The sequence below is a fragment of the Pseudomonas eucalypticola genome (assembly GCF_013374995.1).
Lineage (GTDB): Bacteria > Pseudomonadota > Gammaproteobacteria > Pseudomonadales > Pseudomonadaceae > Aquipseudomonas > Aquipseudomonas eucalypticola.
The window spans coordinates 2721441-2950319 of sequence record NZ_CP056030.1; the positions used below are offsets into that span (position 1 = coordinate 2721441).

At 63.8% G+C, this 228879-nt stretch carries 197 protein-coding genes, 4 pseudogenes and 1 riboswitch (2 of these 202 running past the window's edge); of the genes and pseudogenes, 120 read left to right on the forward strand and 81 right to left on the reverse strand.

The window, feature by feature from the left end; genetic code table 11:
* Window positions 1-31, forward strand: the end of a protein-coding gene (gene rarD / locus HWQ56_RS12285) for an EamA family transporter RarD (protein WP_176570653.1). 893 nt of this gene lie to the left of the window's left edge; the window shows 31 of its 924 coding nt (coding positions 894-924); the start codon falls outside the window, past its left edge; it ends in the stop codon at window positions 29-31.
* A 114-nt stretch (window positions 32-145) separates the two neighbouring features.
* On the forward strand, window positions 146-964 hold the full coding sequence (locus HWQ56_RS12290) for an NAD(P)H-dependent oxidoreductase (protein WP_245217847.1): 819 nt from the start codon (window positions 146-148) through the stop codon (window positions 962-964).
* Window positions 965-1201: 237 nt separating this feature from the next.
* On the opposite strand, the pseudogene HWQ56_RS29060 reads toward HWQ56_RS12290, so the two are convergent.
* Together HWQ56_RS29060 and HWQ56_RS12295 are read right to left on the reverse strand one after the other, a co-directional pair.
* A pseudogene (locus HWQ56_RS29060) lies at window positions 1202-1372 on the reverse strand (FAD-dependent oxidoreductase); the annotation flags it as partial.
* A gap of 252 nt (window positions 1373-1624) precedes the next feature.
* Entirely contained in the window at window positions 1625-2821 is a 1197-nt protein-coding gene (locus HWQ56_RS12295; RefSeq protein WP_060501916.1) for an IS256 family transposase, read from the reverse strand.
* Between the two features lie 450 nt (window positions 2822-3271).
* Here HWQ56_RS12295 and HWQ56_RS12300 point away from each other — a divergent pair, with 450 nt between their 5' ends.
* The 4 genes from HWQ56_RS12300 to HWQ56_RS12315 all read left to right on the forward strand — a co-directional run bounded on the left by HWQ56_RS12300 (window position 3272) and on the right by HWQ56_RS12315 (window position 6095).
* Complete coding sequence (locus HWQ56_RS12300) at window positions 3272-3814, forward strand: redoxin domain-containing protein (protein ID WP_176570654.1); 543 nt, start codon at window positions 3272-3274, stop codon at window positions 3812-3814.
* 11 nt (window positions 3815-3825) lie between these two features.
* Complete coding sequence (locus HWQ56_RS12305; RefSeq protein WP_070086726.1) at window positions 3826-4365, forward strand: DsbA family protein; 540 nt, start codon at window positions 3826-3828, stop codon at window positions 4363-4365.
* Between the two features lie 98 nt (window positions 4366-4463).
* Window positions 4464-5564 carry a low temperature requirement protein A gene (locus tag HWQ56_RS12310; protein ID WP_176570655.1) on the forward strand — a complete coding sequence of 367 codons (1101 nt, stop codon included), beginning with the start codon at window positions 4464-4466 and terminating at the stop codon, window positions 5562-5564.
* 228 nt (window positions 5565-5792) lie between these two features.
* On the forward strand, window positions 5793-6095 hold the full coding sequence (locus tag HWQ56_RS12315; RefSeq protein WP_023047152.1) for a putative quinol monooxygenase: 303 nt from the start codon (window positions 5793-5795) through the stop codon (window positions 6093-6095).
* A gap of 414 nt (window positions 6096-6509) precedes the next feature.
* Here the strand turns inward: HWQ56_RS12315 and HWQ56_RS12320 are convergent, their stop codons facing one another.
* Together HWQ56_RS12320 and panB are read right to left on the reverse strand one after the other, a co-directional pair.
* Window positions 6510-7493, reverse strand: a complete 984-nt coding sequence (locus HWQ56_RS12320; RefSeq protein ID WP_176570656.1) for an LLM class oxidoreductase — start codon at window positions 7491-7493, stop codon at window positions 6510-6512.
* Between the two features lie 585 nt (window positions 7494-8078).
* Window positions 8079-8720 carry a 3-methyl-2-oxobutanoate hydroxymethyltransferase gene (gene panB / locus HWQ56_RS12325; protein ID WP_245217848.1) on the reverse strand — a complete coding sequence of 214 codons (642 nt, stop codon included), beginning with the start codon at window positions 8718-8720 and terminating at the stop codon, window positions 8079-8081.
* Window positions 8721-9036: 316 nt separating this feature from the next.
* Between panB and HWQ56_RS12330 the strand changes: the two genes are divergently transcribed.
* The gene (locus HWQ56_RS12330) at window positions 9037-9687 is read left to right on the forward strand and encodes a mechanosensitive ion channel domain-containing protein (RefSeq protein WP_176570657.1); all 651 of its coding nucleotides are present in this window, start codon (window positions 9037-9039) and stop codon (window positions 9685-9687) included.
* Between the two features lie 11 nt (window positions 9688-9698).
* Here the strand turns inward: HWQ56_RS12330 and HWQ56_RS29075 are convergent, their stop codons facing one another.
* Together HWQ56_RS29075 and HWQ56_RS29230 are read right to left on the reverse strand one after the other, a co-directional pair.
* Window positions 9699-9854 (reverse strand): helix-turn-helix domain-containing protein, encoded by a 156-nt coding sequence (locus tag HWQ56_RS29075; protein ID WP_245217849.1) that lies wholly within the window; start codon window positions 9852-9854, stop codon window positions 9699-9701.
* Window positions 9855-9950: 96 nt separating this feature from the next.
* Entirely contained in the window at window positions 9951-10079 is a 129-nt protein-coding gene (locus HWQ56_RS29230) for a hypothetical protein (protein WP_280634425.1), read from the reverse strand.
* Between HWQ56_RS29230 and HWQ56_RS29235 the strand changes: the two genes are divergently transcribed.
* Window positions 10079-10201, forward strand: a complete 123-nt coding sequence (locus tag HWQ56_RS29235; protein WP_280634426.1) for a hypothetical protein — start codon at window positions 10079-10081, stop codon at window positions 10199-10201. The genes HWQ56_RS29230 and HWQ56_RS29235 overlap by 1 nt on opposite strands.
* Before the next feature lie 151 nt (window positions 10202-10352).
* Here the strand turns inward: HWQ56_RS29235 and HWQ56_RS12340 are convergent, their stop codons facing one another.
* Window positions 10353-11267, reverse strand: a complete 915-nt coding sequence (locus HWQ56_RS12340; RefSeq protein WP_245217850.1) for a LysR family transcriptional regulator — start codon at window positions 11265-11267, stop codon at window positions 10353-10355.
* A gap of 214 nt (window positions 11268-11481) precedes the next feature.
* Here HWQ56_RS12340 and HWQ56_RS12345 point away from each other — a divergent pair, with 214 nt between their 5' ends.
* The 7 genes from HWQ56_RS12345 (at window position 11482) to pgm (ending at window position 21648) form a co-directional block, all read left to right on the forward strand.
* Window positions 11482-12498 (forward strand): zinc-dependent alcohol dehydrogenase family protein, encoded by a 1017-nt coding sequence (locus HWQ56_RS12345; protein ID WP_158158582.1) that lies wholly within the window; start codon window positions 11482-11484, stop codon window positions 12496-12498.
* A 449-nt stretch (window positions 12499-12947) separates the two neighbouring features.
* Window positions 12948-14249, forward strand: coding sequence for a hypothetical protein (locus tag HWQ56_RS12350; protein WP_245217851.1), 1302 nt, complete (start codon window positions 12948-12950; stop codon window positions 14247-14249).
* Window positions 14228-14431 carry a hypothetical protein gene (locus tag HWQ56_RS29080; protein WP_245217852.1) on the forward strand — a complete coding sequence of 68 codons (204 nt, stop codon included), beginning with the start codon at window positions 14228-14230 and terminating at the stop codon, window positions 14429-14431. Before HWQ56_RS12350 ends, HWQ56_RS29080 begins: the two co-directional genes overlap by 22 nt.
* Window positions 14432-14433: 2 nt before the next feature.
* Window positions 14434-15858, forward strand: a complete 1425-nt coding sequence (locus HWQ56_RS12355; protein WP_158157648.1) for an aminotransferase class I/II-fold pyridoxal phosphate-dependent enzyme — start codon at window positions 14434-14436, stop codon at window positions 15856-15858.
* 141 nt (window positions 15859-15999) lie between these two features.
* Window positions 16000-17634 (forward strand): VRR-NUC domain-containing protein, encoded by a 1635-nt coding sequence (locus tag HWQ56_RS12360; RefSeq protein WP_176570658.1) that lies wholly within the window; start codon window positions 16000-16002, stop codon window positions 17632-17634.
* Complete coding sequence (locus HWQ56_RS12365; RefSeq protein ID WP_176570659.1) at window positions 17631-19883, forward strand: ATP-dependent DNA helicase; 2253 nt, start codon at window positions 17631-17633, stop codon at window positions 19881-19883. Before HWQ56_RS12360 ends, HWQ56_RS12365 begins: the two co-directional genes overlap by 4 nt.
* A 124-nt stretch (window positions 19884-20007) precedes the next feature.
* Complete coding sequence (gene pgm / locus HWQ56_RS12370) at window positions 20008-21648, forward strand: phosphoglucomutase (alpha-D-glucose-1,6-bisphosphate-dependent) (RefSeq protein WP_158157645.1); 1641 nt, start codon at window positions 20008-20010, stop codon at window positions 21646-21648.
* Window positions 21649-22126: 478 nt separating this feature from the next.
* Here pgm and HWQ56_RS12375 read toward each other — a convergent pair whose 3' ends face one another.
* Window positions 22127-22825, reverse strand: a complete 699-nt coding sequence (locus HWQ56_RS12375; protein ID WP_176570660.1) for a pirin family protein — start codon at window positions 22823-22825, stop codon at window positions 22127-22129.
* Between the two features lie 290 nt (window positions 22826-23115).
* Between HWQ56_RS12375 and HWQ56_RS12380 the strand changes: the two genes are divergently transcribed.
* The gene (locus HWQ56_RS12380) at window positions 23116-25581 is read left to right on the forward strand and encodes a UvrD-helicase domain-containing protein (RefSeq protein ID WP_176570661.1); all 2466 of its coding nucleotides are present in this window, start codon (window positions 23116-23118) and stop codon (window positions 25579-25581) included.
* Between the two features lie 75 nt (window positions 25582-25656).
* Here HWQ56_RS12380 and HWQ56_RS12385 read toward each other — a convergent pair whose 3' ends face one another.
* Entirely contained in the window at window positions 25657-25917 is a 261-nt protein-coding gene (locus HWQ56_RS12385) for a DUF1652 domain-containing protein (protein ID WP_158158797.1), read from the reverse strand.
* A 379-nt stretch (window positions 25918-26296) separates the two neighbouring features.
* Here HWQ56_RS12385 and HWQ56_RS12390 point away from each other — a divergent pair, with 379 nt between their 5' ends.
* From HWQ56_RS12390 to HWQ56_RS12400, 3 genes are all read left to right on the forward strand, one after another.
* Window positions 26297-27922, forward strand: a complete 1626-nt coding sequence (locus HWQ56_RS12390) for a methyl-accepting chemotaxis protein (RefSeq protein ID WP_176570662.1) — start codon at window positions 26297-26299, stop codon at window positions 27920-27922.
* Window positions 27923-27979: 57 nt separating this feature from the next.
* Window positions 27980-29158 carry a pyridoxal phosphate-dependent aminotransferase gene (locus HWQ56_RS12395; protein WP_176570663.1) on the forward strand — a complete coding sequence of 393 codons (1179 nt, stop codon included), beginning with the start codon at window positions 27980-27982 and terminating at the stop codon, window positions 29156-29158.
* Between the two features lie 114 nt (window positions 29159-29272).
* A complete protein-coding gene (locus HWQ56_RS12400) occupies window positions 29273-29989 on the forward strand; it encodes a LuxR family transcriptional regulator (protein WP_176570664.1) in 717 nt (238 codons plus the stop codon).
* Here HWQ56_RS12400 and HWQ56_RS12405 read toward each other — a convergent pair.
* Window positions 29967-30635, reverse strand: coding sequence for an acyl-homoserine-lactone synthase (locus tag HWQ56_RS12405; RefSeq protein ID WP_176570665.1), 669 nt, complete (start codon window positions 30633-30635; stop codon window positions 29967-29969). The genes HWQ56_RS12400 and HWQ56_RS12405 overlap by 23 nt on opposite strands.
* Before the next feature lie 212 nt (window positions 30636-30847).
* Between HWQ56_RS12405 and HWQ56_RS12410 the strand changes: the two genes are divergently transcribed.
* The 5 genes from HWQ56_RS12410 to HWQ56_RS12430 are packed head-to-tail and all read left to right on the forward strand — an operon-like array spanning window position 30848 to window position 34416.
* Complete coding sequence (locus HWQ56_RS12410; RefSeq protein ID WP_176570666.1) at window positions 30848-32044, forward strand: aminotransferase class I/II-fold pyridoxal phosphate-dependent enzyme; 1197 nt, start codon at window positions 30848-30850, stop codon at window positions 32042-32044.
* On the forward strand, window positions 32037-32552 hold the full coding sequence (locus HWQ56_RS12415; RefSeq protein WP_176570667.1) for a DUF6190 family protein: 516 nt from the start codon (window positions 32037-32039) through the stop codon (window positions 32550-32552). The genes HWQ56_RS12410 and HWQ56_RS12415 overlap by 8 nt, the downstream gene beginning before the upstream one ends.
* A complete protein-coding gene (locus HWQ56_RS12420; RefSeq protein WP_176570668.1) occupies window positions 32545-33345 on the forward strand; it encodes a dihydrodipicolinate synthase family protein in 801 nt (266 codons plus the stop codon). The genes HWQ56_RS12415 and HWQ56_RS12420 overlap by 8 nt, the downstream gene beginning before the upstream one ends.
* A complete protein-coding gene (locus HWQ56_RS12425; protein WP_176570669.1) occupies window positions 33342-34193 on the forward strand; it encodes an iron-containing redox enzyme family protein in 852 nt (283 codons plus the stop codon). The genes HWQ56_RS12420 and HWQ56_RS12425 overlap by 4 nt, the downstream gene beginning before the upstream one ends.
* Window positions 34177-34416: a Rieske (2Fe-2S) protein gene (locus HWQ56_RS12430; protein WP_158158779.1), complete on the forward strand. Its 240-nt coding sequence runs from the start codon at window positions 34177-34179 to the stop codon at window positions 34414-34416. Before HWQ56_RS12425 ends, HWQ56_RS12430 begins: the two co-directional genes overlap by 17 nt.
* 1008 nt (window positions 34417-35424) lie before the next feature.
* Here HWQ56_RS12430 and aceE read toward each other — a convergent pair.
* The gene (aceE, locus tag HWQ56_RS12435; RefSeq protein WP_176570670.1) at window positions 35425-38094 is read right to left on the reverse strand and encodes a pyruvate dehydrogenase (acetyl-transferring), homodimeric type; all 2670 of its coding nucleotides are present in this window, start codon (window positions 38092-38094) and stop codon (window positions 35425-35427) included.
* Between the two features lie 173 nt (window positions 38095-38267).
* Here aceE and HWQ56_RS12440 point away from each other — a divergent pair, with 173 nt between their 5' ends.
* Window positions 38268-38720, forward strand: a complete 453-nt coding sequence (locus HWQ56_RS12440) for a MarR family winged helix-turn-helix transcriptional regulator (protein ID WP_158158028.1) — start codon at window positions 38268-38270, stop codon at window positions 38718-38720.
* Here HWQ56_RS12440 and HWQ56_RS12445 read toward each other — a convergent pair.
* From HWQ56_RS12445 to bamA, 3 genes are all read right to left on the reverse strand, one after another.
* A complete protein-coding gene (locus tag HWQ56_RS12445) occupies window positions 38714-39799 on the reverse strand; it encodes a transketolase-like TK C-terminal-containing protein (RefSeq protein WP_176570671.1) in 1086 nt (361 codons plus the stop codon). The genes HWQ56_RS12440 and HWQ56_RS12445 overlap by 7 nt on opposite strands.
* Before the next feature lie 88 nt (window positions 39800-39887).
* Window positions 39888-41600: a tannase/feruloyl esterase family alpha/beta hydrolase gene (locus HWQ56_RS12450; protein WP_176570672.1), complete on the reverse strand. Its 1713-nt coding sequence runs from the start codon at window positions 41598-41600 to the stop codon at window positions 39888-39890.
* A gap of 124 nt (window positions 41601-41724) precedes the next feature.
* The gene (bamA, locus tag HWQ56_RS12455; RefSeq protein ID WP_158158025.1) at window positions 41725-44091 is read right to left on the reverse strand and encodes an outer membrane protein assembly factor BamA; all 2367 of its coding nucleotides are present in this window, start codon (window positions 44089-44091) and stop codon (window positions 41725-41727) included.
* A 223-nt stretch (window positions 44092-44314) separates the two neighbouring features.
* On the opposite strand from bamA, the gene HWQ56_RS12460 reads away from it, so the two are divergent.
* The 11 genes from HWQ56_RS12460 to HWQ56_RS12510 all read left to right on the forward strand — a co-directional run bounded on the left by HWQ56_RS12460 (window position 44315) and on the right by HWQ56_RS12510 (window position 58658).
* Entirely contained in the window at window positions 44315-44998 is a 684-nt protein-coding gene (locus tag HWQ56_RS12460; protein WP_176570673.1) for a response regulator transcription factor, read from the forward strand.
* Entirely contained in the window at window positions 44995-46260 is a 1266-nt protein-coding gene (locus HWQ56_RS12465) for a HAMP domain-containing sensor histidine kinase (RefSeq protein WP_176570674.1), read from the forward strand. Before HWQ56_RS12460 ends, HWQ56_RS12465 begins: the two co-directional genes overlap by 4 nt.
* A gap of 166 nt (window positions 46261-46426) precedes the next feature.
* Window positions 46427-46636, forward strand: coding sequence for a hypothetical protein (locus tag HWQ56_RS12470; protein ID WP_176570675.1), 210 nt, complete (start codon window positions 46427-46429; stop codon window positions 46634-46636).
* Window positions 46633-47052, forward strand: coding sequence for a hypothetical protein (locus HWQ56_RS12475; RefSeq protein WP_176570676.1), 420 nt, complete (start codon window positions 46633-46635; stop codon window positions 47050-47052). Before HWQ56_RS12470 ends, HWQ56_RS12475 begins: the two co-directional genes overlap by 4 nt.
* A 170-nt stretch (window positions 47053-47222) precedes the next feature.
* On the forward strand, window positions 47223-48557 hold the full coding sequence (locus HWQ56_RS12480; RefSeq protein ID WP_158158020.1) for an MFS transporter: 1335 nt from the start codon (window positions 47223-47225) through the stop codon (window positions 48555-48557).
* Between the two features lie 113 nt (window positions 48558-48670).
* Window positions 48671-49918 carry an OprD family porin gene (locus HWQ56_RS12485; RefSeq protein WP_176570677.1) on the forward strand — a complete coding sequence of 416 codons (1248 nt, stop codon included), beginning with the start codon at window positions 48671-48673 and terminating at the stop codon, window positions 49916-49918.
* 58 nt (window positions 49919-49976) lie between these two features.
* Window positions 49977-50378, forward strand: coding sequence for a protein-tyrosine phosphatase family protein (locus HWQ56_RS12490; protein ID WP_176570678.1), 402 nt, complete (start codon window positions 49977-49979; stop codon window positions 50376-50378).
* 615 nt (window positions 50379-50993) lie between these two features.
* Window positions 50994-53177, forward strand: a complete 2184-nt coding sequence (locus HWQ56_RS12495) for a TonB-dependent siderophore receptor (RefSeq protein ID WP_176570679.1) — start codon at window positions 50994-50996, stop codon at window positions 53175-53177.
* A 9-nt stretch (window positions 53178-53186) separates the two neighbouring features.
* Window positions 53187-54425 (forward strand): enterochelin esterase, encoded by a 1239-nt coding sequence (gene fes, locus HWQ56_RS12500; RefSeq protein WP_176570680.1) that lies wholly within the window; start codon window positions 53187-53189, stop codon window positions 54423-54425.
* A 35-nt stretch (window positions 54426-54460) separates the two neighbouring features.
* Window positions 54461-54685 (forward strand): MbtH family protein, encoded by a 225-nt coding sequence (locus HWQ56_RS12505; RefSeq protein WP_158157998.1) that lies wholly within the window; start codon window positions 54461-54463, stop codon window positions 54683-54685.
* Between the two features lie 13 nt (window positions 54686-54698).
* Window positions 54699-58658 (forward strand): enterobactin synthase subunit F, encoded by a 3960-nt coding sequence (locus HWQ56_RS12510; protein WP_176570681.1) that lies wholly within the window; start codon window positions 54699-54701, stop codon window positions 58656-58658.
* 258 nt (window positions 58659-58916) lie between these two features.
* Here the strand turns inward: HWQ56_RS12510 and HWQ56_RS12515 are convergent, their stop codons facing one another.
* Window positions 58917-60485: a GMC family oxidoreductase gene (locus HWQ56_RS12515; RefSeq protein ID WP_176570682.1), complete on the reverse strand. Its 1569-nt coding sequence runs from the start codon at window positions 60483-60485 to the stop codon at window positions 58917-58919.
* Between the two features lie 10 nt (window positions 60486-60495).
* Window positions 60496-61056, reverse strand: coding sequence for a tat (twin-arginine translocation) pathway signal sequence (locus HWQ56_RS12520; protein ID WP_158157805.1), 561 nt, complete (start codon window positions 61054-61056; stop codon window positions 60496-60498).
* A gap of 174 nt (window positions 61057-61230) precedes the next feature.
* On the opposite strand from HWQ56_RS12520, the gene gloA (HWQ56_RS12525) reads away from it, so the two are divergent.
* The gene (gene gloA / locus HWQ56_RS12525; protein WP_158157806.1) at window positions 61231-61758 is read left to right on the forward strand and encodes a lactoylglutathione lyase; all 528 of its coding nucleotides are present in this window, start codon (window positions 61231-61233) and stop codon (window positions 61756-61758) included.
* 63 nt (window positions 61759-61821) lie between these two features.
* On the opposite strand, the gene glsB is transcribed toward gloA (HWQ56_RS12525), so the two are convergent.
* Window positions 61822-62730 (reverse strand): glutaminase B, encoded by a 909-nt coding sequence (glsB, locus tag HWQ56_RS12530; RefSeq protein WP_158157807.1) that lies wholly within the window; start codon window positions 62728-62730, stop codon window positions 61822-61824.
* Between the two features lie 104 nt (window positions 62731-62834).
* Here glsB and HWQ56_RS12535 point away from each other — a divergent pair, with 104 nt between their 5' ends.
* Both HWQ56_RS12535 and HWQ56_RS12540 read left to right on the forward strand, forming a co-directional pair.
* The gene (locus tag HWQ56_RS12535; protein WP_158157813.1) at window positions 62835-63518 is read left to right on the forward strand and encodes a GNAT family N-acetyltransferase; all 684 of its coding nucleotides are present in this window, start codon (window positions 62835-62837) and stop codon (window positions 63516-63518) included.
* A gap of 35 nt (window positions 63519-63553) precedes the next feature.
* Complete coding sequence (locus HWQ56_RS12540; RefSeq protein ID WP_176570683.1) at window positions 63554-63769, forward strand: hypothetical protein; 216 nt, start codon at window positions 63554-63556, stop codon at window positions 63767-63769.
* Here the strand turns inward: HWQ56_RS12540 and HWQ56_RS12545 are convergent.
* The 4 genes from HWQ56_RS12545 to HWQ56_RS29085 form a co-directional block, all read right to left on the reverse strand.
* Window positions 63753-64940, reverse strand: a complete 1188-nt coding sequence (locus HWQ56_RS12545) for an MFS transporter (RefSeq protein ID WP_158157808.1) — start codon at window positions 64938-64940, stop codon at window positions 63753-63755. The genes HWQ56_RS12540 and HWQ56_RS12545 overlap by 17 nt on opposite strands.
* 141 nt (window positions 64941-65081) lie before the next feature.
* Window positions 65082-65924 carry a LysR family transcriptional regulator gene (locus HWQ56_RS12550; RefSeq protein ID WP_158157809.1) on the reverse strand — a complete coding sequence of 281 codons (843 nt, stop codon included), beginning with the start codon at window positions 65922-65924 and terminating at the stop codon, window positions 65082-65084.
* Between the two features lie 113 nt (window positions 65925-66037).
* The gene (locus HWQ56_RS12555) at window positions 66038-67924 is read right to left on the reverse strand and encodes a TonB-dependent siderophore receptor (protein WP_245217853.1); all 1887 of its coding nucleotides are present in this window, start codon (window positions 67922-67924) and stop codon (window positions 66038-66040) included.
* The gene (locus tag HWQ56_RS29085; protein ID WP_245217854.1) at window positions 67887-68159 is read right to left on the reverse strand and encodes a hypothetical protein; all 273 of its coding nucleotides are present in this window, start codon (window positions 68157-68159) and stop codon (window positions 67887-67889) included. Before HWQ56_RS29085 ends, HWQ56_RS12555 begins: the two co-directional genes overlap by 38 nt.
* A gap of 129 nt (window positions 68160-68288) precedes the next feature.
* Between HWQ56_RS29085 and HWQ56_RS12560 the strand changes: the two genes are divergently transcribed.
* The 3 genes and pseudogenes from HWQ56_RS12560 to HWQ56_RS29425 form a co-directional block, all read left to right on the forward strand.
* Entirely contained in the window at window positions 68289-68798 is a 510-nt protein-coding gene (locus tag HWQ56_RS12560; protein ID WP_158157811.1) for a thioredoxin family protein, read from the forward strand.
* 180 nt (window positions 68799-68978) lie between these two features.
* A pseudogene (locus tag HWQ56_RS29420) lies at window positions 68979-69617 on the forward strand (PAS domain-containing protein); the annotation flags it as partial.
* Between the two features lie 153 nt (window positions 69618-69770).
* A pseudogene (locus HWQ56_RS29425) lies at window positions 69771-70202 on the forward strand (methyl-accepting chemotaxis protein); the annotation flags it as partial.
* Between the two features lie 1009 nt (window positions 70203-71211).
* Here HWQ56_RS29425 and HWQ56_RS12570 read toward each other — a convergent pair.
* From HWQ56_RS12570 to HWQ56_RS12590, 5 genes are all read right to left on the reverse strand, one after another.
* The gene (locus tag HWQ56_RS12570) at window positions 71212-72174 is read right to left on the reverse strand and encodes an NAD(P)-dependent oxidoreductase (RefSeq protein ID WP_176570684.1); all 963 of its coding nucleotides are present in this window, start codon (window positions 72172-72174) and stop codon (window positions 71212-71214) included.
* A gap of 15 nt (window positions 72175-72189) precedes the next feature.
* A complete protein-coding gene (locus tag HWQ56_RS12575) occupies window positions 72190-73488 on the reverse strand; it encodes an MFS transporter (protein ID WP_176570685.1) in 1299 nt (432 codons plus the stop codon).
* 53 nt (window positions 73489-73541) lie between these two features.
* Window positions 73542-74486 (reverse strand): sugar kinase, encoded by a 945-nt coding sequence (locus HWQ56_RS12580; RefSeq protein WP_158155525.1) that lies wholly within the window; start codon window positions 74484-74486, stop codon window positions 73542-73544.
* Window positions 74479-75264 carry a sugar phosphate isomerase/epimerase family protein gene (locus HWQ56_RS12585; protein WP_176570686.1) on the reverse strand — a complete coding sequence of 262 codons (786 nt, stop codon included), beginning with the start codon at window positions 75262-75264 and terminating at the stop codon, window positions 74479-74481. Before HWQ56_RS12585 ends, HWQ56_RS12580 begins: the two co-directional genes overlap by 8 nt.
* A 355-nt stretch (window positions 75265-75619) precedes the next feature.
* Window positions 75620-76645, reverse strand: a complete 1026-nt coding sequence (locus HWQ56_RS12590; protein WP_176570687.1) for a LacI family DNA-binding transcriptional regulator — start codon at window positions 76643-76645, stop codon at window positions 75620-75622.
* A gap of 264 nt (window positions 76646-76909) precedes the next feature.
* On the opposite strand from HWQ56_RS12590, the gene HWQ56_RS12595 reads away from it, so the two are divergent.
* The 9 genes from HWQ56_RS12595 (at window position 76910) to HWQ56_RS12635 (ending at window position 96813) form a co-directional block, all read left to right on the forward strand.
* Window positions 76910-78922: a hypothetical protein gene (locus HWQ56_RS12595; protein WP_176570688.1), complete on the forward strand. Its 2013-nt coding sequence runs from the start codon at window positions 76910-76912 to the stop codon at window positions 78920-78922.
* 393 nt (window positions 78923-79315) lie between these two features.
* Window positions 79316-82870: an autotransporter outer membrane beta-barrel domain-containing protein gene (locus tag HWQ56_RS12600; RefSeq protein ID WP_176570689.1), complete on the forward strand. Its 3555-nt coding sequence runs from the start codon at window positions 79316-79318 to the stop codon at window positions 82868-82870.
* A 131-nt stretch (window positions 82871-83001) separates the two neighbouring features.
* A complete protein-coding gene (locus HWQ56_RS12605) occupies window positions 83002-84987 on the forward strand; it encodes a hypothetical protein (RefSeq protein WP_176570690.1) in 1986 nt (661 codons plus the stop codon).
* A 261-nt stretch (window positions 84988-85248) separates the two neighbouring features.
* The gene (locus HWQ56_RS12610) at window positions 85249-89418 is read left to right on the forward strand and encodes an RCC1 domain-containing protein (RefSeq protein ID WP_176570691.1); all 4170 of its coding nucleotides are present in this window, start codon (window positions 85249-85251) and stop codon (window positions 89416-89418) included.
* Between the two features lie 67 nt (window positions 89419-89485).
* Window positions 89486-90424 (forward strand): Ig-like domain-containing protein, encoded by a 939-nt coding sequence (locus tag HWQ56_RS12615; RefSeq protein ID WP_158155540.1) that lies wholly within the window; start codon window positions 89486-89488, stop codon window positions 90422-90424.
* Window positions 90421-92010, forward strand: coding sequence for a hypothetical protein (locus HWQ56_RS12620; protein ID WP_176570692.1), 1590 nt, complete (start codon window positions 90421-90423; stop codon window positions 92008-92010). Before HWQ56_RS12615 ends, HWQ56_RS12620 begins: the two co-directional genes overlap by 4 nt.
* The gene (locus HWQ56_RS12625) at window positions 92007-93653 is read left to right on the forward strand and encodes a hypothetical protein (protein WP_176570693.1); all 1647 of its coding nucleotides are present in this window, start codon (window positions 92007-92009) and stop codon (window positions 93651-93653) included. The genes HWQ56_RS12620 and HWQ56_RS12625 overlap by 4 nt, the downstream gene beginning before the upstream one ends.
* A gap of 4 nt (window positions 93654-93657) precedes the next feature.
* Window positions 93658-94392, forward strand: coding sequence for a hypothetical protein (locus tag HWQ56_RS12630; RefSeq protein ID WP_176570694.1), 735 nt, complete (start codon window positions 93658-93660; stop codon window positions 94390-94392).
* A gap of 204 nt (window positions 94393-94596) precedes the next feature.
* Window positions 94597-96813, forward strand: coding sequence for a hypothetical protein (locus tag HWQ56_RS12635; protein WP_176570695.1), 2217 nt, complete (start codon window positions 94597-94599; stop codon window positions 96811-96813).
* On the opposite strand, the gene HWQ56_RS12640 is transcribed toward HWQ56_RS12635, so the two are convergent.
* Window positions 96742-97380, reverse strand: a complete 639-nt coding sequence (locus HWQ56_RS12640; protein ID WP_158158773.1) for a DUF1345 domain-containing protein — start codon at window positions 97378-97380, stop codon at window positions 96742-96744. The two genes, HWQ56_RS12635 and HWQ56_RS12640, sit on opposite strands and share 72 nt — an antisense overlap.
* A gap of 163 nt (window positions 97381-97543) precedes the next feature.
* Here HWQ56_RS12640 and HWQ56_RS12645 point away from each other — a divergent pair, with 163 nt between their 5' ends.
* The 3 genes from HWQ56_RS12645 (at window position 97544) to HWQ56_RS12655 (ending at window position 100350) form a co-directional block, all read left to right on the forward strand.
* Complete coding sequence (locus HWQ56_RS12645) at window positions 97544-97726, forward strand: hypothetical protein (protein ID WP_158158769.1); 183 nt, start codon at window positions 97544-97546, stop codon at window positions 97724-97726.
* A 130-nt stretch (window positions 97727-97856) separates the two neighbouring features.
* Window positions 97857-99032 (forward strand): hypothetical protein, encoded by a 1176-nt coding sequence (locus HWQ56_RS12650; RefSeq protein WP_158158767.1) that lies wholly within the window; start codon window positions 97857-97859, stop codon window positions 99030-99032.
* Window positions 99033-99099: 67 nt separating this feature from the next.
* Window positions 99100-100350 (forward strand): MFS transporter, encoded by a 1251-nt coding sequence (locus tag HWQ56_RS12655; RefSeq protein ID WP_176570696.1) that lies wholly within the window; start codon window positions 99100-99102, stop codon window positions 100348-100350.
* Between the two features lie 147 nt (window positions 100351-100497).
* On the opposite strand, the gene HWQ56_RS12660 is transcribed toward HWQ56_RS12655, so the two are convergent.
* Both HWQ56_RS12660 and HWQ56_RS12665 read right to left on the reverse strand, forming a co-directional pair.
* A complete protein-coding gene (locus tag HWQ56_RS12660) occupies window positions 100498-101292 on the reverse strand; it encodes an SDR family NAD(P)-dependent oxidoreductase (RefSeq protein WP_158157576.1) in 795 nt (264 codons plus the stop codon).
* A gap of 73 nt (window positions 101293-101365) precedes the next feature.
* Entirely contained in the window at window positions 101366-101725 is a 360-nt protein-coding gene (locus HWQ56_RS12665) for an NUDIX hydrolase (RefSeq protein WP_158157577.1), read from the reverse strand.
* 237 nt (window positions 101726-101962) lie between these two features.
* Between HWQ56_RS12665 and HWQ56_RS12670 the strand changes: the two genes are divergently transcribed.
* On the forward strand, window positions 101963-102196 hold the full coding sequence (locus tag HWQ56_RS12670; RefSeq protein ID WP_176570697.1) for a hypothetical protein: 234 nt from the start codon (window positions 101963-101965) through the stop codon (window positions 102194-102196).
* A 98-nt stretch (window positions 102197-102294) separates the two neighbouring features.
* Here HWQ56_RS12670 and HWQ56_RS12675 read toward each other — a convergent pair whose 3' ends face one another.
* From HWQ56_RS12675 to HWQ56_RS12715, 9 genes are all read right to left on the reverse strand, one after another.
* Complete coding sequence (locus HWQ56_RS12675; protein ID WP_176570698.1) at window positions 102295-104082, reverse strand: thiamine pyrophosphate-requiring protein; 1788 nt, start codon at window positions 104080-104082, stop codon at window positions 102295-102297.
* Window positions 104083-104246: 164 nt separating this feature from the next.
* Window positions 104247-105398 (reverse strand): epoxide hydrolase family protein, encoded by a 1152-nt coding sequence (locus tag HWQ56_RS12680; protein ID WP_158157580.1) that lies wholly within the window; start codon window positions 105396-105398, stop codon window positions 104247-104249.
* A gap of 176 nt (window positions 105399-105574) precedes the next feature.
* Window positions 105575-106714 (reverse strand): porin, encoded by a 1140-nt coding sequence (locus tag HWQ56_RS12685; RefSeq protein ID WP_176570699.1) that lies wholly within the window; start codon window positions 106712-106714, stop codon window positions 105575-105577.
* Window positions 106715-107029: 315 nt separating this feature from the next.
* Entirely contained in the window at window positions 107030-107359 is a 330-nt protein-coding gene (locus HWQ56_RS12690) for a hypothetical protein (RefSeq protein WP_158157582.1), read from the reverse strand.
* Between the two features lie 98 nt (window positions 107360-107457).
* Window positions 107458-108669: a 2-methylaconitate cis-trans isomerase PrpF gene (gene prpF / locus HWQ56_RS12695; protein WP_176570700.1), complete on the reverse strand. Its 1212-nt coding sequence runs from the start codon at window positions 108667-108669 to the stop codon at window positions 107458-107460.
* 12 nt (window positions 108670-108681) lie between these two features.
* On the reverse strand, window positions 108682-111276 hold the full coding sequence (gene acnD, locus HWQ56_RS12700) for a Fe/S-dependent 2-methylisocitrate dehydratase AcnD (protein WP_176570701.1): 2595 nt from the start codon (window positions 111274-111276) through the stop codon (window positions 108682-108684).
* A 76-nt stretch (window positions 111277-111352) separates the two neighbouring features.
* Entirely contained in the window at window positions 111353-112480 is a 1128-nt protein-coding gene (gene prpC, locus HWQ56_RS12705) for a bifunctional 2-methylcitrate synthase/citrate synthase (protein WP_176570702.1), read from the reverse strand.
* 77 nt (window positions 112481-112557) lie between these two features.
* The gene (prpB, locus tag HWQ56_RS12710; protein WP_176570703.1) at window positions 112558-113454 is read right to left on the reverse strand and encodes a methylisocitrate lyase; all 897 of its coding nucleotides are present in this window, start codon (window positions 113452-113454) and stop codon (window positions 112558-112560) included.
* Window positions 113455-113462: 8 nt separating this feature from the next.
* Window positions 113463-114161 carry a GntR family transcriptional regulator gene (locus tag HWQ56_RS12715; RefSeq protein ID WP_176570704.1) on the reverse strand — a complete coding sequence of 233 codons (699 nt, stop codon included), beginning with the start codon at window positions 114159-114161 and terminating at the stop codon, window positions 113463-113465.
* 163 nt (window positions 114162-114324) lie between these two features.
* Here HWQ56_RS12715 and HWQ56_RS12720 point away from each other — a divergent pair, with 163 nt between their 5' ends.
* The gene (locus HWQ56_RS12720; RefSeq protein WP_176570705.1) at window positions 114325-114822 is read left to right on the forward strand and encodes a methylated-DNA--[protein]-cysteine S-methyltransferase; all 498 of its coding nucleotides are present in this window, start codon (window positions 114325-114327) and stop codon (window positions 114820-114822) included.
* Here the strand turns inward: HWQ56_RS12720 and thiM are convergent.
* Window positions 114819-115673, reverse strand: coding sequence for a hydroxyethylthiazole kinase (gene thiM / locus HWQ56_RS12725; protein WP_176570706.1), 855 nt, complete (start codon window positions 115671-115673; stop codon window positions 114819-114821). The two genes, HWQ56_RS12720 and thiM, sit on opposite strands and share 4 nt — an antisense overlap.
* Before the next feature lie 160 nt (window positions 115674-115833).
* Here thiM and HWQ56_RS12730 point away from each other — a divergent pair, with 160 nt between their 5' ends.
* The 6 genes from HWQ56_RS12730 to HWQ56_RS12755 all read left to right on the forward strand — a co-directional run bounded on the left by HWQ56_RS12730 (window position 115834) and on the right by HWQ56_RS12755 (window position 121929).
* Window positions 115834-116532: an AzlC family ABC transporter permease gene (locus HWQ56_RS12730; protein ID WP_176570707.1), complete on the forward strand. Its 699-nt coding sequence runs from the start codon at window positions 115834-115836 to the stop codon at window positions 116530-116532.
* Entirely contained in the window at window positions 116529-116840 is a 312-nt protein-coding gene (locus tag HWQ56_RS12735; RefSeq protein WP_176570708.1) for an AzlD domain-containing protein, read from the forward strand. The genes HWQ56_RS12730 and HWQ56_RS12735 overlap by 4 nt, the downstream gene beginning before the upstream one ends.
* A 60-nt stretch (window positions 116841-116900) precedes the next feature.
* Window positions 116901-117797 carry a LysR family transcriptional regulator gene (locus tag HWQ56_RS12740; RefSeq protein WP_176570709.1) on the forward strand — a complete coding sequence of 299 codons (897 nt, stop codon included), beginning with the start codon at window positions 116901-116903 and terminating at the stop codon, window positions 117795-117797.
* A 189-nt stretch (window positions 117798-117986) separates the two neighbouring features.
* Window positions 117987-119684 carry an NAD-dependent malic enzyme gene (locus tag HWQ56_RS12745; protein WP_176570710.1) on the forward strand — a complete coding sequence of 566 codons (1698 nt, stop codon included), beginning with the start codon at window positions 117987-117989 and terminating at the stop codon, window positions 119682-119684.
* A 95-nt stretch (window positions 119685-119779) separates the two neighbouring features.
* The gene (locus tag HWQ56_RS12750; RefSeq protein WP_176570711.1) at window positions 119780-121387 is read left to right on the forward strand and encodes a PqiB family protein; all 1608 of its coding nucleotides are present in this window, start codon (window positions 119780-119782) and stop codon (window positions 121385-121387) included.
* 86 nt (window positions 121388-121473) lie between these two features.
* The gene (locus HWQ56_RS12755; RefSeq protein ID WP_158157594.1) at window positions 121474-121929 is read left to right on the forward strand and encodes an RcnB family protein; all 456 of its coding nucleotides are present in this window, start codon (window positions 121474-121476) and stop codon (window positions 121927-121929) included.
* Between the two features lie 76 nt (window positions 121930-122005).
* Here the strand turns inward: HWQ56_RS12755 and HWQ56_RS12760 are convergent, their stop codons facing one another.
* Window positions 122006-123448, reverse strand: coding sequence for a high affinity choline transporter 1 (locus HWQ56_RS12760; RefSeq protein WP_158157595.1), 1443 nt, complete (start codon window positions 123446-123448; stop codon window positions 122006-122008).
* Window positions 123449-123832: 384 nt separating this feature from the next.
* Between HWQ56_RS12760 and HWQ56_RS12765 the strand changes: the two genes are divergently transcribed.
* Window positions 123833-124216, forward strand: coding sequence for a DUF2784 domain-containing protein (locus tag HWQ56_RS12765; protein ID WP_158157596.1), 384 nt, complete (start codon window positions 123833-123835; stop codon window positions 124214-124216).
* Here HWQ56_RS12765 and HWQ56_RS12770 read toward each other — a convergent pair.
* Both HWQ56_RS12770 and copM read right to left on the reverse strand, forming a co-directional pair.
* Entirely contained in the window at window positions 124206-125075 is an 870-nt protein-coding gene (locus HWQ56_RS12770) for an isocitrate lyase/PEP mutase family protein (RefSeq protein ID WP_158157597.1), read from the reverse strand. The genes HWQ56_RS12765 and HWQ56_RS12770 overlap by 11 nt on opposite strands.
* Window positions 125076-125361: 286 nt before the next feature.
* Window positions 125362-125688, reverse strand: a complete 327-nt coding sequence (gene copM / locus HWQ56_RS29240) for a CopM family metallochaperone (RefSeq protein ID WP_158157598.1) — start codon at window positions 125686-125688, stop codon at window positions 125362-125364.
* A 170-nt stretch (window positions 125689-125858) separates the two neighbouring features.
* Between copM and HWQ56_RS12780 the strand changes: the two genes are divergently transcribed.
* Both HWQ56_RS12780 and HWQ56_RS12785 read left to right on the forward strand, forming a co-directional pair.
* Complete coding sequence (locus HWQ56_RS12780) at window positions 125859-126608, forward strand: COG4705 family protein (RefSeq protein ID WP_158157599.1); 750 nt, start codon at window positions 125859-125861, stop codon at window positions 126606-126608.
* Window positions 126609-126698: 90 nt separating this feature from the next.
* Window positions 126699-127445: an EcsC family protein gene (locus HWQ56_RS12785; RefSeq protein ID WP_176570712.1), complete on the forward strand. Its 747-nt coding sequence runs from the start codon at window positions 126699-126701 to the stop codon at window positions 127443-127445.
* A 5-nt stretch (window positions 127446-127450) separates the two neighbouring features.
* Here the strand turns inward: HWQ56_RS12785 and HWQ56_RS12790 are convergent, their stop codons facing one another.
* Window positions 127451-128248, reverse strand: coding sequence for a helix-turn-helix domain-containing protein (locus tag HWQ56_RS12790; RefSeq protein WP_425331961.1), 798 nt, complete (start codon window positions 128246-128248; stop codon window positions 127451-127453).
* A gap of 96 nt (window positions 128249-128344) precedes the next feature.
* Here HWQ56_RS12790 and HWQ56_RS12795 point away from each other — a divergent pair, with 96 nt between their 5' ends.
* Together HWQ56_RS12795 and HWQ56_RS12800 are read left to right on the forward strand one after the other, a co-directional pair.
* Entirely contained in the window at window positions 128345-129307 is a 963-nt protein-coding gene (locus tag HWQ56_RS12795) for a threonine dehydratase (RefSeq protein ID WP_176570714.1), read from the forward strand.
* Window positions 129308-129399: 92 nt separating this feature from the next.
* Window positions 129400-130017: a flavin reductase family protein gene (locus HWQ56_RS12800; RefSeq protein ID WP_176570715.1), complete on the forward strand. Its 618-nt coding sequence runs from the start codon at window positions 129400-129402 to the stop codon at window positions 130015-130017.
* 32 nt (window positions 130018-130049) lie between these two features.
* On the opposite strand, the gene HWQ56_RS12805 is transcribed toward HWQ56_RS12800, so the two are convergent.
* The 6 genes from HWQ56_RS12805 to HWQ56_RS12830 form a co-directional block, all read right to left on the reverse strand.
* Window positions 130050-131024 carry an XdhC family protein gene (locus HWQ56_RS12805; protein ID WP_176570716.1) on the reverse strand — a complete coding sequence of 325 codons (975 nt, stop codon included), beginning with the start codon at window positions 131022-131024 and terminating at the stop codon, window positions 130050-130052.
* A gap of 52 nt (window positions 131025-131076) precedes the next feature.
* Window positions 131077-132384: an MFS transporter gene (locus HWQ56_RS12810; RefSeq protein ID WP_176570717.1), complete on the reverse strand. Its 1308-nt coding sequence runs from the start codon at window positions 132382-132384 to the stop codon at window positions 131077-131079.
* Window positions 132385-132558: 174 nt separating this feature from the next.
* Window positions 132559-133185 (reverse strand): N-carbamoylsarcosine amidohydrolase, encoded by a 627-nt coding sequence (locus HWQ56_RS12815; RefSeq protein ID WP_176570718.1) that lies wholly within the window; start codon window positions 133183-133185, stop codon window positions 132559-132561.
* Between the two features lie 10 nt (window positions 133186-133195).
* Complete coding sequence (locus HWQ56_RS12820; RefSeq protein WP_209008710.1) at window positions 133196-133948, reverse strand: maleate cis-trans isomerase family protein; 753 nt, start codon at window positions 133946-133948, stop codon at window positions 133196-133198.
* 13 nt (window positions 133949-133961) lie between these two features.
* Window positions 133962-134771, reverse strand: coding sequence for an alpha/beta fold hydrolase (locus HWQ56_RS12825; protein ID WP_176570719.1), 810 nt, complete (start codon window positions 134769-134771; stop codon window positions 133962-133964).
* On the reverse strand, window positions 134768-135916 hold the full coding sequence (locus tag HWQ56_RS12830) for an FAD-dependent monooxygenase (RefSeq protein WP_158157703.1): 1149 nt from the start codon (window positions 135914-135916) through the stop codon (window positions 134768-134770). The genes HWQ56_RS12825 and HWQ56_RS12830 overlap by 4 nt, the downstream gene beginning before the upstream one ends.
* A 313-nt stretch (window positions 135917-136229) precedes the next feature.
* Between HWQ56_RS12830 and HWQ56_RS12835 the strand changes: the two genes are divergently transcribed.
* The 4 genes from HWQ56_RS12835 to HWQ56_RS12850 all read left to right on the forward strand — a co-directional run bounded on the left by HWQ56_RS12835 (window position 136230) and on the right by HWQ56_RS12850 (window position 142059).
* Window positions 136230-137282, forward strand: a complete 1053-nt coding sequence (locus HWQ56_RS12835; RefSeq protein WP_158157702.1) for a 2,5-dihydroxypyridine 5,6-dioxygenase — start codon at window positions 136230-136232, stop codon at window positions 137280-137282.
* 87 nt (window positions 137283-137369) lie between these two features.
* Window positions 137370-137810 (forward strand): MarR family winged helix-turn-helix transcriptional regulator, encoded by a 441-nt coding sequence (locus tag HWQ56_RS12840; protein ID WP_176570720.1) that lies wholly within the window; start codon window positions 137370-137372, stop codon window positions 137808-137810.
* A 153-nt stretch (window positions 137811-137963) separates the two neighbouring features.
* Window positions 137964-138473, forward strand: a complete 510-nt coding sequence (locus HWQ56_RS12845; protein ID WP_158157700.1) for a (2Fe-2S)-binding protein — start codon at window positions 137964-137966, stop codon at window positions 138471-138473.
* A complete protein-coding gene (locus HWQ56_RS12850; protein ID WP_176570721.1) occupies window positions 138466-142059 on the forward strand; it encodes a molybdopterin cofactor-binding domain-containing protein in 3594 nt (1197 codons plus the stop codon). Before HWQ56_RS12845 ends, HWQ56_RS12850 begins: the two co-directional genes overlap by 8 nt.
* Before the next feature lie 3 nt (window positions 142060-142062).
* Here HWQ56_RS12850 and HWQ56_RS12855 read toward each other — a convergent pair whose 3' ends face one another.
* On the reverse strand, window positions 142063-142719 hold the full coding sequence (locus tag HWQ56_RS12855) for a TetR/AcrR family transcriptional regulator (RefSeq protein ID WP_176570722.1): 657 nt from the start codon (window positions 142717-142719) through the stop codon (window positions 142063-142065).
* 372 nt (window positions 142720-143091) lie between these two features.
* Here HWQ56_RS12855 and HWQ56_RS12860 point away from each other — a divergent pair.
* The 6 genes and pseudogenes from HWQ56_RS12860 to mnmH form a co-directional block, all read left to right on the forward strand.
* Window positions 143092-143391, forward strand: a pseudogene (locus HWQ56_RS12860) (AraC family transcriptional regulator); the annotation flags it as partial.
* Between the two features lie 57 nt (window positions 143392-143448).
* On the forward strand, window positions 143449-144126 hold the full coding sequence (locus HWQ56_RS12865; RefSeq protein ID WP_176570723.1) for a (2Fe-2S)-binding protein: 678 nt from the start codon (window positions 143449-143451) through the stop codon (window positions 144124-144126).
* On the forward strand, window positions 144126-145121 hold the full coding sequence (locus HWQ56_RS12870) for an FAD binding domain-containing protein (RefSeq protein WP_176570724.1): 996 nt from the start codon (window positions 144126-144128) through the stop codon (window positions 145119-145121). Before HWQ56_RS12865 ends, HWQ56_RS12870 begins: the two co-directional genes overlap by 1 nt.
* A complete protein-coding gene (locus HWQ56_RS12875; protein ID WP_176570725.1) occupies window positions 145118-147346 on the forward strand; it encodes a xanthine dehydrogenase family protein molybdopterin-binding subunit in 2229 nt (742 codons plus the stop codon). Before HWQ56_RS12870 ends, HWQ56_RS12875 begins: the two co-directional genes overlap by 4 nt.
* 357 nt (window positions 147347-147703) lie before the next feature.
* Entirely contained in the window at window positions 147704-148738 is a 1035-nt protein-coding gene (gene selD / locus HWQ56_RS12880; RefSeq protein ID WP_158157707.1) for a selenide, water dikinase SelD, read from the forward strand.
* The gene (gene mnmH / locus HWQ56_RS12885; RefSeq protein WP_176570726.1) at window positions 148738-149829 is read left to right on the forward strand and encodes a tRNA 2-selenouridine(34) synthase MnmH; all 1092 of its coding nucleotides are present in this window, start codon (window positions 148738-148740) and stop codon (window positions 149827-149829) included. The genes selD and mnmH overlap by 1 nt, the downstream gene beginning before the upstream one ends.
* A gap of 25 nt (window positions 149830-149854) precedes the next feature.
* Here mnmH and HWQ56_RS12890 read toward each other — a convergent pair whose 3' ends face one another.
* Window positions 149855-150910, reverse strand: a complete 1056-nt coding sequence (locus tag HWQ56_RS12890; protein WP_176570727.1) for a permease — start codon at window positions 150908-150910, stop codon at window positions 149855-149857.
* 234 nt (window positions 150911-151144) lie between these two features.
* On the opposite strand from HWQ56_RS12890, the gene HWQ56_RS12895 reads away from it, so the two are divergent.
* Window positions 151145-151765 carry a cell wall hydrolase gene (locus HWQ56_RS12895; RefSeq protein ID WP_176570728.1) on the forward strand — a complete coding sequence of 207 codons (621 nt, stop codon included), beginning with the start codon at window positions 151145-151147 and terminating at the stop codon, window positions 151763-151765.
* A gap of 69 nt (window positions 151766-151834) precedes the next feature.
* Here HWQ56_RS12895 and HWQ56_RS12900 read toward each other — a convergent pair whose 3' ends face one another.
* Both HWQ56_RS12900 and HWQ56_RS12905 read right to left on the reverse strand, forming a co-directional pair.
* On the reverse strand, window positions 151835-152635 hold the full coding sequence (locus HWQ56_RS12900; RefSeq protein WP_176570729.1) for an alpha/beta fold hydrolase: 801 nt from the start codon (window positions 152633-152635) through the stop codon (window positions 151835-151837).
* A gap of 66 nt (window positions 152636-152701) precedes the next feature.
* Window positions 152702-153577, reverse strand: coding sequence for an alpha/beta fold hydrolase (locus tag HWQ56_RS12905; protein WP_176570730.1), 876 nt, complete (start codon window positions 153575-153577; stop codon window positions 152702-152704).
* Between the two features lie 128 nt (window positions 153578-153705).
* Between HWQ56_RS12905 and HWQ56_RS12910 the strand changes: the two genes are divergently transcribed.
* On the forward strand, window positions 153706-154278 hold the full coding sequence (locus HWQ56_RS12910; protein ID WP_176570731.1) for a CGNR zinc finger domain-containing protein: 573 nt from the start codon (window positions 153706-153708) through the stop codon (window positions 154276-154278).
* Window positions 154279-154319: 41 nt separating this feature from the next.
* Here HWQ56_RS12910 and HWQ56_RS12915 read toward each other — a convergent pair whose 3' ends face one another.
* The gene (locus HWQ56_RS12915; protein WP_176570732.1) at window positions 154320-155483 is read right to left on the reverse strand and encodes an MFS transporter; all 1164 of its coding nucleotides are present in this window, start codon (window positions 155481-155483) and stop codon (window positions 154320-154322) included.
* Window positions 155484-155864: 381 nt separating this feature from the next.
* On the opposite strand from HWQ56_RS12915, the gene HWQ56_RS12920 reads away from it, so the two are divergent.
* The 4 genes from HWQ56_RS12920 to HWQ56_RS12935 all read left to right on the forward strand — a co-directional run bounded on the left by HWQ56_RS12920 (window position 155865) and on the right by HWQ56_RS12935 (window position 160347).
* Entirely contained in the window at window positions 155865-156983 is a 1119-nt protein-coding gene (locus HWQ56_RS12920) for an aromatic ring-hydroxylating dioxygenase subunit alpha (protein WP_158159237.1), read from the forward strand.
* Window positions 156984-157122: 139 nt separating this feature from the next.
* Window positions 157123-158649 carry a DHA2 family efflux MFS transporter permease subunit gene (locus tag HWQ56_RS12925; RefSeq protein ID WP_176570733.1) on the forward strand — a complete coding sequence of 509 codons (1527 nt, stop codon included), beginning with the start codon at window positions 157123-157125 and terminating at the stop codon, window positions 158647-158649.
* A gap of 697 nt (window positions 158650-159346) precedes the next feature.
* Entirely contained in the window at window positions 159347-159613 is a 267-nt protein-coding gene (locus tag HWQ56_RS12930; RefSeq protein WP_176570734.1) for a hypothetical protein, read from the forward strand.
* Complete coding sequence (locus HWQ56_RS12935) at window positions 159610-160347, forward strand: ATPase (RefSeq protein ID WP_176570735.1); 738 nt, start codon at window positions 159610-159612, stop codon at window positions 160345-160347. Before HWQ56_RS12930 ends, HWQ56_RS12935 begins: the two co-directional genes overlap by 4 nt.
* A 38-nt stretch (window positions 160348-160385) precedes the next feature.
* On the opposite strand, the gene HWQ56_RS12940 is transcribed toward HWQ56_RS12935, so the two are convergent.
* The gene (locus HWQ56_RS12940) at window positions 160386-160787 is read right to left on the reverse strand and encodes a hypothetical protein (protein ID WP_158159233.1); all 402 of its coding nucleotides are present in this window, start codon (window positions 160785-160787) and stop codon (window positions 160386-160388) included.
* A gap of 183 nt (window positions 160788-160970) precedes the next feature.
* Here HWQ56_RS12940 and HWQ56_RS12945 point away from each other — a divergent pair, with 183 nt between their 5' ends.
* From HWQ56_RS12945 to HWQ56_RS12960, 4 genes are read left to right on the forward strand one after another with little or no spacing between them, the layout of a single operon-like run.
* The gene (locus tag HWQ56_RS12945; RefSeq protein WP_158159162.1) at window positions 160971-161423 is read left to right on the forward strand and encodes a (2Fe-2S)-binding protein; all 453 of its coding nucleotides are present in this window, start codon (window positions 160971-160973) and stop codon (window positions 161421-161423) included.
* 11 nt (window positions 161424-161434) lie between these two features.
* The gene (locus HWQ56_RS12950; protein ID WP_176570736.1) at window positions 161435-163627 is read left to right on the forward strand and encodes a xanthine dehydrogenase family protein molybdopterin-binding subunit; all 2193 of its coding nucleotides are present in this window, start codon (window positions 161435-161437) and stop codon (window positions 163625-163627) included.
* An 11-nt stretch (window positions 163628-163638) separates the two neighbouring features.
* The gene (locus HWQ56_RS12955; RefSeq protein ID WP_176570737.1) at window positions 163639-164862 is read left to right on the forward strand and encodes a cytochrome c; all 1224 of its coding nucleotides are present in this window, start codon (window positions 163639-163641) and stop codon (window positions 164860-164862) included.
* Window positions 164849-166006, forward strand: coding sequence for an XdhC family protein (locus tag HWQ56_RS12960; RefSeq protein ID WP_176570738.1), 1158 nt, complete (start codon window positions 164849-164851; stop codon window positions 166004-166006). Before HWQ56_RS12955 ends, HWQ56_RS12960 begins: the two co-directional genes overlap by 14 nt.
* Before the next feature lie 106 nt (window positions 166007-166112).
* On the opposite strand, the gene pcsA is transcribed toward HWQ56_RS12960, so the two are convergent.
* The gene (pcsA, locus tag HWQ56_RS12965; protein WP_176570739.1) at window positions 166113-166832 is read right to left on the reverse strand and encodes a phosphatidylcholine synthase; all 720 of its coding nucleotides are present in this window, start codon (window positions 166830-166832) and stop codon (window positions 166113-166115) included.
* 286 nt (window positions 166833-167118) lie between these two features.
* On the opposite strand from pcsA, the gene HWQ56_RS12970 reads away from it, so the two are divergent.
* The 4 genes from HWQ56_RS12970 (at window position 167119) to HWQ56_RS12985 (ending at window position 172344) form a co-directional block, all read left to right on the forward strand.
* On the forward strand, window positions 167119-167580 hold the full coding sequence (locus HWQ56_RS12970; RefSeq protein WP_158154641.1) for an Lrp/AsnC family transcriptional regulator: 462 nt from the start codon (window positions 167119-167121) through the stop codon (window positions 167578-167580).
* A gap of 110 nt (window positions 167581-167690) precedes the next feature.
* A riboswitch (Fluoride riboswitch) is annotated at window positions 167691-167759 on the forward strand.
* Between the two features lie 75 nt (window positions 167760-167834).
* Window positions 167835-169130, forward strand: a complete 1296-nt coding sequence (locus HWQ56_RS12975) for a voltage-gated chloride channel family protein (RefSeq protein ID WP_176570740.1) — start codon at window positions 167835-167837, stop codon at window positions 169128-169130.
* A 138-nt stretch (window positions 169131-169268) separates the two neighbouring features.
* On the forward strand, window positions 169269-171008 hold the full coding sequence (locus HWQ56_RS12980; protein WP_176570741.1) for an ABC transporter permease: 1740 nt from the start codon (window positions 169269-169271) through the stop codon (window positions 171006-171008).
* Between the two features lie 13 nt (window positions 171009-171021).
* On the forward strand, window positions 171022-172344 hold the full coding sequence (locus tag HWQ56_RS12985; protein WP_176570742.1) for an ABC transporter ATP-binding protein: 1323 nt from the start codon (window positions 171022-171024) through the stop codon (window positions 172342-172344).
* A 119-nt stretch (window positions 172345-172463) separates the two neighbouring features.
* Here HWQ56_RS12985 and HWQ56_RS12990 read toward each other — a convergent pair whose 3' ends face one another.
* Window positions 172464-173180: a CerR family C-terminal domain-containing protein gene (locus HWQ56_RS12990; protein WP_176570743.1), complete on the reverse strand. Its 717-nt coding sequence runs from the start codon at window positions 173178-173180 to the stop codon at window positions 172464-172466.
* Window positions 173181-173280: 100 nt separating this feature from the next.
* Here HWQ56_RS12990 and HWQ56_RS12995 point away from each other — a divergent pair, with 100 nt between their 5' ends.
* From HWQ56_RS12995 to HWQ56_RS13010, 4 genes are all read left to right on the forward strand, one after another.
* Window positions 173281-174387 carry an HlyD family secretion protein gene (locus HWQ56_RS12995; protein WP_176570744.1) on the forward strand — a complete coding sequence of 369 codons (1107 nt, stop codon included), beginning with the start codon at window positions 173281-173283 and terminating at the stop codon, window positions 174385-174387.
* A complete protein-coding gene (locus tag HWQ56_RS13000) occupies window positions 174380-175942 on the forward strand; it encodes an MDR family MFS transporter (RefSeq protein ID WP_176570745.1) in 1563 nt (520 codons plus the stop codon). Before HWQ56_RS12995 ends, HWQ56_RS13000 begins: the two co-directional genes overlap by 8 nt.
* Entirely contained in the window at window positions 175939-177363 is a 1425-nt protein-coding gene (locus HWQ56_RS13005) for an efflux transporter outer membrane subunit (RefSeq protein ID WP_176570746.1), read from the forward strand. The genes HWQ56_RS13000 and HWQ56_RS13005 overlap by 4 nt, the downstream gene beginning before the upstream one ends.
* 91 nt (window positions 177364-177454) lie before the next feature.
* A complete protein-coding gene (locus tag HWQ56_RS13010) occupies window positions 177455-177943 on the forward strand; it encodes a sterol desaturase family protein (protein WP_176570747.1) in 489 nt (162 codons plus the stop codon).
* On the opposite strand, the gene HWQ56_RS13015 is transcribed toward HWQ56_RS13010, so the two are convergent.
* A complete protein-coding gene (locus tag HWQ56_RS13015; protein WP_176570748.1) occupies window positions 177940-178800 on the reverse strand; it encodes a LysR substrate-binding domain-containing protein in 861 nt (286 codons plus the stop codon). The genes HWQ56_RS13010 and HWQ56_RS13015 overlap by 4 nt on opposite strands.
* 107 nt (window positions 178801-178907) lie before the next feature.
* Here HWQ56_RS13015 and HWQ56_RS13020 point away from each other — a divergent pair, with 107 nt between their 5' ends.
* Entirely contained in the window at window positions 178908-179297 is a 390-nt protein-coding gene (locus tag HWQ56_RS13020; RefSeq protein WP_176570749.1) for a tautomerase family protein, read from the forward strand.
* Window positions 179298-179586: 289 nt separating this feature from the next.
* On the opposite strand, the gene HWQ56_RS13025 is transcribed toward HWQ56_RS13020, so the two are convergent.
* From HWQ56_RS13025 to HWQ56_RS13040, 4 genes are all read right to left on the reverse strand, one after another.
* Window positions 179587-179916, reverse strand: coding sequence for a glycine zipper domain-containing protein (locus tag HWQ56_RS13025; protein ID WP_158156958.1), 330 nt, complete (start codon window positions 179914-179916; stop codon window positions 179587-179589).
* A 97-nt stretch (window positions 179917-180013) separates the two neighbouring features.
* Window positions 180014-180259, reverse strand: coding sequence for a hypothetical protein (locus HWQ56_RS13030; RefSeq protein WP_158156956.1), 246 nt, complete (start codon window positions 180257-180259; stop codon window positions 180014-180016).
* Between the two features lie 433 nt (window positions 180260-180692).
* On the reverse strand, window positions 180693-182069 hold the full coding sequence (ppnN, locus tag HWQ56_RS13035; RefSeq protein ID WP_158156954.1) for a nucleotide 5'-monophosphate nucleosidase PpnN: 1377 nt from the start codon (window positions 182067-182069) through the stop codon (window positions 180693-180695).
* A 226-nt stretch (window positions 182070-182295) separates the two neighbouring features.
* Window positions 182296-182859: a GNAT family N-acetyltransferase gene (locus HWQ56_RS13040; protein WP_176570750.1), complete on the reverse strand. Its 564-nt coding sequence runs from the start codon at window positions 182857-182859 to the stop codon at window positions 182296-182298.
* Between the two features lie 193 nt (window positions 182860-183052).
* On the opposite strand from HWQ56_RS13040, the gene HWQ56_RS13045 reads away from it, so the two are divergent.
* Window positions 183053-184309, forward strand: coding sequence for an OprD family outer membrane porin (locus tag HWQ56_RS13045; protein ID WP_176570751.1), 1257 nt, complete (start codon window positions 183053-183055; stop codon window positions 184307-184309).
* Window positions 184310-184437: 128 nt separating this feature from the next.
* Here the strand turns inward: HWQ56_RS13045 and HWQ56_RS13050 are convergent, their stop codons facing one another.
* The gene (locus HWQ56_RS13050) at window positions 184438-186072 is read right to left on the reverse strand and encodes a tannase/feruloyl esterase family alpha/beta hydrolase (RefSeq protein ID WP_245217855.1); all 1635 of its coding nucleotides are present in this window, start codon (window positions 186070-186072) and stop codon (window positions 184438-184440) included.
* Window positions 186073-186177: 105 nt separating this feature from the next.
* Between HWQ56_RS13050 and HWQ56_RS13055 the strand changes: the two genes are divergently transcribed.
* Window positions 186178-186660: a DUF3237 domain-containing protein gene (locus tag HWQ56_RS13055; RefSeq protein WP_209008711.1), complete on the forward strand. Its 483-nt coding sequence runs from the start codon at window positions 186178-186180 to the stop codon at window positions 186658-186660.
* Window positions 186661-186701: 41 nt separating this feature from the next.
* Here the strand turns inward: HWQ56_RS13055 and HWQ56_RS13060 are convergent, their stop codons facing one another.
* The 3 genes from HWQ56_RS13060 to HWQ56_RS13070 form a co-directional block, all read right to left on the reverse strand.
* Entirely contained in the window at window positions 186702-187007 is a 306-nt protein-coding gene (locus HWQ56_RS13060) for an ArsR/SmtB family transcription factor (RefSeq protein ID WP_158156948.1), read from the reverse strand.
* A 60-nt stretch (window positions 187008-187067) separates the two neighbouring features.
* Window positions 187068-188192, reverse strand: coding sequence for an alkene reductase (locus HWQ56_RS13065; protein WP_176570752.1), 1125 nt, complete (start codon window positions 188190-188192; stop codon window positions 187068-187070).
* 97 nt (window positions 188193-188289) lie between these two features.
* On the reverse strand, window positions 188290-188652 hold the full coding sequence (locus HWQ56_RS13070) for a cupin domain-containing protein (protein WP_158157715.1): 363 nt from the start codon (window positions 188650-188652) through the stop codon (window positions 188290-188292).
* Window positions 188653-188804: 152 nt separating this feature from the next.
* Here HWQ56_RS13070 and HWQ56_RS13075 point away from each other — a divergent pair, with 152 nt between their 5' ends.
* Entirely contained in the window at window positions 188805-189605 is an 801-nt protein-coding gene (locus tag HWQ56_RS13075; RefSeq protein WP_158157716.1) for an AraC family transcriptional regulator, read from the forward strand.
* A 71-nt stretch (window positions 189606-189676) separates the two neighbouring features.
* Here HWQ56_RS13075 and HWQ56_RS13080 read toward each other — a convergent pair whose 3' ends face one another.
* Window positions 189677-190582, reverse strand: coding sequence for a helix-turn-helix transcriptional regulator (locus HWQ56_RS13080; RefSeq protein ID WP_176570753.1), 906 nt, complete (start codon window positions 190580-190582; stop codon window positions 189677-189679).
* A 479-nt stretch (window positions 190583-191061) separates the two neighbouring features.
* Here HWQ56_RS13080 and HWQ56_RS13085 point away from each other — a divergent pair, with 479 nt between their 5' ends.
* The 4 genes from HWQ56_RS13085 (at window position 191062) to HWQ56_RS13100 (ending at window position 194959) form a co-directional block, all read left to right on the forward strand.
* Entirely contained in the window at window positions 191062-192309 is a 1248-nt protein-coding gene (locus HWQ56_RS13085; RefSeq protein ID WP_425331962.1) for an MFS transporter, read from the forward strand.
* Window positions 192310-192405: 96 nt separating this feature from the next.
* Window positions 192406-193110: a fumarylacetoacetate hydrolase family protein gene (locus HWQ56_RS13090; protein WP_176570754.1), complete on the forward strand. Its 705-nt coding sequence runs from the start codon at window positions 192406-192408 to the stop codon at window positions 193108-193110.
* A 17-nt stretch (window positions 193111-193127) separates the two neighbouring features.
* Window positions 193128-193892, forward strand: coding sequence for an SDR family oxidoreductase (locus HWQ56_RS13095; protein ID WP_176570755.1), 765 nt, complete (start codon window positions 193128-193130; stop codon window positions 193890-193892).
* A gap of 110 nt (window positions 193893-194002) precedes the next feature.
* Window positions 194003-194959 carry a 2-hydroxyacid dehydrogenase gene (locus HWQ56_RS13100; RefSeq protein WP_158157720.1) on the forward strand — a complete coding sequence of 319 codons (957 nt, stop codon included), beginning with the start codon at window positions 194003-194005 and terminating at the stop codon, window positions 194957-194959.
* A gap of 327 nt (window positions 194960-195286) precedes the next feature.
* Here the strand turns inward: HWQ56_RS13100 and pmrG are convergent, their stop codons facing one another.
* The 4 genes from pmrG to HWQ56_RS13120 all read right to left on the reverse strand — a co-directional run bounded on the left by pmrG (window position 195287) and on the right by HWQ56_RS13120 (window position 197437).
* A complete protein-coding gene (gene pmrG, locus HWQ56_RS13105; protein ID WP_176570756.1) occupies window positions 195287-195994 on the reverse strand; it encodes a lipopolysaccharide core heptose(II)-phosphate phosphatase PmrG in 708 nt (235 codons plus the stop codon).
* 291 nt (window positions 195995-196285) lie between these two features.
* Window positions 196286-196942, reverse strand: coding sequence for a DNA oxidative demethylase AlkB (gene alkB / locus HWQ56_RS13110; protein WP_176570757.1), 657 nt, complete (start codon window positions 196940-196942; stop codon window positions 196286-196288).
* 9 nt (window positions 196943-196951) lie between these two features.
* The gene (locus HWQ56_RS13115; protein WP_176570758.1) at window positions 196952-197113 is read right to left on the reverse strand and encodes a hypothetical protein; all 162 of its coding nucleotides are present in this window, start codon (window positions 197111-197113) and stop codon (window positions 196952-196954) included.
* 21 nt (window positions 197114-197134) lie between these two features.
* Complete coding sequence (locus HWQ56_RS13120) at window positions 197135-197437, reverse strand: DUF1883 domain-containing protein (RefSeq protein WP_158157724.1); 303 nt, start codon at window positions 197435-197437, stop codon at window positions 197135-197137.
* Between the two features lie 157 nt (window positions 197438-197594).
* Here HWQ56_RS13120 and HWQ56_RS13125 point away from each other — a divergent pair, with 157 nt between their 5' ends.
* On the forward strand, window positions 197595-197951 hold the full coding sequence (locus HWQ56_RS13125; RefSeq protein WP_176570759.1) for a hypothetical protein: 357 nt from the start codon (window positions 197595-197597) through the stop codon (window positions 197949-197951).
* A gap of 59 nt (window positions 197952-198010) precedes the next feature.
* Here the strand turns inward: HWQ56_RS13125 and HWQ56_RS13130 are convergent, their stop codons facing one another.
* Window positions 198011-198289, reverse strand: a complete 279-nt coding sequence (locus HWQ56_RS13130; protein ID WP_158157726.1) for a hypothetical protein — start codon at window positions 198287-198289, stop codon at window positions 198011-198013.
* Window positions 198290-198619: 330 nt separating this feature from the next.
* Between HWQ56_RS13130 and galU the strand changes: the two genes are divergently transcribed.
* The 8 genes from galU (at window position 198620) to ahpF (ending at window position 208368) form a co-directional block, all read left to right on the forward strand.
* Window positions 198620-199459, forward strand: a complete 840-nt coding sequence (gene galU / locus HWQ56_RS13135) for a UTP--glucose-1-phosphate uridylyltransferase GalU (protein WP_158157727.1) — start codon at window positions 198620-198622, stop codon at window positions 199457-199459.
* Window positions 199460-199572: 113 nt separating this feature from the next.
* The gene (gene gorA / locus HWQ56_RS13140) at window positions 199573-200934 is read left to right on the forward strand and encodes a glutathione-disulfide reductase (protein WP_176570760.1); all 1362 of its coding nucleotides are present in this window, start codon (window positions 199573-199575) and stop codon (window positions 200932-200934) included.
* A 307-nt stretch (window positions 200935-201241) separates the two neighbouring features.
* The gene (locus HWQ56_RS13145; RefSeq protein WP_158157729.1) at window positions 201242-201778 is read left to right on the forward strand and encodes a fimbrial protein; all 537 of its coding nucleotides are present in this window, start codon (window positions 201242-201244) and stop codon (window positions 201776-201778) included.
* A gap of 65 nt (window positions 201779-201843) precedes the next feature.
* Complete coding sequence (locus tag HWQ56_RS13150; protein WP_176570761.1) at window positions 201844-202566, forward strand: fimbria/pilus periplasmic chaperone; 723 nt, start codon at window positions 201844-201846, stop codon at window positions 202564-202566.
* Window positions 202563-204977, forward strand: coding sequence for a fimbria/pilus outer membrane usher protein (locus tag HWQ56_RS13155; RefSeq protein ID WP_176570762.1), 2415 nt, complete (start codon window positions 202563-202565; stop codon window positions 204975-204977). Before HWQ56_RS13150 ends, HWQ56_RS13155 begins: the two co-directional genes overlap by 4 nt.
* Window positions 204974-205975, forward strand: a complete 1002-nt coding sequence (locus tag HWQ56_RS13160; protein WP_176570763.1) for a fimbrial protein — start codon at window positions 204974-204976, stop codon at window positions 205973-205975. Before HWQ56_RS13155 ends, HWQ56_RS13160 begins: the two co-directional genes overlap by 4 nt.
* Before the next feature lie 149 nt (window positions 205976-206124).
* Entirely contained in the window at window positions 206125-206688 is a 564-nt protein-coding gene (ahpC, locus tag HWQ56_RS13165) for an alkyl hydroperoxide reductase subunit C (protein WP_158157733.1), read from the forward strand.
* A 117-nt stretch (window positions 206689-206805) separates the two neighbouring features.
* The gene (gene ahpF / locus HWQ56_RS13170) at window positions 206806-208368 is read left to right on the forward strand and encodes an alkyl hydroperoxide reductase subunit F (RefSeq protein WP_158157734.1); all 1563 of its coding nucleotides are present in this window, start codon (window positions 206806-206808) and stop codon (window positions 208366-208368) included.
* Window positions 208369-208440: 72 nt separating this feature from the next.
* Here the strand turns inward: ahpF and gloA (HWQ56_RS13175) are convergent, their stop codons facing one another.
* The 8 genes from gloA (HWQ56_RS13175) to HWQ56_RS13210 all read right to left on the reverse strand — a co-directional run bounded on the left by gloA (HWQ56_RS13175) (window position 208441) and on the right by HWQ56_RS13210 (window position 217183).
* Window positions 208441-208959 carry a lactoylglutathione lyase gene (gene gloA, locus HWQ56_RS13175; RefSeq protein WP_158157735.1) on the reverse strand — a complete coding sequence of 173 codons (519 nt, stop codon included), beginning with the start codon at window positions 208957-208959 and terminating at the stop codon, window positions 208441-208443.
* Between the two features lie 257 nt (window positions 208960-209216).
* Window positions 209217-209582, reverse strand: a complete 366-nt coding sequence (locus tag HWQ56_RS13180) for a histone-like nucleoid-structuring protein, MvaT/MvaU family (RefSeq protein WP_158157736.1) — start codon at window positions 209580-209582, stop codon at window positions 209217-209219.
* A 316-nt stretch (window positions 209583-209898) separates the two neighbouring features.
* Window positions 209899-211368, reverse strand: a complete 1470-nt coding sequence (xylB, locus tag HWQ56_RS13185) for a xylulokinase (RefSeq protein WP_176570764.1) — start codon at window positions 211366-211368, stop codon at window positions 209899-209901.
* 4 nt (window positions 211369-211372) lie between these two features.
* Window positions 211373-212854: a mannitol dehydrogenase family protein gene (locus HWQ56_RS13190; protein ID WP_176570765.1), complete on the reverse strand. Its 1482-nt coding sequence runs from the start codon at window positions 212852-212854 to the stop codon at window positions 211373-211375.
* A gap of 14 nt (window positions 212855-212868) precedes the next feature.
* The gene (locus tag HWQ56_RS13195) at window positions 212869-213972 is read right to left on the reverse strand and encodes an ABC transporter ATP-binding protein (RefSeq protein WP_158157739.1); all 1104 of its coding nucleotides are present in this window, start codon (window positions 213970-213972) and stop codon (window positions 212869-212871) included.
* A gap of 48 nt (window positions 213973-214020) precedes the next feature.
* Window positions 214021-214857: a carbohydrate ABC transporter permease gene (locus tag HWQ56_RS13200; protein ID WP_176570766.1), complete on the reverse strand. Its 837-nt coding sequence runs from the start codon at window positions 214855-214857 to the stop codon at window positions 214021-214023.
* Between the two features lie 10 nt (window positions 214858-214867).
* Window positions 214868-215794, reverse strand: coding sequence for a carbohydrate ABC transporter permease (locus HWQ56_RS13205; protein ID WP_176570767.1), 927 nt, complete (start codon window positions 215792-215794; stop codon window positions 214868-214870).
* A 66-nt stretch (window positions 215795-215860) separates the two neighbouring features.
* Window positions 215861-217183, reverse strand: a complete 1323-nt coding sequence (locus tag HWQ56_RS13210; RefSeq protein ID WP_158157742.1) for an ABC transporter substrate-binding protein — start codon at window positions 217181-217183, stop codon at window positions 215861-215863.
* A 368-nt stretch (window positions 217184-217551) separates the two neighbouring features.
* On the opposite strand from HWQ56_RS13210, the gene HWQ56_RS13215 reads away from it, so the two are divergent.
* The 8 genes from HWQ56_RS13215 to fdhE all read left to right on the forward strand — a co-directional run bounded on the left by HWQ56_RS13215 (window position 217552) and on the right by fdhE (window position 225733).
* Window positions 217552-218850: a hypothetical protein gene (locus HWQ56_RS13215; protein ID WP_176570768.1), complete on the forward strand. Its 1299-nt coding sequence runs from the start codon at window positions 217552-217554 to the stop codon at window positions 218848-218850.
* 172 nt (window positions 218851-219022) lie between these two features.
* Window positions 219023-219247: a cold-shock protein gene (locus HWQ56_RS13220; RefSeq protein ID WP_176570769.1), complete on the forward strand. Its 225-nt coding sequence runs from the start codon at window positions 219023-219025 to the stop codon at window positions 219245-219247.
* Window positions 219248-219267: 20 nt separating this feature from the next.
* Window positions 219268-219486 (forward strand): hypothetical protein, encoded by a 219-nt coding sequence (locus tag HWQ56_RS13225; protein ID WP_176570770.1) that lies wholly within the window; start codon window positions 219268-219270, stop codon window positions 219484-219486.
* A gap of 229 nt (window positions 219487-219715) precedes the next feature.
* Window positions 219716-219946, forward strand: a complete 231-nt coding sequence (locus HWQ56_RS13230; protein ID WP_176570771.1) for a cold-shock protein — start codon at window positions 219716-219718, stop codon at window positions 219944-219946.
* A gap of 215 nt (window positions 219947-220161) precedes the next feature.
* A complete protein-coding gene (gene fdnG, locus HWQ56_RS13235) occupies window positions 220162-223227 on the forward strand; it encodes a formate dehydrogenase-N subunit alpha (RefSeq protein ID WP_176570772.1) in 3066 nt (1021 codons plus the stop codon).
* Complete coding sequence (gene fdxH / locus HWQ56_RS13240; protein WP_158157748.1) at window positions 223228-224163, forward strand: formate dehydrogenase subunit beta; 936 nt, start codon at window positions 223228-223230, stop codon at window positions 224161-224163. It begins immediately after the preceding gene.
* Window positions 224160-224813, forward strand: a complete 654-nt coding sequence (locus HWQ56_RS13245) for a formate dehydrogenase subunit gamma (protein ID WP_176570773.1) — start codon at window positions 224160-224162, stop codon at window positions 224811-224813. Before fdxH ends, HWQ56_RS13245 begins: the two co-directional genes overlap by 4 nt.
* A complete protein-coding gene (fdhE, locus tag HWQ56_RS13250; protein WP_158157750.1) occupies window positions 224810-225733 on the forward strand; it encodes a formate dehydrogenase accessory protein FdhE in 924 nt (307 codons plus the stop codon). The genes HWQ56_RS13245 and fdhE overlap by 4 nt, the downstream gene beginning before the upstream one ends.
* 42 nt (window positions 225734-225775) lie before the next feature.
* On the opposite strand, the gene HWQ56_RS13255 is transcribed toward fdhE, so the two are convergent.
* Window positions 225776-228879, reverse strand: the 3' portion of a protein-coding gene (locus HWQ56_RS13255; protein WP_176570774.1) for a SprB repeat-containing protein. 1276 nt of this gene lie beyond the right edge of the window; 3104 of the gene's 4380 nt are visible here — the last part of the coding sequence; its start codon lies beyond the right edge, outside the window; its stop codon occupies window positions 225776-225778.

A 228879-nucleotide genomic window follows, 5' to 3' on the forward strand; every position in this document is an offset into this window, starting at 1 on the left:
GAACGGTCCTGGCGCGAAGTGTGAAGGGTGAAGAAAATGAGATTAACGCCACGGAGCCCATGGCAACGTACTTGGGTTTACTGATCTGCAGCAGGGGCTCAGAGACATGGGCGTTTGATAAAAGCGCTTTGTAGATGACCCTGACATGAACTACACAGGTATCGAGATGAACGTGCTTATCGTCCTGGCTCACCCTGAGCCTCAATCCTTCAACGCGGCACTGAAAAGTACCGCCGTCGAGACCCTGCAGACAGGTGGGCACGAAGTGACCATCAGTGACTTGTATGCCATGGGTTGGCAGGCTGCACTGGGTGGTGATGATTTCGTCGGCGAGCGTGCCGACAAGCATTACTTGAATCTTCCTCGCGAGCAAGAACATGCGTTTGCCCACAATACCTTCGCGGCACAGATCAAGGCCGAGCAGGACAAGGTCAGCCGAGCGGACCTAGTCCTGCTTCACTTCCCGGTCTGGTGGTTCTCGATGCCGGGGATCCTCAAAGGTTGGGTGGACCGAGTTTTTGCGCGGGGGTTCGCCTACTCTACCGGCCGCAAGTACGCCTCGGGACATTTCAAAGGGAAAAAGGCGATGCTGTGTATCACCACCGGCACGGCATCATCGCTGTATGAACCAAATGGCATCGACGGCGACCTGCACCACATTCTCTGGCCGATCCACAACGGAATATTGGCTTACACAGGCTTCGCCGTACTGCCGCCGTTTACGGCCTGGATGCCGGCCAGCGTCACCGAGCATGAGCGCCAGGACTATCTGACCGGGTATGCCGAGCAACTCAACTGCCTCGACAGCCTGCAGCCCCTATATTTCCACCCCTGGGAAGATTATGACGATTCGCAACGGCTCAAGCCCGGGGTGATTGCCAAATCGGGCGTGCAGTGGAACCCGCGGGCTGAACAGAACAAAGTGCAAGCGTGGTCGGAGTTCACCCCTGAGGATAAGCATTAAGCCTGTTTCGCCGCTACATCTCCGCTGTCCCGCAGTGCACGACCGGCTGCTTTCGACCCAAAGCTGTCATTGGCAGAGGGCAGCTAACGGCCAAAAGCGGTCAGTGACAATATTCGCAAAGTCTACCGCTCAGCTTCCCGAAGACCGATCTCGACTATTCGTTAGGTACAGCACCATCGCTGCGCGAGCCGCATCTTTGACTGCTGCTCCGCACAGTGCTGCAATGGGGTCACGTTATCCGTATAGGATGTTGCTCCATGCGAGTGAATCTCCAAACACTCCCGGCGCGATACCTTCAGCCTCAACCAAGGTGATATTCGCGCCTTTATCAGCCAGGTGTTACGCCAGCGAAGCGCCCACGATGCCGGCACTAATGACAACGACTCGTTTGTCCAGAGCATTTCCCATATCAACCTTCATTCTGTAGACCTGAAGGCGGTTTCAGTGTCTGCCTCTGGTCGATTTCTGCTTGTCGTAAGGGGCAGCAGTTGTCGTCCAGAAAGCAGATGTAAATTTGTCTGAAGTGGCGAAATAGCTGCCAAAATCATCGTGTTAAAACGCCGCCTGAAATGGCAGCAAGATCAGCGCGTGAGTGTTGTTGGCGATCGTGTCCCAGGAAGTGGTGTAACTCATCGCGGTTCTGGCCACAGAGCTTGCCGTTTAGTTGATCACGGCCGACAGCTTGGCCTGTGGATTATCGCTGACTGCCTCAAAGGCCTCCAACTGCATATAACGCCGTTGCAGGCACCACTCGTCGTTCTGCTCCAACAGCATCGCGCCTACCAGCCGTGTGATCGCCGGATCGTTGGGAAAGATACCCACGACATCGGTGCGGCGCTTGATCTCGGCATTGAGCCGCTCCAGTGGATTGGTGCTGTGCAACTGCTGCCGGTGCGCCTTGGGAAACGCCATGTGCGCCAGCACTTCATCCTCGCAGCCGTCCATGAGCGTTGCGATCTTGGGGTACTTTTCGCGCAGTTGATCGGCGACCAGGCGCCACTGCTGATGGCATTCGGTACGGCTGTCTTGGGCGAAAACCGTACGCAGGAGCGCCGCCACCATGGTGCGTTGCCCCTTGCCGACATGGGCCATGGCGTTGCGCATGAAGTGCACGCGGCAACGCTGCCAAGTCGCGTTGAAGACCTTGGAAACAGCGGCCTTGAGCCCTTCGTGGGCGTCAGAGATGACCAGCTTTACGCCACGCAGGCCACGCCGCATAAGGCTTCGCAGGAAGTCTGTCCAGAACGGCTCGGCTTCCGAAGGGCCAACCCGCATGCCCAGGACTTCGCGGCCACCATCGGTGTTCACGGCCACGGCGATTATGACGGCGACCGAGACGATGCGCCCGGCCTCCCGCACCTTGACGTAAGTAGCATCGATCCAGAGATAGGGCCAGTCGCCTTCAAGTGGGCGATCAAGGAAGGCGTGGACCCGCTCATCAATCTCGCCAGCCAGCCGTGACACCTGGCTCTTGGAGATGCCGGTCATGCCCATGGCTTTGACCAGCTCGTCCACTGAACGCGTTGAAACACCCTGGATATAGGCCTCCTGGATCACCGCCGCCATAGCCTTCTCGGCAGTACGGCGTGGCTCTAGAAAGCCGGGGAAATAGCTACCCTGACGCAGTTTCGGGATCTTTAGGTCGACATCGCCAGCGCGGGTTTGCCAGAGGCGATCACGGTAGCCGTTGCGGCTGTTCGTCCGGTCTGGGCTTTTGACATCGAAGCCGGCGCCGCACAGGCCTTCGACGTCGAACTCCATCATGCGCTGGGCAACGAACTGGATCATTTGCTTGAGCAGATCAGCATCTGCCCCTTTCTCAACCAACTCGGTCAATGCGATAGTGGGCTTGGTCATCGTGGTTTCTCTGGTGAAGGTTAAGTCCGCAAACTCAACGTTAGCCAAAAACCACGATGACCAACCTCTTTCGCCCGCAGGGCGCCTTCGATTGGTTTAGTTACACCACTTCCTGGGACACGATCGTTGTTGGCACTGGAGGGTAGCGAAAAATCGTTCAGCTACTACGGTAAGCGTCCATCAACGACTATAGTCATTGGTGAGCCAGAGCGAATCTGACCATTCCCCTGCCAACCTGGCCTAATCCAATCCCGCGATTACACGGCGGATCTTCTTGTGTTCCTTGATGCGGAACGTGAACGTTTCGCTGCCGAAATCACTCAGGCTCAGGCTGAGATCGAGGCAGCGTTGTTTTTTTTTGAACCCCTTGATGGTGGATGGAGCTATCCCGCCGGGCACGTCGCATCCCACTGAGCACGTCCCAACCACCCATCTATCGAGGTTCAAGCAATGAATACTTTAGAGTTCGATGATGCACAAAAAACCAATGGCGATCTGGTTCAGGGGCCGCTGCCGGCCGGCACTGTCGCGCCCGACTTCACTCTTCACGCAACCCCTGATCAACAGTTTTCGCTGCGTGAGCTAAAGGGAAATCCCGTGATATTGGCGTTTTATCCCGCTGACTGGACTTCGGTGTGTGGTGACCAACTGACTTTGTACAACCAGTTGCTACCCACATTCAGAGAATACGGTGCGGCGCTACTGGGTATCTCGGTTGACAGCGCCTGGTGTCATCAGGCCTTTGCCAAAGATCGGAATTTTCACTTCAGCCTGTTGGCCGATTTCGAGCCCAAAGGGGCTGTGGCACGACAGTATGGAGCGTACGAGTCCCAGCTCGGGGTTTGTAAGCGTGCGCTGTTCGTGATTGACAAGGACGGGGTGGTTGCCTGGAGCTACGTCTCCCCGATGGCAATCAACCCTGGTGCGGACGGTATTCTGGATGCGCTGGATGCTTTGGCGAATTCGCCACAAAGCACGCCAACCAAAAATTAACAGGTGATTAGATGGCCACGCTCAAAGTCCCGGTAAGTGCCAACGACCATCGCCAGGGAAGTGCGCATGCCAAGGTCACCTTGGTCGAATTTGGCGACTATGAATGTCCCTATTGCGGTGAAGCTTATTGGATGGTCAAGAATCTGCAACAGCATTTTCGCGATGACTTGCTGTTTGTGTTCCGTAACTTCCCTCTGACCACCGCTCACCCCCATGCATTGGGTGCAGCGGTCACCGCTGAGTATGCCGGAAGTCGAGGATTCTTCTGGGAGGCCCACGACGAATTGTACGAAAATCAGGATCGATTGGGCCTGCCGCTGTATCGCGCCATCGTTCTCAAACACGGCCTTTCCAGGGAGGAATTCGATCTTGCAATGCAAGAGGATACTTACATTCCCAAAATACAAGCCGATTTCAATGGCGGTGTACGCAGCGGCGTGAATGGCACCCCAGCGTTTTACATTGACGGGCTTCGCTATGACGGAGTTCCAGAGTTCATCGGGATGAGTCAGATGATTGAGCTTTTGTTAGTGCGTGGACGAAATCGCTAGAGAGCCAAATCGGCTTGGCATCACCCACATCGGAGCCGAGGAAAAACCAACGTTAGCTTCCTTTTACATTAAAGAGGTGGGCACGGAGCCGGCAACTAATGAAATCGTTGAAGTACTATGAAGAAAATCGACACGCCACATGGTTGGAGTTGTTTTTTGACCTGACTTTCGTTGTTACGATAGGCCAGGTTACGCACACTCTCGGACATGTTCATGATGGGCACTTTGAATATAAGCAATTATGGACATTCTTACTGCTTTTTGTGCCGTTGTGGTGGATCTGGTCCAGTCACACGATTTACTCCAACAGGTTCGATACAGACAGCAATCTTCACCGTTTGGCAACATTATTCATAATGCTCCTGCTCATTGTGCTATCGGCACGGATCGGGGAAGACTTGGAAGTGAACTACCCGCTCATTATTGCCTGCTATTTTGGTATACGTGCAATCATCAGTGTTATGTATATTTCATCCATTAGTAAACTCGATTCTCGCGGCGAACTTTCCTCAAGGCTTGGCTTCGCCCTATTAGTTAGCGCGGTTATTAGCCTTTCATCCGTTATTTTTGACCCGCCCTTGCGTTACCTTGTTGCTTATATTGGGATTGTTCTTGATATTCTGTTTCCTGTATTTTTCTGGACTAAACTAAAACCGTTGCCAGCACACACAGAGCACTTGGTTGAGCGCATAGGTCTACTCACCCTAATCTTATTGGGGGAGTCAATTATTAGCCTTTCCGGAGGCTTATCTAACATTCAATGGGGTTATTATAATGTGATGGCGGCCATCACCGGATTTATCATGATTTGCAGTATCTGGTGGATCTATTTTGATAGTTTTTACTTGCTGAACAAACATCAAAGCAGTATGAGTGGGCACGCCTTAATCTACTCGCACCTTTTTCTTTTTATGGGGCTGGCACTTCTGGCAAATTTGATTAGGCATGCGATCCTGAACGATATTGCGATACGCGATTTCCAGATGATGTCGATCACCGGCATGGCCTTGTTTTTCCTAGGTAAGCAATATGGCTATTTCATAGCCGTGAGTAGAATAAGGAAATACATCCTACAAAACACGTTGATAGTGTTTTCTTTGGGCGGGTTAGTCGTGTTTTTACCCCGCGTCGAGTACATATTGGTCGGCCTGACAGCAACCATGATCTCTTATGTTTTTCTAAATTTCAGATATCGTTGAATCATCATTATCAGACCAGAGGGTGGGACCAAGTGAGCAAGTGGCTGACTTGCGGTTACATGCTGCCCACTACGTCGTTCTCACTGCTCGTGCGCTACTCGCCGCTACCCTTGGTCTATTTGGGTTTGTAATCCTGGTATCGTCGACCATAGTTAAGAGTCTCGGATGCCCCTCTTAGCTATCGCGATCTGATAGCGCCAGCCGCATCGTAACAACAGGAGCCACATCATGGTCAAAGTAGCGTTGTTCGTTCGCCTAGAAGCAAAACCCGGGAAAGAAAAGGATGTAGAGAGCTTTCTTTTGGGTGGCCTTCCGTTAGTGGAGGAGGAGCCAGCCACTACAGCCTGGTTTGGAATCCGCTTGGGGCCGTCCACCTTTGGCATCTTTGACGCATTCCCGGATGAAGCGGGCCGGCAGGCTCATCTTTCGGGCAAGGTCGCGGCGGCGCTTATGGCAAACGCTGCCGAGCTATTTGCCGAACCGCCATCAATCGAGAAGGTTGACGTCCTTGCGGCCAAGCTACCCGGCTAAGCAAACCCAATAGGAAGCTCCAGTCAGTACTGGGAGGCCCACGATGTATTTTGTGAAAATCAGGATAGCCTGGGCCTGCTGCTGTTCCGGGCGGTGCTCAATCAAACCCTTGTATTGAAGATAAATGTCATGGCTAAAGTGCCGTGTCCAGGATTCATGCCATGCTTGCGCGCTCGGTATAAGTGAAAGGATACGCGCGCAAATCGTGTCCAGGGACGGCGTGGAAGCCGCACAGAATCTGCAAGGCAACGTGCTCAACACGGGTTTAGGCTGGGTAGGGTAGATTGTTTGCCGGGCACCGGTCGCTCATGGCGCGAAGATCTCCATCATGGATATAGAACCGGAGGTCATCCGCGCCGTGACATCTTATGGTTTCGTCAAGTGAGCATTCGTCGGCGTAGCAGTGACCGATGTTCAATGAGCTGCCTGACGCGGCTGCACTCCGAACTGCGCAACGATGTGCGTACCCAATTCCTCAATAACTTCCACCGCAGGGCGCTTGCCGTATTTGAGATTGAGAATGACGTGGTCCACGCCGATTTCCTCAAGCGACTCCAGCAAAAAACGTAGATGGTAACGTCCAAGTCTGAACCCCAAATGGATACGTGTGGGTGGGGTTGACGGATTCCCATCGAGATCGATGTACAGCGACTGAGTAAAGGGCTTATACACAGAACCACATTGTTTCGTGACCTCCAGTCGCCAATCTTCCACGACCAGCCGCTGCATGTTCGGAATGCGTGGATAGTTGATCCATCCGTTGCTCTCACGCGCGATCCAATCCAGTGACTGGCGACTGTTGCCGGTCACGAGCATTGGAATGAATTGGGTGGTCGGTTTCGGAATCAGGTCTGCGCCTTGCATTTCACCAGTGCTCCAGTGGATGGGCTCAAAACTGGTGCTGTGGGCGCGGCGAATCACTTCGTAGTGTTCTCGAAAGATCTCTCCCCGCCTTTCGGGATCGACGCCAAACGCCGAAAACTCCACTGGCCGATCTCCCGAAGCAACCCCCAGAATCAAGCGACCAGTGCTCAACTGATCTACGCTGGCTGACGCCTTGGCCGTGTGCAGGGGATGGTGCAGCGGGATGGCGACGGAGGCGGTGCCAAGTGCAATCTCCGAGGTATGGGCGGCCATATAACCCAGGTAAACCCAGGGGTCGAAGACTTGGCCGACATCGCCGAAGCCAGGGTCGCGAAGCGGCACGTCGCGAAACCAGAGCGCGCAGAAGCCCAGCGCCTCGGCTTGTTTAGCCAGTGTGACCTGGTTGAGCATGCTCGGAGTGTCCCCGTCGAACGCCTCCATGGGAAAGAATAATCCAAGGCTCAAATGCCCCTGAGTGAAGGTTCGGCTGAACCCTCGATGCTGCTGGTAAGGAATCGTGCTCGGCCGATACATACGGATTGACCTCATGGCAGAACGTGAACAGCGCCCCCGTTTCCAGAGGTGCTGCGGCAACGGTCGCTTTTGAACGGCAGGTGGGGGGACTGGGTCTGGCTTTTACCCGTTGCGCCGTACTTCTGGTCGTGTGGGCCGGACTCAGGGGGCAGTTGCTGGCGATAGGCGCGGGTTGGTCCGGGTGGGTGTTAAGCGGACGGTCAAAGGAAGTCAGATCTCTCGGCTCTATACCACCAGATGGGCAAGGCGTTCGAGGAATCATTCTATAAGCGTAGGCGGTTTTGCAGCTCTCCGCCATATTCTTACAATCGAGCCGCTGGCGGGCGAAAGTCGCGTATCGAAGGCAGTTATCGGTCGTTTCCTGCCATTCCAGAACGGCCGTTATTGGCCGAAAGCAGCCTTTTATGACCGGCCGCTTTTGCCCTTATAATGCCGCGACATTTCTCCATGGCCTCAATCTGACAGGTGCTTATCATGCACTGGCACTTCGACTCGGAATGAATTCCTGGTAGAGGACCCTCTGTCGTTCCAGGTCGTGACTAGGCGCGACATTGGTGCGATACCCTTGAAGGGTATTGCATTCAATCACTCACAGCGCTTGTCCACGGGTGCATAGATATTTTCCGGACCCGGGAACGCCCTCGAACGTACTCCATCGGCATAGGCGGCCACCACGCCATCAATGCGCTGCCCCAATAAATCAAACTGCTTCACGAACCTGGCGGTGCGTTCAAACATGCCCAGCATGTCATCGACCACGAGCACCTGACCGTCACACTTGGCCGAGGCGCCAATGCCTACCACCGGGCATTGCACCGCCTGGGTCACGGCAATGGCCACAGCTTGCGCATCGGCCAGCGCCTGGGCATCGGCAACGATCTGGTGGTGCTCCTCTGGTGTTCTGCCGCGGGCGCCGTAGCTTCCCAAGGTGTTTACCGATTGCGGAGTCAGGCCGACGTGAGCCATCACCGGGATGCCACGTTTGGTCAGGAACGACACCGTCTCCGCCAACTCGGCACCGGCTTCGAGCTTGACCGCTGCGGCCCCAGTCTCTTTGAGGAGGCGTGCCGAAGCGTGAAACGCCTGCTCCGGGCTGGCCTCATAGCTGCCGAAGGGGAGGTCGATGATGACCAGGCTTCGCTGTGCGCCTCGAACTACCGCTGCACCGTGCGCAATCATCTGCTCTATGGTCACCGGTACGGTGCTGGGCAAGCCGAAGTTGTGCACCCGCTCGGCGTTGTCCGTGACCTGCAGCGCCCGTTGACCTTGGTGGGCAAGGATTCGAATTGTTCCCTTACCTCGTCCGGCAACGTCGAGAAATCGGGGTATTCAATCGCGACCGTCGAACGGATGTTTTCGTCACTGTCGGCTGAGCGAGCCATGTCAATACTCCTGTGTCATCAAAGAAATAGGTCACATGGTGTGCGACACAGAGCTGCCAAAACAATTCAGGTAAGGTCGCATTGCGCCGTGTGCAACAATCATTCGCGTCATTGATGCTCAAATAGGCGGGTTTCCATCACCACCCACCGAAAGGGGCGTTATGTGGCTTGTTGAGCTTTCCCGTGACAATTACCTGGGCTACGTCACCGGCCTGTTCGGCGTTGCTGTGCTGCTGAGCATGCTGTCGTACTTCATTGTTTCACGGGTGCCGACCAAGACCTTTATCACGGACAGTTACACTAATTGGCAGCCCATGTTCAGTTCCGAGGGCCGTCGCATCATGCGCAGTTTCTACGTCGATCAGTCCAGCATCGCGTTTTTCGATCGGCCGTTGCTGGAGTCCATCGAGTCGGTGATTTACGTCAAGGACAGCCTGCATCACGAGATCGAAGCCATGCTGGCCGCGCAAAGTCTCAAACAGCTCATGTTCGATGGCGTGACCAACCTGGGGTTGTTCCGGCGGCATCTGGTTGCGCATTTGAAAGCCAGGACCGACATCAACCAGAACATGTACCTGGTGGTGAGGCAACTGGCACCCACGGCCAACGGTTTGCCGATCGAGATCTATTGCTTCAGCCAAAGCACGGACTGGGTGGACTACGAGGAAGTGCAGGCTTCGATCTTCGAATACGTGTTCGCGGTAGCCAGCTACTTTGACCTGACCATCTTCCAGAGCCCCAGTGGCCGCGATATCCACGCCTTGGCCCGCGAACCTCGGGCTGCGAAGGTGGCGGCTAGACGCTCGGCGTAAGCGTGCAAGGCTCAGGCGGTGCCGAAGCAAGGGTCGCCGGGGCACGACCTGGCCTGCCTGAATTGCAGCGGCGTCATCTCCAGCTTTTCCTTGAACAGCCGGCTCATGTGGCTCTGGTCCGAAAAGCCACATTCGCTGGCCACCACTTTCAGCGGTACGTCGCGCACATTCGTCAGTAGCCATTCGGCGCGTTTGATGCGCCGTGCCTGGACGTACTAATGAGGGGGAAGGCCGAAGGTTTTGCCAAACACCCGGACAAAGTGCTAAGGGCTGAGGTCGACCAGCATGGCCAGGCTCTTGATCGACAGTGGGCAGGCCAAGTGGGCGTCGACGTATTCCTGCAAGCGGCTGCCATCAGCGCCGACAGGGGCCGAGCGGTGACGATAGGGCAATGATCGATCTGCCGGTTGTCGAGGTCTTGCTCGAACACATCGCCCGCGACCCTGGCCATCATGGCCTGGGGGACGTAGATATGGCTGACCTCGATGTCGTTCATCCAGTACCACCGCAATGACTCACCACAGGTGAGCAGCGTGACATCGTGGTCGGTGATCGCGCCCTTGAGCCACTTCTTGCCATAGTGGAAGCCCAGGTTGGCGGTACCGGTCTTGCACCTCACCAGTTCGTAATCACGCATGCGCGGAATGGAAGTCAGTGGAGCTTGGTCACAGGCTGTCGGGGTCGCCAAAAAACATCTGTATCCGCGACCGCAACCACCGCTCCCCCGGGTCATTGTCCTGCGCGCCACGCCACGCCATGTGCAGCTCGAACCCGGGCATCTCCAACGGCAAATCCTCCGCCCGCACACCACCTGCCGCCGTCAGGGCCTCGGCCGTGTAGTCCGGCACCGTGGCGACGATGTCGGTGCCCGCCAGCAACGTGCTCAAGCCATTGAACTGCGGCACCGCCAGTACCACATGGCGCTTGCGTTCGAGCTTTTCCAGTTCGGTGTCGATGAACCCGCTCAGGTCGCCCGCGAATGACACCAGGGCATGGGGGCGGGCGCAGAAGTCGTCGAGGCTGATGGGCCCGGGCATGGTGTCGGCGCGCAGCAGCTTCGGCCGGCTGCGGCGCAGTATCTTGCGCTTGGCGTTGGCGGGCAGGTCGTTCGTGTAGCTGACCGCGATGGAGATTTCCCCAGACGCCAGCAGGGGTGGGGCAAGGATGTAGTTGACCCGCCGGATGACCAGCACGATGCCTGGAGCTTCGGCGCGCAGGCGCTTGAGCAGTTGCGGCAGCAGGGCGAACTCGACATCGTCCGAAAGGCCGATGCGAAACACCGCGGTGCTGGTGGCGGGGTCGAATTCCGAGGCGCGGCTGACGGCCGTGGAGATGGAGTCCAGGGCAGGGGACAGCAGCGCGAAGATCTCCACGGCACGGGCCGAGGGCTCCATGCTGCGCCCTGTGCGCACGAACAGCGGGTCGTCGAACAGGCTGCGCAGGCGCGACAGGGCTGCGCTGATGGCGGGCTGGCCGAGGAACAGCTTCTCTGCGGCGCGGGTCACGCTGCGTTCGTGCATCAGCGTTTCGAAGACGATCAGCAGGTTGAGGTCGACGCGGCGCAGGTCGTTTCGATTCATCGGGTTCGCTTCACGGCAAAGGTGACAAATGGTTCATGGGTGAATCTTACGGGCAAAGGCTGTTAATCTGCACCGGTAAATTCAGTTTTGCCTTGGGCGCCACTCATCGCGCAATCAATCACAGGCATGTCGACTATTAATGGCCACGGGTGGTCTAACGGCCAAAGCCCGGATAAAGTTCATGGCATTAGAGGTTCAAAAGGCGAGGTTTGCGATGTCCCGCACCATCCGTTTTCACAAGTTTGGCCCGGCCGAAGTGCTCAAGTGCGAAGAGCATGCGGCCGCCTTGCCCGGCCCGGGCGATGTGCAGGTGCGTGTCGAGGCGATCGGCATCAGCTGGTATGACGTGCTCTGGCGTCAGAACCTGGCGCCGTCCCATGCCCGCCTGCCCGCCGGGCTCGGCCATGAAATGGCCGGCGTCGTCACGGCCGTCGGTGACGGCGTCGACGCCTTTGCCGTCGGTGACAGGGTCGCCAGCTTCCCGGCCGAAAGCCCCAATGAATACCCGGTGTACGGGGAGAGCATCGTGCTGCCGGCACTGGCGCTGACCCGCTACCCCGATGTGCTGACGCCGGTCGAGGCGGCGGTGCACTACACGCCGTACCTGATCGCCTCGTTCGCCTACACGGAGCTGGCCCGGGCCAAACCGGGGCAGGTGGCCCTGGTCACCGACGCCAGCCACTGCGCCGGGCCTTCCTTCGTGCAACTGGGCAAGGCGCTGGGGTTGAACGTGGTGGCGGCCACCAAGTCGCCACAGGAGCGCGAATACCTGTTGTCGCTGGGGGCTGCCAAGGTGATCGTCACCGAGGAGCAGGACCTGCTCATGGCCATCAACAAGTACACCGACGGCCGCGGCGTGGACATGGTGCTCGACGGCCTGGGCGGTCCGCAGATGTCGATTCTGGGGGACGTGCTGGCGCCGCGTGGCAGCCTGATCCTGTATGGCCTGCAGGGCGGCAACCAGACGCCGTTCCCGGCCTGCGCGGCGTTTCAGAAGAACATCCAGTTCTATGTGCACTGCCTGGGTAACTTCACTGGCAAGCCGGAGCTGGGCATCAGCCAGGACCAGGCGGCGTTGCAGCGGGCGTTGCGCGAGATCAACCAGTTCACCGCCGACCGGGTACTGGTGCCGCAGATCACCCGGGTGTTTCCGTTCGAGCAATTCGTGGAAGCGCATCGGTTGATGGATGAGTGCCCTTGCGGCGGGCGGATCGCGTTGCAGGTCGGCTAGACCGGCGCTGCGGGACCGGGCGAAGCTCGGTCCCCCGGGCTACGGCGTTACCGTTTTCTAACTGCTCGGGGTCTAAATTCGTCGTAATTCTAAGGCCGAAAATTCCCAAACTTCCCGCGAATTTTCCCACATATTAAGGCAGTCTTGCCGCGCGCGCCCTCTAGCGCGGGGGTTTTCGTTCGCCTGAATAAGGGTATGTTTCAACTGTACTGGTTTTCGCCAACTATCTGTTGCTGTTATTTCTCTTTGCCCCCTGACTACCATTTGCGCTCGAATCAGCTCAGGGACTGAGACATGCCTTTCAATTTCCAGTGTGCCTGCCCGCGAAGCCCGGGCTTGAGCCCGCGCGCGCCGCAGGGCTGGGTCATGGCCTGCGCGGGTTAATTGTGCGTAGGAAGTTGTAGGAATGTTCTTAGGATTATAAAACATCACCCTCAGGGTATTCAGCAGTGGCCAGTCAAACCGTCAGCCTTATTCATCTTCAGGCCATGCAAGGCATCTACCAGCAAGTACTGGACAAGTTGCTGGCGCATTTCACCCATGCCCAACGCGCGGCGTTATTGTTGCTGGTGCAGCGTATCGGCGTCGCCGCGGGCGGTTTCGATCGCCTGGCGCGTTTCAAGGTGCTGCTGGCCCATGGGGGGGGTAGCAACAGTGGTCAGTGCCTGGCCTTGTTAAGGGCAGCCCAGCTGAGCCTGGCCGTGCGCAACCCCGGGACCTTCGAGCTGCGGGTGGCGACCTATCGGCATTCGGGCATGGACCAGGCGGTGATGGACAACATCGAACGCGGGTACGCGGCGTTGTCGTTGCACGATGACCCGCGGGTGGAACTGCTGGTGGTCGATGACCAGCAGGTCATGGCCTATGACCCCCTGGCGCCTCTGTCCCCCGCCACGCGGGCGCGCAACCGCACCGACCTGTTGGTCAATGGTCACCTCAGCGGCGGTGACGGCCGTGCCAGTCTGTGTCATGGCTGTTACCTGGGGCGCGCGGATTTCTACCGGCGCGCGCTGGCCTGGGAGGGTGGGGTGCATGCCATGGCCTGCGTCGAATCGCCGGCCCGCCAGCGTCGATACCTGGCCTGGGGACTGCGGGTAGCGCGCACGGCCGGGCTGGTGCGGCGGCCTGGCGGTGAAGGCGGCGAGGCGGCCCTTGAGGTCATCGGCGAATTGAGCGACGCCTACTACCGGCACCTCTACGGTGACAAGCTCGCGATGCGGCGTTTGCCCCGCAGCAAACCCCCGGTGCAGGTACTGCCCATGCATGACCTGCTGGCGGTGGCGCCGGAACAGCATTGGCGGCTGCTGGTGGATTTCCTGGGTTTTCGTTTCTCTGCCCTGGCCCTGGGGTTCAGCGAGACGGCGTGCGCCAACCCGCTGCTGATGGCGCACCTGCGCGGGTTGCGCGCCGAGCAGTTGCAGCAGCGCAGCTATGCCGAGGGCGTCGAGGAGTACTTGCGCGCGGCCCGGCAGTTGATGATGCGCAAGGGCATGCCCGCGCACCTGGTGGACCTGATGCTGTCGGCCTACGACGACCCGTACAAGTCCCAGGAGCGCCGCGCCTTGGCCCAGGCCCATGCGCTGGCCAACTACCAGGTCGATGAGCCCCAGCTGGTGTGCCTGTTGTTCAGCCCCTTCGTCGATGCCGGCAAGGGCCTGGCCACTTTCCTGCGCAGCCGCCATCCGGAACGGGTGTGTTGGCTGGGGGATCTGCACCGGGGCGAGGGCAGGTGGAGCAGGTTCGCTGGCTGACAGCCGTCAGCGGCCTGCCGATCCAGGCGCTGCGGCGCCTCTACGGGCAGCGTCCGAGCCTGGGGCCTGGGCCGCAGAGCCTTATCGCGCGGGTGGTCGCCAGTGACCCGGATAGCGCCAGCATCCAGGTGCTGGACCCGGCCACGGGGCACTCCAGAACAGAACGGGTGTGTGGGCGTTGAGCATGACCATCAAGTCTAAAACCGGGTTTGCCTACCAGGCGGTCTACCGCTACCTGTCAGCGCTGATCGAGGAGGGGGAGCCGGAAGTACCTTTCAAGCTGCCGTCGTTGCGCGCCCTGGCCAGCCGCCTGGGTGTATCGGTGTCGACCATTCAGTACAGCTACACCCTGCTGGAGCGCGAAGGGCGCGTGTATGCCTTGGCCAAGTCCGGCTATTACGCCCGCCCCCCGGCGCGCCAGGGGCTGGCGCCCGATGGCAGCAACCTGCTGCAGCGCCTGCAGGCCGGGCAACGTCGGCAGTCCGGCAGCCTGGCGCCCTTGCTGGCGCTCGACGGCCCCTTGTTGCGGTTCGAACGCCAGGTGCAACGCCAGTACACTTCCTTGCCCGCGCCCGCCTGGAATCCCTGCGGTGACCCCGAGCTGCGGCGGGCCTTGGCCGCCCGTTATACCCACGATGGCGCCCACCACTGGTACGCTGACCACGTGTACCTGGGCAGTGACCTGCGGGCGGTGCTGGACATCACCTTCGAGGCCTTGAAGCTCTCCGGGCAGACCGTGCTGGTGGCGACGCCGGGCTGCCCGCTGATCTTGCAGGCGTTGCAACTGGCGGGCGCCAACCTGATCGAGGTGCCGCTGGGTGATACCGGGCGGCTCGACCTGCCAGCCCTGCGGGAACGGTTGAACGCCGGGGGCGTGCGCCTGCTGGTGCTGGACGCGGTATTCGGCGCGGTGCAGGGCCAGTGCATGCCCGAGGAGGACCTGCAGGCGCTGGCCAACCTGTTGAACCGCCATGATGTGCACTTGCTGGAGAATGATGTGCAGGGCGAACTGTGCTTCAGTGCGGCGCGGCCCTTGCGTGAACGGCTGTCGAGCCAGCGGGTGCTGATCCTTGGCTCCCTGGAGCCGTGGCTGGGAACCGAGGCCTCGTTTGCCTACCTGGTGGCCGCGGGCGCAGCCAAGGCATTGGCCGAAGCCTTCCAGCGGCGCGCCATGCGCTTGCCGCCACTGCGGCAGAAAGCCGTGGCACGCCTGCTTGAACACGGCGTGCTGGATGAGCAACTGCCGGCGCTGCGCATGCGCCTGCAGCATCAATTGTGGCGCCTGGACCGCCAAGTGCGTAGCCGCCTGGGGCGTTACCTGCTGGCTTACCACCCGGTGGGCGGCACCGGCCTGTGGCTGCGCAGCCGTTATCCACTGGACATGCGCAAGGTGTTCGAGCGGCTGTTGGCGCAGGGGCTGCTGATCGAGCCTGGCCCGCTGTTCAGCACGCAGGGCTCCCATGAGCGGTACTTGCGCATCGGCGTGCAGGGCCTGGCCGAGGTCAACCATGGCACCTTGCTCACTGCCCTGGCCAACGCGCTGGCCGAAGAGCACCAGAAGCTGGCAGTGGCGACCGACCGTCCCGAGCAGGTACACCGAGCCCCGTAGCGAACCTCGGGTCGTGTCTCAGGTACCCTGCGTCGAGGCTTGACGCCGCCTGAGCCGCCACCGGTCCAAAAGTCTTTGCCAAGTGCCCGGGTCTGTATGTATAACCAGTGCCTTTTCACCAAGGCCTGTGCGTAGAACACCGTGACCCCCAGCAACCTGGACGACCCGTTTTATTACCTGATCAACTTCCAGCGTGTGCTGGACTGGCTGACGCAGCGCTATGCCGATGTGCTGGACGCCGACGAAGTCCGGTTCATCAATGGCTTCGCGGCGGTGCCGCGCGAGTCCCAGGCCCTGCTGGTGCGCATGGTGATGCGCAAGGGCCCGCTGTACCGGGCCAGCAAGCTCAACTATGCCGAGATCGGCCCGGCCGCCCAGGCCGTGGTGCCGCTGCTCGCCCATGGCTGGGTGGACAGCCAGATGCCCTTGAGCCTGGCGCAGTTGTTCGACGTGCTGCAGAAAGCCGAATTGCTTGCCCTGTTCAAGGGGCGCGCGGCACTGCGCAAGGACCAATTGCTCGCCTTGTGGCAGGAAAGCGCGCCTGAACCGCAGCCGTTCGCGCACTGGTGCCCTGATCTGGACGACGGGGTCTATTCCCTGCCGGTACGCCCGTTGTGTGATCGCTTGCGCTTGCTGTTCTTCGGCAACCTGCGCCAGGACTGGTCGGAGTTCGTGCTGGCCGACCTTGGGGTCTACCGCTACGAACAGGTGGAATTGCACCCAGCCTCCCGCGGCCTGCAAAGCCGGGCCGACATCGATTTCTGCGTAGCCCTGCAGGCCTGCCGGCAGGCGCTGGAGGAGGGCAGCGAACTGGCGCCGCTGCTCCAGCAACTGGGGGGACTGGCAAGCACCAACCCCTGGCTGGTGGGGCGCCGCGAGCGGCTGCTGTTTGCCATAGGCCAACAATGTGAACGCCAGGGCCTGTGGCAGGAAGCCTTGGGCATATATGGCCAATGCAGGTACCCGGGCGCACGCGCCCGGCGCATTCGCGTGCTGGAGCGCAGCGAACAGTACCCGGCGGCCCTGGCCTTGGCCGAGACCGCGGCGCAGGCGCCGGAAAGCGCCGCCGAAGCCCAGCAACTGCCGCGCATGCTGCCCCGGCTGCGGCGCAAACTGGGGTTGCCGGCGCAACCCAGGGCGAAGAAACCAGTGGTCAACGAATGGCAACTTGCGCTGGCCCCGGAGCCTGGCGTGAGCGTCGAGCTGCGCGTGGCCTTGCACCTGGACCAGGCAGAGGCGCCGGTGCATTACGTGGAAAACAGCCTGATGAACTCGCTGTTTGGCCTGCTGTGCTGGCCGGCTGTTTTCGCCGCAGTGCCCGGCGCGTTTTTCCACCCTTTTCAGAGCGGGCCGGCCGACCTTCACCAGGCCGACTTTCGCCAGCGCCGTGCCGAGCAGTTCCAGGCATGCCTCGCGCAATTGCACGACGGCCGCTATCAAGACAGCATCCGTGCCTGTTACCGGGAAAAATGGGGCCTGCAGTCGCCCTTCGTGCACTGGCAGGCCCTCAGTGAACCCTTGCTGGAGTTGGCTTTGCATTGCTTGCCCGCCGAGCACCTGCACCATTGTTTCGAACGCTTGCTGCAGGACATCGCCGCGAACCGCGCGGGCATGCCCGACCTGATCCAGTTCTGGCCCCGGGAGCGGCGCTACCAGATGATCGAGGTCAAAGGGCCCGGCGATCGCCTGCAGGACAACCAGCTGCGCTGGCTAGAGTTCTGCGCGCGCCACTCGATGCCGGTGCAGGTCTGCTACGTGCAGTGGGCGCCCTCGTGAGTTACCGCGTGGCGGTGCGCGCGTTGTGCGAGTTCACCGCCAAGGTCGGTGACCTGGACCTGCGCTTCACCCCGTCGCCCACCGCCCAGGAAGGCATGGCCGGGCACCGCCGAGTCACGGCCGGGCGCGGCGCCGGTTACCAGAGCGAAGTGGCCCTTGAGGGGTGCTACAAAACCCTGCTGGTGCGCGGCCGCGCCGATGGCTACGACCCGGTGCGCAACCGCCTGGAGGAAATCAAGACCCACCGCGGTGACCTGGAACGCCAACCCGCCAACCATCGCCAACTGCACTGGGCTCAAGCGCGGGTCTATGGCTGGTTGCTGTGCCAGCGCGATGGCCTGGACCAACTCAACCTGGCGCTGGTGTACCTGGACGTCGACAGCGACCGCCAGACCGTGATCGAGGAGCCGTGGCAGGCCAGCGACCTGGAAGCTTTCTTCCATCAGCAATGTGCGCTGTTCCTGACCTGGGCCGAGGCGCAAATGCAGCGCGCCGCCGTGCGCGACCAGGGTCTGGTGGCGCTGAAGTTTCCCCACGGCGAATTCCGCCTGGGCCAGCGCGACCTGGCGGAAACGGTCTACAAGGCCGTCAGCACCGGGCGCTGCCTGATGGCCCAGGCCACCACCGGCATCGGTAAAACCCTGGGCACGCTGTTTCCGATGCTCAAGGCGATGGTGCCCCAGCAGTTGGACAAAGTGCTGTTCCTCACTGCCAAGACCCCCGGCCGACAGTTGGCGCTGGAAGCCTTGCGACAGGTCTGCGCCAGTGCCCCGGACCTGCCCTTGCGCAGCCTGGAACTGGTGGCCCGGGACAAGGCGTGCGAATACCCGGACAAGGCCTGTCACGGCGACTCGTGCCCCTTGGCCAAGGGTTTTTACGACCGTTTGCCGGCCGCCCGGGCCGCGGCCGTGCAACTGCGCCTGCAAGACCAGCAGGCGGTCCGCGAGGTGGCCCTGGCCCACCAGGTGTGCCCGTACTACCTGAGCCAGGAGCTGGCCCGCTGGGCGGACGTGGTCATCGGCGACTACAACTATTACTTCGACCTGAACGCCTTGCTGTTCGGCCTGGCCCAGGCCAATCAGTGGCGCCTGGCATTGCTGGCCGATGAGGCGCACAACCTGGTGGAGCGCACCCGCGGCATGTACAGCGCCAGCCTCGACCAGTACCACCTGGGCGTGTTGCGCCGCGATCCCCCGGCCTTGCTGAAAAGCCCATTGCAGAAGCTCAACCGGGAATGGAACGCGCTGTACAAGGACCAGGTGGGCCCCTACCAAGCGTATGCGCACCTGCCGGACCGCTTCGTCCAGGCCTTGCTGCGTTGCGTCAGTGCGTTGGGTGAGCTGTTCAATGAACAACCCACCGGGCTGGACCGCGCCTGGCTCGATTTCTATTTCGACGCCCTGCAATTCAGCCGCGTGGCCGAACTGTACGGCGAGCACTACGTGTTCGATATCCAGCAGCGCGAAGGGGCAGGGCGCAAACGCCAGGCCCGGCTGAACCTGCGCAATGTGGTACCGGCACCCCTCAGTGGCCCCCGCCTGAAAGCGGCCCGCAGCGCCGTGCTGTTCTCGGCGACCCTCAGCCCCCAGCACTACTTCGCCGACCTGCTGGGCCTGCCGGCGGACTGCGCGTGGATCGACGTGCAGTCGCCCTTCAGTGCCGCGCAGTTGGACGTGCGCATCGTCGACAGCATTTCCACCCGCTTCACCCATCGGCGCGCGTCCCTGGCGCCCATCGCCGCGTTGATCGCCGAGCAGTTCGCCCGTCAGCCGGGCAATTACCTGGCGTTTTTCAGCAGTTTCGATTACCTGCAACAGGTGGCCGAGGTCATGGCCGCCCAGTACCCCGACGTGCCGTTGTGGCTGCAAGGGCGCAAGATGGACGAAGCTCAGCGCCGGGATTTCCTCGGGCAGTTCAGCGACCACAGTCGGGGGGTGGGCTTCGCCGTGCTGGGAGGCGCGTTTGGGGAAGGTATCGACCTGCCGGGCAGACGCCTGATCGGCGCGTTCATCGCCACCCTGGGCCTGGCCCAGTTCAACCCGGTCAACGAACAGCTCAAGGTGCGGATGGCCGAGGTGTTTGGTGCCGGCTACGACTACACCTACCTGTACCCAGGCCTGCACAAGGTGGTGCAGGCCGCGGGCCGGGTGATCCGCGGGCAGCAGGACCGAGGCGTGGTGGTGCTGATCGATGATCGGTTCAGTGAGGGCCGCGTGAAGGCCCTGTTGCCGCGGTGGTGGGCGGTCTGAGACCTTGCGCATCGGGCCTGCGCGTCAATTTTCCTGCTATCGGGATCGAAGCCGTCGCGCTGTGGTCAAACTGCCAGTAAACTGACCCTTTAGTGTCCACGATTTTCCTTTTCAGAGGTTATGCATGAAGCTCAGTCCATTGGCGGGTAAGCCGGCTCCAGCGAACGTGCTGGTCGATATTCCGCGACTGGTGACCGCCTACTACACCGTCCAGCCCGACGCCAGCGAAGCCACCCAACGCGTGGCCTTCGGTACGTCCGGGCACCGGGGCAGTTCGTTCGATGCAAGCTTCAACGAATGGCACGTCCTGGCCATCAGCCAGGCGATCTGCCTGTACCGCCAGGCCCAGGGCATCGATGGCCCGCTGTACCTGGGGGCCGACACCCATGCGCTGTCGACCCCCGCCGCCGCCAGTGCCCTGGAGGTACTGGCCGCCAACGGCGTGCAGGTGATGATCTCGCACAACGATGAATACACCCCCACGCCAGCCGTGTCCCACGCCATCCTGTGCTACAACCGCGGCCGTACCCAGGGCTTGGCGGACGGTATCGTCATCACGCCGTCCCACAACCCGCCTCAAAGCGGTGGCTTCAAGTACAACCCACCCAATGGCGGTCCCGCCGACAGCCACGTGACCAAGTGGATCGAGGCCAAAGCCAACGAGCTGCTGGCCGACCACCTCAAGGGCGTCAAGCGCATCAGCCATGACCAGGCGCTGAAGGCCGGCACCACCCACCGCCACGATTACCTCAACACCTACGTGGCCGACCTGGGCAATGTCATCGACCTGGACGCCATCCGCAACGCCGGCCTGCGCCTGGGCGTGGACCCGCTGGGCGGCGCTGGGGTCAACTACTGGTCGGCCATCGCCGAGCATTACGCGCTGAACCTGGACGTGGTCAACACCCATGTCGACCCGACGTTTCGTTTCATGTGCGTGGACTGGGACGGCCAGATCCGCATGGACCCGTCCTCGCCCTATGCCATGCAGGGCCTGATTGGCCTCAAGGACCGTTTCGACGTCGCCTTCGCCTGCGACCCCGACCATGACCGCCACGGCATCGTCACCCCCAACGGTGGCCTGCTGGCACCGAACAACTACCTGGCCGTGGCCATCGACTACCTGTTCCAGAACCGCCCGAACTGGCGCGCCGATGCCGCCGTGGGCAAGACCGTGGTCAGCAGCGGCCTGATCGACCGCGTGACCGCGCGCCTGGGTCGCCGCCTGTACGAAGTGCCAGTAGGCTTCAAGTATTTCGCCGATGGCCTGTTCGACGGTTCCCTGGGCTTCGGGGGGGAGGAAAGTGCTGGCGCCTCGTTCCTGCGCCGCGATGGCAGTGTCTGGGCCACTGACAAGGACGGCCTGATTCCGTCGCTGCTGGCCGCGGAAATCACCGCCCGCACCGGCCGCAACCCAGGCCTGGCCTACCAGGAGCTGACCCGCGACCTGGGCGAGCCCTTCGCCACGCGCGTCGAAGCCAAGGCCAACCCGCAGCAGAAAGCGCTGCTGGGCAAGCTGTCACCCGAGCAGGTCAAGTCCACGGCGTTGGCCGGTGAACCCATCGAACAGATCCTCAGCCACGCCCCGGGCAACAACCAGGCCATTGGTGGCTTGAAAGTGATGACCGCCAACGGCTGGTTCGCCGCGCGGCCTTCGGGTACCGAGGACATCTACAAGATCTACGCCGAAAGCTTTGTCGACGAGGCGCATTTGCAGCGTCTGGTGGCGGAGGCTCAGGTGTTGGTGGACGCGGCGATCAGCTGACACCACGCTAAGAGCTGCACGAAAAAAGGGTTCCTCACGGAATCCTGGGGAAGTTGGTGGTGCCTTCAAAGATCTGTAGTGAACAAACAAGGCGGACCAGGTGATCTTACAGGCATAACTGGCCCGAAACAGATGTGGGACCGGGCTTGCCCGGGAAGCGCCGTGCGGACGGCGCTCGATTTCATGGGCGCAGGAAAACCCAAGACATGCATCCGGTGGCCTTGATGCGATTGCAAGCCGGGGCGATAGGATGTTCATCGGAGCTCCTGGCTGGGGATTGCACCAAGGTTACCAGGCGCCAGGCGATGTTGTAGTGTCGCTGTTGAGATCGAGCGCCATCCGCACGGCGCTTCCCGGGCAAGCCCGGTCCCACATCTGTGAGCTCTGTTTGCTCACTGCAGATCTGTGGCGGCACCATTTCCCGGGATTCCGTGAAGAACCAAAAAAGGGCCTGCATCGCTGCAGGCCCTTTTTCGTTTTACGCCACATCCACCAGCACGATCTCGGCGTCTTCGATGGCCGTGACCCGCAGCACGCGCTCGTCCTCCACCGCGATACCGTCACGGGCATTGGCCCGCACGCCGTTCACCTCGATCACGCCCTTGGCCGGTACCAGGTACGCCTTGCGACCTGGGTCCACGGGATATTCCGCGGTTTCCCCAGCGCTCAGGGTAGCGGCTACCAGGCGGCCGTCGGCGCGGATGCGCAGGCTGACATCGTCGTCGGCTCGGCCGCTGGCCAGGGTCACGAAGCCTTCGCCACGTTCGCCCTTGGGAAACGGCCGCGCGCCCCAGGACGGTGCTTCGCCACGCTTGTCCGGGATGATCCAGATCTGGAAGATCCGGGTGTGGCCGGGCTCCAGGTTGTATTCGCTGTGGACGATGCCGCTGCCGGCACTCATCACCTGCACGTCACCGGCTTCGGTACGGCCCTTGTTGCCCAGGCTGTCCTGGTGGGTGATGGCGCCTTCACGCACATAAGTGATGATTTCCATGTCGCGGTGCGGGTGCTGCGGAAAACCGGTGCCGGGGGCGATCACGTCATCGTTCCATACCCGCAGGTTGCCCCAGTTCATGCGTTTGGGGTCATGGTATTCGGCGAAGGAAAAATGGTGATGGGCGTCGAGCCATCCGTGGTTGGCGCCACCCAAGGACGCGAAAGGTCTTAACTGGATCATGGTGCTCTCCTCAAGTGGTTAATCTGAATCACGGGGCTAGTGTCTCGCGTCCATAGATCGAAAAAAAGCGTAAAATACTCGCCAAACCAATCTACAATATCGATATATGGCTGCTCCTCTGTGGGACCGGGCGAAGCTCGGGAAGGGTCCGCTGCGGTCTACCTGACGCAACGCGGCGGCTGGTTCCCGAGCTCCGCCCGGTCCCACAGGGCGGGTGGCGTCTTAACTACTTGATTCACAATGGTTTGGATGGCAGTGTCGATGCCTGTCGAACCGATGCCGGAGCACGCGTGTCAGAATTACCCGCCGAACTTGTACCCCCCGCCCAGTTACCCTGGCTCAAGCGCCTGGTGGCTCGCCTGCTGGGCCGTGGCCTCAGCCGGCTCAGCGCCCAGCACCGCGACTCCTGGTTTCACGGCCACGTGGCCGGGCAGCGCAGTGGCCATGGCGAGGGGCTGCGCGAGGGGTTCGAGCAAGGGCATGAGCAGGGCCTCGAAGAGGGGCGGCAGGTAGTGGTGATCCGCGACACGCGGCCGGACGAGCACGGCGTACCCGGCGTCGATGACTACCTGTTCGACAACTGGAAGCCCGGCCTGACCGCCGAACTGAAGAAGCGCATCAAGGCCGACGTCGCCGCGCGCCTGCCGGCGGCCGCGCAGCCCAGCGCCGCGCAATGGAAGCTGATTTTCAGCGACACCCCGTCCACCTGCGTGATCGCCGGCGCCGGTGCGGGCAAATCCACCTCCCTGGTACTTCGCCTGCTGGTGCTGCACCACTACCTGGGCATGGAACTGGACGCGCTCACGGTAGTGACCTTCACCCGCGAGTCGCGCAAGGACTTCATCAACAAGGTGCTGCAGGTGTTCGGCCTGTGGGGCTACAGCCTCAGCGCCCGCCAGGTACGCGAAGTGGTGCGCACCTTCCACTCGCGCATCCTGCCGCTGGTGCGCAGCCTGCCGGGCTTCGCACAGCTGCGCGCCTTCGAGAACCTGAGCAACCAGGCACCGCTGCCGGGCGCCGAAGAGGACGCCGACAGCAACCCTTTCGACCTGCGCCTCAATGACGCCCAGCGCCAGCAGATGAACCTCTGCTACCGAGACCTGATGCAGAGCAGCGAGCGCTTCGCCGAGTTGATCGGCCTACTGCGCCGCCAGGCCCTGCAACTCAAGGAACTGGACCGCGACCACCCCGATGTGCAGAAGCGCGTGGCGGTGACCGAACTGTCGGCGCGCCGTGACGAGGAGCTGTGCGACCTGATCGAAGACCTGTGGTTCAACGCCGGGGCCTGGCCGATCAAGGGCATCGAGCCAAGCCGCGAAACCGTGGACATCAACGGCAGCCGTTTTCACTTCCATGGCTATATTCCCGAGATGGACGCCTGGGTGGTGCTGGGCTTCGACCCCTCCCAGGACCCGCAGATGAAACGCCCTGGCGCCAAGCTGCCAGTGTGGGCCGAGTGGGTGATCAAGCGCACGCTGTTCCAGGCCTTTTGCCCCAAGCCGGTGATCTGGTTGGAGAACTACGCCCAGGCCCGCCGCCTGCTGGCTTCCCTGGCGGCGGACGCGGTAGCGGGGCCGGGCTTCGACTACAAGGTCAAGGGCGAGCTGGTGAGCGCGCCGCTGCTGGACTGCTTCGTCGGCGCCGCCGGTTTCATCGAGAACCTGGGCCTGGACGTGCACGCGGCGGTGGGCCGGATGAGCTTTGCCAGTGAAGATAGCGACCGCTTGTTCTTCGAGGCCTTGAGCCTGTACTGGAAAGCGTTCGAAGCGCACCTGCTGAACCAGGCGCCGCCGGTCATGACCTATAACCGCATGTTCGCCCTGTTCGGCGAGAACAACCCGGAAAACCTGCGACAACTGAGCGATGAGGTATTGCGGCCGCTGTCGCACTTGATGATCGACGAATTCCAGGACGTGTCGCCGCAGATCGTCTCCTGGCTGCGCGCCACCTTGCGGGAGATCCGCAGCCGTGGCCCGCAGTTGTCAGTGGGGCGCGTGGCGCAGTACTCCTCGTTGCTGTGTGTGGGGGACGATTGGCAGTCCATTTACGGTTGGCGCGGCAGCTCGCCGAAATACTTCATGGAGTTCGCCAGGCAATTCCCGTCACCGGCCACCACCCGAGTGATGCTGGCCGACAACTTCCGCAGCCACCAGCACATCATCGACGCCGCCGAGCACCTGGTGCGCAGCGCCCCGGCTATCACTGGCAAGAAGGCGAGGGCGGCAGGCCCCCAGCCCGAGGTGCTGACGCCGGTACGGGTGCTGGACCGGGACGACGAGACCATGGCCTTGACCGTGGCCGAGCATTATCAGCAGGGCGACTCGATACTGTTGCTGTTCCGCAAGGGCAGCGACCGCGCGGCCGCGGTCGAGCACTTGCAAGGGCTGCTACAGCGCGACCAGGCGCGGCCAGCGGCCGAGCGGCAGATCAAGCAACTGACCTACCACAGCGCCAAGGGCCTGCAAGCCGATGCGGTATTCCTGCTGGGCGACTGCCAGCACGTCACCCGGTCACCCTACAAGAACCAGGTCTACCGCCTGGCTGGCCTGGGCAAGGCTGGCGAGGCAGAGGCCTACGACAAGGCCCAGCAGGACGAAACCCTGCGCCTGGCCTATGTGGCCGTGACCCGGGCGGTGAGCCATTGCTACTGGTACGTGGAACCGCCGGTCAAGGACACCCCGGCGCAACCCCGGGCGTCCGACCATGTGGCGGGGGACAAGCCGTTCTTCGACGACCTGCGGGCTTCGACGGTCTGACGGCGTTTCACGCCCGCAAAAAAAAACCGACGCCGGCAACCGGCATCGGTTTTTTTATTGCGGGCAGGGTACGGGTCAGCCGTAGGCCGACAACGAATGCGGCGGAATGAACGCCTCCAGCTCTGCTTCGACTGCTTCGATGATGCGTTCCACGTCGGCCGCGTTCATCACCGTGGCACAGGGAATACCGGCGATGGCGATCAAGGTCTCGCCACTGGCGCGGTCGAACAGGCGCGCCACCATGCTGCTCGGGGCATCCATGCTGCCCTCGAAACCCATGGGGTGAAAGTGCCAACGCATGACCTGGCAGGCGTTGGGAAAGGTCATTTTGTTCATTGTGCCACCTCTGCATCGTGCAGCCTGGCCCGGCGTGCCGTCGTGTGTGAATACGGCGGGGATACCCGGACCTGTCGGAAACCTAAAAGTAGCACCGCAGGGCACTTGGGATGAGTGTTTTTTAAGTAAAAAGTGTTCTCAAGTCCAGTTATTTGATGCAGGTCATAAAACCCCCGACCAATGGCGTTGTCTACGCGCCAGGCAATTAAGGCGCAAACGTTTAAATGGGTAAGTAATTAACCGTTCAGTACATTAAAGTTTATTCAGCGCCCTCAGGTTTTTGCCAAACAGCCGATAGCTCTCTTACTGGGGCAGTGATGTCACGCCGGCCCCGCTCCTTTGCATGGACGCCTGCCCTTTCCATTGCGAGCGCTATTCCATGTCCCTTCGAAATATAAGCATTGCCCCTCGCGCGTTCCTCGGCTTCGCCTTCATCGCCCTGCTGGTCGTGGCGCTGGGCGTGTTCGCGTCCAACCGCATGGCGCTCATCCGCCAGGCCTCCGTGGACATGCAGACCAACCAGTTGCCCAGTATCAGTTTCCTGGGCAATGTCACCGAGGGCGTGGTGAGGTTGCGCGTCACTTCGTTCCGCCTGCTGGTCAACCGTGAACCGGAAATGGTCGCCGATACCGACGCGCGCATCGCGGTATTGGTGGATAAAGTCAAACAGGCCGCGCACAACTATGAAGTGTTGCCAGCAGGGCCTGAAGAGGCGGCGCTTTACCGCGAGTTCCAGGGCACGCTCAACAACTACCTGCAATTGCAGAGCCGCCTGCAAGACTTGTCGCATCAGAACAAGTTGGAAGACATGCGCACCCTGCTCAATACCGGCATCAAGGAGGGTTCCGACAAGATGGGCGAACAGCTCGGGCGGCTGGTGGCCATCAACCAGGCAGGGGCCAAGGCTGCCAACGATGAAGCCGCCGCGCAGTACAGCCTGGCGAACCTGTGCGTGATCATCGTTTCGGTGATCGCCTGCCTGATGACCATTGTGCTGGCCTGGCTGTTGACCCGCAGCATCGTCACCCCGCTCAGCGTGGCCGTGAAGGCCGCGCAGACCATTGCCGCCGGCAACCTTACCCAGCCTATCCAGGTGCAAGGCCGCGACGAACCCGCGCAACTGCTTCAGGCCCTGGCCCAGATGCAGGGCAACCTGCGCCAGACCATCGAGCAGATCGCAGGTTCGGCCACGCAATTGGCTTCGGCCGCCGAAGAACTGAGCGCCGTGACGGAAGAAGCCTCCAAGGGCCTGTTGGCGCAGAATCAGGAAATCGAGCAGGCGGCTACCGCGGTCAACGAAATGACCGCGGCGGTGGAAGAGGTGGCGCGCAACGCGGTGTCCACTTCCCAGGCGTCCCAGGACTCCAACCAGGTAGCACTGCAGGGCCGCGACCGGGTCACCGATACCGTGGGCGCGATTCAGCACATGACCCAGGAAGTGCAGCGGACCTCGGTGCTGGTCGAGGGCCTGGCGGCCCAGGGCCGCGACATCGGCCAGGTGCTGGACGTGATACGCGCCATCGCTGAACAGACCAACCTGCTGGCGCTGAACGCGGCCATCGAAGCGGCCCGTGCCGGTGAGGCCGGGCGCGGTTTCGCGGTGGTGGCCGACGAGGTCAGGGCGCTGGCCCATCGTACCCAGCAGTCCACCCGGGAGATCGAGCAGATGGTCAGTGGTATCCAGACCGGCACCGGCGAGGCCGTGCAGTCCATGCAGCAGAGCACGCAACGCAGCCAGTCCACCCTGGACATGGCACGCGAGGCGGGGGGCGCGTTGCAGCAGATCACCGAGTCGATCTCGCTGATCAACGAGCGCAACCTGGTGATCGCCAGTGCGTCCGAGGAGCAGGCCCAGGTGGCCCGGGAAGTGGACCGCAACCTGGTCAACATCCGCGATCTGGCCAACCAGTCCGCGGCCGGCGCGCACCAGACCAGCGCCGCCAGCCATGAACTGTCACGCTTGGCGGTGGACCTGAGTGGCATGGTGGCGCGATTTGTGATTTGACGGCACGCACGGTGATGGTAGGGTCAAGGGCCGCCATGCTGCGACAAGGATATCTGCATGCGTTATTCCGCCCTGACCCAACGTATCGCCGGTGACGGCGCCGCCGCCTGGAACATTCACTACCGTGCCCTGGAGATGCTTGACCAGGGCCGGGACGTTATCCTGCTGTCGGTGGGTGACCCGGACTTCGACACCCCGGCGCCGATCGTCGAGGCGGCCGTCGCCAGCCTGCGTGCCGGCCACACCCATTATTCGGAGGTGCGCGGCAACCTGGGGTTGCGCCAGGCGATCGCCCGCCACCATGGCCAGTGCAGTGGCCGGGTGGTGCACGCCGATGAGGTGGTGGTGTTGCCGGGTGCCCAGTGTGCGGTGTTCAGCGTAGCCCAGTGCCTGCTCGACCCCGGTGACGAGGTGCTCGTCCCCGAGCCCATGTACGTGACCTACGAAGCGGTGTTCGGTGCCTGCGGCGCCACGGTGGTGCCGGTGCCGACACGCCCCGAGCACGGTTTTCGTGTGCAGGCCGTCGATGTCGCCGCCCGGATCACCCCGCGTACCCGCGCCCTCATGATCAACAGCCCGCACAACCCATCGGGTGCGGCCTCGCCGCTGGCTACCTGGCAGGCGCTGGCCGGCCTGTGTACTGCGCATGATCTGTGGCTCATCAGCGATGAGGTGTACAGCGAGTTGCTGTACGGCGGTGAGCACCTGAGCCCGGCGAGCCTGCCGGGGATGGCGGCACGCACCGCGACCATCAACAGCCTGTCCAAGTCCCATGCCATGACCGGCTGGCGGGTAGGGTGGGTGGTGGCGCCGGTGGAGTTGGCCCGCCACCTCAGTCACCTGGCGCTGTGCATGCTCTACGGGCTGCCGGACTTCATCCAGGATGCCGCGCAGGTGGCCATCGAAGCGCCGTTGCCGGCTCTGGCCCGTATGCGCGACACCTATCGAGAGCGCTGTGACGCAGTGTGCGCGGCCTTGCAGGACTGCCCGGGTGTACGGCCGCTGAAGCCTGATGGCGGCATGTTCGTGATGGTCGACATCCGCGCCACCGGGCTCAGCGCCCAGGCGTTCGCTGACCGCCTGCTGGATGAGCAGGGGGTGTCGGTACTGGCAGGCGAGGCGTTCGGTCCCAGCGCAGCAGGGCATGTGCGCCTGGGGTTGGTGCAGGACACCGAGCGTTTGTTGGAGGCCTGCCGTCGAATAGCCCGCTGCGCCGGGTCTTACCACAGGCCCTGAGGGAATTCGGGGGGGCAAGGATGGGTAGTCCTGCGAATGATTCACTACATTCGTTGTCAATCGCTGTTTTCATAACATATCGATATTTATCATGCGTAGTGGCCAGGGGCTACAGTGTCCTGCCCGGTTTTAAGGATTGAAACCAGCATGACGCTCGATACATCGAATAATAAGAAGTTGCTCAGGGCATTGCAGTCGTCAATGCCGTTGTTGAATAACCTGCCGTTAGCCTATATTGCCCTCAATAAACAGAGCCAGTGCGTCAGCCGCCTGGTCTCGAATTACCCTGCCGCATGGCTGGGTGTCTACCGTCGGTTCAATTACCACCAGATCGACCCCGTTATTCAATATGGCATCAACCAGGTAGCCCCGTTTCCCTGGCGCAAGGCCCGTGGCGTGACGGCCAATCATGGCGACACGCTGTTCAGCCAGTCGCGGCACTTTCAATTGAGCGGCGGCTATACCTTTATTCTGCATGACGCCTGTGGCCAGTTCGCGGCCCTGAGCTTGAGCAATGCCGACCAGTGCCCTGAATTCGACACCCGTATTGGCGACCATGCCGCGCAGTTGCAGATGGTATTGATCGATGTGCATCAGCAAGCGCTGGAGTTGCCCGCCGCGCACGGTGCGCATTCGGCGGGCGGGTTGTCGGAGCGGGAAATGACCATCCTGACGTGGGTGGTCAGGGGCAAGGCCTACAGCGAGATCGCCGGGCTGGCAGGCATTGTCGAGCGAACCGTGAAATTCCACATGAGCAATATCGTGCGCAAGCTGGGCGTCAACACGGCCAAGGAGGCCGTGTTCAAGGCTACGACGCTAGGTCTTGTATGAACCGCTGCGGCGCGCTGGCGGGAAAACGCGCCACGGTCAGGTCCAGCCCTGCTGGCGTGCCGATGCGCGCCAGCAGCCGCTGCCGGTTGGCCTCGTCCACTGGCATGCTCAGCAGCAACACCCGTTCGCCCGGTGACGCCTGACCCTGGCTGAGCACCTCGTAGTGCCAGCCGGCGCGGCGCACGATACGTGACATCGCCGCACTCACCACGGTCACCACGGCTTTCATCCCGGTTGCCTGGGCATGGTTGTGCATGGCCAACAGCAGCAGCTCTGTGAAGGGTTGGGTCGCCAGGCCCAGGGCGCTGGCGCGCTCGGTGTCGACGAAAAAGCGGCTGGACTCGCACAACCGTGGGTGCTTGGGCGGCTCAACGTCGAAAAACGCTCGAAAAGGGCCTTCGACCATGTAGGGCTGCTGGGTATTGATCAGCCGCACCCCGGCCAATGGCTGGCCATTCCAGCAGCCGACAATGTAAGTGGCATCGGCATTGTCGTAGTGGTCGAACTCATGGCCGTTGCGCACCTGAACCTTCCAGTTCAGGCGGTCAGCGAATACTTTCTTGCGCAACCCGTATAACTGCGAGAGCACCGAAGGGCAGGTATCGGGGTGAGCAGAGGCATGAAAAGCAATAGTGTGTTCGGGCATGTGAGCAGTACTTTTTATTGTCAGAAACTTCCTACACGGAGTCTGCGGGTCGGGCAGCGCCGTCACAACTGGACCAAAGAACAGGTGGGCAGGCAACACGCCCTCCTGTACCTGCGTACAGTTGTTGGGCATGAAGGGGGCGGGCAACTATGAAGTGGCCGCCGAATGGGTTCGGCGGCCAACGTCGTTTTCACCGCCCCAGGATAAAAATAATGAATAGTTCACTGGCCCTTGATGCCCTGACCACTGCCCAGCCGATCAAGGACGATATTACCCAGCACGAAATATCGGCCCTCAAGACGCGATTCAACCTGGCCGATGCTCATACGCACCAGGCGCAAAGCCCGAGTCAGCAGCAGATCATCCAGAACCTGCCAGCGCTGTGGTATCAGGCCGAATCGCAAACCCAGTACCAGAGCGAACAGGCGTTCATCGAGACCTTCTTCACCTTTCACGGCCAGCGCCATGCGCTCAAGCGCCGCGATGAGATTTACCTGGTGTATGCCGCCTCCATCGCCATGCACATCACGGCCACGTACCTGCGCAAGCGCAACATGAGCGTGGGCCTGATCGAACCTTGCTTCGACAACCTGCACGACCTGCTCAAGCACATGGAAGTGCCCATGACGCCGCTGCCCGAGTCGATTTTCGCTGACCCGGCGATGGTCTACAGCCAGCTGAGCCAGCATGCCGAGGGCCTGGACGCGATCTTCCTGGTCGACCCCAACAACCCCACCGGCACCAGTCTGTTCGCCGACGGCCCCGAGCCGTTCGTGGAAGTCGCACGCTATTGCCGCGACCACGGCAAGCTGCTGATCCTGGACTTCTGCTTTGCCTCCTTCCTGCTGGCCAGCGGCCGCAAGCGCGTGGACGCCTACCAGATCCTCGACGAGATGGGCACCGATTACATCGTCATGGAAGACACCGGCAAGACCTGGCCGTTGCAGGACACCAAATGCGCGACCCTGATGAGCAGCACACGCATCAACCCGGACATCTACAGCCTGGTCACCAGCGTGCTGCTGAACGTTTCGCCGTTCGTGCTCAACGTGGTCACCCAGTACGTGCGCGACAGTGCCCAAGACCAGTTCGCCTCGGTACGTGACCTGCTGGACCGCAACCGCGCCATCGCCCGAGAGTGCCTGCACGGGGATTTCCTCAATTACCTGGAGCCCAAGGTCGAGACCAGCGTGGCCTGGTTCGAGATTCGCCGCGACGGTGTCACGGCCGATGCGTTGCAAGCCTACCTGCTGACCCATGAGATCTATGTGTTGCCGGGCAAGTATTTCTACTGGAGCCAACCCGAGCGCGGTCAGAAATACATCCGCCTGGCGTTGGCCCGCAAACCTGAAGATTTCGCTGCCGCCGTGCAGACCATCGCCCGTGCTCTGGAGGTGTTCAATGGTTAATGCCAGCGCTCCGTTGATCGACGCCACCGTGTTCATGGGCATGCACCATGCCGACCCTGCGGTGAAGCAGCAGTCGTTGGCATTCTTCGGCAACCATTTCGACAAGACGGTGAAGATGAACTTCGCCCAGATTGGCTTGTGCGATGCGGTTATCTGGAAAAAAGCCCGAGCGCTCCAGGACGTCTATTACCCGTTCATGGACGTGCTGCACACCGACATGAACATCGAGCGCCAAGGCTACTGCCAGCGTGTGTTGGAGCGCGCCGCGCAGGCCGATGAACTGCAGGGCCTGGATGCCGAGCGCAAACTGCTGGCTGCCCAGGTGCTGGAGTACCGTTTGCCATTCTTCACCCATGACCCGCGGTTGACCGGCCTGGCGGCGTTGCAGCCTTACCTGCAGCCGTTCCCGGCCCTGGACGACCCTCAGGTTTTTCCTGCTGCGTTGCAGGCGCTGTACCAGCATTCCACTGCGCTGGTGGTGGCGGCGGAGGACCTGGCCCATGTCTGAAGGCAAACTCTTCGTGCCGCTGGTCACGCCGCTGGATGACGCCCAGGGCATTTGCGTGGCGAGCGTCCGGCGCCTGTTGCACAGCTGCGCGCCCTTCGTGGATGGCTACATTCCCTGCCTGACGTCCGGGGAGGGCTGGCGCCTGAGCGACGCCCAGTGGCAGGCCATGCTGGGTGCCACCCTGGACCTGGCGGGGGGAAAGACCGTGATCGCCGGCATCGAGGCGGCCACCACCGAACAGGTGGTGGCTCGTGCCTGGCTCGCCGAGCGCATGGGCGCCCATGCGGTGATGTTTACCTCGCCATTCGCCCCGGGACTCACCCAACCGCAGATCATCAAGCACTACCGGGCCGTGCATGCTGCCACCTCGTTGCCGCTGATGATCTACAACGAGTCGGCGTTGTCGGGCAATGAAAAGACCCTGCCCACCCTGTTGGCCATCGCCGCCCTGGGGCGGGTGACGGCGATCAAGGACTCGCCTTCGGTGCCGCGTACGGCGGCAGACATCCAGGCCCTGCGCAGCGCCGGCCTGGCCTACCTGATCGGCTGGGAAGCGCAGTTGGCGGGTGCGTTGGGCAGTGACGGCAACGTGGTGTCGCTGGCCAACCTGGAGCCTGGGGTATGCCGCCTTGCCACCGTCGCCGACCAGCCCCGCGTGGCCCAGTGGGTGGCGCGCCTGGACGAGCGCTTCAACCTGGGCGCCGATGACTGGTATGCCTGGGTCAAACGTGAACTCAAGGCTCGCGGCGTGCTGGCCAGCGATTACCTGGTAAAGGAGGACGAACGGCCATGACCCCCTCGCACAAGGCCCTGTTTCGGGCCAACCGCGCGCTGATCGAACGGCTGACACCTATCGACCCGGCCCTGCTGGAGTTCGAACAGCAATGGGTTGAGGCTAACTTCGCCGCCACCCTCACGCCGGAGCAACCCACTGACCTGGCGCAATTGCGCAAGGCGTTGGCCGAGCTGATCGCCTTCGAGAAGGATCAGGCTCCCGACAGCGTCGTCTACGTGGCCAATGACATGGACCGCGCAGAGTTCAAGATTCTGGTGCAGGAGTTTGCCCTCGACGGCCTCACCGAAGCGCAGGTGTTCTACCACCTGATGCCGCGGCTTTCGCTGGAAGCGCAGATGCCCATGTTGCGCATGATGATCGACGAGTTCGGCTCGGGGAACATCAAGCGTTCGCACACCACGCTGTACCAGGAGCTGCTGCGCGAACTGGAGATGCCGGTCGACCTGGAGCACCACATCCAGGTCAACGGCGAGGCGGGGTGTTCGTTCCCCAACCTGTTCTGCTGGCTGACCATGAGGGCGGATGACCCGTCCTATTTCGCCGGTTTCGTGACCTATTTCGAAACCGTGGTGCCGTTTTTCTTCGAGTGCTACACCGACCTGTGCACGCGCCTGGGTATCCAGGCCCATGCCTACTATTCCGAGCATGTGCACATCGATGTGTTTCATGCCCTGGAAGGCCAGCGGTTGCTCAAGGCGATGGACAGCGGCGGCCACCTGGACGTGGGCAAGGCCTGGCGGGGCATCTGCATGGGCCGCGAGATCATCAACGCCGCCTTCGACGCCGCCGTGCTGAAGGCCCAGGAAATGACCCGGGAGCGCCAGCGCCATGTCGAGCGATCTTGAGGAACTGACCCGTGCCGAGACCTTCAACCTGGTGGTCGCCGACCGCGAGTACCAGGTACCCCACCAGTGCCCGCATCGCGAGGGTTGGCTGGAGCACGGGATGGTCAACGAAGGCCGTCGCACCATCACCTGCCCGCTGCATTTTTCGGTGTTCTGCCTGGAGACCGGCAAGCAGTTGGGGGGGCCTGAGTGTGGCAGCCTGAAGGTGAAGCGGTTGAGGTAGGCAGACGGTGGTCCTAGCAAACCGTGTGAGCCCCACAACGTCACCCCGTAGCAGCGGACCCGGCCGCGTCAAAAACACCGCGCAGCATCAGGCACACCGCCTGCACCGCCGACGCGGCCAGGTCCGCTGCTACGAGCCGTGGCAACCCTGTGGGACCGGGCGAAGCTCGGGAAGGGGCCCGCCAAGTGGACCGCGTTGTCCGCTTTCCGAGCTTGCGCCCGGTCCCACAACGGACCGTGTGGCATGAGGCATACCGCGTGCATCGCCGACGCGGCCAGGTCCGCTGCTACGAGCCGTGGCAACCCTGTGGGACCGGGCGAAGCTCGGGAAGAGGCCCGCCAGGTGGACCGCGTTGTCCGCTTCCCGAGCTTGCGCCCGGTCCCACAACGGACCGTGTGGCACGAGGCATACCGCGTGCATCGCCGACGCGGCCAGGTCCGCTGCTACGAGCCCTGGCAACCCTGTGGGACCGGGCGAAGCTCGGGAAGGGGCCCGCCAGGTGGACCGCGTTGTCCGCTTCGCGAGCTTGCGCCCGGTCCCACAACGGACCGCGTGGCATCAGGCATACCGCGTGCGCCGCCGACGCGGCCAGGTCCGCTGCTACGGGCCGTGGCAACCCTGTGGGACCGGGCGAAGCTCGGGAAGGGGCCCGCCAGGTGGATTGCGTTGTCCGCTTCCCGAGCTTGCGCCCGGTCCCACAACGGACCGCGTGGCATCAGGCATACCGCATGCACCGCCGACGCGGCCAGGTCCGCTGCTACGGGCCGTGGCAATCCTGTGGGACCGGGCGAAGCTCGGGAAGGGGCCCGCCAGGTGGATTGCGTTGTCCGCTTCCCGAGCTTGCGCCCGGTCCCACAACGGACCGCGTGGCATCAGGCATACCGCGTGCACCGCCGACGCGGCCAGGTCCGCTGCTACGCGGCTGCGGCAAAACCTGCGGGAGTGGGCGAAGCTCGGGAATAAGGAAGGGGCGCAATGCGCCCCTTCCTTGTTTACCACCCAACGCTATCAGACACTCGCCGGGTCCGTCTTGCCGGTATCGATCTCAAGATCCACCAGCGCCTTGGCCACCACACTGCGTTCAATCACGCCGTCGTCGGCCAGGGCCTTCAGCGCTGCCAGCACCACGAACTGGCGGTCCACTTCGAAGTGGCGGCGCAGGGCTTCGCGGGTGTCGGACTGGCCGAAGCCGTCAGTGCCCAAGGCCACGAAGCGGCGGCCATGAACGAAGGGGCGGATCTGGTCGGCGAGGATCTTCATGTAGTCAGTGGCAACCACGACCGGGCCCTGGCGGCCGGCCAGGCAGTTTTCCACGTGGCTGGTGCGTGGCTCGGCCACTGGGTTGAGCAGGTTCCAGCGTTCCACCGCCTGACCGTCACGACGCAGTTCGGTCAGGCTGGTGGCACTCCACACGTCGCTGCTTACGCCGTAGTCGCGGGCCAGGATTTCCCCGGCGGCGATCACTTCGCGCAGGATCGAGCCACAGCCCATCAGTTGCACATGGGGGGTGCCCTTGGCGGGCGCCGTGGTCGACAACGGGTACAGCCCCTTGAGAATGCCGTCGGCAACGCCTTCGGGCATGTCGGGGTGGCTGTAGTTTTCGTTGAGCAGGGTGATGTAGTAGTACACATCCTCGTTGTTGACGTACATGCGGCGCATGCCTTCCTGGATGATCACCGCCAGCTCATACGAGAAGGTCGGGTCATAGGACACACAGCACGGAATGGTCGAGGACAGCACGTGGCTGTGGCCGTCGTCATGCTGCAGGCCTTCGCCCATCAGCGTGGTGCGCCCCGAGGTAGCCCCCAGCAGGAAGCCGCGTGCCCGGGCGTCACCGGCCGCCCAGGCCAGGTCGCCCACGCGCTGGAAGCCGAACATCGAGTAGTAGATATAGAACGGGATGGTCATCACGCCATGGTTGGCGTACGACGTGCTGGCCGCGATCCAGGACGACATGGCCCCGGATTCGTTGAGGCCTTCCTGCATGATCTGGCCATCCTTGCTCTCCTTGTAGTAGCTCAGCTGCCCGGCGTCCTGCGGGGTGTACAGCTGGCCTACATGGGAGTGGATACCGATCTGGCGGAACAGGCTTTCCATGCCGAAGGTGCGCGACTCGTCCGGCACGATCGGCACGACCAGTTTGCCGATTTCCTTGTCCTTGAGCAGGGTGCTGAGGATCCGCACGAAGGCCATGGTGGTGGAAATCTCGCGCTCGCCGGTGCCTTTGAGCTGCGCTTGCAGCGCGGTCAGGGGCGGTATGGCCAGCGGCTCGACGTTGGCGTGGCGGGCCGGCACGTAGCCGCCCAGCTTGCTGCGCGCGGCCTGCAGGTAGCGCGATTCGGCGCTGTCGGCATCGGGCTTGAGGTAGGGCAGCTCGGCCAGTTGCTCGTCGCTGAGGTCCAGGTTGAAACGGTCAAGGAAAGCCTTGATGGCGTCGGTGCCCATCTTCTTCTGCTGGTGGTTGATGTTCTGGCCTTCGCCAGCCTCGCCCATGCCGAAGCCTTTCACCGTCTTGGCCAGGATCACCGTCGGGCCGCCCGTGTGGCGCATGGCGGCAGCGTAGGCGTTGAAGACCTTCAGCGGGTCGTGGCCGCCGCGCGACAGCTTCCAGATCTCGTCGTCGGTCATGTCGCTGACCAGCTCCAGCAGTTCAGGGTACTTGCCGAAGAAATGTTCGCGCACGTAGGCGCCGTTCTGGGACTTGTAGTTCTGGTAGTCGCCGTCCACGCACTCCATCATGCGCTGGCGCAGCAGGCCGGTACGGTCCTTGTTCAGCAGGCGGTCCCAGCCGCTGCCCCAGATGACCTTGATCACATTCCAGCCAGCGGCGCGGTACAGGCTTTCGAATTCCTGGATGACTTTGGCGTTGCCGCGCACCGGCCCGTCCAGGCGCTGCAGGTTGCAGTTGACGACGAAAATCAGGTTGTCGAGCTTCTCCCGGCCGGCCAGGGAAATGGCGGCCAGGGACTCGGGCTGGTCCATTTCGCCGTCACCCAGGAAGGCCCACACCTTGCGGCCCTGGTGTTCCTTGAGGCCACGGTTTTCCAGGTAGCGCATGAAGCGCGCCTGGTAGGCGGCGGTGATCGGCCCCAGGCCCATGGACACGGTGGGGAACTGCCAGAAGTCGCCCATCAGGCGCGGGTGCGGGTAGGAGGAAATGCCGTCGCGGTCAGTTTCGCGGCGGAAATTGTCCAGTTGCTCCTCACTCAGGCGGCCTTCCAGGAAGGCGCGGCCATAGATGCCTGGCGAGGAGTGGCCCTGGATGTAGACCATGTCGCCGGCAAAGGTCTCGGTGCGGCCGCGGAAGAAATGGTCGAAGCCGACGTCATAGAGCACGGCGGCCGAGGCGTAGCTGGCGATGTGGCCACCCACCCCTGAGTGTTTGCCGGCGCGCAGCACCATGGTCAGGGCGTTCCAGCGGATGAAGGCGTTGATGCGCTTTTCGATACCCAGGTCGCCAGGGTAGGGCTGCTCACGCTCGGGGGCGATGGTGTTGACATAGGGGGTGGTGACGCGCCCGTGGAAATCCCCATGGCGCGCGACGTCGAAGTCGAGCAACTGATCGATGAGGTAGTGGGCGCGGGAACGGCCTTCCACATCGATGACCGACTCCATCGAGTCGATCCATTCACGAGTCTCCTGTGGGTCCCTGTCAAGAAACATCGATTGCTCTTTCATAGCTTGTCTCCTCCGGCAGCGTGAGCAGGCACCGCAGTGTTCGGTGCCCAAGGGGGTCTGTTCGGCTTGTGGCCGGCCCCCGAAATATTTCATTGCAACTGCAACTATCCGCTGAATTTATCCCGCGCTGGCGTACAATTGCAACTAAATTACCCGTCGCTTCAGGAGAACCCATGCCTCAGGGCCAAGCAGACCTCTGGTTCAATTTTGTGCGCGCGCACCGCTCGCTGATCCGCGAGATCGAGCGCCGCCTGGCCGCCGAACAGTTGCCTGCGTACGCCTGGTACGACGCCCTGTGGGGAATCGAAAGCGGCCCGCAGGGCACGCGGCGCATGCACGAACTGGCCGATGTGATGGTGATCGAGCGCTACAACCTCACGCGTCTGGTGGACCGCCTGGAAGCCGACGGCCTGGTTGAACGCCGGCGCTCCCCGGCTGATGGGCGCGGCGCCGTGGCGTGCATCACCGACAAGGGCAGGGCATTGCGCAAGCGCATGTGGGCGGTGTACGAAGGTGCCGTGAACGAACTGTTCCTCAGCCAGTTCGACCCTGCGCTGCGCCAGACGATGGCGCTGGCGCTGGAGCAGGCGCGCCTGGCTGCCAACGCCAGCGGTGGGGCTCAGTGAGCCCGGCGGGCATCGGCCAGGGCGCGGTCGACCCGCGCGCTGTCGACGCTGCCCTGGCGCGCCAGCTCGGTCAGGGCGCTGACAACGATCCAGTGGCGGCTGACGGGTTGGCCGTCGCCCAGTGAGTCCGCGCCCAGGGCACAGTAAGGCGCGCGCACGTGGCTGGCCAGTTGTTCGGCGATGTACTGGCCATAACCGGTGACGGCGACGATGGGCACCTGGCTGCCGGCCAGGCTGTGGTGCAGGTGCGCTGTCTTGCGCGGGCGGCCGGGGTTGAGGCGGTTCCAGCGTTCAGCGCTGGTGGCTTCACGGGCCAGGCGGGTGTAGCTGGGGCAGCTCCAGACTTCGCTCTGCACGCCCCAGCGCTCATCCAGCAGGCGTGCCGCGGCGCGGACCTCGCGCAGGCTCAGCCCGGCGCCCAGCAGGCGTACCCTGGGCCGCGAATCATCGACGTCGAAACCCTGCACCGGGTACATGCCCTTGAAGGCCGCGCTGGGGTCCGCTACCTGGGTGGGCTCCATGGCGGGTTCGTCGTGCAGGGTCAGGTAGCAGAAGCCGGGTTGCCCTTCGACATACAAGGCCTGCAGGGCACCCAGCAGGATCGCCCGGGCTTCTTCGCTGCACGCGGGGTCGTACGGCAGGCACTGGTGGTTGGCCGCCAGCCACAGCGGTAGCCAGGGGTGGGCACCCTTGGGCCAGCGCGAGGGCGAGGACTCGATATCGTTGCAGACGATGCCGCGGTCGGCGGCCTGGTTCGCCAGTGCACACAGCTCCGCCGAGGTAGGGGACTGGGTGAGGTACAGCAAGGGTTTCTCGCTGGCCCGCGCTTTTTCGCTGAACCACAGCGGCCAGGTGCTGATCTGGCCGCCGTCATGGCCTGGGCGCAGGGTATCGCGCACCACCCAGATCTGTTGGGCGGTGTGCGGGTCGCCTTCCAGGCGGTTGGCGATGTCCAGCAGGGTATAGAGCGGCGAACTGGCGCCCGGGCCCGGCGCCGCCAGGGGGCCGCGGATCTTGTCCATCAGCGCCTGGGCGGCGCGGCCGGTGTCGGGAGTGTGGGGGAAGTGGGTCGTGTCCATGAGGGTGGTGTCCTTTTCAGTCTGACACCACCATAAGGGATGGAAGGTTGTTGTTGCAATTGCAATTATATCCCGCCCTTTAACCGTATCAGGGCTGTGGCGGGTAGGGTGTGAAGAAGTCCGCGCCCAGCCACGCCGGAGTCGGCGATGTGTCCTGGGGAGCGCCGCGCCGGTAGCTGGCCGCCAGCCGCGGGTCACCCTTGCCGTTGTAGGCTGCCGTGTAGGGCCACGGGTACACCGGCCGTGTGCGTCCGGCATTGGCCTGGTCGGCGGCGGAGGGTGGCAGGCCCATCATGCCCATGGGCGGGCGCTTGCCCTTCAGGTCGCCAGCCGGCGGTGCCATCGGCGCGCCAAAGCTTGAGTGGCTGTCGGCCTGGGTGGCAATGATTGCATCAGGGGCCTGCTGGCGTTCCACCCAGCTCATCATCGGCGTCAGCAGGTCCAGCTCGCTGGGGCCTTCGCCACCGCTGCAGTGGTGCACGCCGGGCAGCAGGTACAGGCGCTCAAAGGCCTCGGTGCGGGCCTGGCCCATCTGCTTGATCAGCGCCTGGTGGTAGGCCAGGGAGTTGAGTGGCGAGATATGCGGGTCGGCCCAGCCGTGCCAGATGATCAGCTTGCCGCCCTTGCTGGCGAAAGCCGACAGGTCCGGGTTGGTGGCGTCGTAGAAAGGATGCAGGGTACGCAGGCGGGCGAACGTGGCGCTGTCGAAACGGGCGTCGGCCAGCGTCAATTCGGTGGTCGGGTTGGGTTCGAAGCTGACATTCTGCAGCGCGTCCAGGGCGATCTTCTGGCTGAAGATCGGCTGGTCGCCGCTCATGGGCACGAACACGCCGGCCCAGGCCAGCTCCGAGCCAGGCTGTGGGCCGCCGATGGTCAGGCGTTGGCCGCTGGCTGGGTCGTGGGGGCCGTCATACAGTTTGCGCACCGCGCCGACTTCGGCCGCCGTGAGGCACTGGGCGGGGTCCTCGCCGGCCTTGCATTGCAACACCGCCGGGTCGAAATGGCAGGCGCGCGGGTCACTGACCAGGCGGTCGACCTGGCCGTCCAGGGCATCGCATTGCTTGAGCACGGCATCGTGCAGCAGCGGCAGCCGTGAGGCCAGCAGAATGGCCTTGCCGTCCGGCCCTTCGTTGGCCTTGGCCTGCCAGGCGTGGTACAGGGCGTTCTGCACCTGAAAGTTCAGCGCCGCGGCGCCGGCGATGATGCCATTGAAGTCATCCGGGTAGCGCTGCGCTTCCATCAGCGCTTCGCGCCCGCCGTCCGAGCAACCACTGAAATAGGCGTAGGCCTGGGGTTGCCCGTAGTAGGCCTGGATCAACTGCTTGGCCACCTGGGCGGTGAGGTGCTGGCTGCGGTAGGCGAAGTCCACGCGTTTTTGCCGGTCTTTGCCGAACTCGCTGCTGTTGCCTTCGTGGCCCATGTCGGTGGCAGCGATGACGAAGCCGCCGGCGTTGAGCGGCGCGCAGCCCTGGGCCGCCCCCACCTGGTTGCTGATGGTGCCGCACAGGCCGCCGCAGCCGATCTGCAGGTAGCGCTGGGTCCAGGTGTGCACAGGCAGAGCAACGCGAAAGCGAATGCTGGGGGCCAGAGTACCCTCGACCACGCAACTGGCGGCGCCATTGGCAGTGGCTTCGCTGGCACTGTCAATGTGGCTGCCGGCGCCGCCCAGTGCGGTGAGGTCCTGGGTTTTCAGGGCGGCGCAGGTCTGGGTAGGCTGCACCACGGGCAGGGCGGCGATGTCTTCGGCGTGGGCGGTGCCGAGCAGCAGCGCCAGGAGGGCGCCGGCCAGGAATGTCTTCATAACAGTGTTGGCTCCTGTGTCGAAACGACTACAGGAACGGGCTTGCCCGCGAGCTTTTGCGGTGTCAAAAGCTCGCTCGGCAAGCCTGCTCCTGCAGGGTAGGCGTAGGGTAGCAGCCCTGGGGTCAGAAGGTCTGGCCCAGGGAGAATTGGAATACCTGGGCTTCGGAGCCGCTAGGGCTGCGCAGCGGCAGCGCCAGGCTGAAGGTCAGCGGGCCCAGTGGCGAGTACCAGGTCGCGCCGACACCCAGGGACGCGGCCATTTCGCTGAGGCTGACGGTGCCGCAGTTCTGGGTGGTGCTCAGGTAGCACTTGTCCGAGTACACGGTGCCGAAGTCCCAGAAGATCGACGTCTGCAGCGACTTCTGGTCTTTGATGAACGGCATCGGGAACAGGTACTCGGCGCCGCCGGTGATCAGGATGTTGCCCCCCAGCGAATCGGTGCTGCGGTCCGAATAGTATTCCTGGCCCATGGACGAGTATGTGCCGGTGGCCGGGGTGCTGCGCGGGCCCAGGGTGCCGCTCTTGAAGCCGCGCACGCTGCCTTCGCCGCCGGCCGTGTAGTTCTCGTAGAACGGCAGGCCGTCGGTGGAACCATACCCGTTGCCGTAGCCCAGCTTGGTGTGCAGGCGGATCGAGGTGTTGCTGCTCATGGGCAGGAAGGTCTGGCCGTTGTAATCGAGCTTGTAGAAGGTCAGGTCGCTGCCCGGCACCGTGGCCATGAAGCTCAGGCTCTGGGAGTGACCGCGGTTGGCCAGCACGCCTCGGTTGAGGGTCGATTCCGACCAGGCCACGCTGGCCTTGAGGTTGGTGAAGCTCTCGCCGTTGCGCTCGATGAAGTCGTAGATTTCGTCGGCGCTGTAGGTGCCCGGGCTGATCTCGTCGTGCTGCAGGGTCAGACCGTAGGTCATGCGCGTGGTTTCACTGATCGGGTAGCCGAACGTGGTGCCCATGCCGTAGCTGTTGATCGAGTAGTACGACACGCCGTCGTCGTAGTAGTCGTTGTAGTCGGTCTTGTTGAGGAACAGGTTGTAGCCCAGGCTCACACCGTCGGGGGTGAAGTAGGGGTTGGTGTAGGCGAAGTTGTACTTGGTCTGGTATTCGGACTTGGTCAGGCCGATGCTGGCGTAGTTGCCGGTGCCCAGGAAGTTGCTCTGGGTGATCGAGCCGCCCAGGATCAGGCCCGCGCTCTGGGCAAAGCCGACGCTGGCGGTGATCGAGCCGGAGGCTTGCTCTTCGACGGAGTAGTTCACGTCGACCTGGTCGTCCTTGCCGGGCACGGCCGGGGTTTCAACGTTCACCGTCTTGAAGAAGCCCAGGCGTTCGAGGCGCGTCTTGGACTGGTCGATCAGGTAGGTGGAGGCCCAGCCGCCTTCCATCTGGCGCATCTCGCGGCGCAGCACCTTGTCATCGGTCTTGGTGTTGCCGACGAAGTTGATGCGGTCCACGTAGGCGCGCTTGCCCGGCACCACCATGAAGGTGATGTCTACAGTGTGGTCGTCATCATGGGTCTGGGGCACGCCGTTGACGTTGGCGAAGGTATAGCCCTCGTTGCCCAGCCGGCGGGTGATCAGCTCCGAGGTGGTGGTCATCAGTTTGCGCGAAAATACCTGGCCCTTCTGCACCAGCAGCAGCGCCTTGACCTGGTCTTCAGGGGCCTTGAGCTCGCCCGACAGTTTGACGTCACGCACAGTGTAGCGCTGGCCCTCGTTGATGTTCACGGTGATGAACACGCTTTTCTTGTCCGGGCTGATGGACACCTGGGTAGAGGTGATGTCCATGTTGATGTAGCCACGGTCCAGGTAATACGAGCGCAGCTTCTCCAGGTCGCCGGAGAGTTTTTCCCGGGCGTACTTGTCGTCGTTCTTGAAGAACGACAACCAATTGCTGGTCTTGAGCTGGAACTGGTCAGTCAGCTCTTCTTCGCTGAACACCGTGTTGCCCACCACGTTGATGTGCTTGATGGCGGCCACGCTGCCTTCGTCGATCTTGATCTTGAGGCTGACGCGGTTGCGCGGCTGGGGCACCACGTCGGCGTCCACGGTGGCCGAATATCTGCCCTGGGCCACGTACTGGCGTTGCAGTTCATTGCGCACGCCTTCGAGGGTGGCGCGCTGGAAAATCTCGCCCTCGGCCAGGCCTGACTGCTTGAGGCCTTTCATCAGGTCTTCGGTGCTGATGGCCTTGTTGCCCTCGATCTCGATGGAGGAAATGGACGGGCGCTCCACCACGTTGATGATCAGCACGTTGCCGTCGCGGGCCAGGTTGATGTCCTGGAAAAAGCCGGTCTTGAACAGGGCCCGGGTCGACTCCACCAGGCGGCCGTCGTCAGCCTGGTCGCCCACGTTCAAGGGCAGGGCACCAAACACACTGCCGGCGGATACCCGTTGCAGGCCGTTGATACGAATATCGGAAATCTTGAACGCTTCAGCCTGTGCGAGCGTGGCATTGGCCACCAGCACAACCGAGCAGAGCAGGCGCGACAAATTCATCAGGATCGGTTCCAGGACGCTTCGACAGACAGCCCAGGCGCACCGCACGGGCTCGCGGTAAGGCAAGGCGCCAGGCGGTCGCTTGGCTTGGGGGGTGAAGCATAAAAGGCCGGGAAGTTCGGTGCGGTTAACCCAATGTCAAGTTAGGTAAAGGTTGTGCGCTTGCGGTGACGCACGGCGGGACTAGGGTAATAATGGCCCGATGCCCCTTCACGAGTCCGCCATGATTTCCGTACTGCTTGTCGACGATGACGAGGAACTGACCGAGATGCTCAGCGAGTATCTGCAGCGCGAGGGCTTCCACGCCACCGCCGTGCACACCGGCGAGGAGGGCGAGGTACAGGCGCTGTCCGGGCGCTACAGCATCGTGGTGCTGGACGTGATGCTGCCGCGCCTGTCGGGCATCGAAGTGCTGCGCCGTATCCGCGCCAGCAGCCAGGTGCCGGTATTGCTGCTGACCGCCCGCGGCGACAATATCGACAAGATCACCGGCCTGGAACTGGGGGCGGACGACTATGTGCCCAAGCCCAGCTCGCCAGGCGAACTGGTGGCGCGCCTGCGGGCGATCATGCGCCGGGTGCAGCCCCAGGACGCGCCGGCCACCGATGCCATTCGCACCGGTTTGCTGGCCTTGTGGCCGGCCAAGCGCCAGGCCACCTGGCAAGGCAGCGAGCTGGACCTGACCAGCACTGAGTTCAGCCTGCTGGAGGAGTTGGCGCGCCACGCCGGCCAGGTGGTGAGCAAACAGAACCTGTCCATCAACGCCTTGGGCAGGCCGCTGACCCGCTATGACCGGCGCATCGACGTGCACATCAGCAGCATCCGCCAGAAACTGGGTCCGCGTTCCGATGCCAAGGCCTGGATTCAGAGTGTGCGCGGCCTGGGCTACCTGTTGATCGCCGAATGATCAGGCCCAGCCGGCTGTTCTGGAAGCTGTTCCTGGCGTTCTGGCTGGCCACCAGCCTGACGTTCCTGGTGGGCCTGGCGATCTTGTTGCTGGGCCGCTTCTTTCCGGGCGACCCACAGATCGGCACCGTGTTCTTCAATACGCAGCACGTGATCGAGCGGTTTGGTGTAGACGCCGGCAAGCCGCTGTTGACGGTGTGGGCCGACGACCTGCACGGCAAACAGGTGGGCCTGTATGACCAGCAAGGCCGGCTGCTGGCCGGCAACCCGGTGCCGGCTGGTGGCTACAGCCTTGCCGTGACGGCAGCCGATGGTCAGGTGGTGACCCTTCGTGCCCCTGAAGACCCCGGGTCGCCGGAAGGCAAAGGCCCCAGTCACGCCATTCCGCTGCTGGTGGGCACGGTGATGAGCGCGCTGTTCAGTGGGTACCTGGCCTATTACCTGGTATGGCCCTTGGTGCACCTGCGCCGGGCCATGCGCAATGTCGCCGAAGGGCGGTTCGATACCCGGGTCAAGCCGATCATGGGGCGGCGCCGGGATGAAATTGTCGACCTGGCCGAAGACTGCGACCGCATGGCCACCCAACTGAAGCTGCTGGTGGATGCCCAGCAGGATCTGCTGCATGACATTTCCCACGAGTTGCGGTCGCCGCTGACGCGGATGCGCGCGGCCATCGGCCTGCTGCTGCAGGACCCCGACCGTCTGGAGATGCTGGGGCGCATCGAGCGTGAGTCAGAACGTATCGACACACTGATCGAGGAGCTGCTGACCCTGGCCCGGGTGCAGGGACGCCCGGAGAGCCTGGGCAGCGAGCGGCTGGATGTGATCGAGTTGCTGGCTGATATTGTCGAGGATGCGCAGTTCGAAGCGGGCATCAAGGGCTGCCAGGTGATACTGGCGGCGCCCACGACCTTCGTCAGTCAGGTGAATGGCGAACTGTTGTATCGCTGCTTCGAGAACGTGGTACGTAACGCAGTACGCTATACCGCGCCCGCCACCCAAGTGTGCGTCACGGCCACCACCGGTGAGCCTTGGGACTGGTTGCATGTACGAATCACCGACCGGGGCCCGGGGGTGGAGCCCCACCGCCTGCGCAGCATCTTCACGCCCTTCGAGCGTGGTGCCGAACAGGCCCAGGCAGGCTTCGGCCTGGGCTTGGCCATCGCCCAGCGCGCGGTGGAAATGCATGGCGGGCAGATCGTCGCCAGCAATGGCGCCGAGGGTGGGCTGATCGTCGATATCGCCTTGCCCCGCAAGGCCTGAGCCGGACCCCACCCGGTCCCACGGCGGCGCGCTGCCCGCGGTTGATCTTTACCCAATATTACATCGCCTTGACCGCCTTGAACCTGCCCCCCGCGTAAGCTTTTCCCACGGCGCCAGTTGCGCATGGAGAGCTGGATACGCTGGATACTCAGTGATCGAGGCGATGATGAAAGACCTGATACGTTCTGTTGGCTTGACCTTTCTGCTGGACCATAAAGTGGTACGCAGCCCCTGGTGCGCCGATCCGGCAACCCCGGTATTCGTCAGTGCCTGTGACTTCAATGTGGTGCAAGGCCAGGTGGCCGCCTACACGTTCGCATTCGCCCACCCGGTGGCGGTGCAACTGCCGTGGCAGGCCGTGGAGGGCGCGCGATGAAACTCAAGCGCAAGGCCCTTCGCGCCCGCCCGGCCAAACTCCTGGCCGAGGAAGTGCCGGTGGCCATCCAGGATGCATTGCAGGACCAACTGCGCGCCTACCTGGGCCGCGGCTTCACCCCGGTACTGCTGGGCAGTGGCGGGCGTGACGGTTCGCGGCGCTACCACCTGCAGATCCACCACGATAAGAGCGGCCAGTTTCTGGAACTGCATGGCGACTTCAATAGCCGTTGTGCCGAGGACATCTTCAAAGTGGCCCACCAGATGAAAACCCTGCTGGCACCCGCGCCCAGCGCCCTGGGCGCCAATGTGCGGTTGATCGCGCGCATCACCGACCTGCCATGCCCTGAACCGTTGAGGAAAATCGCCCGTCGGCTCACCGGCAACGCGCGCCACTTCCAGTTCGCCGACGACTGAGTCCGGCCAACTGGCACTGCGGTTCCAACCCGATAAACAAATCACATACCTGCTTAAGGAATACCCGGAGGCGCGCTTCGGGTATTCGCCCGTAAAGTCACGCTCACCGTAGTACCTCGATGGCCCGCAGAGGCCACGGCAACCTTACAAAAACAACAAGGTGATAAAACATGCGCAACACCTCCGTCGACATCAAGGCGTGGATCGACAACCGCCCCGTAGGCGCTTACCAGTGGCTGATCATGGTGCTGTGTTTCCTGGTCGTCGTGTTCGATGGCCTGGACGTGGCCGTGATGGGCTTCATCGCACCGTCGCTGACCCAGGAATGGGGCCTGACCAAGGCCGCGTTCGGCCCGGTGATGAGCGCCGGCATGATCGGCCTGGCCATCGGCGCCCTGACCGCAGGCCCTTACGCGGACCGTCTGGGCCGCAAGAAAATCCTGTTGATTGCGGTCACCGGTTTCGCAGTATTGAGCCTGGCTTGCGCCTTCGCTCGCAATCCCTGGGAACTGGCCGGACTGCGTCTGTTGTCTGGCGTGGCCCTTGGCGCGGCCATGCCTAACACCACCACGCTGCTGTCGGAGTTCCTGCCACAGCGCAACCGCTCGCTGTTCATCACCGTGATGTTCACTGGCTTCAACCTGGGCTCCGGTGGCGGCGGCCTGGTGGCAGCCTGGTTGATTCCGGCCCACGGCTGGCAGTCGGTGCTGCTGGTAGGGGGGGTGCTGCCGTTGGCACTGCTGCCGTTCCTGTGGCTGTTGCTGCCGGAGTCCCCCCGTTTCCTGGCGACCCGCAATGCCTCGGCGGCCAGCATCGCCAAGGTACTGAACAAGCTGGGCGGACGCTTCGATGCCAATACCGTGTTCACCCTCAGCGAGCCTCCGGCGCAGAACAAGGCCCCGGTCAGCCAGTTGTTCACTACCACTTACCGCACCGGTACCCTTGCGCTATGGGCCACCTACTTCATGGGCCTGATGGTGATCTACCTGACCATGGGCTGGCTGCCGACCTTGTTGCGTGACGGCGGCCTGCCTATCGAGCGTGCGGCGACCATCACCGGGCTGTTCCAGATCGGCGGCACCGTGGGCGCCATCGTGGTGGGCTGGATCATGGACCGTCGCAACCCCAACCGCGTCATCGCCACCTCGTATGCCCTGGGCGGTGCCTGCATCCTGTTGCTGGGCGCCTTCAGCCTGGAGTCGAGCTTGCTGGCCGTAGGCGTGATCGCCGCTGGTTTCTTCATGAGCGGTGCGCAAACCGGCCTCAACGCATTCGCCCCCAACTACTACCCCACGGACTTCCGTGCCACGGGCGTCAGCTGGATGCTGGGCATCGGTCGCTTCGGCGCCATCTTCGGCTCGCTGATCGGCGGCGCCGTGCTCAGCATGGGCCTGAGCCTGCCAGCCCTGTTCGCCATGCTCGGCGTACCGGCGTTCTTCGCTGCCGTGGCGATCCTGGCCAACGGCGTGGCCCGGCGTCGCGCCAGCCAGGCCTTGGCGGTCTGAGCCCTGGCCGGGTTTGCGCCCGGCCAATCCCCCCCCTTTGTCGCTTTACCTCCGGCGCCCTGCAGCCAGGGCGCAGGAGCCCGCTTGCCCTCATAAAATGGAAAACAATAACAATGAAAATGACATTCAAGCCTCGTCTGGTCGGTACCTTGGCATTGGTCGCGGCGTTGCCGCTGGATGGCATGGCCGAAGGGTTCGTCGACGACGCCAGCGTCAACCTCAACCTGCGCAACTTCTACCTGAACCGTAACTTCACCAATCCCGGCTATGGCCAGAATCAGGCGGAGGAGTGGACCCAGAGCTTCATTCTCGACGCCCGCTCCGGCTTCACCCAGGGGGTGGTGGGCTTCGGTGTCGATGTGCTGGGGCTGTATTCGATCAAGCTCAACGGTGGCGGCGGCAGCGGCGGCTCGCAGTTGCTGCCGGTGGACCACGACGGTGACCCGGCGTCCACCTTCGGGCGCCTTGGCGTGGCCGGCAAGATGAAAATCAGCCAGACCGAATTGAAAGTCGGCGAATGGATGCCGGTGCTGCCCATTCTGCGTTCCGACGACGGCCGTTCGCTGCCCCAGACCTTCCAGGGCGGCCAGGTGACGTCGAAGGAAATCAGCGGCCTGACGCTCTATGGCGGCCAGTTCCGGCAGAACAGCCCGCGCAATGACTCGAGCATGACCGACATGTTCATGCAGGGGAACACCACGGGTACGTCTGACCGTTTCAACTTCGCCGGTGCCGAATACACCTTTAACGACAAGCATACGATGATTGGCGCCTGGAACGCCCAGCTCAAGGATGTCTACCAGCAGCAATACGTGCAGTTGCTGCACAGCCAGACCGTAGGGGCGTGGACCCTGGGTGCCAACCTGGGCTATTTCTGGGGCAAGGAGGATGGCAGCGCCCTGGATGGCGACCTGGACAACCGCACCCTGTCCGGGATGTTCTCCGCCCGTTACGGCGGCGGTACCCTGTGGGTGGGCCTGCAGAAGCTGACCGGCAAGAACGCCTGGATGCGCGTGAACGGCACCAGTGGCGGCACCTTGGCCAACGACAGCTACAACTCCAGCTTCGACAGCGCCCAGGAGCATTCCTGGCAGCTGCGCTATGACTATAACTTCGCGGCGCTGGGCATTCCCGGGCTGACCCTGATGAACCGCTACATCAGCGGCAGCAATGTGCACAGTGGCACCATCACCGATGGCAAGGAGTGGGGCCGCGAGAGTGAAATCGCCTACACCCTGCAAAGCGGCACCTTCAAGGACCTCAACGTGCGGCTGCGCAACTCCAGCATTCGCCGCGACTACAGCACCAACGAGTTCGACGAAAACCGCCTGATCGTCAGCTACCCCTTGTCGCTGTTCTGACCTGAGGGCGCGGGTTGCGGTACCATGGGCGTTTTTCCTGCATCACGGAACCGCGCCCATGGCCGCCACCCACAAGCAAGACAAACGCGCCGCCCGCGCCAAGACCAAGGCCAAGCAGAACCGCGTCAAGCGCGCCACGCCCGAAGTAGAACTGGACCCTAACGACCAACGCATCGATTTCGAATCGGTGGATTTGACCGAACTGTTCAAATTGATGCGCGATGCCGAACAGCAAAGCCAGCAAGCCCTGTGCGTGGCGTTCCTGGCGCACCCGCTGCTGACCCTGGTGTTCGAGCAGGAAGGCGAGGAGGGAGCCATGGACTTCATCCTCGCTGCCTTGCTGGAGTACCGGCAATGGTCGGCGGGCGCCGACGAAGCCCAGGCCCTGGCGTGGATCGAATCCCCCGCCTTCCAAGCCGACTACCTAGCCGCTTCCGAGCAGGTCGCGCAGCAGGGCTGAGTATCTTCGGCACCTGCTGTTCCCCCCCTTCGATTCCCTGCCTGTTGGACCCCGGCTCTGTGGTACATCAGGCACACCGCAGGGCGGCCTTCCCGAGCTTCGCCCGGTCCCACAGGGTAAGTTTCACCATCGCGGTGGTTCCCTGTGGGACCGGGCGCCAGCTCGGGAAGCAGGCGCTGCGTTATATCAGGCACACCGCAGGGCGGGCCCGCCGGTCCTGCAGGCGCTCACCTTCGCTATCGGAATCCTCTGCGCCTTACCACCGCCACGCCACCTACCGCAACGTATCATTTCTGAAAAACAAGCAATTGCATTTGCGATTGTTATTGAGAGTTATTACCATCAACTCGCCGCGACAGGTTGCACCTCGTTGAACAGCGCTGCATAGCGCAGGTACCAGCCCTTTACGCCTCGCCCGATCGTTTTGCCCAGCTCTGCGAAAGCCCGGCCGGCCGACGTTCGCCCATGAAAAGTGGTGGGGGCCACTGGTGACGCGCACGGGGAAGGGTGCCCGCAAAGACGATCTGCAAGGCGCGGTGTGAGTCATTCAAAGGCTGCGCCCCAGGCGCAGGACAAAAGACATCTGTCATCAACAGATCATGCAAAGGAAGTGGTATGAACGGAAGTAAACGTAGCGGTGCCCTGCGACGCACCCATGGCTTGATTCTGGCCGGCCTGCTGGCGCCATTCCCGCTCAGCGCCCTGGCCGAGACGGTGGCCCAGACCGCCGCGCCGGTGGAGCTGGAGAGCCTGACCATCGAAGGCAACAAGCTCTACGACATGCCGCCCTCGGAGCAGACCGGCGGCTATACCGTGCAAGGCGCCACCGTGGGCACCAAGACCCCGGCACCGCTCAAGGACATTCCGCAATCCATTTCCACCTACACCAACGAGTACATCAAGGACCGCAAGTTCGTGCACCTCGATGACCTGGCCAAGTACACCGCCGGGCTGCGCGTGCTGACCAACGACAGCGGTCGTTCGTCCATCTATTCGCGTGGCTACGAGTATGACGAGTACCAGATCGACGGCCTACCGGCGCCCATGACCAGTATCTTCGGCACCGTGCCGTCCCTGGCGGCCTACGACCGCGTGGAAGTAATGCGCGGCCCCGCCGGGCTGTTCAGCAGCACCAGCGAGCTGGGCGGGATCGTCAACATGGTGCGCAAGCGCCCCACCGCCGACTTCCAGGGCAGCGTCGAGGCCAGCTATGGCACCTTCGATACCAACCACGAGCAGGTCGACGTGTCCGGCCCACTGGACTCCCAAGGCCGCGTGCGTGGCCGTTTCATCGCATCGCGTGACGACACCAACGGCATGGTGGACTACAACGCGGCCGACAGCGAAACCTACTACGGCGCCCTGGACATCGACCTGGACGACGCCACCCAGTTGTCGTTCGGCCTGAACCACGAGGTGAAGAACATCACCCCGAACAACGGCTACCCGACCGACACCAGCGGCAACCTGCTGAACTTCAGCCACTCCAAGTTCCTGGGCGCCGACTGGAACTACTTCGACGGCAAGGCCACCGACTTCACCGCCGAACTGACCCACCACTTCGATAACGGCGGCAACGGCCGCATTGCCCTGCGCACCTCGGATCGCGACGCCGATTACCTGTACGCCTTCACCCGCGCCGGCGTCTCCAGCACCGGCACCGCAACGGAAGGCTACACCGGCCGCGAGTTCACCGAGAACACCGTGTCGATGGACGCCAGCTACAGCCAGCCGTTCGAGGCCATGGGCAACGTCAGCGAGTTCGTGGTGGGCACCGACTACAAGAACTACCACAACTACTACAAGAACGCCGCCGGGGTGCTGGGCACCATCAACGTCAACACCTACGACCCGACGCAGTTCGCCGAGCCAAGCAACATTTATGGCACCAGCACCGCCACCAAGGTCGGTACCCAGTCCGAAGAATATGGCCTGTACTCCAAGCTGACCTTCCGCCCGATCGCCGACCTGGCCCTGATCGGTGGCGCGCGCCTGAGCTACTACAAGGGCAGCGGCTACACCACGACGCTGGCCAGCGGCGCGCAGACCGACTACGACCAGACCATCAGCGCCCACGTGACCCCGTATGGCGGCGCGGTCTACGACCTGGACGCGAACAACTCGCTGTATTTCAGCTACTCGCAGGTGTTCAAGCCGCAGACCGAAAGCAACCAGGCGGGCAATGTGCTCAAGCCGCGCACCGGCGAGCAATATGAAGCCGGTATCAAGGGGAGCTACTTCGGTGGTGACCTGAACACCCGCGTCTCGGTGTTCCAACTGACCGACAAGAACCGTGCGACCACCCCGTACGACGAAAACGGCGCGGCCATCACCACGTATGACGTGGCCGGCGGCAAGACCCGCATTCGCGGCGCCGAGTTCGAAGTCAGCGGCAAGATCACCCCGAACTGGGACGTGATCGCCGGCTACACCTACATGGACACCAAGGTCCTCAGCGGCGACGACGTCACGACCTTCCAGACCATGCCCAAGCACCAGGCATCGCTGTGGAACAAATACACGATCGCAGCCGGCCCGCTGGAAGGCCTGGCCATCGGCAGTGGCGTCACCGCCATGAGCGATTTCTACATGGACACCAGCACCTATCGTGTCGCGGCCCCAGGCTACGCCACCGTCGACGCCAAACTATCCTACCCGATCACCAAGAAACTCACCGCCACCCTGGACGGCACCAACTTGCTCAACCGCGATTATTATTCGCGTGTAGGCTCGGCGGCGACGTTCAACTTCCTGGGCCAGTCGCGTGCATTCAGCATCGGCGCCCGGTACGAGTTCTAAGAGGACCCCATGCACGAGCTCCTGGCACGCAAGGACCTGGGCAGCGAAACGTGGTGGCAGGCGCTGGCCGAGCAGGGTACCCCCCTGGTCGGCCCGGCGCAGGCTGGGCAGCACGCCGTGACGTTCGTCTGGCGTGACCCCCGTGGCAGCGCCGCCACATCGCCCACCCGCCGCGTCTGGATCAACATCACCGGCCTGACCGACCACCACCGCCAGTGTCCGCCGCAGAGCCTTGCGCGGGTCGATGGCACCGACCTCTGGCTGTGGCAGACGCATATCGACGCGAACTGGCGCGGCAGCTACAGCTTCATGCCCAGCGACGATGACCGCGACTATGACGGTTTCGACGCCCAGGGCAACCTCGATCTCAACGCCCTGCGCCCCTGGTGGCGCGCGACGTTTCCCCTGGCTGAACACGACCCCCTGAACCGCACCCGGCCCTGGACCGGCGGGCGGGGGCTGGGCGTGTCCGGCTTGCACATGCCCCAGGCACCGGCACACCCGGCCTGGGAAGCGGTGGACAGCGGCCTGGCCGCACCCGCGACCTTGCAGTGCCATACCTGGAACAGCGCACGGTTGGGCAACAGCCGCCGCGTCTGGCTGTTCAGTACGGGCCGCGAACAGGACCCTGGCCGGCCCCTGGCCGTGCTGCTGGACGGCGCCTTCTGGACCGGCGCCTTGCCCCTGGCGGCTCCGCTGCAAGCCCTGACCGACGCCGGCCAGTTGCCGCACGCCGTGTACCTGTTCGTCGACAGCATCGACACCGCCCATCGCAGCCGCGAACTGGCCTGCAACCCGGCGTTCTGGTTGGCCCTGCAGGAAGAACTGTTGCCCCAGGTGCAGACGTGGCAGGCCCATGCTCGCGCCGCCGCGACCACCGTGGTGGCCGGGCAGAGCTTCGGTGGCCTGGCCTCGTTGTACGCCGGCCTGCAATGGCCCCAGTGCTTTGGCTGCGTATTGGCCCAGTCCGGTTCGTTCTGGTGGCCGCGCGGCGAACCCGAGCAGCAACTTCCCCAGCGTGTGGCGGCAGGCCTCGGCCAGGGCCAGGCGCTGAACCTGTTCATGGAAGCCGGGCTGCGCGAGCCGGTCATCCATGCCGCCAACGACCACATGGTGCAGGCGCTGCGCGCTGCGGGGCACCACCCACGCTACCGCGTGGTCAACGGTGGCCACGATGCTCTGTGCTGGCGCCAGGGCCTGCTCGATGGCCTGTGCGCCTTGTGGGCCGATCTTTTGCCAGCGGCCTAGGCCGCTGGGTCATTCTTCAAAACAAGGAACACCGCGTGGAGCACCTCAACCCCTTCGACGACCCGCAGCAGGTTTGCCATGTGCTGATCAATGCCCAGGGCCAGCACAGCCTGTGGCCGGACTTCTGCGACGTGCCGCCCGGTTGGAGCATCGTCTATGGCCCCGCCAGCCGCGAAGCGTGCGGCCAGTGGCTGGAAGCCCACTGGCGCGACCTGCGTCCCGCCTCGCTGCGCCGCCTGCTGGCGGCCGACGCCACTTGAATTGGAGCCACGCATGAACCTGTCAAACCCGAACCCGGTGACCCCCATGCCCACGTCCCTGCGTGAAATGCCGCTGGTGGCGGCCCAGTCCGGCATCTGGATGGCCGACCAGCTGTCACCCCACCACAACGCCTTTGCCGTGGCCCACTACGTGGAACTGCAGGGGCCACTCGACAGCGCCTTGCTGATGCAAGCCATCGTCGCGGGCCTCGCCGAGGTCGATACCTTGCACATGCAGGTGGCGGAGCGAGACGGCCAGGCGGTGCAGTGGTTCGACCTGAGCCAGCCCTTGGCGGCCCCGACCTGCGCCGACCTGCGCAGTGAAACCGACCCCGTGGCCACCGCCATGGCCTGGATGCGCGCCGACCTGCAGGGCGACCTGCGGGTGGCCAGCGGCGGCCTGGCCTGCATGAACCACCTGATGCACGTGGGCGAGGGCCGCTGGTTCTGGTACCAGCGCTATCACCACCTGGCCGTGGACGGCTACAGCTTCGCCGCCATCACCCGGCGCATCGCCGAACGCTACACGGCGCTGCGCCGCGGTGAAGAGGTGGGGCCATCGCCGTTCACCCCGTTCAGCCGTGTGGTGGAGGAATACCAGGCCTACCAGCAGGGCGCCGTGTGTGCCCGCGACGCCCAGTTCTGGCAGGACAAGGCCCGCCAGTTACCGCCACCCGTGACCCTGTCCAGCGCGCCGTTGGGTGGCCAGGCTGCCAGCAGCCGCGTGTTGCGCCATACCCTGAAGCTGGAAGCCCAGGGTTTCGATCGCCTGATGGCGGCGCAGACGGGTACGGTCAGCCGCGCCGACATGGCATTGGCGCTGGTCAACCTGTGGCTGTCGCGCCTCAGCGGCCAGAGCGCCTTCACCGCCGGCTTCATCTTCATGCGGCGCATGGGCTCGGCCGCCGCCAGCACCAGCGGCGCGGTGATCAACGTCTTGCCCATGCACGTGCAGGTGGCGCCGGAGGCCACGTTGGACGAGCTGGCCCAGGGCATCGCCGTGGAGCTCAAGCGCCTGCGCAAGCACCAGCGCTACGATGCCGAACAGATCCAGCGCGACCTCGGCCGCCTGGGCGATGCCGAGCCGCTGTACGGCACGGTATTGAACCTCAAGCTGTTCGAGTTCGCCCTGGACCTTGACGGCATCGCCGGCGTCACCCACACCCTGGCCTCGGGGCCGGTACGTGACCTTGAAGTGGCGTTGTTCCTCAATGACCGTGGCGAAGTCAGCCTGGAGTTGCTGGCCAACAGTGAACGCTATGACGACGCGACCCTGGCCCGCCACCTGTGCCGTCTGACCTTGCTGCTGCAGCAGTTCGCCGCCAACCCGCACCTGAGCTGCGAAGCCGCCAGCCTGCTGGACAGCGATGACCTGGCGTTGCTGGAGCGCGTCAACGCCACTGCCCACCCGCTGACCGACGACACCCTGGTCAGCCTGATGGCCGCCCAGGCGCTGCGCACCCCGCATGCGCCGGCGCTGTCCGACGCCCACTACCGTTTCGATTACCAGCAGGTGCGCGAGCAGGTCCAGGCCTTGGCCCAGCACCTGGTGGCCCAGGGCGTGGTGCCGGGGGATATCGTCGCCGTGGCGCTGCCGCGTTCGGTGTTCCTGTCGCTGGCGCTGATGGCGATCCTGGAAGTCGGCGCGGCCTATTTGCCACTGGACAGCGGCTACCCCGACGACCGGCTGCAACTGATGCTGGAGGATGCCCAGCCACGGCTGATCATCACCGAGCGCAGCCAGGCCGCGCGGTTCCCAGCCAGTTGCCCGACGTTACTGCTGGAAGCGCCGCTGGCCCTGGACCCTACGGGCCCGTTGCAGTTCGCCGGGCCGAGCCCCGAGCACGCGGCCTACATCATCTACACCTCCGGCTCCACAGGCCGGCCCAAGGGCGTGGTGGTGGGCCATGAAGCCATCGTCAACCGCCTGCTGTGGATGCAGCACCAGTACCCGCTGGGCGCCGATGATGTGGTCCTGCAGAAGACCCCCTGCAGTTTCGACGTGTCGGTGTGGGAGTTCTTCTGGCCGCTGATCACCGGCGCCCGCCTGCACATGGCGCCGCCCGAAGCGCACCGCGACCCGGAGGCGCTGCAGCGTTTGTTCAGCGAGCAGGGCGTGACCACCACCCACTTCGTACCGTCGATGCTGGCTGCCTTCGTCAGCGCCCTGAACGATGACGCGGCCATTGCCCACTGCCATAGCCTGCGCCAGGTGTTCTGCAGCGGCGAAGCCTTGCCCACCGATCTCTCACAACTGTGGCAGCGTCGTACCGGCGTGCCCCTGCACAACCTCTATGGCCCGACGGAAGCGGCGGTGGACGTCAGCTGGTACCCGGCCCATGGCGAGGCGTTGGCGGGTGTCGAGGGGGCCAGCGTGCCGATCGGTTTCCCCGTGTGGAACACCGGCCTGCGCATCCTCGACCGCCGCCTGCGCATGACCCCGCCCGGTGTGGCCGGTGACCTGTACCTGACCGGCGTGCAACTGGCCCATGCCTACCTGGGCCGCCCGGACCTGACCGCCAGCCGCTTCATCGCCGACCCCTATGGCAATGGCGGGCGCATGTACCGCACCGGCGACGTGGCGCGCTGGCTGGACAACGGCGCGGTGGAGTACCTGGGCCGCAGCGACGACCAACTGAAGATCCGTGGCCAGCGCATCGAGCTGAGTGAAATCGACCATGCGTTGCTGGCCCTGCCCGGTGTCGAGCAGGCGGTCACCCACGCTCGCGTACTGGGCGAGGCCCAGGTGGGCGGCGGGGATGCGCGCCAACTGGTGGGCTACGTCATCGCCCAGCAAGGCCGTGAACTGGACCTGGCCGCCCTGCGCCTGGCCCTGGCCGACCGCCTGCCGGCGCACATGGTGCCGGTGGCCCTGGTGCAACTGGACAGCTTCCCCCTGGGCGCGACCGGCAAGCTCGACCGCAAGGCGTTGCCGCTGCCCCAGGTCAGTACCCGGAGCCAGGGGCGTGCGCCGCAACCCGGCCTCGAAAGCCACATCGCCGAGGCCTTCGGCGTCGTGCTGGAGCGTGAAGGCGTGACTGCCGAGGACGATTTCTTCGCCCTGGGCGGCCACTCGCTGCTGGCCATGAGCCTGGCGGCGACCTTGCGCCGTGAGCTGCAACGGCCGGTGTCGGTGGGCCAGGTGATGATCGCGTCCACCGTGGAACGCCTGGCCGCGCTGCTGGCCAGCGAGCAGAGCGAAGACGCCAGCCGCCGCGCCGGTTTCGAAACCGTGTTGCCCCTGCGTCAAGGCAATGGCCCGACGTTGTTCTGCTTCCACCCGGCCTCGGGGTTTGCCTGGCAGTTCAGCGTACTGCAACGCTACCTGGACCCGCACTGGTCGCTGGTAGGCATTCAATCCCCGCGCCTGGGCGGACCCTTGCAGGCGTGCGAACACCTCGACGCCGCCTGCGACGCGCACTTGCGCACCGTGCGCGAACTGCAGCCCCACGGCCCGTACCACTTCGCCGGCTACTCCCTGGGCGGCACCCTGGCCCAGGGTGTGGCGGCGCGGTTGCAGGCTGCGGGTGAGGAAGTGGCCTTTCTGGGCTTGCTCGACACCTACCCGCCGGAAACCCAGAGCTGGGACGAACGCCAAGGCCGCAACGTGCTCAAGCAAGAGGTGCTGGATGAAGTGAACCGCGAGCGCGAACTGTTCCTGGCGGCCCAGCAGGGCTTGCAGGACGCGGCGATGGCAGCAGGTGGGGGAGACATGTTCGACGACATCGAAGCCAACTACGCCGACTCCGTACGCCTGCTGGCCACCGCGCGCAGCTCAGCGTTCAAGGGCGAGGCGACGCTGTTCGTGGCGGAAAACACCTTGCCCGAAGGCATGGACGTCCGCCAGACCTGGGGGCCGTTCGTGGGCAGCCTGAACGTCCACCGGTTGCCGTGCGCGCACGTGGACATCATCTCGCCGGCCTCGATGGCGCAGGTGGGGCCGTTGATCAATCGGGCTTTGAAGGGGCTGTAAAAAGCGAGCGCGGTACAGATCCGAAGCCGAAAAAACGGAGCGGGCCAGGTGATCTCACAGGCATGACTGGCCCGAAACAAATGTGGGGCCGGGCGAAGCTCGGGAAGCGCCGCCCTGCGGTGTGCCTGATGTACCGCGCCGCCTGCTTCCCGAGCTGGCGCCCGGTCCCACAGGGAACCACCGCGATGGCGAAACCCACCCTGCTTTGGGCCAGTGATGTCTGTGCCATTGCCTGGCCTTACGGTGCCACCGGCGCTGTCACACCCGTCCCTCCTTCATCTCCTGGGCAATGTAATCCGCCTGCCGTATCGCCAGCGTCACGATCGTCAACGTCGGGTTCTCGGCTGCGCTGGTGGTGAACTGGCTGCCATCGCTGATGAACAGGTTCGCTACCTCATGGCTCTGCCCATGTCCGTTGCAGACGCCGTCCTCGGCCTTGGTGCTCATGCGGCAGGTGCCCAGGTTGTGGGTGGAGGGGTAGGGCGGGACGCGGTGGGTCTTGAGGGCACCGACCGCTGAATACAGCGCCTGGCCCTGGGTGAAAGCGTGCTCGCGCATGGCCAAGTCGTTGGGGTGGTCGTCGTAATGGACGTTGGCCACCGGCATGCCGTACTGATCCTTGACCGCGCTGTTGACGGTCACGCGGTTGGTCTCGCGCGGCATGTCTTCGCCCACGATCCACAGGCCCGCCAGGTGGGTGTACTGCTCCATCACGCGGGTGAAGTCCGGGCCCCATGCACCAGGGTTGAAGAAGGCGCCCAGGAACGATGGGCCCAGGGAGATCGTCTCCATCTCATAGCCGCCGACGAAGCCGCGCTCGGGCTTGAACTTGACCTCGTCACTGATGATGCCGGCCATGATGGTGCCGCGGTAGAAGTGCACCGGTTCGCTGAACTCGGCAAACACGGAGCCGGTGGTGTGCCGCATGTAGTGTTTGCCGACCATGCCGGCGCCGTTGCCCAGGCCTTGGGGGAAGCGGCTGCTGGAGGAGTTGAGCAGCAGGCGCGGGGTTTCGATGGCGTTGCCGGCCACGGCCACCAGGCGGGCGGCCTGGCGCATCTGCTGACCCGTGGCGTCAGCGTAGACCACGGCGCTGACCAGGCCCTTGTCATTGTGCTCGATGTGCAGCACCTGGGAGGAGGGGCGCAGGTCCAGGTTGCCCGTGGCTTCGGCTGCAGGAATCTCGGTGTACAGGGTCGACCACTTCGCGCCCATCTTGCAGCCCTGGAAGCAGAAGCCCAGTTGCTGGCACGACGCTCGGTTGGCGCGGGGGCGGCTGTTGATCGCCATGTGGCCGGTGGAGCATTCGGTATAACCCAGTTTCTGCGCGCCGTTGTACAGCACCTTGAAGTTGTTGTTGCCCGGCAGGCCGGGGATATCCTGGGTGCGGGTCACGCCCATCTTGTCTTCGGCGCGGGCGTAGTAGGGCTCCAGGTCCGCCAGGGTCACGGGCCAGTCCAGCAGGTTGGCGTCTTTCACTGCGCCGTAGGTGCTCAACGCGTGAAACTCGTGCTCCTGAAGGCGCAGGCTGGCGCCGGCCCAATGGGTGGTGGTGCCGCCCACGGTCTTGCAGATCCAGGCGGGCAGGTTGGGAAAGTCCTTGGCCACCCGCCAGGTGCCCGAGGTGGTGCGGGTATCGCCCCACGCCAGCTGGGCGAAGGAGGGCCACTCGTCGTTGATGAAGGTGCCCTGGTTCTGGCGCGCGCCAGCTTCCAGGAGCACCACCTTGATGCCTTTCTGGCACAGTTCATTGGCCAGGGTGCCGCCACCTGCGCCGGACCCGATGATCACCACCACCGAGTCGTCGTCATGTTTGAAGTCAGCCATGCGTGCATCCTCAGGAAAAGGGGTTGGGGCTCGCGGAGGCGGGCGGGTTCGGCAACCAGGACAGGTCGTTGAACCCGCGCAGCAGGTAGCCGCCCTTGGGAAAGGAGGCGCCTTCATAGCCAAAGTGCAGGTAGGCCAGTTCGTTGCTGTACAGGGTGTTGACCGCGTTGCCGCGCACCAGGGCGAAGAATGGTGTGTCCTGGATGTCCTGTAGGATGGCGAACTGCTTGTCGGCGTCGATCTTGCGCCAGTCGCCCCCGGCCTTCTGGTCGAGCAGGGCGATGCCTTGCCGGAGGCTGTCGGCGACGCCGGGGTCGGTGCTGGCTTTCTGGTCCAGAGCCTTGACCGGGAAGGCGTACACCGCGTCTTCCATGGTGTCGTGGGGGTAGATGCGCCGCACCATCAGCAGCAGCTTGTCGCCGCTGTCGCTGTCCAGGGTGGTCATGGGCAGGGCCCAGCTCAGGCTGGGGGCCATCAGCGCGATGGGACCGCTGGTGAACAGCAGCGTACCGAGCAGCAGGCCGCCGCTGCCCTGAAGGAACCGGCGACGGTCGAGTGTCAGGTTACTCATGGCGATGTCCTTTTTATTGTTGTTGTCACGCAACCCATAGTAGTAACGCCAGCTGGGGGCAGGTAATAGGCGCCTACTACGTCGGAATAAGCTTAGACCCGTAGTAGGTGCCTATTACCCCCGTCTGGCGCGCGCTTCCTAGAATGGGCGCACTGCCTCCCAGAGACCCCTGCCATGTCCTTCATCAGCGAAAACCAGCCCGGCGTGTGCCTGGCCCCCGACGCCGAAACCCAGGCCTACGTGTTCAACCACAGCATGATCCGCGTCAAGGACCCGCAGCGGTCCCTGGATTTCTACACCCGGGTGCTGGGCATGCGCCTGCTGCGCCAGGTGGATTTTCCCGAGGCGAAGTTTTCCCTGCTGTTTCTGGCGATGACGGCCGGCGAAACCGTGCCTGAAGAGCGCGGCGCCCGCCAGGTGTACACCTTCGGTCGCCAGTCGGTGCTGGAGCTGACCCACAACTGGGGCACCGAGAGCGACGACTCCCAGTACCATAACGGCAACCAGGACCCGCGCGGGTTCGGCCATATCTGCTTCAGCGTGCCGGACATCGAAGCCGCCTGCGCGCGGTTCGAGCGGCTGCAGATTCCCTTCGTCAAGCGGTTGGACAAGGGCATGAAGCACGTCGCGTTCATCAGTGACCCGGATGATTACTGGGTCGAGATCGTTCAGGCCGATCTGCTGGCTGATCTGGGGCAGTAACGCGCCGGCCCCAACCCTGTGGGACCGGGCGAAGCTCGGGAATGGAACACCACCGGCGGCGCGTCAGAACACCGACCAGTTGATCCGTTCGCTCAACAGCTCGAGCGCTTTCATGCCCACCAGCGAGTTGCCCGCCGGGTTGAGCTCCGGCGACCACACGCACACGGTGAACTGCCCTGGCACCACGGCGATGATGCCGCCCCCCACGCCGCTCTTGCCGGGCAAGCCGACGCGGTAGGCGAAGTTGCCGGCTTCGTCGTACAGGCCGCTGGTGGCCATGATGGAGTTCACCTGCTTGCTCTGCCGCGGCGTCAGGATCTGCTCGCCACTGTGCATGCAGAACCCATCATTGGCCAGAAAGCAGAAGGCCTTGGCCAGGTCGATGCAGTTCATGCGCAGGGCACAGTGGCTGAAGTAGCTGCGCAGCACCGCTTCCACGTCGTTGTGGAAGTTGCCGAAGGACTGCATCAAGTACGCCATGGCGGCGTTACGGGAGCGGTGCTGGTACTCGGACTCGGCTACCTTGCCGTCCACCAGCACATGGGGGTTGCCGGACAGCCTGCGCACGAAGTCGCGCATCGACAGCGCTGGCGCGGCGAAGCGCGACTGATTGATGTCGCAGATCACCAAGGCGCCGGCGTTGATGAACGGGTTGCGCGGCCGGCCACGCTCGAACTCCAGTTGCACCAGCGAATTGAACGGCTGCCCCGAAGGCTCGTGGCCCAGGCGCTCCCAGATGGCCTCGCCTGAATGACCGATGGCCTGCACCAGGCTGAATACCTTGGAAATGCTCTGCACCGAAAACGGCGTGCGAGCGTCGCCGGCGCTGTACAGGCTGCCGTCATTGCCGTACACCGCGATACCCAATTGCCGGGGTGGCACGTCAGCCAATGCCGGAATGTAGTCGGCAACCTTGCCTTGGCCAATCAGCGGGCGTACTTCGTCGAGGATCTGGTTCAGCAGAGCTTGCATGGGCGGGCCTGTGGTAAGGGTGGCTGTTGCCTAGACGTCGGCGGGCCGCCCGGCATCACACCGGTGTATGATGGCGGCTCATGAACCGGAGCCAGCCCATCGCGATGCCCAGTATCACCCTGTTCCAGAGCCCACCGCCCGAGTCGTTCCAGAGCCAGATCCAGCAATTGGTGATCGACAACCTCACCACCATCAGCCAGGTGGCGCTACCGGCGTCCAACCGGCTGTACCCCTTGTACCAATACGGCGTGGGCTATGAGGTGCATCTGTACCTGCAGGCCATGGACGGTTCGCGTGGTTTCCCGGTGGAAGTGGTGGCGGCGCTGGATGACGATGACCCCTCGCAGGTGCTGGGGTTCGTGCTTTACCTGCCACTGACCAACGACCCCCAGGCGTGCACGCTGCTTTACCTGGCGGTGCAGGAAGGCCATCGCCGACAGGGTATCGCCCGGGCGATGCTGGCCAAGGTACTGGAGCGCTACCCTCATGCGGAAATGGGGTGCACGGTTAGCCAGGTGGCGTGCGCCCAAGCCCTGGGCTTCCAGGTGCTGGGCACCCGCGGTTCACAGGTGTTGATGAATACCCGCGACCACGCCAGTGCCGGCCTGACCCCGGTGCTGGATACGGCGCCCATCTACCGCTCGGTAGAGGTCCGGCAGATTCACGCCTACTTGCTCAAGCAGCACGGCGAGCAGGCCATGGTCAATGCCGAACGGCAGCGTGACCGCCACCTGGACCAGTTGACGAAAGACGCCCAGGCATTCGTCAAGGTGCACCTGGGGCGCTGAGCCGCGCTTTTGGAGGCCATCCAGCGAGGAATGAAATGAACATGGAGGGACACCAGGCGCGCCTTCGCGCGCACTTGGTCGAGCTGCTCAAGGTCGACCCGCGCCTGGATGCGGTGTATGCGCTGGCGGGCGATTTTCCGCCATGGGTACGCGAGCCTGGTTTCGCCGGGCTGGCCCGCATCGTCTGCGGCCAGCAAGTATCGGTGGCCAGCGCCGACGCCACCACGCCAGGCGTTACCGCTGTAGCCTGAGGCTGGCCAGGGCCAGCAGCGCCAAGGTGGCGATCAGCGCGGCCAGTACGGTAACGCCAGCGCTGATGCCGTGCACATCGATCAAGTAGCCGGCCACTACCGGCAGCGCGCCGGCGGGCACATAGCCGCCCATGTTGAATACGCCGTTGGCTTCGGCGCGCCGGGCCGCTGGCACATGCAGGGCGATCAGGCTCAGCCCGCCCAGTTGCCCCGTGCCCTGGCCGGCGCCGGCCAGCAGCGCCGAAACCACCAGCCACGCTACCGACTGGTCCTGCAACGCCAACCACAGGGTGGCCATGGACAGTACGGTGGCAAGACCGCTGAGCACGAAAATACGCGTGACCGCCAAGCGCTGCACCAGCAGCTGCACGGCCACCCCTACCATGAACATCGCAAACGCGGTGGCGCCGGCGATCAGCGGACTGCTGACGTGCACAAAGCTGGCGAACAGGCTGGGGCCCAGGCTGAGCACGAACGACGTCGAGGTGATACCCGGCCCGAAGAAGGCGATGCCGCGCAGTACATGGCCAACACTGTCGCGCGGTACCGAGGGCAGCCGCAGCCTCAAGGCGCCCGACGCCCGCGGTTGTGCAGGCTGTGCCAGCACCACGCCCAGTGCCAGGGCCAGCAGCGCCAGTTCCAGGTTGAAGACGATGGCCACCGGATGCTCGCTGAACAGCGCGATGAGCCCCGCCAGCAACGGGCCGGTGCCAGCGCCCAGGACCATGGCCACCGAGGCCAGCAAGGAGGCCTGGCGCTTGCGGGTGTCGGCGGCCTGGTCGACCACGTTGGCCATGCCGGCGGACACGATGATGCCCACCGCAATGCCGGTGAGCAGCCGCGCGAGCATCAGCACCGGGACGTTGTTGGCGACCTGAAACAGCACGGCGGCGCTCATCGCCAGGCCCAGGGCCGGCACCAGCAAGGCCTTGCGACCAAAGTGGTCGGCCAGTTGGCCGGCCACCAGCAGCGTGCCGAGCAGGCCCAGGATGTAGCAGGTGAAGACAGTCGCCAGGGTGGCGGCGCTGAAGCCCATCTGTTGTTGCCAGTGGCCGTACAGGGGCGTGGCGGCATTAGAGAGGATGAACACCGCCGTCACGACCCAGGCGGCGCGCAGCACCGGCAGGGAGGAAGATGGGGTGGCCGTGAGGGCCGAAGGGGAAGAGGTCATGGGCGGGGTGCCATTGCAATCAATCGAGGGGCGTGATGCTAGTGCGGGCAGGCGCGGGTTTGAATTCCCCACGGGCGCAGGCCGCTTGTGCAAAAATTCACACCTCGCTTCAAGAGCGGGCGTTTGCGCCAGGAAACGGGGTCAGGCCGAGGTGACGCAGTCGGCGATAAAGTCCATCACGGTCCGAATGGGGGCCGCGTTGCGCACGTCTTCGTGCACCGCCAACCAGACTTGGCGCACCAGGCAGGGGCCGGCCGGGTCCAGCAACTGCAAGGGGTGCTGCGCGGCCATGAAGGCTGGCAGCGATACCACGCCGGCACCCCCGGCGGCGGCGATCGCCTGGATGCGCAGGTCGTTGCTGGTGAGCGCAAGGGGGCGGCCGGCGGCTTGCTGCAACAGCCAGTCCTGCTGCACCGAGCCTTCCATGCTCTCGTCGTAGCCGATGAAGCTGTAGTCGGTAGTGCGCGCGAGGTAGTCGGGGCTGGCGTACAGGCGAAACTCCAGGTGCCCCAGGCGCCGGGCCACCAGCGTCGGCTCACTGGGCCGTGCCAGGCTGACGGTGATATCGGCTTCGCGGCGCGTGAGCGAGGCGCGGGACTTGGTCCCCACCAGGCGCACCTTCAACAGCGGATGGCGCTGCATCAGCGTACCCAGGTGGGGGGCCAGCAGGGTGCCCGCCAGCGCAGGTGGCGACGACACCACCACCTCGCCCTGCACCTGGTCCTGCTCGCCACCGGCGAAGCGTTCCAGGGCAAACGAGGCCAGGTTCATCTGTTCGCCGAACGTCGTCACCCGCTTGCCCTCTTCGGTCAACACGTAGGCGCGTTGGCGCCGGTCCACCAGCTTGAGGCCCAGTGCCGCTTCCAGCGCCGCGATGCGACGCGCCACGGTGGCGTGGTCGACCCGCAGCACCTTGGCCGCCGCCGACAGCGAACCGGCCTGGGCGAACAGGCAGAAATAGCGGAGGTCTTCCCAGTCGAACATGATGTATCCCGTGCAGAGCGAGCAGGGATGATAGCGCCCCGAGGGGCGCAGCGCACGGGCAGGAGCTGGCGTGCCGACAGGCCAGCTCCCGAGGAGGCAGGGTTATCGCAGGGTCAGTATTTCCAGGTCACCGAGGCCATCACGTTGCGTGGGTCGCCGTAGTTGCTCTGGGCGTAGCGCACCGTTTGCAGGTACTTGCGGTCGGTCAGGTTGTTGACGTTGACCTGGGTGCTCCAGTGGCTGTCGATGTCGTACTTGCCCATCAGGCCCACCAGCGCATAGGCGCCCTGGTCGGCGAGGGGGGTGTCGTCGTTGGCGATCTTGCTCTGCCAGGTCAGGTTGGCACCGACCTTGAACTGCGGAGCCATCGGCAGCTGGTACGTCACTGAGCCATTCATCTGGTGGCGAGGAATGAAGCGGCGGGCGCGGCTGTCGTCGGCATCGGTGATGTACACGTAGGTGTAGCCACCGCTGACCTGCAGGCCGGGTGCCAGTTCGCCAGTGGCTTGCAGCTCCAGGCCGTCGCTCTTGTAGGACATGCCGTTGTAAAGATAACCGCCCAGGCTGGCGTCATAGCCGGCATAGGTGGCCACGTTGTCCTGCTTGGTGTGGAACACGGCGGCCGAAACGTCCAGCTTGTTATCCAGCAATTGGCCCTTGATGCCCGCTTCGTAGCTCTTGCCCTGCAAGGGGTCCAGCACCTTGCCCTGGGGGTTCAGGGAATACTGCGGGTTGAAGATCTCGGTATAGCTGGCGTAGAGCGCATACTGCGGGGTCAGGTCATAGACCAGGCCCGCGTATGGGGTCACCTTGCCATGGATGCGCACATCGCGCGGGCTGTCGTAGCTATCGCCATCGCTGTCGGCGCTGAGCATCCGCGCACCGGTGATCAGGTGCAGGTCATCGGCCAGGCTCCAGCGTGCCCCGGCGTACAGGCTCTTCTGCCGGTCGACGTAGTTGGACGTTGCGGCGGCGCTGGCGATGTCCCAGTCGGTGGTGCGCGGAATGCTGCCGTTCAGGGCATCTTGCAACGACACCGGGGTGTAATACGACGATTCGCCGTACAGGGAGGTTTCCTGGTTGTGCGAGCGCGCCACGTTGGCGCCGAAGGTGAACTGATGCTCGCGGCCGAACAGGGTGAGCGGGCCGCTGAACGATACGTCGCCGTCCAACTCGCGGTTGTCGTCCTTGTACTTGGAGGGGAGGCCCGTGTAGCCAGTGGTCGAAGTGGCATCGCTGTAGATGTAGAACATCTCCGTGTCTTCACGGTGTTCCATGCCGGTCAGGGTGACCGTGGACTTCCAGTCATTGGCGAACTGGTGCTGCCACTCGGCGAAGGCACGGGTGGTGTGCACGTTCCAGTACACCCACGGCTGCGAGATGTTGCTGGACCGGCTGCTGTAGTGAATGGCGTTGCCATTGGCGTCCACCAGCGGCAGCGCGCCCCAGCTGGAGCCGTTGGCGTTGGTTTTCTGGTCTTCGTAGCCGACGGTGAGGGTGTCGCTATCGGTCAGGTCGAACGCCAGCGTGCCGGCGAACACGTTCTTCTCCCGGGCGTAGCGGTCCAGGTAGGCGTTGCCTTTTTCATAGGCGTAGACCAGGCGACCGCGCACGTTGCCGGTCTCGGTCAGCGGGCCTGACACGTCGATGTCCACTCGCCGGTCGTCCCAGGAACCACCGCTCAGGGTAACCGACGCCTGCGGGTCATAGGTCGGGCGCTTGCGCACGAAGTTGACCGTGGCCGATGGGTTGCCGTTGCCGGTCATCAAGCCGTTGGCGCCGTGCAGGATGTCTACCTGCTCGTAAGGCGCCATGTCATAGTCGCCCACCAGCAGGCCATTGGTCAGGGGCATGCCCATGCCGTCATACTGGAAGTTGGTGATATCGAAACCGCGGGCGGTGAAATAGGTGCGGTCAGTTTCGACTTTCTGCACATTGACGCCCGGGGTATTGCTCAGCACATCACGGATGCTGTTGAGCTTGAAGTCGTAGCTGCTCACGCTTGACCTCGGTCACCCCCTGCGGGGTCTGCTGCGCGGTGAGGTTCAAGCGCGTGGTGGTGCTGTTGGGTTTACCCTGGTAGCCCGGTGTCGGCGCGTCGTCCTGAGCGTCGGCGGTGGTGCTGATGGTGGTGGAAGGAAGGTTCAGCGTGCTGTCCTGAGCATACGCGTGGTTAAGGATACCCAGGGCGATCAGCGATAAAGCCGATACGGCCAGGGGAGAGGGTTTACGCATGGACGACGATTGCTCCTACGGTTTTTCTAAGTGATATTGTGTCTCAATCATGCCAGCGGTCACAAATGGTAATCAATATCATCCAAAGACTTTGTTGACTTATTTTTCACATCTGTTCAGGAACGGTTCATGAGCGGCTATCGCGAGTTGTTTGAGAAGGGCATGGGGTTCGCGGCGTTCGTCGCCACGGGGCTGGATGCCGAGCAGGAAGGGGTGTCGCGCGCTGAGCAGCGCATGGCTGCCACTGGCTTCAGCGAGGCGACGCGCCAGCGCATGGCCGCCGTCGCACGCGACTATTACTTGCTGGCGGCGGGCGAAATGTGGTGTCCGGACTGCCAGGTGAACCTGGTGGCGCTCGAAGCCCTATGCGCGGCTCAGCCCCGAGTGCGCCTGGCGGTCATCAGCAAGGCCCGCGCCGAGCAGCAGTTGCGCGACCGGTTGGGCCTGCCCAAAGTGTCCATTCCGCTGGTGGTGGTGCTGGATGCTGGGTTTGAACCGATCGGTTTATTCATTGAGCGCCCGCAGGCAGTCATCCAGGGTGATGAGCAAACGCTGGCCGCGTACAAGGCCGCCCAGATGCTCGACGCCACATTGACCGATGTGCTAACGATCATAGAAAGCAGCAACACAAGCCGATAACCCGGCAAACGTAGGGGAAAAGCCGCCAGACGGTCTCACCTTGGGCAAAAGCTCGCCGATACTCTCCCTACCACATGGAGGTCGTCGGTTATGTTCAACACCCAACTGAAAAAGCAACTGGCTGAGCAATACGCTGAACTGACCGAGCTACGCCAATTGGTCGGTGGCTTGCAACAGGAAATGCTGACCCTGGACGTCGACCCCAACCTGCGCATCCTGGGGTGTAACGAACGCTTCGCCAAGGCACTGGGCTACAGCCCCGCGCAGTTGACCGGGCGGCCCATGGCCGAGATCGTGCCCAGCTATGTGTCGAAGCTGCCGTGCTACCACCAATTGATGGCGGCGATTGCCGGGGGCACGTCCATCACCGATGACTACCGCTTTCTGCGCGCCGACGGCGTGCTGGTGTGGATCCGCGCCCATTGGCAGCCGGTCAAGGACACCCAGGGTGTGCTGCAGCACGTGTGCTGCTTCGCCAACAACATCACCGTCAACGTGGAGAAAAACGCGGAAAGCACCTCGTTCATGGAAGCGCTGTTGAGGTCCACGGCGGTGATCGAGTTCGACTTGAAAGGGGTTGTGCTATCGGCCAACGACCAGTTCCTGCGCGCCATGGGTTACAGCCTCAGCCAGGTGAAGGGCCAGCACCACCGAATTTTCTGTACGCCGGAGGAGACCGCTTCAGCCAAGTACCAGGAATTCTGGGCCACCCTCAATCGTGGCGAGTTCGTGGCAGGGCGCTTCAAGCGGGTCGATGCCCATGGCCAGCTGGTGTGGTTGGAGGCGACCTACAACCCGGTCTACGACCCCGAGGGCAACCTCAGCAAGGTGGTCAAATTCGCCACCGTGGTCAGCGACCAGGTGGCCCGCGAGGAAGAGGTCAACGCGGCGGCCCATACCGCGTATGGCATTTCCCAGCAAACCGACGTCAGCGCCCAGCGTGGCGCGGTGGTGGTCAACGACACGGTGCAGACCATGCGCAAGCTGGCTGACGATATGCAATCGGCGGCCAGCGGCGTGGAAGCCTTGGGCAAGCAATCGTTGTTGATCAACTCGATCATCCAGACCATCAGCAGCATCGCCCAGCAGACCAACCTGTTGGCCCTCAACGCCGCCATCGAGGCCGCCCGCGCCGGCGAGCAGGGGCGTGGCTTCGCAGTGGTCGCCGACGAAGTGCGGCAACTGGCCGGGCGCACCAGCACCGCCACCGAGGAAATCGCCGCCGTGGTGCAACAGAACCAGACCCTGGTGGAAGGCACCGTGCGCGAAATGGCCAACAGCAAGCACCAGGCCGAGCAGGGCGTGCAACTGGCCAGTCAGGCGGGTGAGGTGATCGTCGAGATCCAGGAAGGTGCACGCAAGGTGGTGGACGCCGTGGGGCGCTTCGCGAATCAGTTGGGCTAAGCGCGATGCCTGGCCTTGCTGGTGTGAACAAGCTTGCGGTCAGATCTCATCATGGCCACCAAGCGGTAGTCGATGGTTTTGGGGCGCCTTTGAGACCGCGCGCCGCCCGCGCGGCGCACGGTCTCAAGGGCGCCGGAGAAACCAAGGCATGCACATGGAGGCCCTGACCCAATCCCCAGCCAAACCAACAAGGCGGTCCAGGCAATGGCACAGGCATAACTGGCCCGAAACAGATGTGGGACCGGCCTTGGCCGGGAAGCGCCGCGCGGGCGGCGCACGGTCTCAAGGGCGCCGAAAAAACCGAGGCATGCACATGGACGCCCTGACCCAATCCCCAGCCAAACCAACAAGGCGGTCCAGGCAATGGCACAGGCATAACTGGCCCGAAACAGATGTGGGACCGGCCTTGGCCGGGAAGCGCCGCGCGGGCGGCGCACGATCTCAAGGGCGCCGGAAAAACCAAGACATGCACCTGGAGGCCCTGACCCAATCTCCAGGCGGACAATCAAGGCGGTCCAGGCAATGGCACAGACATAACTGGCCCGAAGCAGATGTGGGACCGGGCTTGCCCGGGAAGCGCCGCGCGGGCGGCGCACGGTCTCAAGAGCGCTACAACACCATCGACTAGCGCTTGGTGGCCATGATGAGATCTCCAGCGGGGCCCTAAAAAGCCCGTCATGAAACCGCATCATGGCCTCTAGGTGCATGGCTTGGGTTTCTCCTGCGCCCTTGAGACCGTGCGCCGCCCGCGCGGCGCTTCCCGGGCAAGCCCGGTCCCACATCTGTTTCGGGCCAGTTATGTCTGTGGGATTACCTCGACCGCCTTGTTTGTCTGGCTTGAGATTGGGTCAAGGCCGCCAGGTGCATGGCTGGAGATATCCATCGCCCTTGAGACCGTGCGCCGCCCGCGCGGCGCTTCCCGGGCAAGCCCGGTCCCACATCTGTTTCGGGGCCAGTTATGTTTGCAGGATCACCTTGCCCGCTGCAGATCAGTGAAAGCTGGACTTCATCAAGGATTCACCAGGTTCTGCGGCCGCTCGCCCCGTAGCGCCGCCAGCAGGTTGTCGACCGCGCAGCGGGCCATGGCCTCGCGGGTTTCATGGGTGGCGGAGCCGATGTGGGGGGTGGCCACAACATTGTCGAGGGCGAGCAACGGCGAGTCCGTCTGCACCGGTTCACGTTCGAACACATCAAGGCCCGCCGCGCGAATCTGGCCGGTCTGCAGGGCGCGGATCAAGGCCTGTTCATCGACCACTTTGCCACGGGAAATATTGATGAAGATGCTGTCCTCACCCATCAATTCGAACTCCCGCGCCCCGATCAGGCCGGTGGTTTCCTTGGTCAAGGGCAAGGTCAGGCAGATGAAGTCAGCCTCGCGCAGCAGTTCGTCCAGCGCGCAGTGACGGGCGCCAAAGCGCTGGTCCACGGCCGGTTTGGCCGAGTGGCTGTGGTAGATCACCGGCATGTTGAAACCGAAATGCCCGCGCTGGGCCAGCGCTTCGCCGATACGGCCCATGCCGATGATGCCCAGGGTCTTGCCGTGGACATCGGTACCAAAGTGCTTGGGCCCCACGCTGGCGGTCCATTGCCCCGCGCGCACCCATGTCGCCAGTTCCACCACTCGCCGCGCCGTAGCCAGCACCAGGGCAAACCCCGTGTCTGCGGTGGTTTCGGTGAGCACGTCCGGGGTGTTGGTGAGCTTCACCCCGCGGCGGCTGAGGTCGGCGATGTCGTAGTTGTCCACGCCCACCGAGACGCTCGCCACCGCTTCCAGCTGCGGGGCCAGGTCCAGCAGCGCCGCGTCCAGCTTCAGGCTGGCGCCCAGTAGCCCGTGGGCCTGGGGCAGTGCCTCGCGCAGGCGGGCCAGGCTGTCGCTGGCCGGGTCGTCGATGTAGGTGACCTCTACTTCGTTTTCCAGGCGGGCCAGCAGGGCGGGGGAGAGTTTCTTGTACAGCAGCACATGCTTTTTCATCAGGAATGCTCGTGTTCAGGAATGATGGGCGGTAAGCGGCCGGGCACCGGCCTTGGCCGCCACCCGGTCGCAACCACCGGGGGCCAGGAGAAGGGTCAGCACCGCCGAGAGCACCAGGGCGCCGCTCATCAGCAGGTAGGAGGCGCCAGGGTTGCCAGTGGTGCTGTTGAGGTAGCCCACCAGGTAGGAGCCGGCGAATGAACCCAGGGCGCCCATGCTGTTGATCAGGGCCATGGCGCCGCCAGCGACGTTGGCGGGCAGCACTTCGGGGACAATGGCGAAGAACGGTCCGTAGGGCGCGTACATGCACGCACCGGCCACGACCAGCAAGCCGTACGACCACCAGAAATGGTCGCTGCCCAGGGCGTAGGAGCCGTAGAAGGCCAGGGCCGCCAGCAGCAGCGGCGGCCACACGAAGCGCTTGCGCCGCTGAATGCGGTCCGAGCCCCAGGACACCGCGAGCATGGCGATGGCTGCGGCGAGGTAGGGCAGCGCCGACAGCCAACCGGCCTCGACCATGTCCATTTCCTGGCCCTGCTTGAGAATCGACGGCAGCCACAACACGAAACCATACACGCCGATGCTCCAGCAGAAAAACTGCACCGAGAGGATGATGACCTTGCCCGAGCGAAACGCCTCGGCGTAGTTCTTCACCGGCTTGATGCCTTCCTGTTCGGCCGCCAGGGTGGCCGCCAGGTCTTGTTTCTGCTGGCCGCTGAGCCACGTGGCGTCGGCCGGTTTTTCATCGGCCAGGCGCCACCAGATGAACGCCCAGATAATGGCCGGCAGCCCCTCGATGATGAACATCCAGCGCCAGCTGAAATGCTGCACCAGGTAGCCCGAGACCACCGACATCCACAGCATGGTCACCGGGTTGCCCAGGATCAGGAAGGTGTTGGCCCGCGACCGTTCGGCGCGGGTGAACCAGTAGCACAGGTACACCAGCATGGCCGGCATCACCACGGCTTCCACCACGCCGAGCATGAAGCGGATAGCGATCAGCCAATAGGCGTTCTCCACCATGCCAGTGAGGCTGGCCAGGGCGCCCCAGGCGATCAGGCTGGCGAAGATCAGTTTCTTCACGCTGCGCTTTTCGGCGTAGATGGCGCCCGGCACCTGGAAGAAGAAATAGCCGAGGAAGAACAGCGCCCCCAGCAGCGACGACAGGCCTGGCGTCATGGCCAGGTCCTTGGCCATGCCAGAGGCAGCTGCGAAGCCATAGTTGGCCCGGTCCAGGTAGGCCAGGCTGTAGGTGATGAAAACGATGGGCATGATCACCCACCAACGGCGGGTCGCCAATTTCAGGTTGTCCATGGCGTGCTCCTGAGCATTTTGTTGTTGTTGCAACAGGCCAGTTGAAAAAAGGCTCAGGCGCGGCGCAGGGCCACGGCATCGAGCAATTGGTCACGGCTGGGCAGGCCTTCCATGTCACCCTGGCTCTGCACCGCGCGGCTGCCGATCCAGTTGCCACGGTCCACAGCCTGTTCGATGGTCAGGCCTTCGAGCAACGCGCTGATCACGCCCACGGCAAAACCGTCGCCGGCGCCCACGGTGTCGACCACCTTGGCCACCGAATGCGCGGCCACGAAGCCTTCGCCCAACGCCGTGCGGTAGTAGGCCCCTTCGGCGCCAAGCTTGATGGCCACGGCTTCGGCGCCATGGTCCAGGTAGAAGGCGGCGATGTCGCCCGGTTCTTCATAACCGGTGAGCAGGCGGCCTTCGGACAGCCCTGGCAACACCCAGTCGGCATGGCTGGCCAGGGCGTTGACCTCACTGATCATGCGCGTCTGGCTGGACCACAGCGACGGCCGCAGGTTAGGGTCGAAGGACACGCTGCGGCCTGCGCCGCGCATCGTCTGCATCAAGTGGCTGGACAGTTCCTGGGCGCTGGCCGACAGCGCCGGCGGAATGCCGGTGGCGTGCAGGTGGCGCGCGCTCAGCAGGTCATCGTTGAGGTCGGCGACGCTCAGGTGGCTGGCCGCCGAACCACGGCGGAAATACTCCACCACCGGGTCCTGCCCGTCGTCCTCGCGGGACTTGAACTGAAAGCCAGTGGGGTGGGCGGAGTCCACCGCTACATGCCGACAATCCAGCCCTTCACGCTGCAGCGTGTTGACCACGAAGCGGCCCAGGGAGTCGTCGCCCACCCGGCTCAGCCAGGTGACATCGAAGCCCAGGCGCGACAGGCCGATGGCGACATTACTGTCGGCACCGGCAATACGCTTGTGATAATGGGTGACGGCGGCCAGGTCGCCGGTCTGTTCGGCGACCAGCATCGCCATGGTTTCACCGAAGCACAGGACATCAGCCATGACGGGCAGCCTCCGAATGCGGTTGGCCCAAGCGGGCGAGGGTGGCCACGTGGCCACGGGTTACCTGCAGTAGATCCTCGCCTTGCAGCGGGAATTCCGCAGCCCGCATCACACCGGGCGCCATGCGCAGCATCAGCTCATCCCAGGCTTGCAAGTCCTTGGCACCCGGCGGGACGGCCACCAGCTTGCCCGCTGGGGTGCGCTCCACGGCTTTGCAGTGCACGTATTCCACGTACTGGCCCAGTTGCACGGCGGCGCTGAACACCGACTGCTCCTGCCACTGCCAGTTGCCGATGTCGAAGGTCATGGCCACAGGTACCTGTTGTTCGCTGGCGCGGGCAAAGAAACGCACCAGCGGGTCGATGCGTCCCCCCTGGGTGGTCTGGTCGTTTTCCACCAGCAGGCGCACCGGCTGGTCGGCCAGGATGCGCTTGAGGGCGGCGACGTCATTATGGGGAGCGAAAAAGCCCAGCGACACTTTCAACCAGCTCGAACCGCAGGCGGCAGCGTTGGCCAGGGCATCGACCAGAACCGGGTTGGGCTCGGCGCGGCCTTGCTCCCATAGTTCCATGGGCGCGGAGTACACGCTGCGAAGGCCGTGAGCCTGGGCGGCTTCACGCAGCAGCGCCGGTTCGAACGCGGTGAAGAGTTCTTCGCGCCATTCAATGACGTCGGCGCCCGCTTGCTGGAGCAGGCCAGCAAAGGGCACCTGGCCCTTTTCGCGGATCAGGGTCGCGCCGTAGCTGGACAGGCTGATGGACACGGGGGAGAGATTCATTGTTATTGGTCCTCTGTAACCGGTTTCATTTTTGTATAAGCCAAAGACCCCTGAAGGCGGGGCTGGGTTCACTTTTTCGGAAGGGTACGGCGATGCATGCTGAGGGCCGCGCTATCACGCGGGCAACGGTCAGATTGTCTGGCGAACGGGCGAATACCAGTAGCGTTCATGGCCTGTTTTCCTTGTTGGATTTGTTGTTGCCAGGCGGCTGGGATGCAGGGCTGAAATCGGTTTCAGACATAGGAAACACCTTTGGCCGAGCGCCGTCAAGCTCCACGGCCCGTAGCAGCGGACCCGGCCGCGTCCCAGGCACCGCGCACCTCCATGCAGGCCACAGAGAACCGCTCGGTCCCCGCTACCGATGCTTCCCGAGCGTGGAGCCGCGAACAATCAGCTCGGCCGCGAAATCGAAGCGCTGCGCCGGGCCGGTGTCGCCACGCAGGCGCTCCAACAGGCATTCGAAGGCGCGTACGCCGATGGCATGGGTGGGCTGGGCCAGGGCGGTGATGCCACCGCCCACCAGGGGGTACCAGTCCAGGTCGTCCAGGGCGATCAACCCCACGTCTTCGAACAGGTTGCAGTTCAGGGCCCGCAAGGCCTGGGTGGCCGCCAGGGTCGCAAGACCGTTGGCGCAGAACAGCGCCTTGGGGCCGGGGCCAGGCGCATCGAGGTACTCGCGCAGACGGCTGTGCAATTCGTCACCGGTCTGCAGCAGGGTGCCGCGCAGCTCACGGTCCTGGGCAACCAGGCTGTCGAACGCGCTGATGCGCTCGTTGCGTGAACTGGTGCCATCCTGAGGCTCGCTGACCAGAGCCACGTCGCGATAGCCGCGCGCCTTGAGGTGCACCAGGCCCATGCGCATGGCGCCAGCGTTATCCAGCCCGGCGATATCGCTGTGAAAGTCCTCCAGCTTGCGGTCCACCAGCACCATGGGCCGCTCGCCTTGCAGTTCGCGCAGTTCATCCATGTGCTTGCCCAGGGTGTTCACGATCAACCCTTCGATGTTGTACGAGCGCAACGCCGCCAGTTGGTGGCGTTCCTGCTCGCCATCGCGGTCAGTGTTGCACACCACCAGGCTGTAGCCGTGGCGCCGGCAGGCGGTTTCCACGCCGTGCATCACCGCAATGGAATAGGGGTTGCGGATATCGGCCATGAGCATGCCGATCAGGCGCGTGCGCCCGCGTTTCAGGCCCCGGGCCATCTGGTTGGGCCGGTAGCCCAACTCGTCGATGGCTTTCTCGATGCGCAAGGCGATGGCGTCGGACAGCAGTGCACGGTCATCACCGATGAAGCGCGACACGCTGGCTTTGGAAACGCCGGCGCGCTGGGCCACGTCCAGCATGGTCACGCGGTGGCGGGGCAGGGCGGTGGAGCTGCTCACGGGCCTGTGGTCCTTTTGGCATTGTTTTCGCCAGGCGGCGTTGGTTTAGGCTGAAAACGGTTTCAACCCTCGGATAGACAACACCAGGGGCGGGTTATCGTCAAGTGTACCGTTTGTCGGCCATTTCATGCGACCTGTCAAATGTACCAGTAGGCGCCGCTGGCGACGAAGCTTTCAATAGGCATCTGCACGGCGAAACCAGCGTGCATTACCCGGCGGGCTCGTTGGACGCCCGCCGCATGAATATTGCAAAAGGGGCATGAAATGTCTTCGACCTATGAAAAACATCTGAGCGCGCTGAATAAAGTGTGGCGCGAGAAGAAGAATGAAAAAAAACAGCAACTTCAGTCGTCCGAGACGGCGGCTTTACCGCCACCGGTGATCGACGGTTTGTTACCGGACCTGACACCGGAACGCCCCGGTGATCAAAAGAACCTGCTGCCTCGGGAGCTCGTAGCGGTTGATCTGCCCGTGTTGGTGACTTATGCCGAGAACGGTATTTTTTCGACGACTGTCACGGGGACGTGGAATGGCGCTGGCGGCATCGTTGAAACAAGGGTATTTCCGGTAGGCACACCTGATCAAGATAAGATTATCAATGTACCCCACCATGCGCTGATCAATGGCGTGCATTCGTTGATCGTCAACGCCAATTGGAGTGTGGGCCAAGATGCGAGTGTGGCGTTTCCGCTGACCATCGACCTGGTACCGCCCAATAATGGCAGCGCTCTGGAGGGTGTTGATTTCACTGATGAGGTCAAGGCAGGCGTGACGGACGCGTTGCTCGTTCGCGACGGGGGCATCACCGGTGCGGTGCCACGTTGGACGGACATCGCGCGTGGCGATCGAATTCTGGGCTATTGGACCCGCGTCTCTGGCGCAGGGACCCTTGCCGAGACGGGCATCGTTGTGGATGAGCATACCATCGACGACCCCGCTTTGCCGGTTACGCTTTTCGTACCGGAAGCCGTTATTCGTCAAGCCGGAGAGGGAACCTTCGGCCTGTCTTATCGCGTTTATGACCGCGCTGGTAACAATGCCATCAGTTCCACCACCGTACAAATCGACTTGTACGTATCGACTTCCCCACCGCCGGATTTCGTCGGCAAGGAAATCGAGGTGTTTAAATTCACACCCGGTGATGTCATTCGCCGGGAAGACATCTACCGAGGTGTGGAACTGCGCATCCCGCAGTACACGTACTACCGCCCGGGTGACCGGCTCGATATTTACTGGAACGACGCAACAACCCCGGCGCTCAGTGATATCCCGCTGAATAATGGCCTGGGGCTGTCGGTCAACTTGCCTTATTCTGTTATTTCAAGCACTGGGCTCTCGGCGACGGATATTCCACTGTGGGCGAAGGTGAAACGTGGGGGCAGCGCCATCGGTACCGAGACCAACCAGCTCAGTGTCGACGTGGAAATGGCAGTGCCGGGTCCAGCCCCAGAGCCGGGTGATCCGGACCCGATCAACATCCGGTTCATACCGGCGGTGATCAAGAGCGTCAGCTGGGCAGGCAGTGGTGACGACAATAAATTGTTGCCCGACGATGAAGGCAAGGACGCCGTTGCAGAGGTGGAACTGATCGATGGGTTCTCCGACGGGGAGACCCTGGAGTTGATGTGGCCCACGATCCTGGCGCATGAAGCCATTGCGGTGCGGTTGAATTCGCCGCAGGAGGGCGACATCATCTCTTTCCCCATTCCGTGGACGACCATTGAAAGCGGCATGTTCGGCCCGGCCATTCCGGTCTGGTACCGGGTGCGCAGCGACGACCCGTTGGATGGACATCAGGAGTCACGCAGAACCCCCGTTGATGCGCAAACAGCCGGCATCAAGGACTTGGGCCCCGTCACCATCGAAGGCAAGACGACCATTGAATTTCCTGGGCCACCGGCCTTTGACGCCTACCCCATCACGTGTCAGGACACCCCGTGGCTGGGTATACGATTTCAGGTGCCACCGGGAAGAGGCAAATATGTGGGCGGGTCCAAGTTTCGACTGACGTTCATTGGATATGCTGGCTTTACAGGCGCGGATGCTGAAGTAAGTCGTATAACATTCCCCGACTATGAAGTGTCGACAACAGATGTCGATATCGGCTTCTCGTACCTGATGCCTTTCAGCGCTGAGGTTGAACAAGTTTTGACGGGGCGGGCCGAAATCCAATATTCCATTGAAGACCCCACGGGCCGCAGAGGCTCGAGTGGCATTGTAAATCTGGGTATTTACCGGCGCGACGGTAACGGTAACGAGTGCAATGCGGTTTTCTAATAATCTCAACAGAGGTGTTCTGACGATATTGTGATGTTTTAATACGTCGCACGGGGCTGGTTTCCGTGCGACTTTTTTCATTTTTCGGATGTTGAAAATTCCTACACGTGGAGTGACTCTTTCTTACACGAAATTCTGGTGTTAGTGCGTATATTGGTCTTTTATACATACAGTGCTTGCCGGAAGGATTTGGTGATGAAAGTGATAAGTTCGCTGGGGTGCGCGCGCCTGTTCGAAAGTTGTGCTGGGGCCCGCCTGTACCATTCGCGTCTGGGTTTAGTCTACGGAACCGTAGGTCTCCTGCTTGCTGTTCACAGCATCCAGGCCGATGCGCTAGAGGTAACGTTCGACGGTACTGAATATAGGTTTCCCGCTGATGTGGGGCGCGCGTACGTGTATCGTGGTATCAATGGTGCGACGATCATCACCAATAATTACGCGGTGCAGGGAATTGTCGGTGAAACCGGCAGCACCTTCAACCTGGGCGCTTCCGACGTGCTCGGCGCTGGTATTTACCTGACCACCGGGGCCACGTTGGTTGGCCAGGGCGCGCATATCGTCAATTCGGGCCTTAGCGGCCGAACGACAGCGGGTGTTTACCTCAGTCAGGGTGCGCAGGCGGTATTAACCAATAGCGTCATACAAAGCACGGTAGGCAACGGCGTGGATGTCCGTTATGACAGCCAGATGACGCTGACTGGCTCCCAGGTGACTGGCTTGACCGGGGCCCTGGTCTCCACGGGCGCGACCCTGAACCTGATTCAAAGCACCATCACCGGAACCGGTGGAAACTCGACCCCCGTGCTGGACAGCGGCATGTTCCTGAGCGATGGCGGCACGGTGAACATGAGCCAAGGCAGCACGATCACAGGGACTAACAGCGGTGTCTTGATCGGCTTTGGCGGTTCATCCGACCTCGTCGTGGATAACTCCACGATAGCGGCAACCGCCGGCTCGGGCATTTTGATCGGCGGGTTGCCCGGCCTGACCGGCTCGGCGAACATCCTGCTACGCAACGGTTCTGTGTTGTCGGGAAGTAACGGCGTTGCCTTGGAAGTTGAGTTCGGTTCAAGCGCCACACTGGGCGTGGATGGGTCCACGCTCGAAGGCGGGCTCTCGGCCGACGGGGCAAGCCAGTTGACGGCCACGCTGGCCCAAAGTGTGATGACCGGTGACGTGACCACGACCGCCGGAAGCCGTACCGACCTGACTGCGGTCAATAGCCAACTCACGGGCAATGTAAGCACCACCGGCGGCAGCACGCTGCTCCTGGGGCTGTCAGGGAGTTCCCTGACCGGTGATATCACCGCCAGTGATGCCAGTCAGGTAGCGATCAACCTGGCCGGTGCCGTGGTTAACGGTAATGTCTCGGCGGACGCCACGAGTGTCGCCACACTGCAGTTGGAGGGCTCGCAACTCACCGGTAATGTGACCAACGTCGGTACGGTGGACGTGCGCAACGCAAGTGTCTTGACGGGTAATATCACCGGTAGCGATACGGTTCAACTCACGGGGGCCCAGGTGGATGGCGACCTGACTCAAGTCACCAGCGTCTCACTGACTGGCGGCAGCGTGCTCAATGGCAACATAGCGGGCAGTGACACCCTTGAGCTCGAGGCCTCCTCGCTGACCGGCGATGTGACCAACAGCGGCAGCGTGGCGCTCAGCAATGGCAGTGTATTGACGGGCACTATCAGTGGCAGCGGCACGGTTCAGCTTTCGGGCTCCCAGGTGAATGGCAACCTGACTCAGGTCAACAGCGTCTCACTGACTGGCGGCAGCGTGCTCAATGGTGACATAGCGGGCAGTGACACCCTTCAGCTCGACGCCTCCTCGCTGACCGGCGATGTGACCAATACCGGCAGCGTGGCGCTCAGCAATGGCAGTGTATTGACGGGCAATATCAGTGGCAGCGGCGCGGTTCAGCTCACGGGCTCCCAGGTGAATGGCGACCTGACTCAGGTCAGTAGCGTCGCACTGGCGGGCGGCAGTGTGCTCAACGGCGATAACACAGGTAGTGCTGCCGTGCAGCTCGATGACTCCGCGATGACCGGCAATGTCACCCAAAGCGGCAGCGTGGTCCTCAGCAGTGGGAGCGTATTGACGGGCAATGTCAATGGCAGCGACACGGTTCAGCTCACGGGCTCCCAGGTGAATGGTAACCTGACCCAGGTGGGTAGCGTCGCACTGGTCGGCAGTAGCGCGCTCAACGGCGATATCACGGGTGGTGGCGCCGTACAGCTCGTGGCTTCATCCATGACCGGCAACGTCATCACTACCGACAGTGTCGCCCTCAGCGAGGGTAGCCTGTTGACGGGTAATGTGGCTGACAGTGCCAGCGTGCAGCTCGACGGTGCGCAGCTCAAGGGTGACGTCACCGGCATGACCGACCTTTCGCTGGCCAATTCCAGCCTGATGACGGGCAATTTCACGGTGACGGGCGGTACGGGCACGGCGCAATTGACCGATAGTACCTGGGCGGGTGACGCCGCTGCCGTCGGCGGTGGCGTATTGCACACCCTGCTCACGGGCAGTGAGCTGGACGGTGATGTCAGCGCCGATAGCGGTAGCGAGGTGACGGTGGCGCTGTCCGGGAACTCGTTGCTGGTGGGCGCCTTGACGAACGTCGCCAGCGTAACGCTCAGTGAATCGAGCTGGAGTGTCACCGGTGACAGCAGTGTCGGTGCCATGACGCTGGATGACAGCACGGTCACGCTCGGCGCACCAGGCCAGTTCTACCGCTTGGCACTGGGCTCGCTGGAGGGCAACGGCACGTTCAAGATGAACGTGGATTTCGCCCGTGAGCTGGGCAGCTTTCTTGACGTGAGTGGGACGGCCAGCGGGCAATACGCGCTACTGGTCAGCGCCAGCGGCGAAGATCCTTCCAAGGACAGTAGCCTGCAGGTGGTGCACACGGGGGCGGGTTCCACGGCACAGTTCAGTTTGCTCGGTGGCCCGGTGGACGTCGGCACCTACTCCTATGACTTGATCCAGCGCGGGACCAACTGGTACCTGGACTCCGATACCAAGACCATCAGCCCCGGAACCCGCTCGGTGCTGGCGCTGTTCAATACCGCGCCTACCGTATGGTATGGCGAACTGAGCACCCTGCGCTCGCGGATGGGCGAATTGCGCTACAACGACGGCGCGGCCGGTGGCTGGATGCGTGCCTACGGCAACCAATACAACGTCAGCACCAGCAGTGGCGTGGGTTACCAGCAAAATCAGCATGGCCTCACCTTCGGGGCCGATGGCCGGCTGCCGGTGGGCGATGGGCACTGGCTGGCGGGGTTGATGGGGGGGTACAGTGATTCAACGCTGGCGCTCAATGGCGGCACGTCCGGTAATGTCGACAGCTATTATGTGGGCGCCTATACCACCTGGCTGAATCCGGACAGCGGTTACTACTTCGACGGCGTGCTCAAATTCAACCGTTTCCAGAATTCATCACGGGTGAGCATGAGCGATGGCACCCGCAGCAAAGGCAACTACACCAATAATGGCGTGGGTACGTCGCTTGAGTTCGGCCGCCACATCAAGCTTCAGGATGGCTATTTCGTCGAACCTTATGCTCAGTTGGCCGGTGTGACCATTGGCGGGCGCGACTACCGCCTGAACAACGGCATGCAGGCCGACGGCGATGCTACCCGCTCGCTGCTGGGCAAGGTAGGTAGCACAGTGGGCCGCACCCTCGAGCTGGGTAATGGCACCTCTCTGCAGCCTTACCTGCGCGCCGCCCTGGCCCACGAATTCGTCAACAACAACCGAGTGCAGATCAACGACACGACCTTCAATAACGACCTGTCCGGGTCGCGGGGCGAGCTGGGGGCAGGGGTTTCGCTGGCGATGAGTGAGCGGCTGCAATTGCATGTCGACCTGGAGTACAGCAATGGTACTCACATAGAGCAGCCATGGGGCGCGAACGTGGGCCTGCGCTTTGCCTGGTGATCGATAGTCGCAGCCTCTGCAAGCGGGGCTGCACTGTTAGTTTTGACAGTAGGCGGGCAGGTACCGATCGTGTCGAATAGGGTCAGGGCCTGCGCTCTTCGCGCCAGGCCAGTGACTCTTGGAGGCCTGCAATGAGCGTAGAAAAGCCCTTTACCCCTGGCGAATCAGAGCGCCTTCCCGATGTGTTCGCGGCGCCGCGTGTACCGGGCACGCTACCCGACCGGCCGGGGGAGACCAACCTGTTGCCGATCAGCGCGTTGGCAGCCAATCTGCGGGTCGAGTTCGACCAGTGGACGGGTGCGCCGACCAACCCAAACGACTTCCCTGCCGTTGTTCAACCCTATTGGGACGAGGTGCCGCTGACGCCCAAGCGCTTCCAGTACCCGTTTGATGCCCAAGCCTTGTTTTTCCTGGTGCCCGAGTATTTGCTGGCGGTGGAGGGTGCCCATAAGCTGAAGTACCGGATCACTGCGGATCCACCCATTTACGACGACCTGTCGAAGATCACCGAGGTCCTGATTGACTGGTCACCGCCATCCCGTAACGCCACGCCAAGTGCCGTTCTGGTGCCTGCCGAGGTAATCGCCGACGGCATCAGTGAAGACTACCTGGCGCAAAACGGCGACCAATTGCTGCTGAAGATTCCCCACTACAGTGGCACCCGAACCGAAGACCGGGTCATGCTGTTCTGGAGACACAGCCCGCCACGCCCAGGTGACGAGGTGGCGTTGATCACCCACACGGTGACCGCCGAGGAAGCCGAGGAGGCCCAGAACGATCCGACGAGTACCCTTTCGCTCGCCCTGGCAGGGCAATCGATACGCGACCGGGGCGAGGGGACGATTGTGGTCGATTACCAGCTTGCAGACCGCGCTGGCAATTCAAGCACGCTGTCTGCGGCCATCAGTATTGACGTCGACTTCGGCCCGCGCCCCGTGCTCGCACCGCCTACCGTCCCTGCGTTTGCCGACGGCTTGATTACCCGAGCCGAGAGCTTGCGCGGCGTGGAAGTGCTCATCGGCCAATACGGGGCGGCCCAGCGAGATCGGTTCGTGGTTCGTTGGGGCACCCAGGCTTCGTTCGAAGAACCCGTAGGCAACAGCGTATTTCCGTTGTACCACTCGGTGCCATGGGAAGTCCTGACCGTGCTGGGTACCTCCACCCCGCAGACGGTGCCAGTGAGTTACAGCATTCGGCGCGGCGCGCGTAGCTGGACCTCCGGCGAGGTACTCGTGGCTATCGACCTCACCGTGGCCGGCCCGGCCAACCCCGACCCCTCCAACCTCAACCCGCGTCTTCAACAGGTGCTGGTCAAAGGCAATGGCGGGGACAATGTCGTCAGGCCGGAACCTGTGCCTGATCCGCCGACCCTGCCGGTGGAACTGGTGTTATACGACAACCCTCGCCCCGGCGAGCGGTTGGACTTGTTCTGGGGCACGCTGAGCGCTCCGGTGGCGAGCGTGACATTGGATGCCAGTCATTCACCGGGCAGCACGGTAACGTTCCAGGTGCGCTGGGCGGACGTGATCCGGGCGGGTAACAGTGCCGTGATGCCGGTTCGCTATACCACCTTCAATGGCGTCAATGGGCAGCAGTCGCCCGATACGCTGGTGGACGTCAAGGTCGTGGTGGTGGAAGACCTGCCGCTGCCGCAGTTTCCGGACCGGGACCGCCTGCTGTATATCAACTGTTCGGCACAACCCTGGAATGGCATCCGCATCGTCATTCCCCCTGATGCGCGGTTTGAAGGGGGCGACGAGCTGATCCTGCACTGGGACGGGTACAGCGGTACTGCCTTGAGTGGTCAATTAATACTACAGGAAAACTTCCCCATGACGTTGACGGCCAGTGCCGCGACAGAGGGTATTCAATTCACCATCGAAGACTTCGAACGACATATATTGCCGTTAGGCTTCAAATCCCCTGGCTTGCCGAGCTCGCAACAGGATGGTTCTGGAGAAGCCTGGTACACGTTATATAAAAAAGACGGCAGCGAAGGCACGAGTAAGCGCCGCGAAGCCTATTGCTCCATCGGCCTGGTGCCGGCCGGAGCGCCATGCCCGTGCAGGCGAGAAGACTATCTGGAAGACAGCGCATGGTGTTTGCCGACACCTTGAATAACCGGACCGATCGGGCGGACGTTCAAGGTGTAAAACAGTTTGCAGTAGCGGGCGTCGGCTGATTATTGGTTCAGGGTACCTGTCAGAAGTTACAGTTGTAGCGCTAGGAGCGACGCGCGTTAATGAGCGTGTTTAGAACTGATATTGCTCACGGAGTGTTCCTGCATGGTCATCAATAGCAACTCGGCGCCTGGTCAAACAGCGTCCCCTTCATTGGCTGCTCTGACAATTAAAAACAGCGTGCAACAAGACCCGCCAGTGGACAGCGAAGACACCCGCGTACTCACGGTAGTGAACCTCACGGCGCTGATGGTCAGCATTACGGACACCGACGCGCTCAACGTCAATGACTTCATCCAGGTGTACTGGGGGGACGAAAAGCTGCCGGTGGCCACCTACACCGTCACCGCGCCGACGGCCGTCATTGATCTATTGGTGTCCCCCACCCGGGTGCCGGCGGGCGAGGCCGACGTCTATTACACCGTGCGCTCCAGAAACCGCAAACCCCGGGTGTCATCCAGCACCCGCGTGCTGGTGAACGTGGATGGGCCCGCGGGAGCCCGGCGCCAGGCGGGCATCAATGCCTTGCCCGCCTTGAGCATCAATGGCGGCATCGAGCTGGAGGCGCCCCTGGATTACGGGGTAAACGCTGCACTGCTGGCGGCAAACCTGTCGGGGCTGCTGGTGACCATCTACCGAAACACCACCTTGGAACTTAATGACTTCATTCAAGTGTATTGGGGCAATGATACCGTGGCGGTCGCCACGCATACCGTGCAGTCCATCACGGATGACGTGTTCCTTTATATCCCCGCCGGGCGTATTCCTCTCGGTGAGGCCGAAGCCTGGTACACCGTGCGGCCCCGCAACAATGTGGTGCAGCCGTCGCCGCGTATTCGCGTGCTGGTCAAGGTGGAGGCGCCGGGGGGGATCAACCCTGACCCCACCACCCCCGGCCACAAGTCGCTGAAGCCGGCGGTGCTCCCCCAGGCGATCATCGATAATGGTGTAGGTCCTGACTCGGCGCCTTTTGTCGTGCGGATCGAGCCCTACCCCGAGCGCGCACTGAAGGACACCGTGCAGCTGAGCTGGGGCGGGGTATACGTGACCGGCACTATCACCGACCTGGCGCAAGCGGTTGAGGTCACCATTACCCAGGACGTCATCGACCAGGCGGGCGACTCCGATAGTCTGGTGCTGGCATACCGGTGTTGGGACCTGGTGCACAACATTTCCGAATGGTCGCTCACCACCACGGCCCGGGTATGGGCCGCGGACGCCACGCTGGATGCTCCAGTGATAGTGGATGCCGTGGATGGGATCATCGACCTCGCGCTATTGGGCCAGAACTCGGCCCTGATCCAGGTCTATTTGTCACCCGCCAACTTCGCCACGGGCGATACACTGCGGCTGTTCTGGGAAGGCCGGACCGCGGAAGGCCAGGCGGTTAATTTTACCGTGGACAAGAGAGTAACTCGCGTACCGTTCACCGAGACGCTGGAGGTGCCCAATGACACCGTGCGTGCGATCGTCCAGGGCCGGGCCAACGTCTATTTCAGCCGAATCAGGACGGGGACCGCCGAGCTGAAGTCCAAACGTGAGGGTGTTGCTGTCACCGGTGAAGTACCTTTGCTGCTTCCGCCGAACGTCTTGCAAGACCCGGATCAAACCGGCGTACTGGACCCGACGCTGCCTCGCGTCAATATCTCGATACAGCCTTACGCTGGCATGGCGCCGGGCGACCAGGTCACGTTCTTCTGGTTGGGAACGCTGGGGAACGGTTCACCCCATTACTACACCGATGAGCGGTTCCTGTCCGACGCCAGCGTCGGCCGGCCGGTGACCTTTGTGGTGGGGGCGGAACACATCGCTCTGCTGGATGGCGGTACGGCCGAAGCCTATTACGAAGTATTGCACGATGGCGCGACGCTGGTACTCAAGTCCCAGCGCCGAATCCTGCAGATTGGCGACGCCACGGCTGAGTTGGCCGCCCCTTATATCGATGACGTGGAACAAGTGCTCAACCCGGATGACTACCCGTTCGGTGTGGAGGTGAAAATTGCCCCCTACAACAACATGTACAAAGACGATGACATTTACTTTGACTGGGTAGGCGACGCGCCGGGCGGCAGTTTCAGCGACCATATTCAATTGCCAGCCAGCGGTACGGGGCGCCTGGTCAGCTTCTATGTGGATGCGCCTTACCTGCTGGCCAACCGCGACAAGGACGTGGAATTGTTTTATCGCATTGATCAGGCCGGTTTGCCAAGCCGGGGCTCGGATCGCCTGACATTGCATATCGGCGCCGCCGCTAGCGTGCTGCTGCCTCGCGCTTCGATCGAAGGCGTGGACAGCGACTCAGGGGTTCTGAACCCCGGGGATGTGACGCCCAATGCCCATGTCATCGTGGACTACCGGCCTGACCAGCACAGTGGTGATCAGGTGACGCTGGAGTGGGTAGGTGAAGGTGAGGGCGGCTCGTATACCGAGAGCAAGTCTCTGTCTGGCAACGCAGCCTTGCAACCGATCAATTTTTACGTACCGTCCCGGTACACCTACCCCAACGTGGGCAGAAACATCACCATTGGCTACCGCGTCGAGCATGCGTTGGGAGGGGAGTCCCGTTCGCAGCCCCTGGTGCTGCGCGTGGAAGCCATCGACCTCGCCAAACCGACCATTGCCCAGGCAGGGGGCACCGACAAGCTCAACCCGGACGATGTGCAGGGTGGGGCAACGGTCGAGATTCCGATCGCGACCGCCCTCAAGAACGGCGACACGCTCACCGTCATCCTGGAAGGGGCGCCCGGTGCGGGAAGTACGAGGATCACCGAGGGGGTCCCGGCGGACCAGGGCAATGCTGTCTACCCGGTCACGGTGCCACACGCTGTGGTATTGGCCAACGACGGTCGCTCCATCACCCTCAGATACGAAGTGGTTCGCAGGGCCACCGGGCAGCAGGAACGGTCGGCGGTGTCCAGTTATGACGTGGCCCGGCAACCGGGCCAGGGTGTGCTCAAGATCATGGGCGCACGCTACAGTGAGAGCGCCTATCGCGCCTCGGGCGCACCCCGTCGGCTGAGTGCCTTCAACGCTACTACGATGGCCGCGATCAGTGCCCAATGGAAATACCCAAGCGAGACAACTTGGACGACCGGCACCACCTTCCGCGACCGCAAGCCCGATGAAGTGTTGCAGGTACGCGCGGCCGGCGATACGGTCAACCTCAGCCCTGCCAATATCATCGGTAACGGCAATGACACCACGGTCTCCGGCCAGGCCGCCTTCACCGCATTGCGCGACACCAGCGACATGCGCGGTTGGGGGGCTGCCGCCTTTGGCGGTAACCCGGATCCGACGCTGCTGACCTTTACCGACATCGTCGAAATCAGTGCCACACGCAGTGCTTTCGTGGTTCGGCGAGCCAATAACTTCGTGGTGCCCTGGGGCAATGCTGCCGAAGGCGGCACCATGGGCGCGGTGTCGAACAGTGATTTCCTGCAGATACGCCCAGCCAGCATGGCGTTTGCCGGCATCAAGCGCAGCGGTGAGGTCGTGGCCTGGGGCAACGCAGCGAATGGCGGAACGGTAGGGCCCAACATCCCGCCCCTGCGTGACATCATCAGCTTGCATGGTAATGGCGGTGCTTTTGCGGCGCGTCGGGCCACCGGGCAGGTGGTCGCCTGGGGCGCGGCAGCCAGTGGGGGCACCGTGACGCCGCCGATCGATGGTTTGAGTGATATCACCGATGTGATTGCCAACTACGCCGCTTTCGCAGCGCTACGCAGCAATGGCCACGTGGTGGCCTGGGGCACGCCTGCCCAGGGCGGCGCCGTGCCGGCCGACATTGCCGGGCGTAGCGATATCGTCGAACTCAGCAGCGGCACGGCACAAGCCTTTGCGGTTCGTACCCGGCAAGGTGGGGTACTGGCCTGGGGGCCGTCGAACTATGGCGGTGTGGTACCGCCGACCATCTCGCAGATGAGCGACATCGTTGAAGTCAGCAGCACCTGGCAGGCGTTCGCCGCCGTGCGTGGCAATGGCCACGTGGTGGCATGGGGCATGGCCACCATGGGAGGCACCGTTCCCGACGACATTGCCGCACTGAACGACATCGTGCAAGTCACCGGGACTGCCCGAGCGTTCGCCGCCCTGCGCAGGAATGGCACGGTCGTGGCGTGGGGGGACGTTCTTCTGGGCGGCAATACCGCGCCGGTGGTGGGGGATTTGGTCAACATCGTCGCGGTGTACAGCAACTCTCACGCGTTCGTGGCGCTCAGCAGCGATGGTCGCGTGGTGACCTGGGGGTATGCCCCTGGGGGCGGTGACAGCAGCCTGGTCGGGCCCGACCTGCAAAACAAGGTCAGCCACATCGCCCATGGTGCCGCGTTGAGTGTGGCGGCCACGGCACTTGTGCACTCGCGCGACTGAACCTTTACCTTGACCGATGCCTCGGCGGCAAGCCTGCCGAGGCGTGAAGCGTGTGGAATCTTGAATCATGAAAAAGCGTAATGACGTGCGTGCACCAAGGGCGAATCTGCCCCACGCCTATGTAAAACAGGCCCCCGAAGGACCGCTTGACCCCGGGGACCTGGAGGGGCAACCCGCGGAAGTGATCATTCCGGCCTGGCCCGGCATAGCCCATCGCGACGAAGTGTTCATGGAGTGGATCGATGAGGCGGGCACGTATGCAGACAGCTTCTTCATTCCCTCCACGTGGGGAACCAAGAACGTCGTGCTCGAGGTGCCGTTTGCTCGCGTCGAGGCCGCGCTGAACCAGACCATCACCCTGCGCTACTGGGTCATCCTTGCCAATCAGACCAGGCTGAACGCGGACGATTTTCCGCTGCCAATCAGAGCGGGGTTCGAGGCGCCGGTTGAGCTGGACCTGAGCATGCGGCAATACGTCGTGGCGGAAGGCTTCCCACCGCCAACGATTCCCGAATTCGTCCGGCTGGTTCGGCCCGCGACGTGGGGTCTGGCACCTTATGTATGGATCAGTGAGACGCCGCGGGTGGCGAGCGTGGACGCCAACGGCGTGATCACCGCGCTGGCCAGCGGGACGGTGCGCATCAATGCCGTGGATGCCTTGGGCGTGCAGAAAGGTTTCGACCTGACCGTGCGGGGCATCGCCACGGTGACCATGCTCGTGCGTACACCAGGCGCGACTTGGGATGGGATGAAAGGGGCATGCCAGGCGGCAAAGCTGAATCCCATCAGCAGCGCCCAGATGAAGATGTTATGGGAACGGTATCGGGATGACGCCCCCGAGGGGGTAGGCACGCTGCTGGGCTGGCTGAATTACTTCATATGGACAGGTACCCTCGTGGGGGCCGGCACCGCCGAGGCCTATAACCTTAATGGTCCGGATGTCAATGAGAACGCAAGCAGTTTTGATGTATCGACCAGGCTCCTCGCCGTGGGCATATCTTCATGAGAGGGGGGGCAACCATCAGTTTTTGGCGGGTCTGCGCAGCGTTGATCATCCTGTTCTGCGCAGTCGCCCAGGGGGCGACGGGGCCGGAGCTGGCGCAGGTACTGAACAGCCGGTACGCCAGCAGCCTCCAGGCATGCGCGGTGACCCTGCCTGCGTTCAATTGTGTAGGGGTGCTGGTCAAGCCCCTGGCACTCGACCACGACACCCCGTTCTGGGCGCACGATGCAGTGGCCACAAGTGTTGGCAGCGAAGGGTTCGCGTACCTGCGTGCCGGGCCCAGGACAGTTCCTTTGGCAGGTCCCATCGGCTTCGTGCTGAGCGATGGGTTCGAGGCCATTGCCGCCGGCAAGCCTTACGAAGTGCTTTGCGCGTACCCTATCGACCCTGTCGTGGCGATTGGGCGCGCGGACTACGGGTGCGCTCCCCAGGCAACGGCCGCAACCCTTCAGGACTACAGTTCCTGCGCAGCGCTAGGGGTGCTTGATGCAGCCGATTGGCTGCGCCATTTTCACGAACAGGATAATCAGCCCAGCCGCCAGTGCTCGTTCAGTGCCCAGGCTGCCCAGCCTTTCATGGCCAGTATCGGCGCCAACCAGGCGCTGCAACCGCCTGCCACCAGTGCGCCGGTAATGCGCATCAGGAACTGGGATGCGGCCATGCCTGCTCAGCTAGCCGTGTCTGCCGTGTTCTATGACATCACCGCTACTGGCGCCCTGTCGGGTGCGCAACGGGATCAACTGGCCTGGTTCCAGGCTACCGGGGAGTGGCTACCGGTGTTGCGCTTTCAACGTGATGAGCCCAATGGCCGGGTGTTCGGCTTCGAGCTCGGTGACCAACTCTACCGGGGCTACGGCATCGCGGCCGCGCTCAATGCCCGGTACCAGGCCCTGGAGTCGACGTGCCAAGACGCGCGGCCGGCGTTTTATTGCAATGGTGTCCTGGTCCGCGCGGCTGAAGCCAGCACCAGCTTTCATGCCTGGAACCCCAGCCCCAATTCGGTATCGCGCAACGGGGTGTCGTTCACCTACCTGCGGGCCGACAGCCGGGTCGCCAAGCTGGCGGGGACGGCCGGCTTCGTGTTTCGCGAATCCGCGGCACCGGTTGCCTTCCCGGTGACGCTGCGGTGCGCCTACCCGGCCAATGCTGGCACCAGCGGCATTCCCGACAGTTGCCGGGCCTTTTGCGACAGCGCCGGCATCACCACCGGCGAAGCTTGGCGTGCACGGTACGCCGGTAACCCTGGCAGCAGTTGCGCCTTCAGGCCCGCCATCGACGCCTTCGCCTTGAGCCTCCAGGTACGGGCTTTCTTCAGCAGCACCGACTGGAACGAAATCATTATCGGTGCATGGCCCCAGGATATCCCCACCCAGCTGCCGTTGGAAGCCTTCTTCTACAGTGGGGCAGGGTTGAACAACGCCCGGTTCATGCAGCGTGATTACACCACGGTCACAGGGCGTCACTTACCCTTGGTTGCCTTGGACCTGGCAGCGCCAGGGGGGCAAGTATTCAGCTACGCCCCTGCAGATCAAGTCGTGCGCGGGACCCTGCTGCAATCCCCCGTTCCCCGTGCAAGGAGAGAGAAATGAATTCGCTGTCACGTGCCTTATGGGTTGCCGCCACGCTGGTCGCGACCTGTACGTGGGGTGGGATGGCCCACGCCGTCACCGGCCCGGAGATGGCCCAGTTGCTCAACGCGCGCTACAACAGTCAGGCAGACGTTTGTGTCATCGAGTTTCCCGCGTATTTTTGTTCAGGCGTGCTTCTGCGGGGGCAGCCGGCGAACCATGCTGCGGAGTTCTGGCAGCACGAGGCAGTGGCGCAAGCGCTGGGCGCCGAAAGCATGGCCTACGTGCGCAAGGACCTAGGGCCCCAACAGATGAGCGACCCCAGTGGTTTTGTCCTGGCCAACGTGCTCAACGCCATCGGCGAAGGCAAACCGTATACGGTGCTGTGTGCCTACCCCATCGCCTGGCCAGTGCCGGCGGAGCGAGCTCCTTCAGGCTGCGGTGCCCCGGCGCTGCGAGATGATGAACCTGACCTCAGCAGTTGCTCGGCCGCAGGCGTGCACGACGCGCAGCACTGGCTGGCCCACTATGCCGGCGAAGACCGTGATCCAGCACGGCAGTGTTCCTTCAGTACCCGTACCCCGCAGGCGTTCAACGCTGCGCTGCAGGCACACGTCGAGGCCGCCGAGGCGCCCGAGCGGCTCACCCAGATTCAGGTCGGCAATTGGGCCGCCGATGAACCGGCGCGCCTTGCGGTGCAGGCGTTGTATTACGACGCGGCGCGCCCCGGGGCGCTGTTGGCGGCGCAGCGTGACCAGCGCGACTACCACGCCGCCACCGGCGATTGGCTGCCGGTGCTGCGGCTCGACCTGACCGATGCGCAGCACCTGCCATTTGGCTTCGACCTCCGGGAACAGCTGTATGTGGGCTACACCGTGGCCGCTGACTTGAATGCCCGTTATAACGATGAGTCGTCCGCGTGCCGCGCCACCCATCCTGCGTTCCAGTGCAACGGCGTGCTGATCCGGTCCAATGAAGCCACCACTGCCTTTCATGCCTGGGACCCAAGCCCAGCCTCCATCCGCTACAACGGCGTGTCCTTCTCCTACCTGCGCAAAGACGTCGGCATGACCACCTTGGTCTTTAACCGCCCTTACGGTTTCGTCTTCCGTGAGCTGCAGGCCCCCACGGCGCACCCGGTTACGCTGCGCTGTACCTATCCGTACGACGCAGGAACCTCTGCTGCGCCGAACGATGCCTGTACCTTCAAGCAAAAGTGCGAAGACCTGGGCGTGACCACCGTGGACGCGTGGCTGAGCCGCTACGCGAACAGCATCCATGGCAGTTGCGCATTCCCCTCCACTGCCGCCGGGTTCCAGTTGAGCATCGACGTACGCAAGGCACTACCGGCCCACGCTAACCTGTGGAACGAAATCATGATTGGCGCCTGGCCCGAAGGCATTCCCGAACAGTTGCCGCTGGAAGCGTTTTTTTACCCACGCGGCAGCACAGGCTTGGCCGGTGCGCAATTCATCCAGCGGGATTACTACACCGTCACCGGGCGGTTTCTGCCCATCATCCAGATGGACCTGGCGGCCGCTGCTGGCCAGCCGGTGTTCACCTATGACCCCACCAGCCAGGGCGTGTCGACCACCCAGGTTCACAGCCAACGCTTCTATGGGCCGCCTTTGGCCCCGAACCGTGGCGCAGCCTCCGAGAGGTAATTGCATGTCTACCCCAAGCTACGATCAGCACGGCAAGGCGTCGGCGTTGAACACCGACGATGACAGCTCCCCGACCCAGGCGCGTGATCTGCGTCAGGTCTCTATCGCGGGGCTGGTGCAAAACATCCTGGTACCTGCCGACCTACCCGCCGGTGGCGCCAGGGTTCAGGTTTACTACGACGGCATGAAAGCGGGAGACGAAGTGACATTGCGGTGGCAGACAATGCTGATCGCAGCCAACCTCGAGCTCACGCTGACGGTGGAGGCGGATGGCCGTCCCCTGGCGTTTACCATTCCCGAAGCGGTGCTCGAGGTTGGGCTGGAACTGGACGCGACGGCGGCGTATTCCGTCGTCAGGGGCCCTTACCTCTATCGCTCCCTTGAGCGCGAGGTGCTGATTCGCAGCATCCTAGTCGTACCGCTGACCATCTGTGAAGTGTTGGACAAGCAAGGGCCCGTAGCGAACGGGGGCACCACGACGTCCGATTACGTGGTGCTGTACGGCACCGCCATGCCTGACCGCGAAGTCGAGGTATTTCGTGGCTCAGATTCCCTGAAAGTTGTCACCGTGAAGGAAAATGGCAGCTGGCTCTGGCCAGTCGAACGTGGTGCTGGTTCATCGACGTTCACCGCGACGGCACGGTACGCGGGCGATCTGGTTTCCAATGCCTGGACGATTACCGGTGGTTCAGTCGGGCCTGGGGGTGAACAGGGCGATATCGAGGAGGAGATCGTGTAGAAGGCTGCGTTTGAACAGTCCTGAATACCGGCCGATGAAGTCCATGGAGCGCTGACGCAACCGTGTGGCTCCCACTGGATAACCGTTGGGGGGCAACGGGGCTGCACTGTTAGTTTTGACAGTAGGCGTATCGGTGCCGCGGGTGTGGAATACGGGTAAAGCCTGCGCCCACCGCGACAGGCCAACGAGGATATGAGGCCCGCCATGAGCAATGACACACCCGAACGCCCCGGCTTGCCCGAGCGCCTTCCCGATGTCTTTCTGCCACCGCGTGTAGAGGGCACGCTACCCGACCTGCCGGGCGAAACCAACTTGCTGCCGATCAGCTTGCTAAGCGCCGCGCTTCGGGTCGAGTTCGATCAGTGGGGGGCTGCGCCGATCAGCCCTGGCGAATTTCCTGCCACGGTTCATCCCTATTGGGATACGCACGCGCTGCCCACCAAAACTTTTCAGTACCCTTTCGATACGTCCGAGCTGTATTTCCTTGTGCCGGAGTACCTGCTGGCGGTCGAAGGGCCTCACCGCATCAAGTACCGCATCGCTTCGGAGCTCTACGACGACGAATCCGAAGTCACCACTGTGCTGATCGACTGGCGGGCACCGTCGTTCAACGCCATCCCCGGGATCGTATTGCTGCCCCCTGAAGTCATCGCCAACGGTATCACTGAAGAATACCTGGCGGATAATGGCGGCCTGTTGACCGTGGACATTCCCCATTACAGTGGCACCAAGACCGAAGACCAGATCGAATTCTACTGGCAGCACGTCCCGATACAACCCGGCGACGATTTGATCTTCTTCACCCACACGGTCACGGCGGACGAGGCTGAGCAGGCACAAAACGACCCGGCGAGCCGTATCACGGTGAACATTCCCGAGGCGGTCATCAAGGCCAGAGGCCAGGGCGACTTCGTGGTGAAATACCTGCTCAAGGATCGAGCTGGCAATACCAGCGTCTATTCTCAGGGCACGCCCGTGACGGTGGATTTCACAGTCACGCCGGTGTTGGCTGCGCCTCAGGTGCCTGCCTTCAACGACGGTTTGATCAACCGTGCGGACAGCTTGAACGGTGTGCAGGTGCAGATCGGCCGCTATGAATGGAGATCGGGTGACAGGTTTGTCGTCCATTGGGGGGCGCAAACGTCATTCGAGACCTCGGTGGGCAACAGCCCGGTATTTCCGTTACTCCATCTGGTGCCTTGGGAAGTGTTGACCGTCAACGGCACCAGTGCCCGCGAAACCGTCCCAGTGGCCTTCAGCATCCTGCGCGGGCCACGTCGTTGGCGATCACCCGAACTGAGCGTGGTGCTCGACCTTACCGTGGCCGGGCCAATCAACCCTGACCCCAACCCTGTCAATCCCCGCCTGGCGAGGGTCACGGTGAAGGGCAGGGGCGGGGATAATCGGATCGGGGACGAGGACGTCGGCACGCAAGTGAAGGTTGAACTCGCGCTCTACCCCGACCCTAACCCAGGGGAGGAACTGCGCCTGTACTGGGGGCAACTGGCCGAGCCGGTTGCCCGCTACACGGTGAACGCCAGCGATGCGGGAGGCGACATCCTGGAGTTTTTCGTACCCTGGCAGCGTGTGGTCGACGCTGGTGTCAGCGCGGCCATGCCAGTGCGCTACCTCACCTTCAACGGGGTGAATAGCCAGCAGTCCGAGGACACGCTCGTCACTATCAGTTTCAGTGTGATCGAGCCGACGTTGCCCAAGGTATTTTACCCCAAGCCTGAAGGGGCGCCGCACAACTGGGATGAACGTATTCCGCAGTTCAACTGCGCCGTCAAACCGTGGAGAGGAATGACAGTGTATTTACCAGCGGACCCGCGGTTCGTGGCCGGGGCGCGCATTGTTTTTCATTGGCAGGGGTACTACAGGGAAAACCTGACTAACTCTGGTCATGAGTCATTCTACGTGGGGGATGACTTTGAGGTGGGCCCGCTGGACGCGAGTGCTGCCCGCGATGGCGTGACCTTCACGTTGCCGGCCTCGCGCTTCAAGGACCTGATCGAGCCGATCGGCTTCAAGGGTGTCAGTACCCCTATCCAGGACCAAAATGGTTCCGCAGAAATGTGGTACACGCTTTACCGGGAGGGGCAGGTGCCGATTACCAACAAACGAAGAGAGAACTATGCGCGTATCAGCTTGATCCCCCCGGGGGCAAATGCCCGTGTGACCGGGATAACTATCAGGATGATGATAGCTGGTGCCAGGCTGCCACTGGCCTCGAGGTTCATGCCCAAGGGTGGCTATCCACGTTACTGGACCGCTTGCGCCGCTGGTTGCGAGGGGTGTAAAAGGCGGGCGTCGCTTGCAAAACATCGCGTCACGGGCGCTTCCCCTGTCTCAGTTCATCAGCCCTGCGGCGATGTTGATGGAAAACCCCAGTATCGCCGTGTTGAACAGGAAACCGATTAGCGAATGCCCCAGCACCACGCGCCGCAACCCTTTGGTGGCGACGCCCACGTCGGAGGTCTGGACCGCCACGCTGATGGTGAAGGAAAAATACAGGAAGTCCCAGTAATCGGGCGTGGTCTCGCCATCGGCAAACCGCAGGGGGGCGTCGTGGCCGTCGTTCAAGTAAAACAGCCGTGCGTAATGCAGGGCGAATATGACCCCTGTCAGTAGCCAGGAACCCACCACTGTCAGCCCGGTGAACGCGTAGTGCAAACCGCGTACGTCGGGCGGCAGCTGCTTGCCACCGGCCAGTTCGAAACCAATCGCCGCCAGGCTGGCGATGGCGGCGATGCAGACGGTCACCAGCACCCATCCCGCGTTTTCATCCTCCTGCTGAGCGGTTTGCTGCACTTTTTCCGCCGTGGCATGGGTGGCCAGCCACGCCATCAAGAGCAGGTAACACCACACGCCGGCGTTCCAGCCAATGAGGATGCGCATCACCAGGTCGGCAGGGACCAGGACGCTGGCGACCACCCCAATGGCAGCAGCGCTGGACAGGCGTGGGTGGGTGCGGGGCAGGCTGGGCAGGGCCATGGATATCCTTGAAGGGCCATGTCGCAGGCATAGCCGAATAGGTTGCAGAGGAGGGCGTACACTTTTTTTCAGTGCGTGTCACCTGTCAGATCTACCAGTAGCCAAGCACGCTGTTTGCGCGTTGAATGTAGGAATTGTCCTACAAGGAACGTCCGATATGAGCACAGTAGATACCTCCAATGAGTCCTCATTGTTGCTGGGCCTGATGAGCCAGGCGCGCCTGTTCCAAGGCGTACGCGACGTCCGCCGGCCAGCGAGCAACGAGGCGGCGTTCGACCGCGATGGGCGCGACGCCGGCCTGGAGCCGTCGCGTCCCGTTCAACCTCACGAACCCGAATAAAGGCAAGCGACACGAACCTTGGAGCCTCGGGCGCAGGCAATGGTTCGCTGAACACGCTGCGCTTTTTACCAGTTACGTGGCGGCCACCAACGGCCTTCAATGACGGCTTCCCCGTCTATTGGAGCGCTACATGGATTTTTTCACCTTTACCCTCATTGGCCTGTTCACCGGCGCGATGGGTGGCTGGGCCGCCTTCGCGTTCGGTAGCAAGACAGGCAAGGTCATTGCGGGGTCGGCGAGCCTCAGCGCGGCGGCGCTGGAGGCCGATTCGGCGCTCAAGGGTTTCATCGGCTACGGCCACGATTCCGGCCAGCTGGTACTGAGCCTGTGCGGCGCGTACGTCGTTGGCTTCATCGCCACCATCGTGTTGCTGACGCGCATGTTGCTGCAACAGGACTCACGCTACCGCATTACCCTGATCGACGTCGTCTTCGGCAACAACCGTGCCCTGGACGCTTACCACGAAGCCAAGCGCGTTGAGCTGGAAGGCCTGCTTGAACGGGAATTGAATGTAGGCGCCCTGCAACAGGAAAGCCAGCTACTGGATGCGCGCAAACGTGCACTGGACGAGCAGGGCCGCGCCTTGCAGCTGGAAATGGAAGAGGCACGCAAGGTGCTGCACGCGCGGGATGAACTGGTGGGTGGCCAACCTAGCCTGAGCTTGCCCCATGGGTATCGCCTGCCGATCAAGCCTGTGTTCCTGCAACTGCTGCCACACTATGTGGCGAGGATGTGCCAGTTTCATCGGGGGCTCAAGCAACTGACCGCTCGGTTCCTGGCGGACGCGCCTACAGCCGTCAACGGCGTCGACCTGTTCGATGCCTACCTGATGGCAGTGGCGGGTTGCATCAAACAGCACCTGTTCGACCAGCATGGACCGGTGGTCGATGACGAGGTGCGGGTGCATTTTCGCCGCTTCGACCCTGGCGAGCGCCTGTACAGGGGCCACGTGGTGCATGGGGACGCGGGCCGGGCGTTGACCCCGCTAGGCAGCGACAGTGGGCTGATCGCCTTGTCGCGCCAGACCGGGCGAAGCCTGGTGTACTCGGTCAACCGCCAGGCCGCGGTGAGCACCGCGAGTGCACACTGGTGGCAGGATTACCTCACGTATGTGTTCGACAGCATCATCGAGCATGGTGAGCCGGCCTACACGTTGGGGATCTCGGTGCGACACGCTGCGGTGCATTCCGGGATGCTCTATTTCCTCAGTTTCAATCAATGGGAGCACGGCCTGCAGCAGGACCTGAGCACTGTGCATCGAGCGCTGATCGGCCGCATGAATTCCTACGGGGAATCCACTGCATAAAAAACATGAATTTTATTTATGGGGGGCGCGCACGATAGCGTAGGGCTACCTGAGAGGAGAGCCCTGCATGGATTCAAATGACCACGAGCAGCACTGGCAACGCAACCTGGCCGTGTGCGTCTTCGGCGCGTTCACCACCATCGTCGCCATGACCCTGCTCCTTCCGTTCCTGCCGCTGTACGTCCAGAGCCTGGAGGTGAGCGACCCGGCGGCCATCGTGCAGTGGTCCGGGGTAGCGTTTGGTGCCACGTTTCTTTCCGCCGCGCTGACCGCGCCGCTGTGGGGCCGTTTGGGTGACCGCTACGGGCGCAAGCTGATGCTGATTCGGGCCAGCCTTGGCATGGCCATCGCCATGTCGCTGATCGGCCTGGCCGAGACGATCTGGCAACTGGTGTTGCTGCGGTTGCTGGCTGGACTGCTGGGCGGCTATGCCTCAGGGGCAACGATCCTGGTGGCCACCCAGACCCCCAAGGCCCGTTCAGGCTGGGCGCTGGGGGTGTTGTCCTCCGGCATCATGGCGGGCAGCCTGGCGGGCCCCCTGATCGGCGGGGCGCTGCCACCGCTAGTGGGCATCCGCGCCACGTTTTTCCTGGCCGGCGCGGTTATTTTCCTGGCGTTCCTGGCCACCACCTTTCTGCTCAAGGAAGTGCCGCGGCCAAGACCTGTCACGGGGGGCAAGGGCACCGTTCCCGCGGCCCGGGTCGCTAACCTGGCGCCCGTGCTGGCGATGTTCGGCGTGGCGTGCCTGGTGACGTTTTCCAACATGTCCATCGAGCCCATCATCACCGTGTACCTGATGCAACTGGGCGCGGCCAACGTCACGATGGCAGCTGGGCTGGTGATGTCGGCGGCCGCCCTGGGCAGCATTCTTTCGGCCTCGCGCCTGGGCAGGCTGGCCGACCGCGTGGGGCACTGGAAGGTGGTGATCGCCTGCCTGGTGGCGGCCGCCCTGTTGCTCATTCCCCAGGCGCTGGTGACCCAGCCCTGGCAATTGATGGTACTGCGCTTGCTGATGGGCGTGGCGCTGGGCGGGTTGTTGCCGTGCATCGCCAGCATCATCCGCCATTCGGTGCCCGAAGGCGTGGCGGGGCGCATGCTGGGCTATTCCACCTCGAGCCAGTACGCCGGGCAGGTACTGGGGCCATTGGCGGGGGGGTACCTGGGCGGGCACGTGGGCATGCGGGTGGTGTTTATCGTCACCTGTGCGCTGATGGCGCTGGGGGCGGTGATCACCGCCCTCGCACGCCCGCGGCCCCAGGTGTCAGAAGGACATGGCGACGGCGAAGAACACGCCGCAGGCCACCACCACGTAAAGTGAAAACCTGATCAGTTCCTTCACGCCGAACTCTTGCATCGCTTGAACTCCCGTATCGCTGTGCTGGTGAGTTCACTATGCGCTGCGCCGGGTGAAGGACACCAGATTCAGAAACGCGAGAAAAAACCGGATCAGATGGCCTGTCGACCGCTACGCCAGGCTGTCGACCACGCCGCCGTCCACGCGCAGCGCCGCGCCGGTGGTGGCGCTTGCTTGCGGCGAGGCGATGTAGACGACCATGTTCGCCACTTCTTCCATGCTCGCCGCGCGCTGGATGATCGAGGTCGGGCGGTTTTTCATGACGAACGCCGCCGCGGTCTTTTCCAGCGACTCGCCACTGGCGGCCTGTTCGTCCTTGAGCATGTCTTGCAGGCCCTCGGACAAGGTAGGCCCCGGCAGGATGGCGTTGACCGTCACCCCGGTGCCGGCCATGCGCTTGGCCAAGCCGCGGGACACCGACAGGTTGGAGGTCTTGGTGAAGCCGTAGTGGATCATGTCGGCCGGAATGTTCAGCGCAGACTCCGAGGAGATGAACAGCACCCGGCCCCAGCCCTTTTGCGCCATGCCGGGCAGGTAGGCGCGCGACAAGCGAACACCGGACATCACGTTCACTTGAAAGAACCGTTCCCACTCATCGTCCGGGGTGTCGAAAAAGTCCTGCGGGCCGTAGACCCCCACGTTATTGACCAGGATATCCACCTCGGGTAAATGAGCGATGGCTTGCCGGCACCCTTCGGCGCTGCCTACGTCGGCGGTCAGCCCTTGCACCTGGGCACCGCTGACCGCCTGCTGCAACTTGGCGACGGCGGCGTCCACCGCGGGGGCCTTGCGGCCATTTATCACCACCTTGGCGCCGGCCTCGGCCAGCCCCAGGGCAATGGCGAAACCGATACCTTGGGTGGAGCCGGTAACCAGGGCGGTCTTGCCGTGCAGATCGATGTTCATGGCGCTGTCTCCAAGCAATGGGCGATAGCATCATGACCGGCCAGGGGCGCCAGCGTTCCATGCGCCACGGTGATCAGGCTGCGCGAAGGGTCTTGATGATTGCGCGGGCGTTGGGGGTCAGGCGCAGTTCATGCAATTGGCGGCGGTGCTGCCAGCGGCATTCGGCGATTTCGTTCTGCGCCTTGGGCTGGGCATTGTCGGCCAGCCGTGCTTCGAACAGATGATGCAAGGTGTCATCGCTTTCGTAGGCTCCCAGGAACACCAGCTCCACCACCAGCAGGCCGGTTTCTTCCTGCAGTTCACGGGCGGCCGCCGCCGCTGGGCTTTCGTTCTTTTCGATCTTGCCGCCTGGCAGGTTCCAGCGCGACTTGGCTTTGCGCACGTAAAGGATCTGGTCTTCACGGCGGCAGATGAGGGTGGCACGCTCTTTCATGGTGCGGGTTTCCTTCTTGCCTCAGCACAATGCCCGCTGATGGGCACTGATACTGTCACAAATTCGTCATATCCTTGACTGAAGCATTAAGAATGCCAAGTCATTATGACAAAGACTCGGTGAGGTACCGGTCGTTCGGCGCATTGCCAGAAAAAAACGCGACCGGCCGGCTGCTGTCACACAAATTGCAGGTGCTCGACGCTAAAGTGAAGAAAAACAACAATAAGGAGGCCGCCCATGAGCTGCTTGATATGCGCGGGAAGCGCGGAAGATCTGCAGTGCGAAGGTGAATGGGAAGAGCGTCATTGTCCCGAGTGTGGCCGTTACCGCATGTCCCATGAATTGGTGCTCACCCTGATGGAACAGGGGCAGATATTCGATGTGCACAAGATGCGCGCCTGGTTGCAGGCGCAGCGGCACCATTGTCAGGTGCCGAGCGTGGAGATCCATGAAGCGTTGCTGGTGCCATGACGTGGGAAAGCCAATGGCGGCTTCCCAGGTCTTTAGGTGCAACAGCGGGGCGCCTGGTAGCGCGTGGCGTTCTTGACGCGGCCGGGTCCGCTGCGGGGTCAGTCCTTTTTGCCGGGTAACAGGGCGCCCAGTACCTGTTTGGCGGTCTGGGTGATGATGCCGGCTTCGTCAGGGTCGCCCTTGAACAGCGTGGTGGCGAATTTCCTGGCCTGCTCCAGGGTGATGTGTGGCGGCAAAGGGGCCACGTTGGGGTCGGTCTTGAACTCGATCAGCACGGGTGTGTCCGAGGCCAGCGCTTGCTCCCAGGCGGCGGCGACCTGGTCTTCGCGCTCGACGAAAATGCCCTTCAGGCCAATGGAAATGGCGAACAGGTGGTAGGGCACGTCGGGAATGTCCTGAGAGGCCGCGAACTTCGGGCTGCCTTCCATGACGCGCTGCTCCCAGGTGACCTGGTTGAGGTCTTCGTTGTTGAACACTGCGCAGATCCACTGGGGCGTGTCCCAGGTTTTCCAGTATTTGGCCACGGTGATCAATTCGGCCATGTTGTTCATCTGCATGGCGCCGTCACCCACCAGGGCAATGACCGGCTTGTCCGGGTGGGCGAATTTGGCGGCGATGGCATAAGGCACTGCCGCCCCCATGGAGGCGAGGCCGCCGGACAGGGAGCATTGCATGCCCTTGCGGATTTTCAGGTCGCGGGCGTACCAGTTGGCGCAAGAGCCGGAATCGCTGGTGATGATCGCCTGGTCGGGGAGGCGCGGCGACAGTTCGTAGACCACGCGCTGCGGGTTGATCGGTTTGGCGCTGGCCAGCGCGCGGGCGGTGAGTTTCCGTTCCCAGTCGTCACGCCAGCCTTCGACCTTGTCGCGCCACGCGCGGTCGCTTTTTTCGTGCAGCAGCGGCAGCAAGGCACGCAGGGTTTCAGTGGCGTCACCCGTGAGGTTGACCTCCATGGGGTAGCGCAGGCTGAGCATGTCCGGCGCCAGGTCAATCTGCACACCCCGCGCCTGGCCCTCCTTGGGCAGGAACTCGGCATAGGGAAAGCCGGAACCGATCATCAACAGGGTGTCGCATTCGGTCATCAGCTTGTAGCTGGGCTCGGTGCCCAGCAGGCCAATGCTGCCGGTCACCCAGGGCAGGTCGTCGGGCAGCACCGCTTTGCCCAGCAACGCCTTGGCCACCCCCGCGCCCAGCAACTGGGCGACCTGGGTCACCTCGTCGGCGGCACCCAGGGCGCCGGCGCCCACCAGGATGGCGACCTTCTTGCCCTCGTTGAGTACATCGGCGGCCCGCTCCAGATCAGGCGGGTAAGGCAGCACGCGCGGCTTGCTGTAGCCCACGCCGGAGTGCACGGTGCCATGGGCGCGAGCCGGCTCCTGATAGGGCAGTTCCTGCAGGTCGTTGGGCAGGATCAGCGCGCTGACCCGGCGTTCACCGACGGCCGAACGCACGGCACGGTCGAGCAGGTGGCGCACCTGGGAGGGCACGCTGGCCTGTTCGACGAAGGTGCCGGCGACGTCCTTGAACAGTGACGCCAGGTCGACTTCCTGCTGGTAGTGACCGCCCAGCGCGCCGCGGGCTTGCTGGCCGACGATCGCCAGCACTGGCATGTGGTCCAGGCGTGCGTCATACAGGCCCGTGACAAGGTGCGTGGCGCCTGGGCCGGACGTGGCAATACAGACACCCAGCTCACCCGTGAACTTGGCGTGGGCCGACGCCATGAAGGCAGCCATTTCTTCGTGGCGAGCCTGGATGAACTGGATCTTGCCAAAGCGCTGCAAAGCCCCGAACACACCGTTGATGCCATCGCCCGGGTAACCATAGATGCGCGTCACGCCCCATTCGTGCAGCCGTTGAACCAGGAAGTCGCCTACTGTCTGAGCCATGTGAACCTCACCGTTGAAGGGATCCAGGTTCTGTACCCAATGCATCCCGACTCGGCCATGTTGAAAACAGGCTCGCCTGGCCTTCGCTGGAATACATTTCATACAGACCGTTAGGTTCTGGACCCGGCGCCCGGCGCGATAGTTTCATCGCATCCGGGCAGCCATCAGCGCAGGGGGCGGAAGAACGCGCGGATGTCCTCGGCCAAGGCGTGCGGGCATTCCATGGCGGCGAAATGACCGCCGCGGTGCATGTGGCTCCAGTGCTGCACGTTGTAGCAGCGCTGCACCCAACTGCGCGGGGGCATGGGCAGTTCAGCGGGGAATTGCGCCACGCCCAGCGGTGGCAGTACCCGTTGGCCGGGGCTGAAGTGCAAGGGCTTGCGGCGGCTTTCCAGATAGAGGCGAAACGACGCGCCGATGCTGCCGGTGAACCAGTACAGGGCGATATTGGTCAGCAGCGCATCCAGGCCGAAGGCCTGCTCCACGTCGCCCTGGCAGTCGCTCCAGGCCTGGAATTTCTCCACGATCCACGCCGCCAGCCCTGCGGGCGAGTCGTTCAAACCCACCGCCAGGGTCTGCGGGCGGGTGCCCTGGATCTGGCCGTAGGCACCGTGCATCTGGCTCCAGGCACTGGCCTGATCGAGAAAGCGCTGCTCTTCACTGCTCACCGGCGGTTGGTCCGGGCCCAGCGGAGGGCGATAGGAGCCGGGCAGGAAGTTCAGGTGCAGGCCCTTGACCCGCACCGGGTAGCGATAGGCCAGCCACGTGGAAACGCTGGCGCCCCAATCGCCGCCCTGGGCGCCGAAGGTGTCATAGCCCAGCGCAGTCATCAACTGCGCCCACAGCCCAGCAATTTCGGAGGGGCCGGTCCCCTTGCTGGTGGGTGCTGGCGAGAAGCCGTAGCCGGGCAGGGAGGGTACCACCACATGGAACGCGTCGGCCGCGTCGCCCCCATGGGCAGCGGGGTCGGTGAGCAGCGGCAAAATGGCTTCCATTTCCACGAACGACCCTGGCCAGCCATGGGTCAGCACCAGTGGCAGCGGCGCAGGGCCGCGGCCGCGCTGGTGCAGGAAATGGATACGTTGGCCCGGCATGTGGGCGATGAACTGCGGCAGGGTGTTGAGCCGGGCTTCCTGGGCGCGCCAATCGAAATCCCGCTGCCAGTATTCCACCAGGCGGCGCAGGGTGGCGCTGTCGGTGCCCTCGCTCCAGCCATTGCCTTCCACGCCCGTGGCCCAGCGCGTGGTGGCCAGGCGCTGGTGCAGGTCCAGTAGCGCCTGGTCGCTGATGGCGATACTGAAGGGCTCGATCCTCATCCGTCTTACTCCCTGACGTTGGCGGTAGCGTGCGGATGATAAATGACTTGGCGGTTTCCTGCATGCCTGCGTCGACGCCACGGCGCTTTGCGCGCAGGTGGTGCGTGGGGCATGCCTGATGCTGCGCGGCGGTTGTGACGCGGCCAGGTCCGCTGCTACCCGGCGCAAAACACGCATCAGAAATGGTAATACACCCCCACTGACAGGTTCTGCGGGTCGTCACCCGTCTGCTCTACCGGGGTTCCCGCATAGGTCACGGCCGAGTTGCGCTGGTTGCTGATCATGCCCAGGTGGACGTACGTGGCCAGGCGCGGGGTGAAGAAGTGATCGTAGCCGACCATGGCGCCGTAGGCGTCCTTGCCGCCGAATTCCACACTGCGCTTGACCAGCACCAGGCGAGTCAGGTCGCGTTTGCCCAAGGGCATGATGAAGCCTGCGGTGACCACCGTGGTGCTGGGGCTCGCGCTGTAATCGACGTCCTGACGCTGCCAGGTCAGGCTGCTGGAGAACGGCCCGAAGTCGTAGAACGCCGACAGACTTTTGTAGTAGTTGGCGGTTTGCTTCAGCGTGCCGTTGTCGTCCCACGGGTCACTGAGGTAACGGTTGAACGAGGCCAGCAGAATCAGGCGTTTGTCCGTGTACTGCACCTTGGCCCCGCCGCCGCGCAAGGTGCGCCCCTCGCTGGCGTGGTCGTCCAGGCCGAAGCTGGCGGCGCCGGCGGCGCTCCATCCGTGGAACGTAGGCGTGGTGTACGCCACGGTGTGCTTGGGGCGCAGGTCCAGGTAATAGGCGCCTTTGCCGGCGGCCGGCAATGCCAGGTAGGTGTAGGGCGAGCCGTAGCTGGCCAGGAACGGATCGGCGTAGGTGGGGGTGCCCATGCCGTAGGTCTTGCCCACCTCCAGTTTGCCGTACTCCCGGGAGCGCAACGCGGCCACGGCCAGGCGCAGGGCGCCGATGCTGCTCCAGTCCTGCCCCACGGTGTTGCCGTTGACGTTGAAGCCTTCCTCCACGTCCATTTCCAGCACGGTGTCGGTGGCCACCGGCGTACGCGCATACACCCCCAGCTTATTGGTCCAGGCACCGCCGCCGCCCAACTGGATACCGGTGGAGTGGCCCGAGTCGTGGTAACTGGCGAAGGCATCCAGGGTGCCGTATGCCTTGAGCTTGCTGTCAAAACCACTATCGATGGCGTAGTAGCCGAAGCCAGGGGCGATCATGGCGATACCGGGAAAACCATCGGCCTGGGCCGCAGGCACCGGGGCAAGGCCCTGGGCGAAGACGGCCAGTGACGCGGCGGTAGCATAACCTTTGTTCATCGACGACTCCTTGGGCAAGACCGGGAGCGTCAGGGTCGCGGAGGACGGGCCGCGAGGGGAATTGCCGATTGGTGCAGGCCATGCGTTTTGCGCAAGCGCCGCTCGCGCCGTGCAGGCCCCGGGGCAGAGCGCGCGTGCCCTTGGTTGCCACCCTCGCCAGGAGCGGGGCGGGTGCGCCATGGTGGTTCACGGCGGGCCGAACACCCCTGCGGCCCGGCGGCGGTGGGGCACGCCACCGCTCACGTGGGCCGGGGCCTCAACCGCTGCTCAAGCCCTTGCCCAATTGGCACGGTGCGCGCGCGATTGCGACGTCGCTTACAGGCATTCGCGCACCGCTTTGTTCAGCGCGCCACGGTTGAAGCTCAGGGGTTCGCGCTGGTACCACGACACTTCACTGCCGTTCTGGGTCTTGTAGATATCCAGGATTTCATCGGCGGCCATCTTGCTGCTGACGGTCAGGCGATAGTGGCGCTGGTTGCCAGTGTTTTCGGTGTCCGGGCGCAAGGCCTGCCATTTGGGCAGGATACAGCTGCCAACTTCCTCGGGGGACTTGCTGCTGGTGAATGTCTTGGAGGGGGCGTTGGGCGCCGACGCACAGCCGGCCAAGCCAATGACGCAAAGCAGGGAAAACACGGGTAGTCGCATTGAGCGCAATCCTGAAGCACGGGCGCAGCCGCGGGAGGGTGTGGGTCTAAGCAGGCAACGTTCGATTATATCGATAAAACGCGATATGGGCAGGTTTTTCAGGCAGGGTTCAGCGCCGTGACAGCCTCCCCTCGGGGCACGCGCACCCAGCCTTCCATCAATACCCGGGCGCTGCGGCTCATGATGGCCTTGACCACCGCCCACTGGCCGTCGACGAGCTCGGCTTGTGCGCCCACGCGCAGGGTGCCCGAAGGGTGGCCGAAGCGCACGCTCTGGCGTTCGCCGCCCCCGGCCGCCAGGTTCACCAAGGTACCCGGGATGGCGGCCGCGGTGCCGATGGCCACCGCCGCGGTGCCCATCATGGCGTGGTGCAGCTTGCCCATGGACAGCGCCCGTACCAGCAGGTCGACGTCACAGGCGGCCACTGCCTTGCCGCTGGAGGCCGTGTAGGCGGCAGGGCCGGCGACGAACGCAACCTTGGGGGTATGCTGGCGAGTGGCGGCTTCGCTCAGCTCATCGATCAGGCCCATGCGCAAGGCCCCATGGGCGCGAATGGTTTCGAACCGGGCCAGGGCCTGAGGGTCGCCATTGATGGCGTCCTGCAACTCGGTACCGGTATAGCCGATGTCGGCGGCGTTGAGGAAAATGGTGGGGATACCGGCGTTGATCAAGGTGGCCTTGAAGGTGCCGACGCCGGGTACCTGCAGGTCATCGACCACGTTACCGGTGGGGAACATGGCACCGCCACCGTCTGGTTCCTCGGCTGCAGGGTCCATGAATTCCAGTTGCACCTCGGCTGCCGGGAACGTTACGCCGTCCAGTTCGAAGTCCCCGGTTTCCTGGACCGCGCCCTCGGTGATCGGCACGTGGGCGATAATGGTCTTGGCGATGTTGGCCTGCCAGATGCGCACCGTGGCCACGCCGTTGCGCGGGATGCGTTCGGCGGGCACCAGGCCGTTGCTCAGGGCAAACGAGCCGACGGCTGCCGACAGGTTGCCGCAGTTGCCGCTCCAGTCGATGAAGGCGGCATCGATGGCCACCTGGCCGAACAGGTAATCCACATCATGGCCCGGGCGCGTGCTTTTGCTCAGGATCACCGTCTTGCTGGTGCTTGAGGTGGCGCCGCCCATGCCGTCGATCTGCTTGCCGTAGGGATCGGGGCTGCCGATCACCCGCAGCAGCAGTTGGTCGCGGGCCGGCCCCGGTTGGCGCGCGTCCTCGGGCAGGTCATCGCGTATGAAAAACACGCCCTTGCTGGTGCCGCCACGCATGTAGGTGGCGGGTATCTTCAGTTGTGCAGGGTAGCTCATGGGGGTGGGTCCTCAGGCGGCGGGCGCTTGTTCAAGGAAGTCCTGGGCAAAGCGCTGCAGCACGCCGCCGGCCTCGTAGATGGACACTTCCTCGGCCGTGTCCAGGCGGCAGGTCACTGGCACTTCCAGGCGCTGGCCGTCGCGGCGGGTGATGACCAGGGTCAAGGTGGCGCGGGGCGTGCGGGCGCCTGCCACGTCATACAGTTCGGTGCCGTCGATGCCCAGGGTGTGGCGGCTGGTGCCGGGCAGGAACTCCAGCGGCAGCACGCCCATGCCCACCAGGTTGGTGCGGTGAATGCGTTCGAAGCCTTCGGCGACGATGGCTTCCACGCCAGCCAGGCGCACGCCCTTGGCCGCCCAGTCGCGGGATGAGCCTTGGCCATAGTCGGCACCGGCGATGATGATCAGCGGCTGTTTGCGGTCCATGTACGTCTCGATGGCCTCCCACATGCGCATGACCTGGCCGTCAGGCTCCACGCGCGCCAGGGAACCCTGTTTGACCTTGCCGTTCTCCACCACCATTTCATTGAACAGTTTCGGGTTGGCGAAGGTAGCGCGCTGGGCGGTCAGGTGGTCGCCGCGGTGGGTGGCGTAGCTGTTGAAGTCCTCCTCGGGCACGCCCATTTTCGCCAGGTATTCGCCCGCGGCGCTGTCGAGAAGTATGGCGTTGGACGGTGATAGGTGGTCGGTGGTGATGTTGTCCGGCAGCACGGCCAGTGGGCGCATGCCCGTGAGCGGCCGGGCACCGGCCAGGGCGCCTTCCCAATAGGGGGGGCGGCGGATGTAGGTGCTTTGCGGGCGCCAGTCGTACAGCGGGGGCGCCTTGGGGCCATTGTCTTCCTGCACGGCGAACATGGGGATGTACACCTGGCGGAACTGCTCGGGCTTGACCGAGGATTTGACCAGGGCGTCTATTTCTTCATCGCTGGGCCAGAGGTCCTTCAGGCGGATCTCGGCGCCATCGGGGCCATGGCCCAGCACGTCCTTCTCGATGTCGAAACGGATCGTGCCGGCAATCGCGTAGGCCACGACCAGCGGCGGCGAGGCCAGGAACGCCTGCTTGGCGTAGGGGTGAATGCGCCCGTCGAAGTTGCGGTTGCCCGACAGCACAGCGGTGGCGTACAGGTCGCGGTCGATGATCTCCTGCTCGATGGCCGGGTCCAGGGCGCCGGACATGCCGTTGCAGGTGGTGCAGGCGAACGCCACCACGCCGAACCCCAATTGCTCCAGTTCCGGCAGCAGGCCGCCTTCTTCCAGGTACAGCTTGACGGTTTTCGAGCCCGGCGCCAGCGAGGTCTTGACCCACGGCTTGCGAGCCAGGCCCAGGCGGTTGGCGTTGCGCGCCAGCAGGCCCGCGGCGATCACGTTGCGTGGGTTGCTGGTGTTGGTGCAACTGGTGATGGCGGCGATGATGACCGCGCCATCGGGCATCTGCCCGGGTGTCTCGACCCAGGGCCCGGCGATTCCCTTGGCGGCCAGGTCACGGGTGGCCAGGCGTGCGTGCGGGTTGCTGGGGCCGGCCATGTTGCGCACCACGGTGCTCAGGTCGAAGTGCAGGCGGCGTTCGTATTCGGCGCTTTCCAGGCTGTCGGCCCACAGGCCGGTGAGCCGTGCGTAGTGCTCGACCAGGTGCACCTGCTGGTCTTCACGGCCGGTCAGTTTGAGGTAATCGACGGTCTGCTGGTCGATGTAGAACATCGCTGCCGTGGCGCCGTATTCCGGGGCCATGTTGGAAATGGTCGCGCGGTCGCCCAGGGTCAGCTTCGAGGCGCCCGCCCCGAAGAACTCCAGCCAGGCGCCGACCACCTTCTGCTGACGCAGAAACTGGGTCAGGGCCAGCACCATGTCGGTGGCGGTGATGCCCGGCTGCAACTGGCCGCTCAGTTCGACGCCGATGATGTCCGGCAGGCGCATCCACGAGGCACGGCCGAGCATCACGCTCTCGGCCTCCAGGCCGCCGACGCCGATGGCGATCACCCCCAGGGCATCCACGTGGGGGGTATGGCTGTCGGTGCCCACGCAGGTGTCGGGGAACGCCACGCCGTCCTGGACCTGGATCACCGGTGACATTTTCTCCAGGTTGATCTGGTGCATGATGCCGTTGCCCGGCGGAATCACGTCGACGTTCCTGAAGGCCTTTTTGGTCCAGTTGATGAAATGGAAGCGGTCTTCGTTGCGGCGGTCTTCGATCGCGCGGTTCTGCTCGAACGCCTGCGGGTCGAAGCCGCCGCGCTCCACGGCCAGGGAGTGGTCGACGATGAGCTGGGTCGGCACCACCGGGTTGACCTGGGCCGGGTCGCCGCCCTGGCGGGCGATGGCGTCGCGCAGGCCGGCCAGGTCCACCAGGGCGGTCTGGCCGAGGATGTCGTGGCACACCACGCGGGCCGGGAACCAGGGAAAGTCCAGGTCGCGCTGGCGGTTGATCAGTTGGTTCAAGGAGGCGGTCAGGGTCGCCGGGTCGCAGCGGCGCACCAGGTTTTCCGCCAGCACCCGGGCCACGTAGGGCAGGGTGGCGTAGGCGCCGGGCTGGAGGGCGTCGACGGCGGCGCGGGTGTCGAAATAGTCCAGGGGCGTGCCTGGCAGGTTCGTGCGGTATTGAGTGTTCATGGTGCTGGGCTCGATCACGGTTAAGTCTCAGGGCTGTGACGCGGCCTGGCGTCTGCCACAGGCCGCGTCAGCGCGCTCAGCGTTGCTCTATCGGCACGTACGCGCGCTGTTCCACGCCGGTGTACTCGGCGCTGGGCCGAATGATGCGGTTGTTCGCCCGCTGTTCGAACACATGCGCAGCCCAGCCGGTCAGGCGCGAACACACGAAAATGGGGGTGAACAGCGCCGTGGGGATGCCCATGAAGTGGTACGCCGAGGCGTGGTAGAAATCGGCGTTGGGGAACAGCTTCTTCTGCTCCCACATGGTCTTGTCGATGGCTTCGGAGACGGGAAAGACCACTTTATCGCCCACTGCCTGCGCCAGCTGTTTGGCCCAGACCTTGATCACCTCGTTGCGCGGGTCATTGTCCTTGTAGATGGCATGGCCGAAGCCCATGATCTTGTCCTTGCGTTCCAGCATGGCCAGGGTGCCGCGGACCGCTTCCTCCGGGCTCTTGAACTTGTCGATCATGGCCATGGCCGCCTCATTGGCGCCACCGTGCAGCGGCCCGCGCAGGGTGCCGATGGCGGCGGTGATGCACGAGTGCAAGTCCGAAAGCGTCGAGGCACAGACCCGGGCCGTGAAGGTCGAAGCGTTGAACTCGTGCTCGGCGTAAAGAATCAGCGACACGTTCATGACCTTGCGGTGCAGCTCGCTCGGCGCCTTGCCGTGCAGCAGGTGCAGGAAGTGCCCGGCGGTGTCCGGCTCGTCGGTACGGCAGTCGATGCGCACGCCATGGTGGCTGAAGCGGTACCAGTAGCACATGATCGCCGGCAACGCGGCCAGCAGCCGGTCGGTGGCGTCGTGTTGCTGCTTGAAGTTCTTCTCGGGCTCCAGGTTGCCCAGGAACGAGCAGCCGGTGCGCATCACGTCCATGGGGTGAGCGTTGGTGGGGATCCGTTCCAGTACTTCCTTCAGCGCCTGGGGCAGGTCGCGCAGCGTGGCCAGCTTGTGCAGATAGTGGTCCAGGTCTGCGTGGTTGGGCAATTCGCCGTACAGGAGCAGGTAGGCCACTTCCTCGAAGCTGGCGTGCTCGGCCAGTTCGCGCACGTCATAGCCCCGGTAGGTCAGGCCGGCACCGGCCTGGCCTACGGTGGACAGGGCGGTCTGCCCGGCTACCTGGCCACGCAGGCCGGCACCACTCAATACTTTTGCTTCGGCCATGGTTCTCTCCATTCTTGAATTTATTGTCTGGATTCACGGTAAAACGGTGTGAGCAGGTCCAATCCTTGCCGCAGCGGCTACAGCGGTGTTCTGGCCTGGGCGAACAGGGCGTCGAGCTTCTGTTCAAACACGTGGTAATCAATGGCGTCATACAGCTCCAGGCGAGTCTGCATGGTGTCGATGACATTTTTCTGCGTGCCGTCGCGGCGGATGGCGCCATAGACGTTCTCGGCAGCCTTGTTCATGGCGCGGAACGCCGACAGCGGGTAAAGCACCAGGCCGACGTCGACGCTGGCCAGTTCTTCGGTGGTGTACAGCGGCGTGGCACCGAACTCGGTGATGTTGGCCAGGATCGGCACGCGCACCCGGTCGGCGAACTGTCTGTACATGGCCAGTTCAGTGATGGCTTCGGGGAAGATCATGTCAGCGCCAGCCTCGACGCAGGCCTCTGCGCGGTCCAGCGCGGCCTGCAAGCCTTCCACGGCCAGGGCATCGGTGCGTGCCATGATCACGAAACTGTCGTCGGTGCGGGCATCCACCGCCGCCTTGATACGGTCGACCATTTCCTGCTGGCTGACGATCTCCTTGTTCGGCCGGTGGCCGCAGCGCTTGGCACCCACCTGGTCTTCGATGTGAATGGCGGCAGCGCCGAACTTGATCATCGACTTGACGGTACGCGCCACGTTGAACGCCGACGAACCGAAGCCGGTGTCCACGTCAACCAGCAAGGGCAGGTCGCAGACGTCGGTGATGCGCCGCACGTCGGTGAGTACGTCATCCAGGTTGCTGATGCCCAGGTCCGGCAAGCCCAGGGAGCCGGCCGATACGCCGCCGCCCGACAGGTAGATGGCCTTGAAGCCGGCCCGCTTGGCCAGCAGGGCATGGTTGGCGTTGATGGTGCCCACCACTTGCAGGGGCTGTTCACTGGCTACAGCGTCGCGAAAGCGTTGGCCTGGGCTGTTCTTGTTATTCATGACTCACCTCAAGGGTTGGTGGCGGTGTCACCGTAGTGACGCTCGATATTGCGCCGGGACGCGCCAATGTGGCGGCGCATCAGCAATTCGGCCAGTTCGCCATCGCGGTCGGCGATGGCGTCCAGAATGCGGTGGTGCTCGGCAAAAGCCTGGCGGGGGCGGTTGGGCGTGGTGGAAAACTGAATGCGGTACATGCGCACCAGTTGGTACAGCTCCCCGCACAGTATTTGCGCCAGGGTGCGGTTACCGCTGCCCTGGATGATGCGGTAGTGGAAGTCGAAGTCGCCTTCCTGCTGGTAGTACCCCAGGCCGGCCTGGAAGGTGGCATCGCGCTCGTGGGTGTGGAGCACCTGGCGCAGCTCGTCGATTTCGGCGTCGCTCATGCGTTCGGCGGCCAGGCGGCAGGCCATGCCTTCCAGCGACTCGCGAATCTCGTACAGCTCGATCAGTTCGGCGTGGCTCAGGGACACCACACGGGCGCCGACATGGGGCACGCGCACCAACAGGCGCTGCCCCTCCAGGCGGTGAATGGCCTCGCGCAGCGGGCCTCGGCTGATGCCGTAGGTGCGCGCCAGCTCGGGCTCGGAAATTTTGCTGCCTGGGGCGATTTCACCGCTGACGATGGCGGCCTGGATGCGCCGGAAGACGTTTTCCGAGAGGGTCTCGGTGTCTTCGCCGGAAACGAGGGTAGGGGAGTCCGCAAGCATATTGTCGACACACTGTCAGGTTGTTGGCTGAAAAATAGCGCTACGGGGCCTTTTGGTCAATTGTGGAGTGGGTATTGTCGACAATGGTCTGATGGCACGGGCCTGTTACCTCCCCAAGCCGCATGCTTTACACTGGTGCCTCATGAACCGCCCGGAGGGGGCCATGCCCTATACCTGCACATGGATCGACTCCCCGGTCGGCACGCTCACCCTGGTCGCGCGCGGCCCCAAGCTGGCGGCCATCCTCTGGCAGGATGACCGTCCCGAGCGCGTGCGGCTGGGCAAGTTGCGCGAACAGCACGACCACCCGATGCTGGTACGCACCGCCGCGCAGTTGAGTGATTATTTTGCCGGGCGCCGGGAAACCTTCGACCTGGACCTGGACTTCGTGGGCACCCCGTTCCAGGTGCAGGTGTGGCAGGCGCTGTTGCGCATTCCCTTCGGCGAAACCCGCAGCTACCTGGATATCGCCACGCAGTTGGGCAACCCCAAGGCCGTACGGGCCGTAGGTGCAGCCAACGGCCGCAACCCTATCTCCATCATCGCGCCGTGCCACCGGGTGATCGGCAGCTCCGGTAGCCTCACCGGGTTTGCCGGTGGCCTGGCCGCCAAGCAGTACTTGCTGAGCCTGGAGCGCCGCGACCTGTTTTCCGGCCTTTAAAGGCGCACGCTTTCGACCTGCGCCTTGGCGCGGATCAGGCTGGCGTCCACCCGGTCAAGCCCGTCCAGAAAGGCTGGCAGGAATGAACCCGGGCCTTGGGCCTGGGGCTCGGCGTATTCGGCGGCCAGGGCAACATGCACATGGGCCGCGGCCGCGGCGCAGAAGCCGTCCCCGGTCGCCGCGGCGTATGCTGCCACCAGCGCGCCCAACGAACAGCCCGAGGCCGTGATACGCGGCAGTAGTGCGCTGCCGCCGGCGATGCGCAGCAGGTGATGGCTGACCTCGCCGTGCTCGTTCTGAACCTTGCCCACCACATGGTCGATGGCCCCCGACGCCGATACGCAGGTCGCGTATTTGAGCAGGGTGATCGCTGCGGGCATGGCATCGGCTGGGTCGCTGGAGCTGTCGAAACCCTTGGCCTGGCTATTGCCCAAGCCCGCCAGGCCGATGATTTCCGCAGCGTTGCCACGGATCACCGTGGGCCGCTGCGCCAGCAACTCGGCCGCCACCTGGCCACGCCATGGCAGCACCCCGGCGCCGATAGGGTCCAGTACCCAAGGGCGGCCCAGGCTGTGGGCGGCCTGCACGGCCAGGCGCATGGCGCGCACCTGGGCGTCGGTGGGCGTGCCCAGATTCACCAGTACGGCGCCAGCGATGGCTGCGAAGCCGGCGGCTTCCTCGGGGTTGTCGACCATGGCCGGCGAAGCCCCGGCGGCCAGCAGCACATTGGCCATGAAGTTCACCGACACGGTGTTGGTCAGGCACTGCACCAGCGGGCCTTGTGCGCGCAGGGCGGCATGGGCAGCGATGATAGTGTCGACGCTGGGGGGCTGCTGGGGGATGAGCGGCATGTGGGTGTTCCGAAAAAGGCAGGAGGTGATCAAAATACTCTCTTCTTTCGCGGTTGGCGCCAAGGTGCCCTGAAAAACCGGAAAGTGCGCAATATCATTCAAGACCTGCCTACGCCCCCGGTGCCACACTGGCTGTCCGTCCCAGCCATTGCCGCACACCATGCCCACTACCATGCTTCCTCGCCACGCTTTTTTACGCGGAGCCGCTGCCATCGTGCCGCTGTCCCTGGCCACTGCGCCCTGGGGGCTGCTGGCCGGCTCCATGGCCATCGAGGCCAACCTCACTCCGTTGCAGGGCCAAGGCCTGTCGGCCATTGTTTTCGCCGGTGCCGCGCAACTGGTGGCCATCGGCATGCTCAAGGGCGGGGCGGGGGTGCTGTCGATTCTCTTGACCACCTTGCTGCTGACCTCCCAGCACCTGTTGTATGGCATGAGCCTGCGGCCGATGATTGCCGGGTTGCCAGGCCGGTGGCGCGCGGGGCTGGGCTTTCTGCTCACCGATGAACTGTTCGCCCTGACCAGCCGTCACGACCAGCAGACTTTCAGCCGCTGGTACGCCCTGGGCGTGGGGTTGACCTTCTATGTGGCCTGGAACCTGTTCACCCTGTTGGGCATCGTGCTGGGCCGCAGCCTGCCCGGGCTGGAACACCTTGGCCTGGACTTCTCCATCGCCGCCACGTTCATCGCGCTGATCACCCCGGTGGTGCGCAACGTGCCGGCGCTGGTGTGCGTGGCGGTATCGCTGTTCTGCTCCGTTCTGTTCAGCTACTGGCAGTGGGGCTCGGCCCTGGTGCTGTCGGGGCTGGCGGGGATGACGGCGGGGTTTTTCTGCAGCAAATTTCAAGGAGCGCGCGCATGATCTGGGTCGTCATCATCGGTATGGGCGTGCTGGTCTTTCTCAACCGCTACGTATTCCTCGAACCACGCCTGCCGGTACAGCTGGGAAGCAACGTGCGGCAGTTCCTGGGTTTTGCCGTGCCGGGCATGCTCACGGCCATTTGCGGCCCGATCGTGTTCATGCCCGACCGGCAGTTGAACCTGCACCTGGACAACCCCTACCTGATCAGCTCGGCAATCGCGGTGGTGCTGGTGCTGTTGACCCGCAATACCTTGGTGAGCATGGTCCTGAGCATGGCCTTCTTTTTCGCCCTGCGCGCCTGGGGCTGAGGGCGGGGCGCTTGTTTTGCGGCATAATCGGCCTTCGCTTTCCCAGGATGCCCCGGCCCCATGCCCCGCGAAAACTTCAACGACCTGCAGGCGTTCGTCATCATTGCCCGCGAAGGCAGTTTTACCCGTGCCGCTGCCCAGATGGGAGTCTCCCAGTCGGCCTTGAGCCATACCCTGCGGGCGCTGGAAGCGCGCCTGGGGGTACGCTTGCTGACGCGCACCACCCGCAGCGTATCGCCCACCGAGGCAGGCCAGCGCCTGCTGGAAACCCTGGCGCCCCGGTTCGCGGAAATCGAGGCAGAGCTGGCGGCGCTCAGCGAGTTTCGTGACACCCCCGCGGGCACCGTGCGCATCACCGCGGCCGAACATGCGGTGGACACGCTGTTGTGGCCCAGGCTGCAGCCTGTGCTGCGCCAGTACCCGGACATCAAGGTGGAGATCAGCACCGACTACGGCCTTACCGATATCGCTGCCCAGCGTTTTGACCTGGGCGTGCGCCTGGGCGACCAGGTGGCCAAGGACATGATCGCGGTGCGCATTGCCGCGGATATGCGCATGGCCGTGGTCGCCACGCCCGGCTACCTCGCCCAGCGTGGCGTGCCGCAAACGGTGCAGGCCCTGGCCGAGCACGACTGCGTCACCTTGCGCCTGCCCACCCACGGGGGGCTCATGGCATGGGAATTCGAGAAGGACGGCCACGAGGTCAAGGCCAAGGTGGAAGGGCAGTGGGTGTTCAACACCGGCTCGCAGATTCTGCGCGCGGTCGTTCAGGGATTCGGGCTGGGCTACATGCCCGACGACATGGTGCGTGAGCACCTGACGGCCGGGCGCCTGCAATCGGTGCTGCAGGACTGGTGCCCGACGTTCCCTGGCTACCACCTGTACTACCCCAGCCGCCGGCAGTCGTCACGGGCATTGCAAGTGGTGATCGACGCCTTGCGCCATCGCGGCGGCTGACCCTCAGGCGTGTGCGACGTCTCCCCCCTGAACCGAATTTCATCCTGTGGCAACTTGACGCACCCCCGTCAAAATTGCGCTAATCCCTTTTTTGACGTGAAAAGAGAAGCCGTCGCCCACCCTGTCACGCCCGCGCAGCTTGCGCGCGTCACAGTGGGTGGTGCGCCTTAGCCTATGACGGATAAAGAGATGAAAAACGTGCCGAACCAGTCCCGCCCACTCTACATCGCCTACGCCGGCCCTTCACTGCTGGAGATGCCGCTGCTCAACAAGGGCAGCGCCTTCACGCCTCAGGAGCGGATCGACTTCAACCTGATCGGCCTGCTGCCGCAGAATGTCGAGACCATCGAAGAACAGGTCGACCGCGTGTACCGCCAGTACGAGCAGTGCGCCAGTGACCTGGACAAGCACATCTACCTGCGTTCGATCCAGGACAACAACGAGACCCTGTTCTTCCGCTTGCTGGAATCGCACCTGGACAAGATGCTGCCGATTATCTACACCCCCACCGTCGGCCAGGCTTGCCAGGAATTTTCCAAGATCTACCGCACGCACCGCGGCCTGTTCATTTCCTGGCCCGACCGCGACCGCATCGACGACATCCTGCGCAGCGCTACCAAGGACTCGGTGAAGATCATCGTGGTCACCGACAGCGAGCGCATCCTTGGCTTGGGCGACCAGGGCATCGGCGGCATGGGCATCCCTATCGGCAAGCTGTCGCTGTACACCGCCTGTGGCGGCATCAGCCCGGCCTACACGCTGCCGATCGTGCTGGACGTGGGCACCAACAACCAGGAACTGCTGGACGATCCGATGTACATGGGCTGGCGCCACCCGCGCGTGACCGGCCAGGAATATGCCGAGTTCATCGATCTGTTCATTCAGGCGGTCAAGCGCCGCTGGCCGGGCGTGCTGCTGCAGTTCGAGGACTTCGCCCAGACCAACGCCATGCCGTTGCTGGAGAAATACCGCGACGAACTGTGCTGCTTCAACGACGATATCCAGGGCACCGCTTCGGTGGCCGTGGGTACGCTGCTGGCGGCCTGCAAGGTCAAGAACCAGAAACTGGGCGAGCAGGTCGTGGCCTTCGTCGGTGCCGGTTCGGCCGGGTGCGGTATTGCCGAACACATCGTTGCCGCCATGCAACTGGAAGGGTTGTCGGAAAGCGAGGCGCGCCAGCGCATCTTCATGGTCGACCGTTTCGGCCTGCTGACCGATGACATGAGTGGCCTGCATGATTTCCAGATGCGCCTGGCGCACAAGGCCGGCGCTGTGCAAGGCTGGCAGCGTGACGACAATGGCATCGCGCTGCTGGAAGTGGTCAAGCAGGCGAAGCCGACCATCCTGATCGGTGTCTCGGGTCAGCGCGGCCTGTTCACCGAAGCGGTGGTGCGCCAGGTATACGCCCATTGCCCGACGCCGCTGATCATGCCGCTGTCCAACCCTACCTCGCGGGTCGAGGCCACCCCGGCCGATGTCCTGGCATGGACCGACGGCAACGCCCTGGTCGCCACCGGCAGCCCGTTCGCCCCCGTGGAAATCAATGGCCGCACGCTGCCGATCGCCCAGTGCAACAACGCCTATATCTTCCCGGGCATTGGCCTTGGGGTCGTGGCCGCCAAGGCCACGCGCATCACGGACGCCATGCTGATGGCCGCCTCCAACGCCCTGGCCGAATGCTCCCCAGTGGTCACTGGTACCGGCGACGCGGTGCTGCCGCCGCTCAAGGATATCCAGGCGGTCAGCAAGAAGATCGCGGTGGCCGTGGCCAAGCAGGCCCAGGCCGATGGCGTGGCCCTGGAAACCCCGGAAGAACAGCTGTTGCAGGCCATCGAACGCAACTTCTGGTTCCCGCGCTACCGTTTCTATCGCCGTTCGGCGGTGTAATCAGCCGACGGGCCTGCTCGCCAGGCCCGTTGCCCATCGCTTTTTTCCGCGGTTTCGCCTATTACTGTGTGACGTTCGTGACACAGGATGCCTGCGTGAACCCATCTGCCAAACACCCCCGGCGCTTCTCTCTGGTATGGCTGCTGCCCCTGGCCGCCGCCATCGCCGCCGTGCTGGTGCTGTCCGGGCATTTTCGCGGCCTGGGCCCGCGTATCACGGTCAGTTTCCAGACCGCCGAGGGGCTGGAAGTCGACCAGACCCCGGTGCTCTATAAAAGCGTGCCCATCGGCAAGGTGGTGGGTATCAGCATCGATAAGCGCCGTGACCGCGTGGACGTCGACCTCCAGCTACAAGCCGATGCCGGCGCGTTCGCTGACAAGGGCACGCGCTTCTGGGTGGTGCGGCCGCGCATTGGCCTCAGCGAGATTTCCGGGGTCAAGACCCTGCTCACGGGCAGCTTCATCGGTGCGGACGCGGGCCACGCGGGCGAAACGGCCGAGCGTTTTCGCGGCCTGGAGCACCCGCCTGCCATCCGCTTTGGCGAGAAGGGCACGCGGTTTGTGCTGCATGCCGACAGCCTGAACTCATTGAACATCGGCTCGCCGGTGTATTACCGCCGGGTTCAGGTGGGCAGGGTGATCGGCAGTGGGTTGAGCCCCGAAGGCAAGGGCGTGGATGTGACCGTGTTCATCGCCGCCCCCAACGACCGCTTCGTGACCCAGAACACCCGGTTCTGGAACGCCAGCGGCGTTGACATCAAGGTCGGGGTGGGCGGCCGTCAGGTCAATGTCGAATCCATGGCGTCGGTGCTCAACGGCGGGGTGGCGTTCCAGGCGCCGGCCTACCCGCCGGACTCACCCGTGGCCGAGGCCAACAGCCGCTTCGCCCTGTTCGACGAGCGTGACGACGCGTTGTCCCGGCCCGTGGGCTACGCGCGCTACCTGGTGATGCACTTCGATGATTCGACCCGTGGCCTGGCGGTAGGTGCGCCGGTAGAGTTCTTCGGCATCGACATTGGCCGGGTGGTGTCCGTGCAACTGGACTATGACCCCCAGCGCCAGTGGCTCAGCAGTCGGGTGGGCGCGGTGATCTACCCCAACCGCCTGGGCGCGGTGCACGAAAAACTGCACAAGGATCTGGGCCGCGATGACGAGTCCACCACGGCAATGCTGATGGGGCGCTTCATCGAGCACGGCCTGCGGGCCCAGGCGCGAGTGGGTAACCTGCTGACCGACCAGAAATATATTCAGCTGGGTTTCGTGCCGGGCGCACCGGCGGTACCGTTCGACTATGACGCGCGGCCTATCGAGGTGCCCACGGTCGCCGGCAGCTTCTCGGTGATGGAAGACCAGATCAAGCGCATCATGGCCATGGTGGGGCGTGTGCAGGCCAACGACCTGTCGCGCAACCTGACCCGCAGCCTGGAGCAATTGCCGTTGGTGGTGAACCAGGTGAACCAGCAAGTGGTGCCGCAGTTGCGCGATACGTTGCTGGAAGCGAACCAAACCTTGCAGGGGGTGGTCGATAGTGTCGCCGAGGGTTCGTCCCAACGGGACCAGGTGAACCAGACCGCCGCACAGCTCAAGCAGGCTTCGCGCTCGGTGCAGGCACTGCTGGACCTATGGAACCGCTACCCGGAACTGTTCCTGCGCGGGCGCTCGGCCGAAGACCCGGCGGCGACCACGTCGCTGCCACGAAACTGACCGTTAATTTACGTTTTGCAGACGTTACCGGTGGTTTTTTAACCGATACTGAAGGTGCACGGGCCGAATGCCCCATGGAGCTCTACATGAAGAAAATCATCGCCGCCAGTTGTGCCTGCCTGATGCTGCTGACACCGCTGGCCAGCTTTGCCCAGCCGGGCCCCGACAACGGCGGCCCTGACCGCGGCCACGGTGGCCAACAGCAAGGTCGCCCACCGCAGGGCAATGGTGGCCACGGTGGCCCGCAGCAGGGTGGCCAGAACCGGCCGCCGCAGCAACATGGCGGCCCTCAGCGGCCCGGTGGACATGGCGGTGGCCAGGCGTACCACCCTCAGCCGAACATGCCGCGCCCCCATAGCGAATGGCACCGCGGTGGCTTCGCGCCGCCCCAGTACCGCGGCGACCGCTACTGGGTCACCGACTGGCGCGCCCGCCACCTGCGCCAACCGCCTCGTGACCACCGCTGGTTGTACGTGAATGGCGACTACGTACTGGTGGCGATTGCCACAGGTGCGATCGTGCAAATCCTCAGCGGTTATTGACGTCCCTGCCAAGGCCGCCATGGCCTTGTGTGACCTGATGCCCGCTCGGGAAGCGAACTCCCGGGCGGGACTATCGTCAGCCGTTGGCCAGGGCGCCGTCGAAGGCGCGGCCACGTTTGTTCAAGGGTGGTAGCAACGAACCGATCACCATGCCCAGGGCACTGATCAGCAGCCCGGCCAGTTGCGGCGGCCACAGGTCGCCGTCATGGTGGGTCAGCTCCAGCAAGCCCCAGGACGTCAAGCCGAAGATGATCGCCGTGATAGCGCCCTGGTTGGTGGCGCGTTTCCAGAACAGTCCGGCGAACAAGGGCACCACGGCCGCCACCAGGGTCACTTTGTAGGCGTTGCCGACCATTTCATAAATGCTCGAATCCGAATACAGCGCGAACAGGCACGTCAAACCGGCACCCACGGCGATGGTGATACGCATCGCCAGCAGGAACTGGCGGTCGGTCATGTTCGGGCGCAGGCGCTTGAGCACGTTTTCAGTGAAGGTCACCGAAGGCGCCAGCAGGGTACCCGAAGCGGTGGACATGATCGCCGACAGCAGGGCGCCAAAGAACATGATCTGGGCGAACAATGGGGTGCGCTCCATGATCAAGCGCGGCAGGATCATCTGCGCATCGCCGTCCAGCAGCTCGCTGACCATCTGCGGGTCGATCATCGACGCTGCGTAGGTCAGGAAGATCGGCAGCATGCAGAAGGTCAGGTAGCAGCACGCCCCGGCGATGGAGGCGCGCGAGGCGATCTTCTCGGTCTTGGCCGACATCACCCGGGCATACACGTCCTGCTGGGGAATGGAGCCGAACATCATGGTCACCGCGGCGCCCAGAAACGCCAGAATATCCTTGGCCGAGGTGCTGTGGACCATGGTGAACTTGCCGGCCTGGGCCGCATGCTCGATCACATGGGCAGGGCCGCCGGCCATGTTGCCCAGCAGCCAGGTCAGGTAGGCCAGGCCGCAGACGATGATCAGCATCTGCATGGAGTCGTTCATGGCCACCGACCACATGCCGCCGAACAGGGTGTACACCAGCACGATGAAGGTACCCAGCAGCATGCCTTGGGTGGTGCTGATGGCACCATCGGACAGCACGTTGAACACCACGCCCAGCGCGGTCAGCTGCGCGGCGATCCAGCCCAGGTACGAGCCGATGATCACCAGGCTGACGAACAGCTCCACCTTGGGCCCGTAGCGTTTGCGAAAGAAGTCGCCAATGGTGAGCATGTTCAGCCGGTACAGCGGCCGGCAGAACACCAGGCCCACCAGCATCAGGCAGCCGAATGAACCGAAGGGGTCTTCGATGATGCCGGAGAAGCCGTTCTTCATGAACGCGGCGGGAATGCCCAGCACGGCCTCGGAGCCGAACCAGGTCGCAAAGACCATGGCCGTGACCACCGGGAATGACATGCTGCGGCCGGCAGCCGCGAAGTCCTTGGAGTTTTTGACACGAGTGGAGGCGTAGAAACCTACACCTACGGTGATCAGCAGGTAAACCGCGACAAACCAGATCAGCATGTGTTCTTCCCGTTCGCACGCCTGGCCTGGCCAGGGTCGAGCCCTGGGCGCAAGGGGCGTTGCGCTAGACAATTGTTTTTTTTGGACGCGTACGGGGCGCTCAGGCGGGACGGGGCAACCTGGGCAGGTTGGCTGGCGGCCCGGTGATCTCCGGTACAACGGGTCGGCAGTGTGCCAAACACGTCAAATATGTCAAACATTTACAGCGCTTTGCGTGCAAAATAAACCGCGGGCATTCCGCTGAAACGTTGTAACTGCCTGATATTAGTCGGTTTATGCCTAAGGGTGATAAATGAGCTTCGTCAAGAATTATGAACCGCGAGGGGCTTGACCCTACCAACACCCAGCGCGAAGAATGGGAGACTGGATCAGCAGGGATTTCCCATGATTTACCGCGTGGCTGCCGATGGACTGGTACTGTTCCATGGCCTGTTCATTATTTTTGTACTGCTGGGTGGGCTCTGGGTGCTCAAGTGGCACGCTGTGGCGTGGCTGCATGTGCCGGCGGCGGTGTGGGGCGTGGCGGTGGAGGTGTTTCACCTGGCCTGTCCGCTGACATACTGGGAGAACCTGTTGCGGCTCATGGCCGGGCAGCAGGGGTATGCCGGTGGTTATGTGGAGCATTACCTGTTGCCAGTGATCTACCCGGCCGGGCTCACGGCGGGTATCCAGCTGGTGCTGGGCAGCGTGGTGCTGCTGATCAATGGCACGGTCTACTGGCGGTTGTATCGCCAATGGCGCGGTGGAGTGAGGCAGGCTATTCCTTGACGTCCATGAACTCGCGCGCCCAGACAATGTAGCTTTCGGGCAGGGTATAGGTGTGGGTCAGTTCGGTGGCACTCAGGTTCTGGGTGCTGCGGGTCAGTTTGCGTTGTTCACGCAGGGAATCGTAGGTGGCCTTGATGGCGGCGAAATACGCGCCGTGACCATCCACGCTGATGCGCACGCCCAGTTTCGCCAGCCGCTCGTCATCCTGCAGCGCGGGGTTGCCGTAAGTGACCAGCATCAGCGGTACGCTGAGGTGCTGGGCGATCTCTTCCAGGTGCTCGAAATCACGTACACCCACCATGCAGATGCCGTCGGCGCCCGCTTCCTGGTAGGCCTTGGTACGGGCAATGACGTCTTCAGTAGACAGCACGCCGGCATGGGTGCGGGCGATGATGGTCAGTTCCGGGTCGACCCGCGCTTCCAGCGCGGCCTTGATCTTGCCGATGCCTTCGGCCACCGAGATCAGGTCGGTGGACTTGCGGCCGAACTGGGCTGGCAGCAGGGTGTCCTCGATGGTCAGCGCGGCGACGCCGGCGCGCTCCAGCTCTGCCACTGTGCGCATCACGTTCAGGGCGTTGCCGTAGCCGTGGTCGGCGTCGGCGATGAATGGCAGCTGGGCCACGCGGCCGATGCGGGTGGCCTGCTCGACGAACTCGCTCAGGGTAATCAGGGCGAAGTCAGGGGCGCCCAGCACCTGCAGCGAGGCGACGGAACCGCCGAGGATGCCGACCTCAAAGCCCAGGTCGGCGGCGATGCGCGCTGACATGGGGTCGAAGACGGAGGCTGTGTGGAAGCAGGCATTGGAGGCGAGCAGTTGCCGAAACGCACGACGCAAACCTTGGTGGGAAATTCTGGGCATGACCGCTCCTCAATGTGGCATGAATCGGTGGTACCTTGCGGGCCGATAGGAAAATGGTGGGAGACTATCACAGGCGCCCCGGCCATTGATGTCGTTTTCGCATCACTCGATGCGTGGACGTTATCAGCAGCTTAAACGTTTCAGGCGTAGAAAGTCCCCGACCACTGGTTGGCGATTATACAGCGTGGGATCAAGGACTTGGGAGTTTCCGCGCCAGGCTTGCGCGCCAATGACGGGCCGGTTGCCGAGCAGGCGAGGGCTCGGCGAGGGGCGGCCGCCGACTGGTTTACTTCGGCTGCTTGGCCAGCCAGGCCTTCATTTGCGCAATCTCGGCATCCTGGGCCTTGATGATGGCTTCGGCCAGCTTGCGGATTTCCGGGTCTTTGCCGTACTTGAGTTCGGTCTTCGCCATGTCCACGGCGCCCTGGTGGTGCGGCAGCATACCCTGCACGAACAGCACGTCCGGGTTGTCGCTGGTGCTTTCCATGTTCATGTCCGCCGACATGCCATGGGCGGCGTGCTGGTATTCGGCCTTCATGGCCTCGGTGGTGTCGGCGGCGTAGGCGGCACTGCACAGGCCGGCGGCGAGGATGAAGCTCAAGAGTCGGGTCATGGAAGTGCTCCTGCTGATGAAGAGGGAAAGGGTAGACCTTGCCACGAGGGGAAGGTCAAGCCGTGAGGGTTCTTTGACCCACTACCAACGTTTTTTTAACTCATGCCTCAGCACACTTCGCGCCAACTCCCGCCGTGGTGGCGGGGTGGACACCTCAAGAGTGCTGCCGCATGAATAAACTTCCTCAGATAACCCTGGCGTTCTGGATCATGAAGATCTGCGCCACCACCCTCGGCGAAACCGCGGGTGACCTGTTGTCGATGACCCTGGACGTGGGTTACGCACTGAGTTCGCTGATCCTCATCAGTGCCTTTGCCGTCACGCTGGGCGGGCAGCTGGCAAGCAAACGCTACCACCCGGCCCTGTACTGGCTGGTGATTCTATCCACCAGCACCGCCGGGACCACCCTTTCAGACTTCATGGACCGCACGCTGGGCCTGGGGTACGCGGCCGGCTCAGCCATTCTGATCACTGTGTTGCTGGCGCTGTTCAGCGTCTGGTACCTCACGGAAAAGTCGTTGTCGGTTGACCGGGTCACCACGCGCCGCGCCGAACTGTTTTACTGGTTCGCCATTCTGTTCTCCAACACGCTGGGTACCGCCTTGGGCGACTTCCTGGCCGACGATTCGGGCCTGGGGTTTGCCGGTGGCGCGCTGTTGATTGGCAGCGCCATCGTCGCGGTGGTACTGCTCAACCGCTTCACCCGCCTCAGTGGCGTGCTGTTGTTCTGGGTAGCCTTTGTCCTGACGCGGCCATTCGGGGCGACGTTGGGCGACGTGCTGACCAAACCTCACGCCAAAGGTGGCCTGGACTTCGGTACCGTCGGATCCTCGATGGTGTTGCTCGCGGTGCTGGTGGCGCTGGTGGTAGCGGCCATGCTCCGCAAGCGGCCTGAGCGCACTGTTTACGAACCGGCCTGACGGCGGTGACCAGCATCGCAGGGGACAATCGGGCGCGGCGACGGTCGCATGTGTAACCCTTGCGAACACTGGCCACACGAGTACCCGGCAATGAGCATCCCCGACCAAGACCGCGACCAACTGCAACTGGCCAAGAACCTGCTGGAGAACCCGGGCTTCGTGGCCAAGGTCACCCACGTCATTGGCATGCCCATCGAGGGGGCTTTGGCGCGCTTGCCCAAGAGCCTCACCTCGCGCATCGCGGGGGTGACCCAATCGGCGTTGCTCAAGGCAATGGACGCGGCCGTGTTCACCCTCAAGGACGTGCCGGGCGTCACGGCATCGAATCGCTGGCACAAGGCGGGTATCGCCGTCAGTGGCGGGGTGGGCGGCTTCTTCGGGTTCACCGGGCTGGGGGTGGAGCTGCCCTTGTCGACGTCGATCATGTTGCGCTCCATCGCCGACATCGCGCGGGCCCACGGCGAACAGGTGGACAGCGAAGAAGCCAAGCAAGCCTGCCTGGCGGTGTTTGCCCTGGGCGGACGGGCGGCCGCCGATGACGACTCCGAGACCGGTTACTACGCGGTGCGCGCGGCCTTGGCCAAGTCGCTGTCCGACGGCTCCTTCGTCAAGCTGGTGGCGGCCATTGCCCAACGCTTCAGCGTGCAGGTCAGCGAGAAGGTCGCGGCCCAGGCCATCCCGGCCATAGGCGCAGTGGGCGGGGCGCTGATCAACCTGGCGTTCATCGACCATTTCCAGACCATGGCCCGTGGGCATTTCATCGTTCGGCAACTGGAGCGGCGCCATGGCCAGGCGGCGGTACAGCAGCTTTACCAGGCGTTGCCCCGGCGCGGTTGACGGGCCTATTCGCGCAGCGCCCGCGGGCTGATGCCCAGGCGCTGGCGAAACAGGGTGGCCATGTGCGCCTGAGAGGCAAAGCCACAGGCCTGGGCGATGTCGGCCAGCCGTTGGCGTGACCCGCACAACAGGGCCCTGGCGCGCGCCAGGCGGCGGTCGATGAGGTAGCTGTGGGGGCTGCTGCCTGTTGCCTGCTTGAATGCCCGCATGAAATGCCCCTCGGACAGCCCCAGCAGGGCGGCCATGGCCTGCACGCTGAGCGGGCCGCCAAGGCCGGCGTCGATGAAGTCGTCCAGCCGTGCCAGGCGCCGACGCGTCATGGCGCCGCCGTCAGCCACGGCCTGTCCCCCGGCGCTACCCCGTTGCGCCAAGGCCAGCGCCCACCCTTCCCAGTCAGCGTCCGCCGCACCCCGCATCAGCGCGCTGCGCAGGCATCGGGCCAGGGCCACGGCGGTCAGGTCCACGCGGTTGTTATAAGGCTCTTCGCCCGGTAGCGCGAAGCCATCGGTGCGGGTCAAGCGCAGGTATTCACCGCCTGCTTCGGACACCGAATACACGTCGCAACCCGGCGGCACGAACGCCAGGCCGTTGGCGGTGGCCTGGAAGGGCAGCACCCGGTCACTGCCGATGGCATGGGTACCACGCTGGCTATCAAAGGCAAAGCCGATGGCCGCCTGCGTGGCCACGTAGCGAGCGTGGTAAGGGGCGCGGGGCAACAACTCGATCGCCCAGGGCCCGGCCTGGGCACGGCGCACCGGTTCGTGGGCAAGGGGCAGGGGGGCTGATCGTTCCATGCTTGCCATGGTACGCAATGACAGGCCTCGACGTCAGGTCAGTTTTCTGAAAGCCCGGGCCGTCGATGGCTGCGTAGACTGGGCGAAAACCCAGGAGACGACACCATGCATGGCTTTACCCTCGACGACCTTGAACGTGCAGCCCGCCAGGTGTATCAGGTGATGCCACCCACCCCCCAGCACGCCTGGCCATTGCTGGCCCAGCGTACCGGCTGCAGCGTATGGGTCAAACACGAAAACCATACCCCCACCGGTGCGTTCAAGGTGCGCGGCGGCATCACGTTTCTGCATTGGCTCGTGCATACCCAGCCTCAGCTTCGCGGCATCGTCTCGGCCACCCGCGGCAACCATGGCCAGAGCCTGGCGTTGGCGGCGCGGGCCCATGGCGTGCGCACAGTGATCGTCGTACCGCGGGGTAACTCGGTGGAAAAGAACGCCGCCATGGCCGCCTTCGGTGTCGAACTGGTGGAGCATGGCCGTGACTTTGACGAAGCACGCGAAGAGGCCGCTCGCCTGGCGGAGCGAGAGGGCTTGTACCTGGTACCGCCTTTCCACCCGGCCCTGGTCAAGGGCGTGGCCAGCTACGGACTGGAACTGTTCGCAGCGGTTGCGGACCTTGATGCCGTCTACGTGCCCATGGGCTGCGGGTCGGGCGTGTGCGCGTTGATTGCCGCCCGTGATGCGCTGGGGGTGCGCACCCAGGTGATCGGCGTGGTGGCCGAGCAGGCTCCCGCGGCCAAGTGGTCATTCGACAGTGGTCGTGTCCAGGAAAGTGCCACGGCCGATACCCTGGCCGACGGCATGGCCGTGCGCCGGCCCGTCCCCGAGGCGTTCGCGGTGTATGCCCAGGGGGCCGCGCGGATTGTCGCGGTCAGCGAGGCGCAGATCGCCGAGGCCATGGCGGTGTATTACCGCGACACCCATAACGTGGCGGAAGGCGCCGGCGCTGCGGCCCTGGCAGCACTGTTGCACGAGCGCCAGGCCATGGCCGGGAAACAGGTGGCCGTGGTGCTCAGTGGCGGCAATGTCGACTGGCCAGTGTATGCCAAGGTGGTGAACGGACACTGAGCCTGTCCCGTGTTTCATCTGGCGCCCATAACCGATACCCTCACTGCTCGCTGCCTGCCCACGCAGGCGATCAGGTACACAGGAGCCAGACCATGCCATCCCCCCACTGTTCGGCGTTCGATGACGCGCTCGCGGCTGGACACATCGTCCCGGTGCCGCTGGAGAAGGCCTACCGGCTGGTCAACCACGGGCCGACGGTGCTGGTGTCAGCCCGGCACGACGGCGTCGACAATGTGATGGCCGCGGCCTGGGCATGCGGCCTGGATTTCAGCCCGCCGAAGGTGACCGTGGTGCTGGACAAGATAGCGGCAACCCGCGCCCTGGTCATCGCCAGTGGCTACTTCGCCCTGCAGGTGCCCAACGTGGCCCAACTGCAACTGACCTACGACCTGGGCACCACCAGCCTGGCCGAGGACGCCGAGAAGCTGGCCCACGCCGGCGCGCAGCTGTTCGACGCCCCTGGCCATGATGTTCCTCTGGTGCAGGGCTGTTCGGCCTGGCTGGTGTGCAAGCGCGTTCCCGAAGCGCATATCGAAGAGGCCTACGACCTGTTCGTGGGGGAAGTGGTGGGGGCGTGGGCCAACCCCCAGGTGTTCGAGGACGGGCATTGGCGATTTGACCGCGCGCAGCCGTCGCTCCGAAGCTTGCATTACATTGCCGGTGGGCAGTTTTATGCCATTGGTGAGTCGCTCACGGCTGAGGTGAAGTAACCCATCTGTGGCGCGGCAGCGGAACCGCCGGGCTAAAGGTCGGCCCGACGGATACCATTGCTGGCCCGCAGGATGTCGGCCAGCACTGCCAGGGCTATCTGCGCAGGGGTCTTGCTACCGAGGTTGAGGCCGATGGGCGCGCGGATGCGGCTGAGCTGCTGGTCCGACAACCGGCCAATGCGCCGCAGCCGCTCCAGGCGCCGCTCGGAGGTACGCTGCGAGCCCATTGCACCGATATAGAACGCAGGCGTGCGCACCGCTTCCATCATGGTCAGGTCATCCAGGCGCGGGTCGTGGGTCAGCGCGACGACTGCGGTGTGGGCGTGGCAGCCACCGTTTTCGATGTACACCGCCGGCAACTCCCGGCGGCAGGTGACGCCGGGCAGGGCAAACCCGGCCCAGGCCTCGTCGCGAGGGTCGCAGATCACCACTTCCAGCCCCAGGGTCAGGGCAAATTGCGCGCAGAATTCGGCCACGGGCGACAAGCCGGCAATCAACAGCTTGTGCGCCGGGCCAAGGTGCAGCTGTATGCGGGTATGGGTATCGTCAAGGATGACCTTCGCCGAGGGGCCGGCGTGGCCGCAGGTTTCGCTGGTCTGGGCCGCAAGGTCCAGGCGGCGGACGACAGCGCCTTCGCCGAGCAGTGCGCGGCGCATCAATTCCATGTCCTGCAGCGTGCGGGGTGACGGCGCCAGGCGCTCCACCAGCACCAGCAGGCTGCCGCCGCAGGGCAGCGCCACGGCCACCGGGTGGCCGCCGGCACCGTAGCGGATCAACTGCTGCGGCTGGGCAAACCTGCCTTCTGCCAGGCGGGCGATGAAGTCTTCTTCCACGCAGCCACCCGACAGCGAGCCGCAATGTGCGCCGTCTCCGCGTGCCACCAGCATGGCGCCGGGTTCGCGCGGGGCCGAGCCATAAGTGGAAAGTACCGTGCTGAGCCAGATGGGCTGGTCTTGCTGCAGCCAATCCAGGGCCTGCTGTACAACCTGAAGGTCGAGGTGTTGCATGTGCGCCTCCTTCAACGGCGAGCACGGCAGGGCAGGCCTGCCGTGCGCGGGCTCAGCGGTTGACGGTCTTGGCCGGCAGTGCCAGCACCAGCAGGGAGCTCACCAGCAGGCAGCCGGCGAAAATCCACATGGCGATCTGCGGGCTGTGGAAGTGGTCCATCACCGCCCCCATCAGCGAGTTGCTCACCAGCCCGGCGATGTTCGCCACCGAACAGGCAAGCGCAAAGCCGGTGGCGGCGGCGGTGCCCTTGAGGAAGGTGGCCGGCAGGCTGAAGAACACCGGCACTGCACCGATGATGGTCAACGACGCCAGGGAAAACAGCAGCACCGTGATGGCCACGTTGTGGGTGAAGAAGGTGCTGAGGAACATCGAGGCGGCGCCGATGATGAACGGCACCACGATGTGCCAGCGGCGTTCGCGCTGGCGGTCCGAGCTGGCGCCGATGGCCAGCATGCCGATCAGCCCCGCCAGGCTGGGGATGGCCACCAGCAGGCCGATCTGGCTCGGGTCGGCGACGCCGGCGTTGCGGATGAAGGTCGGCAACCAGAAGCCCATCGCATAGGCGCTGAGCAGGATGGAGAAGTCGATGCCGCCCAGCATCCACACCTTGATGTCGAAGAAGCCGTCGCGGAATGAGTGGCCGCCCTTGTTTTCACCTTCGTCCTGGTCCAGCAGGCGCTTGAGTTCGAGCTTCTCGAGGTTGCTCAACCAACTCGCCTGGCTGATGCCGTTGGGCAGAATGACCACGCACAGAAAGCCCAGCAGCACGGTGGGTACCGCTTCCAGCAGGAACAGCCATTGCCAGCTTGCCAGGCCGCCGACCTTGTCAAAGTTGCCCATGATCCAGCCGGAAATGGGGCTGCCCAGCAGGCTGGACAACGGCAGGCCAATCATGAACAGGGCAATGATGCGGCTGCGGCGGTAGGAAGGAAACCATTGGCTGAGGTAATACAGCACACCCGGCAGGAACCCGGCCTCGGCGGCGCCCAGGAGGAAACGCAGGGTATAGAACTGCCACTCGGTGGTCACGAACATGGTCATGCCCGACAACAGCCCCCAACTGACCATGATGCGCGCGATCCACAGCCGCGCGCCAACCTTTTCCAGGGCCAGGTTGCTGGGCACTTCAAACAGGATGTAGCCGACGAAAAACAGCCCGGCGCCCAGGCCGTAGGCGGTTTCGCTCATGTGTAGGGTGTCGAGCATCTGCAGTTTGGCGAAGCCTACGTTGATGCGGTCCAGGTACGAGGCCAGGTAGCAAAAGCACAGGAAAGGTATCAGCCGCCAGATGATCTTGCGGTACAGGGTGGTACTGCTGACCTCGGCAAGCGGCACCGCGGAAGCTTGGCTCAATGACATGGTGGTTCTCCTGGATCTGCCGCAAAAGCACAGCGGCGCAAGACGGTTCATGGGGGGCAGTCAGGAATGACAGGCTTCTGGACGGCCTTTTTTTATTGTTCGTGCATCCGCCACTGTGTTCGGGCGGTATGCCTTGCGGTATTCAGGAGCGTCCCTGCTCGTTGACGATCGGCTTCAACGTGTCTTCAGGTAAACCAGGGTCTCGTCCTTGCTGACCACGTCGCCATATTTGTTGTCGATGTCGAACAGGTTGGCTTCGTGAGGCGCTTCGTGGCGGTCGCCCACGCACTGGCGCACCACCATCGTGCGGAAGCCATGCTGCACGCCGTCCACGGCCGTGGCACGAATGCAGCCGCTGGTGGAACAGCCGGCCAGAAGCAGCGTATCAACATTCAGCGCCTGCAACATGGGCGCCAGCGAGGTGCCGAAAAAGGCGCTGGCGTACTGCTTGCTGAGCACCACTTCCTCGGGCAAAGGCAGCACGGCCGGGCAGAACGCGGCCAAGGGGTTGCCTTCGACCATGTCCTTCATCACCGGTGCTTTCTTCACCCACATGCCACCGTCGGCGAAGTGCCCGGGATGGTAGCGGATATTGGTGTGGATGACCGGGATGCCCGCTGCCCGCGCCGCGGCCAGCAGCGCCACGCTTTCGGCCACCGCGCTGACCACCCCGGGGGCGAACAGCGGCGCGCCCTCGGTGGTGTAGCCTTGCATGAAGTCGATCATCAACAGGGCGGGGCGCTGGCCGAAGCCGATGCGGTTGCCCCACACGCCCTGGTAGTTGTCTTGTGCACTGGCCATGGGGTGCTCCTCAGTAGGCGCCGGACAGCAGGGCGCCGGCACCGGGCACGATCGGCTCCAGGCCCAGGGCCTTGAGCAGGGCGTAGGTCGTGGTGATGGCGGCGGTCAGCACCGGCTTGCCGGTTTGCGCCTCGACCTTGGCGACGGCGCCCAGCGAGGGCATCTGCACGCAGGCCGACAGCACGATCACGTCGACGCCGTCCAGGTCCAGCGCGGCGACGATGCCGGGCAGGCGCGCAGGATCGTGGCGCGCCACGTCCAGGTTGTCGGGGATTTCCAGTGCGTGCCAGACCTTCACTTCAATGCCCTCATGCTGGATATAGTCCACCACCAATTCAGTCAGCGGCTTCATGTAGGGCGCCACCAGGGCGATGCGCTTGGCGCCCAGCACGTTCAGGCCGTCCACCAGGGCGCCGGCGCTGGTGATGACGTTGGCGTGCGAGTCGTTGTCGCGCACCACCTGGCCCAGGCGCTGCTGGGACTCGCGGTGGTAGCCACGGCCCATGGCCATGATGGCGACCAGGCAGGCGTAGCCCAGCACGTCCACCCGTGCGTCCGAGAGCTCCAGGGCGCAGCGGTCGGACTGCGCGTCCATGGCGGCCAGTTCTTCCTTCTTGACGTGTTTCATGCGCATGCGCGCCGAGTGGAAGGTGAAGCGTTCGGGGCGGATCAACTGGCGCGCGGTAAGCATCGCCGGGATCTCGGTTTCCATGGTGGTGTTGGAGCTCGGCACAATCTGGCCGATGCGGTAAGGCTGGGTCATGAGGGTCTCCGGGTCAGCAGAAGGAAGGGCCGAGAAAGGTGCCCAGGGCGGCGAAGAAGCCATCGAAATCGTCCCACGGGATCATGTGCCCGGCGTGAGGCGCGTGGCTGATGCTCAGGGCTGGCTGCAACGCGCGCAACTCGGCTTCGTCTTCCGGCAGGATCACCCCGCCTTTGCCCGCCACCATCAGCAGTGCGGGCTGGCGTAGCACAGGGAAGTCGCCATGAATGTCGACGCTGTGAAATTCCTCCAGCGCCTGCACGATGGCGGGCTCGAAGCAGGTGTGCAGCCATTCGGCGCGCAGGGCGCGCTGCTCCACACTCCAGGTGGGGCAGAACGCCAACATGTCCTCGGCGCTCATGCCTGTCATGGACTGGCGGATGGAGTCCACGTACCACGGCAGTTTGCCGGGGTACTCACGGCGCCCAGGCCCGGATACCGGTGGGTCGATCAGCACCAGGCGCTCGATGGCGGCGGCGGGGTGGCGGGTGGCCGCGCGCAGGATGAAGCGGGCGCCCATGGAGTGCCCCACCAGGTGGTAGCCCGCAAGGCCCAGCGCGCTGGCGAAGGCGATGATGTCATCGGCGCAGGTGTCGGTGTCGTAGGCAAGCGCCGGGCCACTGGCAGACAGGCCGCGGCCGCGCACGTCCAGCACGTAGGTGTCGAACTGTTCGCCCAGGCGCTGCGCCACGAAACCCCAGGTGATGGCCGGGCTGGTGATGCCCGGCACCAGAATCAGTGGCTGGCCTTTGCCGCCGTAGCGCAGGTAGTGCTGGCGAATGCCATTGGCCTGCACCTGGCCGCCATACAGGTAGGTACTCATGCTGCCGATTCCGATTTCAATGGGTGGGCGTACAGGTCATAGCCGAATACCCAGGCCGGGTCCTCCTGAGTGCGCAACCAGGTGTTGGCGTTGGACACGGCCTGCACGCGCGACGCGCGCTCCTTGCGGTTCGACTCGTACAGGCGGAACGCCGTGCCGTAGTCGCTGACGCCGGTTTCCTGCAAGCAGCGCGCCAGCATGGCGCCGTCCTCGATGGCCATGGCCGCGCCCTGGGCCATGTGCGGTTTCATCGGGTGGCAGGCATCACCCAGCAGCACCAGGCGGCCCTTGCTCCATACCGGCAATGGCTGGCGGTTGAGCAACGGCCATTTGGTGATGTCGTCGGCGTTCTCGATCAGGGCCTGCACGGAAGGGTGGTAGCCCTTGAAGGTGTCGAACATTTCCGCCTGGGTGCTGGGGATGAAGCTGGCGTTGCCGCCTTCCCACTCGGCCTGTGGCACGCCGCTGACGAAGTAGTACTCATCTCGCTTGCCGGTGGTGTAGTAGACCATCAGGTGACGGTCGCCCGACCACCATTTCACGCAGTCCTCGAAGTTGAAATCGTATTTGGCCAGGTCGCGGGCCTTGATCAGGGCGCGGTGGCCTACCCAGCCGCTGTAGGTCGGTGCCTCGACGCCCAGCAGGTGCTCGCGAACCCGCGAGTTGATGCCGTCGGCGCCGATGACGATGTCGGCCAGCGCATGGCTGCCATCGGCAAACGCCAGGCGCACCTCGTTGCCGGTCTCCTCGATGCTGCTCAGGTGCTTGGCGAAATGCACGCTGCCAGGCTTGAGGGTCGACATTTGCAGGGCGTGAAGGTCGCCGCGGTGCACGGTGATATAGGCGGCGTCGTACTCTTTGCGGGCGAAGTCGCCCAACGGGATGCGCGACAGGTACTCGCCACTGGCGTCGCGGCTGAACCAGAACTCGGGGTGCGAGCCCATGGCTTCAAGCGGCTGCTCGATGCCCATGCGCCGGAAAATCTTCATCACGTTGGGGCCCATGTGGATGCCCGCACCCAGCCGCGAGAAGGCGGGGGCCTGTTCGTACACGTTCACCTCGAAGCCTGCCTGTTGCAGTGAGGTGGCGGCAGCCGCGCCGCCAAGGCCTGCGCCGATGATGGCAATTCGTTGTGTTGCGGGCATAGCGCTCATCTCCTCGAAAGCCGGTCGCCAGGAAGCGGCGGTCAGCATGCATTTACAGTGTATGCACTCTTTTATTTTCTTGGGAAGCCACTTTTTGAAAAAATAAACGCAAGCGGATTGCTAGCGATAGATACGCCGGTAACACCGGTTTCACGGCGTATATGTTACGTTATTTCCCATCTTTGTCCGGGGCTTGCAGCATGGCCCGATTCCATCCATATTGAAAAGCAATGAGTGTATACGCTATTAAATTGCACCACTCTGGCGCTCGCCGCGCTGCGATGGTGCAGGAATCGATACGAGGAGATAGGCAATGGCTGTCAGCGATGGTGAGTTGGTCCAGATGTTCGAGCATGTGTTGACACTGTCGCGGGTGGACCCCACCCAGAGCGTTGCCGTGCTCAAGAGTCATTACTCCAACCCGCGCACTGTGCGTGCTGCCACCGAGGCAGCGCAGCGGCTGGGGGCCAAGGTGTATGCGGTGGAGTTGCCGGCGTTCAATGCGCCGGTGGCCATGGGCAACGACATGACCGCCTACTGCGGCGATACCGCGTTGACCGGCAACCTGGCGGCGCAACGGGCGCTGGAAGCGGCTGACCTGGTGATAGACACGATGATGTTGCTGCACTCGCCGGAGCAGGAGCAGATACTCAAGACCGGCACGCGTATCCTGCTGGCCGTGGAGCCCCCGGAAGTGCTGGCGCGCATGCTGCCCACCGAGGCGGACAAGGCCCGGGTACTGGCGGCCGAGCAGTTGCTCAAAGCGGCGCGCTCGATGACCGTGCGCTCGGCGGCCGGCAGTGATTTCCGCGCGCCGCTGGGGCAGTACCCGGCCGTCACCGAGTACGGTTATGCCGATGAGCCAGGCCGCTGGGACCACTGGCCCAGCGGCTTCCTGTTCACCTGGCCGGACGAGGACAGCGCCGAGGGCGTGCTGGTGCTGGACGTGGGCGACATCGTGCTGCCGTTCAAGAACTACTGCCGCGAGCGCATCACCCTGGAGATCGAAAAGGGCTTCATCACCGGTATCCATGGTGGCTTCGAGGCGCACTACCTGCGCGAGTACCTGGCCTATTTCAAGGACCCTGAGGTGTATGGCATTTCGCACATTGGCTGGGGCCTGCAGCCGCGCGCGCAATGGACTGCCATGGGGCTGCACGACAAGAACGACGGCATGTGCATGGATGCGCGCGCGTTCTACGGCAACTTCCTGTTCTCCACCGGCCCCAACACCGAGGTCGGCGGCAAGCGCAAGACCCCTTGCCACCTGGATATACCGCTGCGCAACTGCGACATCTACCTGGACGACACCGCCGTGGTGCTGGCCGGCGATGTGGTAGCCCCTGCCGCCTCCATCGCGCGCTGAGCCGCTGCAGCAACCGGCCGCCGGTGCGCATCGGCGGTCGGTTGCGTTATCGTATGCGCCTCTTCACGGATTGCCGGGCTGCACAGCATGAGCGCTTCACACTACACCTACACCGAACAGGTCGGCCATTTGCTGCGCAAGGCCTACCAGCGGCACATGGCAATTTTCCAGCAGAACGTCGGCGAGTCGCAGCTCACCGCCGTGCAGTTCATCACCCTGTGCGCCGTGCGCGACCACGGGCCCAGCTCCCTGAGCGAACTGGTGAAGATGACCGCGGTGGACCAGGCCACCATCCGCGGCATCGTCGAACGGCTGAAGGCCCGTGAGCTGATCGAACTGGGCCATGATGCCCAGGACAAGCGCAAGGTCATCGTCAGCCTGTCGGCGGCCGGGCGCCTGGCGGTAGAGCAGACCGTGCCTTGCGCCGAGGCCATCAGCGAGCTGACCCTGAGCAACCTCAACGCCGGCGAGCGCGTGGCCATGATGTTCCTGCTGCGCAAGATGATCGACGACCCCCACGAGGCGTAGCCGCTGCTGGAGCGCACGCCGCTCGTGACGCGGCCCTGGGGCCGCTGCTTCGGGCGGCGGCGTGGCGCTACTGGCCATTCCCCGTATTCATCCACTTGGCACCGTTCTTGCCTTTTCATGTAGTAAGCACTTCATGAATGGGTGGGTAACACAATGAACAAGGCCGTTTCACCGGGCGCGTCGGTCAGCGTCTCGTGCACTGTCAATGGGCAAGCCGTCACCTGCACGGCCATGGCGGACACGCCATTGCTGCTGGTGCTGCGCAATGACCTGGCCCTCAACGGCCCCAAGTACGGCTGTGGCCTGGGCGAGTGCGGCGCCTGCACTGTCATTGTCGACGGCAAGGCAGGGCGCTCCTGCGTGTTGCCCTGGGCCGGCATGCAGGGGCGCACCATCACCACCCTTGAAGGGCTGGGTACCCGGGGCAACCTGCACCCGGTGCAGCAAGCCTTCGTCGAAGAGCAGGCCGCGCAATGCGGCTACTGCCTCAACGGCATGATCATGACCACCAAGGCCTTGCTGGACCGCAACCCAGACCCCACCGACGAGCAGATTCGTCGCGCGCTGTCCGCCAACCTGTGCCGCTGCGGCACGCACATCGAAATCATCAACGCGGCGCACCGCGCCGTGACGCTATGCCGGGAGTGCCCACGCCGTGACTGACTCGACCTCGACCATCCCTACCCAGGCGCAATTGCTGGCACGCGAGGGCGTGTTGCTGGTGGTCAATGAAATCCAGCCACCGTCCGGCCCTGTGCCCAAAGGCCAGCAGCCGGTCCTCAAGCCCAAGGAACTGGGGGTGTTCATTGCCCTGTGCGATGACGGCCAGTTCTATGCTTTCAACGGCCACGTTGACCTGGGCACCGGCATCCAGACCTCGCTGGCGCAGATCGTCGCCGAGGAACTGGACCTGCGCATGGACCAGCTGCGCATGGTGCTGGGTGATACCGCACGGGCGCCCAACCAGGGCGCGACCATCGCCAGCGCCACCTTGCAGATTTCCGCCGTGCCGCTGCGCAACGCCGCCGCCGAGGCGCGCCGCTGGCTGTTGGGCGCGGCGGCCGAACGCCTGGGGGTGGCCGCCAGCGAGTTGCGCATCGAGGCCGGTTGTATCCATGCGCCTCACGGCGCAGCGGTGACTTTCGAGCAGTTGATCGGCGGCCAGCACATCGAGCTGACCCTCTCGGGCACGGCGCCGCTCAAGCCCGTCGAAGCCTACACCCTGGTGGGGCAGAGCTCATCCCGGGTGGATATCCCGGCCAAGGCCACGGGCGAGCTGACCTTCGTGCACGACATGCGCGTGCCTGGCATGCTGCATGGCCGCATGGTGCGCCCCCCTTATGACGGCTACGACACCGGGCCATTCGTGGGCACCAGCCTGATCGGCGTGGACGAGTCGTCGATTGCCCACCTGCCGGGCATCGTCAAGGTGGTGGTCATCGGCGACTTTGTCGGCGTGGTGGCCGAGCGCGAAGAACAGGCGGTCAAGGCTGCCGAGCTGCTGCGGGTGGAGTGGCGGCCCTGGCAGCACCACCTGCCCGACATGAGCGACGTCGAGCAGGCCATTCGGGACAACCCGCACATTGAACGGGTGGTGCATGACACCGGGGGCGTCGATGCGGCGCTAGCGACGGTGGACCGGCGTTTCACCCGTAGCTACCTGTGGCCCTACCAGTTGCATGCGTCCATCGGGCCGTCGTGTGCCGTGGCTGACTACCAGCCCCAGGGCATCCGCATCTGGTCCGGCACGCAAAATCCGCACCTGCTGCGCGCCGACCTGGCGTGGCTGCTGGAGTGCGATGAAACCCTGATTGAAATCATCCGCATGGAGGCGGCCGGCTGCTACGGGCGCAACTGCGCCGATGACGTCTGTGCCGACGCCTTGCTGCTGTCGCGCGCAGTGGGCAAGCCGGTGCGGGTGCAACTGACCCGCGACCAGGAACACGTGTGGGAGCCCAAGGGCACCGCGCAACTGATGGAAGTGGACGGCGGCATCGATGCCGCCGGCGACCTGGCGGTGTATGATTTTCGCACCAGCTACCCCTCCAACGGCGCGCCCAACCTGGCGCTGCTGCTCACCGGGCGCATCGAGCCGGTGCCGGTGACCTATGAGATGGGCGACCGCACCTCCATTCCGCACTACCAGTACCCCGAGCTGCGCGTCAGCATCAATGACATGGCCCCCATCGTCCGCGCCTCATGGCTGCGCGGGGTGTCGGCGCTGCCCAACGTCTTTGCTCACGAATCCTATATCGACGAGCTGGCCTTCGCCGCCGGAGTCGACCCGGTCGAGTACCGCCTGCGCTACCTGCCGGATGAGCGCGCCGCTGAGCTGGTGCGTTCCACCGCCCAGCGCGCCGCCTGGACGCCACGTACCCAACCCGGCAGTACCCCCGCCGAGGACGGCGTGCTGCGGGGCCGCGGTTTCGCCTACGCCCGCTACATCCACAGCAAGTTCCCAGGCTTCGGCGCGGCATGGGCAGCGTGGGTGGCCGACGTGGCCATCGACAAAGCTACCGGTGAGGTGGCGGTGACCCGCGTGGTGGTGGGCCACGACGCCGGCATGATGATCAACCCTGCCGGCGTGCGGCATCAGATACACGGCAATGTCATGCAATCCACCAGCCGCGTGCTCAAGGAGCGCGTCACCTTCGAGGAGTCGCGGGTGTCGAGCAAGGAGTGGGGCGGCTACCCGATCCTGACCTTCCCGGAAGTTCCCCAGGTCGATGTAATGATGATGCCGCGCCAGAACGAGCCGCCCCTGGGCGCGGGCGAGTCGGCGTCGGTGCCCAGCGCCGCCGCCATCGCCAACGCAATTTTCGACGCCACCGGCATTCGCTTTCGCGAGCTGCCCATCACCCCCGAGCGCGTACTGGCGGCGCTCAAGGCCAAGGAACCGGCCGACCCCGTGGACCCGGTGGGGCTACCCTACGCCGCGCCAGTGCGGCCCAAACGGCGGAAATGGCTGTTCGGCGGCCTGACCGGGCTGCTGGGCGCCGCCCTGGGCCTGGGGATCACCGCCATGCCCTGGCGCCAGGAGATCGCCCGCGTGGCACCGCCATCGGCCGGCACCTGGAGCGCCGCTACCCTGGAGCGCGGGCGGCTGCTGGCTGCCGCCGGCGATTGTGCCGTGTGCCACACGGCGCCCGGTGGCACCGTGAACGCTGGCGGCCTGGCCATGGACACGCCCTTTGGCCGGCTGTACAGCAGCAACATCACCCCGGACCCCGCCACGGGCATCGGCAACTGGTCGTTCAACGCCTTTGACCGTGCCATGCGCCAGGGCATCAGCCGCGATGGCAAGCACCTGTACCCGGCGTTTCCCTACACGGCCTTTCGCAACACGACCGAGGCCGATATGCAGGCGCTGTATGCGTACTTGATGTCGCAAACGCCGGTCACCAGCACGCCGCCGGCCAACAGCATGAGTTTCCCCTTCAACCTGCGGCCACTGATGGCGGGCTGGAACACCCTGTTCCTCAAGCGCGGTGAGTTCCAGCCGGTGGCCGGGCGCAGCGAACAGTGGAACCGCGGCAATTATCTGGTCAACGGCCTGGGCCACTGCGGGGCCTGCCACTCGCCTCGCAACCTGATGGGGGCAGAGCAGGGCGGGCGCGGCTTCCTGGCGGGTGCGGTGGTGGATGGCTGGGAGGCGCCTGCCCTGGCCGGCATGGCCAACGCCGCGGTGCCGTGGCGTGAAGCGCAATTGGTGGAGTACCTGCGCACCGGGTTCTCCGCCAACCATGGCGTGGCGGCGGGGCCCATGGGGCCGGTGGTGGCGGAGTTGGCGATGCTGCCGGAAACAGATGTGCAGGCCATCGCGCACTACCTGCTGTCGTTGCCTGGCCAGGCGTCGACACCGGGCGCCAGGCAGGCGGCCGCGGTGAACATCAGCACGCGCATTCCTGACCTCGCGGCCGGCAAGCGGATTTTCGAAGGCGCCTGCCTCGGTTGCCATACGGCTGCCAGCGGCGGGCCCGTGCTGTTTGGCGTGAGCCCGCAAATGGCCGCCAACACCAGCGTACACAGCGACCGCCCGAACAACCTGGTGCAAGTGATCCTGCAAGGCATTGAAAGCCCGCCCATGGGTGACCTGGGCTACATGCCAGCGTTCAAGGGCAGCTTCAGCGACACCCAAGTGGCGGACCTCGCCGCCTACTTGCGCGCCGAGTTCGCCCCGCAGCAGCCCGCCTGGCCGGAGCTGAGCAGACAGGTGGCGTGGCTGCGGGCAAACCCCGGCAGCCACTGAGCCTCAGGACAACCCGGCTGGCAGGTTGCGCAGCCCGCGCAGCACCTGGTCGCAGGCATACGCCAGCCAGCCCTCGCGAGCCTGGGGGCTGGCCAGGTCGATGCCAAGGAAGGCGCCCAGGGGGTGCTGGTTGGAATGGTAGAAGTAGCACAGGGATGAAATCAGCAGGTAGGTATGGTGAATGTCCACGTCGGCACGGAACACGCCCTGCGCCTGGCCGGCGTGGATGATCGGCGCCAGGTTGCCCAGCGCTTCGCCGCTCAGCGCCTTCAATGCAGGCGACTTGCGCGAGTGGGAGGCCTTGTGCAGGTTTTCGGTGTTGAGGATGCTGATGAATTCAGGGTGCTGGATATAGTAGTGCCACACGAATTCGATCAGCTGCCGCAGCGCGCCCACCGGGTCGTCGAGCTCGAAGCGCTGGCGGCTTTCAGCCTCGTTGAAACCGGCGTAGATGCCTTCCAGCACACTGATGAACAGCTGCTCCTTGTTTTTGAAGTAGTAATAGATCATGCGGTCGTTGGACTTCGCCAGGCGCGAGATCTTTTCGATGCGCCCGCCACTGAAGCCGTCCTGGCTGAACACGCGGGTGGCGGCCTTGAGGATGCGGGCGCGCGTCATCTGCGCTTGATGGGCGCGCAGGCCGGAGTTGGGGGTGGGCATGAACACTCCGAGGCTTGTTGTCTCTGGCATGATACGGCATGGCCGGTTCCACAGTCTTGCTCTTCGCAGGAGGCCGGCCCGCTTAGACGATTCTTCGTTGAAATAGGCAATAACGCGCTCTTTATGGGCAATCGTTTACACGTTTCCCAGACGCATACTCTAAGTGATAGACGCGTCCGTGCCGTGCTGGTCCGGAAGCCGCCTGCCGTCTACAGTTCTGGAGGTGGTTGCCACACGGGTACAGCGGTAGCGCTTACTCACGATCCCCGACTGGCCTAAGCCTTGGGAGTAGAACCCTCGCCGAAATCGCTTTAATTGTCATGTTCGATAGCGTTCGCGTCGGCAATGGAGAAGACCGTGGCTCACTTCAAGATGGCGTCCAGTGGAGTCTCTCCAGCCCCGAGCACCTCGGGTGCGCTGACTCGCAATGACACCCGCATGCTCGCCAGCGCCGTCAGTCAATGTGCGAGGAGCGCTGGTGATTGTGCGACGGCGATTCCTGGCCTGAGCTTGCATCGGCACCCGAAGCTGACCCTGCCGTTGCATTGCGTCTACGGCTTGGGGATGGGGCTCACACTGCAAGGGCGCAAGCAGGTGGTTGTGGGGGATGAAGTGGTGACCTACTCACCTGGCCAGTCAATGGTGACAAGCGTTGATCTTCCGGTGAGTTCTGCGCCGTGGGTGTCAGTACCGTGATCTGAACCATAAGAAGCCAATGAGGACCCAACCATGACCGAACCGACCGGAAAAAACATTCCAGACGCAAACAGCCCCGGTCAGCTCTTCACTGAGCTGACAACCCCTTCGCGGCGTCATTTCCTTCGAACAATCGGTATTTCTGGAATGGCTGCCGCTACCGCTCCAGTATGGGCCCAGGCCGCCCAGTTGGAAGCGCCCATCGATGACAGCGAAAAGCCCCTGGCCAAGGGTGAGCAGCGCATTACCTTGAAAGTGAACGGGCAGCCGCACACGCTCAATGTTCCGGGTAATGCAGTGTTGTTGGACGTAGTGAGGGACCGGCTGAAGCTGACGGGCACCAAGAAGGGCTGCGACCACGGCCAATGCGGCGCGTGCACATTGCACATCAACGGTATCCCCGTGAACAGCTGCCTTTCGCTGGCCGCCATGCACCAGGGTGATGAGATCACCACCATCGAAGGTCTCGAGCACAATGGGCAATTGCACCCCATCCAGGAGGCCTTTTGGGCCCACGACGCCTTTCAATGCGGTTATTGCACTTCCGGCCAGATGATGACAGCGGCGGCAATCATCAAAGACCCGAACATCGGTGCCGATGATGCCAGCGTCCGGGAGGCCATGAGCGGCAACATCTGCCGCTGCGGGGCCTACAAGAACATCCTTGCCGCTGTGCAGGATGCCCGAAGCAAAATACAAGGAGCCAGCTGATGAGAGCCTTGGAATATACCCGCGCTACCACTGCCGAACAGGCTATTGCGACCCACGCCCGCACCGAGGCTACCGCATTCCTGGCGGGCGGCACCACGCTGCTCGATCTGGTGAAACTGGACATCATGCAGCCGGATCGCGTTGTGGATGTCCATACGCTGGCCCTGAATCAGGTCGAAACCCTGGGTGATGGCCGCACTCGTATTGGCGCGATGGTCACCAATACTCAGCTGGCTCATCACCCGCGAATCAGTGAGCAATACGCGGTGCTCTCTCAGGCGCTTCTTTCCGGCGCCACGACTCAATTACGCAACAAGGCAACCACTGCCGGCAATGTCATGCAGCGCGTGCGGTGCAACTATTTCCGCGACGGTGTCTCGGCGTGCAACAAGCGCGTTCCAGGTTCGGGTTGCGCCGCCATTGGCGGGCATAACCGCAGCGTCCATGCGGTGCTCGGTACCAGTGACCACTGCATCGCGACTCACCCCTCCGATATGTGCGTCGCGATGGCCGCCATCGGTGCCAAGGTCGAAGTACAAGGGCCCGCGGGTAAGCGGGAGATCGACTTTCTGGATTTTCACCTGTTGCCCGGTAGCACCCCCTGGAAAGAGCATGCGCTTGGCTCTGACGAGCTGATCACCCATGTGACCCTGAACGCCCCGCTGGGGAACAGCAAGTCGGGCTACCTGAAGTTGCGCGACCGCGCTTCCTACCAATTCGCCCTGGCCTCCAGCGCGGTAATACTGGTGATGGATGGCCAGGTCATCCGAGAAGCGCGTATCGCCCTGGGAGGCGTCGGGACCAAGCCATGGCGTGCGCTTGAGGCGGAGCGAGCGCTCCGCGGGGTGACCGCCACACCGGAAAACTTCGCCAAGGCTGCGGCAATCGCTTTGCAAGGGGCAAAGCCCTACGCCCATAACGCCTACAAGATTCCTCTGGCAAAACAGGCCATCGTGCGCAACCTCACGGTAACCGGCACAGGAGCTATCGCATGAGTGACTCAATCATGGGGGCCTCCCCGCGTCGTATCGATGGCCGCCTCAAGGTCACTGGTCGTGCACAGTACGCAGCCGACCATCATCCTGAGGGCATGGTTTTCGCTTATGGCGTCTACAGCACTGTGGCGAGCGGCTCCATCAAAGCGCTCGATATCACCGCAGCTCGCCAGTCGCCTGGCGTGATCGAGATACTGCACCACGGTAACTTTCCCCAGGCATTTCACACGTCGCCGGTGCCATTCTCGCTGTCCGGCGTGCTGACGGGGTCACGAACGGATGAAAAGCGCCTGCCGTTTGAAGATGATGTCATTCGGTATGCGGGACAGTTTGTCGCCCTGGTAGTCGCGGATACGTTCGAGCACGCGCGCGAGGCAGCGCTCAAGGTCAAGGTCAATTACGCCAGTGCCGCCACATTCGCCAATTTGAAGCAGGGCCTGAAGCAGCGGGCGCCTGCGGAGGGTGGCCACGGTCACAAACGAGGTGACCCTGCCGCAGCGTTCGACCAGGGCGTGCAGACGGTGGATGCAACCTATACCACTCCCTGTGAAACCCATAACCCGATGGAAATGCATGCCACGGTCGCGGAGTGGACAAACGGCAGGCTAGTGGTCTACGAGGCCACGCAATCCGTGGTCGTTCACCGTAATACGCTTGCCCAGGTATTCGGCTTGCCGACTGAGCATGTCGAAGTCAGGGCGCCATTCATTGGCTCTGGCTTTGGCGGCAAGCTGTGGATATGGCCGCACTCGGTCGCCGCGTGTGCAGCCGCCAAAGTGGTGGGGCGTCCGGTTCAACTGGTCGTGCCGCGAGCGCAGATGTTCACAACGGTCGGGCATCGTCCTGAAACCGAACAAAGAATGAGGTTGGCTGCCGATGCCAACGGCAAGCTGGTTTCGCTGCGACATGAATCGCTCAACACCACTGGCTTCGGTGATCAGTACGTGGAGAATTGTGGCGGGATGAGTGCGAGTCTCTACGCCTGCGCCAATGTCGAGATCACCCACGGGACAGTGCAGGTCAATCGAGGCGCCCCCACATCGATGCGCGCACCCGGTGCAGCGCCGGGGCTGTTTGCGTTGGAGTCGGCTATCGATGAATTGGCGGAGAAGTGCCGGATGGACCCGCTCGCTTTCCGCCAACTGAATTGGGCGGCGCAAAACGGTCAGGAGAACCTGCCGTGGTCAGGTAACCACTTGCGTGAGGCGCTTGCCCAAGGCGCGGAAAAATTCGGATGGGCCCAGCGTACTCCTGGCATTGGCAGCATGCGCGATGGCCATGAGGTCATCGGTTATGGCATGGCGCAGTGCAACTGGGATGCCTTCCGTACCCCCGCGAAGGCTCGCGTATCGCTGAAGTCCGATGGTCGCGCAGAGGTGTATTGCGGCGCCCAGGATATCGGGACCGGAACCTACACCGTCATCGCGCAATGTGTCAGCGACATCACGGGGCTGCCCCTGGACAAGATTGTGGTGGAGTTGGGCAACTCATCATTCCCACCTGCTCCCGTCTCCGGTGGATCGTGGATCACTGCCAGCGTACTGCCTGCGGTCGCCGAAGCCACCCGCGCCGCACTGACACAGCTCAAACGCTTTGCGTCGTCAGCTGAAGGCGGGCTTGCCGATGCGAAGCCCGAAGCCATCAACGTGAGTAACGGTCGGCTGGACGATGGCACCACCCGTCTTGGTTTCGCCGATGTCCTCAACCGGTTGAAAATCGCCAGCGCCGAGGGCGAAGCACACACCGGCATGGCCGATACGGCGAAACACGCCTTTGCTTCGTTTGGTGCCCATTTTGTCGAGGTCCGCTGGGATCCGGGGATCTCTCGACTGCGAGTGTCGCGGGTGGTCAGTGCTATTGACGTGGGCAAGATCATCAACGCCAAAACCGCACGTAACCAGGTGGAAGGGGCGATTGTCATGGCCATCGGTATGGCGCTGTTCGAGTCCGCCGATTACGACGAGCGTAACGCCATGCCGGTGAACAACAACTACGCCGAGTACATGGTTCCCGTCCACGCGGACCAGCCGGAGATCGATGTGATCCTGCTGGACTATCCCGACTACAACCTCAACGAGTTCGGTGCCCGCGGGGTAGGGGAGATCGGCGTGACCGGCCTGGCCGCAGCCGTGGCCAACGCGGTCTATCACGCGACCGGGAAACGGGTACGCGACTTGCCCATCAGCCTTGAGAAGCTCATGGATGAGGGGCATCAGGTCGCTTAGGCGTGGTGGCCATACGGGGCGAAGCTCTCTCCCTTGAGGACTTCGCCCCTTGCGGCGATTACCCTCCGGATAGCCAGAGTCGATTGATGGCGTGGCGCCTATCTGCTAGCCCGGACGTATGATAGCCGCACGCCTAAAGACGTAGGGCCGTCGATACCCGGCACGTCCACTGTTCACCCATCCACCCGCACCCCGGAAAGTTGTCCCCGAAAATCGTGAGTATCTCTGTGGATAAAACGTTAAACCTCCCTGAAACCGGGGCCAAAGTCGATGTGATGAAATAATGACCAAAGGTTGCTGCCGCCGGGTGCCCGGCCCCTCTGGTAAACTCTACCAATTGACCAGAGGGCCCCGTCCATGAGTGAACCGATTCGCCTTACCCAGTACAGCCACGGCGCTGGCTGTGGCTGCAAGATTTCCCCCAAGGTGCTGGAGGTGATCCTGGCGGGCAGTGGCGCCCAGAACCTGGACCCGAACCTGTGGGTAGGCAATGCTTCGCGCGACGATGCGGCGGTGTACGGCATCGATGGCGAGCGCGGGGTGGTGTCGACCACCGACTTCTTCATGCCGATCGTCGACGACCCGTTCGACTTCGGCCGTATCGCCGCAACCAACGCCATCAGTGATATCTACGCCATGGGCGGCGATCCGATCATGGCGATCGCCATTCTCGGCTGGCCGGTCAACGTGCTGCCGGCGGAAGTGGCGCGCGAGGTGATTCGTGGCGGCCGCGCGGTCTGCGACGAGGCAGGTATCACCTTGGCTGGCGGCCACTCCATCGATGCGCCCGAGCCGATTTTCGGCCTGGCGGTCACGGGGCTGGTGGAGAAGCGCTTCATGAAGCGCAACGACACCGCCACCCTGGGCAGCGAACTCTACCTGACCAAGCCCCTGGGCATTGGCGTGCTGACCACGGCGGAAAAGAAGGGTGTGCTGCGCACCGGTGATATCGGTGTCGCCCGCGACCAGATGTGCACCCTGAACAAGCCCGGCAGCCGCTTCGCGCGCCTGGCAGGCGTTACGGCCATGACCGACGTCACGGGCTTCGGCCTGCTCGGCCACCTGGTGGAAATGGCCGATGGCAGTGGGCTCACCGCACGCCTGGACGCCGCCGCGGTGCCGCTGCTGCCCAACATCGAGTACTACCTGGACAAGGGCTGCGTACCGGGCGGCACCCTGCGCAATTTCGACAGCTATGGCGAACGTATCGGCCGGCTGAGCGCGCTGCACAAGTTGTTGTTGTGCGACCCGCAGACCAGCGGTGGCCTGTTGATCGCGGTCGAACCCCAGGCGCGTGCCGAGTTCCTGGCGATGGCCCGCGAGCAAGGCCTGGACCTGGCGCCCATCGGAACGCTGGTGGCGCGCCAGGCCCACGCGGTCGAGGTTGCCTGATGCGTGACAACTGCACGGATTACCGCGGGCTGTTCCTGGCCGACACACCGCTGATGGATGTGCGCGCGCCGGTGGAGTTCGAGAAGGGCGCCTTCGCCCGCAGCCTCAACCTGCCGCTGATGAACGACAGCGAGCGCGAGCAGGTCGGCACCTGCTACAAGCGCCACGGCCAGCAGGCCGCCATCGAACTGGGCCATCGCCTGGTGCAGGGCGAGCTCAAGGAGGCCCGCATCGAAGCCTGGGCGACGTTCGCTCGCCAGAACCCCGACGGCTACCTGTATTGCTTTCGCGGTGGCCTGCGCTCGCAGATCACCCAACAGTGGTTGAAAAGCGAGGCGGGCATCGACTACCCCCGGGTGGTGGGGGGCTACAAGGCCCTGCGCCATTGCCTGATGGACACAACCGAGCAGGCCGTGCAGGCCTGTGATTTCGTGCTGGTGGGTGGCTTGACCGGTTCGGGCAAGACCGAGGTGCTGGCGTGCCTGGGTAACGCCCTTGACCTGGAAGGCCACGCCAACCACCGCGGCTCCAGCTTTGGCAAGCACGCCACGCCGCAGCCGGGGCAGATCGATTTCGAGAACCGGTTGGCCGTGGATATCCTCAAGAAGCGCGACCGGGGCATCGACTCTTTTGTGCTGGAAGACGAAGGCCGCGCCATCGGCAGCCGCGCGGTTCCGCTGTCACTGTACCAGCGCATGCAGGAGGCGCCGCTGGTGTGGCTGATGGACGGCGTCGAAGAGCGTGTCGAGCGCATTCTCAAGGACTACGTGGTGGACCTGTGCGCGGAATTTCTCGCGGTGCATGGCGTTGAGCAGGGTTTCGACCGGTTTGCCGAGCGTCTGTGCCAGAGCCTGGCGAGCCTGGTCAAACGGCTCGGGGGTGAGCGCTACCAGCGCCTGGCCAAGGCCCTGGACAGTGCCCTGGACGAGCAGGCGCGCGGCGGCGGAGTGGAAGGGCATCGGGCGTGGATCAGCGGGTTGCTGACCGAGTATTACGATCCGATGTACGCCTACCAGCGCGAGGCAAAAGGTGCACGAATCGAATTCGCCGGCGGCCGCGACGAAGTACTGGCGTACCTGCGCGACCGCTGACGTTGCCGCTCCCCGTGGCAGAAGGTTATAGCACCAGCGCGCCAATCAGCCCGGTGATCACGCCCACCGCCATGGTCAACACCGCCACCGTCACCAATACCCGGGTGTCGAACGACTTGCGCAGCATCAGCAGCGACGGCAGGCTGATGCTCGGCAATGTCATCAGCAGTGCAACCGCTGGGGCGGTGCCCAGGCCCAGGGTCATGAGGGTCTGCACGATGGGGATCTCCGCTGCCGTGGGGATCACGAACAGGGTGCCCACCACCGCCAGCGGTACCAGCCACAGCAGGCTGTTGCCCATGGCGCCGTCCACGTGGGGGAACAGCCACACCCGTGCGGCGCCCAGCACCAGCACCGCCAGCACGTAGACAGGGATGGTGGTCCAGAACAGGTGCCACAGCGACCGCATCCAGCGCCCGAACCAAGGGCCCTGTTCTGGCTCGCTGGCCTGTTCGACCGCTGCCACCGCCGCTTCGGGCAGCACCTCGGGGCGGGAAATGCGCTGCGCATACAGCGATACACCGACCACCAGGATGACCCCCGCGATCAGCCGCACCGCCGTGAAGCCCCAGCCCAGCACGAAGCCCATGAACACCAGGGTGGCCGGGTTGAGCACAGGGTTGGCCATCCAGAAGGCCAGCGCCGCGCCTACCGAGACCTGCTGGCGGCGCAGGCCGGCGACCACCGGGGCCGCGCAGCAACTGCACATCATGCCCGGCAGCGCGAACAGCCCGCCGCGCACGGTAGAACCCATGCCGGCCTGGCCAAAGGCACGCAGCAGCCAGTCACGGGGTATCAACACTTGCACCAGCGAACCGAGAATCACCCCCAGCACGGCGGCTTTCCAGATCGCCAGGAAATACACCTGGGCATAGGCCAGCGCGGCGGCCAGTGGCTCCTGGGCATGGTCGTCGATGATGGAGCCACCGATGCTGTGGTTGCTGGCCGCCACGAACGACTTCAGGTAATAGGGCGACCACTTCACGTAGTAAAGGCCGATCACGGCCACCAGCACGAAGGCCAGGGGTTTAAGCCAGAACAGCCGGGAACGCTGTTGGGCGGGGGAAGTGAGGGTAGTCATCGGTGGGTTCCGGACAGGACGAGATAAGTAGGGAGCCATTTTAGCTCAGGTTGCCTGCCAGCAGCGCGTAGCGTGTGCGTGCCCAGCAAACCCCGCGACGATGGTGAGCGCACTCAAGGTTTGTCCGCTACAGTGTTCACACTAATAAGGATAAAGCCCCGTTACGCCCGTGCACACGGGGGGAAACGGCGGCCTGAGGCAGGAAGCGTTCTGGCTCGCTCGGTGGGTTCGATCATGCGCTTTTCTCGTTTCGTCGCAGCCTGGGCATTCGTGTGTTGCGGTGGCCTGGCCCTGGCCGCCGATCCCTCTGCCAATCCGCAGCACACTATCGAAAAGGCCGAGGTGCTGGAACACAAGGTCGCGGACAAGGATAGCGCCCAGGCGCCGCCCAAGGCCGCGATCATCAGCAAGCCCGAGGCCCAGGCAGTGGACCCTGTCGGTGAAAAACCGGTGGATGACGCCCTGACCTGCCTGGCCCGTACGCTGTATTGGGAAGCCAAGGGCGGGACCCCAGAAGACATGGCGGCAGTGGCCAATGTGGTGCTCAACCGGCTGGGCCATGACGGTTTTCCAGGCACCGTGTGCGAAGTGGTGAAGCAGGGCGCCGACAAGAAAGTCTGCCAGTTTTCCTGGTGGTGCGACGGTCGCTCCGATGATGTGCAGGAGCCCGAGCGCTACAGCGTCGCCAAGGAGGTTGCACGCAAGGCGTTGAACCAGGAACTGCCCGACCGTACCCGCGGGGCCATGTACTTCCATGATCGCCAGGTCAAGCCAGAGTGGGCGGGGCAGTACCTGAAGACGGCCGAGTCGGGCAAATTCCTCTTCTACAAACCTCGCGAAGGCAAGGCCAAGTAGCCATGCAGAACAGACGTCAGCGGCAGGCGACCGGGCGAAGCTCGGCCAGGCCACGCCGCCATCTGCTCGTCACTCGGCGTTCAGGCACCGGGTCACCACCCGTGCCAGCAACACCGGGTCGGTGAGGTAAGCCGCATGGCCCTGGCGCGGCAGGGTATAGAGCGTCAGGCCGCGCAGGCGGTCCACCAGCGCCGCGGCGCAGGTCAGGCAGGGGTCATGCTCGCTGATCTCACCTACCAGCAGAAACGGCCGGGCCTTGAGCCGGCGCGCTTCGGCGACCGATGGCTTGATGGTATCCAGCGCGGCAGCTTCGTTCACGAAGGCCGGGACGGTGCTGACCATCGCTGGCCATAGCGGGATGTGTTTCATCTGCTCGACCTGGGCCGCAGGCATGCGCACCACGTGCCGGAGGGCGTGCACCGTGGCCGCCTCCATCTCGCCTTGGGCCACCAGGGCTTGCAACTGCGGGTAGTGTTCGCCCGTGGCGGGGCGTGGCAAGGAGTTGATGGGTTCGTACAGCACCAGGGTGCCGTCGAAGCCATCCCGCAAGGCCTGCATCAAGGCACAGCCGCCACCGAAGCTGTGGCCCAGCACCGCGGTGCCGGCGCCTGCCAGCGTGACCATCGCCGCCAGGTCATCCAGCTCGGCATCCAGGCTGTAGGGGGCGTCGCCATAAGGGCTGCTGCCGCGGCCGCGGCGGTCGTACAGGTACACGGTATGGCTGGCCGCCAGTTGCCGGGCGAACGTGGCCCAGTCGCTGGCCAGGGTGAACGCGCCATGGCAGACCACCAGCGCCGGGCCTTGGCCCCAGCGCTGGTAGCCAATGGACGTCCCGTCGCGGGAGATGACAGATCCTTCGATGCACTTCATGGTTGCAGCGGGTCCTCGGGGAGAAATTCGAGGCGCCAACCTAGCACACCCCGAGGCCCATGCAAGCTAGACGATGGAGTGCCCCAGTACGTCGATGATGCGTTGGGCGATGTGCTCCACATGGGTCTCCAGGGCAAAGTGCCCGGTATCCAGCAGCTCCACGTGGGCATTGGGGTTGTCCCGGCGGTAGGCCTCGGCACCGGGCGGAATGAAGAACGGGTCGCCCTTGCCCCAGATCACCAGGGTCGGCACCTGGGTGTCGCGGAAGAACTGCTGGAACGCCGGGTAAAGCGTGAGGTTGTTGCGGTAGTCATAGAACAGGTCCAGCTGGATCTGCTTGTTGCCAGGGCGTTCCATCAGCAGCGCATCCAGGTAATAGCCTTCGGGGGCGATCTGCTCGGGGTCGCTGACGCCCTCCACGTATTGCCAGCGGGTGGCTTCCAGGTTCAGCACGTTGTCGTGCACGGCCTGGCGGTGTTGCGCCGTAGGCTCGGCCCAGTAATCCCGAATGGGCGCCCAGGCATCGCCCAGGCCTTCCAGGTAGGCGTTGCCGTTCTGCGACACCAGCGCGGTGACCCGTTCCGGGTGGGCCAGGGCCAGGCGCAGACCGGTAGGGGCGCCATAGTCGAACACATACAGCGCGTAGCGTTGCAGGCCCAGGGCTTCGACGAAAGCCTCCAGGGTCTTGGCCAGGTTGTCGAAGCTGTAGACGTAGTCGCGTTCGGCTGGCACCTGGGTGAAACCAAAGCCGGGCAGGTCCGGGGCAATCACCCGGTAGTGAGGAGCCAGCAGGGGGATCAGCGTGCGGAACTGGTGGGATGAACTGGGATAGCCATGCAGCAGCAACAGCACCGGTGCATCGGGCTGGCCTGCTTCGCGGTAGAAAACGTTGACGCCATCGGCGTCGACACGGTGGAAGTGGACGCGGGGAACAGTGCTCATGTGGGGGGCTCCTGTAACTGGGTAAGTTGTTATTGCCGGTTACAGCTCTATTTGCTCAGGCCTGGTGTAACTAGTCAAATTATTTTTATAGGTTACAATGTGCGGACACCTGTCAGGAGAGGCTGTTGATGAGCGCTGAAACCCCCGCCCCCTTGGTGCTGGCCGACCACCCGGTGCTGGACCTGCTCAACACCCGCATGATGGTTGAAGGGCATCGCCAGGATCTGCTGACCGACGGCGTTCAGGCGGTGGAGTGGTTGCACAGGGTTGGCCTGCCGCTGGAGGACGTGGGCGGCGAGGCGGATCGTCAGCGCTTGCTCGAGCAGCTGCGCACGTTGCGTGACGTGATCGAACCGCTGGTGCTGGCGCGCGGGCAGGGCATCGTGGCTGACCCGCAGGGCTTGAACGGCTTTCTACGCAACGCGGTGGTCCAACTGATGTGGACCCAGGAGCAGGGGGTGGTGCTGGACCGCAGCCATGACCCCGACCCGGTGACACGGTGCATCAGCCAATTGGCGTTGGAGGCGGCCACATTGCTGGCCGAGGGCGATTTCACGCTGGTGCGCCAATGCGAAAGCCACGACTGTACGCTGATGTTCTACGACCGCACCAAGTCGCACAAACGCCGCTGGTGCAGCATGGCCGTGTGCGGCAACCGCCACAAGGTGACGGAGTTTCGCAAGCGGCGCCAGGGACTGTAGGGGGAGGCCCCGACAGCCGCTCGCTGGCAAGGGCGGTGCGCTTACCCCTCGCTCAATTCCGCCCGTGAACCCATGCGCCAGGCACTGCCCACTGCCGTGCACACGAACACCCCTGCGGCCACTGACAACGCCAACGGCAAGCCGACGTTCGAGGCTTGCATCAACCCGCCGCTGACCACCGGCCCCAGTACGCTGCCCAGGCCGAACAGCATGCCGGCGCCGGCATTGGCGGTCACCAGGTCATGGCCGCGGAAGCGTTGGCCGATCAGGACGATGGCCAGGGTATAGGTGCCGCCCGCCGCTGCACCCAGCAAGAACAATACGGGCCACAACACCGGGTTGCCACCCATCAACCACGCCAGGCTGGCGCCGATGGCCAACACGCACACGCCACAGGCCAGGTGCAGGGCGGTGCGTGGCACGCGGTCGGCCAGCCAGCCCAGGGGCAGTTGCAGGCACATGTCGCCCAGCAGGATGACGCTGACCATCAGCGCGGCTTCGGCGGGGCCGAAGCCGTTGTCGGCGGCATAGACCGGAAACAGCGCCAGGATCACGCTGTCGAAGAACGAGAAGAACAACACGCCCATGCACAGGGTGGGCGCCAGCCGCACGAAGCCCAACAGGGAAAAACGGCGGGGGGCGTGGTGTTCCTCCTCGCGGCCGCGGCCATTGGGCAGGCCGAACAGGCTCAGGCATGCGAGCCCCAGGGCGACACTCGCGCAGCTGACCACGTAGGGGCCAGTGGTGCCCAGCAGGGAAATCAGCAGCGGCCCGAGCATCTGGCTGCCGGTGTAGGCAGTGGTGTAAACGGCGATGGACTGGCCGCGGCGCTGGTCGCTGCACAGTTCGTTGATCCAGGCTTCACTGAGGATGATCACCACGCCCATGCCCAGCCCCATGGCCAGACGCAGCCCGGCCAGGGCGTACAGCGAGTCACGCAATGGTTCAAGCAAGGCGACGCTGGCCAGGCACAGCGCCAGGCAGGCCTGGAACAACTGGCGGCGGTTGAAACGTCGGGTCAGCGCGGCGCACAGGCTGGCGGCGAGCATCATGCCGACGGCGGGCAAGGCCGAGAGGATACCGATCTGCGCGGCACTGGCGCCGGTGTCGAGCAAGCGCAGGGCGGTGAGGGGGGCGGTGGCGCCCAGGCATATGCCGGCCACGGCGGCGACAAACAGCAGAACAGGCAGGGTCAGGCGATTCATGTGAGATCCACGCGGGCAAATCAACGGCGCGCGCAAGATCACTGCGTGCGTCACGGGGCCAACCGAGGCTGGCCGGAAGATCAGGCGTGGGAAGCGGGCGGCGAGAAAGTGAACGCGAACAGCACGCTGCGGCGACGGCTGAGGCCAGCGTCGGTCATGCAGGGGGGCATTGCCTGGAAGGGGTGGTGGGCACGAGGCATGTGCAAAGTGATCCGCAATACAGGCGCGCACTGTAGGCCACCGGGGCAGTGGTGGTCAATACTGCTAGCAAACGATACGCTAACGGGCGCCATGCTCTCCCGGTGGCACAGGTGGTCTTCAGAATTGGCTTGCCTCGGACCCTGGCGGCTAGCCGCTTATTTTTTCAAGGTGCAAGGTTTCATGCTGATCAATCTCTGGTACGTCGTCATGCCCTCGGCGCAGTTGACCGATGGCCTGGCCCCGGTACAACTGCTCGGCCAACCGTTCGTGGCTTTTCGCGACGAGGCCGGTCATGCCCGCTTGCTGTCAGACATCTGCGTGCACCGCGGCGGCTCGTTGTCGGCCGGGGGCAAGGTCGGTGCCACCGTGCAATGTCCCTACCATGGTTGGCGGTTCGGCGCCGATGGCCGGTGCAGCCACATCCCCGCACAGCCGGAAGCACGAGTGCCGGTCAAGGCGCGGGTCGACGCTTACCCCACCGTGGAACGCCATGGGTGGATCTGGGCGTTTCTCGGCGATCTTCCCGAGGCCGAGCGGCCGCCCCTGCCGGCCCTGGACTGGGTCGATGACCCGAACGTGCGGGTGGTGGCGGGGCATTTCGACTGGGATGCCAGCTGGGACCGTGTCATGGAAAACGGCCTGGACTTCGCCCATGCGCCTTTTGTCCACGGTTCGACTTTCGGTGACCCCGACCACCCGGAAATCGCCGCCTTCGAGGTGCAACGTGATACCTGGGGCGGCCAGGCGCAAATGCTCATGCGCCGCCCTGTGCGCAAGGGATGGCTGCGGCGCAGGCCCACGGGCGAGCACGTCGAGGTGGCCACGGTACCGGGCTATCACTTCTCCGGCCCGTGCGCCACGCTGCACCTGACCCCGCGCCCCGGCTGGACCATCCACATCGTCTCGGCCCACGTGCCGGTGGCCGCCAACCGTACCCGTACCTGGTGGATGATGGGCCGTACCTTCCTGCGCTCGCCGCTGTTCGACCGGCGCACCATCGCCAGCAACCTGCGCATCTTCGAGCAGGACCATGAAGTGCTGCGCAAGGTACGCCCTGAGCGCGTGCCGGACACGTGGCAGCAGGAAGTGTCGGTAAAGTCCGATGGCCTGCAGATCGCCTTTCGTCAGCGTCTTCGCGAACTGGAGCAGCGTGGCTGGCGTATCGACGAGGCGCGCCTGGCGCGGGAGTTCACCGGCCGCACGGCGTGCGTGGTGCCGGGGCCGGAGCGGCGCGAAGGTGGGGCCTGGGCCATCGAGACGATTCCCCTGGTGGCGCTCGACCCTGTCACCCCGGCCTGAGCGGACGTAGGGTTCAGCGAGGCGGGCGCCCGCGGCAATTGTGCAGTTTGTGCGGAGGTTTGCTCCATGCCCTTGTCAGACCCAGGGTCGGCAAGGCTAAATCGACGGCCGCGCCTTTACCGCTTGGAGGAACTGCCCGTTGTCTTCCCACTCCCACACCGAATCCGCCATCGCTTCAACCACGAGTAGCAGCCGCCCAGGGTTCTGGCTGCTGGCCTCGCTGCTGGTCGCCATGGTCCTGGCTGCCTTGGACCAGAGCATCGTGGCCACCGCGCTGCCGGTGATCGCCAGCGAGATGAAAGGCATCGAGGGCATGAGCTGGGTGGTCACGTTGTTCATGCTGACGTCCACCATCGGTGCACCCCTGTATGGCAAGTTGTCGGACTTGTATGGCAAGCGGCCGTTGTTCCTGCTGAGCATCGGCGTGTTCGTCGGTGCCTCACTGCTGTGTGGCCTGGCCAACAGCATGGGCCAGCTCATCGCGTTTCGTGGGCTTCAGGGCCTGGGCGCTGGCGGGTTGATGACCCTGTCCCAGGTGGTGATCGGCAGTGTGGTCAAGCCCTCCGAGCGGGGGCGTTATCAGGGGCTGTTCTCGGCGGCATTCGCGGTCAGCGCGGCGGCCGGGCCATTGCTGGGTGGTTTCATTACCACGCAGTTCAGCTGGCGCTGGGTATTCCTGATCAACATTCCCCTGGGGGCGTTGGCCATCGCTGGCTTGATGATCAACCTGCCGGCCATCAAGCGGCGGCCGGACGTGAAGGTCGACTACCGCGGCGCGGCCGTGCTGTGCGTGGCCACCTCGGCGTTGCTGCTGCTCACCCATTCCTTTTCCCAGGCTGGGCAGGTCGACCCGCTGGCCACGTGGGGCCTGGGTTTGCTGGCGGTGGTCGGCTTCGCCGTGCTGTACAAGGTGGAGCACAAGGCGCCGGAGCCCATCATCGACCCGCGCCTGTTCGCCAACCGACGCTTCAGTGTGGCGGTGGCGGCGATGGCGGCCATGGCCTTCGCCATGATGGGCTCGCTGGTATTCATGCCGCTGTACTACCAGGCGGTGCTGCACCAGACCCCGACCGAGTCGGGCATCATGACCTTGCCCCAGGTGGTGATGATGGTGGTCAGCTCGTTCATCGGCGGCGCCATTTCTACCCGCCGGCAAAATCATGCCACCTTGCTGCTGCTGGGCGTGGGCCTGGAAGCGCTGGGCCTGTTCCTGCTGCTGATCTTTGCCCGCCACCAGCTGGGTGCACCGTATTTCCTGCTGGCCATGGGCGTGCTCGGTTCCGGCATGGGCATCGGCATGCCCAACGCCACCGTGATCGTGCAGAATGCCGTGGATCTGAAAGTCATGGGCGCTGCCACGGCGGGGCTGTCGTTCTGCCGCTCACTGGGGGCGGCGCTGGGCGTGGCCGTGGCAGGGGGCATCATGAGCTATACCCTGCGCCATGAACTCGCCCAACTGCCGGCTGCGTTGCAGGGAATGTCGCTGACCTTGCCCCAGGGCATTGGCTCGGCGGTGCAATCGGGCACCGACGTGGCCCAGCTCACCGAGCTGTACCGCACGGCGATCAGCGCCAGCCTGCTGGCCGGTGGTGCGGTAATGACGGTGGCGTGGTTGCTGGTGTTGTGGTTGGTGCTGGGCAAAAAACCTCGCAGCGAGCAGTCCTAGCCGGCGGAAAGCCTGTTGGCGCCAAGTCGCCTGCCTCCCGAGCTGGCGCCCGGTCCCACAGGGTTGTTTCTGAACTCGGGGCTTGCCCCTGTGGGACCGGGCGAAGCTCGGGAAAAGACCACCGCGGATCAACTGCCACACCGAGTCACCCGCTTCCCGAGCTGGCGCCCGGTCCCACAGGGTTGTTGCTGGACTCGGGGCTTGTTCCTGTGGGACCGGGCGAAGCTCGGGAAAAGACCACCGCGGATCAACTGCCACACCGAGTCACACGCTTCCCGAGCTGGCGCCCGGTCCCACAGGGTTGCGACTGGACTCGGGGCTTGTTCCTGTGGGACCGGGCGAAGCTCGGGAAAAGACCACCGCGGATCAACTGCCACACCGGGTCGCCTGCTTCCCGAGCTGGCGCCCGGTCCCACAGGGTTGTTGCTGGACCCGGGGCTTGCCCCTGTGGGACCGGGCGAAGCTCGGGAAAAGCGCAACGCGGTTCGACTGCCGTATCGCGTCAAACGGTTAACGTCCTAACCGCTTATCCCGCGCCAGACGCCGTGCATGCATTTCTGCCATGACTTGGGGTAACCTTTGAGCCAACAGAATCAAACCGTAACAATACCTGCCATTCCTTGTGTCTCAGGTCGATTCTGAATGTGCTATACCATTGCAATTGCCTCCACCTGCATCCTCGTTGACGGAGTTCTCGATGTCTCGCAAACAAAAAACTTCACCCAGTGAAAACCAGATAGCCGTGCAGGAGTCTCGTATACCTGACATTGCGATCAAGGCGTTCAGCAACGCCTTCAAGGCTGCCATCGCTCAAGGTGCAAGTGTGCTCGTGGCCAGGAACGGTGAATTGCTCGAGGTTTCTGAACATGCCCGCACGCCTATTCGCTCACTGGGTGAATATGGCCATCTGAAAAGCGGCACTCGGTTGAAGATTCGTAAGCAAGAGGATCGGGCCAGTTCTTGAGCACGCCCCGAATACGGATATTTGCGGGGCCGAACGGTTCAGGTAAAAGCACGTTCAATCGGTTGATACCGAAACACCTCCTAGGCTGTTATGTCAATCCAGATGACATAGAGAGGAACATCGGCAGTACCGGCTATTTCGATTTTTCCTCCTACGGGATCGAAAAGCACCAGGCTGAGGTTTTCGAATTTCTTCGCGCCCACCCGGTTCTGAATGTCTCCGCGACTGCGCTGCATAAATTGCAGCGGCTCTCCATTGACGGGAACCGTTTGAATTTCGACAGAACTACCATTGATTCGTACGTCGCGTCGGCGTTGTCCGATTTTGTCAGGCGTATGCTCATTCGCGAACGCATAAGCTTTACGTTTGAGACGGTAATGTCTTCCGCGGACAAAGTAGGCCTGCTGCGTGAAGCTCGCGATGCGGGTTACCGGGTATACGTGTACTACGTGGCCACCGCCGATCCTGAAATCAATGTCCGTCGTGTGGCCTATCGGGTTTCTCAGGGGGGGCATCATGTTGCACCTGAGAAAATTCGTACGCGTTATTTCCGCTCGCTCGACCTTTTGTCCGAAGCGATTTTGGTCTCCAACAGAGCTTATGTATTCGATAACTCCGATGAGGGCGAGGGTTTCGCTCAGCTGGCCGAAATAACCGATGGCGAATGTATCGAAATCAAGTCGGACATTCAGCCACCCTGGTTTGACACTTATGTGCTCAACAAGCTGCTCTGATAGGATCACGTCATAGCGTGGCCCTGCCGCTATCGAATTTACGCCCCCCGCAACAAGTCATGCTCATCCAGCAGCCGAAAGAAGATCTCCGGACGTCGCGCCAGCGCCCGGCGAATCGCCGCCGGGATCGCTTCACGGGTCTTGCGGCACAGCCCCGGCTGTTCATCGAATTCAAACACCAACCCGCGCACGCTGCGCACCTCGTTGTAGCCCGGGGTGATCCGCACAACGATGCCCAGCAGTTCCTGCATTCTGCCGCACAGGCGTTGCAGGTCTTCCAGGCTTTGCAGGTTCTCGAGGCGGTCGATCAGTTTGCGCTCTTCATGCCGGGTCAACTGCAAGATTCGGCAGTCGGCCCCTGGGGTGTCCAGCAACTGCCCGTGCCCGCAAATGCAGGCGGCAGGGGGGCAGGGTTGGCGGGTCGGGGCAGGGTTGGTCATGGCTCCAGCATAGCCAGTGGGCATCGGCTTGCACAATGCTGCGGAATGTTTGCGTGATCGTCCGGAAACAGCACACCCGTGCAATATTGCGCGGCCTACGCTGCTAGAGTTCAGACTGCTTACGTACTGCCCGGCCAACGTAGCCCGGCAGGCGCCACCGTGATTGCTGCAAATGAGGAAGCCATGCACAAACTGACCATCAATGGGCAGGAACACGCTGTAGACGTGCCGGCCGATATGCCATTGCTATGGGTGCTGCGCGACGTGCTGGGCATGACCGGCACCAAATATGGATGCGGTATCGCTCAGTGTGGCGTGTGTACCGTGCACCTGGATGGCCAGGCCGTGCGCTCGTGCGTGCTGCCGGTCAGCGCCGTGGAAGGCCATGCCATCACCACCATCGAAGGGGTCGGCGAGACCCCGGTGGGCGCCCAGTTGCAACAGGCCTGGCTTGAACATGAAGTGGTGCAGTGCGGTTACTGCCAGCCAGGCCAGATCATGGCCGCTGCCGCGCTGTTGCATAACCACCCGCAGGCCGATGACGAGCAGATCGTCACGGCGATGACCGGCAACCTGTGCCGCTGCGCGACCTATACCCGCATCCGCGCCGCGATCAAAAGCGTCAGCCAGGCCTGAGGAACAACCTGATGAAAACCGCCACTCTCCTGGGTACGGCGCTCTCTCGCCGTGGCTTGCTCAAAAGCAGTGCACTGACCCTCGGCGGCCTGGTGCTCAGTACCTGGCTCCCACCGATAGTCGCCCGCTCCGCCGCCGCCGAGGCGGTGGCCCCCGGCCGCCCGGGCACGCCGAATTTCGAAGGCTTCGGCGCATTCGTGCAGATCGCCGAGGACGGCAGCGTGCGCGTCATCTCGCCAAAGATCGAAATGGGCCAGGGCGCCCAGACGGGCATCGCCATGATGGTGGCTGAAGAGTTGGAAGTGGACCTGGACCAGGTGCACATCCAGGAAGCACCGCCCAACGGCGCGCTGTATACCGACACCCTCCTGAAATTCCAGGCCACCGGAGGCTCGTCGTCCACCCGCTTCACGTGGGAGCCGCTGCGCAAGGCCGGCGCCACGGCGCGTATCCTGCTGACCCAGGCCGCCGCCCTGCGCTGGAACGTGGCGCCCAGCCAGTGCCGTGCGCAGAAGGGCCAGGTACACGGGCCCCAGGGTCAGAGGCTGGGTTATGGCGAGCTGGCCAACGCGGCCGCGCAGTTGCCGCTGCCCACCGACGTGCCGCTCAAGGCCATGGCCGACTTCACCTTGCTCGGCACCCCGGCCCGGCGCCTGGACACCCCCGACAAGGTCATCGGCAAGGCGCAGTTCACCATCGATTTGCAGGTGCCAGGCATGCGCATCGCCTCGACGCTGACGTGCCCGGTGCATGGCGGCACGCTCAAGGCGCTGGAGGAGGGCGATGCCCGCCAAGTGCCGGGCGTGCGCGACATCATCCGGCTGAGCAACGCGGTGGCGGTGATTGGCGACCATTTCTGGGCCTGCCAGCAGGGCCTGAAGGCCTTGCGCATCGACTGGGACTACGGCGCCAACGCCGACGGCCATTCGGCGTCGCTGGACAAGGCGCTGCTGGCGGCCAGCAGCCGGGACGGCGTGGTGGCCCATGAAGCCGGCGACATCGCCAACACCCTGGCCTCCGCCAGCAGCCGCTTCGAAGCGGTGTACGAACAACCGTTCCTCTCGCACTCGCCGCTGGAACCCATGGGCTGTGTGGCCCACGTGCGTGCCGATGCCTGCGAGTTGTGGGTCGGCACCCAGGCGCCCGTGTTCGCGCAGATGGGGGCGGCGAAAATCAGCGGCCTGCCGCCAGAAAAAGTCATCATCCACAACCAGTTGATCGGCGGTGCCTTCGGCCGCCGGCTGGAGTCGGACTTCATCTTCCAGGCAGTGGACATCGCCCGCCAGGTCGATTACCCGATCAAGCTGGTGTGGAGCCGCGAAGAAGACATGACCCACGACCTGTACCGGCCGCACTACGTCGACCGCCTGAATGCGGCCCTGGACGATGATGGCGGGTTGCAAGGCTGGGAGCACCGGATTGCCGGCGCCTCGGTGATCGCCAGCTTCGTCGGTGCCTTGCCGCCCAACGGCGTCGACGCCGACGCGGTGGAAGTGGCCATCGAGCCCATCTACCAGTTGCCGCACTTGAAGGTGCGCTATATCCGCGAAGACCCCAAGACCATCCCCGTGTCCTGGTGGCGCGGGGTGGGTCCGTTGCGCAGTACCTATGCGCTGGAGTCGTTCGTCGACGAGCTGGCGCACCGTGCCAAGGCCGACCCCGTTGCCTACCGCGAACGCTTGATTGCTACGCAGCCGCGCGCGCTGGCGGTGCTCAAGCGCGCCGCCGAGGCGGCTGACTGGCATACGCCGCTGCCCGCCGGGCAGGGCCGTGGCATTGCCGTGAGCGCAGTGTTCGGCAGTTTCATCGCCACCGTGGTGGAGCTGGAAATGCAGGGCGAACGTGGGCTGCGGATCAAGCGCCTGGTCTCGGCGATCGACTGTGGCTTCGTCAACAACCCCACTTCGGTGACCTCCCAGGTGGAAGGCGGCACGCTGTTCGGCCTGTCGGCAGCGCTGTTCAACGAGATTCTGGTGGAGAACGGTCGCGTGCAGCAGAACAACTTCAACGCCTACCGGCAGATCCGCATGAGCGACGCGCCACCGGTTGAAGTGCACCTGGTACCCAGCCTGGAGGCCCCCGGCGGCGTCGGCGAAACCGGTGCGGTACCGGTGGCGGCCGCCCTGGTCAATGCCCTGCACGCGGCCAGCAATGCCCGCGTGCGCCGCTTGCCCCTGAGCCGCTCCGGCTACTACACCGTTTGAGGAAGGCTGACATGACGTTTATCAAACTGGCCCTGGCCGCCACCCTCGTGACGGTGTGCGCGACGGCGCAGGCGGCCGACCCGCAACTCGTTGCCAAAGGCCAATACCTGACCCGCGCCGCCGACTGCGAGGCCTGCCATACCACCCCTGGCGGCAAGCCGTTCACCGGCGGCCTGGCGTTCCAACTGCCGTTCGGCACCCTGTACTCACCCAACATCACCCCAGACCCGGCCACCGGCATCGGCGCCTGGAGTGACGACGAGTTCGTCAGTGCCCTGCAGAAAGGCGTGGGCAAGGACGGCAAGCATTACTACCCGGCGTTCCCGTACACCTCCTACACCCTGATGCCGCGCGAGGACATCCTGGCGATCAAGGCGTACCTGTTCAGCCTGGCGCCGGTGGACCAGCCGCCCAAGGACAACGACATCGGCTTCCCCTTCAACCAGCGGTGGGGCATGGCCCTCTGGAACCCGATGTTCGCCGCTAACGAGCGCTTCGTGCCTGACCCGCAACAGTCCGCCGAATTCAACCGGGGTGCGTACCTGGTGCAGGGACCGGGGCACTGTGGCGAGTGCCATTCGCCGCGTACCCTGTTCCAGGCGGTAGACACCGGCAAGTCACTGGCGGGCGCGACCATCGGCAACTGGCAGGCCTACAACATCAGTTCCGACCCGCGCTACGGCGTCGGTGGCTGGCCACGCGACGTGCTGACCCGCTATCTGGCCACCGGCGAGGCGCCGGGCTATGCCATGGCCGGTGGGCCCATGAGCGATGTGGTGGAACACAGCCTGCGCTTCCTGACCCCCGCTGATATCCAGGCGGTGGCCGTGTACCTGCAAGGCGCGCCCGCCCGTGCCGAAGGCATCACACGGCCCAAGGCGGTCGTGAATGATGGTCCGCTGGCGCCGGGCGATGGCCTGGGGCGCAAAGTCTTCGTCGATGCCTGCGCCGGCTGCCACCGCCTGGACGGCCAGGGCAACCAAAGCCCGGTGGCCACCCTGAGCGGGCTCAAGACCCTCAACGATCCGTTGGGTACCAACCTGATCGCCGTGCTGTTGGCCGGGCACTATCCGGCCACGTTTGGGTCGCAACAGAAGATGCCTGATTTTGCCCATAGCTACAGTGACAAGGAGCTGGCCGCCGTGAGTACTTTCGTCTTGCGCCGCTTCGGTGAGAGCGACGCGCGCATTACCCCGCAACAAGTGGCTCGGAGCCGTAGCAGTGCCTTGCATTGACCGCTTGCTGGCCGCGATAGACGCCAGCCTCGACGCGGGTACCGAAGCCGTGGTGGCCACGGTAGTCAAGGTCCGTGGTTCGGCGTACCGACGGCCAGGGGCGCGCATGCTGATCCCGCTGGTGGGCGCCCCCAGTGGCACGGTCAGTGGGGGTTGCCTGGAAAGCGAGGTGGCGAAGAAAGCCTGGTGGCTGAGTGAGCACGGGCCCAAGGTGGTGGCCTACAGCACCGCGGCTGATGAGGAGGACCCGCTGGACGAAGCGGCCCTGAGCTTCGGCCTGGGCTGCAACGGCACCGTGTATGTCCTGATGGAACGCGTGCAGCAGACCGAAGGGTCCATATTGCTCGCCACGTTGCGGCAGGTGCGTGATACCGGGCAGCCGGCGGCGTTGGCCACGGTCATCACCAGCGACGGTGCGCTACCCGTGGGTTCGCGCCTGGCTGCTGGCCAGAGCACCTGGGCCCACCCGGCGCTGACGGCGTGCGTGGCGCAGGGGCTGGCTGATGTGCAGCGCCTGGGCAAGTCGGCGCTGCGCCGGTACCGGGGCGAGTGGGGCGAAGTCGAAGTGTTCCTCGAATACCTGGCCCCGGCCCGACGCCTGGTGGTGTTCGGCGCCGGCCACGATGCCCAGCCGCTGGTGCGCATGGCCAGTCTGCTGGGCTGGAAGGTCACGGTGGTGGATGGCCGTGCGCATTTCGCCCGGCAAGCGCGCTTTCCGGAAGCTGAAGCGGTGATCTGCGCCGACGCACGCGCGCCCCTGGCCTTCGCGGAGCGGCTGAACGGGGCGGCGGTCGCCATCATGACTCACAGCCTGAGTCAGGATTTTCATTGGCTGCGCGCGGCACTGGCCAGTGGCGCCGCCTACATCGGCCAACTGGGCCCTCGGGACCGCACGGAGCGCCTCTTGGCTGACATGGATGAGCCGTCGTTAGCGGCGCTGGACCGCTTGCATTACCCCATGGGCCTGGACTTGGGCGGCGACAGCCCGGAAAGCGTGGCCCTGGCCATCCTGGCCGAGATCACCGCGGTGTTCAACGGCCGCCAGGGTAGCCCGTTGAAAGGCCGCCAGCAAAGCATTCACGACGTCGAGCCTTCGGTGCTGCACGCGGACATGGCCGCGCCAATCCACGTCCCGTCCCCGTAGCAGCGGACCCGGCCGCGTCACCGGCGCCGCGTGGCATCAGGCATACCGCGTGCACCGCCGACGCGGCCAGGTCCGCTGCTACAGATCGATTCAGAGGTAGCGTGAATCACGCATCCGAGCGACCGAACCACTCCAGCGCCGTGCGCCAGACGCAGACACCCAGGAAGTAAGCCGACATCAACAGCCACACCGCCATGACCAGCGGGTTGACGGCGGGGTGGTCGTGCACCAGCGACAGGCTGCACAACAGCCAGATGGCGGTGACCGCGATGTTGATGGGCATGAACCGCTTCACGCGGAATGGGTGCAGGAACTTCATGCGGGTGACGGTGAGCAGGGCAAGCACCACGATGGTCAAGAGCGTCACCCACGGCGACGGTGCAAGGGTGTACAGGCACAGGGCGACCACGTTCCAGGCGGCGGGGAAGCCCTGGAAGTAATTGTCCTTGCTTTTCATCTCGACGTTGCAGAAGCAGAACAGTGACGACACCAGCATCACCGACGTCGCGACCAGGGCGGTGTATTCGGGCAAGGGGATGTAGCGGTAGATGAACAGCGCCGGGATGAACACGTAGGTCAGGTAGTCGATGACCAGGTCCAGCACTGAGCCGTCGAAGTGCGGCAACACGGTCTGCACGTTCACCCGGCGCGCCAGGGAGCCATCGACGCCGTCGACGATCAGCGCCACGCCCAGCCATATCAGGCAGGCCTTGGGCTGGTTTTCGAACAGCGCCAGGGTCGCCAGCAGGGCGGTGACCACCCCAGTGGCAGTGAAACCATGAGCGCCCCAGGCTTTGAGCCTGGCCAGGTGCAAGGTCGAGATCACGAAACAGTCTCCAGCAGGAAAAGGGCAGCGATGCGCTGGCTGCACCTGTCGACCGGGCACGGGCGGCAAGGTTCAGTGGCGTGATCTCAGGATAGGCAATTTCTGCGGTTTAGAGCAGGGCAGGGTTGCAAGCCGCTACCGAACTACAGGCCGCCACGTCGCCGCAGCAATGCCTGCGGGGGGGCCACTGGACGGTGCGGGCCGCGGGTCGACCTGAAGAAATGTTCTATCCAAGCAGTCCGTCGGCGAATAATATTCGTCGCCATCCTTTTTTCGAGATCCGTTCATGGACAAGCTTGACCGCGCCATCCTCGATATTCTGCAAGTGGACTGCACGCGTTCGGTCAGTGACATCGCTGATCAGGTGGGCCTGGGCAGCACGGCGTGCTGGCGGCGTATCCAGAAAATGGAAGAGGCCGGCATCATTCGCGCGCGGGTAGCGTTGCTCGATGGTCGGCAACTGAATGTGGGCGTGGTGGTCTTCGTGTCGATTCGCACCACTCAGCACAACGCCGAATGGATCGAGGGGTTCCACCAAGCGGTCGCGGGCATCGAGGAAGTGGTGGAGGTGTACCGGATGGCGGGCGATACCGATTACCTGTTGCGCGTGGCAGTGCCAGACGTCGCGGGGTACGACGCGGTGTACAAGCAGCTGATCCGTATACCGGGGTTGTCCGACATCAGTTCGAGCTTTTCCATGGAACAGATCAAATATTCCACACGGTTGCCGCTGCGATACGCGCCTTAGGGTCGGTATTTCCTACAGAGCCTCGCTGCACCGCGTGACACGGTGCCGAGCGGGCAGGCCGTTGCCGAAAGGGGCAGGGAGGTTTTACTTCGCCCAGCCATCTGGCTATCATGCGCCACGGAGATGGCATTCCTCCTTGAACCGCCGCGCTGGCCGCAGCTGATGATGCCTACAGACACCTGATCACGGGGCTGTAGGCGTACGCGCAACAATTCCCTTCTGGTCAGGCACTCTTCTTTTTTGGTGACTGACCCATGTCCAGACTCAGACGCTTCGAACAACTCGACTTGTTGCCCTATATCGGCAAATGGCTGCTGCTCGCCGGCCTGGTCGCCGTGCTGGCCGGTTCGGCCTCAGCGTTTTTTCTGTTTGCCCTGGACTACGTCACCGGTGTGCGCGACAGCCACCGCTGGCTGATCTGGCTGCTGCCGATGGCCGGGTTCGTGGTGGGCTGGATCTATTACCGCCTGGGCAAGACGGTGGAGGCGGGGAACAACCTGCTGATCGACGAGATTCACGACCCGAAGAACGTGGTGCCCCTGCGCATGGTCCCCCTGGTGCTGGGCGGTACGCTGATGTCGCACCTGTTCGGCGCTTCAGTGGGCCGCGAAGGCACGGCGGTGCAGATGGGCGGTGCCCTGGCCGACCAGGTGACCCACCTGCTGCGGCTGCGCCGCGAGGACCGACGAATCATTCTGATGGCGGGTATCAGTGCCGGCTTCGCCTCGGTGTTCGGCACTCCATTGGCCGGTGCGGTATTCGGGCTGGAGGTACTGGCCATCGGGCGCCTGCGCTACGACGCGCTCTTCCCCTGCATGATCTCCGCCATCGCCGCTGACCAGGTCGGGCTGCTGTGGGGCGTGCAGCATACGCACTATGCCATCGGCGAGATCGTGCCGGTGCAAGGGTGGAATGTGCTGGCGGTGCTGATTGCCGGGGTCATCTTCGGCCTGGCCGGCTTGCTGTTCGCCACCGCCACCCACCGCCTGGGCGCGCTGGTCAAGCGGCTTATCGCCTACCCGCCATTACGGCCCTTCGTGGGTGGCGTGGTGATCGCGGTAGCTGTGTGGGCCTTGGGTGCCTACGATTACATCGGCCTGGGCATCCCCAGCATCGTGCGAGCCTTCGAGGTGCCGGTGGCGCCCTGGGACTGGTTCGGCAAGCTGGCCTTCACCGTGGCGTCCCTGGGGTCGGGGTTCAAGGGCGGCGAAGTGACCCCGCTGTTCTATATCGGCGCTACCCTGGGCAATGCATTGGCACCTTTGCTGCACCTGCCGTTCGCCCTGCTTGCGGGCATCGGTTTCGTCGCCGTGTTCGCCGGTGCGGCCAATACGCCGCTGGCGACCATCATCATGGCCATGGAGCTGTTCGGTGCCGACATCGGACCACTGGCGGCCATCGCCTGCATTGCCAGTTACCTGGTGTCGGGCCACACGGGCATCTATAGCGCCCAGCGCATCGGCCATAGCAAACAGCGCGGCAGAGGGCTGCCGGAAGACCTGCGATTGGGGGAATTGAAGCAGTACAGGGAACAGCAGCGCCGCAAGTAGCAGGCTGCTTTAGGCCTGCCGAGGTTCATTCCTGAACAAACCACTAACGTAACGCAGATTCTGCTTCACTGTAACAATCTTGAACCTATACTCCGCGTCGATGCCGTTTGCCACGCTTTGAATGCCGGAATTCGCCCCATGAACAAGATCCTGCGCCAGTACTTTCCGGCTTCCACCCTGCGTATGCTGCCCAACCGCTGGGACCTCATGGCGCTGCCATTGGTGGTAGGGTTCCTGCTGTTCTTCTCCATCGGTGCCCACCAGACCTGGGCGCCCATTTCCACCCTGCAGAGCCAGGCCATTTCCCTGGACCCCGCCGACCTGCCCGAATACGCCGTGCGCACCACCCTGCGCATGCTTGCCGCCATGGCCGCGTCGTTGGTGTTCACGCTGCTTTATGGCACCTTGGCGGCCAAAAGCCGGCGCGCCGAGAAGCTGCTGGTGCCGGTGCTGGACATCCTGCAGTCGGTGCCGGTGCTGGGCTATATCTCGTTTACCGTGACCTTCTTCCTGCTGTTGTTCCCAGGTCGGGTGCTGGGCGCCGAGTGCGCGGCGATTTTCGCCATTTTTACCAGCCAGGCGTGGAACATGACCTTCAGCTTCTACCAGTCCCTGCGCATGTTGCCCCGGGACCTGGAAGAGGTGGCCAGCAACCTTCAGCTATCGGCCTGGCAGAAGTTCTGGAAGCTCGACGTGCCCTATGCCATACCGGGCCTGGTGTGGAACATGATGATGAGCATGTCCGGTGGCTGGTTCTTCGTGGTGGCCTCCGAGGCCATCACCGTGGGTGACCAGACCATTACCCTGCCAGGCGTGGGCGCCTACCTGGCCACGGCCATCCTGCAGCGCAACATGGCGGCGGTGGGCTATGTGATCCTGGCCATGGTGGTGGTGATCCTGCTCTACGACCAGTTCCTGTTCCGCCCCCTGGTGGCCTGGGCCGACAAGTTTCGCATGGAAAACACCGCCTCCCAGGCCGGCGTGCCGGAGTCCTGGGTGCTCAACCTGATCCAGCGCACGCGCCTGGTGCAGCGTCTGTTGCGGCCGGTGACACGCACCATCGGGCGCCTGGGCAACCGACGCTTCAGCCTGCCGCGTCGGCGCCGCAAGGCGCCTCCCAGCGTCCACGCTTCGCGGCTGGTGGACTGGCTATGGAACGGCGCCATCGGCGCGCTGACCCTCTATGCCTTGTGGCATATCATTACCTACGTGGGCACCGAGGTGGGCCTGGATGAATGCCTGCACGTACTGGGCCTGGGCCTGATCACGCTGGTGCGGGTGATGCTGCTGATCGCCTTGGCGTCGCTGATCTGGGTGCCGTTGGGGGTGATGATTGGCCTGCGGCCCACATGGGCGGAAAAGGTCCAGCCATTGGCGCAATTTCTCGCCGCGTTTCCGGCCAACCTGCTGTTCCCGGTGTTCGTCATCGTCATCCTGCGCTATCAGCTGAACCCGGACGTATGGCTGAGCCCCCTGATCGTGCTCGGCACCCAGTGGTACATCCTGTTCAACGTGATTGCGGGGGCCAGCGCCTTTCCCAATGACTTTCGCGAAGCGGCGACCAATTTCCGCATTCGTGGCTGGCAGTGGTGGCGCACCGTGATGTTGCCCGGGATCTTCCCTTATTACGTCACCGGCGCCATCACCGCCTCGGGCGGCGCCTGGAATGCCAGCATCGTGTCGGAGTTCGTCGCCTGGGGCCAGGACAAGGTGGTGGCCCACGGGCTGGGCGCCTACATCGCCGAAACCACGGCGGCCGGCGACTTCCCCAAGATCACCCTGGGGGTGGTGGTGATGTCCCTGTTCGTGGTGGTGTTCAACCGGGTGGTGTGGCGCCCCCTGTATGCCGTCGCTGAAAACAAGTTGCGCATGAATTGAAGGGAAACCGCAGATGAATACCTTGAATGAACACCCCGGCAACAGCGCGCCGATTTTTTCCCTGAGCAACGTGAGCCGCGGTTTCGGCAAGGGCAAGGAAGCGCACCAGGTGCTCAGCGATGTCGACCTGGTGCTGCGCGAGGGCGAGATCGTTGGCCTGCTGGGGCGTTCCGGCTCGGGCAAGTCGACATTGCTGCGCATCATCGCCGGCCTGATCGAGCCCAGCGCCGGTGACGTGCGCTACCGTGGCGAGCCGCTGGACGGCCCGGCCGAAGGCGTGGCCATGGTCTTCCAGACCTTCGCGCTGTTCCCCTGGCTGACGGTGCTGGAAAACGTCGAAGCCGGCCTGCACGCCCTGCAGGTGCCGCGCAAGGAGGCCCGCCAGCGAGCGCTGGCGGCCATCGACCTGATCGGCCTGGACGGCTTTGAAAACGCCTACCCGCGTGAGCTGTCGGGCGGCATGCGCCAGCGCGTGGGCTTTGCCCGGGCACTGGTGGTCAACCCGACGTTGCTGCTGATGGACGAGCCGTTTTCGGCCCTGGACGTGCTCACCGCCGAAACCCTGCGCACCGATTTGCTCGACCTGTGGAGCGACAAGCAACTGCCCATCAAGTCGATCCTGATCGTCACCCACAACATCGAAGAAGCGGTGCTGATGTGCGACCGCATTCTGGTGCTGTCCTCCAATCCAGGCCGGGTGGTGGCACAGATCAAGGTGCCGTTCGCCCACCCGCGCAACCGCCTGGAGCCGCGCTTTCGCAACATGATCGACGACATCTACGCGCTGATGACCGACCGCCGCAGCGCCGACGCCAGCAAAGGCCGCGCCGAGTTGAAGGTCGGCAGCCAGCTGCCCGACGTGTCCACCAACCTCATGGCGGGCCTGATCGAGGCCTTGGCGGCCGAACCCTACCATGGCCGCGCGGGCATGGCGGTGGTGGCCGAGCGGTTGCTGCTGGAGGTGGACGACCTGTTTCCCGTGGCTGAAATGCTTGAACACCTGGGCTTTGCGGAGCTAAAGGGCGCTGACATCAGCCTGACCGACGCCGGCCGGCTGTTCGCCGATTACGGCACCCAGGAGCGCAAGGCACAATTCGCCGAGCACCTGGTGCGCAACGTGCCCCTGGCGGCGCGTATCCGCCTGATCCTGCAGGAACGCCGCGGCCACCGCGCCCCGCGGGTGCGTTTCGAGCAGGAGCTGGAGGATTCGTTGAGCGAAGTGTTCGTGGAGCAGACGCTGGAAAGTGTGATCAGCTGGGGACGGTATGCGGAGATCTTTTCGTATGATGACCATACGGAGACGTTCAGCCTGGAGGATATGGAGGGGGAGGGGTAGGGTGGCTGCCGGGTGCAGGGCTTGATGCCGTTAGCGCTCTTGAGATCGAGCGCCGCCCGCGCGGCGCACGATCTCAAGAGCGCCATAGCAACAAAGACAAGCACCCCCCTTGAAAATCCTCACCCCCGCTCCCGCTCCCGCTCCCGCTCCCGCACCAGCGCCTCCAGCGTCAACCGATTCTGCGACAGCAATATAGACCGAACGGTCTCCATCCGCGCCCGATCAATGCTGTCCCACCCCAGCGCCCGCAGCACCGGCCGGCGCAACACCCGAAATACCATCCCCTGGGCGTTGAACGCCAACGCCCGAATGATCGTCACCTCATCATCCGCACCACGGCCCGTCAAACGCCCCACGATGCCGCGCGTGACGGCCCCCAGGCGCAGGTTGAGGCCCTGGTCCATCAAGTCGAATGCCGCTGGCGGCCCCAGGCCCGCTTGCTCGCGGGCCATGAAGCGGCGCCAGTCGCTGGACTGGGGGTTGTCATGGATCAACGCGACGAAGCCGCCGAGAATGTCCAGGTAAGCGTCGATCAGGTTCGTGTCGGTCGCACCCGGTGTTGCCAGCAAGGTTTCGGCATGGGTCACCACGTCGCTCAGTTGCGCCCAGATGTGCGTGAGGATGTAGTCGACGCAGGCAACGTACACGCCTTCCTTGTTATCGAAGTAATACTGCAGCGCGGGCGCGTTGACCCCGGCTGCGTTGGCGATGTCGCGGGTGGAGGCGCCTTCGAAACCGCGCTCGGCGAATAACCCCACGGCGGCCTCGATGATCCGCTGGCGGGTCTCTTCGCCGCGCTGGTAGCCGCCTTCCTTTGCCGGTCGATGTCGTGCCATGTGAACGCGCCTGTAATGAGTCAGCTGCAAAATATATCACTTGACATAAATTCGCCACCGTCACATTTTGTCTCAACTGGAATAATTTGGAGCCCCAGGCATGTCTGTCGACCGTCCTCTCGGCCAGCAAGAGCGCTTGTCCCCCGTGGCCGAACCCCCTGATGAGCCGCGACGCGCCGGCCCGCGCAAGGTGTTGCTGGGCCTTGGGCTGTTGATCGTGCTGGCGGGCCTGGTGTGGGGCGGCTATTGGCTGCTGCACGGACGCTTCATCGAAAGCACCGATGACGCTTACCTGCAGGCCGACAGCATGACCGTGGCGCCCAAGGTGGGCGGCTATGTGACCGAGGTGCTGGTGGCCGATAACCAGACCGTCAGCGTTGGCCAGCCGCTGGTACGCCTGGACGTGCGCAAATACCAGGCCGCGCTGGATGAAGCCTTGGCCACCGTAACCTCGCGCCAGGCCGACGTGGCCAAGGCCGAGGCCGACCTGGTGCAACAGGACGCCAGCATCGCCCAGGCCCGGGCCGAATTGGCGGGCGCCGATGCCGACACCCGCCATGCCCGTTCGGAAGTGGCACGCTACGCCCCGCTGGCCAAGTCAGGGGCGGAAACCGAGGAGCGCCTGGCCGAACTCAACAACAAGTTGGCCCAGGCAAGCACCAGCCAGACCGCCCGCCAGGCGGCGGTACAGTCAGCGCAAACTCGCGTGGGCATTCTCAAGGCGCAGTTGCAGCAAGCCCGCGCCCAGTTGGTCGTGGCCGAGGCCAGCGCGCGCCAATCGCAATTGGACCGTGACGACACCACCGTGGTCAGCACCCTGGCCGGCCGTGTGGCCGACCGCAGCGTGCGGGTAGGGCAGTTCACCCAGCCGGGAACCCGGCTGCTGACCGTGGTGCCCGTGCGGGCGCTGTACCTGACGGCCAACTTCAAGGAAACCCAGATCGGCCACATGCGTCCCGGCCAGCAAGTCACCGTGCACGTGGACGCCTTGCCAGGCCAGGACCTGGTGGGGCATATCGACAGCCTGTCGCCGGGTACCGGGTCGCAGTTCGCCCTGCTGCCATCGCAGAACGCCACGGGCAACTTCACCAAAATTGTCCAGCGGGTGCCGGTGCGCATTCATCTGGACGTACCCGATGGCGTGCGCAACGTGCTGGTTCCGGGATTGTCGGTCACCGTTGACGTGGACGTGCGTAGCCATGGCTGAGGCCAGCAGCATTGCGGCGCCGCGGCCGGCCAATGCGTCGCTCAGCGACTGGGTGGCCGTGGCCGCGGGCTCTCTGGGCGCCTTGCTGGCCACCCTGGATATCTCCATCACCAACTCGGCGCTGCCGCAGATACAGGGGCAGATCGGCGCGTCGGGCACCGAAGGCACGTGGATCTCCACCGGTTACCTGATGTCCGAAATCGTCATGATTCCGCTGGCCGCGTGGCTGACGCGGGTATTCGGCCTGCGCCGGTTCCTGATGGGCAACGCGATTTTCTTTACCCTGTTTTCCATGTGCTGCGGGTTGTCCACCACCCTGATGGGAATGGTACTGGGGCGCATTGGCCAAGGGTTCGCCGGTGGCGCGATGATCCCCACCGCGCAAACCATCATTCGCACGCGCCTTCCCCGGCACCAGATGTCGGTGGGCATGTCGATCTTCGGCCTGACCGTGCTGCTGGGGCCGTTGATGGGCCCGGTGGTGGGCGGCTGGCTGACCGAGAACGCCAGTTGGCGCTGGTGCTTTTTCCTCAACCTGCCCATCAGCCTGGCGCTGGTGGCGTTGCTGTGGAGTGGCCTGCGCCCGGAAAAGGCCGACCTGCAGCAATTCATCAAGGCGGACTGGGTGGGTATCCTCGGCCTGACCCTGGGCTTGAGCACCTTGACCGTGGTGCTTGAGGAGGGGCAGCGCGAGCACTGGTTCGAGTCCCACATGATCGTCTGGCTGAGCCTGCTGTGCGTGGTCGGGTTCTTCCTGGTGGCGGTGGGGCAGGTATTCGCCAGGCGACCCATCGTGCGCTTGAGCCTGCTGCGCAACCCGCGGTACGCCAGCGTGATCCTGATTGTCTCCACCGTGGGCGCTGCTATCTACAGCATCTCCTACCTGCTGCCCCAGTTCCTCGGCACGGTGGCCGGCTACAACGCCCAGCAGGCGGGCTCGATCATGCTGCTGTCGGGGCTCCCGGCATTCCTGCTGATGCCGGTGTTGCCGGCGCTGCTGCAGCGTTACGACGCCCGCTGGCTGGTGATCATCGGCCTGGTCATGTTCAGTGTCAGTTGCGCCCTGGACATCGGCCTGACCAGCGAAAGCGTGGGCCACGATTTCTACGGTTCGCAGCTGCTGCGCGGCTTCGCCCAGATCTTGGCGATGATGCCGCTCAACCAGGCGTCCATGGCTGCGGTGGCGACCCATGAGGCCGGTGATGCGGCGGGTCTGTACAACATGGCGCGCAACCTGGGCGGCTCCATCGGCCTTGCGCTGATGGGCGTGCTCATCGACCGTCGCGATAGTTACCACGACGCCACGATCCGCGAGTCATTGACCGCCAACAGTACCCTTGGCCAGGAGCACATGGCCGGCCAGACCGCCAGCTTTCTGATGCAGACCGGCGACCAGGCCCTGGCGCAGCTCAAGGCCACCGCGCAACTGGCCAGCCAGATCGCAGGGCAGGCCACGGTGATGACCTTCAACGAGTGCTTCTATTTGCTGGCCATCGCCCTGGTACTGTGCCTGCCTCTGGCCCTTCTCCTGAAAAAACCGGCGAGCCACCCATGACTCACAGAACCCTGATATCGGCCGTGGTGCTGGGCCTGCTGGCCGGTTGCACCGTCGGCCCCGACTACCACGGCGCACCTTCGGTCGCCGCCAAGACCCTGGCGGCCGGCCGGCTGCCGCACGCCGACACTCAGGCCGGCGCCCCACCGGCTGCGGCCGACTGGTGGCGTGGGCTGAACGACCCCCAGCTCGACGCGCTGGTTGAGGCGGCGTTGAAAGACAGCCCGGACATTCAATCGGCCCTGGCCCGCTTGCGCCAGAGCCGTGCCGGCCTGAGCGGCCAGCAGGCTGATGCCAGGCCCAAGCTCAGCGCCAACGCCACCAGCCTGCGCATGCGCTCGCCTGACCTGTCGGCGCTGACCGGGGAGGACAGCGGGGGTGGGCGGGGGCCGGTGCAGTTCTACCTGGCTGACTTCGATGCCAGCTGGGAAGTGGACCTGTTTGGCGGAACCCGCCGCGCCATCGAGGCGGCCTCGGCCAGCGCCGACGCCTCCCAGGCTGACCTGGCAGACGCCCAGGTGCAACTGGCGGCCGAAGTGGTGCAGGCCTATGTCGACCTGCGCGACCGCCAGGCGCGCCTGGCCCTGGTGGACGCCACCGCGCAACTGGAAGCCCAGGTGCTGGACCTCACCCAGCAGCGGCGTGCCCGCGGCGTTGCCTCGCAGTTGCAGTTGGAGCAAGTGACCACGCAATTGCAGACCACCCAGGCCCAGCGCCTGCCCTTGCAGGCGCAGATCATCGAGTCCCTGGATCAGCTGGCGGTGCTGTGTGGCCAGGAGCCGGGCGAGCTGGACGCGCGCCTGGGCCAGCCGGCCGACCTGCCCAGTGTGCCTGCCAGCGTACCCCTGGCGGACCCGGCCGCCCTGCTCAAGGCCCGCCCGGACATCCGCGCCGCCGAGCGTCAGCTGGCCTCCAGCAATGCGCAGATCGGTGAGAAGAAAGCCGACTGGTTCCCCAAACTATCGTTGATGGGCGACCTGGGCTTCAGCGCCGCCGAGCCGTCGCACCTGCTGCGCAAGGACAATGGCACCTGGCTGCTGGTCCCACGCCTGACCTGGAACGCCCTGGATTTTGGCCGCGTGGCGGCTAGCGTCGATAGCGCCGAAGCCGGGCGCGACGAGGCTCAGGCACATTACCGCAGCGTGGTGCTGGGCGCCTTGCGCGACGCCGACACGGCGCTCGCCCGTTATGGCCATCAGCGCCAGAACGTGGTGTTGCTGCGTGACATCGAAGCCTCATCGGGGCGCGCCGCCAGCCTGACCCGCGAGCGCTACGACGCGGGCACGGCCAGCACCCTGGATTGGCTGGATGCCGAGCGCACGCGGTTCGATGCCGAACAGAACCGGATCAGTGGGGATGCGCTGCTGCTCAAGGATTTTGCGGCGTTGCATAAGGCGTTGGGGTTGGGCTGGCGGACGTAGGGGGCGAGATGTGCGTCGAGGTCCCCCTTGATGCAATTCAAAACCAACCACGTTATCCTCCCCTGAAATCTCTTCCAAACCCCATCCGCCCATGATCGCCCACCTGCTCATCTTCTTCTGCACCCTGGTCGCCATGGAAGGCGTCGGCACGCTGGCGCACAAGTACATCATGCACGGCCCCGGCTGGTGGCTGCATCGGTCGCACCACGAGGCGCACCTGGGCGCGCTGGAAGCCAATGACCTATACCTGCTGGCCCTGGCGCTGGCCGCCATCGGCCTGATGGTGATGGGCGACGCCGTGGCGCAATGCATTGGCGCGGGCGCCGCGGCCTATGGATTGATCTACGTGGTGTTCCATGACGGCCTGGTGCACCGCCACTGGCCGGTACGCCCCAGCCCGCGCCACCCGTACCTGCTGCGCCTGTACCAGGCCCACCTGATGCATCATGCCATCAAGGACCGGCGCAACAGCGTGTCGTTCGGGTTTCTCTATGCGCCCTCCCAGGCAACCCTGAACGCGCACGTGCAGGCCAGCGACGAGCCAACGTCTGCGTCCGGCCCTCACACCCAGCTTGACTAAGACGTGCCCAGGGCCTGGGCGGCCAGGTCCGCCAGGTAGGCCAGGGCGGCGCTCTCGGTTTCGCTGGCCCGGTGCAGACGGTAGCCCAGCGGGGCCACGTTCGGCAGGCCTTCCATGACCCGCAAATGCGCCGGCAAGCCCACCCGGGTGCGCAGGGTAATGCCCAGCCCGGCGCTGACGGCAGCCCACAGCCCTGCCACGCTGGGGCTGGTGAGGGCGATGCGCCAAGGGATATGCGCTGCATCCAGCGCCTGCAAGGCCGCGCTGCGCAGCACGCACGGCGCGTCAAATAGCACCAGCGGCAGCGGGTTGTCGGCGCTGGCCGTGAACTGACGGTGGCCGGGACCGATCCAGTGGGTCGGGGTTTGGCCCAGGCGCGTCGACCACGGTGTGCTCGCGCCGGTGTCCCAGGTCAGGGCCAGGTCGAGCCGGGCGCTTTCCACCAACGGCAGCAATTCGGCGCTGCGGCCCAGGCGGATCTCCAGGCTGATGCCCGGGTAGACGCTGGTGAAGCGCTGAAGCACATCACTGAGCAGGCGCTCACCGAAATCCTCCTGCAAGCCCAGGCGCAGCGTGCCCTGGGCTTGGGTTGCATGCAGGTGGCCGAAGATCTCGTCATTGAGCCCCAGCAGGCGCCGAGCGTGCCCCAGCAGCAGTTCGCCCATGGGCGTCAAGGCCAGGCCGCGCCCCGACCGCGCGAGCACGGGGCTGCCGACCTGCTCTTCGAGTTTCTTCAGTTGCGCGCTTACCGCCGACGTCGAGCGACCCAGGCGGTCGGCGGCCTTGGCGAAGCTGTCCAGTTCGACCCCGGTGACAAATGTACGCAGCACGTCCAGGTCAAAGGTTGGGTGACGCATGTTGATAATCCTGGATTTCAGAACTGTTGATCCTGATGAATCTGATATTCAGGATTATCGTCGCTGGGTACGGTGTACGTCGTCAACCGCCCATGCAAGGTCACGCCATGCCCTTCGTACGTATTTCCCTGCTTCAAGGCCGCTCTGCCGAGTATCTCCAGGCATTGTCCGACGGCATCCATCAGGCCATGGTCGACACCTTCGACGTACCGCCCAGCGATCGCTTCCAGATCATCCACCAACACAGGGCGGGGGAATTGCTGTTCGACCGCGATTACCTGGCGGGCCCGCGCAGCGAAGCCTTCACCCTGATCGCCATCACCGCGGGCAAGCCGCGCAGCAATGCACGCCGCCAGGCGTTCTACCAGACCCTGGTGCGGCGGTTGCACGCAAAGATCGGCCTGGACCCCGAAGACGTCATGGTCGTGATTACCACCACGGCGGCAGAGGAGTGGTCGTTTGGCGGTGGGCGCATGAATGGGGGGACGGTGGCATGAACATCGCCATGCAATACAGCTTCGCGTTCGCCCCCGGGCGTGTTGTTGCTCCACTAGCGATCTGCAGTGAGCAAACAGGGCGGACTAGGTGATGCCCCAGGCATAACTGGCCAGAAACGAATGTGGGACCGGGCTTGCCCGGGAAGCGCCGCGCGGGCGGCGCCCGATCTTAAGACCGACACAACAGCATCGCCGGGCGCCTGATAGCCCTGGGGCAATTCCCAGCCAGGGACTCTGATGAGCATTCCGTCGGCCCGTCTTGCAATTATCTGGGGAGGCACCCGGCGTATCAGTAGCGTGGGCCGCCGTCGCCTTCGTGGCGGAAGTGCTCAGGCTGAGGGCCGTGGCCCGGGCCGCCATGCATCGGCGCCGGAGCCGGGCCGGGGCCGCCGTGGCCGTGGTCGTGGTGACCCTTGTGATCATGGTCCAGCAGATTGGAGACGGCCACGCCCAGCACGCCACCGGCAACGCCGCCGATGACCGCGCCCTGGGTGCCGCCTACCTGGTTGCCGACCACGGCACCGCCGGCCGCGCCGACCACCGCGCCAACCACGTCGTTGGCCAGGGCGGCAGTGCTGCACAGGCTCAGGGAAAGTACCAGGGCGGAAAGAATGCGCATTTCATTAACTCGTTGAAAAGAGGCGCAATTCTGCGAAGCCGTTAATTGGATAGCAAGCTAATCAAGGTATCGGGATTATTACAATGCCGGGCCTTGCTCAGGAATGGGCGTTGGCACGGGGTTCCAGCAGGTGAGCGACCAGGATGTTGTTCAGAAACCGGAACTGATCGTTGAGGCCCACGACTTCATTGCTGAAGTGGTGGCTGGCCTGAGGCATCAGTACCGAGCCGAAGCCGTCGTTGGTAATCAGTTGCAGCGGAGCCTTGCGGGTAACGACGTTCTGCACGTAGTAGTTCTTGCCGAAACGAGGAAAGCTGACATTCAGGGTCACGGGTCGGATCATGGAACAGGCTCCGGGGCTTTGACGATGGGGATGAGCTTCGGCTGCGGGCAGGTGAAACTCAAGTGAACGATTGTGCATGTACGCGCTGGTAGCTATTTGATGGCGCGGGCCATGTCCACGACGGGAAGCACGAACAGGTGCAGGGTAACGGCGGTCAACGCCAGGCAGGTGAGCAGATGAATCAGCATGTCGTGGCCTCCCGATACGTGGTGTATGGGGCCATGGTACGCCGCTGGGGAAACGGCGGAAGATGATGCTCGCGATGGTGGTTATCGATGGAATTGATGGTGTGGCCCCACCGCTATGGGCAGCCGCCCTTTTGTGGGACCGGGCGAAGCTCGGGAAGAATACGCCGCGTGATGCCAGACGATCCGCGGTGCCGTCTTCCCGAGCTTCGCCCGGTCCCACAGCGGGGGCGATTTACCCCGTTGGTTCAGCGCACCACGCGATAGCACGGCACATACGCCGCGCCGCCGGGCAGCTTCATGCGGTGCTGTTCGACGAAGGCGTTGAGCAACTTGTCCAGCGGCGCCATGATCTCGGGGTCGCCGTGAATCTCGTACGGCCCGTGCTGCTCGATCAGGCGTATGCCCTTGTCCTTGACGTTGCCGGCGACGATGCCGGAGAACGCCCGGCGCAGGTTGGCCGCCAGCTCATGGGGAGGCAGGGCGTGGCTCAACTGCAAGCTCGCCATGTTGGCGTGGGTAGGGTCAAAGGGGCGCTGGAAGCTTTCCTCGATGCGCAGCAACCAGTTGAAGTGGAAGGCGTCGTTGCGCTCGCGGCGGAACAGTTTCACTTCCTTGAGGCCCTGGGTCATCTGCCGGGCCACTTCGGCCGGGTTATCGATGATGATCTGGTAATGGCGCTGGGCTGCTTCACCCAGGGTGGCTCCCACGAAGGCGTGCAGTTGCTCAAGATACGGTGCCGCGCTTTTCGGCCCGGTGAGCACCACGGGGAAGGGCAGGCCGGCGTTGTCAGGGTGCATCAGGATGCCCAGCAGGTACAGGAACTCCTCGGCGGTGCCGGCGCCGCCCGGGAAGATGATGATGCCGTGGCCGACGCGCACGAAGGCTTCCAGGCGCTTCTCGATATCCGGCAGGATCACCAGTTCGTTGACGATGGGGTTGGGCGCCTCGGCGGCGATGATGCCCGGCTCGGTCAGGCCCAGGTAGCGGCCACCGGTCATGCGCTGCTTGGCGTGGGCGATGGTGGCGCCCTTCATCGGCCCCTTCATCACGCCCGGGCCGCAGCCGGTGCACACGTCCAGCTTGCGCAAGCCCAGTTCGTGGCCGACCTTCTTGGTGTACTTGTACTCGTCACTGTTGATCGAATGCCCGCCCCAGCACACCACCATCTTGGGCTCGACGCCGGCCCGCAGGGTGCGCGCATTGCGCAGCAGGTGGAAGACGTAGTCGGTGATGCCCTGGGAAGTGCTCAGGTCGATGCGCGTGCTGTCCAGTTCGTTCTCGGTGTAAACGATGTCGCGCAGGGCGCTGAACAGCATCTCCCGGGTGCTGGCGATCATTTCGCCGTCGACGAAAGCGTCGGCCGGGGCGTTCAGCAGTTCCAGGCGCACGCCGCGGTCCTGCTGGTGAATACGAACTTCGAAATCCTGGTAGGCGTCGAGGATGGTCTTGGCGTTGTCGATGTGGGCGCCGGTGTTGAGGATGGCCAGGGCGCACTGGCGGAACAGGGTATAGATACTGCCGGAACCGGCTTCGCTCAGTTGCTGCACTTCGCGTTGGGACAGGGTTTCCAGGCTGCCCTTGGGGCTGACGGATGCGTTGATTACGTGTCGTTGTTGAGTCATTGCACATTCCTTGAGAGCAATGGAGCCGCCGCTGGGGCCGGCTTCATTCAAACGTTCTGAATCCGGCCAGGCGGGGGCCGGTACTACTGCACGACAGAAAAATGCCTCCTTGTTCGATCGGGTGACGGATCCTTTTTAAAACGCTGATAACCCGAGAGTGGCATCAATAGTGGGGTTTATCAAATTTGTCCGAGGGTGGCAGCCTTGCCGCCCCCCGGTGCGCGGTTCAGGGTTTGCGCCGAGGGCGCGAAACCACGGATTCGATGTTCTTGCGGCCGATCAATTGGGGCCGGGGTGCTTCCACGGCCAACCACTTGTACATCACCAGGCAGTCCACCAGGCCCAGGCGTGCATGCTGGTAGGCGCGGGGCAAGCGCCCGACGGTCTCAAAGCCCAGTTTGGTCCACAACGCCACGGCCACCTCATTGCTGGCCACCACCGAATTGAACTGCATGGCCAGAAAGCCGCTGTCGCGGGCCAGCTGCTGAGAGTGTTCGCACATCAGCCGCGCCACGCCCCGGCCACGGGCGGCCTCGGTGACCATGTAGCCGCAGTTGCACACGTGGCTGCCGGGGCCGGCCGCGTTGGGCTTGAGGTAGTAACTGCCCAGCAGTACGCCGTCTTCCTCGGCTACCAGGGTGTGCAAGGGCAGGTCCAGCCATAGGTGGCGGGCCTGTTCCGCGCTCAGGGCCGGGTCGTAGGCATAGGTTTCGCGGGCCGCCGCCACGGCCTGGAACGTGGGCCAGAAGCGGTCGAAGTCGGCGGCGGTCATGGGACGAATCTGGATCATGGCATTCCTTGGGCGTCTAGCGATGGGGCAGTTTACCAGCCTGGGCCGGGCAGGCTGAACACATAGCGGGCGATCAGCGAACAGTTAATGTTATTAATGGTTAATATTGTTATGTAGTTGCATATGCTGAGGGGGCGTCGACCTTGCGCGACGCGTGTTCCGACAACAACAATAAAACGGAGTTACCCCCCTCATGGCACAGCCATTCTTGCCGCGCAGGCCTCGTTGCGCCTCCACCCTGGCCGTCACTCTGAGTGTCGGCTGCCTGGTCCCCCCGGGGTGGGCACGTGCCGACGGCTTCGTCGAGGACGCCACGGCGACCCTCAATACCCGCAACGCTTTTTACCAAGGCAATTTCAAGGGCGGTGATGTCAGTGTCGCCAAGCGCCAGGAATGGGCCGAGGGCTTCATCCTTCAAGGTGGTTCAGGCTTTACCCCAGGGGTCATCGGCGTGGGTGTCGATGTGATCGGCAAATGGGGCGTACGCCTGGACAGCGGGCGCGGTACCGCGGGTTCCGGGCTACTGCCCAAGACCGCCAGTGGCGCCCCGGCCGAGTATGGGCGGGCGGGCGCGGCGCTGAAATTCAAAGGTTTCAGTACGCTGGTCAAGGTCGGTGAGCAAACCCCCAGCCTGCCGGTGGTGCGCACCAATGACGCGCGTTTGCTGCCGCAGACGTACGTGGGCACCACCCTGGTGTCAAACCCTGCGCAGTGGCTGACCCTGTACGGCGGGCGCCTGAATACGTTCAGCAACCGCGACTCCACCAACCAGGAAAAGCTGCACATGCATGGCAGCAGCATCACTGGCGACCATTTCGACTACCTGGGCAGCGAGTTCCGCGCCGTGGACGGGCGCCTGCAACTGGCCTACTGGCATGCCGAGCTCAAGGATATCTATGCCCAGGACCTCTACCGTTTCACCTACGACCAACCCATGGGCACTGGCACATGGCGCCTGGATACCGGCCTGTACGTAAGCACCGAGCAAGGCCAGGCCAAGGCGGGTGGCCTGGATAACCGCGCGCTGTACGGCGGGCTCAGTTGGCGTCAAGGTGGGCACACCTGGCTGCTGGGGTTGCAACGGCTGTTCGGCCCGGATGATTTCGTCGGCTTGCAGGACAGCCCCACGGTAATGACCAACCACGTCAACAACATCTTCGGCTACGCCCATGAGCGCTCCTGGCAGGTGCGCTACGACTATGATTTCGCCGCCAGTGGGGTGCCAGGGCTGACGGCCACGGCCAAATACGTGCAGGGCTGGGACGTGCAGCGCAGCAACGCGGTGGACGGGCATGAATGGGAGCGCGACTTCAACCTGCGCTATGTGGTGCAGTCCGGCCAGTGGCGCGACCTGAGTGTGTCGTTGAGCCTCTATAGCCTGCGCTCGACCTTCCAGAGCAGCCTGGACGAAACGCGGTTCACGGTGGGCTACCCTATTCGGCTGTTCTGAAGGCAGGGCGCCGCAGAGCGTTGTGGGCGGTACACGCGGTGTACCTGCTGCTGCCCGGTGCTGATGACGCGGCCAGGTCCGCTGCTACGCGAACCGTTGTAGCAGCGGACCCGTGGTGACGGGTGTGCTCAGGGCTCCTGGCAGGCGAATGCCGCCGCATCCTGCGCATCACCCTTGCCCGTGAAATGCGCTTCCTGAGGATAGGCGCACAGCGGTCGGCTGCGCCCTGGGAAGGCACTGCCACGGGCCAGCAAGTGGGCCGGTGGCTGCTGCTGGTCTTGCCAGGTTTCCAGGGCGGTCAGCGGGTCGATATCATCCAGCGCTGGCCCGTCGCCGCAATGGGTCATGCCCGGCACGATGAATAACCGTGCCCAGGGCTCGACCGCCGTGCGGCCCCCGTTGTCATGGGTCAATTGCGCCCAATAGCGGCGCAGGTCATTGGCCGAGAACACCGGATCGCTGTTGCCTTGCACCACTAGCAGCTTGCCGCCTGCGGCGGTGAAGCTGGAGTATTGGGTGGCCACGGCATCATTGATGGCGGCTGTCTGTGCGGTCGATTGGACCGCCTGGTCGAAATCGAAGGTCAACAGGTTCAACCGAGGCTGGGGCGGGGTCATGAAATACAGGCCCAGGGACCCAGGCGTCAGGGTGGCGTTGCGCGCATCGGGCTTGGCGCCATTGGCTTGCCCGAGTTTCCAGACCCGCCAGCCATCCGAGGCGATACCGGCGTCCCATGGCCAATCGCTGTACAGGGGCAGGCCGTGGCTGTCGTGAACGCCGTTGAACACGGCGTGCAGCGCTTCGACCTTGGCCGGGGACAGGCAGCCCTGGGCCTGACCGGATTTGCACGTGAGTGACGCAGGGTCAAACTGGCAGCGGCTCATGGCGTCGATGCTGCCGTCCTTTAACCCGTCCAGCGCATCGCAGCGCTCCAGCACGGCCTTGGTCACCAGGTCTTGATCGGCCTGGGTCAGTGCCTGGGACAGTATGGGTTGCCCATCGACCGTGCGCGGCGCGGCACGGCTCAACGCCTGGGTATCCCAGGCTTGCGCCACGGCAGCGCGGCTCAGGCGCAGCCCGGGGTTGCCAGCGATGATGCCATCGAACTGCGTGGGAAAGCGCTGCGCCGCCATCAGGGCCGAGCGGCCACCGTTGGAGCAGCCCATGAATACGCTATGGGCCGGCGCCTTGCCGTAATAGCTGAGGATCAACGCCTTGGCCTGGGCAGTGACCGTGCCGATGGCCGCATAGGCATAGTCCAGCCGCGCCTGCTGGTCGAGGCCGAAGCGCGCGTCGCTGTTGTCCTTGCCGCTGTGGCCGGAGTCCGTGGCCACCACCGCGTAGCCACGGTCCAGGGCTGGCAGTGCGCTGGCGCCGCGCAACGGAATGGCGCCCAGCGCCTGGCCCACCACGCCGTCCATGCCACCCCCGCCCTGAAACAGAAAGCGGCCGTTCCATGGGCTGGGCAGGCGCAATTCGAAGTGGGTACCGTAAGGCTGGCCGTCGGCCCCGCTGCGGGCGCCGATGACGCCTTGCACCAGGCAGTGGGCGGGCATCGCCGCCTTGCTCAATGCGGCGCCGGTCAGGGCAGCACGGCCTGGATTGGCCTGCGGTAACTGGCCGGCGGCTACCCACTGGTGCAGGTTCAGGGTGACGGCTGGGTCGTTGCTGACCAGGGCAGCGCAACGTTGCTGGTCATCGGCATGGGCCACGGCCATGCCCAGCAGCGTGAGCGTGAAAACAGGGGCAAGTGTTCGCTTCACCAGGAAATTCCCTTTGTTGTTGTGATGGGAGAGCTAATATGGTTAATACTATTAACCAGTTTTTCGGTCAAGCCGATCCCATTACAAACACAAAAGGATGTGCCCATGCGCCGCACCGCTCTACTGCTGACCCTGACCTGCATGCTCCCTGCCGGGTGGACCGAAGCCGCGCCGGCGCTCGAACCTGTGTACGAAGCGACCATCGACATCGCTCCAGGTCAGGCGTTGGGCAAGGGACCGTTGGGGGAGCGGTTCAAGGTGCCGATCACCGGCGGGGAGTTTCACGGCCCTGGCTTGCAGGGCAAGGTGCTCGCAGGCGGGGCCGATCGGCAGTTGCTGCGCGCGGACGGCGTCAAGCAGCTGGACGCGCTGTATGACATGCAAACCGAGGATGGAACGGTGCTGACCGTGCGCAACCAGGTGCTGGTGCATGGCAGTGACGGGGGGCGGTATGCGTTCTCGACGCTGACCATTCAGGCGCCGGAAGGACCCTACGCGTGGCTGAACAAGGCGGTGTATGTGGGCAGCCTGACGAGCCTGAAGCCGCAGCGTGAGGCGGTATTGGTGAAGGTTTACCGCGTGCAGTGAGCCAGGTACCACCCTGGGGGAACGCTGCCGCGGTCGCACGCTCAGATCAACGCGCGCAGCGCCTGCTGGAACGCTTCGATGTTCTGCTCATGGCGCTTGTAGTAGGTCCAGGGCCCGATCCGCTGCGAGGTCACCAGCTGCGCGCGCTGCAGCGCCGCCAGGTACAGCGACACCGTGGATTGCGAGAGGTTGGCGCGGGCCTGGATGATGCTCACGCACACGCCGACCTCATCGGGGTTGACCTGTTGTTCGGGGAAGTGCTTGCTCGGCTCTTTCAGCCAGCCAAGGATCGCCAGGCGGGTCGGGTTGTCGAGGGCCTTGAGGGCTTCGCTGATATCGATGCTCATAAATCACACAATCGGGTAATCCGGCGATTTTACGACACTTGGGCCTGGCGCGTCAGGGGTTTAGTCGCAATGGGCGGGGTAGTCGATGTAGCCCACCTCGGTGCCGCCATACATGCTGGCACTGTCCAGCGGGTTGAGTGGCAGCCCTTGGGCCAGCCGCCGGGGCAGGTCGGGGTTGGCGATGAAGGGGCGACCGAAGGCAATCAGGTCCGCCAGCCCTGCGTCCAGCACGCGGTTGCCGCGCTCGGCCGTGTATTTGCCCGCATAGATCAGGGCGCCGCTGAAGGTGTCCCGTACCTGCTGGCGAAAGTCGTCGGGCAGGGCGGGGGCGTCATCCCAGTCGGCTTCGGCCAGGGACAGGTAGGCAATGCCGATGCCTTCCAGCAGGCTGATGGCCTGCAGGTAGGTGTCGCGCGGGTCTTCCTCGACCAGGCCCAGGTAGACGCGGGCTTCGTCGGTGCTCTCGAACAGCGGCGAGAAACGCACGCCCAGCCGGTCCTTGCCAACCACAGCGGCGACGGCCTCGGTCACTTCGCGCAGGAAGCGCAGGCGGTTGCTCAGCGAGCCGCCATACTCGTCGTCGCGCTGGTTGCTGTGGGCGGAGATGAACTGGTTGATCAGGTAGCCGTTGGCGCAGTGGATTTCCACACCGTCAAAACCAGCGTCCAGCGCGTTGCGGGCAGCCTTGGCGTAGAGCTGCACCAACTCGGCGATCTCTTCGCGGCTCAACGCCCGTGGGATGGACGGTGGGCACAGGGTGCCGGTACCAGGGCCGGTTTCGATGAACACACTGACGCCGCTGGCGGCGATGGCCGAAGGGGCTACAGGCGCATCGCCGTTGGGCTGCAGTGAGGTGTGCGATACCCGACCCACATGCCACAGCTGGGCGAAAATGATTCCGCCTTCAGCGTGAACGGCGTCGGTGACCTGGCGCCAGCCGGCCACCTGTTCCGGGCTGTGGATGCCGGGGGTCCAGGCGTAGCCCTGGCCACGCGGTTCGATCTGGGTGCCCTCGGTCACCATGAAGCCGGCGCTGGTGCGCTGGCGGTAGTAGGTCGCCATCAAGGCGTTGGCGATGTTGCCGGGCTGGGTGCTGCGCGAGCGGGTCAATGGGGGCAGCACGATGCTGTTTTTCAGGGAATAAGGGCCGAGGGTGGCGGGGCGCAACAGGGCAGGGGTAGACACGGGGGGTGAAGCCTTGGTGATGAATGAGGTGGGACAGAGTAACCTGCATATCTAGATATCTCAATATATAATTTTATTTGGTCTGCTTCAGAGCCATTCACACCCAGACATCATTCACTGCGGTGCGCTCGCCACCTTGGTCACCGGTATTGAGTACACCACAAGGTTCGATGAGCAACAGCTTCACTTCCTGTGGCGCGCAAGGCCGATGCTCGACGCCCTTGGGAACCACATAGAGTTCGCCCGGCTGCAGCATCACCGCCCCATCGCGCAATTCGATCCTCAACTGGCCTTCCAGCACCATGAAAGCCTCGTCAGTATCGGCATGGCTGTGCCAGATGAACTCGCCCTGCAAGCGTGCGATCTTGAACTGGTAGTCATTCATTTCGGCGATGACCTTGGGCGCCCATTGCTCGGTGAACAGGGCGAATTTTTCCTGGAAATTGACTGGCTTTGGCATGATCCGACTCGCGTTGATGTGAAGTGAGTGGACTGTAGCGGGCGTCCCGGCTCAGGGTCTTGCATGATTGTGCAGCGTTGGCAGCGGTTCTCATCCAGGGCCGGGGTGGCCATTTGTCTGTAGCATGGGCGCCCTGTACTGGAGAGCCTGCCATGAACGCCACCGACTGGGTCCTGCCCGCTGCCCACCCCACCCGGGTGGAGCGCATCGAAGCACGCTTCGCGGGCCACGGCTTCGACCCGCATCGCCATGACACCTACGCCATCGGCCGGACCCTGGCCGGGGTGCAGAGTTTTCATTACCGCAGGGCGCTACGGCACAGCCTGCCGGGTGGCACCTTGGTATTGCACCCCGATGAACTGCACGATGGCCAGGCCGGTACCGAGGCAGGGTTTCAGTACCGGATGATTTACGTGCAGCCGGCATTGATCCAGCAAGTGCTGGGCGGTCGGCCGCTGCCGTTCATCGAAGGTGGGCTGAGCAATGACCCACGGCTGTTCGCGGCGACCCAGCGGTTGCTGGCCGATATGCACAGCGTGATCGAACCCCTGGCCGAGGACGATGCCTTGTTCGAAGTGGCACAGGCCCTGGCGTTGGCTGCGGGCATGCGCCGTGAACGGCGGGTGCTGGATTATCCGGCGGCCGAGCGCGCCCGCGAGTTCATCCACGCCACACTCGGGCAGCCGGTGACCCTGGATGATCTGGCCCAGGCCAGCGGCCGTGACCGCTGGGGGTTGTCACGGGATTTTCGCGCGTTGTACGGCACCAGCCCGTACCGCTATATCGTCCAGCGCCGCCTGGACGGCGTGCGTCGGGCAATGCTGGCCGGGTGCTCGTTGGCTGATGCCGCGTTGGCGGCGGGTTTTCATGACCAGAGCCACATGACGAGGCTGTACACCCAGGCGTACGGGCTGCCGCCCGGCCGCTGGCTGAAGATGCTCAGCCGTCGCTGATCTGCTGGGGGTAATGGCGTGCATGGCTTGGCTTGCAACAAGCCCCGCACCCTCCACTCGGCCTGTGCACCTTAACCCCCCTGCAACTGCCGCCGATACTGCCCCGGCGGCAAGCCATGCAATTGCCGGAAGCGCCGGGAAAAATAAGCTTCATCGGCAAACCCGCATTGCCGGGCGATCTCGCCCACGGGCTTCAAGCTGCCTTCCAGCAACTGACGCGCCTGGTGCATGCGCCGCTCCAGCACCAGTTCGCTGAAGCTCTTGCCGATTTCCTTGCGCAGCCAGTGGGTCAGGTAGTGGGGTGACAGGTAGGTGGCCGACGCTACCTTCTTGAGGTCCAGGTCGGGGTCGGCCAGGTGCTTGCGCACGTATTCGCTCATGCGCTTGAGCGCGTCGCGCCGGCTGGCCTGCGCGGCCTTGCCGCTGGCCAGGGTCTTGAGCGGTTCAGCGAACTGGCTGCACACCCCACCGATCAGCTGCAACAGCAGGCCCTTGAGCGACTCACGCATGCCGAACTGGCGCGCGCGGTCCAGTGCCTGCATCTGCTCCAGCAGGCCACACACCTGGGCGAATGGCGCGGCGTCGAGGATGAAATCCAGGTGCTCCTGGAAGCGGAACGGCGCCAGTTCCGGGGCTTGGGCGATGGACACGTCTTCCAGGTCCAGGGGGTCGCACGCCAGGTGAGGCAGCAGGAAGGCCTGGGAAAAGTTGATGACGCGAAAGTGCGCCTGGCGCGGGTGCACGATCATGTGGACCCGGTGCGGCAGGATGAAGGCCACGGCACCGGTGGGGAAGGGGCGTTGCACATTGCCGATGTGCTGCACCGTGTCGCCGCCCAGGTTGACCTGGATCTGGAAATACTCATGGCGGTGCGGGGCGGTTTCGGCCTTGCGCACGCTTTCATCGCGAATGTAGAAATCGGGGTGTTCACTGCGCTGCTGCATGCCGAAGGTGGGCACGCGGGCGGAAGACTGCATGGGCGTCACTCCTGTTGGCCAGCCGTGGCGGGGGCGGTCAGGTCTGTTGTTTTAACGTAATTGTACGATCTCTTGGTCGAGGCTGCCCACCTTTATGGGTGAACCTTTGTGCAAAAGCCTTTGGGCGTTCCGCCCGCGTAAAACCGCTCTAGAGCAAGGGTTTAAGACGTTTATGGCTAGTTTTTTCGGCCTTTTTGTTTTTGGACTTTTCATGGCAGCGGCGTGCACCTGTGCAAAATCGTTCTAACCCGGCCATTGATTTTCGGTAGTTGTACGATCACTTTGGAGGCGTCCCATTCGACATCTATCAACAATAATTAGAAGGTGTTCGTACCATGCAGACGACTCCCCGCGAGTACCTGGTCCCGTCCAGCCGGCAGATGCCCGATGTGGACCCCGACCTCACCACCAGCCCCCAGCCCGACACCGTCGAGCACAGCCTCAGCGCCGCCCCGCTGCCCACCCGTCGGCGCTGGTTCATGCTCTCGTTGTTGCTGATCGCCACCATCATCAACTACGTCGACCGAGTAAACATTTCCATCGCCGCGCCGTTCATGGCCAAGGACCTGGGCCTGGACAAGATCCAGATGGGCCTGGTGTTTTCCGGCTTTGCCTGGACCTACGCGCTGGCATTGGTGCCCGCCGGTTTCATTGCCGACCGCTTCGGTTCGCGCTTCACCTACGGCTTGTCGCTGATCACCTGGTCGGCCGCCACCGTGGGGCAGGGCCTGGTGGGCGGGTTCGCTTCGCTGTTCGGCCTGCGCCTGGCTGTCGGGGCGCTTGAGGCCCCGGCGTTTCCGGCCAACAGCCGCGCGGTCACGGTGTGGTTCCCCGCCCGTGAGCGCGGCCTGGCCAGCAGCATCTACGTGTGCGGCCAGTACCTGGGCACCGCGCTGTTCACTGGCGGCCTGCTGTGGCTGGCCACCACCTACGACTGGCGCCATGTGTTCTACAGCACTGGCCTGGTGGGCATCCTGTTCGGCATCGCCTGGTTGTACCTGTACCGCGACCCACTCGCCTGCAAGCGTGTCAGCGCTGCGGAGCTGAAGTACATCGAGGACGGCGGCGGTCTGGTCAAAAGCAGCCAGCAGCGTACTCGCTTCAATTGGCGCCAGGTGGGGGAACTGTTCGGCTACCGGCAGATCTGGGCGATCTGCATCGGCAAGTTCGCCAGCACCTCGGCGCTGTATTTCTTCCTCACCTGGTTTCCCACCTACCTGATCGAAGAACGCCACCTGACCATGATCAAAGTCGGCATTTTCGCGGTGATGCCGTTCCTGGGCGCCACGGTGGGCATCCTGCTGGCAGGCATCGTGTCGGACACGCTGATCCGGCGCGGTTACTCCATGTCGTTTGCCCGCAAGTTGCCGCTGGTGGTGGGTTCGATGCTGGGCATGTCCATCGTGCTGGTCAACTTCACCGACTCGAACCTGGTGTGCATCGCTGTGCTGACTACCGCGTTCTTCGCTCAGGGCATTGCCTCGGCGTCGTGGGCGGCGGTGTCGGAAGTGGCGCCCAAGGAACTGATCGGGCTCACCGGCGGCATCACCAGCCTGGCGGCCAACATCGGCGGCATCGTCACCCCGATCGTGATCGGCGGCATCGTCCATGCCACCGGCTCTTTCGCCTATGCCTTCTGGTTCATCGGTGCGGTGGCCCTGTGCGGCACTCTGTCTTATTCGCTGTTGCTGGGGCGCCTGTACCGCATCCAGCTGCGCGCCCGATAGCACTGTTTTGTCCATGACAGTACCGGTTTCGTCCAACTTTCACGGCCCTCGGCGACGTACGCTGAGAGTGTCTACCGCACTGCTGCGAGAACCTACATGAGCCCATACGTGTTTGCCCCCGCCCAAAGCGTGACCCTGGATGTACAGGGCAGCGACGCGCGCTTTCCGGTCTACCGCCTTTTCTGCCTGGGCCGCAATTACCCCTGGGGCGATGCCCAGGACGCTGTGCGCCAGGCGCCCTTGTTCTTCATGAAACCGGCCAGCGCCGTGGTGCCTGCCGAAGGCGAACTGGCCTACCCGCCGCTGACGGGTGACTTCTGCCACGAGATTGAACTGGTGGTCGCCATTGGCGCTGACGGCGCTGACATACCTCAGGAGCAGGCGTTGGCCCATGTCTGGGGCTACGCTGCCGGACTGGACCTGACCCGACGCGATTTGCAGATGGCCGCCAAGGCCGCCGGCCAGCCCTGGGAGGCGGCCAAGGCATTCGACGGCTCGGCGCCCATCAGCGCGGTGGTGCCGGCCAGCCGCATCGGCCATCCCGACACCGGTGCCGTGTGGCTGCGGGTCAATGGCGTGGAGCGTCAACGCTCCAGCCTTGAGCAGCAGATCTGGTCAGTGAGCGAGATCATCAGCCGCCTGTCCCAGTCCATCCGTCTGCGTGCTGGCGACCTGATCATGACCGGCACGCCGCCGGGTGTCGCTGCCCTGCAACCGGGCGATGTCATCAGCGCCGGTATCGACGGTGTCGGCCAATTGGACGTACGCGTGGGCGCCCGTCCTGCCCTGAATTCGATTTGACCCAAGGAGCAACAACCATGACCGCAACCAACTCCCGCAAAGTCGCCCTGGTTACCGGCGCTGGCAGTGGCATCGGCCGCGCCGTGGCCCTGGGCCTGCTGGCCGACGGTTTTACCCTGGTGCTGGCCGGGCGCCGGCCCGAGCCCTTGCATGACCTGGTGGAAAGCGCCCGTGCCAGCGGCGGCGAAGCCTTGGCGGTGCCCACTGACGTCCGTGACCCGGCCAGCGTCGATGCGCTGTTTGCCACGGTGGAAGAGGTCTACGGGCGCTTGGATGTGATCTTCAACAACGCCGGGGTCAACACGCCGGCGGTGCCCATCGATGAACTGGCGGTGGACCAGTGGTTGAACGTGATCAACACCAACCTCACCGGCGTGTTCCTGTGCAGCCGGGGTGCTTTCGGGCTGATGCGCCGCCAGCAACCCCAGGGTGGGCGCATCATCAACAACGGCTCGATCTCGGCCCATGCCCCGCGGCCATTCAGTGCCCCCTACACCGCCAGCAAGCACGCGGTACTCGGGTTGACCAAAAGCCTGGCGCTGGACGGTCGCGAGTTCAACATTGCCTGCAGCCAGATCGACATTGGCAATGCCCTCACCGAGCTCTCGGTGCGCATGACCAAAGGCGTGCGCCAGGCCAACGGCGACATCGCCGTGGAGCCGATGGTGGATGTGCAGCATGTCGCCGATGCCGTGCGCTACATCGCGGGGCTGCCGTTGTCGGCCAACGTGCTGAACATGACGGTGATGGCGACCAACATGCCGTTTGTGGGGCGTGGCTAAAACCAGCGGCACGCCACTGCCGTTGGGCTATGCACTTCGCTCGACGGCTTGCCCCCTCGGCGGTGCGCAGCGATGCCGTACTGCATTCAATCACTTTATAAGGTCCTGCCATGAAACCCGAAATCCTCCAGCTCAGCCCCATCCTCATCCCCGAGATCCGCGAGCGTCTGGAAAGCCTGTTCACCGTGCGCCCCTATTACCAGCAAACCGACAAGGCCGCCTACCTGCGTGAGGTAGGCGGGCAGATTCGCGGGGTGGTCACTGGCGGGCACACTGGCATCACTCGCGAGGTCATGGCGCAACTGCCGCAACTGCAAGTGGTGGCAGTCAACGGAGTGGGGACCGATGCCGTTGACCTGGCGTATGCCCGCGACCGGGGCATTACCGTCACCGCTACCTTGGGCGCGCTCACCGACGACGTCGCCGACCTGGCCCTGGGGCTGCTGATCGCCGCTTGCCGAGGCCTGTGTACCAGCGACCGCTACGTGCGCAGCGGCCAGTGGCCGCATAGCGCCACGCCGCTGGCCCCCTTGCCCCTGGCTCGGCAGGTCAGCGGCATGCGCGTGGGTATCGTCGGGTTGGGGCGCGTGGGGCGCGCGGTCGCCACCCGTGCCGCGGCGTTCGGTTGCCCAATCAGCTACACCGACCTGCGCGCCATGGACGATGTCCCCTATACCTTCGTGGCCGACCTCGTGGAGCTGGCGCGCCATAGCGATGCGCTGATCGTCGCCGCGGCAGCCGACAAGGCTGAGGGCATCATCGACGCCAAGGTGCTGCAGGCATTGGGCGATGGCGGTTACCTGATCAATGTGGCACGGGGCAAGCTGGTCAATGAAAACGACCTGGTGGCAGCGCTGCAGGCCGGCCAGATCGCCGGCGCCGGGCTGGATGTGTTCGTGGATGAGCCCCATGTGCCCGCGCCGCTGTTGGGCCGCGAGGACGTGGTATTGCAACCGCACCGTGCCAGTGCCACGGTGCAGACCCGTACGCGCATGGGCGAAATGGTGCTGGCCAGCCTTGTCGACACCTTCGCCGGCAAGCGCCCACAGGGTTGCGTGACCGGCTGAAGCGGGCCGCGCCACAAACGCCATACAGCATCAGGCACACCGCAGGCCGACGCGGATCGGGTAGCAGCGGACCTGGCCGCGTCACAGACGCCGCGTGGCATCAGGTACACCGCCTGCACCGCCGACGCGGCCGGGTCCGCTGCTTGGTGGATAATTATCACGGGGTGTGGGCGATGGCCGGCACGCGGCCTGCCAAAGTATTCATCGTGAATGATCCATGAAAGAAGTGTAACTGCGCATTGATCAAGCTCACCGTCGTTGCCTGGTTAACGAGGGGCGGCAACTATAAAGTCAATAATGATTTAAATAGCTCGATGAAACTTCACATTACAAATTGCTCGGCGATTTCGCCAACTTCAGGCGCGCCAGTGCTTGTGGCCATTTGTCGGCATTCATCATCCCCAGTACAGCCGCCTCGCCTTGTTCGTTTACGGTCAAGAACAGCGCACTGCTGTACTCGGCGCCGGCAGTGCGCGGGTAGCCCAGTTCTTTCTCCACATGGCCAATGCAGCCGCTGTGGGTCACGGCGACCAGGTTGCGCTGGGGAACCTTGTGGGCGAGGACACTGGCCAGCAGCGAGCTGTCGCAGTCGGCCAGCCACTGGGGCGCGGGCACGTTGCGGTCTACCAGGTAGAGCGCCGTCTGGGCAGTGCGTGTCAGTGGGCTGGTCAATACATCGGCATGGCCCATGCCCAGGGTTTTCAGGGCCTTGCCCACGGCCGTGGCGGTCTCGCTCCCCCGGCGTGTAATGCCATCGGCGGCGCCCAGGCACGGGTTCGTGGAGCGGTCGCAGCGCTCGGCGTGGCGCACCAGCACCACCAGTTCACCGGCTTGCCAATGGGGCAGCAGGCCAGCGGTCAATGCGTTGTCGCCACGGCCCAGGTCCAGCGGCGAACGGGGCCACAGGCCAACGGCCCAGAGCGACGCAACAAAGCCAGCCAAGGCCAGGACCGTGGCCAGCAGTGTGCGTCGCCATATGGGGCGGCGTCGGGGAACGGGGGGCGCCGCAGCAGCCGTGCCGAAGGTCTGGGCCATGGATGATGCTCCTGTTCAACGAGGTAACGATGAGTTACCGAGTTAAGTGTCCAGTGGTTGCAATAAAACGGGACACTGAATGTGAGGAGCAAAATAAAAGGCAAGGCGTGGCAATGCGATGAAAAAGATGTAAAAAAATCGGAACAAGGAAGTGCGGTGAAAGTTGGGTGGGATTGTAGTCAGTATTGGCGTGGGGTGTGGGTCGGGAAGTGTGTTAGTTGGACATGTTTTGTAAGTATTTAAGTGGGTGGTTGCGTGGTCAGGCAGGAGCCAGTGAGTGCGGTGGCGCTATTATCCCGCCTTGCGCAACGTCAGGTTGATTCGCTGCGGCCCCATTACTGGGTGGTGGCCTTCCCGGAGTGGCAGCACGCCGTGAAAACGCAGGCGGTCGACCCCGCCCCAGACCAACACGTCGCCGTGCAGCAAGGGCACGCGCAGCGGCCGGTCGCTGCGTTGCAGGCCACCCATCTGGAACATCGCGGGCAATCCCAGGGAGACGGATACGATCGGTGCGTCGAAATCCTGCTCATCGCGATCCTGGTGCAGGGACATTCGCGCGCCGGGCACGTAGCGGTTGATCAGGCAGGCGTCGGCTCGAAAATCGGCGAAGCCGGCCTGGGCCGCGGCTTCGGCGCCAAGGCGCAGAAAGCTCTCCGGCAGGTCGGGCCAGGGCTGGCCTGTGAGCGGGTCGAGGCCCGTGTAGCGGTAGCCATGGGCGTCGGTGGTCCAGCCCAGCGTCCCGCAGTTGCTCAGGGCTACCGACATGCTCTGCCCACCGGGGGTGGTCATGCGTCGAAACGGCGCGGCCTTGAGCACCGCCCGCAGCGGCGGGAGCAGCGCATCGACGAAGGGCAGAGCGAAGGCGCGCAGCACGACGGTCTGCGGGCCGATCTGCTCGGCCCTGGGCGGCTGACGGCTGGCGGCCTCGTCGAACAGGTCCAGGTTCATGGCGGGCGGTTACAGCGCCTTGCTGATGCGGATGTCGGTGATAGGCTCATCGCTTTCGCCGTGGATGGCGGCTAGCGCCGCCTTGGCTTCTTCCAGAGAACCCGTTTCAAGCTGGGCGAAATCCCAGCGGCGTTCGCCGTTGATCTTGTAATGGATGACGTACTTGGTCACGGTGGGTACCTGCAGGTTGAGTCAGCTGAACTTGGAAGCCGAGCGGCGCACGATCTTGATCTTGTGGGTGAACGGCTTGCGGTGCGCGCCCATCGCCAGCTTGGCGCCGGTGGTGTCGATGGTGATGTTCCAGAACCCGGTGCTCGGCGTGGTGATCTTGGCCGGGAAGGTATCGAACTGGCCGCCGTGATAGGTATGGCGCCCGCCGTTCTTGAAGCTGCGGAAGTTGGCGTCGCTCATCAGGCGGATATTGCAGCGCTGGGAGCATTCGATGACGACCAGGTCGTCTTCGTTGAGGTGCTCGCGCTGGTGTACGAATTTCATGCGTTTCTCCGGGATGCATCTTTTGGCAAACCAAAACGATACCATGGTCGGCCCCGCGCCGCCGTGTTTCGTGCGCAGGGCCAGGAATATTTGCGACCAATTGGAGCAAATGGCCACTTGAGGTGGTCACACAGTCTTTTGCAAGGGAGTTTCGGGTATGAAATGGGCGTGGCTGGCGGTAGTGGGATTGCTGGGTGGGTGTGCCAGCGTAGGGGAAATCGAAAAAAGTCCGGAGACCATGGCGGTCATTTCCGGCAAGTCGCCCCGCCAGTTCAGTGACTGCGTGGTCAGCCACCTGGCCGAGACACGCAAGCCCTCCACGGTGGAGCCGTGGCGTGACGGCTTCCGGGTGATCGTTCCGCAGAAATTGTCGTCGAGCCCGGCGGCGATCATCGACATCGACAAACGCTCCAACGATGGCAGCAGCATCCGGCTGCACGAGCGCATCTCCAACGTACCGATCCGGCCGCATGATGTGCAGCGGGCGGTCACGGCCTGCATTTCCGGGGAGTGAGGCCGCACGGGAGCTGGCGTGTCAGCTCCCGCGTCGCACCTGAACCGGGGCAACGGACGTTATTTGCACACCACCGTCACGGTGCGGCTGGTGTAGTTACCGAGATCGGCGCCCAGCGTCTTGTCGCTGTCCTTGGGCGCCGTGCCCGCTGTGCCGGCGATGTCGTAGCGGCCGCCGTCGCAGGCCTGGGCGGCTTTCTGATAGCAGGCGTCCCATGACGCCGCGGCGCCGGAGCAGTCGATGCTCAGGCCTTGCTTGCCGTTTTTCAATACAGTGGGCGTGGCGGACGCGCACCCACCTAAAGCCAGGACCGCGAAAAGAGCCAGGAGTCTGTTCATCAAAGGTTCATCATTGCAGAAAGTGGAAGGGCGGCGACGCGAAGGTCGACCATCCTGCCGCGGGCAGAAGGCTGCGCCATCGGGGGATGGCCTGATGCTATACAAGGCGCCGGTCGGCGAACAGCCCTGATGTGAAATTCTGCCTTGCGCTGCTGGTATCACCTGCTAAAACCAACCCCATGGAACGAAAATTGATGGCCCCATGGAACTATCTCTCCGGGGTTTCCTCTATTTCTCCACCGGCCGGCCAGTGGCAAGGCATTGTAAGGTGGCCGTCGCCTGATTAGACTGCGCCGAATCTCGTAAGCACAGCCCTTTGTAAGGACTCATATGATCAAGAAATGCTTGTTCCCAGCAGCCGGTTACGGCACTCGCTTCCTCCCAGCGACCAAAGCCATGCCCAAGGAAATGCTGCCGGTGGTCAACAAGCCACTGATCCAATACGGTGTCGAAGAGGCATTGGAAGCGGGTCTGAACCAAATCTCCATCGTCACGGGCCGTGGCAAGCGCGCCCTGGAAGACCACTTCGACATCAGCTATGAGCTGGAAAACCAGATCAAGGGCACCGACAAGGAAAAGTACCTGGTCGGCATTCGCAAACTGCTGGACGAGTGCACCTTCTCGTACACCCGCCAGACCGAAATGAAAGGCCTGGGCCACGCTATCCTCACTGGCCGCCCACTGATCGGCGATGAGCCGTTCGCCGTGGTGCTGGCGGACGACCTGTGCGTCAACCTGGAAGGCGACGGCGTGCTGGCGCAGATGGTCAAGCTGTACAACCAGTTCCGCTGCTCGATCGTGGCCATTCAGGAAGTCGACCCGTCGGAAACCAACAAGTACGGCGTGATCGCCGGCGAGATGATTCGCGACGACATCTATCGCGTCAACAGCATGGTCGAGAAGCCCAAGCCAGAAGACGCACCGTCGAACCTGGCCATCATCGGCCGCTACATCCTGACCCCGGACATCTTCGACCTGATCGAGCAGACCGAGCCAGGCAAGGGGGGCGAGATCCAGATCACTGACGCCCTGATGAAGCAGGCCCAGAACGGCTGCGTGCTGGCCTACAAGTTCAAGGGCACGCGTTTCGATTGCGGCGGCGCCGAAGGCTACATCGACGCCACCAACTTCTGCTTCGAGCACTTCTACAAGACTGGCAAGGCGTTCTAAGCCAACCCTGTCGCTCTACCTGAACACGCCGCGGCCCTGACCGCGGCGTTTTCGTTTTCGCTTTGTGCCACAGCCGGCTGCGGTATATTGGCCGTCTGCCAAGGAGACCTGACATGGCCCACGATTTTGATCTGTTTGTAATTGGCGCCGGTTCCGGCGGTGTTCGCGCGGCGCGCTTTGCCGCCGGTTTTGGTGCCAAGGTGGCGGTGGCCGAGAGCCGCTACCTGGGCGGTACCTGCGTCAACGTCGGCTGCGTGCCGAAGAAATTGCTGGTGTACGGCGCTCACTTCGCCGATGACTTCGAGCAGGCCCAGGGATTTGGCTGGACCCTGGGTGACGCCGACTTCAACTGGCAAACCCTGATCGCCAACAAGAACCGTGAAATTCAGCGCCTCAATGGCATCTACCGCAACCTGCTGGTCAACAGCGGCGTCACGCTGCTGGAAGGCCATGCGCGGATCGTCGATGCCCACCACGTGGAGGTCGATGGCCAGCGCTTCAGCACCGAGCGTATCCTCATCGCCACCGGTGGCTGGCCCCAGGTGCCGGACATTCCAGGTCGCGAACATGCCATCACATCCAACGAGGCTTTCTTCCTGCCGCAGTTGCCCAAGCGCGTGCTGGTGGTGGGCGGCGGCTACATCGCCGTCGAATTCGCCGGCATCTTCCATGGCCTGGGGGCCGACACCACGTTGCTGTATCGCCGCGACCTGTTCCTGCGCGGCTTTGACCGGTCGGTGCGTGAGCACCTGAGCGAAGAGCTGACCAAGCGCGGCCTGAACCTGCAGTTCAACAGTGACATCGCGCGCATCGACAAGCAGGCCGATGGCAGCCTGCACGCCACGCTCAAGGATGGGCGGGTGCTGGAGGCCGACTGCGTGTTCTACGCAACCGGTCGGCGGCCGATGCTCGACAACCTGGGCCTGGAAAACGTCTCGGTGGAACTGGATGACAAGGGCTTCATCGCCGTCGACGAGCTGTTCCAGACCAGCGAGCCGTCGATCCTGGCCCTGGGTGATGTGATTGGCCGGGTGCAGTTGACCCCCGTGGCATTGGCCGAAGGGATGGCAGTGGCTCGTCGCCTGTTCAAGCCCGAGCAATACCGGCCCGTGGACTATGCCCATATTCCCACGGCGGTGTTCAGCCTGCCGAACATCGGCACGGTGGGCCTGACCGAGGAGCAGGCGCGGGAGCAGGGCTACGACGTACAGGTATTTGAAAGCCGTTTCCGCCCCATGAAGCTGACACTCACCGAGTGCCAGGAGCGCACACTGATGAAGCTGGTGGTCGACGCCGGTACCGACCGCGTGCTTGGCTGCCACATGGTCGGCCCGGAGGCGGGCGAGATCATGCAGGGCTTGGCCGTGGCCCTCAAGGCAGGTGCGACCAAGCGGGTGTTTGACGAGACCATCGGTGTGCACCCGACCGCCGCCGAAGAATTCGTGACCCTACGGACGCCGGTCGCAACTAAATAAAATGATACGTATTGGGATGTATCAACTGGTATTTCCAACAGTATCAGTGGATCCATCCCTACGCTACTCCCTTGTCCTTGTCGAGTTGGCGTCGCGTTTGGTTACACTTCTGAAAGACTCGATCTTGTCCCCTCCCGGCGGGCACATGGGCCGTTTCCGATAGCTCGGAGCGCGGCGTCCTACAGCTTCGATCACCCCTCCCGCCATTCTTTTTCAGTTTCCCGATTACATACTGCCGCCGCGCAATGAAGCGCAGGGCAGTGGCCTGTCATGGCATTGCCTGCCACGTAACCATGGGAAACCGAACATGAATACTCAACGCGTAACACTGATTGCGGGCCTGTGTGCCGTTCTCGTCCTGCCCACCGCGATGGCCGCAGATGGTCAGATCGATTTTGTCGGCGAGATCAAGGGCAACACCTGTGAAATCAATGGCGGCAACCCTGACTTCCAGGTGGATTTGCCGTCGGTGACCCTGACTGCCCTGTCTGCCCCAGGCCAAGGCGCGGGTCGCACGCCGTTCGATATCAGGCTGAGTAACTGCACACCGGACACCGGCCGGGTGATGACGTATTTCGAGCCGGGCCCCACCGTCAACCCCTTGACCGGCCGCCTGCGCAATGACGGCGGTGCCAACCAGGCCACCGAGGTGGAGGTGGGCCTGCTCAACGCCAGCCACCAGGCCATGGATGTCAGCAAAGGCGCGGGCGACCAGAACTCCCAGATCGTGGAACTGGTGGCCGGGAACGCCAGGTTGGACTATTTCGCCGAGTACGTCGCGGTTGGCGCCGTTACCCCCGGCAAGGTCCAGACCCGCATTCTGTACTCCATCGTGCACCCCTGATGTACCCGTGGGGCCGGCCGCCGTGCCGGCCTCGCGCTTTCCTGTGCCTGAAGGGAATCATTGCAATGTTCAAGTCATTTCTGGTGTTGCTGGCAGCCTGGCTGCTGGCGGCAACCGCCCATGCCAGTGTGGTCATCGGCACCACACGGGTCATCTATCCGGCCAGTGCCGCCGAAGTCACTGTGCAGGTGTTCAACCGCGACCCCACACCCGCATTGCTGCAGGTGTGGTTGGATGACGGCGACGCCGCCGCCGACCCGCAGGTCATCCAGGTGCCTTTTCTGGTCAGCCCGGCCATGTTCCGCGTGGAGGCCACCAAGGGCCAGGCACTGCGCGTGATGCACACGGGCGAGCCGCTGGCCGCTGACCGCGAGAGCCTGTACTGGCTCAACATGCTGCAAGTGCCGCCACGCGCCGACGGCGCCGCCAACCAATTGCAGATGGCCATACGCACGCGAATCAAGTTGATGTACCGGCCCCTGGGCTTGCCCGGCAAGGCCGCCGACGCCCCCGCTGACGTGCGCTGGCGGCTGGTGAAGGAGGGCGGCCGGCTGGCCTTGCTCGCCGACAACCCAGGCCCCTACGTCGTCAACTTGGGCGAGGTGAACCTGGTGTCGGGCGCGCAAGTGCTGCCGGCGGGCGCCGGGCATGTGTTGCCCTTTGCCCAGACGCGGTTCTACTTGGGTGAGGACGCGTCGCCCACCGATGGCGACGGCAGTGTCCGTTACATTGCCCTGGACGATTACGGTGCCGGTCGGCCAGGCGAGGCCCAGGTAGGGCCGCCATGAGGCGCTTGCCTGCCCGCGCGGCGGTCGTCGCCGCCTGCACTGCCATGCCCGGGGCACTGGTGGCCGAACCCCTCGTGGAGTTCGAGCCGCGATTTCTGCGCCCAGGCGTCTCCGGGGACGTGGACCTGAGTGTGTTTGCCCAGCCGGCCCAGGCGCTGCCCGGCGAGTACTGGCTGGACACCCAGGTCAATGGGCAGGCCCTGGGGCGAGTGCTGGTTCCCTATCGGCGTGATGAGCAGGACGGCCAGGTTCACGCCTGTTTCGACGTGCCCCTGCTCAAGCGGCTGGGCGTGGACATCAGCCGGCTGGACAGTGCCGAGCCGCAATGCCGGCGGCTGACCCAGTGGTTCGCCGACGCAGACCAGCAGTTGGACCTGTCCGCCCAGCGGCTGGCGCTGCAGTTGCCCCAGGCGTGGATGGCCCGTGAGGTACGTGACCAGGTACCCGCCGAACGGTGGGACAACGGTGTCACCAGCGCATTCGCAGGGTATGACCTGTCGGTCTTCGATGTTGCCAGCCCTGATGGCGGCTCCCGCACCCAAGGCTATGCCGGGCTGGCCAGTGGGGTGAACCTGGGGGCCTGGCAGTGGCGCCACCAGGGGGCGTACTCCAGCAACGGCGGTTACCAGGTGCTGGGCCATTACCTTCAGCGCGAGGTGTCAGCCTTGGGTGCCCAACTGCGCATCGGCGCGTTGAATACCCCGGGCGAGCTGTTCGACTCGGTACAGATGCGTGGCGCCTCGCTGTTCAGTGATGACCGCATGCTGCCGGCCTCCCAGCGCGGCTTCGCACCGGTGGTGCGCGGTGTCGCGCGCAGCAACGCGCGGGTGGCGGTCCGTCAGGGAGAGCGGTTGCTGCGCGAAGCCGTGGTACCCCCCGGGCCCTACGTGATCGACGACCTCTACGCGGCCTCGGTAGGCGGCGACCTGCAGGTGACCGTGACCGAAGCCGACGGCAGTGAACAGCGTTTCACCGTGACCAACGCTGCTGCACCCTTGGCCCTGCGTAGCGGGCAAACACGCTTCAGCCTGGGGGCAGGGCAACCGTTGGACCACCCCGAGGCGGCGCCCTGGTTCGTTCAGGGCACCTGGCAACAGGGCGTCAGTGACGCGGTGACGGGTTATGGTGGGGCCATTCTGGGTAGCGGTTATCAGCAGGCGCTGGTGGGCACGGCGTTGAATACGCCCCTGGGCGCAGTCGGCCTGGATGTGGCCCAGGCCCGAACCGATCATGATCAAGGCCACCGGGCGCGGTTGTCCTGGGCGCACCTGCTGGCCGACAGTGACACGCGGTTAGGGCTGAGCGTGCAGCATGCCTTCAGCCCCGGCTATCAGTCGCTGGCCCAGCTTGGGCGGGCGTCGGCGCGGGCCGCCTGGCATGAGCGCACACGCAGCACCGTGAACGTCAATCAGCCGCTGGGCAATGCCTGGGGCCAGCTCAACGCCAGTGCCTGGCGGTCCAGCGGCTGGGGCCCGGGCGGGGACTACCAAGGCTATTCGGTGAGTTATGCGCACCGGTTCGCCTACCTCGGTTACGCCCTGAGCGCCAGCCGCGAGCGCGACGCCCGCGGGCGTGACAGTACGCTGTGGCAACTGAGCCTGAACATGCCACTGGGCGGCTCGCGCGGGAGCCTCACCAGCGGGCTGTCCCACGGCCCCCGTTTCAGCCAGGGACAAGTGGGCTACCGCACCACACACGGGCCCCTGCATTACGGCGCCAGCGTGAGCGCCAGCCAGCCGGGCGACACCGGGTACCTCAGCGGGTACGCCGGTTGGCGCGAACCTTATGGTGAGTACAACCTGGCAGCGGGCCAGGGCAGCGGCAGCCGTCAATTGTCGGCAGGCGCGCGAGGGGCATTGGTGGCCCACGGCGGAGGGATGACCCTGGCCCAGCCGTTGGGTGAGACGTTCGGCATCGTTCAGGTACCCGACGCCGAAGGCGCCCGGTTGGTCAACGGCAGTGAGCTGCGGGTGGACGGGCGCGGGTATGCCATCGTCCCGAGTCTCATGCCCTATCAGGTCAACCGAGTGGACATCGACCCCCTGGGCCTGCCGCTGTCGGTGGAACTGAGCACGAACAGCCAGGAGGTGGTACCACGGGCGGGCGCCGTGCCCTTGCTGCGTTACCCGACGCAGTCCGGGCGCACCGTCCTGATCGAGGTGCGCCACGCCGATGGCGGTCTGCTGCCGTTTGGCGCGCAGGTGAACGATGCCGACCAGGTGCCGGTGGGCGTGGTGGGTCAGGGTAGCCGGGTCCTGGCCCGCGGCCTGAAGACCCAGGGCCAATTGCACCTGCGGTGGGGCGAGCGCGGCGAGCATCGCTGCGTGGCCCGTTATGCCCTGGGCAAACCAGCCGATGGCCTGGAAACGATCAGCGTGACGTGTGAGCAGACCCTGGAGGAGGGAGTATGAAACAGACCAAGGGCTGGGCCCTGGGTTGCCTGTTGGCAGCCAGTGGCCCGCTACATGCGGCTTGCCAGTACTACGACGGGGTCGGGCCCGTGATAAACGCCGCGACGCTGGATTCGCCGATCGTGGTCCCGGCGCTGCTGCCGGTCGGGGCGGTGCTGGATTCGCGCTTGTTCAATGGCCTGTCTACGGGGTTGGAGTGCACCGGCCAAACCGACCAGGAAGCAGGCTGGGTTCAAGCGCCCTTGGCCGGCGCCGGCATCATCGAGATGGAGGGGGTTTACGCGACCAGTGTGCCCGGCGTCGGTATCCGTATCAGTGACCAGGTATCACGCCAGCCATACCATTGGCCGCGTCAGCGGGCCCCGCTTGCTGCCGGCCATTACACCCCTCGAGCCAGCTACCTGGTGGAATTGATCAAGACCGGCCCGGTTATCGAAGGCCGGCTGCGACTGCCGGTGGAGGCCGTTTCACAGCGCTACGGCGCGCTGGAGCCTACCCGGCTGCGGTTTCTGACCCAGGAAGTAGAGGTTGTGCTGGACAAGCCAACGTGCAGCGTCGCCGCTGATGCCTACCGGGTGCCGGTGGACCTGGGGGCCCATCACCCACGCGACTTCAATGGCGTGGGCAGTGGTACTACCCCCCAATCGTTCAGTTTGCGCCTGGCGTGCCAGGGTGGCCGCGGCGGTGACCGTTTGTTCATCCACGTGACACTGACCGATGCCACGGCCCCTGGCAACCGTACCGACGTGCTCAGCCTGCGCAGCACCGCCACGGCGGCCGGGCTGGGCGTCCAGGTGTTGCGCGCCAATGGCCAGACGGTGCGCTTCGGCGCCGATTCGGCGGCGGTGGGCAACCCGGGGCAATTTCTGGCGGGCTCGGTCGCGCAGGGCGAAGCGGTGTTCGAACTGCCGTTGAGCGCGCGTTATGTGCAGACCGCGGCGGTCGTCACGCCGGGCACGGCGGGCGCGCTGGCGACGTTCACATTTGCCTACAACTGATCTCCATGCAATTCTTCTATATATTAGGCAGGCTGATAGGCAAAACCAATCACGCACATCAGCTTTGCCAATGAGCGTTCCGGGGCGCATGTGTCTAGTATGAGCCTCACAACGTTTTCACCCGTTCGACAACCCATGGAGATTTACCGATGCCGATCATCAACAGCCAAGTCAAACCTTTCAAAGCCCAGGCTTACCACGGCGGCAAGTTCGTTGAAGTCACCGAAGCCGACCTGAAAGGCAAATGGTCTGTCGTGTTCTTCTACCCAGCCGACTTCACTTTCGTCTGCCCAACCGAACTGGGCGACCTGGCTGACAACTACGCGCAGTTCAAAGACCTGGGCGTTGAAATCTACGGCGTGTCCACCGACACCCACTTCACCCACAAAGCCTGGCACGACACCTCGGAAACCATCGGCAAGATCCAGTACCCGCTGATCGGTGACCCGACCCACGTCATTTCGCGCAACTTCGACGTGCTGATCGAAGAAGCCGGTATCGCTGACCGTGGCACCTTCGTGATCAACCCTGAAGGCCAGATCAAGATCGTCGAACTGAACGACGGTGGTGTAGGCCGCGACGCTTCCGAGCTGCTGCGCAAAGTCAAGGCTGCCCAGTACGTTGCCGCTCACCCGGGCGAAGTCTGCCCAGCCAAGTGGAAAGAAGGCGAAGCCACCCTGGCTCCGTCCCTGGACCTGGTCGGCAAGATCTAAGTCCCCATGGCGATGATCGGCTGCATCATCCCATAGCTTCATCATCGCCCTGAACACGCCCGGGCGACTTCGCCCGGGCGTTGTTTTTTATACTGTCTGAAAAAAGGAATCGCCCGCATGTTGGACGCCAATCTTAAAGCCCAGTTGAAGTCGTACCTGGAACGGGTCACCCAACCGATCGAGATCGTCGCCTCCCTCGATGACGGCGCGAAGTCCCAGGAATTGCTCAGCCTGCTGCGTGACATCCAGACCCTGTCGGACAAGATCACGCTGCTGGACAACGGGAATGACGCACGCAAGCCGTCATTCTCCATCAATCGCCCGGGTGCCGATATCAGCCTGCGTTTCGCGGGTATCCCCATGGGCCACGAATTCACCTCCCTGGTGCTGGCACTGCTGCAAGTCGGCGGCCACCCTTCCAAGGCGAGCGCCGACGTGATCGAACAGATCGCCGGGCTCAAGGGCGAATTCAACTTTGAAACCTACTTCTCGCTGTCGTGCCAGAACTGCCCGGACGTGGTCCAGGCGCTGAACCTGATGGCGGTGCTCAACCCCAACGTGCGCCACGTGGCCATCGACGGTGCCTTGTTCCAGGCCGAAGTCGACGCCCGCCAGGTGATGGCGGTGCCCAGCCTGTACCTCAATGGCGAAGTGTTCGGCCAGGGCCGCATGGGCCTGGAAGAAATTCTGGCCAAGATCGACACCAGCGCCGGTGACAAGGCGGCCGAGAAGCTCAACGCCAAGGACGCTTTCGACGTGCTGGTGGTCGGTGGTGGCCCAGCCGGTTCCGCGGCAGCCATTTACGCTGCGCGCAAAGGCATCCGTACCGGCGTCGCCGCCGAGCGTTTCGGCGGCCAGGTATTGGACACCATGGCCATCGAGAACTTCATCTCGGTGCAGCACACCGAAGGCCCGAAACTGGCCGTTGCCCTGGAAGAGCACGTCAAGGAATACGACGTCGACATCATGAACCTGCAGCGCGCCGAAGCACTGATCCCGGGCAAGGACGGGCAACTGCACGAAGTGCGTTTCGCCAGCGGCGCGAGCCTCAAGGCCAAGACCGTGATCCTGGCCACCGGGGCGCGCTGGCGCGAAATGAACGTGCCCGGCGAACAGGAATACCGCAACCGTGGCGTGGCCTACTGCCCGCACTGTGATGGTCCCTTGTTCAAAGGCAAGCGCGTGGCGGTGATCGGTGGGGGTAACTCGGGTGTCGAGGCGGCCATCGACCTGGCCGGCATCGTCGCCCACGTCACCCTGCTGGAGTTCGACGGCCAACTGCGTGCCGACGCGGTGCTGCAACGCAAGCTGCACAGCCTGCCGAACGTCACCGTCATCACCAGCGCCCTGACCACCGAAGTGACCGGCGATGGACAGAAGGTCAACGGCCTGCGTTACAAGGACCGCCAGACCAGCGAAGTGCACACCGTTGACCTGGAAGGTATCTTCGTGCAGATCGGCCTGCTGCCAAACACCGACTGGCTCAAGGGCACCATCGAGCTGTCGGCCCGTGGTGAAATCATGGTCGATGCCCGTGGTGAAACCGACCTGCCGGGTATCTTCGCGGCGGGCGACGTGACCACCGTGCCGTTCAAGCAGATCGTCATCGCCGTGGGCGAGGGCGCCAAGGCCTCCCTGGCCGCCTTCGACCACCTGATTCGCACCTCCGCGCCGGCCTGATCACCCGGCATCTGCAAAAAGCCCGCTGGCCTCATGAAGGTCAGCGGGCTTTTTTGTGGCAACGGACGGCTGTCAGAAATTCGGCTGAATGATCTCAACCCAGTATTCGTCCGGGTCCTTGATGAACGCGATGTTCTTCATGCGGCCATCCGTCAGGCGCTTCTGGAAGTTCACGCCCAGGGTTTCGAATCGTTCGCACGCGGCCTGGATGTCAGGTACCGACACGCAGATATGGCCAAAACCGCGCGGGTCGGTATTGCCATTGTGGTAGGCGAAATCGGCATCGTGCTCGGTGCCGTGGTTGTGGGTCAGCTCCAGGATGCCCGGAATCGACTTCATCCAGGTGTGGCGCTCGGCATCGTCACTCGGGATCTGCGCTTTGTCCACCAGCGCCAGGAAGTACAGGCTGAACTGGGCGTCAGGGAAGTCGCGCTTTTCCACGAGGCTGAAACCCAACACACGGGTATAGAAGTCCAGCGATTGCTCGATGTTCTTCACCCGCAGCATGGTGTGGTTGAAGACAAACTGCTGGGTGGCGGCATCAGGCTCGGCGGTCACGCCGGGAAAGGTGTTCAATTCATGCAGGCTCATGGGAACTCCGAACAGGAAGATAAACGGCGATGAAACGACCAAGTCGTTCCAACACAATGGGATAAGAGTTCTTGTTAAGGCCTGCCATGATACGCAACTGTGGCGCTCAGGCCAAATGCGCGGGGTATAAACACGAATCGCGGGCAATAAGAAGCCCGCCGAAGCGGGCATTGGGGCGCTAGTCCATTAGCAGATTCCATCCTGTAAGATTTGATGTGAAAATCCTGTGAAAAAAAATCGACGTGACTCGCCGTCTGTCAACGCCTGACCCAGCTTTCCACGGTGGCCGGCCCATACTGCTGTTTCCACGCTTTGAGACCACGGTGGTTGCCGCCCTTGGTCTCGATCAATTCGCCGGTATGCGGGTTCTCGTAGACCTTGACCACGCGCGGGCGGCGATGCTGGCGCGGCGGGTTGAAGGTGGCGCGCTGCAGCCCGCGGGCCGGGTCGAGAATGGCGACGATATCGCGCAGGCCTTTGCCATACTGCTTCATCAGTTCCAGCAGTTGCTGTTCGAACTCGATTTCCTTTTTCAGGCCCGTGTCATTCTTCAGGGCTTCCAATTGGGCCAGCTGTAGTTGAAGTGCCTTTTCGGCGGCACGAAACTCGGCGAGTCTGGACAATGGCGTTCTCCAATCTTTTATTCATGAGTGTATCGGCCACGCGCCCGCTTTGGCGGGCGGCCAAGGCGCACGGTAATGAAGTTGCAGGCACATCGTGAGGGCTACGGCTTGAAAGAATAGTAGGCCTTGGCGGGGAAGTAAATGGCAATACACAGGGGCTTGTCAACTGTCGCTAACAAGCCGGTTATTCGCATCCTTTTAATTGTAGGAAATAACGCGTAGGTGTTTCCGATTACTTTGTAAGAACTTTCTCGTAGTGCGACAAGTTTCTGCCTAAGTATTAATCAATTGGTGCGAGTTCGTAGCACCGGCACCGCTAACCCAGTGCCCGGATATGGTGCCGATACTGCAGGTACACCTGTTCATAGGCCTGCACGTGCGCAGGTACCGGCCGGGCCGCCAGGCTGTCTTCCAGGTGTACGCAGCGCTCGCACAACGCAGGCAGTTCGGCGACGTTATCGCACCAGGCCGCCTGGATCGCGGCGCCCAGTGCCGCAGCCTCGGCTTCCCGCGGGCAGGTGATGTCGGTGTTCATGATATCGGCCACCATCTGCCGCCAGGCGGCGCTGCGTGCGCCGCCGCCGATCAGGCGTATGCTCTGGCTGCTGAGGCCGGCGCTGCGTAACAGGTCCAAACCGTAGCGCAGGCCGAAGGTGGTGCCTTCCACGGCCGCGCGGCACAGGTTCGCGGCGGTCAGGTTGCCGGGCGTCAGCCCCAGCAGGCTACCGGTGGCATGGGGCAGGGCGGGCACCCGCTCGCCATTGAGAAACGGCAGCATCAGCACGCCCTCTGCGCCGATGGGGGCCATTTCCACCTGGCGGTTGAAGGCCTCCAGGCTCAGCGCGAACAGGTCGCGCACGGCCCGGGTGACGTTGGTCAGGTTCATGGTGCAGATCAGCGGCAGCCAGCCGCCCGTCGACGAACAGAACGTGGCCACTTCCGGCTCCACGCTGACCCGGGGCTGGTCGCTGAACGCGTAGACGGTGCCGGACGAGCCCAGGCTCATGGTCACCACCCCGGGCTGGATGTTGCCGGTGCCGATCGCGCCCATCATGTTGTCGCCGCCGCCACTGCTGACCCGCGCCTGGGGGTTCAAGCCCAGGCGCCGCGCCACGTCGGGCAGCAGGGTGCCCACTGCCTGGCGCGGTTCGATCAGGGTGGGCAGGGCCTGTTGCAGGCGCCCCGCGGGGTCGATGTCACGCAGCATCTGCAGGTCCCATTGGCGCTGCCGTACATTGAAGTAACCGGTACCGGAGGCGTCGCCATATTCGCTGCACGCACGGCCCGTGAGCCAGAAGTTCAGGTAGTCGTGGGGCAGCAGGATGCGAGCGATCTGGCGGAACACCTCGGGGTGTTCCTCCAGGGTCCACAAGAGCTTCGACACGGTGTAGCCCGGGGCGATGGCCACGCCCAGGCGGTCCAGGGAGCCCTGGGTGCCGCCCAGGTGATCCAGCAACCGCTGGTTCTGCGCGCTGGACTCGGTGTCGCACCACAGCTTGGCCGGGCGCAACACCTGGCCATGGCGGTCGAGCAGTACCAGGCCGTGTTGCTGGCCCGATACGCCAACGCCGCGCACCTGCTGGCCGTCGACCCCCGCTTCGGCCAGTGCCTGGGCGGTGGCCAGGCACAGGGCCTCGACCCACTGCGCGGGGTCTTGTTCGCGCCGCCCGCCGTCCCCGCTGAGCAGGTCATGGGGGGCGCTGCCCTGGCCCAGTACCCGGCCGCCTACGGGGTCTAGCACCAGTGCCTTGGTGCCTTGGGTGCCGCAATCGATGCCCAGGTACATGGCCTTACTCCTCGTAGCTCAGCAGCCGTTCCAGGGTTTTATCCACGCCCAGCTGGCGCAGGTGCTTGAGCTGGTTCTCGAACGCGGCGACAAAGGCCGCCGATTGCGGAATACGCGTACCGAATATCTCTTCCACCCCCAGTAGCCGTTGCGTCAGCATCACGTCGTCGGCCACCAGGGCCTGGCAAAACTCGGCCCGTGGGTCGGGAATGCTGTAGTGCGTGCCGTTCTCGTCCACGCCCTTGAGGTACAGCGCCCAGGCGGCCACCACCAGGGCGGCGCGGTCCAGCGGGACACCATCTTCGATCAGGCGGTTGAGGGTGGGAATGGTGAACTTGGGAAACTTCGACGAACCGTCGGAGCACACCCGCTCCAACTGGTCGGCGATGGCCTGGTTGCTGAAGCGCTCGATCAGGGTGTCCTTGTAGCCTTCCAGGTCGATGCCGGGCACCGACGCCAGTTGCGGGGTCACGTCGCGGTCCATGTAGGCGCGGATGTAGCGCACGAACAACGGGTCGTTCATGGTTTCGTGAACGAAGCGGTAGCCCTTCAGAAAGCCCAGGTACGTGAGGGCCAGGTGGCTGCCGTTGAGCAGTTTGATCTTCATGTCTTCATAGGGTGTGACGTCGTCGGTGAACTGCACTCCAACCTTCTCCCAGGCCGGGCGGCCGTTGTTGAACCTGTCCTCCAGCACCCATTGCACGAAAGGCTCGCACACCACCGGCCAGGCGTCTTCCACGCCATGCTGCTGCAGCAGGTGGCGCTTGTGGGCCTCGCTGGTCATGGGGGTGATGCGGTCGACCATGGCGTTGGGAAAGCTGACCTTTTGGTCGATCCACTCCGCCAACCCCGTGTCACGCAGCCGCGCGAACGCCAACAACGCCTTGCGCGCCACGGCACCATTGTGCGGCAGGTTATCGCAGGACATCACCGTGAACGCCGGAATGCCCGCCTCGCGGCGCCGCGCCAGGGCGGCGCAGAGAAAGCCGAACACCGTGCGCGGGGCGGTGGGGTGCTCCAGGTCATGCTGGATGGCCGGGAGGTCGGCCATGAACTCCCCCGTGCTGTCGTCCATGCAGTAGCCGCCCTCGGTGATGGTCAGCGAGACGATGCGGATGGCCGGGGCCGCCAGCTTGTCGATCAGCGCCTGAGGGTTGTCCTCGCCCAGCAGCATGCCACTGATCGCGGCGATGACACGCACCTGGTGGCCTGAACCGTCACCCAGCTCCACCAGGGTGTAGAGCGAGTCCTGGCCCGCCAGGGCATCGCGCATTTTCTCGTCGTCCTTGCGCAGCCCGGCGCCGCAGATGGCCCAGTCCAGGCCCTCGCCGGTGTTCATCAACGCATCGGTGTAGAACGCCTGGTGGGCGCGGTGGAAACCGCCCACGCCAATGTGGACGATGCCCTGGCTGATATCACTCTGGGCATACTGGGGGCGCTTGATGTGTTCGGCCAGTTGGCCGAGGTTGTCACGGGTCAGTTTCATCGGTCCGTATCCTTTCAGGCCGCGGCCTGCAATGGCTTGGCCACGGCGACGCCCTGGGCGTCGAACAGGTGGCAGTGGTGGGGCGGCAGGTGCAGGTTCAGGCGTTCGCCATACTGGCTGGCCAAGTCACCGCGTATGCGCAGGGTCAGGGGTTCGCCGGAATCGGTGACGACATGGCAGAACGTATCGCTGCCCAGGCGTTCGCCGACATCGGCGGTCACCGCCAACGACGGCTGGCCAGGTTGCGCCAGTTCCAGGTGCTCGGGGCGGATGCCCAGGGTCACCTCGCTGCCCACGCTGAGCGTGGCGTTGCTGCGCGCCAGGCTCACGCGGGTGCCGGCCGTCAGTTCCACGTCGCACCCCTGACTGTCCACCCGGCTGACCCGGCCCTTGAGGAAGCCCATTTTCGGTGTGCCCAGAAAGCCGGCGACGAACAGGTTGGCGGGATGATGGTACAGCTCCAGCGGCGAGCCCACCTGCTCGATGCGCCCGGCACTGAGCACCACCACCTTGTCGGCCAGGGTCATGGCCTCCACCTGGTCGTGGGTGACGTAGATCATGGTGGCTTGCAGTTCCTTGTGCAGCCGCGCCAGTTCCAGGCGCATCTGCACCCGCAAGGCGGCGTCGAGGTTGGACAGCGGCTCGTCGAACAAGAAGATCTTGGGGTTGCGCACGATGGCGCGGCCGATGGCCACGCGCTGGCGCTGGCCACCCGACAGTTGCTTGGGCTTGCGCTCCAGCAGCGGTTCCAGCTCCAGGATGCGCGCCGCCTCGCCGACCTTGCGTTGCACCTCGGCCTTGTCGGCGCCGGCCAGGTCCAGGGCGAACGACATGTTCTTGCGCACGGTCATGTGCGGGTACAGGGCATAGGTCTGGAACACCATCGCCAGGTCGCGCTTGGCGGGGCTGACCTGGGTGATGTCGCGGCCGTCCAGTTCGAGCGTGCCGCTGGTGACCTCTTCAAGGCCGGCGATCAGGCGCAGCAGGGTCGACTTGCCGCAGCCCGAGGGGCCGACGAACACCACGAATTCCTTGTCGTTCACCTGCAGGTCGATGCCCTTGATGATCGCCAGGCCTTCAAAGCCTTTTTTCAGGTTTTTTATTTTCAATGTGGCCATGGGGCACTCCAACTGTTTTGTCCTGCTCGATCCCCGGTGGGACCGAACTTACTTGACGGCACCGAACGACAAACCGCGCACCAGCTGTTTCTGGCTGATCCAGCCAAAGATCAGGATCGGCGCGCAGGCCAGGGTCGAGACCGCCGACAACTTGGCCCAGAACAACCCCTCGGGGCTTGAGTAGGAGGCAATCAGCGCGGTCAGCGGCGCCGCGTTGGAGCTGGTCAGGTTCAACGACCAGAACGCCTCGTTCCAGCACAGGATCAGCGACAGCAACAGGGTCGATGCCAGCCCGCCCTTGCTGATCGGCAGCAGTACCCGCAGCATTTCCTGCAGCAACGTGGCGCCGTCCAGGCGGGCGGCTTCGAGGATGTCGCGGGGTATGTCCTTGAAGTAGGTGTACACCATCCACACCACGATCGGCAGGTTGATCAGCGTGTAGATCACGATCAGCGCCAGCTTGCTGTCCAACAGCCCGGAGCCTTTTGCCAGCAAGTAGATGGGCATCAGCACGCCCACCGGTGGCAGCATCTTGGTGGACAGCATCCACAGCAACGTCTGCTTGGTGCGTTTCGTTTCGTAGAAGGCCATGGAATAGGCCGCCGGCACCGCGATCAGCATGCACAGCAGCGTGGCGCTGAACGAGATCAGTACCGAGTTCCAGGCAAAGTGGAAGTAGTCGCTGCGTTCCTGGATGTGCAGGTAGTTTTCCAGTGTCGGGGTGAAGATGAACTGCGGCGGCGTGGCGAAGGCGTCGATCTCGGTCTTGAAGCTGGTCAGCACCATCCAGAAGATCGGGAAGAACAGCAGCAGGGCGATGGCCCAGGCCAGAATGCCCAGCAGCAGGCTTTGCAGACGCCGGTGTTGCTTGAGTGTCAGGTTCATGGCACGGGCCTCAAGGCTGGTCGGTGAGGTTTTTGCCGATCATCCGCACCAGGATGATGGCGGCGATGTTGGCGATGACCACGGCGATCAAGCCGCCGGCCGAGGCCATGCCCACGTCGAACTGCACCAGTGCCTGGTTGTAGATCAGGTAAGCCAGGTTGGTGGAGGCAAACCCCGGCCCGCCATTGGTGGTGGTGAAGATCTCGGCGAACACCGACAGCAGGAAAATGGTCTCGATCATCACCACCACGGCAATCGGCCGGGCCAGGTGTGGCAGGGTCAGGTGCCAGAAAATCGCGACTGGGCCGGCACCGTCCAGGCGCGCGGCCTCCTTCTGTTCCTGGTCCAGGGACTGCATGGCCGTCATCAGCAGCAAAATGGCGAAGGGCAGCCACTGCCAGGAAACGATGATGATGATCGACAGCAGCGGGTAATTGGCCAGCCAGTCGATTGGCTGTGCGCCGAAGTACCGCCACAGGTCGGCGAGAATGCCCGATACCGGGTGGAAGATCAGGTTCTTGAACACCAACGCGCCCACGGTGGGCATGATGAAGAACGGGGAAATCAGCAACACCCGCACGATGCCGCGGCCGAAGAACTCGCTGGCCTCCAGCAGCGCGGCGATCAGCACGCCCAGTACCACGCTGATCAGCAGCACGCTGCCCACCAGCAAGAGGGTGTTGGTCATGCCGGGAATGAAGCCTTCGTCGGTGAAGAAGAAGGTGAAATTGCCCAGGCCGGTGAAGGTTTTCTCGCCGCCGTCGAGCAGGTTGTAGCGCATCAGCGAGAAATACAGGGTCATGGCCAGCGGCACGATCATCCACAGCAGCAACAGCGCCACGGAAGGGGTGACCAGAAACCAGCCAGGGTTGTTGAGGCGGTGCTTGCCCGGGTCCGGCTGGACCTCAAGCTGCGCCTTGGCAGTGGACGTGCTCATGATGGTTACCTTGAATGGCCTTGCAGGCTGGCCGGCCCCAGGCGGGGGCCGGCCGTGGCAGCGCAGTTACTTCGGATAGCCCGCGCGCTTCATCTCGCGCTCGGTGGTCGCCTGGGCATCGGCCAGCGCCTTGTCCACGGTGCTGGTGCCGACCAGGGCGCCAGCGAACAGCTTGCCCACCTGGGTACCGATGCCCTGGAACTCGGGGATGGTCACCAACTGGATACCCACATAGGGCACGGGCTTGGCCGAAGGACTTTTCGGGTCAACCGACTTCAGCGATTCCAACGTGATTTTCGCGAACGGCGCGGCCTTCATGTAGGCGTCGCTGTAGGTCGAGGCCCGGGTGCCCGGCGGCACATTGGTGATGCCGTCCTTGTCGGCCACCAGCTTGGCGTAGGCCTCGGAAGTTGCCCACTGGGTGAAGGTGCTGGCAGCGTCCTTGGCTTTGGAGCTGGTGGGGATCGCCAGCGCCCAGGAGTACAGCCAGGCAGAGCCCTTGTCGGTTTTCTCGTGGGGCGCGTAGGTGAAGCCCACGTTGTCGGCGACCTTGCTCTGGCTCTTGTCGGTGACGAACGAGCCGGCCACGGTGGCATCTACCCACATGGCGCATTTGCCGCTATTGAACAGCGCCAGGTTCTCGTTGAAACCGTTGCTCGACGCCCCGGGCGGGCCGTACTGCTTCAGGGTATTGACGTAGAAGTTCAAGGCGCCGGTCCATTCCGGGCCGGTGAATTCAGGCTGCCACTTCTCGTCGAACCAACGCCCGCCCCAGGCGTTGGCCAATGTCGTGATCAGGGCCATGTTCTCACCCCAGCCCGCCTTGCCACGCAAGCAGATACCGTACTGGCCCTGGTCGGGCTTGTTGAGTTTGGCGGCGAACTCGCCCATCTGAGTCCAGGTAGGCCGTTCGGGCATAGTCAGCCCGGCCGCCTTGAACAGGTCGGTGCGGTAATAGGTCATCGAGCTTTCGGCGTAAAAGGGCAGGGCATACAGGGCGCCCTTTACCGACAGGCCATCGCGCACCGAGGGAAACACGTCGTCGAGCTTGTAGTCGGCGGGCAGATCTTTCATGGGCTCCAGCCACCCCTTGGCGCCCCAGAGTGCCGCTTCGTACATGCCAATGGTCAACACGTCGAACTGGCCACCCTGGGTGGCGATGTCCGTGGTCAGGCGCTGGCGCAGCACGTTTTCCTCCAGCACCACCCACTTGAGCTTGATGTCCGGGTGTTGCTCTTCGAAGGTTTTCGACAGCCGCTGCATGCGGATCATGTCACTGTTGTTGACCGTGGCGATGGTCAGGGTCTGGTCGGCCTGAGCCGTGGCGCAGAGCCCCAGCAGGGCGGCGAAGCTGGTACGGGCGAGCAGGGTCTTGATGGGCATCGACATCACACACTCCTCTTCGGGCCCGGTGGGCGCGAAGCCTGGTTATTGTTGTTGTGTCTTCCTGAAGTGGGGAAGCAGCTGGATTGATTACAGACCTAAAACCGGCGGGGGACAAATCCGCGAAGGCAGTTGCGCTGATACTATTTTGCACTTGACGCTTCACCAGCCCCTCAACGTGCTAATCGCCGACCCAGGCCCGCGCCTGGGCCGGGGCTGGCAGCCGTGTACAACGTGACGTTGGGCGGTGCGGTGTTCGTGCTGGAAGTGCGGAGGGGCAGTTTGCCTGGCGAGCAGACCTGTAAGAAATGACAGGTTACGAAAAAAGCGCTAGGCAATAACGTGTGCCTTCACCCCCCAGCGAGGTACACGAAATGAATAGTCAACCTGGCCCACGGCGCGCCGGCAGTTTGAATCCTGCATTTAATGACGGCCACGTCACCTTGGATCACATAGCGTCTGAGGCGCAAGTGGTTGCGATGGAACTCACGTCGGAAGGCGGCTTGCTGGTGCTCTCCAAGAGATTGAGGGCAGGATTCGATGTCTCGAAATTCACCAGCGAGGGCAAGCTTGACCTGACGTTCGCGCAGGGAAGCGGCTGGTTCCACGAAAACCAATCTGGAGTGCTTGCCGGTTTTCACTTGCTGGCTAGCGGCCACTTCATCATTTTCCTTCACCAAGGCGATGTCCTCATGGTCAGCCGCTATGGCGCCGATGGTTGGCTCGATACCAACTATGCCATCGGTGGTCGGCAGCAGTTCCACATATCGGAGGTGATCGGCGGTTCCGGGGCGCACAGCCACTCAGCCCATGGTGTCCACGGCAGCCCTGAGCCCCGAGCCATTGCGCCTCACTCGCCAGGTGTCGCACCACGAGCAGTCTTCAGTGTATCGAGTGCTAGTCACCTCTATCTGGTATTGACCGTCAGGTGGGACAACGGAGATGAAAAGCCTGCCGTGGTGCGCCTGAATGCCAACGGCTTTTTCGACACGTCGTTTCACGGCACAGGTTCTTTTATTGTCGCCATGACGAACGGCGTGGAGTCGTGCCACGCGCAGCAGGCAGTCGTTCAGGCCGCCGCCGGCGGCAGTAGCCAGATTGTGCTGCTGGTGGCGGCGCTGCCGCCCTCGACGCTGGCTGGAAACAAATATCTGTTGCGGGTGGGAGAAAGGAGGCAGGACTTTGAGTTTGGAACCGACGGCTACACAGAGATAGAGGAGGGGACTCGCGTTGAGCCACACGACTTGTGGGGGGATGAAAATAGCCTCCGGGTCATCGGCTCAAAGACTTTCGACAACAGACGTTATGCGGTGGTCATTGGCTTCACCGCTAATGGCAAGGCCGATCAGGATTTCAATAAAGGAGAGCCCGTGCGGGTAATACTCGAACCGGATTCCGCGTATGCCGAGCACAATATCTTTTACCAGGGGGACTTTTATGGCAATCCCGATGCCCGAATGGTTTTCGCTGCCATCCTGTCCGGAAACCGCGTGGCCGCTGTCCGGTTGCTCCCCATTGGCGCTGTTGACCAGGCCTTCGGCGAGGAAGGCATCGCTGCGTATGCTTCCGACGATCGCAACCACTACCCTGTGCGGTTACAGGTGCGCAAGACCGCGGACCACGACGTAATCATCGGTCATCATCAGAATATCTACTGGTTGCTAGGCCACTGAGTGCAACGTGGGGCTTGTCGCGCTGTGGCGTGGCGGCCCCACGTTGCGCCCGGCTCCCCAGTGAGGGAAGCTACTCACCGGTAACTGTCAGTTCTACCAGTTGCGAGCAGTGATCGTCAGGCGTTTAGTGGGGGTGTTGGGGCTGTATGCCCGTAGCAGCGAGATCTTGATCATGTCGGACACATCGGAAGTTAGAGAAACAGGCACTGTGAAATGGTTCAACGATGCGAAAGGCTTCGGTTTCATCAGCCGGGCCACGGGCAGCGACGTATTCGTGCATTTCAGGTCTATCCAGAGCTCTGGGTTCAAATCGTTGCAAGAAGGTCAGAAGGTGTCCTTCACGGTCACGGAAGGCCAAAAAGGTCCGCAGGCCGATAAAGTGATACCCGAGGTGTAGCCAATCCAGGAGGCATGGGCATGAACGTTGAACCGCGCGACCCCAATCACCCCATGCTTGGCACCGGGTGCATCATTGATGACCGTTGGGGGCGGCCTGTTTACTTTCATGCCCCACCGGGGCTGGCGTTCGGCCCTGGGCAACGGGTCACGTATGAGGTCGTCGACGGGCCCGACGGGGTGTTGTATGCCGTCAATCTGCGTGTCGAGGATGCTGTTGGTCCGATGGGAGATGACTGACAGGCGACCTCAACGCGACTTGCGTGCCTCGGGGCGGCAGTGGCCGGGGTGCACCACGGCTACCGCGTCGCGGCCTTCCCGAGCTTCGCCCGGTCCCACAGGTTGGCATCCTACTCACGGGTAACTGTCAGTTCTATCAGTTGCGGATGCCGATCGCCAGGCGTTTATTACACAGGGTGAGCGCCCGCTAAGTCGGGTGCTATCTTCCAACGGCAATGAGATCTCTATCATGTCAGACGATCGGAAAGTGGGAACGGTGAAATGGTTTAACGATACGAAAGGTTACGGTTTTATCGAGCAGGAAGATGGTGGCGAGGACGTATTTGTGCACCACGCTGACATCAATTGCGCCGGATACAGGTCGCTAAAGCAGGGCCAGAAGGTATCCTACACTTTAGTAACAAACGCCAAGAGTCCGAAGGCCGAAAATGTGGAAGTAGTACCCCCAGATGCCCCGTGAGCATGAATCCAATCCCTGACCCACGCGCCGTGCCCACGGCGCCAGGCCCATGTTCATCGCCAGCCCTCCTGTCCGCCACGCCGCCCCTCTGCGGCAACCTCGCCATTTCCCGACTACAGTTAACCAAGCCACTGCCCCGCGCGGCGGCCCAACCGTGATCCGCCCCAACGCCCGCGGCCATGACCCGCAGGCTTTCACCTGATCAGGAGTGCACGATGGACCTCAACCGTCGTCAGTTCTTCAAGGTCGCCGGCGTCGGCCTGGCCGGCGCCAGCATTGGCGCGCTGGGCATGGCGCCGACGCCGGCGTTCGCCGAGCAGGTGCGCCATTTCAAGCTGGCCCACACCCGCGAAACGCGCAACACCTGCCCCTACTGCTCGGTCGGCTGCGGCCTGATCCTCTACGGGCAAGGCGATGGCGCCAAGAACGTCGCCCAGAACATCATTCACATCGAAGGCGACGCCGACCACCCCGTCAACCGCGGCACCCTGTGCCCCAAGGGCGCCGGCCTGCTGGACTTCATCCACAGCCCCAACCGCCTGCAATACCCCCAGGTGCGCAAGCCGGGCAGCAACGCGTGGACCCGCATCGGCTGGGACGAAGCCCTGGACCGCGTGGCTGAACTGATGAAGGCCGACCGTGACGCCCATTTCATCGAGAAGAACGAAAAGGGCCAAACCGTGAACCGCTGGACCACCACCGGTTTCCTCGCGGCTTCGGCGGCGTCCAACGAAGCCGGTTACCTGACCCACAAGGTGGTGCGCAGCCTGGGCATGCTGGGGTTCGATAACCAAGCGCGTGTCTGACACGGTCCGACGGTGGCAAGTCTTGCCCCGACGTACGGCCGTGGTGCCATGACCAACACCTGGACAGACATTGGCAACGCCAACCTGATCCTGGTAATGGGCGGCAACGCAGCAGAAGCCCACCCGTGCGGCTTCAAATGGGTGACCGAAGCCAAGGCCCACAACCAGGCCCGGCTGATCGTGGTCGACCCCCGGTTTACCCGCACCGCGTCCGTGGCGGACTACTACGCGCCCATTCGCACCGGCAGCGACATCGCGTTCATGGGCGGGCTGATCAATTTCCTGTTGACCGAGGACAAGATCCAGCACGAATACGTGCGCAACTACACCGACGTGTCATTTATCGTCAAAGCCGGTTTCGGCTTCGAAGATGGCCTGTTCACGGGCTATGACGCCGCCAAGCGCAGCTACACCGACAAGTCCACCTGGGGCTATGAACTGGGCGACGACGGCTTCGCGAAAGTCGACCCCACGCTGCAAGACCCGCGCTGCGTGTACCAGTTGATGAAGCAGCACTACAGCCGCTACACCCTGGAACTGGCCAGCCAGATCTGCGGCATGCCCGTGGACGCCATGCGCAAAATCTGGGACGAGATCGCGACCTGCGCGGCGCCCGGCAAGACCATGACCATCCTCTACGCCCTGGGCTGGACCCAGCACTCCATCGGCTCGCAGATCATCCGCAGCGCCGCCATGGTGCAGTTGCTGCTGGGCAACGTCGGCATGCCGGGCGGCGGTGTCAACGCCTTGCGCGGGCACTCCAACATCCAGGGCCTGACCGACCTGGGGCTGCTGTCCAACGCCTTGCCGGGCTACCTGACCCTGGGCACCGACAGCGAACAGGACTACAGCGCGTTCATCACCAAACGCACGCAAGTGCCGCTGCGTCCTGGGCAATTGTCCTACTGGCAGAACTACAGCAAGTTTCACGTCAGCCTCATGAAAGCCTGGTATGGGGCCAACGCCACCGCCGACAATCACTGGGGCTACGACTGGCTGCCCAAGCTCGACATCCCCAACTACGACATCCTCAAGATGTTCGACCTGATGGGGCAGGGCAAGGTCAACGGTTACGTGTGCCAAGGCTTCAACCCCATCGCCGCGCTGCCGGACAAAAACCGGGTGATGAAAGCCCTGGCCAAGCTCAAGTGGCTGGTGGTGATGGACCCCCTGGCTACCGAGACCTCGCAGTTCTGGGAACACGTGGGGCCCTACAACGATGTGGACACCGCCGCCATCCAGACCGAAGTGATCCGCCTGCCCACTACCTGCTTCGCCGAGGAAGACGGCTCGCTGGTCAACAGCAGCCGCTGGCTGCAATGGCACTGGAAGGGCGCCGATGGCCCGGGCGAGGCACGCACCGACGTGGCGATCATGAGCGGGCTGTACAGCCGCCTCAAGGCGCTGTACCAGGCCAAGGGCGGCGCCTACGCCGAGCCGATCATGAACCTGTCCTGGCCCTACAAGGTGCCGGACGAGCCCTCGCCCGAAGAGCTGGCCAAGGAGCTCAATGGTTTCGCCGTCACCGACTTCACCGACGGCGCCGGCGTGGCCGTCAAGGGCGGTTCGCAACTGGCCGGTTTCGGCCAACTGCGAGATGACGGCACCACGGCGTCGGGCTGCTGGATTTTCTGCGGCAGCTGGACCGAGCAGGGCAACCAGATGGCCCGGCGTGACAACAGTGACCCTTACGGCATGAAGCAGCACCTGGGCTGGGCCTGGGCCTGGCCGTTGAACCGGCGCATCCTCTACAACCGCGCTTCCGCCGACCCCCAAGGCAAGCCATGGGACGAGAAAAAACGCCTGGTGTGGTGGACCGGTAAAGCCTGGGGCGGTACCGACGTACCCGACTACAAGGCCGACGTGCCACCGGAAGCGGGCATGAACCCGTTCATCATGAACCCCGAAGGCGTGGCGCGGTTCTTCGCTGTCGACAAGATGAACGAAGGCCCGTTCCCCGAGCACTACGAGCCCTTCGAAACACCCATTGGCGTCAACCCGTTGCACCCCAACAACAAGCAGGTGGTCAGCAACCCGGCGGCGCGCATCTTCGATTCGGTGTGGGAGTCGCTCGGCCAGGCCAAAGACTTTCCCTATGCGGGCACCAGCTACCGGCTCACCGAGCACTTCCACTTCTGGAGCAAGCACTGCCGCCTCAATGCCATTGCCCAGCCCGAGCAGTTCGTGGAAATAGGCGAGGTACTGGCGGCCGAGAAGGGCATCGCCGCGGGCGACCGGGTGCGGGTGACCTGCAAACGCGGGTTCATCGAGGCCGTGGCGGTGGTCACCAAACGCATCCGGCCGCTGCAGGTCAACGGCCAGACCGTGCACCAGATCGGTATCCCGCTGCACTGGGGGTTCACCGGTGTCACGCGCCACGGCTACCTGACCAATACATTGGTGCCGTTCCTGGGTGACGGCAATTCCCAGACCCCGGAATCCAAGTCGTTCCTGGTCAACGTGGAGAAGCTCTAGATGGCCATTCAAGACATCACCGCCCGTTCGGCCACCACCACCGTGCCCTCGTCGGTGCGCCAGCTGGAAGAAGTCGCCAAGCTGATCGACACCACCAAGTGCATCGGCTGCAAGGCCTGCCAGGTGGCGTGCTCGGAATGGAACGAGCTGCGCGACGAGGTGGGCCACAACCATGGCACCTACGACAACCCCCAGGACCTCACCGCCGAGACCTGGACGCTGATGCGCTTCACCGAGCATGAAAACACCGACAGCGGCAACCTGGAGTGGCTGATCCGCAAGGACGGCTGCATGCACTGTGCCGACCCCGGCTGCCTGAAGGCCTGCCCCAGCCCCGGGGCCATCATCAAGCACGCCAACGGTATCGTTGACTTCAACCAGGACCACTGCATCGGCTGCGGTTACTGCATCACCGGTTGCCCGTTCAACATCCCGCGCATCTCCCAGAAAGACCACAAGGCCTACAAGTGCACCCTGTGCTCCGACCGGGTGGCGGTGGGCCTGGAGCCGGCCTGCGTGAAGACCTGCCCCACGGGCGCCATCGTCTTCGGCACCAAGGCCGACATGAAGGAACACGCCGCCGAACGCATCGTCGACCTCAAGAGCCGGGGGTTTGAACAGGCCGGTCTATACGACCCCGATGGCGTCGGCGGTACCCACGTGATGTACGTGCTGCACCACGCCGACCAGCCCAGCTTGTACGCTAATTTGCCCAACCAACCTACCATCAGCCCGCTGGTGGGCCTGTGGAAAGGCGTGACCAAGCCCCTGGCCTTGCTGGCCATGGGCGCGGCGGTGCTGGCCGGATTCTTCCACTACGTGCGCGTCGGCCCGCAACTGACCGAGGAGGATGAGGAGCCCCACCTCGATCCTGCGGTGCACACGGTCGACCCGGCCGTCCACACCTATGATCCCCGCGAGGGTAAGCAGCCATGATGCCCAGACAGATACTGCGCTACACCGCCAACCAGCGCACCAACCACTGGCTGGTGGCGATCCTGTTCTTCATGGCCGGGCTATCGGGGCTGGCGCTGTTCCACCCGGCGCTGTTCTGGCTCAGCCACCTGTTTGGCGGCGGGCCATGGACGCGCATCCTGCACCCGTTCATGGGCGTGGCCATGTTCCTGCTGTTCATGGGCCTGGTGGTGCGTTTCTGGCGTGCCAACTACTTCATCCACAACGACAAGCTGTGGCTCAAGCGCATCGACCGAGTCATGCTCAACCAGGAGGAGGGCGTGCCCCCCATTGGCAAGTACAACCCGGGCCAGAAGCTGCTGTTCTGGACTTTGCTGGCGTGCATGCTGGTGCTGCTGGTCAGTGGCGTGGTGATCTGGCGGGTGTATTTCAGCCAGTGGTTTGGCATTACCACGATCCGCCTGGCCGTGCTGGCCCACGCGGCGGCGGCGTTCGTGCTGGTGACCAGCATCATCGTGCATATCTACGCTGGGATCTGGATCAAGGGCTCGGTGGACGCCATGCTGCACGGCTGGGTCAGCCGCGCTTGGGCGCGCAAGCACCATGCGCTCTGGTACCGTGACATTACGGGCGACAAAGGCCCTGAACACCCGGACAGGATCAAGCCGTGAGAGCCACCCTGGAACCTCAACAGATCGCCGCCTCGGCCAGCACGCCGCCCTATGTCGACTTGCCTGCGGCCAACCTCTTCGCCCACCGGGCTGAACGCTTGCGCGCCCTGGCGCCGGGGCATGAACTGCAAGCCTTCCTGCGCCTGGTCGCCGACCTGAGCGACGTGCAGCAGAGTCTGCTGGACCAACCCCCGGCCGCGGCGACACCGTCGGCCGAATGCTTGCTGCAGTGCCAGCGACACGGCCTGCCACCCTTGGCTTTCGAGAGCCTGGTGCGCGATGGCATGTGGCAACCCTGGCTGCAAGCGAGTTTGCAACGCTATCGGCCGGCGGGCCCCCCCGCCGTGCGTCAGGCGCTGGCATCCCTGGAATTGGCGTCCGCCGAGCAGCGACTGGTCTGGGCATTGAGCCTGCTCAGTGGCCATTTCAGCGCCGTGCCAGCCGCCGTGGTGCCTTTCATGGGGGCCGCGTTGCAGGCCGCCTGGACCTACTGGCTGCGCAACCTGCCCAACCTGACCTTCGAACCCAGGGCCAGCCTCAGCCAATGCCCTGGGTGCGGCTCCCCGGCCATGGCCGGGGTTATCCGCCAGCGCGGCGCTCACAATGGCCTGCGTTATCTGGTGTGCTCGTTGTGCGCGTGCCAGTGGCATGTGGTGCGGGTCAAGTGCGTGTACTGCGAACAGAGCAAAGGCCTGGACTATGTCAGCCTGGCATCTGACCGCCATAGCCCGGAAACCGCGCCGCTGCGCGCGGAAACCTGCCCTATGTGCCACCAGTTCCTGAAGCTGCTGTATCTGGAGCACGACAGTGACGCAGAAGTGGTCTCTGGCGACTTGACCAGCCTGGCGCTGGACATAGGCCTGGATCAGAACGGCTTCAACCGGCTGGCGCCCAACCTGATGGTGGCGCCAGGCGGCTGAGCCATGCCATGCACCGGGCGCGGCCCCGTGTTTCGTCGCGCTTCACTGCCCCTTCATACCCCACCCGAATGCGGTATGGCCACCTATGCCAAAATCCCAGAGTTTTTGCCGGGCGCCGCTGTCAGGCACGATACCCCAGCGCTGCTGAATCCCGGGGGCAATATCGGATGTCCAGCACACGACGGAAATACCCATCTGGCTGTGATAGCTGGAACGTACCGCGTCCCACTGCGCCAGCGACGGTATGACCCCGCCCTGCGCCGCGGCAGCCTGCACGGCCCATTGGTAGTTAATCCAGCCGTCGAACTGAAAGAACATGTACACCGATGACACATTGACCGTGTAGCTGGCCTGGGAGCCGCGAGCATCACGCACCGTGACCGTGGCGTTGCCGCTGCGCTTGGCGATGACCCGCCCATTGCTGAGTAAATCGGCCACGCCGGCGTCACTGATGGAATAGGTATAGGGCGGCTGCCCACCACTGGCGGTACGCGTGCCATACGAGCCTGCGGGCGGGTTGGGGGGCACGCCGTTCATGCGGTAAATGTTGCCGATGCGCAGTGGGGTGGTGTCGATGATCAGCGGTGGAATGTTGGCCCCGATACGCAAGCTCAGCGCATTGGACGTGTGGGTGATGCCCGAGCGGGTCACTCGGTACACCAGTGTCACGGTTTGGTTGGCGTGGCTCTCTACCAGCGCCTTGCTGAAGGTGAATGTCAAGGTGCCTGGCGTTTGCACCGTCTGCGCGCCACTGTTGCTGGTATTCCAGGCGACCAGCACCGAGTCGCCCTGGCCCATGCCGGTGTAGGCATCTACCTGCACGGGGCAGCCTGAATTCGGCACACTACCGGGCGACAACGTACCGCCGCTGGCCAAAGGCACCCGCGGCGTGCCCAGGTTGAACAATGGCAGCACCCGCAGATTGAGCACCCGCGACAGCGCCTCTGCGCCGCTACCCCGTGTTACTCCGTAGCGCACCGCGATTGTCTGCCCTTGATAGCGGTCCACCCAGGCCTTGCTGATGGAAAAATCGGCGACGCCACCTCCCGTGGCGGTTTGCGCCGGCGTTCGGTCGTTACCGAACAGCACCACCACTGAATCACCATTGATCAGGCCCGTGGCGGTGATGCGCACGGTCACACCCGCCGTCACCACATAGGGGTCGACGGCGTTGCCCACCGCCTGGGGTACCGCGGGTGGGGCCAGGTCCAGGCGGGCCATTACATGCAGGTCCAGCGCTTCGGAGGTCACGGCACTGCCGCCCGCGGCTCGGGCTACCCGATACGTGAAGCGTGCGTCTCGGCCTGCGTTGGCGAAAACGATGGTCTGGGGGACCAGGAAATCTGCCAAGGTCTGGCCGGACGGGTGTCGGACGGGCGAAGTCCAGTTCGCCCCACTGCCCGTGACCACCAACTCCACGCTATCGCCGTCGTTGATGTTGTTGTAATCCAGTACCTGAACGACCAGGCCACTGGCTGGCACGCGCTCAGGGTCCAGTTGGCCCTGGCTCGCCAAGGGAACGATCGGTGCGGGCAGATCCACCAGCGGCAGTACGTCGAAGCTCAAGGCAGGCGAGTTCTGGACGGTGGCACCGATGAACCGGCGCACGGTATAGAAGACATTGACTCGTTGATCGGCGCTGGCGCGCACCTGCTCACGCGGAATGCTGAAGTCGGGGACCTGGTCATTGGCGACGGTATTTACCGGGGTAACATAGGCGTCGCCAGTGCCTTTCCATGTCGCCGTGACCCGGTCGCCATTCACCAAGCCGCCATAGGGGTTCACGTGCACCACTGCACCGCTGGCGGCGACGGTATAAGGGTCCAGCTTGCCATTGACCACCAAGGGCACGCGGGGCTGCGCCAGGTCCAGGGGTGGCTGCTGGCGAATCCGCAACACCCGGCGGGGGAACAACTGGGCGCGTTGTTCATCGGTGCTGGCGTCGAGGCTGACCTTCATTGTGATGGTCAAGTCGGTGCCGTCTGCCAACTGGTTCAGTTGCGTCTGTGACACCTTGCGGGCCAGGCCCTGGCGTGCTTCGGACTCGGTCACGGCGCTGTTGCTGGCCAGGGTAATGACCAGTGGGGTGCCGTTGATCTGCCGTCCTTCCAAGGTCAGCCACAGCCGCTGCCCTGCCGCGCCGAAGGGCCACCTGCTTACCGTCAGGTTCGCGTCTTCCAGCAGGGCCGCCACGTCCAGTACATCGCCCACCGCTTCGCTGATGGTCGGCATGGGCAGGTTCTGCTCAGTCAAGGCGCCTACGTCCAGCATCACCACCCCGGACTCGAACTCCCGGCGGCCCCTGCGCACAAGGTAGCGTGCCTCGATGCTGCGGCCCAGGGTGCGGATGATTTCCGAGGGTGCAATGACGAAGTCCAGAAGGTGCTGGTCATTGCCCGGTTGCTCGACACCTTGATCGACAACGTCCCACACGGCGCGAATACGGTCGATTGGCAGCATCAGGTCAAACTGCACGCGCAACGTGGCTCCTCCTTGCACCAGCAAGGGGTCCAGCCTGCCGTCCTGGGCTTCCAGCACGCTGGGCGCGGGAAGCGACAGCTCCAGGCTGCCGATCAATACTTCGGCGGTTTCCGACAGGGCGACGAGTTGGTTCGCCCGCTCGATGCGGTAATGCACGTGCGCCGTACGGGTGAGGTTACCGCTGATCTCGTCATAAGGGATACGCAACTGGGCCGGGGGGACCACGGGCGCGGACAAGTAGGTACTGTCATAGTAAGGGCCGGTAACCTCACCGGCCCAGGTGTAGATGATCCGGTCGCCCGCCTGCACAGGCGGTACCGTGTAGGGCATTGCCAGCGTGGCGCCGTAGGAGGGCACCAGCGTCATGTCCAGGTAACCTTCCTCAGCCTCCACCACCGTGGGCGCGGGCAGGCTGGGTAGCGCAGCGTACACCCGCAACCGCACGGCATCCGAGAAACGCTCCTGGCCGTGGGCCTTGACACTGTAGCGGGCGATGAGGGTGCCAGTGTTGAAGGGCCGAATGCTGGCGCTGTCGACGGTGCGCACCACCTGCCGGGCCAGTGATTCGCGCCAGGTCACCACGTGATTGAGCAACAGCTCCACTGGCGTGCTGCCCGCCACCTGGCCCGTCCAGCGGATTTCCAGGCGATCACCCTCGGCGATGC

What these genes read in the sequence shown, in the direction of transcription:
- ahpC (WP_158157733.1), top strand. Translation starts at nt 206,125, where the DNA reads ATGCCGATCATCAACAGCCAAGTCAAACCTTTCAAAGCCCAGGCTTAC.
- HWQ56_RS13190 (WP_176570765.1), bottom strand. Translation starts at nt 212,854, where the DNA reads ATGAAACTGACCCGTGACAACCTCGGCCAACTGGCCGAACACATCAAG.
- HWQ56_RS12510 (WP_176570681.1), top strand. Translation starts at nt 54,699, where the DNA reads ATGAACCTGTCAAACCCGAACCCGGTGACCCCCATGCCCACGTCCCTG.
- HWQ56_RS12680 (WP_158157580.1), bottom strand. Translation starts at nt 105,398, where the DNA reads ATGAGGATCGAGCCCTTCAGTATCGCCATCAGCGACCAGGCGCTACTG.
- HWQ56_RS12630 (WP_176570694.1), top strand. Translation starts at nt 93,658, where the DNA reads ATGTCTACCCCAAGCTACGATCAGCACGGCAAGGCGTCGGCGTTGAAC.
- HWQ56_RS13100 (WP_158157720.1), top strand. Translation starts at nt 194,003, where the DNA reads ATGAAACCCGAAATCCTCCAGCTCAGCCCCATCCTCATCCCCGAGATC.
- HWQ56_RS12810 (WP_176570717.1), bottom strand. Translation starts at nt 132,384, where the DNA reads ATGTCATTGAGCCAAGCTTCCGCGGTGCCGCTTGCCGAGGTCAGCAGT.
- HWQ56_RS12625 (WP_176570693.1), top strand. Translation starts at nt 92,007, where the DNA reads ATGAATTCGCTGTCACGTGCCTTATGGGTTGCCGCCACGCTGGTCGCG.
- HWQ56_RS12910 (WP_176570731.1), top strand. Translation starts at nt 153,706, where the DNA reads ATGAGCGCTGAAACCCCCGCCCCCTTGGTGCTGGCCGACCACCCGGTG.
- HWQ56_RS12665 (WP_158157577.1), bottom strand. Translation starts at nt 101,725, where the DNA reads ATGAAAGAGCGTGCCACCCTCATCTGCCGCCGTGAAGACCAGATCCTT.
- HWQ56_RS12540 (WP_176570683.1), top strand. Translation starts at nt 63,554, where the DNA reads ATGAACATGGAGGGACACCAGGCGCGCCTTCGCGCGCACTTGGTCGAG.
- HWQ56_RS12875 (WP_176570725.1), top strand. Translation starts at nt 145,118, where the DNA reads ATGAGTGACTCAATCATGGGGGCCTCCCCGCGTCGTATCGATGGCCGC.
- HWQ56_RS12865 (WP_176570723.1), top strand. Translation starts at nt 143,449, where the DNA reads ATGACCGAACCGACCGGAAAAAACATTCCAGACGCAAACAGCCCCGGT.
- HWQ56_RS12375 (WP_176570660.1), bottom strand. Translation starts at nt 22,825, where the DNA reads ATGATCCAGTTAAGACCTTTCGCGTCCTTGGGTGGCGCCAACCACGGA.
- HWQ56_RS13055 (WP_209008711.1), top strand. Translation starts at nt 186,178, where the DNA reads ATGCGCCGCACCGCTCTACTGCTGACCCTGACCTGCATGCTCCCTGCC.
- HWQ56_RS12580 (WP_158155525.1), bottom strand. Translation starts at nt 74,486, where the DNA reads ATGGCTGATGTCCTGTGCTTCGGTGAAACCATGGCGATGCTGGTCGCC.
- HWQ56_RS13045 (WP_176570751.1), top strand. Translation starts at nt 183,053, where the DNA reads ATGGCACAGCCATTCTTGCCGCGCAGGCCTCGTTGCGCCTCCACCCTG.
- HWQ56_RS12670 (WP_176570697.1), top strand. Translation starts at nt 101,963, where the DNA reads ATGAGCTGCTTGATATGCGCGGGAAGCGCGGAAGATCTGCAGTGCGAA.
- HWQ56_RS12955 (WP_176570737.1), top strand. Translation starts at nt 163,639, where the DNA reads ATGACGTTTATCAAACTGGCCCTGGCCGCCACCCTCGTGACGGTGTGC.
- HWQ56_RS13010 (WP_176570747.1), top strand. Translation starts at nt 177,455, where the DNA reads ATGATCGCCCACCTGCTCATCTTCTTCTGCACCCTGGTCGCCATGGAA.
- HWQ56_RS12585 (WP_176570686.1), bottom strand. Translation starts at nt 75,264, where the DNA reads ATGAATCTCTCCCCCGTGTCCATCAGCCTGTCCAGCTACGGCGCGACC.
- gloA (WP_158157806.1), top strand. Translation starts at nt 61,231, where the DNA reads ATGTCCTTCATCAGCGAAAACCAGCCCGGCGTGTGCCTGGCCCCCGAC.
- HWQ56_RS12740 (WP_176570709.1), top strand. Translation starts at nt 116,901, where the DNA reads ATGCCCCGCGAAAACTTCAACGACCTGCAGGCGTTCGTCATCATTGCC.
- HWQ56_RS13120 (WP_158157724.1), bottom strand. Translation starts at nt 197,437, where the DNA reads ATGAAATTCGTACACCAGCGCGAGCACCTCAACGAAGACGACCTGGTC.
- HWQ56_RS12845 (WP_158157700.1), top strand. Translation starts at nt 137,964, where the DNA reads ATGAACAAGGCCGTTTCACCGGGCGCGTCGGTCAGCGTCTCGTGCACT.
- HWQ56_RS12310 (WP_176570655.1), top strand. Translation starts at nt 4,464, where the DNA reads ATGAAATCGTTGAAGTACTATGAAGAAAATCGACACGCCACATGGTTG.
- HWQ56_RS12330 (WP_176570657.1), top strand. Translation starts at nt 9,037, where the DNA reads ATGTGGCTTGTTGAGCTTTCCCGTGACAATTACCTGGGCTACGTCACC.
- HWQ56_RS13200 (WP_176570766.1), bottom strand. Translation starts at nt 214,857, where the DNA reads ATGAACCTGACACTCAAGCAACACCGGCGTCTGCAAAGCCTGCTGCTG.
- HWQ56_RS12790 (WP_425331961.1), bottom strand. Translation starts at nt 128,248, where the DNA reads ATGGCAAGCATGGAACGATCAGCCCCCCTGCCCCTTGCCCACGAACCG.
- HWQ56_RS12315 (WP_023047152.1), top strand. Translation starts at nt 5,793, where the DNA reads ATGGTCAAAGTAGCGTTGTTCGTTCGCCTAGAAGCAAAACCCGGGAAA.
- aceE (WP_176570670.1), bottom strand. Translation starts at nt 38,094, where the DNA reads ATGAAAGAGCAATCGATGTTTCTTGACAGGGACCCACAGGAGACTCGT.
- HWQ56_RS13210 (WP_158157742.1), bottom strand. Translation starts at nt 217,183, where the DNA reads ATGTCGATGCCCATCAAGACCCTGCTCGCCCGTACCAGCTTCGCCGCC.
- HWQ56_RS13030 (WP_158156956.1), bottom strand. Translation starts at nt 180,259, where the DNA reads ATGATCCGACCCGTGACCCTGAATGTCAGCTTTCCTCGTTTCGGCAAG.
- HWQ56_RS12825 (WP_176570719.1), bottom strand. Translation starts at nt 134,771, where the DNA reads ATGAGTACCTACCTGTATGGCGGCCAGGTGCAGGCCAATGGCATTCGC.
- HWQ56_RS12390 (WP_176570662.1), top strand. Translation starts at nt 26,297, where the DNA reads ATGTCCCTTCGAAATATAAGCATTGCCCCTCGCGCGTTCCTCGGCTTC.
- HWQ56_RS13025 (WP_158156958.1), bottom strand. Translation starts at nt 179,916, where the DNA reads ATGCGCATTCTTTCCGCCCTGGTACTTTCCCTGAGCCTGTGCAGCACT.
- glsB (WP_158157807.1), bottom strand. Translation starts at nt 62,730, where the DNA reads ATGCAAGCTCTGCTGAACCAGATCCTCGACGAAGTACGCCCGCTGATT.
- HWQ56_RS12560 (WP_158157811.1), top strand. Translation starts at nt 68,289, where the DNA reads ATGAGCGGCTATCGCGAGTTGTTTGAGAAGGGCATGGGGTTCGCGGCG.
- HWQ56_RS12720 (WP_176570705.1), top strand. Translation starts at nt 114,325, where the DNA reads ATGCCCTATACCTGCACATGGATCGACTCCCCGGTCGGCACGCTCACC.
- HWQ56_RS29235 (WP_280634426.1), top strand. Translation starts at nt 10,079, where the DNA reads ATGATCGATCTGCCGGTTGTCGAGGTCTTGCTCGAACACATCGCCCGC.
- gorA (WP_176570760.1), top strand. Translation starts at nt 199,573, where the DNA reads ATGGCCCACGATTTTGATCTGTTTGTAATTGGCGCCGGTTCCGGCGGT.
- HWQ56_RS12675 (WP_176570698.1), bottom strand. Translation starts at nt 104,082, where the DNA reads ATGGCTCAGACAGTAGGCGACTTCCTGGTTCAACGGCTGCACGAATGG.
- HWQ56_RS12905 (WP_176570730.1), bottom strand. Translation starts at nt 153,577, where the DNA reads ATGAGCACTGTTCCCCGCGTCCACTTCCACCGTGTCGACGCCGATGGC.
- HWQ56_RS12575 (WP_176570685.1), bottom strand. Translation starts at nt 73,488, where the DNA reads ATGGACAACCTGAAATTGGCGACCCGCCGTTGGTGGGTGATCATGCCC.
- HWQ56_RS13125 (WP_176570759.1), top strand. Translation starts at nt 197,595, where the DNA reads ATGAAATGGGCGTGGCTGGCGGTAGTGGGATTGCTGGGTGGGTGTGCC.
- HWQ56_RS12805 (WP_176570716.1), bottom strand. Translation starts at nt 131,024, where the DNA reads ATGCAACACCTCGACCTTCAGGTTGTACAGCAGGCCCTGGATTGGCTG.
- HWQ56_RS13230 (WP_176570771.1), top strand. Translation starts at nt 219,716, where the DNA reads ATGTCAGACGATCGGAAAGTGGGAACGGTGAAATGGTTTAACGATACG.
- HWQ56_RS12480 (WP_158158020.1), top strand. Translation starts at nt 47,223, where the DNA reads ATGCGCAACACCTCCGTCGACATCAAGGCGTGGATCGACAACCGCCCC.
- HWQ56_RS12420 (WP_176570668.1), top strand. Translation starts at nt 32,545, where the DNA reads ATGTCTGAAGGCAAACTCTTCGTGCCGCTGGTCACGCCGCTGGATGAC.
- HWQ56_RS12800 (WP_176570715.1), top strand. Translation starts at nt 129,400, where the DNA reads ATGCCATCCCCCCACTGTTCGGCGTTCGATGACGCGCTCGCGGCTGGA.
- HWQ56_RS12410 (WP_176570666.1), top strand. Translation starts at nt 30,848, where the DNA reads ATGAATAGTTCACTGGCCCTTGATGCCCTGACCACTGCCCAGCCGATC.
- HWQ56_RS12930 (WP_176570734.1), top strand. Translation starts at nt 159,347, where the DNA reads ATGTCTCGCAAACAAAAAACTTCACCCAGTGAAAACCAGATAGCCGTG.
- HWQ56_RS13085 (WP_425331962.1), top strand. Translation starts at nt 191,062, where the DNA reads ATGCTCTCGTTGTTGCTGATCGCCACCATCATCAACTACGTCGACCGA.
- HWQ56_RS12970 (WP_158154641.1), top strand. Translation starts at nt 167,119, where the DNA reads ATGGACAAGCTTGACCGCGCCATCCTCGATATTCTGCAAGTGGACTGC.
- HWQ56_RS13145 (WP_158157729.1), top strand. Translation starts at nt 201,242, where the DNA reads ATGAATACTCAACGCGTAACACTGATTGCGGGCCTGTGTGCCGTTCTC.
- fes (WP_176570680.1), top strand. Translation starts at nt 53,187, where the DNA reads ATGCACGAGCTCCTGGCACGCAAGGACCTGGGCAGCGAAACGTGGTGG.
- HWQ56_RS13220 (WP_176570769.1), top strand. Translation starts at nt 219,023, where the DNA reads ATGTCGGACACATCGGAAGTTAGAGAAACAGGCACTGTGAAATGGTTC.
- HWQ56_RS12385 (WP_158158797.1), bottom strand. Translation starts at nt 25,917, where the DNA reads ATGAACAAAATGACCTTTCCCAACGCCTGCCAGGTCATGCGTTGGCAC.
- HWQ56_RS12305 (WP_070086726.1), top strand. Translation starts at nt 3,826, where the DNA reads ATGGCCACGCTCAAAGTCCCGGTAAGTGCCAACGACCATCGCCAGGGA.
- HWQ56_RS12295 (WP_060501916.1), bottom strand. Translation starts at nt 2,821, where the DNA reads ATGACCAAGCCCACTATCGCATTGACCGAGTTGGTTGAGAAAGGGGCA.
- HWQ56_RS12795 (WP_176570714.1), top strand. Translation starts at nt 128,345, where the DNA reads ATGCATGGCTTTACCCTCGACGACCTTGAACGTGCAGCCCGCCAGGTG.
- acnD (WP_176570701.1), bottom strand. Translation starts at nt 111,276, where the DNA reads ATGAACACTCAATACCGCACGAACCTGCCAGGCACGCCCCTGGACTAT.
- HWQ56_RS13160 (WP_176570763.1), top strand. Translation starts at nt 204,974, where the DNA reads ATGAAACAGACCAAGGGCTGGGCCCTGGGTTGCCTGTTGGCAGCCAGT.
- HWQ56_RS12895 (WP_176570728.1), top strand. Translation starts at nt 151,145, where the DNA reads ATGCGCTTTTCTCGTTTCGTCGCAGCCTGGGCATTCGTGTGTTGCGGT.
- HWQ56_RS12990 (WP_176570743.1), bottom strand. Translation starts at nt 173,180, where the DNA reads ATGGCACGACATCGACCGGCAAAGGAAGGCGGCTACCAGCGCGGCGAA.
- HWQ56_RS12745 (WP_176570710.1), top strand. Translation starts at nt 117,987, where the DNA reads ATGAAAAACGTGCCGAACCAGTCCCGCCCACTCTACATCGCCTACGCC.
- HWQ56_RS12550 (WP_158157809.1), bottom strand. Translation starts at nt 65,924, where the DNA reads ATGTTCGACTGGGAAGACCTCCGCTATTTCTGCCTGTTCGCCCAGGCC.
- HWQ56_RS12355 (WP_158157648.1), top strand. Translation starts at nt 14,434, where the DNA reads ATGACCATCAAGTCTAAAACCGGGTTTGCCTACCAGGCGGTCTACCGC.
- HWQ56_RS12535 (WP_158157813.1), top strand. Translation starts at nt 62,835, where the DNA reads ATGCCCAGTATCACCCTGTTCCAGAGCCCACCGCCCGAGTCGTTCCAG.
- prpC (WP_176570702.1), bottom strand. Translation starts at nt 112,480, where the DNA reads ATGGCCGAAGCAAAAGTATTGAGTGGTGCCGGCCTGCGTGGCCAGGTA.
- ppnN (WP_158156954.1), bottom strand. Translation starts at nt 182,069, where the DNA reads ATGACTCAACAACGACACGTAATCAACGCATCCGTCAGCCCCAAGGGC.
- HWQ56_RS12485 (WP_176570677.1), top strand. Translation starts at nt 48,671, where the DNA reads ATGAAAATGACATTCAAGCCTCGTCTGGTCGGTACCTTGGCATTGGTC.
- HWQ56_RS12840 (WP_176570720.1), top strand. Translation starts at nt 137,370, where the DNA reads ATGAGCGCTTCACACTACACCTACACCGAACAGGTCGGCCATTTGCTG.
- HWQ56_RS12615 (WP_158155540.1), top strand. Translation starts at nt 89,486, where the DNA reads ATGAAAAAGCGTAATGACGTGCGTGCACCAAGGGCGAATCTGCCCCAC.
- HWQ56_RS13075 (WP_158157716.1), top strand. Translation starts at nt 188,805, where the DNA reads ATGAACGCCACCGACTGGGTCCTGCCCGCTGCCCACCCCACCCGGGTG.
- HWQ56_RS13245 (WP_176570773.1), top strand. Translation starts at nt 224,160, where the DNA reads ATGATGCCCAGACAGATACTGCGCTACACCGCCAACCAGCGCACCAAC.
- HWQ56_RS12545 (WP_158157808.1), bottom strand. Translation starts at nt 64,940, where the DNA reads ATGACCTCTTCCCCTTCGGCCCTCACGGCCACCCCATCTTCCTCCCTG.
- HWQ56_RS12660 (WP_158157576.1), bottom strand. Translation starts at nt 101,292, where the DNA reads ATGAACATCGATCTGCACGGCAAGACCGCCCTGGTTACCGGCTCCACC.
- HWQ56_RS12440 (WP_158158028.1), top strand. Translation starts at nt 38,268, where the DNA reads ATGCCTCAGGGCCAAGCAGACCTCTGGTTCAATTTTGTGCGCGCGCAC.
- HWQ56_RS12920 (WP_158159237.1), top strand. Translation starts at nt 155,865, where the DNA reads ATGCTGATCAATCTCTGGTACGTCGTCATGCCCTCGGCGCAGTTGACC.
- HWQ56_RS13095 (WP_176570755.1), top strand. Translation starts at nt 193,128, where the DNA reads ATGACCGCAACCAACTCCCGCAAAGTCGCCCTGGTTACCGGCGCTGGC.
- HWQ56_RS13090 (WP_176570754.1), top strand. Translation starts at nt 192,406, where the DNA reads ATGAGCCCATACGTGTTTGCCCCCGCCCAAAGCGTGACCCTGGATGTA.
- HWQ56_RS12985 (WP_176570742.1), top strand. Translation starts at nt 171,022, where the DNA reads ATGAATACCTTGAATGAACACCCCGGCAACAGCGCGCCGATTTTTTCC.
- HWQ56_RS12830 (WP_158157703.1), bottom strand. Translation starts at nt 135,916, where the DNA reads ATGCCCGCAACACAACGAATTGCCATCATCGGCGCAGGCCTTGGCGGC.
- HWQ56_RS12780 (WP_158157599.1), top strand. Translation starts at nt 125,859, where the DNA reads ATGAATAAACTTCCTCAGATAACCCTGGCGTTCTGGATCATGAAGATC.
- HWQ56_RS12320 (WP_176570656.1), bottom strand. Translation starts at nt 7,493, where the DNA reads ATGTATCGGCCGAGCACGATTCCTTACCAGCAGCATCGAGGGTTCAGC.
- HWQ56_RS12655 (WP_176570696.1), top strand. Translation starts at nt 99,100, where the DNA reads ATGGATTCAAATGACCACGAGCAGCACTGGCAACGCAACCTGGCCGTG.
- HWQ56_RS13015 (WP_176570748.1), bottom strand. Translation starts at nt 178,800, where the DNA reads ATGCGTCACCCAACCTTTGACCTGGACGTGCTGCGTACATTTGTCACC.
- HWQ56_RS13225 (WP_176570770.1), top strand. Translation starts at nt 219,268, where the DNA reads ATGAACGTTGAACCGCGCGACCCCAATCACCCCATGCTTGGCACCGGG.
- HWQ56_RS13215 (WP_176570768.1), top strand. Translation starts at nt 217,552, where the DNA reads ATGAATAGTCAACCTGGCCCACGGCGCGCCGGCAGTTTGAATCCTGCA.
- HWQ56_RS12605 (WP_176570690.1), top strand. Translation starts at nt 83,002, where the DNA reads ATGAGCGTAGAAAAGCCCTTTACCCCTGGCGAATCAGAGCGCCTTCCC.
- HWQ56_RS13000 (WP_176570745.1), top strand. Translation starts at nt 174,380, where the DNA reads ATGGCTGAGGCCAGCAGCATTGCGGCGCCGCGGCCGGCCAATGCGTCG.
- ahpF (WP_158157734.1), top strand. Translation starts at nt 206,806, where the DNA reads ATGTTGGACGCCAATCTTAAAGCCCAGTTGAAGTCGTACCTGGAACGG.
- HWQ56_RS12650 (WP_158158767.1), top strand. Translation starts at nt 97,857, where the DNA reads ATGGATTTTTTCACCTTTACCCTCATTGGCCTGTTCACCGGCGCGATG.
- HWQ56_RS12290 (WP_245217847.1), top strand. Translation starts at nt 146, where the DNA reads ATGAACTACACAGGTATCGAGATGAACGTGCTTATCGTCCTGGCTCAC.
- HWQ56_RS12465 (WP_176570674.1), top strand. Translation starts at nt 44,995, where the DNA reads ATGATCAGGCCCAGCCGGCTGTTCTGGAAGCTGTTCCTGGCGTTCTGG.
- HWQ56_RS12490 (WP_176570678.1), top strand. Translation starts at nt 49,977, where the DNA reads ATGGCCGCCACCCACAAGCAAGACAAACGCGCCGCCCGCGCCAAGACC.
- HWQ56_RS13040 (WP_176570750.1), bottom strand. Translation starts at nt 182,859, where the DNA reads ATGATCCAGATTCGTCCCATGACCGCCGCCGACTTCGACCGCTTCTGG.
- HWQ56_RS12815 (WP_176570718.1), bottom strand. Translation starts at nt 133,185, where the DNA reads ATGGCCAGTGCACAAGACAACTACCAGGGCGTGTGGGGCAACCGCATC.
- HWQ56_RS12760 (WP_158157595.1), bottom strand. Translation starts at nt 123,448, where the DNA reads ATGCTGATCTGGTTTGTCGCGGTTTACCTGCTGATCACCGTAGGTGTA.
- HWQ56_RS13020 (WP_176570749.1), top strand. Translation starts at nt 178,908, where the DNA reads ATGCCCTTCGTACGTATTTCCCTGCTTCAAGGCCGCTCTGCCGAGTAT.
- HWQ56_RS12715 (WP_176570704.1), bottom strand. Translation starts at nt 114,161, where the DNA reads ATGCTTGCGGACTCCCCTACCCTCGTTTCCGGCGAAGACACCGAGACC.
- pgm (WP_158157645.1), top strand. Translation starts at nt 20,008, where the DNA reads ATGAAGCTCAGTCCATTGGCGGGTAAGCCGGCTCCAGCGAACGTGCTG.
- HWQ56_RS12430 (WP_158158779.1), top strand. Translation starts at nt 34,177, where the DNA reads ATGTCGAGCGATCTTGAGGAACTGACCCGTGCCGAGACCTTCAACCTG.
- HWQ56_RS12950 (WP_176570736.1), top strand. Translation starts at nt 161,435, where the DNA reads ATGAAAACCGCCACTCTCCTGGGTACGGCGCTCTCTCGCCGTGGCTTG.
- HWQ56_RS12445 (WP_176570671.1), bottom strand. Translation starts at nt 39,799, where the DNA reads ATGGACACGACCCACTTCCCCCACACTCCCGACACCGGCCGCGCCGCC.
- HWQ56_RS29085 (WP_245217854.1), bottom strand. Translation starts at nt 68,159, where the DNA reads ATGCGTAAACCCTCTCCCCTGGCCGTATCGGCTTTATCGCTGATCGCC.
- HWQ56_RS12995 (WP_176570744.1), top strand. Translation starts at nt 173,281, where the DNA reads ATGTCTGTCGACCGTCCTCTCGGCCAGCAAGAGCGCTTGTCCCCCGTG.
- HWQ56_RS12425 (WP_176570669.1), top strand. Translation starts at nt 33,342, where the DNA reads ATGACCCCCTCGCACAAGGCCCTGTTTCGGGCCAACCGCGCGCTGATC.
- HWQ56_RS12835 (WP_158157702.1), top strand. Translation starts at nt 136,230, where the DNA reads ATGGCTGTCAGCGATGGTGAGTTGGTCCAGATGTTCGAGCATGTGTTG.
- thiM (WP_176570706.1), bottom strand. Translation starts at nt 115,673, where the DNA reads ATGCCGCTCATCCCCCAGCAGCCCCCCAGCGTCGACACTATCATCGCT.
- HWQ56_RS12855 (WP_176570722.1), bottom strand. Translation starts at nt 142,719, where the DNA reads ATGCCCACCCCCAACTCCGGCCTGCGCGCCCATCAAGCGCAGATGACG.
- HWQ56_RS12785 (WP_176570712.1), top strand. Translation starts at nt 126,699, where the DNA reads ATGAGCATCCCCGACCAAGACCGCGACCAACTGCAACTGGCCAAGAAC.
- HWQ56_RS12890 (WP_176570727.1), bottom strand. Translation starts at nt 150,910, where the DNA reads ATGACTACCCTCACTTCCCCCGCCCAACAGCGTTCCCGGCTGTTCTGG.
- HWQ56_RS12395 (WP_176570663.1), top strand. Translation starts at nt 27,980, where the DNA reads ATGCGTTATTCCGCCCTGACCCAACGTATCGCCGGTGACGGCGCCGCC.
- HWQ56_RS12570 (WP_176570684.1), bottom strand. Translation starts at nt 72,174, where the DNA reads ATGAAAAAGCATGTGCTGCTGTACAAGAAACTCTCCCCCGCCCTGCTG.
- HWQ56_RS12940 (WP_158159233.1), bottom strand. Translation starts at nt 160,787, where the DNA reads ATGACCAACCCTGCCCCGACCCGCCAACCCTGCCCCCCTGCCGCCTGC.
- HWQ56_RS12980 (WP_176570741.1), top strand. Translation starts at nt 169,269, where the DNA reads ATGAACAAGATCCTGCGCCAGTACTTTCCGGCTTCCACCCTGCGTATG.
- HWQ56_RS13130 (WP_158157726.1), bottom strand. Translation starts at nt 198,289, where the DNA reads ATGAACAGACTCCTGGCTCTTTTCGCGGTCCTGGCTTTAGGTGGGTGC.
- HWQ56_RS12730 (WP_176570707.1), top strand. Translation starts at nt 115,834, where the DNA reads ATGCCCACTACCATGCTTCCTCGCCACGCTTTTTTACGCGGAGCCGCT.
- HWQ56_RS13080 (WP_176570753.1), bottom strand. Translation starts at nt 190,582, where the DNA reads ATGCAGTCTTCCGCCCGCGTGCCCACCTTCGGCATGCAGCAGCGCAGT.
- alkB (WP_176570757.1), bottom strand. Translation starts at nt 196,942, where the DNA reads ATGAACCTGGACCTGTTCGACGAGGCCGCCAGCCGTCAGCCGCCCAGG.
- HWQ56_RS12475 (WP_176570676.1), top strand. Translation starts at nt 46,633, where the DNA reads ATGAAACTCAAGCGCAAGGCCCTTCGCGCCCGCCCGGCCAAACTCCTG.
- HWQ56_RS12515 (WP_176570682.1), bottom strand. Translation starts at nt 60,485, where the DNA reads ATGGCTGACTTCAAACATGACGACGACTCGGTGGTGGTGATCATCGGG.
- HWQ56_RS12765 (WP_158157596.1), top strand. Translation starts at nt 123,833, where the DNA reads ATGATTTACCGCGTGGCTGCCGATGGACTGGTACTGTTCCATGGCCTG.
- HWQ56_RS12945 (WP_158159162.1), top strand. Translation starts at nt 160,971, where the DNA reads ATGCACAAACTGACCATCAATGGGCAGGAACACGCTGTAGACGTGCCG.
- fdxH (WP_158157748.1), top strand. Translation starts at nt 223,228, where the DNA reads ATGGCCATTCAAGACATCACCGCCCGTTCGGCCACCACCACCGTGCCC.
- HWQ56_RS13205 (WP_176570767.1), bottom strand. Translation starts at nt 215,794, where the DNA reads ATGAGCACGTCCACTGCCAAGGCGCAGCTTGAGGTCCAGCCGGACCCG.
- HWQ56_RS12635 (WP_176570695.1), top strand. Translation starts at nt 94,597, where the DNA reads ATGAGCAATGACACACCCGAACGCCCCGGCTTGCCCGAGCGCCTTCCC.
- HWQ56_RS12415 (WP_176570667.1), top strand. Translation starts at nt 32,037, where the DNA reads ATGGTTAATGCCAGCGCTCCGTTGATCGACGCCACCGTGTTCATGGGC.
- HWQ56_RS12595 (WP_176570688.1), top strand. Translation starts at nt 76,910, where the DNA reads ATGTCTTCGACCTATGAAAAACATCTGAGCGCGCTGAATAAAGTGTGG.
- HWQ56_RS12345 (WP_158158582.1), top strand. Translation starts at nt 11,482, where the DNA reads ATGTCCCGCACCATCCGTTTTCACAAGTTTGGCCCGGCCGAAGTGCTC.
- HWQ56_RS12405 (WP_176570665.1), bottom strand. Translation starts at nt 30,635, where the DNA reads ATGCCCGAACACACTATTGCTTTTCATGCCTCTGCTCACCCCGATACC.
- HWQ56_RS12915 (WP_176570732.1), bottom strand. Translation starts at nt 155,483, where the DNA reads ATGAATCGCCTGACCCTGCCTGTTCTGCTGTTTGTCGCCGCCGTGGCC.
- HWQ56_RS12470 (WP_176570675.1), top strand. Translation starts at nt 46,427, where the DNA reads ATGAAAGACCTGATACGTTCTGTTGGCTTGACCTTTCTGCTGGACCAT.
- HWQ56_RS13005 (WP_176570746.1), top strand. Translation starts at nt 175,939, where the DNA reads ATGACTCACAGAACCCTGATATCGGCCGTGGTGCTGGGCCTGCTGGCC.
- HWQ56_RS12460 (WP_176570673.1), top strand. Translation starts at nt 44,315, where the DNA reads ATGATTTCCGTACTGCTTGTCGACGATGACGAGGAACTGACCGAGATG.
- HWQ56_RS12755 (WP_158157594.1), top strand. Translation starts at nt 121,474, where the DNA reads ATGAAGAAAATCATCGCCGCCAGTTGTGCCTGCCTGATGCTGCTGACA.
- HWQ56_RS12685 (WP_176570699.1), bottom strand. Translation starts at nt 106,714, where the DNA reads ATGAACAAAGGTTATGCTACCGCCGCGTCACTGGCCGTCTTCGCCCAG.
- galU (WP_158157727.1), top strand. Translation starts at nt 198,620, where the DNA reads ATGATCAAGAAATGCTTGTTCCCAGCAGCCGGTTACGGCACTCGCTTC.
- HWQ56_RS13155 (WP_176570762.1), top strand. Translation starts at nt 202,563, where the DNA reads ATGAGGCGCTTGCCTGCCCGCGCGGCGGTCGTCGCCGCCTGCACTGCC.
- HWQ56_RS12770 (WP_158157597.1), bottom strand. Translation starts at nt 125,075, where the DNA reads ATGCCCAGAATTTCCCACCAAGGTTTGCGTCGTGCGTTTCGGCAACTG.
- HWQ56_RS12690 (WP_158157582.1), bottom strand. Translation starts at nt 107,359, where the DNA reads ATGCGACTACCCGTGTTTTCCCTGCTTTGCGTCATTGGCTTGGCCGGC.
- HWQ56_RS13060 (WP_158156948.1), bottom strand. Translation starts at nt 187,007, where the DNA reads ATGAGCATCGATATCAGCGAAGCCCTCAAGGCCCTCGACAACCCGACC.
- HWQ56_RS12820 (WP_209008710.1), bottom strand. Translation starts at nt 133,948, where the DNA reads ATGACCCAGCCTTACCGCATCGGCCAGATTGTGCCGAGCTCCAACACC.
- HWQ56_RS13070 (WP_158157715.1), bottom strand. Translation starts at nt 188,652, where the DNA reads ATGCCAAAGCCAGTCAATTTCCAGGAAAAATTCGCCCTGTTCACCGAG.
- prpB (WP_176570703.1), bottom strand. Translation starts at nt 113,454, where the DNA reads ATGAATAACAAGAACAGCCCAGGCCAACGCTTTCGCGACGCTGTAGCC.
- HWQ56_RS13195 (WP_158157739.1), bottom strand. Translation starts at nt 213,972, where the DNA reads ATGGCCACATTGAAAATAAAAAACCTGAAAAAAGGCTTTGAAGGCCTG.
- xylB (WP_176570764.1), bottom strand. Translation starts at nt 211,368, where the DNA reads ATGTACCTGGGCATCGATTGCGGCACCCAAGGCACCAAGGCACTGGTG.
- HWQ56_RS12520 (WP_158157805.1), bottom strand. Translation starts at nt 61,056, where the DNA reads ATGAGTAACCTGACACTCGACCGTCGCCGGTTCCTTCAGGGCAGCGGC.
- HWQ56_RS12620 (WP_176570692.1), top strand. Translation starts at nt 90,421, where the DNA reads ATGAGAGGGGGGGCAACCATCAGTTTTTGGCGGGTCTGCGCAGCGTTG.
- prpF (WP_176570700.1), bottom strand. Translation starts at nt 108,669, where the DNA reads ATGAGCTACCCTGCACAACTGAAGATACCCGCCACCTACATGCGTGGC.
- HWQ56_RS12975 (WP_176570740.1), top strand. Translation starts at nt 167,835, where the DNA reads ATGTCCAGACTCAGACGCTTCGAACAACTCGACTTGTTGCCCTATATC.
- HWQ56_RS12900 (WP_176570729.1), bottom strand. Translation starts at nt 152,635, where the DNA reads ATGAAGTGCATCGAAGGATCTGTCATCTCCCGCGACGGGACGTCCATT.
- gloA (WP_158157735.1), bottom strand. Translation starts at nt 208,959, where the DNA reads ATGAGCCTGCATGAATTGAACACCTTTCCCGGCGTGACCGCCGAGCCT.
- HWQ56_RS12495 (WP_176570679.1), top strand. Translation starts at nt 50,994, where the DNA reads ATGAACGGAAGTAAACGTAGCGGTGCCCTGCGACGCACCCATGGCTTG.
- HWQ56_RS12300 (WP_176570654.1), top strand. Translation starts at nt 3,272, where the DNA reads ATGAATACTTTAGAGTTCGATGATGCACAAAAAACCAATGGCGATCTG.
- bamA (WP_158158025.1), bottom strand. Translation starts at nt 44,091, where the DNA reads ATGAATTTGTCGCGCCTGCTCTGCTCGGTTGTGCTGGTGGCCAATGCC.
- copM (WP_158157598.1), bottom strand. Translation starts at nt 125,688, where the DNA reads ATGACCCGACTCTTGAGCTTCATCCTCGCCGCCGGCCTGTGCAGTGCC.
- pmrG (WP_176570756.1), bottom strand. Translation starts at nt 195,994, where the DNA reads ATGGCCCAGACCTTCGGCACGGCTGCTGCGGCGCCCCCCGTTCCCCGA.
- HWQ56_RS12340 (WP_245217850.1), bottom strand. Translation starts at nt 11,267, where the DNA reads ATGAATCGAAACGACCTGCGCCGCGTCGACCTCAACCTGCTGATCGTC.
- HWQ56_RS12645 (WP_158158769.1), top strand. Translation starts at nt 97,544, where the DNA reads ATGAGCACAGTAGATACCTCCAATGAGTCCTCATTGTTGCTGGGCCTG.
- mnmH (WP_176570726.1), top strand. Translation starts at nt 148,738, where the DNA reads ATGCGTGACAACTGCACGGATTACCGCGGGCTGTTCCTGGCCGACACA.
- HWQ56_RS12735 (WP_176570708.1), top strand. Translation starts at nt 116,529, where the DNA reads ATGATCTGGGTCGTCATCATCGGTATGGGCGTGCTGGTCTTTCTCAAC.
- HWQ56_RS12450 (WP_176570672.1), bottom strand. Translation starts at nt 41,600, where the DNA reads ATGAAGACATTCCTGGCCGGCGCCCTCCTGGCGCTGCTGCTCGGCACC.
- HWQ56_RS13150 (WP_176570761.1), top strand. Translation starts at nt 201,844, where the DNA reads ATGTTCAAGTCATTTCTGGTGTTGCTGGCAGCCTGGCTGCTGGCGGCA.
- selD (WP_158157707.1), top strand. Translation starts at nt 147,704, where the DNA reads ATGAGTGAACCGATTCGCCTTACCCAGTACAGCCACGGCGCTGGCTGT.
- HWQ56_RS12870 (WP_176570724.1), top strand. Translation starts at nt 144,126, where the DNA reads ATGAGAGCCTTGGAATATACCCGCGCTACCACTGCCGAACAGGCTATT.